Genomic DNA, 228,397 nt, shown 5'->3' on the forward strand with positions numbered 1-228,397 from the left:
TAGGGAACTTGACACCGTCACCGGCCTAGGGAATCAACCGCGGCGGCGACAGGCGTCTGAACCGGGCCCTGCACATCGCCGTCCTCACCCGCATGACACACGACCCACAAACCCGCGCCTACATCGAGCGACGACGAGCCGAGGGCCGCACCACCAAAGAGATCCGTCGTTGTTTGAAGCGCTACCTCGCCCACCAGATCTACCGGATCCTCAACTCCGCCGAACCAGCCATCAGCCCGGCTTGACGAACATAGAAGGATCCCTAGACACCGACGACGATCCCGACCAAATCGCCGCGGGCATCACCGAACGCGGCGGCCACGAACTCCACCCCGACTGGGGCCCGCTCCCATGGCGCATCTACACCGACCCCTCAGGCAACGAACTGTGCGTACTGCCCGCCCGCTCTTAACACGCACCCCCGTGCCAGGAAAGCGCAAGGCCCTCGACCTGCGACAACACACTTTGCCCCACCGGAGTCCACATCAACCGACTCGCATACGCCACCGACAAGCCCACAATCCGAGGGGCCAAGCCCGGCACGCGACAACACGCCGAGCCATACCGACCGTAACGAGCCCGGACAAATAGCCACCACCACGAAATCACCGTCGGTAGCCAGTCCAGGCAAGCCGGTCTACGCCACCCACTGTCCACTCCGGACCAGCGCCAGCACACCAGTGAAAATTGAGCACCCACGGAGCACCACGCGGCCGTTCACACCAGCAAAGATGATCACGAAAACGGAGAAGTACCAGGACAAACCTGGTGCAAACGAGTGGGCCGCCTGGGGCTCGAACCCAGAACCTACGGATTAAAAGTCCGCAGCTCTACCAATTGAGCTAACGGCCCGTGATCGGGAGTCTATCGGGTGACGGCGAGCCGCCCGGGGGTGGGTGCGTGCGGCGTGCCGGTCACTTGGTGAGCAGGCCTTCGACGAGGGCTCGCAGCCCTTGCAGGTAGGTGTCCTCGGCGCATAATGCGGGCCAGCATCCGGCAATCGCGGACAGTCGCGGCAGCTCGGGCTTGTCGAGTCGGCGGAACACGGTGTCGCGGTAGGCGGGCCGGTCGAGTTCGGCGCGCTTGCGGTCGGCGTTGGCGCGCACGAGGATTTCCCCGACGGTGTAGTACCAAATGCTGCGGTAGAGGTGCACGGCCTCGTCTGCGGGGCAGCCGTGTTCCATGGCGGCATCGACGATGGCCTCGACCATCCACAGTGCGGCGTCTCCGATGAGGTCGTCCGCGGTGAGCACTTCGACGAGCCATGGCCACCCGGCAAGGGCGTCGTGCATCACGGTGGCGGCGGCGAGAATCCGCTCCACGGGTTGGCGCGGCAGTTCGCGGCGCGGGATCCGGTCGGCGTAGTCGTCGAGCAGTGCGGCGAGCAGTTCTTCGCGGTCCCGAACGTGGTGGTAGAGCGTGGTCGGGGCGACTCCGGCGCGCGCGGCGAGCTTGCGCATGGTCAGCCGTTCCCAGCCTTCGTCGTCGATGAGCTCACGCGCCGCGCCCAGGATCTGGGCGCGGGAGGTGCGCGGTGGACGGCCGGTACGGCCCCGCTCCGGTGCTGCCGCGTCTTTCATCATCACAGTCCCATCATCGCAGTCCCATCATCGCAGTCCCATCATCACAGTCCCATCATCACAGCCACCGGCTCGACAAGCGTGCCCGTGCGATGCTAGTTTTCGAACATGTTCGAAAACTCGATGGACCTCTTCGATTCGGTGATCCAGCTGCACGGGGACGGGCTGCTCACCGCGACCGACCGTCGCGCGGATCCGGGGATGTGGACGGTGGGTGCCTTTCACGCCGCGAACGACGAGGCGGTGCACGCCGATGTCTGGGAGCGGCATCCGAGCGCGTACGAGCTGCTCTATGTCACCAGGGGCGCGGTCCGGGTGCACCTGCGCGAGGGCGGCGAACCGGTGCCGGTCGGGGCGGGGAACTGTTATGTGGTACCGAAAAACACCTGGCACCGGCTCACCGTGGTGGAACCGGCCGATCTGCTCACCATCTGCCCGCGGGCCGAGACGCAGCACGAGCGCATCACGGACTGACGGCGGTATCCGGGGAGCTCGCGCTCCGTTCGGGAGGGCTTTCGGCCTGGTCATCACCCGCACAACGAGATCGGCATTCCGGTCGAACTGGATGTCGGCGATCGGCCTGGTTCGCCCGTCGACGCGCGGTGACCGGCACTGCTCGGTTAGAGTCCCCGCATGGGTCAGCCGATGCAGTATCAGCAGCAGCAGCAACAACAGCAGTACCAGCAGCCGCAGTTCCCGATCCCTATCTCGACGATGAACGATATGCCCGGGTTCCGGGTGGTTCGGGTGTTCGGCGAGGTGTTCGGGCTGACGGTGCGCAGCCGGAACATGTTCTCCAACATGGGGTCCGGCTTCAAGTCGATGGCCGGTGGGGAGCTCAAGGGGCTTTCGAAGCTGCTCTCCGATTCGCGCTATGAGGCGCTGGGCCGAATGTGCCAGGAAGCGATGAGCTACGGCGCGAACGCCGTACTCGCGATGCGGTTCGACTGCAATGAGATCGGCGGGGCGGCGAGTGAGATCGCCGCCTACGGAACGGCGGTCTACCTGGTCGCGGACGGTTCCCAGCAGTAGATCGGCAGCAGTAGCCTAGCAGCACGCGCGGAGACCGCAACCCGGTCTCCGCGCTATCTGCGGCCGAGGCGCAGTTTCGGCAGCCACCGCCGGGTCTTGGGCAGCGCGCCCGCCACGGCGTCCTCGAGCAGTGCTCCGACGGTCTCGTTCGTGCAGGCCCGGTTGGTGCCGATGCCACCGGAGGGACCGCGTTTGATCCAGCCGACGACGTAGCTGCCGGGAACCCCTTCGACGCGCCCCTGAGCATTCGGCACGATGCCGCGGTCTTCCTCGAACGGCAGGCCGGGCAGTGCGGTCCCCCGGTAGCCGACGGCACGGACGACTCGCCCGGCCGCGATCTCGGTTTCCTCGTCCGCACCGGTGACCCGCACGGCGCGAACCTGGGTGTCGCCGAGGAATGCGACGGGCGCGGAGTGGAAGCGCAGCACGATGCGGCGCCTCTCGTACGGCGGCGGCGCGGACCAGTCGACGGTCTCCCGCCGCAATCCCTTGAGCAGTCCGGCTTTGTCGGCCTCCCCCGCCTGCTCGATGGCCCGCGCCACCTCGGAATCGTGCTCGTCCACGATCAGCTCGACGGTGTCCTGCTGGGCGAGCGCGCGCAGTTCGGGCATGGTGTAGGCGGCGTCCTCGGGTCCGCGCCTGCCGAGCAGCACGACCTCGCGGACCTTGCTGGAGCGCAGCTGGGCAAGGGCGTGCGGCGCGATCGTCGTGTCCGCAAGGGTTTCCGGATCGGCGGTGAGGATCCGGGCCACGTCGAGGGCGACGTTACCGTTGCCGATCACCACGATCCGCTCGGCGGAGAGGTCGACGGCGTCGGCGCGGACATCGGGATGGCCGTTGTACCAGGCGACGGCGGTGGTCGCGGCGAGGCTGCCGGGCAGTTCCTCGCCGGGAAGACCGGTGCTGCGCGCGGCGGAGGCCCCGACCGCGTAGATCACCGCGTCGTGCCGCGCGGACAGTTCCTCCGCGCTCACATCCACGCCCACCTCGCAACCGAGCCGCAGGCGCAGCCGCGGATGGTTGTGGAACCGCGCGAAGGTGTGCTGGATCTTCTTGGTGGACGGGTGATCGGGCGCGACGCCGTACCGCACGAGCCCACCGGTGTCCCGCAGCCGGTCCACCAGGGTGACCCGGGAACTGGTGTGCAGCAACAGATCCTCGACCGCGTACATTCCGGCGGGACCCGCGCCGACCACCGCGACGTCCAGTGCGGCGAAGTCGCTCGGCAGCACCCGGTCGAAGGTGGGCGGTGCCCACTCATGGAAGTTCGGCTTCGGATCGGCCTTGGCCGTGACCGGTTCCTGCTCGGCGTAGTAGGCGGCGTTCACCTCGGCGTAGGGCCGCAGTGCCTCGCTGAGCTGGTCCACCGGAAAGATCGCGTCGACCGGGCAGGCATCGGCGCAGGCGCCGCAGTCGATGCAGGCCTGCGGGTCCACGTACAGCATGTCCGTGCTGCCGAAGTCCGGCTCGTCCGGAGTGGGGTGGATACAGTTGACCGGGCAGACCGACACGCAGGACGCGTCGTTGCAGCAGGTCTGGGTGATGGCGAACGGCATTGGCTCAGATGAGGTTGGCGCGCTTGTAGAACCAGGTCGAGGCCTTGGTGAGCAGCCCGGCGGAGTCCAGGAACTCCATCAGCCCGGCGCAGCTCGACCGCAGCATCGACTTGTGCTGTTCATTGGCCTTCGCCTCGCGGACCGCCCGCTTGGTGTCGAGTCCGGCGTTCGCGTACACCTTCTTGTTCACCATGCTGCCGACGATGCAGTAGGAGGCGATGGCCACCACGACGCCGTTGATCTGGCGGCGCACCCAGCTCGCGCCCTCGAGACGTTCCTTGGTCTCCTCCCGGGCAAACTTCATGTGCCGGGATTCCTCGACGACGTGAATGTTGTTGACCGTGCGCACGAACGGCACCACCCGCTCATCGCGCATCCAGTCCCGCTGCATGACATCGAGGACTTCCTCGGCGACCAGGATCGCGGCGTAGGCGGCCTCCCCGAAGGCCAGTGTCTTGAACGCCCTGCCGAGTTCGACCACGATCCGGGTCGGGCGGTAAGCGGGCGCGCGTAGTTTCGCCGCTCCCCTGGCGAACATGATCGAGTGGCGGCATTCGTCGGCGATCTCGGTGAGCGCCCACTGGAAGGCCGGATCGGTCGGGTCCTTCGCGTAGAAGTCGCGCAGGATCATCTGCTGCAGGATCATCTCGAACCAGATGCCGGTGCTGGCCACCGAGGCCGCTTCCTGGCGGGTGAGCTCGCGCTTCTGGTCCTCGGTCATCTCGTTCCAGTAGGCGGTGCCGTACAGGGTGCTCCATTCCGGACTCGCACCGTGGTAGTCGGTGTCCAGCGGCGTCTCCCAGTCGACCTCGGTGTTCGGGTCGAAGGAGAGCGCCTCGGAGGAGTCGAGCAGGCGGCGCGCGATCTCCTCCCGCTCGGCCGGCTCGGTCGCGGAGCTGGTGCTGCTGGTCATGAGCCCTCCTTAGGAGAGGCGCTGGTAGGTCATGGTGTTACCAACGGTAACACATACCTCCGCAAGCACCGGAACGTGACGCCCGCCACGCCGGAGTCGCCGGTACTAACCTGGAACCAGTTGCAAATCACCACAGGGAGTACCGATGGCCGAACATGTCACATTCCAGCACGGACAGGCATTCCTCGCCGCGATCGCGGAACGCTGGAACTACCAGATCCTGCGCGAGGTGTTCTTCGGCGTGCACCGCTTCGGCGAGCTCAAGCGCACGCTCGGGATCTCGGCGAACATCCTCACCGCACGGCTGACCGACCTGACCGAGCTGGGCATGCTGGACAAACGCGCCTACCGGGAGGACAAGCCCTGGTACGAGTACCGGCTCACCGAGGCGGCCCGGGAGCTGGTGATCCCCGCCGTCGTCGCGGTCACCCGCTGGGCGGAGACCAGGGCGAGTGGTCAGGGTCCGAACAACCGGGCACTGCTGCACACCAGCTGCGGCAACCGCACGGAGCCGTACCTCGCCTGCGACAGCTGCCACGAACCCATCGAGGCGACCACGCTGGTTCCGCTGGTAGCAAATTGACACTAGTTGTGAGAAGCTACTAGTAGGTCGACGAAGGAGTGACAATGACCGACTGGTGTGCGGATACGACGACGGAACTGATCCCGACCTCGCTCGGGCTGATCAATGTGCGGCACGGGGGCCGCGCGGACGGCCCGGCCATGGTGTGCTGGCCGAGCCTGATGATGGACGGGACGATGTGGCGCTATCAGTACGAGCACTTCGCCCCGAGCCATCGCATGGTGCTCATCGACAGCCCCGGCCACGGTGAGTCCGAGGCCCTGCGCAAGCTCATCGATCTCAAGGACTGCGCCGATGCACTGGTGACCGTCCTGGACGCGCTGGGCATCGAGAAGTGCGTGCTGGTGGGCAACAGCTGGGGCGGCATGCTCGCGGGCGTGTTCCCCGCCTACTACCCGGAACGGACCGCGGCGGCCATCGGGATCAACTGCACCGCCTCGCTGCCGACGATGTTCGAGAGCGTGTGGGCGACCGTGCTCGCCGGTTATCTCTCGCTGCACGCGCGGATGCCCCGGATCGCCGCGCGCGCCGCCCGTGCCGCGTTCGGCGGACCCACCGCGGAGGCGAGCAATCCGGAATTCCTGAAGTTCACCCGGTTCGTGCTGCGTGATGATCCGAAATCCGTTTCCTGGGCACTGCGCAGCATCCTGATCGGGCGCAAGGACGAACACCGCAGGCTGGCGAGCATCCCCGCGGACATCCCGGTGCTCATCATCGCGGGCGAGGAGGACAGTCAGTTCCCGGTTCCCGCGGTCCGGAAAATGGCCGACGCCATTCCGGACGGCACCTTCCGGCTGCTCCCGCACACCGCGCACCTGGCCGCACGGGAGAATCCGCGCGCGGTGAACGCGGAGATCGACACTTTCCTGGCCACCATCGGAACGGAGCACTGAGCATGCACGCCGCGGAAACACCGGACTGGGTCCGGCAGTTCATGGATGAGATCGACACCCTGGAATTCGGTGAGGGATTCGCGAACCTGACCGAGGAGACCGAGATGTTCTTCGGCACCGCGCACATCGTGGGTGCCGAAGCCATCAAGGCATTCTTCGTGAAGATCGACGAACCACTCGATGTCGCCCACGAGGTGCTCGAATTCTGGACCACCGGGGAGGACACCTGCTTCCTGCGCGGGGAAGCCCGGATGGCCAAGAAAACCGAACCGGACACCGTCGTGCAGGCGCCGTTCATGCACCTGTTCACCTTCGACGACGGCGAACCCCGGCGCATCCGGACATTGCGGATCACGGCGGGCCCACTGCGCACCGATGCCGTGCTCTAGAAATCGTGCGCGGCGGCGTGTTCCCGGTCCGGGGCGATGCGGCGCAGATGCACCCTGCGGGTCAGCCGGATCAGCGGGCGGATGAGCATCTCGATACTGCCGATCGCGAACAGCCAGGTGCCCGCACGGGTGGTGGTTCCGGAAAGGAACAGGAAACTGCCCACCAGAAACCAGATCCCGATCAGGATGTCGTTGACGATGCTCGCGACCTCGTAGCGCTGCCGGATCACCAGTTCGTCGTGTCCGAAATGCACCACGATCGGCCGTTCGCCTGCGGATGAAGCCATGTCCCGGAAGTTATCGCGCGCCGGATCAGGCCACCGGATCGGCCGCACAGCGGAAACCGAGGTTGCCGCTGGAACTGTCCGGGGTGTTCGCGGTGCGCGCCGCCACCCGGTACCGGTTGCAGTAGGACTCGTGGCACAGATAGGAACCACCGCGCATCGTGCGGGCGCCGCGGCTGTCGTCGAACCAGTCGGCGCACCATTCCCAGACGTTGCCGGAGGTGTTGTAGAGGCCGTAACCGTTGGGGGAGAACGCATCCACCGGGGCGGTGCCGCGGTACCCGTCCTCGCCGGTGTCCCGGACCGGGAACTTGCCCTGCCAGATATTGCACCGGTGTTCCCCGCCCGGGGTCAGCTCGTCACCCCAGGGATACCTGGCCTGGCTCAGCCCGCCGCGCGCCGCGTACTCCCATTCGGTCTCGGTGGGCAGCCGCCGGCCCGCCCAGGCACAGTAGGCCTGGGCGTCCTGCCAGGAGATGTGCACCACCGGGTGGTCCCAGCGGCCGTCGAGTTCGCTGCCCGGCCCCTCCGGGTACCGCCAGTACGCCCCGGCGACCCCGCACCACCACGGTGTCTGCTCCGGCCGCGGGGATTCCTTGCGCAGCGCCCCGGGCAGGAACCGGGCGAACACATAGCTCCAGCCGAACCGCTCCGCCTCCGTGCGGTACCCGCTCGCGTCCACGAACTCGGCGAACCGCGCATTGGTCACGCAGGAGGGCTCGATCGCGAACGCCGCCACCGATACCTCGCACACCGGTCCCTCGGCGTCGTCCGGAAAGCCGTCGGTGTCCTCGGTGCCCATCAGAAAGGTGCCGCCGGGCAGCGTGATGAGTTCGCCCCCGGAACCGCCGCCGGCGACGGGGACCGCCTCGGTTTCCCTGGCACCCGAGGCTCGGGACGGCGGGCAGCAATCCGACATGGCACCTCCTGCGGCGATCGACCGGTTCCATCCTGCCATTGAGTCTCAGGCAACCGATCCTGCCCGATATCGGGCAGGAAACTTGTCCCGGCGCCCGTATCGGTGTCAAGCTTCGCCGATGTGAGCAGCTGGACGTCCCCGGAGCTGGTGCGCCATCTCGTCGCCTCGACCGGACTACCCGCGTCGGTCGCGGAACGTGTCCTCGCGGACGTGATCGGTTATTTCGGTGAGACGGCCGAGGAATACGTGCGGCGCAGGCACACCGAACTCAAACGCCGCGGCAGGCGCAATCCGGAGATCTGGCCCCGCCTCGCGGCCGAGATGGCGGGGCGCCCGTTCACCGCGCCCGCGCTGAGCGAACGCCAGCTGCGCCGGATCGTCTACGGCTGAACCGCCTAGGGAGAGGGAGCACGGGAACATGTGCGGAATCGTCGGCTACATCGGATTTCGCGAGGCCACTCCACTGCTGCTGGAGGGTCTGCGGCGGCTGGAGTACCGCGGCTACGACTCGGCGGGCCTCGCGGTACTCGGGCGTCGGGGCAGACCGCGGATCGCGAAGGTGGCCGGACGGGTGGCGGATCTGCGCGATGCCGTGGACCCGGCCAAGACCGGCGGCACCGGGATCGCGCACACCCGCTGGGCGACCCACGGCGAGGCCACCGACGCGAACGCGCATCCGCACACCGATCCCGGCAGGCGGATCGCGGTGGTGCACAACGGCATCTTCGAGAACGCGGAGTCCCTGCGTGCCCAGCTCACCGCGGAAGGAGCGGTGTTCGCCTCGGAGACCGACACCGAGGTGCTGACCCACCTGATCGCCGCGGCACTCGACGCGGGGGCGAGCTCGCTCGAGGACGCGGTCCGCACGGCGCTGCGGCCGGTCGAAGGCGCCTACGGCATCGCGGTACTCGACGGACAGCGCCCGGACGAGCTCGTGGTGGCCCGCCAGGGCAGCCCGCTGGTGCTCGGGGTCGGCGAGAAGGAGATGTTCATCGCCTCCGATGTGGCCGCGCTCGTCCGGCACACCCAGCGCGCGGTTTTCCTCGACGACGGGGAGCTGGCCACGGTGAACGCCGATGGCTACCGCACCTCGACCCTGGACGCGCGGCCGACGGACAAGCAACCGGTCACTGTGGGCGTCGTGGAGCAGGACTATCAGCTCGGCGAGTTCCCGGACTTCATGCGCAAGGAGATCGCCGAGCAGCCGGACGCGGTCACCCGGGCGCTGCGCGGTCGCCTCGATGAACGTTTCGCCACGGTGCGCCTGGACGGGACCGGACTGGACGCGCGCGATCTCCGTTCGATCCGGCGGGTGAAGTTCCTCGGCTGCGGATCCGCCTACTACGCGGGCGAACTCGGCGCCGAACTGGTCGAGGAACTGGCCAGGATTCCCGCGGACGCCGAACCCGCATCGGAATTCCGGTACCGCAATCCGGTCGTGGAGTCGGAAACCCTCTACATCGCGGTGAGTCAGTCCGGCGAGACCCTGGACACGCTCGCCGCCGTCGAAGAGCTCAACCGCAAAGGTGGCCGGGTCATCGGCGCGGTCAACGGCGTCGGCAGCGCGATCGCGCGGGCCTGCGGGGCCGGTCTGCTGCTGCACGCCGGGCCGGAGGTCTCCGTCGCCTCCACCAAGGCGGTCACCAACATGTCGGTCTCGTTCGCCATGCTCGCGCTGTTGCTCGGCCGGGTACGCGACCTCTCCACCGCGAACGGCCAGCGCATCGTCACCGCGCTGCGCTCGCTTCCCGAACAGATCGAGGAGATTCTGCGCGCCGAACAGGAGACCGCCGAGACCGCGCGGCGGTACGCGGATGCGCGGAACATGTTCTTCATCGGGCGCACCCGCTGCTGGCCGACCGCCCGCGAGGGAGCCCAGAAGCTCAAGGAGATCTCCTATGTGCACGCCGAGGCCTACCACGCGGCCGAGCTCAAACACGGGCCACTGGCGCTGATCGACGAATCCATGCCCAGTGTCGTGCTGGCCCCGGACGACGAACTCCTCGCCAAGAACATCAGCGCGATGGAACAGATCAAGGCCCGCGGCGGTCCGATCATCGCGGTCACCAACACCGCGCTGCCGCACGGGCTCGCCGATACCGTCATCCGGATACCGCACAACTCACCGGAGCTCGACCCGATTCTGCTCAGTGTTCCGCTGCAGCTGTTCGCCTACCATGTCGCGTCCACTTTGGACCGGGATATCGACAAACCGAGAAATCTCGCGAAAAGTGTCACGGTCGAATGAGTGTCAGTTCGGCGGAGTACGCCCAGAGCCGGTCCGCGGCGGTCGGATCGAGCGCGTAGGAGCACACCCCGCGCAGCGTTCCGTCCTCCGGCGCCGGTTCGGCGATCTCGCAGTCCTCGCAGTACACCCCGCCGATACCGCCCAGTCGCGGCGCGGTGGCCGCCCAGACCTGGGTCGCCGCGCCCTGTTCCGGTGTCTTGAAATCCGGGTCCACCACGGTGCCCTCGGCGTCCACCCAGCCGCGCTCGATCATCTCGGCCCGGCTGAGGTGGCGCTGCAGCCCGGTCAGGATCGGGCCGGGATGCACGGCGAACGCCCGGATCCCGTGCTCGGCGCCGATCGCGTCGAAACGCACCGCGCACAGGATGTTCGCGGTCTTGGCCTGTCCGTAGGCAAGCGTACGGTCATAGCCGGTGGTGAACTGCGGATCCGCCCAGCGGATGTCGGAGAAGTGGTGGGCCAGCGAGGAAACCAGCACCACCCGCGATCCCCCGCCCCTGGCCAGCGCGGGCCAGAGTAGCCTGAACAAAGCGAAATGGCCGAGGTGGTTCACCGCGAACTGGGCCTCCCATCCCGGGCCGACGCGGATTTCCGGGCACTCCATCATTCCCGCACTGCCGATGGCGATGTCGATCCCGCGCCCCTGCGCCAGGAAACCTTCGGCGAACGCGCGAACACCGCGCTGCTCGGCGAGATCCAGCTCGGCGATCTCGACCCGGTCGAGCCCGGCCAAGGCCCGCCGCGCCTGTTCCGGGCGGCGCGCCGGAACCAGCACCGTGGCACCCGCCTCGTGCAGCGCGCGGGTCGTGGCGAGCCCGATACCCGAATAGCCGCCCGTGACGAGGGCGAGCCGACCGGAAAGATCCTGCCCGCGCAACACATCCGCCGCGGTGCTGCGGTAACCGAATCCCGAACCGATCGGCCGTTGTCTCGTCGTCATACCCGCACGCTAGGGGCAGGAGCGCCCTCCAGGTCAACTTTGCGGTTTCAGCAACAGAACTTGCTCGTTCTCCGTCCGCGCTCGCACGGTGGCCGTGGAGGTGGTCGAGGTGACCGGAGAGCTGAACAACAGCTATGACGTGGTGGTGATCGGCGGCGGGGCCGCGGGTCTGAACGGTGCCCTGATGCTGGCGCGGGCCCGGCGTTCGGTGCTGGTGGTCGATGCGGGCACACCGCGCAATGCGCCAGCGGCGGGAGTGCACGGGCTACTCGGCCTGGACGGGACCCCGCCCGCGGAACTGCTCGCCCGCGGCCGGGAGGAAGTGCGCGGCTACGGCGGCCAGGTGACAACCGGCGAGGTGTCCACGGTGTCCATGGTGTCCACAACGGACAGTGGGTTCGCGGTGACGCTCACCGACGGCCGCCGGGCACGGGCGCGACGGCTGCTGGTGACCACCGGACTGGTCGACGAACTCCCCGAGGTGACCGGGCTGCGGGAACGATGGGGCCGGGATGTGCTGCACTGCCCGTACTGTCACGGCTGGGAGGTACGCGACCGGACGATCGGAATCCTCGGCGGACCGATGGGCATGCACCAGGCCCTGTTGCTGCGCCAGTGGAGTTCCGAGGTCACCCTGTTCACCCACACCATGCCCGAGCCGGACGCGGAACAGGCCGAACGCCTTGCCGCGCGCGGGATCGAGGTGGTACCCGGCCGGGTTCGCGCGCTCGAGGTGCACGAGGACCGGCTCACCGGGATACGCCTCGAGGACGGCACCGTGATCGATCGTGAGGCGCTGGTGGTCGGTCCGCAAATGGTGGCGCGCGCCGGATTCCTCCGCGGACTCGGGTTGCACCCGGTGGAACACCCTTCGGGGGCGGGCGAGCACATCGTCACCGATGCGAGCGGGCGCACCGAGGTGCCGGGCGTCTGGGCCGCGGGCAATGCCACCGAGCTGATGGCGCAGGTGGGGGCGGCCGCGGCGGCCGGCGCCGGAGCGGGCGCACAGATCAACGCCGACCTGATCAGCGAGGACACCGAGCGCGAGCTGCGGGTCTACCGGGATCCGTTCTCGGCCGAATCCGAATCGCGGCTGTGCGCGCAGGTGATGGGCGACCGCAGGCACGGGATGTGAGCTGGGTCAAGTTTTCGTGTATATCTCAAACTATAGTTATAAGCTCTAACTACAGAAAGAGCTCATAACTATGGAGGATGGCATGACGAACGAGGTACACGTGGTGCTCGGTGCGGGTCCGGCGGGAACGGCACTGGCCACCGAGCTCGCCGGACGTGGGCACCGGGTACGACTCGGCGCCCGCACCCATCGGGGCGCGCCGATCACGGGCGTGCAGCGGGTGACCGTGGACGTGTCCGATCGCGAGCAGCTGCGCGCGGCGGCGGCCGGGGCGGCCGTGCTGTACCACTGCGTGAACGTGCCCTATCAGGACCAGGTCGCCCTGATGCCCGGGATCCAGGAGGCGATCCTGGATGCGGCGAGCGAGGCCGGGGCGCGGCTGGTGGTGCTGGACACGCTCTACCCGTACGGAGACACGCACGGCGCCCCGATGACCGAGCGGACCCCGATGACCGCCACCACCGCGAAGGGCCGGATGCGCGCCGAACTGGATCGCGTCTACCTCGCCGCGCACGAACAGGGGCGGGTTTCCGTGGCACTGGGCAGGGCCGCGGACTTCTTCGGGCCGGGAGTGCTCAACTCCACCCTCGGCGGAGGTGTGTTCCCCGGGGCGATCACCGGCGGCGAGATCGTCGCACTCGGGGACATCGAGCTGCCGCACAGCTACAGCTTCATCGAGGATGTGGCCACCGGACTGGCCACCCTCGGCGAGAATCCGCACGGGGACGGGCTGGTGTGGCATCTGCCCGCCGCGCCCGCCGTCTCGACCAGGGAGATACTGGACCGCATCGGCACACTGCTCGGCACCGAACTCGAACCGACCGTGCTCGCCGAACCGCGCCCCGCGGGCCCGTTCGACGCGACCCTGATGACCGAGTACGCCGAGCTGTTCTACCAGAACACGACGAGCCAGATCATGGTCACCGACGCGTTCACCGAGGCCTTCGGGGTCACCGCGACCCCGCTCAGCACGGCCCTGGAACGCACCGTCGACTGGTACCGCGGGTTCCTGTCCTGAGGTCCACGGCGCTCGGCCAGTTCTGCCACGCCCCCGAGGCCAGAGTCCGGATCACCCTGCCTACTTCAGGTTGAGATTCCGGGTTTCCGGTGCCATGGCGACCGTGGTGAGGGTGCCGATCAGCAGGATCGCGGTCAGGCACAGCATCGAGGTGCCGAACCCGATCCCGGAGATCGCGATCGGCAGCAGGAAGGTGCCCGCGGCGGAACCGAGCCTGCTCGCGCCGTTGAGCAGACCGACCCCGGAACCGCGCAGCTCGGTGGGGAACAGCTCGGGCGGATAGACCTGGTCCAGGTTCGAGGAGGCGGACATGACGAAGGTGAAGATCAGGAACAGCCCGAAGATGAGCGGGATCGGCCCGTCCGGCCACAGCGAGATCACCCCGAGGCTGGCGGTGAGCACCACGAAGGACCAGATGAGCAGCCTGCGCCTGGACAGTTTCGCGACCAGCCACAGCCCGCCGATCCCGCCGGCCAGCAGGAAGAGGTTCAGCAGGGCGTTGCCGAAGAATTCGTCCTCCCCGAAGCCGACCTTGACCAGCATGATGGGCAGGAAAGTGTAGATCGCGAAGTACGGGATGACCTGGCAGTTGTAGAAGACGATGCCGAACACGGTCTTCTTGAGGTGCGCGCGGCCGAACAGTTCCCGGTATCCGCCCGCGTTCTCGTTCGGTTCCGCGGCGATCGCCTCGATGTCCACGCCCTTGCCGATGTACTTGGCGATGATCGCGCGCGCCTCGTCGATGCGGCCCTTGCTGATCAGCCAGCGCGGGGATTCCGGGGTGCCGATCCGCAGCACCAGCACGAGCACCGCGGGCACCGCGCCGGTCATGAGCAGCCAGCGCCAGGCATCCGGGCCAAGGTTCACCAGATAGTTCCCGAGGAAATACGCGGCGACATAGCCGACGGTCCACAGCACGGTCAGCGAGGCGAGCATGCCGCCGCGGTGTTTGCGCGGCACGAATTCCGCGACCAGTGTCGGCCCGAGCGCGTAGTCCGCACCGATCCCGATCCCGATCAGCAGCCGGAGCACGAACAGTTCCACCGGCCCGGTCACGAAGAACTGCAGCACCGAGGCGATCGCGATCAGCAGGAAATCCAGCAGATACAGCAGCTGGCGTCCGATCCGGTCACCGAGCCAGCCGAGCGCGATGCTCCCGGCGAAGATCCCGATCAGCGCCGAGGCGCCGAGCAGTCCCTGCCAGGCGGCGCCGAGATGCATCTGCGGGGCGATGGCCGCGAGCGCGATCCCGATCGTGCCGAGGTGATAGCCGTCGGAGAAGTTCGCGCCGAAGGTCAGCGCGGTGATCTTGAGGTGGAACCGGTTCAGCGGCACATCGTCGAAACCGGTACTCGTCTGGCTATCGCTCGGTGAAGATTTCTTGCTCGGCAGCATAACGGTCAAAGCCTTCCAATCGTTGCCGTGCGCGCGGGCCCGCGGCGTCGGCGATGGTCTCCAGGAGCGCGACCGAGAGCGAGACGATCGCGGCATGCGAGTCGAACACGAGTTCCGAGCCGACGCCCGCGTGCAGCACATCCCCGGCGTGCTCGGTGATCGCCGAGACCGGTTCGTCGGTGATCAGCACAATGCGCATGCCCAGCTCTCCGGCGAACCGCATCGCGGCCGCGGTTTCCCGTGGATAGCGAGGCATCGCGAAGAACACCGCCTCGCTCGCCCCCGCGGCGCGCGCGTGCCCGAGCTGGTCGAGCAGCACGGTGCCGCCATTGGTGAGCACCCGGACATCGGGGTGGATCTTGGCGGCCAGGTATCCGAACAGGCCTGCAACGTGCGCGGAGACCCGGAGCCCGGACACCACGAGCGGAACCGAGGCGTACAGCCGTTCGGCGATCCCGGCCAGGCGCTCCTGCCCGGCGAGTTCGGTGTGCAGCGTCTCCAGCCGCGCGATGTCCTCGCGCACCCCGAGCTGCAGCTTGTTGCCCTCCTCGGCCGGTTCGGCCGCCTCGAGGAACCCGCGCATCGCGCGCCGGAACTGCGGGAACCCCTCGAAGCCGAGTAGGGAGACGAACCTGGTCACCGAGGGCTGGCTGACCCCGGCCCGCTCGGCGAGCTCGCCACTGGTGAGTGCCGCCGCCTCGCCGATGTTCGCGAGCAGGTACTGCGCGATCCGCCGCTGCGCCGGGGTCAGCGTCCGGCCCGCGAGCAGTTCGTGCAGCGCCCGCGACGGTGTCGAGGCGCCCGTTCGCGGCTGCCGGGACACCGCCATGGTCATCACCCTTGATTCGTGCCGAAGAATGTGTTTCATTCAAAATGCTTAATGAATGGAAACTTGTCAAGAAGGAGGTTGCCGTGGACGACCCGCAGGCAGGACCGGGCGCGGACGACTTCCCGACCTCGGCGACCCGGATCACCCTGAATGGACTCGGCATGCGCTGCGCGGACGTGGTGCGCATCGCCCGCTCGCAGGCCTCGGTCGAGCTGGCCGAGGACGCGATCGACCGGGCCCGCGAGGCCAGCGAGATCGCCGAGCGGACCGGGGCGGAACGCGCGGTCTACGGGCGGACCACCGGCGTCGGGGCGAACCGCGATCACATCGTGGACAGCGGTTCCGCCGTCGAGCACGGGCTGCGCCTGCTGCGCAGTCACGCCGGGGGAACCGGCGAACCGCGCAGCCCCGAATCGGTGCGCGCCTGCATGGCGATCCGGCTCAACCAGCTGGCCGCGGGCGGCAGCGGGGTGCACCCCAGGGTGCTGCGCGCCCTGTCCAGCGCGCTCGGGGTCGGGGCGCTGCCCACGGTGCACACCCGCGGGGCCATCGGCACCGGAGACCTCACCGCGCTCGCCGAGATCGGGCTGACCCTGGCAGGCGAAAATCCGTGGTCGATCGGGGGCATCCCGCCGATCGTGATCAATCCCGGCGACGCGCTCGCGTTCATCAGCAGCAATGCGGCCACCCTCGCCTCGGTCACCCTCGCCTGGCACGACCTGCGCAGGCTGCTGCGGGCCAGCCATGTGGTGACCGCGCTGTCCTTCCTCGCGCTCGGCGGCTCCCCGGAGGCCTACGCGGCCGAGGTGCACGCCGCGCGCCCGCATCCCGGTTCGGTCGAATGCGCGGCCGCCATGCGCCGGGTACTCGGCCTCGATGAGCACCCGGTCAGCGGGCGGCGGCTGCAGGACCCGTTCGGGCTGCGTGCCTTCCCGCAGGTGCAGGGTCCTGCGCTGGAGGCGATCGACGCGCTGGAATCGGTGCTGGCCATCGACATCAACGCCGCGGCCGAGAACCCGCTCATCTCCAGGGAAACCGGAACCGTGTTCCACCATGGGCACTTCTCCACCGCGCATCTGGCCCTCGCACTGGACCGGGTGCGCGCCGCGCTGCACCATGTCGCCGAACTCTCCGCGACCCGGCTCGGCGATCTGGTCGAACCCGAGCAGACCGGGCTACCCGCTTTCCTGGCGAGCGGGCCATCGGGCAGTTCCGGGATCATGATCCTGGAGTACGTCACCCACGACGCACTCGCCGAACTGCGGCACGCCGCCGCCCCGGTCACCCTCGGCACCGCGGTGATCTCCCGCGGTCTCGAGGACCACGCCAGTTTCACCACCGAGGCCGCGCGCAGCACGACGACCGCGATCGACGCCTATCGCACGATGCTCGCCTGCGAACTGCTCGCCGCGGTGCGCGCCCTGTGGCTGGCCGATGCCCAGCTGCCCGATGTCCCAGCGGGGCGCGCCTATGCAATGGCCCGCGACACGATCGCCCTCACCGCGCCCGATCACCAGCTCACCGGTGAGATCGCGCGCGCGAGCACGGTCATCGACCGGCTCGCCGACTACTGAAAGGCAGGCAATGTTCGCGAACGAGATCTCCTCGGTGGCGCTCGGGGAGAAACCGGTGACGATCACGGAATTCGTGGCGGTGGCCCGGTATCATGCCCGGGTCGAGTTCACCGAGTCCTATGTGGACATAGTGCGCGCTTCCCGGGCGCTCATCGAACGGTTCCTCGCGGAGAACCGGTTGATCTACGGGGTGACGACCGGGTTCGGGGACAATTTCACCGAGGTGATCGCTCCCGGGGACGCCGCGGAACTGCAGGCGAACATCGTGCGCTCGCACGCGGTCTCGGTCGGTGAACCACTGTCCGGGGAAGTGGTGCGGGCGATCTGGCTGATGGAACTGATCGGGCTCGGCAAGGGGTATTCCGGGACCGGGCCGGACACCCTGGAGCTGATCCGCACCCTGCTCAACGCGGACGTGATCCCGTACGTTCCCGGTGAGGGCTCGGTGGGTTATCTCGGCCCCGAGGCACACATGGCGCTGTTGCTGATCGGCGAGGGAAGGGCGTGGCTCGGTGGGGAACTGCTGGACGGCGCCGAGGTGCTGCGCCGGGTGGGTGCGCGGCCGATCCGGTTCGGCTGCAAGGAAGGACTGAGCCTGACCAACGGAACCCATTCGGTGACCGCGATCGGTGTGCTCGCCGCGCACGATGCGAGCCTCGCCGGACAGACCGCGGACATCGCCGCCGGGCTGAGCCTGCAGGCACTCAAGGGCACGGTTCGCGCGCTCGATCCCCGGCTGCACGCGGTGAAACGGCATCCGGAACAGGCCGGTGTCGCGGCCAATCTGCGCCGGATCACCGAGAACAGCCCGCTGAGCGAGGAATTCCTGGACTACCGCCTGCAGGACACCTACAGCCTGCGTGGCATCCCGCAGATGCACGGCGGCGCGAAACGGGCGCTGAACCAGGCCTGGACCGTGGTCGAGGAGGAACTGGACTCGGTCGGGGACAACCCGATCATCGTGCCCGAGGACGGGGACGGCATCGCGCTCATGGGCGCGAACTTCGACAGCACCTATGTCGGTATCCAGTCCGATGCCATGGCGAATGCGCTGACCGTGCTCGCGAAGATCGCCGAACGGCGAACCGACCGGATGGTCAACAGCAACTTCAGCGAACTGCCCGCCTTCCTCGCCCCGAATCCCGGGCTGCACAACGGGTTCATGATCGCCCAGTACACCTCGGCCGCGCTGAGCATGGACCTGCAGGGGATGGCCGGTCCCGCATCCGCGCGCACCGTGCCGACCTCGGCCAACCAGGAGGACCCGGTCAGCAACGCCTATTCCGCGGCGCTCACCGCCTACCGCGCGGCCGGGAAACTCGGCTATATCCTCGCGATCGAGCTGCTGTGCGCGGCGCAGGCCTTCGACCTGCTCGCCCCGCGCAGGCCCTCTCCGGTCAGCGAGGCGGTCAAGGAACTGATCCGCTCCGCGGCCCCCGAGGTCACCGGGGACCGGGCGTTCCACGGGGACATCGAGGCGATCCGGGAATTCGTGCGCCACGGCAAGGTGTTGCGCACCGTGGAGGCGCGGACCGGCCCGCTGGAATGCTGAGCACCCGGCGCACGATGTTCGCGGCGACGTGGCGGTCCCGGTAAGCGTGCACCGGCGCCGTTCACCAGCTCAGCCAGCTCGACCGTGACCCGGCCACCGGCACCCGGTCCCGCAGGAACCGCACTCCCAGCGGTATCAGGACAACGCAGAGCGTGCCTGCCCCGACCAGGTCCGCCACCTCGCTCTCCTTGAGCACCCCACCCCAGATGGTCCAGGTGTAGAACCACAACAACACCCGCGCCGTGCCGAGAATCCCGGTGTTCCAGGCGGCGAGGCCGAGCAGCAGCGCTCCGGGGTACTGCAGGAAATGCGCCAGGGTAGCCAGATTCCATGGACCGTACGAGATGTCGACGTAGTGCTGCGCGATGGTGTTCGTCGCCGCATCCAGCCCCTGGGCGCGCACGAGCATGAATGCGGTGTGATCCACCCCGGCACGGTAGAAGCGGGCGGCGAAGCTGAACATCATCATCGCCACACCGAGCACCGCGAACCACGCCACCCACCCCGACCGCGAGGCGATCGGGCGGCCGAGCGCGTTCACGGCGGGCATCAGCAGCAATGCGGCGAGAGCGAACACCGCGAACGCCGCGACCACGAATCCCGGATCGGCGGCATACGCGGCCAGCTCCTTGGGGAATGCGAAGGTCTGCCGATCGAACCAGGCCAATCGGGCATCGCCGAATCCGGCGGCATAGGGGACCAGATAACGCAACAACAACCCGGTGAACCAGACCAGCGGGGCGATCAGCAGCGCCACACCGCCGATCAGTCGTGCGGGCCGAGACAAGACGATTCCCATTCGCCTGCTTCCTGTACTAGTCGCGGTTGAGAGGTCCGGTCGACCGATCGTTCCCGGATACGTTTTCCCGCTCGACCAGCTTTCCCATCCGGTGCTTGACGAACAGTCCGATCGCCAGCCCGCTGAGCACCACGAGAATCAGTCCGAGATAGGAGAACCGGGACAGCCACGTCTCGGCCACCATTCCCACGTAATAGAGCAGATATGCCGTTCCGCTCGCCCAGACGATTCCGCCGAGGGCATTGGCGGCGAGAAAACGCAGGTAGGGCATCCGCAACGACCCGGCCAACGGACCGGCGAAGATACGCAGAACCAGGATGAAACGGCCGAAGAACACCGCCCACACACCGTATTTGGTGAAGATCCGCTCAGCGAAGGCCACGTGCTTCGGCCCGAAATGTCTCGGGAATTTCCGTCCCAGCCAGCCGAAAAGCGTTCCGCCGTACCGATGCCCGATCGCGAATCCGATCGAATCCCCGATGATCGCCCCTGCGCTGCCGCATATCGCTATCCACAGCGGGGATACCGCCAGCTCGTGACGGGAGGACAGCAGCGCCGCAGAAACCAGCGTGATCTCGCCCGGAATGGGGATTCCGAGGCTTTCGATCATGATGATCACCCCGACGATGACATAAACCGCCACCGGCGGGATCGCCTGCAACAGCTGCTCGACCACGGCAGTGTCCTTTCGACCGGTCCGGAAGTGCCCCAGGCTAGGCGGCTGATGTGCCGCGGCACATCAGCCGAAAGGAAGTGGCCATCCACCCCGAAAGTCAGGGGTACGAGGTGCCCATCGGCGCTGAACCACGTGGCACGGCCCCATGGACCTTGCTGTCTACCGTGGAACCGCTGCTCCTGTGGCACGATGAACCGGTGAGACGCGCACGGGTGGTGTTCGACATTGCGCTGGCATTGTTGGCAGCCGGGGCCGTGCTGATCGAACAGCTCTTCTGGGCGCGCGCCGGATTCGCCCTCCCCACGGCATCGCTGACGGCCGTTTCGGTATCGACCGCGTGCGGCGTACTGCTGACCCGGCGAGCGCGGCAGCTGGCCACCGGCCCCGCGCTGGCCGCGGTGTTGCTCCTGGCCACGGAACAGACCGGCGGTCCACGCCTGTTGTGTACGGTGACCGCGGTGTGCGCCTTCCTCGCCTGGCGGGCCAGTACCGGTGGATCGCGTCCGGTCACCCCCGCCTGGTTCCTCGGCGCCGCGCTCAGCGCGGCACTGGTGGCGATGGTGGTCGCCATGGACCCGGCCGCCGCGCTTTCCCCACTGATCATCACGGTCTTGTTCGCCATGCTGCCGTTCGCGGCCGGCCGGTCTTACGCGCAACAACGTGCCCTGGTCACGGCCAACGCCGAGCGGGTGCGCCAGCTCGAGCACGAACAAGAGATGATCGCCGAACAGAGCCGGTTGCGTGAACGGGCGCGCCTGGCCGCCGATATGCACGACTCGCTCGGCCACGAACTCAGCCTGATAGCACTGCGCGCGGGTGCGCTCCAGTTGACTCCGGGGCTCACCCCTCCCGTCGCCGCCGCGGTCGCGGAACTGCGGACCGGAATCGCCACGGCGACCGAGCATCTCGCCGAATCGATCACGCTGCTGCGCACCGGGGAAGACCGCGGGCGCGACGCGGAACCCATCACCGGTCTCGTCGACCGGGCACGCGCCGCGGGCATGAGCATCACCCTCACCACGACCGGCCCTGCCCCGCGCGCCGCGACCGCGGACACCGTTCACCGAGTCGTCCAAGAAGGCCTGACCAATGCCGCCAAACACGCCCCGGGCGCGCCGGTCACCGTCGTCGTCGACCACGGGAGGACCAGCCTGACCGTCGAGGTGCGCAACGGCCCGCCCGGTGCACGAGCTCATGCCCCTTCGTCGACGGGACACGGCCTCTCCGCGCTGACCGCGCGGATACATGGGATCGGCGGGCGGCTGGACGCGGGCCACACCGCGGGCGGATTCACGCTGACGGCCCACCTTCCCGCGAATGACACGACAGCGGAGGAGCGGACGTGATAAGCATCCTGCTCGCCGACGACGAGGCGATGATCCGCGCCGGTATCGCCGCGATCCTGGCCCACGATCCCCGGCTGGAGGTGATCGCGGAAAGCGAGGACGGGCATCAGGCCGTCGAGGCCGCGCAGAACCGGCGCCCCGACGTCGCCCTGCTCGACATCCGCATGCCCGGTCTCGACGGGCTGGCCGCCACGGCGGAGATCACCCGCACCGTGCCGGAAACCGCGGTCGTCATCCTCACGACCTTCGGCGAGGAAGCCAACATACTGGCGGCCCTCGGCGCGGGAGCACACGGATTCCTGCTGAAATCCGGCGATCCCCACGAATTGCTCACTGGAGTGCACGCCGTCGCCGAGGGCGCGAGTTACCTGTCCCCGCCTATCGCCCATCGTCTGATCACCCACCTCGGGCCGCACCGCCTCGCCAGGACCGCGGCCGCCCGCTCTGCGCTGGATTCCCTCACCGCCCGCGAACGCGCCGTGCTCGGCCTGCTGGCAGCCGGACACTCCAACGCGCAGATCGCGGACCGGCTCCATCTCGCCGAAGGAACCGTCAAAGCGCACGTCAGCACCATCCTCACCCGCCTCGATGCCGACAACCGGGTTCAGGCGGCCCTCATCGCCTACGACGCCGGGCTCGTGGACAGCTCGCACCCGGGCACCGGCGACGATCACTGATCCCGGCCGACAACTGCCGGCCCCCGCGTGACTTCAGACCTCGACGAGGATTTTCCCGCGTACCCCACCGGATTCCAGGCCGCGGTGCGCCTTCGCGATATCGGCGAGCGGATGCACCCGGTCCACCACCGGCACGATGATGCCGTTCTCGGCGAGCCGGGTCAGTTCGGCCAGATCCGCCTGATACGGGTTGCCGCTGAAGAACCGCACCCGCCGTTTGCCGAACGCCGTGGATCCCAGAATGTAGCCGATCGAGGGCAGGTGCCGCTCGGTATCGAACGTGATCGCGACCATCCGGCCACCCGGGAACCCCGCAGGTCGGTGCCGACGGTATCGAGGACCACGTCGAACTCGCCGAGCCCGGCCACCCCGGTCCTGCGGTAGTCGACGGCTTCCGCGGCGCCCAGCTCCCGGACGAGGTCGAGGTTGCACGCCCCGGCCAGCCCGGTCCCCCGCGCACTGGGCGCCGCGCCCAGCTGCACGGCGATACTGCCGACGCCACCGCTGGCCCCACGTACCAGCAACCGTTCCCCCGCGCGGAGTTTCGCCTTGTCCCGCAACACGGTGACCGCGGTCGTTCCGACGGGCAGGGCGGCCGCGCGCACCAGGTCCAGCTCGCGCGGGGCATGGGCAACGCGATTCGCGAGCACGGCGAGGAATTCCGCGGCACTGCCCATCGTGCGGCCGAGCACTCCCCATACCCGATCCCCGGGGGCAAACCCGGAAACCCCCGATCCCACCGCCGTGATCTCTCCGGTGAAGTCGATCCTGGTCCGTTTCGGAAACCCTCGTTCCCACAATCCGGTGAGGATCTTGATCCGGCCCGACCGCGCGTGCAGCTCACCGCCGTTCACGCTCATCGCGGCCACCCGTACCAGGACCTGCCCCGGTCCGGCCCCGGGTTTCGGCACGTTCCCCACCTAGAGCACATCCGGCGTCCCGTATTCGTCGTACAGTGCGGCGCGCATTCGCTTTCCCTTCCCATCGGTCGTTACGATCACGCTAACGCCGTAACCGGACGGCACCATCCACATAGCGCAGAGGTGAGAGAAGATGCCCGCCCAGCACTCTCAGATGACCCAGCACTCTCAGATGACCCAGCAGTCTCGGATGACCGAGAACGAGCTGCGTGCCGACGCGCAGCGCAATCGGGACCGCATCCTCGAGGCCGCGAGCGAGGCGTTCGCGGCGCGCGGGCTCGACGTACCGCTGGCCGCCATCGCGCGGCGGGCCGGGGTCGGCGCGGCCACCCTCTACCGGCGGTTCCCCACCCGCGAGGCACTGGTCACCGAGGTCTTCTACGAACAGCTCGCCGAATGCGGCGCGGAGCTGGAACAGGCACTCGCCGATCCCGACCCCTGGCGCGGATTCCGCCAGGCACTGGAGAACGTGTGCGCGACCCAGGTCACCGATCGCGGATTCACCGCCGCCCTGCTGACCAGTTTCCCGAACGCGACCGAATTCGAGGAACAACGCGTGCGCGCCGAGCAGATACTGGACGAACTGATGCGCCGCGCCAAGGAATCCGGCCGGCTGCGCCCGGAGTTCACCCGCTCCGACATCACCCTGCTGCTCATGGCCAACAGCGGCCTCACCGCCGAGGAGCCCGAAGCGGCGATCGCGGCCTCACACCGGCTCGTCGCCTATCTCATGCAGGCCTTCCAGACCGGCTCCGGGGAACCGCTACCGCCGCCCGCGCCACTGGGCCTCTACAGTTTCGTCCGCGCCGGTTGACCGCTGACCGAGCCGAGCCAGCGGTGCAGTGCGATCGCGAGCTCCACGGGAGCGTCGAGCTGGATCAGATGCCCCGCGCCCTCGACGATCGTCGCCCGCGCTCCGGGAATACGTTCGGCGAGCCGGTGCGCCCGGTCCACCGGAATCCAGGTGTCCTCCGCGCCCCAGACGATCGTGACCGGGATGGTGATCCCGGCGTAGCGGTCCTCGATCTCATCGGTGAAACGCTGATCCGCCTGCGCGATCTGCCGGTAGAACGCGGGCTTTCCCTGCTCGGTGCACCACGGATCGGTGAGCGCACGGAGGTGTTCCCCGGTCAGCCCGCGATGGCTCGCCGTCCCGATGTAGGCCTCGATCGCTCCCCTGTGGACGGTGCCGGGCTGCGCGGCGAACACGTCCGCGTTCTCGGCCACCAGACGGAAGAACTCCGACCCCCAGGGGCGCAGCGCGACGACATCGACCAGGGCGAGCGAAGCGAATTCCCTGCCGTGCACCAGATGCGTGCGCAGCGAAACCGCGTCCCCATAGTCGTGCGCGATCACGTGCGGGCGCTCCAGCTCCCAATGTTCCAGCAGCGCGGCAAACACCTCGCCCTGTACGCCGAGGTCCACATCGTGCTCCGGTTCCTTCGAGGAACTGCCGTATCCGGGCATGTCCCAGAGGTAGACCTCGTACTCCGCGGCGAGCGCGCGGGCGAACGGTGCCCACAGCCATGCGGACCACGGGGTGCCATGACAGAGCACGAGCGGAGTTCCGGTGCCCAGTTTCTCCCAGGCGACCGTACGCCCGCGCCAGCTGAATCGCCGTGTCAGTTCCATGTCCGTCCTTCCGAGTAGCTGCGGCCCTTCCACCGCGCTCCGGTCCCAGAATAGTGCCGTCGCGCGGAATCCAGGGTCATCAGCGTGTACAGCACTGCGACGGCAGGCAGCAGCGGGGCGATCCACAGCGATTGCCGGTAATACGCGAGCATGGGCGCGAAGGTGGCAGCCAGCAGCAGCCAGGCCGCGCCGCCGAGCAGGGCGGGCAGCGGCGCACCGAGCACCGCCCCGGCGATCGTGGCCGCGGGTGGGCCGAGGAAGATCAGCGCGAGCCCGAGCACGGTTCCCGCGAGCAGCAGCGGCGAATGACGCAACTGGGTGTAGGCACTGCGGGCGATCATCTGCCACAGATCGGCCAGCCGCGGATAGGGCCGGATACTGCGCACCCGTTCGGCGAGGCCGAGCCAGATCCGCCCGCCGGCGCCCTTGATCAGCCGGGCGAGCGCCACATCGTCGATCACCGCGCCCCGGATCGCGGCCACCCCACCGGCCTGGACGAGCACGGTGCGGCGGACGAGCACGCAACCGCCCGCGCCCGCGGCCACCCGCGAGGACATCCGGTTGACCCAGCGGAACGGGTAGAGCATCGCGAAGAAGTACACGAAGGCGGGCACGATCAGCCGTTCCCACCCGGTATCGGTGCGCAGCCGCGCCATCTGGGAGACGAGATCCCGCCCCTCCTGCGCGGCGGCGACCAGCCGGGCGAGCGAATCCGGGCGGTGCGCGATATCCGCATCGGTGAGCAGCAGATAGTCCCTCTCCCCTGCCTCGGCGATACCGTGTTCGAGCGCCCACAACTTGCCCGCCCAGCCGGGCGGTGGTTCGCCCGGTGTGCAAACCCGCAACGGCAGTCCACCGTGTTCCTCGGCCATCCGGCGGGCAAGCGCACCGGTGCCGTCGGTGCTGCCGTCGTCGACCAGGATCACCTCGGCACGGCCCGGGTACCGCTGCGCGAGCAGGCTCGGCAGGCTCTCCGGAAGCACGGTGGCCTCGTCCCTCGCGGGCACCACGATCGCGACCGGGGGCCAGCGCCGTGGCTCACTGCCCTGAGGAAGCCGCTGGTCGGTACGCCAGAAGAACCCTCGGCACAACAGCAACCACAACCACGCGGCGAGGCTCACCCCGCCGATCACGAGCCAGGCGATCACCCGGCGAGCCTGTCACGGCACACCCGCGGCGGAACGCTCAGGTCTGGTCGCGCAGCCAGCGCTCCACTTCCTCGGCGCCCTCTTTGCTCTGCCGTTCCTCGGCCTGCGCGGCACGGGCGGAACGGTGCAGCACGAAGAACAGCGCCGTGCGGATGCCCAGCGCCGGGTCATAGCCTGGAACATCGACGTTCCTGGGTATCACCGCCGGGACGGGTGATCAGCCCGCCCGCCGCGATGAGCGCGTTGTCCATCGGCCGCGCCGTGCCCGCCGCGAGTAGGAAACCGGTGCGCTGCAACCATATCCGTGCGGTCTCCGCGGCCTCCCGGGCGTCCGGGGCGAATGGCCCGTCCACCGCGGCGAACCGTTCGGGGCGCTCCAGGCCTTCGGCGAGGCGGTCCACGACCGGGCCGAGCGCCGCGAGCACATCCCGCAAAGCGCACAGGGTCTGACACACATCCCGGTCCAGCACCGCATCCGGTGGTTTCCCGGCGAGCGCCACGAGTGCGGCGCGGGCCTGGTGGAGCAGTTCTCGGCTGTCCTGCACTCGTCCACTATGACCGCAGGACGGAGTTCAGTGTTAGTGAAATGATTTGAACTGGTATGTATTCTGAGTGAATGACTGTGGATCCCCGGCGGCTGCTGATCTTGCGCGCAGTGCGCCGTGCCGGCGGTGTGCTCGCCGCGGCCCGGATGCTGCACCTGACCCCGTCCGGGGTTTCCCAGCAGCTGACCAAGCTGGAGGCGGAGACCGGGGTCGCGCTGATCGATCGGGGCAGCCGCGGTGGTGGGCGCGCGGTGGAGTTCACCAGGGCCGGTCACGCCCTCGCCGACCACGCCGAAACGCTCGCGGACACGCTCGCCGCGGTGGACGCCACGGTCAGCGAGTTCTGCGCGCAACCCGTGGCCCAGGTGCGGATCGGCGGATTCTCGGTGGTGCTCAGCGAACTGCTCGCCCCGGTGGTGCTGCGGCTGGCCACCACGAATCCCGGCCTGAACGTGTGCATCTGGGAGACCACCGAGACCGAGGGCATCGAGGCGCTGCGTGAAGGGCGGCTCGATCTGCTGCTGAGCCAGCGGCCCGGGCCCGGGGAATCCGCCCGCGCACCGGATCTGGTGGAGACCAGCCTGTTCGAGGACCCGCTCCGGGTGCTGGTGCCGCGTTCCTGGCCGGTCGGCGATGAACCCGCCGAACTGCTCGCCCGCCCGTGGTTCACCTCCTCGCTCGACCCGGCCAGCCAGCGCGAACTGCGCACGCTGAGCCGCGAGCACGGGATCACCCTCGACGAACGCGATATCGGTGCCGCGAACGCACCGACGCTGCTCTCCCTCGTCGCGAACGGGCTCGGCGCCACGATCGTCCCGGAGCTCACCCTCGGCACCCGCCCGAACCCGAACATCCGGGTCAGCGAAGGGGTTCTCACACTCGGTTCGCGCATCCTCTCCGTGCTGCGCCTGCCGTCGGTGAACCATCCCGGCATCGAGGAACTGCTGCGCGAGCTCCGCAGCGAGGGCCGCTCACGTCGCTAGGAGCACTTCGATCGCGCGTGCAGCGCGGCGCCGACCGCGATGCCGAGCTCGCCGAGCCGCGCGGGCCGGACCTCCACGGAGCGCCCGGTCAGCAGCGGACGTTCGGCAAGTGAACGCTTCATCGCGGGTTCGAGCAACGGCCACGCACCGGCGACCCCGCCGCCGAGCACCGCGAGCTCGATGCCGAGCAGCCCGCACGCGTCCGCGATCGCCGCGCCCACATGGGTTCCCGCTTCGGCGAACACCCGGACGGCCACCGGATCCCCCGCCCCGGCGCGCACCGCGACCTCGGCCGCGTCCGCCTGTTCCCCGCTGCCTTCGGTGTAGCGCCGCGCGATGGACCGGCCCGAGGCGTAGGACTCCAGGTGCCCGATCTGCCCGCAGGTGCACGGCGCATCACCGAACCGGCCGATGTGCCCGATCTCGCCCGCGCCCGGACCTCCGCCGTGCAGCAGTGCACCGTCCACCAGCAGCGCGCCGCCGACGCCGGTACCGAGCGCCACGGCCAGCGCGTGCCGCACCGGAGTGTCCCCGCCGGCGAAGATCTCCCCGAGCAGCAACATGTTCACATCGTTGTCGGTGGCCACGGGCAGCCCGTCGCACCGCGCGGCGAGCTCCGGGGTGATCTTGGTCCCCGTCCAGCCGGGAAACGAGCCACTCGCCGCGAGCACGGTTCCGGCCTCGGGATCGATCACCCCGGCCGCGCCGACGCCGATTCCCTGGAAGTTGCTGCCCCGGCAGGTTCCGCCCGCGCGGGCGAGCACCACGCGCACCGCTTCGGCGGCGGCGTCCAGGATCGCCGTGGCACCGTGCGCCGCGGGGCTCGGGGACTGGGCGCGCGCGAGCACGTTCGTGTTCTCGTCCACACACACCGCGAGGATCTTCGAGCCACCGATGTCCACCCCGGCCCAGATCTGCTCGGTCTGTGCCGATGATTCACTCGCAAGCTCGTTCATGCTTCCCCTGTCCTTGCGCGCCTGCGTTCGGCCTGCGCGACCGGATCGGGCACCGGTGAGGCGAGCACGAGCCTGCGCGTGTAGTCCTCGCTCGGGTGCCCGAGCACCTCGGTGCGCTCGCCCTGCTCCACGACCCGGCCCCGGTTGAGCACCGCGACCCGGTCACAGACATTGTCCACCACGGCGAGGTCATGGCTGATGAACAGGCAGCCGAAGAAGAGCTCCTGGTGCAGCCGCGCAAGCAGTGCGAGCACCGTGGCCTGCACCGAGACGTCGAGCGCGCTGGTCGGTTCGTCGGCGATGAGCAGATCCGGGCCGAGCACGAGTGCCCGCGCGAGGCTCACCCGCTGGCGCTGGCCACCGGAGAGTTCGTGCGGGAACCGGTCGGCCACGCCCGCACCGAGCTCCACCGCGTCCAGCAGTTCGGCGATTCGCTTGGCACGCCCGGATTTCGTGCCCTCACGGTGCACCAGCAGCGGTTCGGCGATGCACTGTCCGATGGTCATCCGCGGATCGAGCGAGGAGCCCGGATCCTGGAACACCACCCCGATCCTGCGGCGCAGCTCCAGTGCCTCGCGGCGCTTGGCGCGGTTCGGATCGGTGCCGAACAGGCGCACCGCACCGGATTCCGGGCGGACGAGGCCGAGCGCGCAACCACCGATCGTGGACTTCCCCGATCCGGATTCGCCGACCAGGCCGAGCAGTTCACCGCGCCCGACGCGCAGCGAGACCTCGTCCACCGCCTTGACCCCGCCGCCGTAGCGCACGGTGACCCGCTCCAGTTCGAGCGCCGGGCCGTTGTCGTCCACAGTGGACGGTTCGGCGCGCCCTCCGAGCAGTGGAACGGCCTCCAGCAGTTCGCGGGTGTACTCCTGCTCCGGGGCGGCGAACAGCTGCGCGGAATTCGCCTGTTCCACCAGTTTTCCCGCACGCAGCACGAGAATCCGGTCGGCGATATCGGCGACCACACCCATGTTGTGCGTGATGAGCAGGATCGCGGTCCCGGACTCGTCCCGGATGCGGCGCAACAGGTCCAGGATTCCGGCCTGCACGGTCACGTCGAGGGCCGTGGTGGGCTCATCGGCGATCAGCAGCCGCGGTTCGCAGCCGATCGCCATCGCGATCAGCACCCGCTGGCGCTGCCCTCCAGAGAGCTGATGCGGGTACTGGCGCATCCTCCGGTCCGGATCGTCGATCTCCACCCGCTCGAGCAGTTCCCGCACTCGGTCCCGGTACTGGGTGAGCCGCTCGGGTTCCGGGTCGTGATTGCGCAGCGCCTCGGCGATCTGCGCGCCGATCCGCTGCAGCGGGTTCAGCGCGGTCATCGGCTCCTGGAAGATCATCGCGGCCCGCTTGCCACGCACCCTGCGCAGTTCCTCGCCGCGCAGCGCCAGCACGTCCTCGCCCTCGAGTTCCACCGAGCCGGAAACCGTGGCCGCGCCGCCGAGCAGCCGCAGCACCGACATGGCCATGGTGCTCTTGCCCGAGCCGGATTCCCCGACCACGGCCAGGATCTCCCGCTCTCCCAGGCTGAAGCTCAGCCCGTCCAGCGCGGTGACCTCGCCCGCCTCGGTGTCGAACCGGACCCCGAGGTCGCGCACCCTGAGAACATCGTTCACTGTGCCGCTCGCTTTCTCACTTCGAAGGCGTCCCGCAGTCCATCGCCGATGAAGTTGAACGCGGCGACGACGAGGATGATCGCGATACCCGGCGGCACGATCAACCACCAGGCCCCGTCATAGGTGTAGGTTATGCCCTTGCTCAGCATGGCGCCCCAGTCGGTCTGCGGTGGGGCGACACCGAGGCCGAGGAAGCTGACGTAGGCGACCAGCAGGATTGCATCGGCGATCTGGAAGGTCACGTTCACCATCACCGTGCCGATCGCGTTCGGGATGATGTGCCGGAACACCGCACGAGTCCGGCTGCCCCCGATCGCCCGCAGCGCCTTGATGTACTCGCGTTCGGCGATGGTCACCGTCTCCGCGCGCATCAGCCGCGCGGGCACCAGCCAGGACACCACGCCGATCAGCACGGCGAGGATGCCCACACTCGGCGTGACCAGGGTCGCGGCCACCAGGAGCAGGAACAGCGCGGGAATCGCGACCCCGGTGTCCACGATGCGCATCAGCACGAGGTCCAGCCAGCCGCCGCTGTATCCGGCGACCGCGCCCCACACCGCACCGATCGCGGTCCCGATCAGCCCGGCGATCACCCCGATGATCAGCGAGACCCGGCCGGCGACCATGAGCCGCCCGAGCACATCGTGGCCGAGCTCGTCGGTGCCGAGCGGATGCCCGGGCCCTGGGGGAAGCCGGACCGCGCCCAGATCGGTGTGCACCTGATCGGTGCCGTAGATCAGCGGGCCGAGGAAGGAGAACAGCAGCATCAGCACCAGGATCACCAGGCCGGTCAGCGCGAGCCGGTGCCGGATCAGCCTGCGCAGCACTCCGCTGCGGGCGCGTTCCGGAGTCTCTGTGGTGGTCATCGTTTCGCCGTCCTCACCCGTGGATCGATGAACAACTGCGCGAGATCGGCGAGCAGCGAGCCGACCACCGTGGCCACGGCGATCAGCAGCACCACGCCGAGCAGCACCGGATAGTCCTGTTCCTGGGCCGCGGACCAGAACAGCAGCCCGATCCCCGGATAGTTGAACATCGACTCGATCACCAGCGCACCACCGAAGATGACCGGAATGTAGTAGCCGAGCATGGAAACCACGGAGGTGAGCGAGTTCCGGAACACGTGCCGCAGGATGATCCGGCGCTCCGAGGTGCCCTTGGCCCGCGCGGTGCGTACATAGTCCTGCGCCAGGTTGTCCAATGTGGACGATCGCATGTACCGGCTGAACGCGGCGACCACCGCGGCCGCACCCGCCACGATCGGCAGTACGAGCGAGCCGGGATCGGCGAGTACCGAACCGAGACTCTCGTCCTGCGCGGCCTGTGCCGGGAACCACGGCAGCACCTGGGAGAACAGGATGATCAGCAGCAGCGAGAGGAAGAACACCGGCGTCGCATAGAGCAGGAAGCTCAGCGTGGTCAGGATGTGGTCGGCCGCGCGGTTGCGCCGCACCGCCTGCCAGATCCCGGCCGGAAGCGCGATGATGATCCCGATCAGCGTGTAGATCACGGTCAGCAGCAGGGTTTTCGGCAGCCGCTGCGCCAGCAGTGCGGACACCGGTTCGTTTTTGGTGTACGAGTCACCGAGATCGCCGTGCAGCAACCGGACGAGATAGTCCCAGTACTGGGTGTACAGCGGCTGGTCGAATCCCTTCTCCTGGTTGAACCGCGCGATCTGGTCCGGCGTCGCCTCCATGCCCAGGATCCCGCGCGCCGGGCCGCCGGGCAGCAGATGCAGCAGCACGAAGGTCAGCACGGTGACCAGGAAGACCACGAGGATCGCGAACACGAGCCTCCGCGTCAGGTAGCGCAGCATCACCCTCACCTCGTCCAGTACCAGCGCTGCGGATACAGGTCGGCGAGCGGATCCTGGGTGACCCCGTGCAGGGCCGAATCGATCGCCGAGACCTGATAGGCCGGGTTCGGCACCCAGATCACCGGAAGATCCTCGGCCAGGAACGCGCTGTACTCGCGCATCGCGAACTGGTCATCGGACTCGTTCGTCTCGGCGATCAGCTCGTCCGCGTGCGGATTCGAGTAGCTGCCGAGATTCGAGGTCCCATTCGTGCCGAACAGCCGCTCCCCGCTCGGATCCGCGTCGTAGTACCAGCTGCCCTGGGTACCGAAGAAGGACAGCTGCCAGCCACAGGAGGGATCGGCGGGCTTGCACTGGGCGGTCGCGGCGAGCACCGAGTTCAACGGGCGCTGGCTGATCTCCAGATCCACCCCGATACGCGACAGCGAGGACTTGAGCTCCTGGATCATCCCGGTGGTCTCGTCCGAGCCCGATTCGGAGAGCACGGTCATCGAAAGCCTTGTGCCCTTTTGGATTCCGGGACCGCAGGCGTGCGGGTCCGCACAGTAGGCCACCCCATCGGACCCGGTGCGCCAGCCGTGCTGTGCGAGCTGCCGCTTCGCCCTGGCCGGATCGAAGGGGTAAGGATTGCGCTGCTGCCGCGGGGAAAGGTACTTCGAGGCGGTGCCCTGCGGGACCGGGCCGTAGGTCTTGGTCGCCGCCTGACGCCAGATCACGTCCGCGATCCCGTCCTGGTTCACCGAACGCTGGATCGCCTCGCGCACATAACGTTGCTTGAACACCGTGCCGAGTGCCGGATTGTTGAAGTTGTAGGGGATGTAACTGACCGCCCAGCCGTCCCAGGGTGTGATCCGGTACCCGAGCCCTTCCAGTTTGGCGCGCTGACCGAGATCGGATGTCGGCACATAACCGTAGTCGACCCCACCCGCGAGTAACACATTGTATTCCGCGGCCGAACTGGTGAACGTCTGGAAGCGCACCGTGTCCAGATGTGCCGGATCGGGCCCGGTGTAGTGCGGATTCCTGCGCAATGTGACCTGACCGCGGGTGGAGAAATCCTGAATGGCGAACGGCCCGTCGACCACCTTGAACAGCGGGTTGGTGCTGAACTTTCCGAGTTGTTTTCCCTGGCCGACCAGGTAGTCGAAGACCTTCTCCGCGGTTTTCGGATTGCGGTCGAAATCACCGACCGGGCCGTTGTCGCTGGTTTTGTCCCAAACCGCCTGCGGCATCGGAATGAGCCGGGAGAGTTGGTTCGCGGTGAACCAGTCCTGGTTGTACTTCTTGTCCAGGTGCAGCCGGAACGAGCGCTGCCCGGTGGTCTCGAATCCGGTAACATTGTCCGGGATCCGCCCTTCGGAGTAGATCGACCACTGCTTCTTGCCAGCTTTGACGAGGTTGTAGAAGAACTCCACATCCCGCGCGGTGACCGGCTTCCCGTCGGACCAGGTGAGGTTTCGCAGGGTGATCGAGACGGTGCGCCCGTCCGGAGAGTAGACCGGTGGCTGCGCCGCGCTCGCCTTCTCGTCCATGCCGAGTGTGCCGTTCGAGGTCTTGTCGAACAGGTAGAGCGGCGGATAGAGCGTGTTCCGGATCGCACTGTTGTAGGTGGCTCCGTATCCGGAGACCCCGATCGGCAGAATCCAGTTCGGCGTGGCCGAAGGCGGCAGCGCGAAACTCACCGACCCGCCGGCGACCATGTGATCACCGCCGCCACCGTGCTGGCGCGGGGAAACTCCGCACGCGCTCAGTACTACAAGGGCAACGGCGAGTAACACCGCCACCCGACGCCTTCGCCACATAGATAGATCCGCCATTCATCGGCTGCTGTGCTAGTGGACACCAATCCGACCTCCAGTAAGCCGACACTCTTGTTTATCAAGGAACATCGCCTTTCCGTGTCGGCTTACTTCCGCTCTTCTTGGTAGAGTCTGCGCTTGTTGAGACGGCGATGATTGAAGCACGCGAAACCGATCAGAGATAGTCACGTGAAAATAACAACATAATTCCTACTTCAACCAAGATCGAAGGAAGTCGCGTGGTCGACAGCGAATCCCCCTCGGCGGCACGAGTCCTCCAGCTCGTCGCGAGCGGAGCGGCCAGTTCACGCACCGAACTCGCCACGGCACTCGGCGTCGCACAGTCCACGGTCTCGCTGCGGGTACAGGATCTGCTACGCGCCGGAGTGCTCACCGAGGCCGGGCACGGGCGTTCCCAGGGCGGCCGGCGGCCGCGCACACTCGCCGTGGCCGCCGAGGCCGGACACGTGTGCATGGCCGATCTCGGCGGGGCACACACCAGGATCGGAGTGCTGGACATCGGCGGTCAGTTGCTGCACTCCGAGGAGATTCCGCTCGGCGCCGGGGAGAGTCCACAAGCGACACTCGACGCGCTGCACGATGCGGTGCGCACGATGCTGGACACCGTGCGCCCGAGCGGGGTCCTGCTCGGTGCCGGGATCGGATTGCCCGGCCCGGTCCAGGATGGCGCGGTCACCCTCCCGTCCAGGATGCCCGGCTGGCGCGGATTCGACGCGGCACACGCGCTGCGGCGCACCTTCGGCTGCCCGGTCGTGGTGGACAACGACGCGAACCTCATGGCGATCGGCGAGGCGCGGGTCACCAACCGCGGCAAGGAAAACCTCGTCGTGGTCAAGGCGGGGAGCGGGATCGGTTCCGGGGTCATCGTGGGCGGCGCGCTGTACCGGGGAAATGACAACGCCTCGGGCGATATCAGCCATATGCGCGTCGCGGCGGGTGCCGATATGCCGTGCAGCTGCGGGATCCGGGGCTGTTTCGCCGCGGTGGCCAGTGGCGCGGCACTGGTGGAACAGTTGCGCGCCAAGGGAATGGATGTCGAGTCCACCTCGGATGTGGTGCTCGCCGCGGAGAACGCCGAACCCGAGGTGATCACCACGGTCCGCGCGGCGGGTGCCCTGCTCGGCGAGGTGCTCGCCACCATCGTGAACTTCTTCAACCCGGACGCGGTGCTGCTCGGTGGCGCACTGTCCACTTCGGAGGCTTATGTGGCCGCGGTCCGCGCCGGGCTCTACGACCGCTGTCTCCCGCTGAGTACCCGCAACCTGGAGATCTCCCGAGTGCGGACCGGGGCCGACGCCGGGCTGTTCGGTGCCGGACTGCTCGTACTCGACACGGTGCTCGACGAACGGCTCGCGAAACTGGCCGACTCCCGAACCGAACCCGATCAGAAAGCAGACGTATGACCACCGAACTGTCCCGAACCAATCGCCCCAGGATCGCGATCGCCGGGATCGCGATCGAGTCGAGCACCTTCTCCCCGCACCGCGCCACGATGGACGATTTCCTGACGCAACGCGGCGCGGAACTGCTGGACCGCTATCCCTTCCTCGGCAGGGAGGACGGGCTGCGCACCCGTGCCGAATGGGTGCCGATCCTGCGCGCGACCTCACTGCCCGGCGGCGCGGTCACCCCGGAGACCTATGAGGCGCTCGCCGGGGAGATCCTGGCCGGACTGCGCGAAACGGGCCCGCTCGACGGGCTGTTCTTCGACATCCACGGCGCGATGAGCGTGGTAGGCCGCACCGATGTGGAGGCCGACCTCATCGAGCGCATCCGCGCGGTGATCGGTTCCGAGGTACTGGTCTCCGCCTCGATGGACCTGCACGGCAACGTCTCCCGGCGGCTCGCGAGCGCGCTCGATCTGCTCACCGCCTACCGCAAGGCCCCGCACACCGATGCCTGGCAGACTCGCGAGCGGGCGGTGCGCAATCTGCTCGACCGGCTCGCCGATGGCGGTAAACCGCTGATGAGCTGGACCCAGGTTCCGGTGCTGTTGCCCGGGGAGAAGACCAGTACCCGCATCGAACCGGCCAAGAGCGTCTACGCCCGCATCGACGAGATCGAGCAGCTGCCCGGGGTACTCGACGCCGCGCTGCTCGTCGGCTACGCCTGGGCCGACGAACCACGCTGCCAGGCCTCGGTGATCGTGACCGGGGACGACGAGACCGTGATCACCGAGCAGGCCAGGCAGCTGGCCGGAGCCTACTGGCAGGCGCGCGCCGATTTCGCTTTCGTGGCCCCTGCCGACAGCCTCGAACACTGCCTGGAGACGGCCGCGGTATCCACCGCGCGGCCGTACTTCATCAGCGATTCGGGGGACAATCCGACCGCGGGCGGTGCGGGGGATGTCTCCGCGACCCTGGCCACCCTGCTGGACACACCGTCCGTTGTGGACAGTCCGAACGGGACGATCTACGCGGCGATCACCGACCCGGACACGGTTGCCGCCGCGGTGGCCGCCGGGGTCGGCGAGACGGTCACCGTGGAGATCGGCGGCCGGATCGACACCATCCATCCCCCGGTGCGCATGACCGCGCGGGTGGCCGCGATCGATGCGCACGACCCTGTCGCCGGGACCGCCGTGGCGTTCGCCGATCGCGGGCTGCGAGTGATCGTCACCGCCCGGCGCAAGCCGTATCACCTCGAATCCGATTTCACCGCGCTCGGCCTGGACCCGCGCTCGGCCGATCTGGTCGTGGTCAAGATCGGTTATCTGGAACCGGAGCTCTACGCGATGGCCGCCGACTGGATGCTCGCGCTCACCAAGGGCGGGGTGGATCAGGATCTGCTCCGGCTCGGGCACCGCGCCATCGAGCGGCCGATGTTTCCCTTCGATGAGTCCATGCCCGAACCCGCACTCGACCCGGAGCTGCTGTGATCCTCGAACTCTCGGTCGACTCCCTGCCCTGTGCGCGCGCCGCCGACGCGATCGGCGCTGACCGCGTCGAGCTGTGCGCGGCGGGCAGCGAGGGCGGGCTCACCCCGAGCATCGGCACCGTCCGCGCGGCCGTCCGCGCCTGCCGGAACGCGGGCGTGCACGTGCTCGTCCGGCCACGTGGCGGGGAATTCGTCTACACGGCAGCGGAAATCGACGCCATGGCCGAGGACATCGCCGCCTGTGTGGAGGCCGGGGCGGACGGGATCGTCACCGGCGTGCTCCACGCGGACGGCCACCTCGACCGCGCCGCCCTTGCCGCCCTGCACGCCGCCGCCCAGGGCAGCGAGTTCACCTTCCACCGAGCCATCGACGTCTGCGCCGAACCGCATCGCGCCCTGGACGGCCTTGCCGAACTCGGCGTCACCCGGGTGCTCACCTCCGGCGGAGCCGACCGGGCCGAGGACGGTGCCGAGCGGATCGCCGCCTTCGTCGACCAAGCGGGAACCGCGATGCAGATCCTCGCCTGCGGCGGTGTCCGCACGCACAACGCGCGCGCGATCGCCGAACGTACCGGGGTCACCCAGCTGCACGCCGCCCCGCGCAGGCCGCGCCCACCGGTCATGGCCGATACCGGGACACGGGTCGGTTTCGCGCTCGCCCCGGACGGTGCGGACCGCTACGAGCTGGACGCCGACACGGCCGCCGAACTGCGCGCCGTCCTGCGCTGACCGGACCGGACCTACTGGGGCGCGATGCTGCGATAGGTCCGGTAGGCGGGGCGGAACATGAGCCGGTTCTGCAGCGCGTGAATGTCCTGCGGAAGCTCGGTCTCATCGCTGGGATGCAGCCGGGGCAGGGCGCGCAGGGCGGCACCGGCCCGGTTGAGCAGCAACCAGGCGTCGGCCTTCCGTTCGGTGAACCCGGCGGCGAGCACCCGCTCCCGGTCCGCGCGCTCGGGTGTCCAGTCGCCGTTCGGTGCTCCGCCGCCCTTCGGTGGTTCGGTATTCGGTTCGGTGTTCTTCGGTGCCGCCGCGTTCGCCTGGCTCGCCGCCATGGGCACCGCGACGCCCGCCATCGCGGTACCGCGCAGCAGGGTGCGCCTGTTCAGCTCGTCCATCCCGGGCCCTCCCCGCTAGCCGAGCTGCTTTCCGATTCCGCTACATCGTCCGTGCGCGGAGAGTATGCGCAACACCAGCGCGCTGATACTCGGGGAACCGGGCTGCTGCCCGTGCCCGATGCCGTGCGTGGTGATGTCGCAGTGCGGTCCGGGCATCGGCAGGGCCGTCGAGGGGAAATCGCCGGTGTCGTGCACGGTCCAGTAGTCGACCCCATGCGGTGGTGGTTCGGCGTTGAGCGCGCGGACGAACCTGCTGCTCGCGCACACATCGATATCGGGGAACGGTTTGCAGTAGGCGAACGACGGATCGTTCGGATCGGCGCCCTGCTGCGGGGTGCCGACCGAGATGTAGTTGCGCACCCGGTCCCCGCCGCCGAGCCGTTCGATGAAGTAGCGCGCCGACTGACCGCCCATGCTGTGCGCGACGATGTCCACCCGGCCACGGCCCTTGCCGACGATCTCGTCCACCTTCTTCTTGACCGTGCCGGCGTTGGCGGTGTTGTTCGCTCCGAGATTGCCCATCCCGAACCGGACCACTTGGCTCGGAATCCCGCGTTCGGACAGCCGTTTGCGCATCGGGTCGAATGCGCCGTCCGGTTCGGCGAAGCCGGGTACCAGCACTACCGGCGTCGCTCGGTGCTCCGGGGCAGTCGCCTCCGGCCCACCCGGGGACGGTTGGCCGGAGCGGTTGTTGCGGATGCCGATGACGATCAGGACCGCGATGACCAGTATCACGCCGAGCAACAGCCAGCCTCTGCCCCTGCGCCGCGCCATCGCCTCACCTCCTCGGCCGCACTCATTGTGAGTGGGTGTGCTCATTCAGGAAACGACCGAACAGCCGCTCCGGCCGCCCTGCACCGATCCCGAGGGGCTACAAAGAATGTTCTGCAGAGAAAACTCTGCAGGACATTTTCGGCATCCGGTGCGCAACGCCCGGAAACCGGCGAGCCCTAGAATCGGTGCTCCCTAGAATCGGTGCGCCCACCGACCGTGCGAGAACCCCGGTGATTGCCATGGAGATCTGGATCAACCCGGAATGCTCGAAGTGCGCCTCGGCGCTCGAACAGCTCGACGTGGCGGGAGGGGACTACACGGTGCGGCACTACCTGGAACCCCGCCCGACGACCACCGAACTGGCCGCGGCGCTCGACCGGCTCGGCCTGGAACCGTGGGACATCGCCCGCACCGCGGAAGCGGTCGCCGGTGAACTGGGGCTCGAACAGTGGAACCGCACCCCTGCCGAGCGGGACCGCTGGCTCGAAGCGCTCGCCGCGCATCCGATCCTGATCCAGCGGCCGATCATCACCGCGGACGATGGCAGGACGGTCCTCGGCAGGTCGGCGGCGGTACAGCGCACCCTCGGCCAGCACACCCGGGGCTGAGCACGGAACACCCCGCTATGCCGTGAGGATCGCACGGAAGCCCGGTTCCGGATCGAACGGTTCACCGGGAAAAGTGAGCCGGTGCAACACGATTCCGTCCAGGTGACCGATCAGTCGCCGGTAACGCTCCCGCGGATCGGGAAGATCGAGGCCGGCGAGCCAGGTTTCGCCCCAGTCGAGGATCGCCGCGCGTCCCTCACGCAGCAGCCCGGTGAGCTCCGGGTGCGTCGTCGCCTCGAGAAAAAGCGCATATCGGGCCAGCGTGCGTTCCGCGCCCTCGCCGCTGAGCCGGTTCGCCAGTGCGGCAAGGGTGCCCGCCGCTTCACTGACACTCGCCGGAGGCCGTTCGGTGAACCGTTCCCACTCGGTGCGATCCCGGTCGAGCTGCTGGGCGAGCACCCCCTGCAGCAGCGCGGCCCGGTTGCGGAACCAGTTCGACGTGGTCCCCGCGGGAACCCCCGCACGCGCATCGATCGCCTGATAGGTGAGGCCACGGACCCCCGCCGTGCCGATCACGGCGAGCGCGGCATCGAGGACCTGGGCTCGCCTGCGGCTCATGGTGTCACGGTAGTCATCGCCGCCCCGGCACGGTTCCGGTACCCGAGCTCAGCCTTCGCGCGCCCTGCGGTGTCCCACCACGACCTCGGACACGATGAGCCGGTACAGCGATTCCACGAGTTCCGGGCTGATGCCCTTGTCTCGTGCGCGATCCCGTAGCCGCGCGAACATTTCGCGTTCCCGCTCGTGGTCCACGGCCGCCACATCCGCGTCCCGTTTGAGCACGCCGACCCTGCCGGTGACCTCGAACCGCTTGGCCAGCAGATCGACGATCGACGTGTCCAGTTCATCCAGTTCTCGGCGTAATGCTTCGAGTTCGTCCAGATAGCACGCCTGCATGACGGCCGATATTACCGCGCGATATCGGCGATCGGCACTTGCATAGTGCTTACTATTCGAATAGCGTCGACTATGTGAGTCGCCGGATGAGCCGAGCCGAAGCCAAGACCCGCACCCGTGAGCTGCTGTTGGACGCCGCCGCGCTCACCTTCGCGCGCAAGGGATTCCACGGCGCCACGGTGGACGAGATCGCCGAAGCAGCCGGGTTCACGATCGGCGCGCTGTACGCCAACTTCGAGGGCAAGGAACAGCTGTTCCTCGAACTGCTGTCCAGCCGGGCGAGCAGTCAGATCGCGGCCGCCGAGGAGTTGGTGCGCGAGGGCGCGGCGACGGCGACCGATCCGTTGCGGGCGATCAGCCAATACCTGGTGGACCTCGCGGACAAGGACGCGGATTTCGCGCCACTGCAGGCGGAGTTCTGGCTCTACGCGGTGCGCAATCCACATGTGCTGGACACCATGGCCGAGCAGATGCGCGAACCGCACGCCGCGCTCGCCCGGCTGATCACCGAATCCGTGGACACTCACGGGGTTCCCCCGGACACCGTGGCCACGGTGGTTTTCGCGTTGTTCCAAGGGCTCGTGCGACGGCGCAGGGTGGATCCGGCGAGCGCGCCACCCGAACTGTTCGCCAGCGCCCTGCAGTGGTTGTTCACCGGCATCGAGCACACGGAGGACACATCATGACCGCCACCCAGGACACGGCACTGCAGACACTCTTCGATCCCGCCCGGCGCGCCGACCCCTATCCGGGATACCGGGCGCTGCGGGAGAATTCCCCGATCCTCGAGGCCGCGGACGCCCTGTTCGTGCTCACCAGGCAGGCCGACTGCGCCGCGGTGCTGCGGGACAGCAGCTTCGGGCACGCGGAACCGGATCAGGCGCTCGCGCTGCGCCGAAGCCCCGACGAACTCCCGGAATCCCTGCTCGACGAGCACGGCAGGCCGGTGCGCTCGTTCCTCGTGCAGAACCCGCCCGAGCACACCCGATTGCGTAAACTGGTCAGCAGGGCGTTCACCCGCGGAACGGTCGCCGAACTCACCCCGCGCATCGAGGAGATCACCGCACGACTGCTGGACGGGATCCTCGAACGCGGCGAACCGTTCGACCTGATCGACGAGCTCGCCTATCCGCTCCCGGTCGCGGTGATCAGCGAACTGCTCGGCATTCCCGATGCGGACCGGGAACAGTTCGTGCGCTGGTCGCATGCCATGGCCCGGGGCCTGGACCCGGATTTCCTCATGCCGGAAGGGGTCCGGGAGAAACAGCTCGCGGCGCGGCTCGAATTCGGCGAGTATCTGCGCACGCTCGCGGCCGAGCGCCGCGCGCATCCCGGCGAGGACCTGATCTCCGGGCTGCTCGCCGTTCCCGGACTCGCCGAGCATGACCTGATCGCGACCTGCATCCTGTTGCTGATCGCCGGGCACGAGACCACGGTGAACCTCATCGGGAACGGAACACTCGCGCTGCTGCGCCATCCGGACCAGCTCGCCCTGCTCCGCGCGGAACCCGAGCGAGCCGAGGCCGCGGTGGAGGAACTGCTGCGTTACGACTCTCCCGTACAGATGACCATGCGCCTCGCCAGGGAGGACGCCGAGGTCGGCGGGGTGGCGATTCCGTGTGGTGCGGCGATGATCCTGCTCGTTGGTTCGGCCAACCGCGATCCGGATGTGTTCGCCGAACCCGAGAACTTCGACATCGCCCGCAACCCCACGAAACATCTCGCGTTCGGCCAGGGCGTGCACTTCTGTCTCGGCGCACCGCTGGCCAGACTCGAGGGCCGGATCGTGCTCCGTGCCCTGTTCGAGCGCGTCCCCGAGCTCCGGCTCGCCGGAACCCCGGTGTGGAAGGACAACATCGTGTTGCGCGGTCTCCAGGAACTTCCCGTGGCGGTACGGTGATCGCGGTGGACGAACACGTCGACGTGCTCATCATCGGCGCCGGGCTCTCCGGGATCGGCGCGGCCTGCCGCCTGCGCGCCACGCATCCGGGCAAGAGTTTCGCCGTGCTCGAGGCGCGTTCGGCGATCGGTGGAACCTGGGACCTGTTCCGTTATCCGGGAGTGCGCTCGGATTCGGACATGTTCACCCTCGGCTACGAATTCGCACCCTGGCCGTCCGCGCGTTCGCTCGCCGACGGGGAGTCCATCCGGGAATACGTGCGGCACACCGCGAACGAACACGGGATCACCGAACACATCCGGTTCGGCCACCGCGCGGTGCGCGCCGAGTGGTCCACGAGCACGGCGCGCTGGACGGTCGAGGTGCGGCACGCGGGTGAGACGACCAGGATCAGCTGCGGATTCCTGTTCGCCAACACCGGGTACTACCGCTATGACAAAGGATTCACCCCGGAGTTCCCCGGTGTCGAGCGGTACACCGGGACGCTCGTGCACCCGCAGCACTGGCCGGAAGAGCTGGACCACGCGGGCAAACGGGTGCTGGTGATCGGCAGCGGGGCCACCGCGGTGACCCTGGTCCCGGAACTGGCCGCGACCGCGAAACAGGTGACCATGCTGCAGCGGTCGCCGAGCTACGTGCTCCCGCTGCCGTCCACGGACAATACCGCGGTCCGGCTCACCCGGCTGCTCGGCACGCGGCTGGCCTATCCGCTCGTGCGGTGGAAACACATCCTGACCACACTGGCCTTCTTCAAGCTGAGCAGGCTGCGCCCGGAACTCGTGCGCGGACTCATCCGTACCGCGAACCAGCGCGCGCTCGGCGCCGATTACCCGGTCGACGTGCACTTCAATCCCCGCTACCGGCCCTGGGACCAGCGGTTGTGCTTCGCGGGCGATGGGGACCTGTTCGCCGCGCTGCGCACTGGAACCGCGACGGTGCACACCGACACCATCGAGACCTTCACCGCCGACGGGGTTCGGCTTTCCTCGGGCACCGAGCTCGCCGCCGATATCGTGATCACCGCGACCGGGCTGAATCTCCAGCTGCTCGGCGGGATGGAACTGCTCGTGGACTCCCGGCCGGTACACCCGGGGAATACCTTGGCGTACAAGGGAATGATGCTGTCCGGGGTACCGAACTTCGCGCTCACCATCGGATACACGAACGCCTCCTGGACCCTCAAGGCCGATCTGGTCGCGAACTACGTCTGCCGCCTGATCGGGCACATGGACGCCCGCGGCTACCGGATGGGCACCCCGCGCGCACCCGGGCGAGTGGCGCGCACCACGCCGCTGATCGATCTGCACTCCGGCTATGTGCGCCGCGGTATCGATGTGTTACCCAAGCAGGGGCCGAGGAAACCCTGGCGGCTGAACCAGAACTACCTGCGCGATGTGCTGTTACTGCGGCATGGGCGGATCGAGGACGGTATGCGTTTCGCCTAGCAGATCGAATCGCTCGGTTTCGGGTTCGTCAGGCCGAATGCCGGGCGCAGCAGGATGCCCGCGTAGGTCCCGCCGACCGCCATGATCCCCCATAGCCAGCCGTGCAGGCTGAACGAGGCGATGCCGGAGAAGTACGCGCCGATATTGCAGCCGCCCGCCATGCGCGCGCCGAAGCCCATCAGGATCCCGCCGAGCACGGCACCGAGCGCGGTACGCCAGGGCACATTGCGGTGCAGGATGAACGCACCGGCGAGCGCCGAGGCGATCAGCGCGCCGATCATGATCCCGAAGTCCATCACCGAGGTCTTGTCCGCGAGCACCGAGGCATCGAGTTCCGCGGCGTGCTCTGGCACCCGCCAGTACGCGGAGCCGGAGATGTCGATACCGAGCCAGCCGGACAGTTTCGCGCCCCACAGGCTGAACGCGGAGGTGATACCCCACGGTCCCCCGGAGACGAACAGGGTCGCGGCGTTGAGCACGGCGAGCACGATCGCGCCCGCCCACAGCGGCCAGGAACCGCGCAGCACCCGCGCGATCCCGCGGGCAGCGGGCGGGCGCCCCGCGGGTGGTGGATTGCGTTTGCGTTGCACCAGAACCGAAATCCCGACGATCACGCCGATGATCGCGCAAGAGATCAGCACCGCGCCCGGATAACCGAGCGGGGTGTCGGCGAACGAGACCGTAGGGCCGATCTTCTGCAGCGTGGTGATCCAGTTCGCCGCGAAGGCGCTCGCGATCGAACCGAGGATGAACCCGCCGAGCGTGTAGATGATCGCGGTCTGCCCACTGCCCACCGCGAACAGGGTGCCGGACGCGCAGGAGCCGCCGATCTGCATGCCGACCCCGAACAGGAAGGCACCGAGCGCCACACCGACGCCCGCGGGAAGCACATTTCCTTCCGGTGCCCCGGAAAGGCTCGTCCCGGTGCCGAGCACCACGGAGAACAGCACGCAGGCGACCGCGAGCATCAGCATGTGCGCGCGCAGCGCCGTGCCCTGCCCCACCGTCGCCAGCTGCCGCCAGGCCGAAGTGAACCCGAACCGCGAGTGGAACAGCGCCAGCCCGAGCAGCAGGCCGAACACGTAGAGCAGGGTGAGTTTCCAGCCCGCCGCGTTGAACACCGCGGCGCCAAGCGCGACCGCGAGGAGAACACCGACCGCGACCACTCCGGCCCGTGCCGCGGGTGCGCGCTCGATCACCGGCCGCCTGGCCGATCGCACGGCCTCGATTACCGCCATCCGTCCTCCGTTCAGCTCACTGTCCGGCAGCGTAATGCGCGCCCACGCCCGGTTTCCCGGATGTCCATTCCTCGGGACGCTATCCTTGGTCCATGCAGGCGATCCAGTCACCGGATGAGTACGCGGAGCTACGAAACTCGCTCGAATTCTGGGAACCGCACGCGCGCACCGCGTTCGACTCGGCCGGGCTGGCGCAACCGGAGCACTTCACCGTCCCCGGGGAGAGCACGAACCCGGTATTGGTCGGAGACAACGGTTTCGTGGTGAAATTCTACGGGGAGCACTGGTGCGGACCCGACAGCCTGGCCACCGAGACCGAGGCTTACCAGGTGCTCGCCGGATCGGGGCTGCCGGTCCCCGAACCGGTGGCCCGCGGCGACCTCTTCCCCGGCGGCGAACACTGGCCCTGGCCGTTCCTGGTGTGTACCGTCGTGCCGGGGCGCGCGTGGCCCGAGGCGATCGGAAAAGCGGACAGGACAACCGAACTCGCCCTCGCCGCCCACGCGGGGACCCTGCTGCGCGGCCTCAACGATCTCCCACTGACCGGGAACGCACTGTTGCGCCCGGATTCCCCGGTGTTCGCCGAACTACTCGCCGAGCGCCGCGCGGTCACCGTCGCCGAACACCGGGAATGGGGGTACCTCGCCCGGGAACTGCTCGACTCGCTCGAGGAGCAGCTACCGGATGTCCGGGAACTGCTCGGCGCACCCGCCTTCGTGCACGGCGATCTGCACGGGCGCAACCTGTTCGTGGACGCCGAGCGCGCCGAACTCACCGGGCTGGTCGACTTCACCGACGTATACGCGGGAAACCCGTACTACGGCCTGGTTCAGCTGCACCTGAACACCTTCCGCGCCGACCGCGAACTGCTCGCCACCGCATTGGACGTCGCCGGGTGGGCGCACGGCCCGGACTTCGCACGCACCATGCTGGGATTCACCCTGCTGCACGACTTCGACGTGTTCGAAGAGGTTCCGCTCGATCTGACCGGAATCACCGATTACGCCGAGCTCGCCGAAGTGTTGTGGGGGCTCGAATGAGTAGTTGCTGAACACCACCCCCTCGGCCCGGTGGTAGAGAAACCGGATCGGTTTCCGGAGACCAGTCCGGTCAGGCACTCGATTCGAGCGCGGCTCGCAGGGTGCGAAGACAGGTGGCGCGTACCTCTTCCCTGCTGATCTCCCTGCGCCGCAGCCATTCCACGCACATCGCGCGGATGAACTCCAGCCAGGCCAGCAGCGCGGCCGAGGCGAGTTCGCGTTCGTGCCCGGTGTAGCCGTACGCGTCGAGCATGCGGGCACGCAGTTCGTTCAGCTCCGCCGAGATGATGCCCTGCACGGCGGGATCGCGAGCGGGTTCACCGGTGTTGGCTTCGAGCACGAGCCCGGGATGCGTGGCGAAGAACTCGATGTGCGCGTCCAGGCCGGCGGTGATCTGTTCGTCCAGCCCAGCGCCGGACTCCAGCGCGATACCGGCGAGCAGCTGGTCGGCGGCGCGCTGGTACACGGCGGCGAAGTACTCCGCCTTGCCGGGGAAGTAGTGATACAGCAACGCCCGGGACACCCCGGCGTACTCGGCCGCGCCCGCCATCGAGACCTCGGCGTAGGGGTGCGCGGTGAACACCTCGGCACCCATCTCGAGCAGGTGTTCGCGGCGCTGCCGCGGGGAAAGCCGTCGTCGTGGTGCGGGCACGAACACTCCAGGTTCAGCGATGGTTGACCGGGACCGCCTGTCGACTTATTGTACATGAATCTAATAGCGGAGGTGTTCGATGACCGTGCGCAGGATCGAGGTGCCGGAACGGTTGGGCGCGCTCGCCGCGCTGCCCGGCTGTGATTACACGGTAGCGTTCGCCGCGCGGAGCGCCGAGCAGCGCAGCCCGGAGCAGTGGGCGCGCGCGGTCTTCGAGGGCGGTTCCCCGGTCATGCGGACCTTCCTGCGCACCGGCTGGTCGCTGGCGCTGGGTTTCCGGCTCGGCCCCAATGGTTCGCCGCAGCATGTGCTCGGCTGGCGCCTGGTCTCGGCGGACGACACCGCCGCGGTTGTCGAGCAGGAATCTCCTCTGATGCTCGCGCGCAATGTGTTCTGGCCGGACGGGGACCGCATCGTATGGGGCACCTTCGTGCGCTACCGCAACGGCGCGGCACGCCTGATCTGGCCGCCGGTATCGCTGGTGCACGTGCGCACCGCGCATCCCCTGCTGCGCAAGGCGGTCAGCGCACATCCCTGACCAGTTCCCCGATCCGCCCGCACAGCCATTCGCTCCACTGCTCGTGTTCGGGTTTCATCAGCACGCTGCGCAGGATCCGCCCGCCCGGCCGGTCGGCCCGCACCGGGTGCCCGCGCGCGGCCAGTGCCTCGGCGCTGACCCCGTAGGTGGCGAGGAAAACCGAATCCCCGGGTTCGGCGCTCATCCCCTTCTCCAGCACCTCGGCGCTGATCCGGTCCACATCGGAGAGTCGCTCCGCGCGCGGGAGATAGCCGAGAATGTCCAGTTCGGGACGCTGATAGGGAACGAGCAGGCCGGATTCGGTGAGCAGTTCATGCCAGCGCAGCGCGGCGCGCCTGCCGGGCCGCAGCACCGCGCCGAGCCCATCCGCGGTGAGCGGGAGCAGCCGCATGGTCAGCCATAGTGCGGCGGCCGCGGCACCGGCGCGCGAGCACTCCAGGGAGATCTCGCCCAGATGCAGCTCGTCCGAGGTGAAGTAGGTATAGGGCGAGTCGTGCCGGTAGAAGCGGCCGACCGAAGGATCGGCGTGCAGCACGGCACCGCAGCCGTAGGGCTGCAGCCCGTGTTTGTGCGGATCCACGACGACCGAATCGCAGGCGGCGATGGCGGTGTACGGGGCGGCGGTCACGCCATCGGGACCGTCATCGGCGATCAGGGTGAAGAAGCCGCCGTACGCCGCGTCCACGTGCAGCCGCACCCCGTAACGGTCGCGTAGTTCGAGTGCTTCGTGGACCGGGTCGATCGCGCCGAGCCCGGTGGTGCCCGCGGTGAGCACCACGGTGCCGATATTTTCCTGACGCAGCAAGGATTCCAGCGCGTCGAGGTCCATCCGGCCGGCCGCGTCGGTGGCCACCGGACGGGCGGGCACGCCGAGCAGGTGCGCCATCCGCGCGTGCGTGTAGTGCGCATCCGCGCTGTAGGCGATCGCGGTGCCCGGGCGCAGCTCACGCGCCACGAAGAGGGCCTCGAGGTTCGCGATGGTGCCGCTGGTGGTGAGGTGGCCCAGATGCGTGCCGAAACCGAACATGGCGGCGAGGCGAGCGATGACCTCGCGCTCCATCGCCGCGGTCGCCGGTCCCCCGTCCAGCGCGTGGTTGTTGGGGTTGATCAGCATCGCGGCCAGCTGCCCGGCAACAGCGGCCGGATGCGGTGGTTTGAGCATCTGGCCCGCGTACCGGGGATGGGCGAACGGGTAATTGTCCCGCAACCGGTCCAGCAGTTCACCGAACGCCGCGCCGAACTCACCGTCGCCCACCTCGAGCGCGGGGTGGGCGGCGAAGCCGCCGTACTCCGCCTCCCATTTCCCGATCTCGTCGATACCGTGCGCGAGCCAGTGCTTGAGGTCCACGATGACAATCTTGCCATCCACGGAGCCCGTTATCTGCCGAGCAGCCCCTTGGCGATATGGGTGACCTGTATTTCGTTGCTGCCCGCGTAGATCATCAGCGACTTCGCGTCCCTGGCGAGCTGTTCGACCCGGTATTCGGTCATGTATCCGTTGCCACCGAACAGTTGCACGGCCTCCATGGCGACCTCGGTGGCCGCCTGGGAGGAGTACAGCTTCATCGCCGAGGCCTCGGCCAGGCTCGGGGATTTGCCCGCACGGCCGGCCTCCAGGGCGTGGAAGACCATATTGCGCACGTTGATCCGGGCCACCTCCATGTTCGCCAGTTTGAGCTGGACGAGCTGGAAACTGCCGATATCCCGGCCCCACAAGCTGCGATTGTTCGCGTAGTCCACGCACAACCGCACGCATTCCTCGATGATGCCCAGCGACAGCGCGGCCACCCCGACCCGTTCGAGGGTGAAGCTGGACTTCACCTCGCTGGTGGTGTCCTCCCCGCTCGCCCGGTCCTCGGTCTCGCCGAGCAGGTGCTCGCGTCCGAGCCGGACGTCGTCGAAGAACAGTTCCCCGGTCGGGGAGGACATGATGCCCATCTTCTTGAACGGTTTGCCCTGGGTCAGGCCCGACATCCCGGATTCGAGCACGAAGGAGAGCACCTTGCGGTCCCGCACCGGAGTTCCGTCGCCCTCATCGAGCTTGGCGTAGACCACCAGCACATCGGCGTACGGGCCGTTGGTGATGAAGGTCTTCTGTCCATTGAGGACATAACCGTCTCCGTCCCTGCGAACCACGGTCTTCATCCCGCCGAGCGCGTCCGAGCCCGAATCCGGCTCGGTGATCGCCCAGGCTCCGACGTGTTCGAAGGTGGCCAGCTTCGGCAGCCAGCGCTCCTGCTGGGCCAGGGTGCCCTTGCTCATGATGGTCTGCGCGGTGAGCCCGATCGAGACGCCCATGGAGACCACGATGCCCAGGCTCACCCCGGCGAGCTCGCTGATCGCGATCATCGCCATGGACTCGTTACCGCCGAACGCCGATCCGCCACCGGAGCCGGAACTGGATTCCTTGCCCTGCTTGCGTTTCTCCAGCAGCTTGGTGGTCTGCTCGCGAGCCAGCGCGTCGATCCCGAAGGCGGCGAACAGCGTGCGGATCACCTCGTACGGGGGCAGCTCCCCGGATTCGAGCTCATCGGTGCGCGGGCGGATCTCCTTGTCGATGAACTCGCGGATCGAGTCCCGGATGAGCAGTTCGGTTTCCGACCATTCGATCATGCGATCAGGCCCATTCCCCGAGCCGCGAGGCGACATCGGTGATCGTCCACGGCCCCTCGGTCTCGGTGGTCTTGTCCACCGACCAGCCCTGCAGCTTCTGGATGGATCCGCCCTGCACGGCGAAAACCTGCCCGGTGTGCGGGCATTTCTCGGTCGCCAGGTAGGCCACGAGCGGGGAGATGTTCGCCGGGGAGAACGCGTCGAACTCGCCCTCGGGTACCTCCTGGCCGAAGATCGCCCCCATCCCGGGGGTGGCCAGGGTGAGCCGGGTGCGGGCGATCGGGGCGATCGCGTTGGCCCGGACCCCGTAGCGTTCGAGTTCCTGTGCCGCGACAAGGGTCATGGCCGCGATCCCGGCTTTCGCCGCCCCGTAGTTGACCTGACCGGCGTTCGGCAGCGTGGTCCCGGAGGCCGAGGCCGTGTTGACCACCGCGGCGGAAAGTTGTTCGCCCGCCTTGGATTTGGCCTTCCAGTACGCGGCCGCATGGTGCAGTACGGCGGCGTGCCCCTTCAGGTGCACCGCGATCACCGCGTCCCACTGGGATTCCTCGATCCCGGCGATGAACGCATCGCGCAGGATGCCCGCGTTGTTCACCAGCACATCGAGCTTGCCGAACTCCGCGACCGCCTGCTCGACGAGGTTCCTCGCGCCCGCCCATTCGGCGATGTTGTCCGTGTTCGCGGCCGCTTTCCCACCAGCGGCACGGATTTCGTCCACCACCTCCTGGGCGGGACCGGCGTCCGTTCCCGATCCGTCATTGGCCCCGCCGAGGTCGTTGACCACGACGCTGGCCCCCTCCTTCGCGAACAGCAGCGCGTGCTCGCGACCGATGCCCCGGCCGGCCCCGGTGATGACGGCGACCCGTCCGTCGAGTTCTCCCATGAAATCTTCGCTCCTATCCGGTGATCTCGGCGAGGCCGTCGGAGATGACCACGGTCTCGCCAACTGTCGTCTCGAAGGCGTAGCTCGTCACGCCGTCCTTCTCGCCCGCTTGCCACATCCGCGTCGTGATGTCCTGTCCGGGAAGCACCGGTTTCGCGAACCGCACCGCGAGCCTGCGCAGCCGCGCGGTCTCCGAGCCGGCGAGTTCGGTGAGCACCGCCCAGGAGGTGAACGCCTGGGTGCACAGTCCGTGCACGATGATCCCGGGCAGCCCGGCCTGTTTGGCGACCTCCTCATCCAGGTGGATCGGCATCGGGTCACCGGCGGCCGGGCTGTACCGGAAGGTCTGGTCCTCGTCCACGTGCGCGACGACCTTCGCCACGGGAGCGGAATCCCGCAGTCCTTCCGGGAACCGGTGTTCCGGTGCCTGTTCGCCGACCGTGCTCCCGGCATCGAAGCCGCGCACGAAGAAGGTGACGTACTGCTCGGTGACCAGTTCTCCCTCCGGGGTGCGGCTTTCCAGGTACACACAGGCGGGGGTGCCCTTACCGGTCCCGTGCCAGCCGGTCATCTTCCCTCTGGAGACCAGCTGATCCCCGGGCCGGATCGGGCGGTGGAACCGGAAATCCTGTTCCCCGTGTACCACGCGGCCGATGGTGCTCGGCGGAACCACCCCGAGTACCGGCTCCAGCAGCGACTCGAAGACCGGCACGATCGCGAACACCGGAGCAGCGACATCCCCGGCGCGGTGCGCGGGAATGGGATCGTTGCTGGCCTCCGCGTACTGCGCGATCCGCTCCCTGGTGACCTCGAAGGTCTTCGGCTCGTTCCAGGTGTGCAGCCCGGACTCGTCGAATGTCAGCTCTTCGCTCATCGATCCTCAATCAAGCAGTTCGGCGAATTTCGCCATGGATTCGTCGAGATTGTTCTTGCCGTCTTTTTCCACGGCCTTGCCGAGCGCCCCGGTGAGCATCTGCCCCTCGAATTCGGCGTCGATCGTGGCCAGGGTGCCACCATCGGAGGCGGCCACGCTCAGGGCGAAGCGGACCTTGACTCCGGCCATTCCGGTCCCGGAGATGGAAAGTTTGCTCGGTGCCTCGAATTCGTCCACAGTCCAGGTGATGGTGTTCGGCATGCCGAGCATGGTCACCACCTCGGTGGCCTGGGCTCCCTTGGCGAACTCACCGGGAACCTCGCCCTTCCACTTCGTGTGGATGGTGAGCCATTTCTCGAAATTGTTCGGATCCGAGAACTGTGCCCACACCTTGTCCGGCGCGGCATTCAGCTGAACCGACGCGTTGATCTTGCCCATGCGTTACTCCTTCACCGTCGCGCGCGCTGGTAGGCAGTGACCACCGCGGCACCGCCGAGACCGATGTTGTGCTGCAATGCCGCCGAAACCTCGGGAACCTGGCGTGCCTGGGAAGCTCCGCGCAGCTGCCAGGAAAGCTCGGCGCACTGGGCGAGACCGGTCGCGCCCAGCGGGTGCCCCTTGGAGATCAGCCCGCCGGAGGGGTTCACCACCCAGCGGCCGCCGTAGGTCGTCGCGCCATCGTCCACGAGTTTCCCGCCCTCGCCCGGCGCGCAGAGGCCGAGCGCCTCGTAGGTCAGCAACTCGTTGACCGAGAAGCAGTCGTGCAGCTCGATCACCTGGAAGTCCTCCGGGCCCAGTCCGCTCTGCTCGTACACCTCCCGCGCGGCCTGCACGGTCATATCGCAGCCGACGATGTTCTTCGCGGTGCCGTCGAAGGTGGAGGCGAAGTCGGTCGTCATGGACTGCCCGACGATTTCCACCGCCTGATCGGCGAGGTCGTGTTCGGCGACGAAGGCCTCGCTGGCCAGCACCGCGGCCGCGGACCCGTCCGAGGTCGGCGAGCACTGCAGTTTGGTCAGCGGTTCGTAGACCTCCCGCGAACCGAGAATGTCCTCGAGCGAGTACTCGTCCTGGAACTGCGAATAGGGATTGTTCACCGAATGCTTGTGGTTTTTCAGGCCGATCCTGGCGAACTGCTCGGCCGTGGTGCCGTGTTCGCTCATGTGTTCCCGCCCCGCGGCACCGAACATCCACGGCGCGGGCGGGAAAACCGGATCGTAGAGCTCGCACAGCGCCTGGATGTGGCGCATCATCGGCTGCTCGCGATCATCGAAGGTGGTGCCAAGCGATCCCGATTTCATCTTCTCGAAACCGAGCGCGAGCACGCAGTCCGCGAGCCCGCCGCGCACCGTCTCCGCCGCCAGGTAGAGCGCCGTGGAACCGGTGGAACAGTTGTTGTTCACGTTCACGATCGGAATACCGCTCAGCCCGAGTTCGTACACCGCGCGCTGTCCGGAGGTGGATTCCCCGTACACATAACCGACGAACGCGCGCCGCACGGATTCGTAGGGCACCCCCGCGTCCTCGAGCGCGCGCGTTCCCGACTGGCGCGCCATTTCCGGATAATCCCATTCCACCCGGCCGGGTTTTTCGAACTTCGTCATCCCGACACCGATGACGTACACCTTGTTCGCCACGACCACTCCTGATCTGTCGACGCTGACCGGGTTCAGGTTACATACTGGCATGCCGGTATGTAAATGGAAAGGTACGATCCCCCGTCGAGTGCGTCCGGGGACTCTCGTCCGTCGCGAGCGGGAGTCAGCGTGGCGAGGCGCTGGCCTGCGAAGGCACTGCGCCGAGATGACAGCGCAGCAGGACACGGAGCCGCCAGGCGTGCTCTTCGACGAGGGGAAGGGGATGTGATTCGTGGCTGCTCCGAGGCGGACCCAGGCCCAGCGGCGCGCCGAGACACGGCAGGCCCTGCTCGAGGCGACGATCGACTGCGTCGTGGAGCACGGCTACGGCAATGTGACGACCGCGCAGATCGCCCTGCGGGCCGGGGTGACCAGGGGTGCGCAGAACTACCACTTCTCCGCCAAGACCGAACTCGTCGCGGCCGCGCTCGAGCACCTGATGGATCAGCTCATCGAACAGGTGCGGCTGGATCCCCCGCGCGGGACGGACACCACCGAGCGCGCGCTGCTGCTGCTCGACCGGCTGTGGAACCTGCACGACACGCCCGCGTTCAAGGCGGCGACCGAGATCGCCATCGCCAGCCGCACCGACACCGAGCTGCGTGCCCGGCTCGCGGGGCTCAACCGCAGGCTGATCGGGATGATCCGGGGAATGCTGGACGAGACCTTCCCCGAACTGACGGGCAACGAGGACATCTACCCGATCATGCTGACCGTGCTCTCCGCGGTGCGCGGGGTCGCCGTGGTCGGGCTGATCGGCTCCCCGGAGTCCATCGAGTCGCTGTGGCGCATCGTGCGCGGTCAGCTGGAGCAACTCATCGCGCGCGCAGTGGACAAGGCGGTGGGCAAGAGTGCGTCCGGGAGCCCTCGTCCATAGCGAGCGGGAGTCCGATCAGCGGGTGCCCTGCGGGACACCCGCGCCAGAGATCGGCAAGGCGGAGGATTGAGCCGCACGCGAAGGTATCTCGCCGACGTCCACCCGAAGGTACTTCGCCAAGGTCCATGCGAAGGTACTTCGCCAACGTCCATGCGAAGGTACTTCGCCAACGTCACAGCGCGGCAGGACATGGAGCTCCCAGGCGTGCTCCGGGCCTCGGTCGCCGGGTGACGGCCCGTACTGGAAGACTGCTCGCCGTGGAATATCAGCTCATCGCCGAGATCACCGCACCACAGGGTGCACCCGAACTGGACCCGCTGCAGCAGCTCGGGGTCGTCACGCTGATCGACGAACAACTGGACGCGCTCGCCGGGGTGGACGGACCCGACGGGGTCGCCGTCGAAGCGCTCGATCATCAGGTCAGCGGGCAACCGGACGGCGCGGTGGTCACCATGGTCATGGAGGCCCCCGCGCTGGCCTTCGCCGAGGACGGGGCACGCGCGGTGCTCGGCGAGCTGCTCGCCGAAACCCCACTGCTGCCCGGCTGGCAGCTCACCCGCTGCGCGGTGACCGCCAGCGACGCGGATCTGGCCACCGCGGTGCACGGGGACGGCGACCGGGCCGCTGAGGGGGAGGAAGAAGCAGCGGAGGAGGGACAGGATCTCGCCGAGCGGCGCACCCACCTGCTCTCTTATGCCGAGCGGTTGCGGGCCCTTCCCCCGGAGCTGTTCGGCACCGAGGACGAGGAGGTCACCGAGCAGCACGCGGCCTACCTGGCCGGGGCGCTGCTCGAGGGACTGGAGATCCTCACCGATGAGCTGTTCGCCGACATCCAGATCCTGCGTGAGACCGAGGAACCGGTCAGCGAGCAGGACGGTCTGTGGGTGCTCGACCAGCTGCCCGGCAGGCACGCGGAGCGGTACACGGCCCTGTTCGCCCAGCAGTTCCTGGTGACCACCGCGATCCTGGGGCACCGGCTCTGCGGACCGGAGTGGTCCGGTCCCTCGTGTCCGGCGGAGGCACTGGCCCTGCACCTGGTCAAGTCCCTCGCACTGGGGCAGCTGGACCTTGCCGGGCTGCTCGACGAGCTTCCGGTGGAGCGCATGCTCGCCGCCTTCGACGCGCGGGTGTTCGCCAATCTCGACCACGAATGGCTCTACGAACCGGACGAGTCGCACGGCCCCGCATTCGAGGACTGGTTCGGCCCGTACCCGGATCAGGAGGGGATCGTCCACCCCTATCTCATCGAGGAGCCCGCCGAGCAGGAGGCATGAGTACGGACGGCAGCGCGGGGGACGCCGACTACGGGCGGATCGGCGCGGGCTATGCGCACTACCGCCGTCCGGATCCGCGCATCGCCGCGCCCATCCAGGCCGCGCTCGGCGGCGCCCGCACCGTGCTCAACGTCGGCGCGGGCACCGGTTCCTACGAACCGGCCGATCGAGAGGTCACCGCGGTCGAGCCCTCGGCGACCATGCGGGCCCAGCGCGCGGATTCCACCGCGGTGGACGCGAACGCGGAGGATCTGCCGTTCGCGGACGATTCCTTCGATGCCGCGATGACCACGTTCAGCGTGCACCAGTGGAGCGATCCGGAGACTGGGCTGCGCGAGATGCGCCGGGTCAGCAGGGGTCCGGTGTTGGTGCTGACCTGCGATCCGGAACGGCTGCACCGGTTCTGGCTCACCGAGTACGTTCCCGAGGTCATCGAGGTGGAGGCCCGGCGCTATCCCGCGATCGCCCGGCTGCGCGGCGCGCTCGGCGAACACACCACGAGCACCGTGATCCCGGTGCCGCTGGACTGCGTCGACGGGTTCAACGAGGCCTACTACGGGCGCCCGGAGTCCTTCCTCGACCCGCGGGCGCTGCGGGCCTGCTCGGCGTGGAGCTTCGTCCCGGACCAGGATCGGCAGCGCGGCCTGGAACGACTGCGTGCCGAGCTCGCCGACGGCACCTGGGATCGCCTGCACGGACACCTGCGCACGCAGCCGAGCTTCGCCGGTTCGCTGATGCTCGTGACGGCGGCGGAAAAACTTCCGCCGGGGATGTCGAGAATCGGTGAACGGCTCCGTCCCCGGGGCGAACGTGGCCAGAATGGGTCACGACCGACACCGAGGAGAACCTCATGGCCAAGTACCTGATGCTCAAGCACTACCGGGGCGCTCCGGCCGCGGTCAACAACATCCCCATGGACCAGTGGACGCCGGAGGAGATCTCGGCGCACATGCGGTACATGAACGAGTTCGCGGCCCGGCTGGAGCAGACCGGTGAGTTCGTCGATGCCCAGGCGCTCGCCCCGGAAGGCACTTTCGTCCGCTACGACGGCGAGGGGCGCCCGCCGGTCACCGATGGTCCGTTCGCCGAGACCAAGGACCTGATCGCGGGCTGGATGGTCATCGACGTGGAGGGCTACGAGCGGGCCGTGGAACTGGCCGGGGAACTGTCCGCGGCGCCCGGGGCCGCCGGGAAACCGATCCACGAATGGCTCGAACTGCGCCCGTTCCTGAACGAGCGGCCATCGGTGACCGAATGACAGTGTCCGGATGAACAGGGAACTGCTGCGGGAACTCGTTCCCGCGGTGATCGGCGTCCTCGTCCGCCGCGGGGCCGAGTTCGCGACGGCCGAGGACGCCGTGCAGGACGCGCTGGTGCGGGCACTGGAAACCTGGCCACGGGATCCGCCACGGGATCCGAAGGGCTGGCTGATCACGGTCGCCTGGAACCGCTTCCTGGACACGACCCGGGCCGACACCGCCCGGCGCAGGCGCGAGGACCTGCTGGACGGTGAACCGAAACCCGGGCCTGTGTCAACCGTGGATGACACGCTCGGGCTCTATTTTCGGTGCGCCCATCCGGCGCTGACGCCCTCGTCCGCGGTCGCGCTCACCCTGCGGGCGCTCGGCGGGCTGACCACCCGGCAGATCGCCGAGGCCTATCTGGTGCCCGAGGCGACCATGGCGCAGCGCATCAGCCGCGCCAAGCGCACCGTCTCGGGCGCACGGTTCGACCGGCCCGGGGATGTGGGCACCGTGCTGCGCGTGCTCTACCTGGTATTCAACGAGGGGTACTCGACAGCGGTGGATCTCGCGGCCGAGGCGATCCGGCTCACCAGGATGCTCGCGGCCGGGTACGACCATCCCGAGGTCTCCGGGCTGCACGCGCTGATGCTGCTGCACCACGCCCGGCGGGCGAGCCGGACCGCGGCGGACGGCAGCCTGATCCCGCTCGCCGAACAGGACCGTGACCGGTGGGACACCGGGATGATCGCCGAGGGCGTCGGGATCCTGCAGGCGGCGCTGGCCCGCGATCGGCTCGGCGAGTTTCAGGCCCAGGCCGCGATAGCTGAATCAGATTTGTTGATGTAATCGTTATCCGTCGACGTATCCCACCCGTCTCTGAGCCGCCTCGGCGGCGAGGCGGGGTGAGAGCAGCTTCCGTACTGGTTGCGCGCCTGTCTCGGTGTGCCGCGCCGGTTGTTGCGCATATTTTCTGCCTTCGGTTGAGTAGTTCTACTCATGCCTTTTGCGCGTTCGATCGTTTACGCTCGGCAGTGGGTGGTCGACATGCGTGGAGGGAAATGTGGCTGGTGACCTTGGGGTGGTTTCGCCTGCGATGCGCGCGTATGCGCAGCGGGCGGGCGCGGCTGGCGGGAAGATCAGCGGTATCGATCTGGCGAGTGGGTTCGGCAAGATCGGTTCCGCATTGCCGGGTGGCACCGCTGGCGCCGCCGCGTCAGGTTGTTCACTGACGCAGGAGGTCCCGGCGTGGGGCAAGGCGATCGCTGCACAGGGGGCGAAGGTGGGTGCCGCCGACGACAGCTATTCGGCGAACGAGCTCGATAGCAGCGATCGGTTCAAAGGCGTACACGTCGAGGGCAGCGCGAGAGCCGATGGGGGTCGGTGAACATGGTTTCGATCAGCGATATCCGAAAATGGAACGCCGACCAACTCGAACAAGCCCGCAGCGAAGTCCAGCGCGAACTTCAAGTACTGACCAGCGAGGGTGATGAATTCGCCGGGACGAAGATCAGCGAAGGCGACTGGACTGGCAAGAGTTCCGCGAGCGCGATGGCCGCGCACGACAAACTTCTCCAACAGGGGGATCGCCACGCGGCCGGGCTGGCAGCGATCGTCAAAGGGCTGGCGCAGGCATCCGATGCGGTCCGGCCACTGCCGCGTCAGATCAACGAGGCCGAAGAACTCGGCCGCAAATACGGCTTTCAGGTCGGCGAGAACGGTGACGTGACCGACACCTTCGCCGGTAAGCCCCTGCCGCCGGACATCCATCCCGAAGACCGTGAGCGCGCCAAGCAAGAGATCACCGCGAAACTCGAACAGGTCGTACGCACCGCAACCGATATCGATGCCGATCTGGCGGGTGTGTTCGGCAAGGCGGGAGCGGGTCAATACGGAGTCGGGCAAACGGGGAACCTCACCACGGCAGCCGCAGCGGGCACTGCCGCCATGGCGCTGACAACTCCCGATCCGCCAGCAGGTGGCACAGCTGCCCAGAATGCTGCCTGGTGGGGCACCTTGTCCAAAGCTGAGCAGGGCGCGGCTATTGGGGCCACGCCGGACAAGATCGGCAACCTGAACGGGGTTCCCGCCGTTGCGCGGTCGCAGGCCAACATGAACCGGATCCCGGCGATGCGAGCGCGACTGATGCAGCGGCTCAAGAACAGCGGCAGCGTTGACGAGATCAAGAGCATTGAGGCAAAGCTCAAGTCGCTCGACAAGATCAAAGAAACCATGCACCGTGGCAATCGATCGCTGCTTGTGCTCGATGACACCCATCCACGGATGGAAGCAGCGATCGGAATCGGCGATGTCGACGGCGCGAAGAACGTTAACGTCTTCACCCCCGGCTTCACCACCACAGTCGACGGTTCCATCAAGGGTTACGACAGCGCCATGGCCGATCTTCTACAGAAGGAGAATTACCTCAACAGGGTGCATGGAGGTGGTTCGAACGCCGCTGTGACCTGGATCGGTTACCAGGCACCCCAAGCGGACGAGGTGGCCAGTAGCCAATCGGTAGCGCTTCCACAGGCGGCGCAACACGGTGGGAACAAGCTTGCTGGTTTTCTCAGCGGAGTCGGCGTTGCACACGAAGCCAACAACGCACCCCTGCATCTCACTGCGCTGGGGCACTCATATGGTTCCACCACGACCGGGGAAGCGCTCGGCCACAACACACCCGCCAACGACGCCGTGCTCTTCGGATCGCCCGGTGAGGGCTGGAACAAGCCACATGTCAACGGCGGGCACATCTACAGTGAACAGGCCGCGACCGACTACGTACCAGCAGCCGGACACACCTCAGACCTGTTCCACCTCCCCACCAGCCCCGGCGGACCACTTGGACCCGACACCTACAGCGACCCGAACATCCAACACATGAGCACCAACATCAAGGCAAACCCAGAGGGCGGAGACCCACTGGCGCCAGCATTCGGACACAGCGAATATCTGAACAACGGGACCACCAGCCAATACAACATGGCCGCAGTCGGATCCGGGCACTCTGAGCTAGTGAAACCCGAAACCGAAGGAGACCGGATGCTACGCGACGCCAGCTACTTCACTCCCGGATTCATGTTTGGTACACCAAAATGACAATGAAGAACACCATCGCTACTTTCACCCTTGCGGCTTCCCTGCTAACGATTGTCGGCTGTGGTGCCGTAACAGACGATCCCCCTTCCAACGGAGTTGATATGCAACACCCGGATGAAGCCTTCGCTAAGTTGGCGAAGCTCCCTTCGATCGATGAAGCTGTCCAACAGTATGAACAACTTGGCTCGCAAATCAGGCAAGAACTGTCGCAGGAGATCCCCGACCTAACGGCATGGAAGGACTCGCAAGATAGCGTCGGCGGTAGCGGCTGCTTCAATGAGGAAGACGGCGAGAAGCGACACTTGCCCGACTATGTGGTCCAAAAAGGGGTAACGGACCAACAATATGAACAGGCCCTGCAAATCATCGGAAAGATGGCAAAACCGATCGGGTTCGGAGACAAACCGCAGCGCTTTCATGATTCACCCGGAAAGCATGATTCATCATTCTTTAATCCTCGAGACAATACAACAATCTCGTTCGGAACTGGAAAAGCAACCGTCCTACAGATATCCGTTGGCTGTCACCTGACTCCTGAGGCAAAGAAGCGCGGGCATCCATCCGAGTCGTGAGAAGAGGTTACATCGTGGAAGACGTCGAGTCAGACCATGATCCGCCGCGTGAGTCGATGCGTGAGGTGAAGAAGGGTGACGAGGACGCTGCGGAGAAGGTACTCAAAGGTTTGGAAGATATGCCGTCCGCGTTCGATGCGGAGACAGTGGGGAGTGCGGAGACGGCGCGGGCGTTCAACGATGCCCTGAGCACCCTGTTCAAGAACACGGCGCGGCAGGCCGCCGACCTGCGTGTGCTTGCGGACAAGATCGACCCGGAGACGGGCACCTTCGACGGCGTCTCAATCGAGCGGCAGCAGGCCGGGCCAACCGACTAGTCGCGCTCACACTCCGGGGGTGAGTGGTGCTGAGGTTGGTTGTGGGAGCGCGTTGAGGCAGCTCATGCAGGGCATGCCAGTAAAGCTGGTCAGCAGGTCGACGGTGCCGGGCTCGAAGCTTTCCCCGCAGTAAGCAACCAGGCGCTCACATACCTCATCGGGGACGGGGACGAGGTGGACCGTGCGGCGGGTTTCCTCGACGATGCCCTTGCGTAGTCGGACCCGCAGGATGGGCAGCTGATCAGGCTGCACGGTGGTGCGTGGTGTGCCGGGCGCGGTGGACGCGGATGGTTCCGGCGCACCCACGACAGCGTGTAGCGGGGACTGTGGCCAGTGCGGCGGGATGAAAGCGAGCACCGCATAGTGCCTGGTATTCGCCGAGTTGATCGGCGATGGTGTCCGCCATGTCATGCCCGGTCACGGCGTGCTCGGTGCCGATGGGGTCGGTGATCCAGCAGTAGGAGAACCGGTGCGCGGTCTTCATGGTCAGCCTCGTGAGGTCGTTCCGGAGGTGGAGGGCACCCGACGCCAGGGTTTTGGATGGTCGGCAGCACGGAGGGCTGTCGCCCGCAACCGGTGCCTGCTCCTGACGTCGGGTGCCACCGTCGACTCAACCGGTTGGGAAGCGTGCAGCCCACGGCGAAAAGGGCGAAACTTTTCGGCAGAAATGTCGCACTATGGGGTCTGAACTGCGGAATCTGGTACTGTCTAGACATGGCAGTCGCACATCGGCGCGCGTTCGCCACGGCTCGCAAGGCCGCCGGGCACACTCAGGAAAGCCTTGCCGGGATGCTGCACATCGACCGTTCGACGGTGATCCGCTGGGAGGCAGGGGAAACCACGCCGGTGGCGTACCTGTGGCCGAAGCTCGCGCACTCGCTCGGGGTCTCGCACGAGCGGTTGCAGGACTTGCTTGCCGCATCGCGCCGCGATGAGGGACCGCTGTCCGGTTTGGCAGCGGTGTGCGCTTGGATCGATACTCAGACCAGTTGGAAACCGGGCACGGCGCGGGAAAAGGTTGCGGATCGGTGGTCGCGGTTGGACGTGACCACGGTGTACGAGCGCAGTGCACATCGGACGGGGACCAGTCGTGAGGCCGCGATGCGGATACTCGCCGAGTACTACGGCGGGGACGCGCTCCATCGGGCCAGTTTCGGTGGACAGAACATCGTGACCACGATCGCGACGCGGCCGGAATGGCTCAACGGAGGGCCAACCACGGCGCGGTTCGAGGCGACAGGGGATACTCGCCGTGTCTCGCTGGATGGCACGGCGGCGCGCGCGGCCGTTGAACGGCTGGCCGAGGGGCTTGTGCTCGACATCCGGTTTACCGATGCACAGATCTACCGGCTCCTCGGGATCGAGGACGAAGTGGTGTTCGGCCCTGCCCGCTTCGCCGAGTACGCCGTCACCAGTGACCTGCTGGAAGCCGAGCTCGTGGATAGCCTGGCACGCAACGGAAAGATGCCGCTACGCGACCGTTGGCTACCGGATCTGACGAGTGTGTTCGATCTGCGCGGCCGCCTGTGTGCAGGTGGCGTGGCCACCTTGTGTGCGTTCGCACGCCCCACTGATGCGCGCCGCCCCGAACCCGACTATGCCCTCGTTGTCCAGAAGCGTTCCGGACGTGTGCTCAACGCGACCGGAAAGCTTGCGGTGGTCCCGAAAGGCTTCCATCAGCCGATGACCGATCCGCGGGCAGACGTCGCGATCGCGGAGACCGTGCGCCGCGAGCTTGAGGAAGAACTGTTCGCGCGTACCGACGTGGACAACACGCTCGGCGAAACCCGCGCAGCCGACCCCATGCACCCGTCCCGCCTCTCCGAACCATTGCGGTGGCTGACCGAACACGACGCCCTACGCATCGAACAGACCGGATTCGGCATCAACCTCGTCAGCGGCAACTACGAGTTCGCCACCCTTGCGGTGGTTGACGATCCGGAGTTCTGGACCCGATACGGCGGGGCCATCGAAGCCAACTGGGAAGCGGACGGACTCCAGCTCTACTCAACCGGTGACGACACGGCCCTTGCCGAGTTGGTCACAGACGAGTCATGGAGCAACGAAGGACTGTTCGCGCTCCTGCAAGGAGCCCGATATCTGAGTGAGCGTGGGTGCCTTGAATACCTTGGAGGAATGTAAGGTGGTCGTGTTGCACGGTGAAACGACTGAACCGTTGCGCAGATGGCTCGGCGGGCTGCATGGTTCTGATCAAGGTTGCTGGAGGCTGGTTCAGCGGCTGTGCCAAGGTGATCATCGATGAGTGATAAACACGATGGCAGGCACATAATTGAACGATCACAGCGCGTTACCGAGATGATTCGTCCAAGTCTGCGAGATGGTGATGTACGGCGTGCAGTGCGTGCCTCGCTATCGGCACAGCATCAAGTCGTAGCTGAAGAGACCATGCCATTGTTGCTGGACGAATTGGTGATAGGTGAGCATGGCAGGATCGATCTGGCCTTGGTTACAGAAAGCACGCACGGGTTCGAGCTAAAAAGTGACCATGATTCACTAACGCGGCTACCGCGTCAGATGCACACTTATAGTCGAATTTTCGATTTCTGCACATTGGTAGTTACTCCTCGCCATCTCGCTGCTGCTCGTGCGCGGTTACGAAGGGGCTGGGGATTATCCGTAGTAGAGGTTACGGCAGGCGGGGAGGTACGATACAGCCCCATACGCTCGGCTCGACCAAACCGCGCTGTCCGGGCTGAAGAGTTAGTGCAACTGCTTTGGCGAGCGGAAGCCCTGGCCGCGTTAGAGGCGGTCGGAGCCGCGACCGGATACAGGTCGAAGCCCCGAACCGACCTGTGGGATCGACTTTGCGAAGTCATCGCTCTGGACGAATTGAAAACCATCGTTCGTACTGCTCTCAGGGAACGCCGAGGCTGGCGAGACGGTACGAGACGACATGCAAGTGATGCGAAACTCCGGCCCGAAGATATGTCATCGCGTTTCCTGGCCCGTCGTGTCCGTGCGCCACAGCGCTAATGTAGTGGTCACCGGGACTGAACTGAGCCGTAGCGAAGTACTGTGCAGCAGCTAGGTCAACGGCCAAGGCCTGATACTGCTGGCCAGGGCGCTTGCGTTCGTGCCCGCGATGCACCTTCCACATGCGGTCGTGGGTGTACTTGATATTCGGAATTGGTGGAAACGGGGCTTGGTCATGAGTGGGGACACCGATAGCGTAGTCAGCATAAGTGAGCGGGAGCACGGTGTAGCTACCTGTCACCAGGTCAAATGTGTTCGCATCATTACGGTGCAACTCACCTACCGAGCCCTTTCCAACGGAGGATAGATCAATGGGGAAAGCCGACAAGGCTACGACAAGGCTGCGCCAGGTCGTACTGCTGGGCAGCATCTGTAACGCCTGACTGACGGCTGCCGCCCTAACGGATGGTGTCCCAGCCACAAGCCCGGCATCAACGACTAGGTCCACGGACGCAGGCGATACGCTGCACGCAGACAGGACGTCGTCCACTTCACCGTTCAGTGCGTTACCAAACTCCAATATCTCTTCAACATCTAGTCGTAGCACGAGGCCACGGCCTTGCGCGGCGACGATGGACCTCACGGTGGACAACAACGATGCAGGTTCGCTTGTCGTGATGACCGGAACCGCCGACACCTCTGTTTCCAGACATGCGAACAAACTATCAACGGCCGCAGCAAATGGCCGCTCATCCATGTTGTGGACGTTAAGGCTGTGCACCCAGACGACACCGCTCGATGCAGGCCACGCCTGGATCAACTTGGTTGAAGCATTCCTTGGATCTACTACCTCAAACAGGGGAACCACGTTGTCGAGTCGACACGATTTGACTGCACCAAGCTCACCTGCCTTGCATTTCAGAATAGCTACGTAATCGGTCCATGTGAGCGGTCTATTTGCAGCCACCATAAAGGGCAGTATAGGAATCGAGAGTGCTCAAATGTATCGCCAAAACTCCACTCACACCAACGGAGCAATCAAACCACACGAACAGCCCAACCTGCCACGAGATATAATACGGACAGCCAATATCAGCAGCCAACTGGCTCTAGGAATTGGGCTAAGAGTGTGATGGCCAGCGGACGGTCATGATGGTGGTGTCTTCGAGGGCTTCCCAGGAGTGATCAATGCCCGGCCCCCACAGTACGTAGTCGCCTTGTTCGGCGAGCGTGACACTCTCGGTGGTGAGGTCGAGTCGGAAGTGCCCGGAGATGAGCAGCAGGAGGGTGGTGCGCTGGTCGTCGGTGGTCCACTCAGCGCGCTTGTCGCCTGCGGGGTGGTTGAACCACTTGACCTCGACGTCTTGGGAGTGCCGGACACCTTCGGCGGGGTCGATGAAGTGGCCGAGTATCCAGCCGCGCGTGTCCTGTCCGTCCTTGGCTGCGTTGCCGCTGTGCCAGGTGGCACCGGTCACCATAGCTCCCACTCGATCGTCGGTATGTCGACTCGCTCACCACCGATTTGCGCAAGTCTGCGCAGTCCTTGCAGGTAGGCGAAGAGTCCTTCGTTGCTCCACGCTATATCACCGGCCAGGTCGGTGAGGTGGTCGCGGTCGAGAGTGGAGACCTGCCGGAGCCCGGATGCTTCCCAGTTCGCTTCAAGCTGGCCGCCGTATCGGTTCCAGAACTGATCGTCATCGATGACGATCAATCCGGGGGAACCCGTAGTTGGCGCTGATGAGATTGTACCCGAATCCGGTGCATTCGAGCCGGACCGCGCCAGACTCGGTCAGCCACCGCATGGGTTCAGAGAGCCGCGAGGGGTGCATGGGATCGGCGTGGCGGTCCTGCGTGACGGTGTTGTCGATGTCGTCACGGCCGAATAGCTCTTCTTCCATCTCGCGCAGCAGGGTCGCGCCGAGGCGCGCATCGGAGCGGTAGTCGGTCAGCGGCTGGTGGAAGCCCTTCGGGATCACCGCAAGGCGTCGTGCGGCGTTGAGCACTCGGCCCGAGCGTTCCTGGACGAGTAGTGCGTAATCCGCTGCCGGTCGAAGCAGTGTCGCGGGTCGCGCGATGGCGCACAGGGCCAGGGTGCCGCCCACGCAGAGCCGATTGGTCGTGTCGAGTACGTTCGCCAGCTCGGGTAGATAGCGGTCTCGAAGCGGGAGCGCGCCGGGCTGTGTGGGGCGGCCTTCCGCGATCGCGTCCACGATCTCGGCTTCGAGAAGGTCCATGGTCAGCGCGTAATGCCCGAACCGGTCTATGCCGAACCGGCCCGCCAGTGCGCCCGCTTGGACGTTGTGCTGGTCGAGCCGGTATCGCGGCGCTGCACGCCGATGTGCCCACCGCCGCCGAGACCGACTGGGTGCAGATCCTCGAGTGGTACGACGAGCTGGTGCGCCTGACCGACAGCCCGGTCGTGCTGCTCAACCGCGCGGTGGCGGTCGGGGAGGCCGACGGTCCGCGCGCCGGGCTGGCGGCACTGGCGACAGTGAAGGACTCGGAGCTGGGCGAGTCACTGCCACGCTATACCGCGGTGGCCGCCTATCTGCACGAGCGCGACGGCGATCCGGAAACGGCGGCGCGGCTGTACGCCGAGGCGGCGGGCAAAGCGGGAAACCTCGCCGAGCGCGATCACCTGACCCGCCAGGCCGCCCGGCTCAACAACCGCTCGTGAGCGTCAGCCCGCGCGCCCGGCAGTGCGACGGTTGCCCCGGGACTGCGGCGCGCCACCGCGCCGGTTGCCCTGTGCCGTCCGGTTGCCTTGTGCTGTCCGGTTGCCTTGTGCCGTCCGGTTCCCCGTAGCACCGCGGTTACCCTGACCGGTCCGGTTGCCCTGTGCGGCCCTGCTTCCCTGGCCGCTTCGGTTCCCCTGTCCGGTCCGGTCGCCCTGTCCGGTCCGGTCGCCCTGGCCGCCCCGGTTGCCCTGGCCGCTCCAGCCGCCCTGCGTGGTCCGATTCCCCTGGCCACGGCCGCCGCCCTGGCCGTTCCGGGAGCTCTGGCCGCCCCGGCCCTGAGCGCTCCGGCCCTGAGCACTCCGCCCCTGAGCACTCCGGTCGTCCTGGGTGCGCTGACCGTTCCTGCTCCCCTGGCGGGCGCGGTTCGGCTGGCCGCCCCGGCTCTGACCGTCGCGGTCACCCGGACCACCCCGGGTGTGCTGTTCGCCCCGGGGACGCCGCGCGGAGCCTCCGGTCACGGGTTCCTGCTCGGTCCTGGGCTCCTTCGGCGCGGCGAACCCGCGCTTGCCCGGCACGAGCTCGCTCAGGAACGGGTGGCCGAGCTGCACGGTCGTGGTCGTGGCGCTGATCCCCGCCTTTCGGGTCAGCTTCGCCACATCCGCGGCCTGGTCCGCGGTCATCAGGGTGACGACCGTCCCGGATGCGCCCGCCCGCGCGGTGCGCCCGGAGCGGTGCACATAGGCCTTGTGCTCGACGGGCGGGTCGGCGTGAATGACGAGGGTGACGTCGTCGACGTGGATCCCGCGCGCCGCGATATCCGTCGCGACCAGGGTGCTCGCTTTGCCCCCGGAGAACGCGGCGAGGTTGTTCTCCCGCGCCCGCTGCCCGAGGTTGCCGTGCAGTTCGACCGCGGGAACACCGGAGGTGACCAGTTTCTTGGCCAGCCGCGCCGCCCCGCGCTTGGTGCGGGTGAACACGACGGTGCGTCCCGGGGCGGCGGCCAGGTCGGCCACGATCGGCACCCGGTCCTCGTGCCGCACCCGCAGTACGTGGTGGTCGACCTCACCCGTACGCACCTCGGGTTCCGCGATGCTGTGCGTGACCGGGTCCTGGAGGAAACGCTTGGCGAGCACGTCGACCTCACCGTCCAGGGTGGCGGAGAACAGCAGCCGCTGCCCCTCGCGCGGGGTCTGCTCGAGCAGTCTGCGGATCACCGGGAGGAAGCCGAGATCGGCCATGTGGTCGGCCTCGTCGAGCACGGTGATCTCGACCGCGTCCAGTTTCGCGTGGCCCGCGGCGATGTGGTCGTTGAGCCGTCCGGGGCAGGCCACGAGCACATCGGTGCCCGCGCGCAGCCCGTTGATCTGCGGATTGGGGCGCACCCCGCCGAACACGGTCAGCGTGCGCAGCGCCAGTGCCTCGGCGAGCGGGGCGATGGCGTCGTGGATCTGGGTGGCCAGTTCCCGCGTCGGCGCCAGGATTAGCGCGCGTGGACGGCCCCGGCGGCGCGGGGTGGTGCTCTCCGCGAGGCGGGCGAGCACGGCGAGCGCGAAGGCGTACGTCTTCCCGGAACCGGTCTGCCCCCTGCCGAGTACATCCCGTCCGGCGAGCGAATCGGGCAAGGTCGCGGCCTGGATGGGAAACGGCTTGGTCACCCCGCGCGCGGCGAGCGCGTCCACGAGGGTGTCCGGCAGGCCGAGTTCGGCGAAACCAGGGAGGTCTTCTGGGCGTTGAGACGCCATGTGTTGTACTCCGGGGGCGTAGCGTGAAGCCTGCGTACTCGCGGGCTGGTGAACCTGGTGAACGATCGCCCTCGTGGGCAACCCTATTGACGGTACACGAACCCGGCGGATCACCCGCGGTCGCGGTAGGATTCGATCACCACGCGCGCGGCGCCGACGGATTTGGCGGCCACCGCGGCAACGCCCGCGCCATAGCGCGGGAACACCCCGTCCAGATAGAACGCGGCGTATCCGTGCGCCTGGGCGAACACCTGCTCCATCAGCGCGAGCGCCGATTGTGCGTCGGAACTCACCGCGAACGCCGAATTCAGGAACAGGTCGTTGAACTCGCGGCTGCGTTCGTGCAGTTCGGGATAGTTCGGCGCCCGCAGTTCCTCGGTGACCAGCACGTGCAGCCCGGCCCTGGTGCGCGCGAAATACTCGGTGTAGGCGCCCGCGGCATGCGCGAGCTTCTCCACCGGATCGGTCTGTGCCTCGACCGCGGCGCGCACCCGTTCGATGAGCTGCTCGGCGATCACCGTGGCCACGGCGGCGAACAGATCGTCCTTACTCGCGAAATGCCGATACGGGGCAGCTGGGCTCACCCCGGCACGGCGGGCGAGTTCGGCGACCGAGAACCCTGTGATCCCGCGCTCGGCGAGCAGCTCGAGGCCCGCGCGCACCAGGGCCTCGCGGAGCTGCCCATGGTGGTACCCACCGGGCATGAACCACACCACCCCATCCCAGCTTGCGTCGATGTAAGAGGGCTCTTACTCTAGGGGGCGGGGAGAACGATCGCAATGTGCGTACTCATGCATGGAGGCAATTCGTGTCAGCTACACCTGCCATCGCCGCGCCCGGCGCGGGACGACCGCTCGGCGTCACCACCATCGAACGACGTGAACTCCGCCCCGACGACGTACTGATCGACATCGCCTACGCGGGGATCTGCCACAGCGACATCCACCAGGTGGACGAGGACTGGGGAGGCTCGATCTTCCCGATGGTCCCCGGGCACGAGATCGCCGGAACCGTGGCCGCGGTCGGCTCCTCGGTCACCAAGTACCAGGTCGGCGACCGGGTCGGGGTCGGCTGCATGGTCGACTCCTGCGGCGAGTGCGAGCAGTGCCGGGCGGGCCGGGAACAGTTCTGTGCCAAGGGCAATGTGCAGACCTACAACGCGCGCGGCTTCGACGGTGAGCCCACCTACGGCGGCTACAGCAAACAGGTCGTCGTGCGGGACGCGTTCGTCTGCCGCATCCCGGAGGGCATCGGGCTCGACGTGGCCGCCCCGCTGCTGTGCGCAGGCATCACCACCTACTCTCCGCTGCGCCAGTGGAACGTCGGCCCGGGCACCCAGGTCGCCGTGATCGGGCTCGGCGGGCTCGGGCACATGGCGGTGAAGCTCGCGGTCGCCATGGGTGCCGAGGTCACCGTGCTGAGCCAGAGCCTGAAAAAGCGCGAGGACGGACTGAAACTGGGCGCGAGCGACTACTACGCCACCTCCGACGAAGCCACCTTCGAGACGCTGCGCGGACGCTTCGACGTCATCCTGAACACCGTCTCGGCGCAACTCCCGCTGGACCGCTACCTCGGCCTGCTCGCCGTGGACGGCGCCCTCGCCAATGTCGGCGCGCCCCCGGAGCCGATGAGCTTCAACATGTTCTCACTGCTCGGCGGGAACAAGAGGCTCGCCGGTTCGATGATCGGCGGGATCCCGGAAACCCAGGAGATGCTCGAGTTCTGCGCCGAACACGGTCTCGGGGCCGAGATCGAGGTCATCTCCGCGGAGAAGGTGAACGAGGCCTACGAGCGGGTCAAGAACAGCGATGTCCGCTACCGCTTCGTGATCGACACCGCGACCATCGGCTGACCGAAGTGGCGGACCGGCTCGGGCCACGGCGCCCGGCCGGTCGCCACGAACTCGGCGAAGGCCCTGGCCAGTTCCTTGTGCAGGGCATGATCGGCCTCGGTGACGGGGCCCAGCATCGCGGCGTCCGGGTAGGCGTCGAAGGTGCCGAACAGGAACGGCAACTCGGCGCAGTGGGTCGCCCCGAGCTCGCCCGGATCGGGCTCGGGCACCCGGTCGAAGCGGTAGACGTAGCTGCGCCCGGCACGGTGCTCGGCGAGGACATCCACTCCGGCCGAACCCAGTCCCACGGCGGCCACGTCCGGTTCCCGGATGCCGAACGCGGTCAGTTCGTCTTTCACGGTGCCCACGAGCACGTCGAGACCGGCGAGGGGATCCTCGGCCAGGGCATCCGGCAGCGCGCGTGATGCGCCGAATCCACCGAGCACCGGATACAGCGCCGGGGCGACCTCGCCGGGCCGCGCGGTCTCCGCGGCGAGTTCGGCGGCGGCCTCGAGCAGCTTGGTGACCGGCTGTCCGCGCAACCCGGCCGCGTCGGTGCCGAGGATTTCCAGGTAGCGGCGTGCCCGCTCGGCGGCCAGTTCCGGACCCATCGGGGACAGCGCCAAGGGACTACTCTGCAGGATCACCCGGGAAATGAGCGGACGGGTGCGTTCCTCGATGGCGAGCAACAGGCTGGAGTGCGCGCCGGCGGACTGACCGCCGACGGTGAGCTGCCCGGGATCCCCGCCGAACGCGGCGATGTTCTCGTGCACCCAGTGCAGCACCGCGGCCTGATCGCGCAGGCCAAGGTTGTCCGCGCCCAGTTCGGGAAGGTGCAGATAGCCGAGCGGGCCGAGCCGGTAGTTCGCGGTCACCACGACGATCCCGCCCAGTTCGGCGAGCCGCGCCCCGTCGTACCAGTCCCAGCCACCGCTTCCGCTGCTGAACCCGCCACCGTGGAACCACACCAGCACCGGGAGATCGCGTGCCCCGGCGGGCGCCCACACGTTCAGGTTCAGGCAGCCGTCCTCGTTCCAGTCCGGGGTGCGGGGCCCCATCACGGCTTCCAGGCGGGAGGCGTTCTGCGGCACCGCGGGCCCGGGAACCTCCGCCGCACGCACCCCGGCCCAGCCCTCGTGCGGCACCGGCGGGGCCAGCCTGCGTTCCCCCACCGGTGCGGCCGCGTACGGGATCCCGGTGAACGCGCTGACCTGTCCGAGGTCGCGTCCCCGCACCTTGCCCGAAGCGGTCTCCACGACCGGTTCATCGCTCATCTCGGCTCCTTTCCGCTGCAACCGTTCTAGGGCTGCACCGCTGCTTGTGGCCAGTTCCGGGGTGTCGAATCGCGAATACACGACACAAAGCGCGGCTATGATGCCGATTGTGCGCCAACAGCTGGACGAGACCGATCGACGGATCGCGGCGGCGCTGCTCACCGCCCCGCGCGCGCCGCTGCGCACCATCGCCGCCTGCCTCGGCCTCTCCGAGCGCACCGTGGTCCGCAGGACGGGCCCGTTGTTCGCGGACGGGGTGCTGCGCAGCACCGCCGTGCGCAATCCGTTCGGCGATCACGTGCCGCTCGCGCTGCGCGTCCGCTGCCGGCCGAACCGGATCCAGGACATCGCGCGCATCCTGGCGCATCGCGGCGACACCCTGTGGGTGGACATCCTCGGCAGCGGGGACGAGATCAGCATGATCGCCTTCCTGGACGGGCCGGAGGCACGCGCCCGGCTGCTGCTGCGCGATCTGCCCGCGACCACGGCGGTGCACTCCTGGCGCGCCTATACGCTGCTGCGCGTGTTCCCGCGGAGCTTCAGCTGGACCGCGGGACTGCTCAGCGAGGCCGAGATGACCGCACTGTGCCCGGATCTCGGGCAACCGCGCGGGAAACCGAGCCTCGACGCGCTCGACGAGAAACTCATCACCGCCCTGGCCGAGGACGGGCGGGCGGGCTACACCCGGCTCGCGCACCGGATCGGCACGACCGCGGTCACCGTGCGCCGCAGGCTGGATGCCTTGGTGCGGGATCAGGCGATACGGCTCGCGACCGAGATCGACCTCACCCTGCTCGGCGTGCGCGCGGACGCCCTGCTGTGGCTCAGTGTTCCGCCCGCCAGCGCGCACCGGACCGGGGAACTGCTCAGCGAACGCCCCGAGGTGCGGTTCGCCGCCGCGACGACCGGGGCCACGAACCTGCTCGTGGCGGCCGCGACCGAGGACCTGGACACCCTCTACCGGTTCCTCACCGACACCATCGGCGGGATCACCGCGATCACGAACATCGAGACGACCCCGATCCTGACCACCCGGAAACGCACCGGCCTGAGCTACTGACCGCCGATCAAGAAGACCCCGAGCGCGATCCCGAAACCGAGCACCGCACCCGCGCACACCTGCGCGCTCGTATGATGCCGGACCACGATCCTCGACCAGCAGATCAGCGCGACAACCAGCAGCCCGAACAGGGCGTAGGGCGAGTACACGAACGCCAGCATCGCCACCGCGCCCGCCGAGACCGCCGCGTGCATGCTGATCTTCCAGCGCAACGTGATCGGGAAGACCACGGCCAGCGTGAGCACCATCGCGATCGCCGCGAGGATCATAGCCCGGGGCGCGCCGCCGAGGATCAGCACCAGCAGCCCTGCCGCCGCCGAAACGAAGCACACCAGCAGTGGAACGGTGCGCCCGGCACGATCCCGCACATGGTGCCCGTCCCACTTGCCCGCGCGTGCCCCGCGCACGATGAACACCATCGGCAGCAGCGCGCTGAACACCGCCAGCACCGCGGCCCAGAGCAGGGCCGGGCCGATCCGGTAGTCCGTGGCGCCCAGGCCGATCGCGAACGCGAACAGCACCAGCACCACCCACGGGGCGAGAATCTCCCCGATGGCCCGCGCGATGAACAGAACCGGGCCGTCTGCCCGCGGCTGTGCGGTCGCGGTGTCGAACCGGCTCACCGAACCCTCCCGAATGCCTGAAGTTCCTGCCCTGCAAGGAAAGCCAGCATAGCTTGCGCTCGGGTCCGGTCAATGCCACGGGGCGGAACGAGAAAATATTCGTCTTCCACGGGAAAAGGAACTGAGGGCACCGCCGGGAATCGGCTCGTCCGCGAGACGGCGGACTCTGCGGACGCGTTCCCCCGCCGCCCAGAACAGCTGCATCGGTTCTCCCTCCGGCCAGGTCAGCTCCACGATCCCGGCACCGGCGGGTTTCGCGGCCACGATCATCAGCCATTTGCGCTTTTCACCCGCACGGCCGAAAACCACGATATCGCCGGTGACCAGCTCCTTCGCGTGGACCGATTCGGTGGGAATGTCCCCGTCGGCCGTATCCGGCCCACTGTCCACAATGTCCTCGATGATCTCGGCGACCTCCGATCTCATATGATGTACCCTCGCGGCTCTGTTCGCCGAGGGGGATTTCCGACTGACCACTCGCGTGTTACACATGGAGTCCATGACGGACATTCCGCCGGCGGGTGCGCGGCAGCGTACCGCGCTCATCCTGGATGCCGCCCTGGATTTGTTCGCCACCAACGGTTTCGCCACCACCTCGATGCCGATGATCGCGGAACGCACCGGGCTCGAGGAAGAAGCCCTGCGCGCCTGTTTTCCGAGCACCAGGGCGATCTACCGGGAACTGTTCGAACGGTACGGGCCGATCTCGGCCGAGGTACTGAGGATCGACCCGGCCGCGCTCGGCCGGCGCACTCCGTACGAGGTGCTTCCCGAGCTCATCGACCGGATGGTGGCCGACTGGTCGAGCCACCGGGCGCGCCGGTTCGTCACCATCACCGGAATGGCACCCGCGAAGGACGAGGACATTCTCAGCCTGGACGAGGCGAAATGGGTCACCGGACAGCTTTTCGATGTCTGGCAGGGCCGCGGGCTGCTGCGCGGCGATCTGTCCCCCGAACAACTCGGCTGGGAGCTTTTCGCACCGCTGTGGTGGTTGCGTACCCGGCTGCTGCGGATCGGCGGCGATACCGAGAGGGCCCATCTCGCGATGCGCAAGCACCTCTCGTTCTTCCTCACCGTCACCCGGCCGACGAGTTGACCGTTCCGGGTTCACTCGGACTCTCCGGTGTCGTCGGCGCGCAGATGCTGCGCGACATGGGGAAGGCCGGCCGCTTCGAGGACGTTCGCCAGCCGCCACGCGGTCAGCGCACGCTGCTGCGGCCGCACCTGGCGGAGCAGGCCACGCGCGTGCTGCAGGGCTTCGTGCACGGCGGGCTCGCACACCGGGCAATCGATATCGCCGCGCTGCCCACCGCGCGACCTGCCCCGGCTGCGCAGCCAGACCGCACCCGCGATGGCGAGCCCGGCGACGGGGATGAGTGAATGCGGTCTGCCGAGGCGATTGAGGCTCATCATTCCAGGGGATTCGTGATCTCGGTTAGCATGGCGGCGAGCCAGTCGAGTCCTTTATGGACAGTCGAATCGAGGCCGGTGCCCTGCCCGGGGATTGCTCCGGGAAGGTTTTCCGGCCATGGGCGGTACCCGGGGTCGAGCAGCCCTCTCCAGAGCCGGATCTCGGCAGCGGCCGGCGCGCGTTGCTGTCCGCGGGTGCGCAGGAGTTCGAGCAGCCTGCGGTAATTTCCCGGCGCGGTGGCCAGATCGAGCAGCGCGGTGACGGCGGTTTCGGCGAGGCGGGACTCGGCGTTCCTGGTGAGGTGTTCGAGTCGGATCAGGGCCTCGACGGGACTCGTGTACGCGAGGGTTTCCACGCAGAGATCGAGCACGGTTGCGGCGAGTGCGGCACCGGTTCCCGGGCTACTGGCCCATTCGAGTGTCTGGGCGTAGGTGCCGAGCGCGTGCTCCCCGGTGCGCCACAGCCCGGCGAGCACCGTGCACGCGGCCTCACGCAGCCGCCCGTCCACCGCGTTCGGCCCGGTCCGCCAACCGCGCACGGTGGCGAGCAGGTCCTCGGTGCGCATGCTGGCCCCGGCATGGCGGAGATAACCGTGCAGCAGCACGGTGCGCCCGGCCCGGTCCAGGCGCGGATGGCTGAGCATGGTGGTGAGCCACGCGGTGAACTGCGAGCGCAACCGCGGATAGTTCGCCCAGAAATGCGCGGCGACCAGTTCGGCGTAACCCTCGTTGGGGAACCGGACCTGCCGGCGTTCATCGAGTTCGGCCCCGATCGCGGTGAACCGCTGCAGCAGGTCGGGGCCGCGCAGCAGTGGAGCCTCCTCGGCCGCGCCCAGCCGCAGCGCGAGCGCCTCCGCGGCGTCCTCGATCAGTTCCGCGTGCCCGCCGGGCAGCATGGCGGCGGCGAACAGCAGCGCGCGGTCCCGCTCCTCGCGCAGTCCGCGAACCTGATCGGCCACCTCGATCGCGGGCAGGGTCAGTGCGCGCAGCCCCGCCTCGATCCGCCGCTCGATCCCGGTGTCCGGCGAGCGCGCGGTGCTCCCGGCGAGATGGGCGAGCTGGCGCATGGTGTAGGCGGTGAACGGGATGCGCAGGCTGCGCTCGGGAAGGGTGCCGTGCCCGCAGCGAACCCCTTCAGCACGCAGATGCCGCAGCAGCACGGTCGCCGGATCCGGCCGGTCCAGCCGCACCAGCTGGGCGCGCAGTTCCTCGGCGAGATAGGGCTCGTGCCCGGTGCGCAGCAGTATCACCAGCGCACCCGAGCGTTCCCGGGCCAGCCAGCACAACCCGGCCAGGCTGCGGCGCAGTTCGCGCACCTCGCGGGCCTCGAGGGAACGCAGGTCGAGCAGTAGCCGGTCGCCTTCCGCGATACCGCCGTCGGCGGCGAGTTCCCCGGCGAACGGTTCGCGTACCGCCGCGAGCCCGGCGGGCACATCGTGCAGCAGCATCAGCGCCGCGCTGCGCCGTCCGGCCCCGCGCGGCCCGCTGAGCAGCACCGCGCCGTGTCCGCGCAGCGCGGCGGCGGCCCCGGCGTACCCTTCCGGCGGCACGAACCTCCGGCGCAGCCAGGCCAGGTGCGGCGCGCTCACCGGGGGTGCCGCCGCGCCCGGTCGTCCGGTACCGCCGTGCCGTTCCGAGCTGCCGTGCTGTTCCCCGCCACTGTGCTGTCCCGTGCCGATGAGCAGGATCGTGCTGTCCCGGATGGTGCCGTGGAACTGGTGCCCGCTCCCGGTGTGCACATCCCCGCCGGTGTCGTTGACCAGCAGCCGCACATCCCCGGTCACACTGCCGAGCCCGCCGTGCCCTCGGGTCATGGGCAACCGTCCACGCCGAGCAGCCCGTCCCGCCGGGAGTGGCGCTCCGGGCAGGGGGCGGCATTGATCACCGCGCCCGAGCCGAACACGATCGTGCCGACATTGCCCGCGATGTGGCCGATTCCGCCGAACCGCACCTGTTCCTCGGATTCGTCCGCCGTCTGGGGCACGAACCGGCGCACCGCGGCGGCCAGGCGTTCCAGATCGGCATCGATGGTGCGATGGTGGATCCGCACGTACTGGCAACGGGCCAGTCCGCCCAGCGGGCCGGGCAGCTGCGCGGTCTCCAGCCGCGGCGCGTTGTCCACGAGCACCGGGACGACCGCGATCCCGAGCGCGAGCGCTTCCTGGATCTCCCTGCGCGGCCAGTCCGCGGGATCGTCCACGAGCCTGCACCCGTTCTCGCTGCGGGCGAACCAGCGGGCCCCGATCACCGCGAGCAGCACCCGTGCGCCGCGTACCCCGCGCACCAGCCCCTCGGAAAAATCCTCGCCCGGTTCGATGGATTTGCTGGCACGGAACACCTCGGCGTGCCCGAACCGCCCGGCGAGGTCCCGCTCGATCATCGCGGCGAGCCCTGCCTCGTCTCCCGTGCGATAGTTGACGAACACACTCCAGGACACAGTGGTCCTCCCAAACGATTCATTCCGACACCCATGAACTGCCCGGTCAGCTCGCCAGTCGCTCAAGCCGTTCGGCGAGCTCCACCGCCTGCCCTGCACCGCGGTAACGGCGCAGGATCCGGGAACACTGGCGGACATCCAGGGCCACGGTCGCCGAACCGACGGCCTGGACGTCCTCCGCGAAGCGCCCGAGTCTGAGATGCGCACCCCGCAGGTCCTCGGCGCCGACACAGGAGAGCACCGCGCGGATGCCGAATCTCGCACGTGCCCGCCGCGCGTCCGGGGCGAGCCGGTCGATTTCCTTGTCCAGCACGCAAATCGCCTTCTCGTGCTCACCGAGCTCGGTGGCGCACCACCCCTCGGTCATGCTCACCTGGTCCGGGACGTGGATCGAACCGAGCGCCATCGCATCGGGTTCCTCGGCGACCGCGAGCGAACGTGCGCGATCCACGCTGCGCCTGCTGTTCACCTCGTCGAAGGCGAGCGCGTATCCCTGCGCCTGGCGCTGCGCCGCCCGGCAGCGCACCCGGGGATCGATCCGCTGATCGCCGACCAGTGCCTCGGTCAGCTCGATCGTGCGCCGCGCCCAGCCCGCGTAGTAGGCGATCAGCGCCCTGCGGAGTACGAGATTCGGCAGCAGCTCGGTGTACCCGGATTCCTTGGCCATCTGCTCGGCGAGCGTGATCCACCGCTCGGCCATCCCGGCGTCCCCGGCCTCCTGCTGCATCCAGGCCGCGTACTCCGCACTGCGCGCCCCGAGCCGCAGGGCGGACCTGCGGGCGGCCTCGTCCCCGGTGCCGAGTGCCTGCTGCTGGGCACCGGCACACACCCCGGGGAGCAGGGCGAGCGCCATGTTCGCGTCCCCGCGCTGCCCCATCTGCCGCGCGTGCAGGAAGCACTCCCGCAGACCGGCGAGCACTCCCTCGTCGGCGGTACCGGCCCGCGCCGGAAGCCCGAGCGGAAGCAGCGAGGACAGTGCCGCTCCCGCCGAGGCGCACAACACCCGGCGCCGGGTCCACGCCCCGGGCGGACCGTCCGCTCTTCGGCTCGCCTCGAAGGCGGGCAGCAGTTCTCCCGCGCAGCCCAGCGCCGCCTCGCAGGCGCGCACCAGTTCGAAGTGCGGGTTGCGCTCCCCCGATTCCAGGCGGGATATCTGGCCGACGCTCTTGCCCACGAGCCCGGCGAGCGCACCCTGAGTCATCCCGGCCCGCTCCCGCGCCCTGCGCAGCACCACCCCAAACGACTCCCGCTCGCTCATCACCGAGCCCCTTCATCTTCGGCGACGGGGTCACCGCCGCGCCGAAAGCTGGCCTGACTCAGTGTGCACATTGCGCGCGTTCCCGGTAAGCCCCTGAAGGCGCTAGACAAATGACAACTGGCAAATGCCGATCTGAGCAGCACAAACGGATCCGGTTGTTACGGAGTTCCGTCCCCCATGGTGGCCAAGGAGCGGACGGCGAACGCATCTCACATGGCTGCCTCCACCGTCGAGTCACGTTGCGCGGAGCGGCGGTTTCGCCACCCGGTCTCGGGGTAGCTCAGTGCACCGAGCAGGGACACCACCGAGGCGGCGAGGACATAGACCGGGATCGCCATCGGGGTCCCGCTCGCCGCGACCAGTCCGGTGAGGATCAGCGGGGTGGCGCCGCCGAAGACCGAGACGGCCACGGTGTAGCCCAGCGAGATGCCGGTGTAGCGCACCCGCGCGGGGAACGACTCGGCGATCGCGCAAGAGATCACCCCGCAGTTGATGGACAGCCCGAGGTTGAGCAGCAGATAGCCGCAGATCACGCTCACCGGATCACCCCGTACCGCGAGCAGATACACCGGGATCGCCAGCGCGCCCTGAGCGATCGGGCCGGCCACCAGGAACGGTTTCTGCCTGCCGATCCGGTCGGCGAGCCGCCCACACACCAGGATGCCGATCGCGCCGACCAGGGAACCCACCAGCATCCCGGCGTACACCAGCGATTGCGGGACCCCGGCCTCGCGCACGAGATAGGCGGGGAAGAAACCGGCCTGCAGATAGGTGACCGAGGTGCCGACCACGATCATCGCGATGATCTTGAGCACCGAGCGCCAGTGCTGCCGCAGCACGACGCCCAGCGGTGCCCGTTCCGGATGCTCCGCCGCCCGGGTGAACTCCTCCGCTTCGCTCAGCCGCAACCGCAGGTAGAGACCGACCAGACCGAGCGGAAGGGTGAGCAGGAAGGGAATACGCCAGCCCCAGTCGTTCAGTGCGGTGGTGGGCATACTGACCGCGAGGATCATGCCGATCCCGGTCGAGGCCACCGTGGCGAACAGCTGGGTCGCGTTCTGCCAGCTGCCGTAGAACGCGCGCCTGCCGTCCGGCGCCCCCTCGATCATGACCGTGGTGGCCCCGCCGAACTCGCCGCCGGTACAGAATCCCTGGACCACCCGCGCGATCACCAGCACCACCGGAGCGGCGATCCCGATCGAGCCCGTCGCGGGAAGCACCCCGATCACGAAGGTGGCCACCGAGATCCCCACGATCGTCACCGCGAGCGCGCCCCGCCTGCCGAGGCGGTCTCCGAAATGCCCGAACACCACCGCGCCGAGCGGGCGGAACACGAACGAGACCGCGAAACCGGCGAAGGTCAGCAGCAGGGATGCCTTGCCTTCCACCGGGAAGAAATTCAGCGCGATCGCGGTGGTGAAGATGCCGTACAGGCCGAATTCGAAGAAATCGATGAAGTTGCCGACCGAGGCCGCAAGCACCCGCTTGCGCCGCATCACCGTGTCCGTCATGCCCGGCGACCTCCCAGTCCTCGGCGAGCGGATGCCCGCGCTACTGCCAATAGACCAAACCGGGCAGCGGTCCGACAAGACCGGAAAGCAGGCGAATGGCACCATTCACTCGGTCAGCGGCCCCGTTCCCTGGTGACCGCGCCGAGGCTGCCCCGCCGCGGGGCGGGACCGGCGAACTTCGCCGCGACCGAAATCAGGATCTCGGTCATGGCAAGCGCCGCCGGGGTCGGTGCCCGATTGTCCATGTGTGCCAACAGGATCCGCCGGGTCGGCGCGGGCACCCCGGCCGGGAAACCGGTCAGCCGCACATCGCTTCGCCGGTTCGCGAGCGCCAGCCGGGGCGCGATCGCGATCCCCAGTCCGGCGGCGACCATGGCCTGCGCCTCCTGGTAGTCATGCGATTCGTAGGAGATCTCGGGTTCGAAACCGGCCAGTCGGCAACTGCGGCGCAGCACCTCGGCGACCGGATGGTTGTCCGCGCGAATGATCCACTGCTGCCCGGCGAGGTCCGCGAGGCGCAGCCGCCGTTCCAGCAGTTCGGAATCGGCGGGCAGCACGAGCATGCTGGGATCGTCGAGCAGCCGAGTCAGCCGCAGCGCGGGATCGGTGATCCGGTTCCATTCGTAGTCCCACAGCATCGCGAGCTCGGTCTCCCCGGTGTGCAGTGAATCGATGAGTTCGGCGAGCAGCGCGGAGTACACCCCGGTCCGGGTGCCGGGGTGCTTGCGGGCGAACCTGGTGAGCGCGAGCGGGAGCAGCGAGGCGCTCGCTGTCGGAAAGGAGCCGAGCCGCAGGGTGCCCCGTTCCAGCCGGGCGAACGAGTCGAGGTCGGCCCGCGCGGCCCGCAGTTCGCGCCGGATCGTGCGCCCCCGCTCGGCCAGCGCCGTGCCCGCCGCGGTCGGCCGCACCCCGCGGGGCAGGCGATGCAGTAGTGGCTGCCCCACCTCCTGCTCCAGCCGAGTCATCTGCTGCGAAGCGGCAGAAGCTGTCATACCGAGCGTTTCGGCGGCCGCGGTGAGCGAACCGTGCTCGGCGATCGCGGTCAGCAACAACAACCTGCGGGCATCCACCATGCATCGAGTTTAGCTGAGCTTAACTCGACCTAAGAGATTCGCTATTGTGCTAAATCCAGGGCCGCAGGCATGGTCGGCGCATGCACGTTTCCGCGAGCCTCGTCCGTGGTGGCACGAGCAAGTGCTGGCTGTTCGACCACCGCGATGTTCCGGCCACCCTGGACGGTATCGAGCGGCTGCTCGTCGACGCTTACGGTGCCGCCGATCCAGGCCAGCTCGACGGTGTCGGCGGGGCGACCCCGACCACCTCGAAAGCGGCTGTGATCGGTCCCTCCGAACAGCCGGGTATCGATGTGGACTACCTGTTCGGTCAGGTCGGAATCGGCTCCAGCCGGGTGGAGTGGGGCAGCAACTGTGGCAATTGCGCGACCGCGATCGCGCTGTGGTCGGTGCGCAAGGGCCTCGTTCCGGTCACCGGGGATCGCACCAGGGTGGTGCTGCGCAACACCAATACCGGCGCGGTGCTGCGCGCCGAGGTGGACACCGAAGGCGGGGTGGTGCACGAGTTCGGCGAGCAGACGGTGCCGGGGACCCGGGCACGCGGAGTGCGGATCGGGCTGAGTTTCCTCAATCCCATGAGCGCGCCGCCGCCGCTCCCGCGTGAACGGCTGGGGGATGCCGTGGTGAGCATGCTCGAGGCGGGTGCGCCGATGGTGCTCGTCGACGCGGAGCGCGTGGGGCGGACCGGGGCCGAGACACCGGCCGAGCTGCACGCGGATGTGCCGTGGCTGTGTGGAATCCGGCAGGCCGCGGCGCCCCGGTTCGGTATCGTCGAACCTGGTGACGCGGCCCCGAAGGTCGGCTATATCGGCGTTCCCGTCGACTATCCGAGCAGCACCGGGCAGTGGATCGGCGCGCGGGACTACGACGTGTCGGCGCGCATGCTCTCGATGCGGGATCCGCATCCGGTGATCGGTCTGACCTCCGCGGTCGGCATTGCGACGGCGAACCTGCTGGGCGGCTCCGTCGTGCAGGCGTGTTCGGCCGCTCCCGGTTCGGCCACGCTGCGGATCGGCACCGCGGGCGGGGTACTCACCGCGCACTGTTCGGAGTTCGCCGACGGTCTCCCCCACACGGTCACCATCCGCCGTGCGGCGCGGATCATCTGCGAGGCACAATTGTTCGTCCCGGAACCGGCACTGACCGTTTCCGCATGAGATAAGGATTGTTCCACCAATGACGATGGAGACGATCGCGGCCCGGATCGACCGCCTGCCCAGTTCCCGGTTCCACCGGGGCGTGGTGCTCAGCCTCGCGTTCATCTATTTTTTCGAGTTCGCGGACAGCAACGCGTTCTCCTACGCCGCGCCCGCGCTGCGCGAACACCTCGGCCTCGGTATCGGCTCGATCGCGCTGGTCACCTCGGCCACCTTCCTCGGCATGTTCTGCGGGGCTGTCGGTGCCGGGCGGTTCGCCGACCGGGTGGGACGGCGCAGGGGACTGATCGTGGCCACCGCGGTGTTCACCGTGTTCTCCCTGCTGAACGCGCTCGCCTGGTCCACGGGTGCCCTACTGGCCGCCCGGTTCGCCACCGGGATCGGGCTGGCCGCGATGACCGTGTGCGCGAACACCTATCTCGCCGAGCTGATGCCACCCGTCCGGCGCGGCAAGGCGCAGGCGATCGTGAGTTTCATCGGCCATCTCGGCATTCCCGCGATGGCGTTCGCCGCGAAACTGGTGGTTCCGCTCGGCGAACACGGCTGGCGCCTGGTGTTCTGCATCGGTGCCGTCGGCGCGCTGGCGCTCCCGCTCGTCGCCCGGCTGCCGGAATCACCGCGCTGGCTCTACAGCACCGGCCGCGCCGAGCAGGCCGTGCGGGCCCTGACCGCGATCGAGCGCAGGGTCGCGGCCTCCGGGCATCCGCTTCCCGAACCGGTCCCGGTTCCCGCGAGCAGTGTGGCGGGCGAGCGCATCAGCAGGCCGTACCGGGCCCTGTTCTCCCCGGGACTGCGCCGGTCCACCCTGGTGCTCGCGGTCGTGTGGATCTTCACCACCCTCGGCTACTACGGTTTCCTCACCTGGGTGCCGACCCTGCTCGCCGATCAGGGCATCTCGGTCGTGGACAGTCTCGGCTACACCACCCTGATCACGCTCGGCGCCGCCCCCGGCGCCCTGCTCGCCTGGCCCGTCTCCGCCTGGCTCGGGCGCAGGCGCGGGATCGCGCTCGTGTGCGTGCTCGCCGCGGTCTGTGGGCTGGTGTACGGGCTCTCGTTCAACCCGGTACTCGTGGTCGTGTTCGGTTTCTGCATGGCCGCGCTGCTGATGGCCTTCGGGGCGCAGATGTACACCTACAGCCCCGAGCTGTTCCCGACCGCGCTGCGCAACACCGGAAACGGGCTGGTGTACGGGCTCGGGCGACTGTCCAATGTGTTCGACCCGATGGTGATCGCGGCCGTGTACGGGTTCGCCGGCTACCAGAGCGTGTTCGTCTACATCGGACTGTGCTGGCTGATCAGCGCGGGCGCCCTGGTGTTCTGCGCACCGCGGAAGGAATCCGGTGGGCTCATCGAATCCCTTGGCGAACAGGGCCCCGGCACACCTTCGAACACGGTTCCGTCGCACGGAACACGGCATTGACCTTCGCTCGACGGGCGCGCCCTAATGGTGGCTCGCCTTGTCGGTGGCGTTCCGAGCGCCGGAGGGAGCACTCGCCATGTCCGTGGGCAGCGAACGAAACGGTTCCACGCCTGAACTTCTGGCCCGCATTCACGACGATGCCGGGGTGCACGAATGGTCGGACTCCGGGACAGCGGCGCCGGGCCTCGGCGGTCTCGGGGTTCTACAGCTTCGCAAGCAGGCCGACGGATCCCCGCTTGCCGAACACCTCGCCCGGCTACGGTCCACCGAACTTCCGGCGGCACCAGGATTCTGGAGCTACGATCCGGAGGTCGCACGGCGCGCCGCACGCGAGGATCCCCGGCTGCGCGGAGATCGCTTCTCCGCATGGACCCGCGCATGCAGCGAATGCACCGAGAACGGGATCGCCGCGGTGTACGCCGTCTGTCACGCCAGGCAGAATCCCGAGCTGGTCGCCGATCCCGGCTGGAAGTCCAGCGCGGTGGCCCGGCCGATCCGGGTGACGGTGGCCGATGACCGCGCGGGCGAAATATTCCGGCTGGCCCGCTCCGGCGCCAACAACGGCCGGACCACCAAGTCCCTTCTCGCACCGTGCACCCGGACCGAGTGGCGGGAAACAGCGGGGAAATACGGCCTCAACGGAGTGAACGCGCTACCGAACATCACCCTGGGAACCCACGGCCTCGGACTGCTCACCCAGTGGTATCCCGGCTGGGAACAGGACTACATCACCCTCCTCGACGTCATGTTCTATGTCGAGTACAACATCGATATCCTCGGTGGCCGGGAAAACAGGTTTCTGCGCGACCTGTGCGCGGCACTCGATCTTCCGGAGATCCCCGAGGAACTGCGGGCACGCAGGCTGCACATGTCCTGCGATATGGCTTTTTTCGAAGCAAAGCGAAAGACCGAGGCGCGATTCTCCACCACGCCGACCGACGGGCAGACCGTGTGGGTCTTCCCGAACCGGGACGTATGGCGTGATTTCAAAGCGGCGGACAGCGGAATCTGGGGGCAGTATCTCTCCTACACCGAAGGTGTTCCCGGACTCGACGACATGGCGTTGACCGGTCTGGCGCACGACTGGATGGATCTCGGTCCGGATCTGCGGAACTCCGAATACGGTCAGAGCGTGCTGACCATGACCGGAGGCTCCATTGCCGGCCAGGATCTCGTTCGGTGCTACGAACGAACCGTGTGGCTGCTCAACGCACAGTGGAACACCGAGGGCGAGGTCAAACCGGAACGCTATGCGGCGGCCATACTGTGCACCGGAGTAGGCATGTGGGGAATCGCCAATCACCGGCACGATATGTGGCGGTACTTCTCCATCGCCGCCGATGTGTGCGCCGAAGCGACCCGGCGAGACCTGTACCGGAGCTGCCAGCTCGCCGACAGCTACACCGAGGATTTCCGGCCCCGTGAACCGGAGAACGCCGAACGGCTGCGCATTCCCCGGACCAACCTGGCCTTCTCCGTGCGCGTACAGGGCCGGGTGCACGACGGCAGCCTGGTGCTGCACGACTCCATCGTGAACGCGGTGCGGGACGGTGTCCTGCCGATGAATCTGGTCGACAACGCCCTTGTCCTGCCGATACTGTTACGTGAAGGGAAGATCGCTCCCGCGGAATTTCTCCGGTCCATGGACGAGAACTACTGCGCGGCCGGTACCACGATGATTCGCACCCTGCACGGAAACGAGTTCAGCCGCGCGGTCGGAAAAGCCTTGGCCGCGCTCATCATGGAACAGTGGTGGCACGGTGTTTACTACGCGATCGGCGTCGGCAGCCTCATCGAGGCCCAGCCGGGAGCGGTGGCCCAGGACCGGGCTCATCTCGCGAGCTGAGGTTGTCCCGCAGTCATGGTTCCGGTGCGGTAATGGATCATAGGTCGGCGCGGGTGATCGGGGTCGGCCAGTAGGCGTGGCTACCTCCGTTCCCTGGTCGGGCGGCGCGGTGGTTCGGCGAGTTCGGTCGACATCGTGCGAGGTCGTGGTACCGAGCAGACCGGTGCCGGTCGGGCCTGTCGCTGGACGACCGGGTGCTACTGGTGGCGGTGGATGGGCACCACGTGCCGTCCACGATCAGCACCGTGTCCAGGTTGCGTTTGCGCTTCACCGGCGGTCGTGACCGGAAACCCTTTGCCGGGCAACCGAAACGACTGCCGGGCCTACATCGAAGCGGGTGTCGACCAGCACTGCACGGGCGCACAGGTCCTGGCCGACGGCGGCTATCAGGGGCAACCGCGAGGTCATCATGTTTTGCCGCAAACACAGTGACGGCAGCTGTTCATGACGGGACAGGCCTTGGGTTTTGTTGCCTATGGTTGAACGGCGTTTCCGTCACCCGATCGTCGGCGACTTGACGTGCTGTACACGGGTACACCGTAGGAGTTCCTGCCGCAGGGGCTGAGGTACGGATCAGTGATGACCTGTTGGCGACACCTGCGGGACTGGACCGACGCTGGTGTGTGGCCACGCCTGCACGAGGTGCTTCTGGCGCGGTTGAATGCCGCTGATCGATGCCGTTGCACCCATTCGCGGCCGACATGGACGGCCTTGCCAGCGACCCGAGCGGAACCATGCCGACCGTGCCTACGACCAGGGCTCCGGACTAGGCATCCATCGGTGGTCGTGAAGGATGCTTCGGACTCCTGCACTGGTTACGTCGCCTCCGCACCGGATGCAGCATCATCTGCTCGCGCCGGCTCAGACGCCACTCAAACTGTCAGGAACCTTTAGGGGCGCTACTCCGTTCGGGCGATTCTCTATGGAATGGCGGGAATCCGCGTCGGCGGTTGGTATTATAGATGTATGAACACTGGGGAAATGGAAACGATATTGTCGAGTCGGGAGCGGCTGGACCGGTTCATCGAACAGGCCGCCGTGGTGCGTCGTGCTGAGGCGGAATTGCTGCATCAGCTTGCCGAGCTTGACAAGGAAGGTGCGCCGGTCGAGTTCGGCTATTGCGGTTCGGCGGCGACTCTGACGCAGGACGTCCTGCGCATCAGTCGTGCCGAAGCACGCCGAACGGCCGAACGAGCGCGAGTCATGTTCGGCGCACTCGGCATCAGCGGGGAACCACTGTCCCCGGATTTACCGAACACCGCGGAATCCTATCTGCGCGGCGAGGTCGGTATCGAGCACGTGGACCGGATTCGTCAATTCGCCGCCGAGCTGCCCGCGGAGGTATTGATCGGGGACGCGTGGCCGATCGCGGAAAAAGCACTCGCCGAGATCGCCGGTGAGGTCGGACCACGCGGACTCGTCCGCCCGATCCGGGAGCTGCACGCGCGCCTCGATCCGGACGGCCAAGAACCCACCGACCGCGAACTCCTGCGTCCGAATCGGCGTGTCTGGTTGGAGCAACAGCACAACGAATGGAGCATCCGCGGAACCCTGGACTACGAAACCAGACTCGAACTCCGCAGTGTCCTCGACGCACTCGGCAAACCCCGCAGCACCGAAACCAACGGTGACGCACCCGATATACGCACCCTGGCCGAACGCGACGCCGATGCATTAGCCGACGTGATTCAACTTGCCGCGAACCCCGAAAATCTCCCCGAATCAGGCGGCGAACCCTTCACCATCATGGTCACCATCAGCGAACAGAGCCCGCGCGAAGGAACCGGCCAGGCCACCACCATGGACGCCACCACCATCCCCGCCACCCAATTACGCAGAATCGCCTGCGACGCCGGAATCATCCCCACCATGATCGGCTCGAACGGCGAAGTACTCGACATGGGATGCCGCGAACGCACCGCACCACCAAAACTCCGCCACCGCCTCATCGCCCGCGACCGCGGCTGCGCCCACCCCGACTGCGATCACCAGCCCGCCNTCACCCAAGCCCACCACATCCAACACCACGCCAACGGCGGACTCACCACCGAAGACAACATGGTGCTCCTGTGCTCCCACCACCACACCCTCATCCACCACACCAACTGGAAAGTCCGCATAAACCACGGAAAACCCGAATTCACCCCACCCGAATACCGGCCATTCATTCGTACGGGAACGAGTGGTGCTCGTGCGCGATGAACCAGCGCCCACTCTCCTTGCGCAGGCCGAAAGTGAGCCGCAAGCGGTTGTCCGGATTCGCGGCGAGCTCATCCGGCGTGCCGCAACGCAATAGGGCGTGCGCGAAGGCGACCTCGGAGCCCGCGGTGACCTCCAGCGTGACGAGCTCGAACTTCGCGCCGCTCGCCTGCCAATCGAAGAACGGCGGCCAGGTCCGTTGGTACGCCTCGATTCCGCGCACCCCGTCGTAGGGCGGTGGCACATCGAACATGACGATGTCCTCGGCGTGCCCGGCGAGCACGGTCTCCAGATCACCACCGTGCACCGCGATGACCCAGTGCCGGATCAGTTCCCGGATCTGCCGCTCATCCTCGCCCATCGCGTTCCTCCCGCCGGAGCAGCAGCGTACCCGGGGTCAGCGCACCGCGCGAACAGCGAGAACCACGGCCCCGCCCGCGAGGGTGACCAGCGCGGACAGCGCGAACAGCACCGGATAGCTGTGCACGGTGCCGAGCACGGCCGCGGCGATCACCGGGGCGACCACCTGGGGAAGAGAGTTGGCGATGTTGATCAGGCCGAGGTCCTTGGCACGATCCGAGGCGGCGGGCAGGATCTGGGTGAGCACGGCGGGAGCCGCCGCCCAGTAGGTGCCGAAACCGACGCCGAGCAGCGGGGCGGCGGCCAGCGAAGCGGTCCAGCTGGGCGAACACACGAGCAGGATCGCGGCGATCGCCATGACCACGGCGGAACCGAGCACGAACGGTTTGCGCCGGCCGCTGCGATCCGAAGCCATTCCGCACACCACCGCGCCGATCGCCAGCGCGGCGCCGTAGAGCGCCATGAGGATCAGCAGGCCGGTCTGCGGATCCCGGTAGTGCACGGCATCGGAGAGGAAATACAGCAGGTACAGGGTGCCGATCGCATTGCCGAGGTTGATCAGGAAATGCATCACCCAGCCCCAGCCGAAATCCGGGTGCGCACGCGGGGAAATCCACATCCCGCGCAGCGTGGCGAACAACGACTGACCGGGCCGGAAGCGTTTCGGCAGCTGATCGTCCGGTGTGCACAGGGTGAACGCGCACGCCCCGACGACCACGAGCAACGCGCAGGCCGCATAACCGGGTGCCAATCCGGTGACGAGCACGGTGACCACGAGCGCGCCGATCACGGTGCCGAGCATCTGACTGATCCCGGTCAGCCCGCCCAGTCTGCCGCGCTGCTCGCGGGGAACCCGGTCAGCGAGCGCAGCGGTGAGCGTGGCGAGCATGCCGTTCAGCCCAGCCTGGACCAGGCACCAGCCCAGGATCATCACCACGGTGTTCGGCGCGATCGCCAGCACGCCGAGACCGGCGGCGCCGAACAGCGCACCGGCGAGCGTCCACGGATGCCGCCGCCCCCAGCGCGCCGTGGTGCGATCGGAGAGCGTGCCGATCAGCGGGTTCGCCACCAGCGCCACGGCCGCACCGATCCCCATCACCAGGGAAAGGGTGAGCGCCTTGCCACTCGGGTCGAGTGCGGCCGACTGCTCGGGCAGCAGCACCTGGATCGGCGCATAGAAGGCCAGCCACAGACCGAGGTTCGCCAGGAACAGCAGACCGATCCAGCCCGCGCGCACCTCGCGGACCGGTTCGGCCAGCGCGGCCGGTAACCGCTCGGTCCCGGTGCCGTTCGTCGCCGCGTTCATTCCCGGCCGCCGAGAAAACCCCGCAACCAGTGATAGGAGTCCTTCGGCGTGCGCCGCTGGCTCGCGTAGTCCACGTGCACGAGGCCGAACCGGGGCGCGTACCCCTTGGACCACTCGAAATTGTCCAGCAGCGACCAGACGAGATAGCCGCGCACATCCACGCCGGCGTCCATCGCCTCGCGCAGCGCGCCCAGATGCGCGTCGAGGAACGCGATCCGGTGCTCATCCGCGATCCGCCCGTCCGCATCGGGCTCGTCCACCCCGCTGCACCCGTTCTCGGTGAGGTACACCGGCGGAAGCACAGGCCCGACCCGTTCGCGCAGCGCGACGAGGAACTCCCGCAAACCGTCCGGGACGATCGGGGAATCGTTGTTGGTACGCGGATACCCCTCGATCGGCGGCAGATCGAACGGCAGCGGGCTGCCCTCCGCGGGCGCCGCGGCCCCCTGCGGTTCGTAGTAGTTGACCCCGTAGAAATCCAGCGGCGCCGCGATCACCGGCAGATCCTCGGCGCACCCCTCAGGCAGATACGGCAGCAGTTCCTCCGGATACCCGCCGAGCAGCACCGGATCCGAGAACAACCGGTTGATCAACGCGTCCAGCACCCCGGCCGCGGCGTGATCGGCCGCGCCGTCCCCGAGCGCCCAGATCGGCGAATGGTTGTTCGCCGTACCGACCGCGCGCGCACCGGCCGAACGCAGCGCCCCGACCGCAAGCCCGTGCGCCAGATGCTGGTGGCACGCGGCGGGAAGGGCACCGAAGAGCAAGGTTTTCCCCGGTGCGTACTCCCCCGTCGCGTACCCGTACAGCGTCTCCACCATCGGTTCGTTGAGCGGGATCCACTTGCCGACCCGATCGGCGAGCCGTGCCCCCACGACCGCCGCGTACTCCGCGAACCGGTACGCCGTCTCCCGGTTCAGCCAACCGCCCGCGTCCTCCAACGGTTGGGGTGTGTCCCAGTGGTAGAGCGTGCACACCGGTTCGATCCCGGCCGCGCACAACCGGTCGACCAGCCGGTCGTAGAAATCCAGGCCCGCCGCGTTGACCCGCGCGGAACCCTGCGGGCACACCCGCGGCCAGGCCACCGAGAACCGGTAGGCCCCTGCCCCAAGCCCGGAGAGCAGTTCCAGATCGCTCTCCCAACGGTGGTAGTGATCGCAGGCGATGTCCGCGCTCGCCCCGTCCGCGATCTTGCCCGGCGTGGCGCAGAAGGTGTCCCACACCGAGGGGCCGCGCCCGTCCTCGCGCACCGCACCCTCGATTTGGAAGGCCGAGGTCGACACGCCCCACAGGAAATCCGGTGGAAAATCCGCGCGCCTCACGGGTGCCCCGTGAACTGGACGACCTGCTGATATGTCGGGCGGTTCTGCCAGGTGATCTTGCCGTCGGTCACCCCGCCCATCGGGCGGTGGATGATCGAGTCGGCGCACCACTGCTGCCCGGCCCTGCAGTCCTCGTCGGCGGGATAGACCTCCTCCGGTGACTGGGACACCGCCTTGGCGAGCGTGTCCAGCAGCGTCTTCCGGCAGCCGCCGAGATCCCCGGAACCGCAGTACTTCTGGTCAAGCGGGCCGGAAACCGGTTCACCGAGCACCGCGCGCAGGTCCTTGTCCACATAGGACCACCAGCCGAACTGGAAGGCCGAGCCCTTGTGCGGCTGATCCTCGTTGGCGCCCGCAGAGCCGTGTTTCTCCCCGGCCTGACCACCCGATGGGGACTCGTTGAGCTGCAATGCACTGGTCATCGCGCTGAACAGCGGTGCGCCCATGCCATCCTTGAACTCCGCCGTGGTCAGCAGCGGCCACCACGCGTCCATGACCCGGATCGCGTCGGCGTTCGCGTAAACCTGGCTGCCCTTCTTCGTCTCCACCCGTTTGGCACCGTCACGCTGCCACTGCCGCAGCTTCTCGACGGCCTCGCGCAGCGCGGGATCGGTCACCGGGGCGGAATCGATCACCTTCAGCAGCTTCGGCAGCACATCCTCGCCGCGCAGATCGGTCACCGAGGCATCCGCCATGGCTTTGACCAGGTCCGCACGGCTGATCGGGCGCCCACCGCGCACCAGTGCCCGCACCCGGTCCTCGAGCAGGTTCGAGCGGTACACGCTGCCGTCCCCGAATCCCGGCGAGGTGTACTCGGCGGCGGGCTTGTTGTTCCAGGAGATGTAGTAGTCCTGGTCGATCGAACGGGGGTGCTCGGCGAAACCGGTCGTCTGCGAGGTGTTGGTATCCGGATTCCAGCCGCGCCACTCATAGCGCTTGTCCGCCGTGATCGGCAGGTTCGGGTCCACAGTGGACGGACGGGCCGGGTTGTCCCCGGAGTTGTAGTAGGCGGTGTGCTGATCGTTGGCGTAGAACCAGTTGAAGGTGTAGTTCACCTTCGCGGCCGCACGCTGGAAATCCTGTGGCGTGCGCATCTGCGCCGGATCGTTGAACTTGCCGAAACCGATGATCGAGTCCGCCTCGTGCCTATAGCTCGACCGCTGGCTGGCATAGGCGACCGGGTTGCCGCCGATCGTGGCCCGATGGGTGACCAGACCGTACTTCGTCCGGTACATGACGAGCTTGTACGAGCCCTCCGGGGTGGAATCGGCGATCGTGGGCTTCCAGGAATCCGCGCGCTCCAGGCGCTCCATCGGCACACAGCGATCACCGTCCAGGTAGTGATCGGATTCCTTGGTCACCGGGGAACCGTCCGGTTCGCACAACCGCAGCGCGAAGGTGTCGGTGACATCTTGGGACGCGGATGTGGCGCTCCAGGAATAATTCTCGCCCCTGCCGAGCTCGACGTAGAAGCTCACCCCGGCGAAGGCGGCGCCCCGGGAATGAATGCCCGGGCCGTCGAGTTCTTCCAGCATCAGCAGTTGCGGGGCGAAATATCCGGTCTGCGGGCCGAAAACGGCGATCGGGTGGCCGTCGTCGGTGTGCTTTCCGTTCACCACGAGCGCATTGGACATCCCGTGTTTGGCGGAAAGCAGATTCCCGGGCAGCACTCCCCGATCGAAGATGCCCTTGGCCGCGTTGCGGTTTCCGTTGCCGCGGGTCCTCGCCCGGGTTTTCGCGTCCGTGCTCGCCCGCTGCGCCGCGGCCTCCGGTTTCTCCACCGCCGAGCCGGTCGGATCGTAGATTTCCTGCTGCGCTCGCACCGATCCCGGATCGGGCATCGCCACACCCTCGGGTTTCGCGGGGCTCGCGCTGTACGGGAACTTCTGTCCATCGTGGACGGTCAGATTCGCCTCCGGATCGTTCTCCTCCCGCAAGGAGCGCCACACCGCGGCACCGCGTTCGCGCCCATAGCGCTGCTCGGCGGCCTGCTTCACCAGTGCGGAGGTCACTTCTCCGCCACCACCGCTGCCGAACAGTGCGCCGACCACGCTGGCGATGGCGACCAGATCGGTCGCCTTGAACGGTTTGATGGTCCCGGCATTGGTGATCGGGTCGATGTGCCCGGTCAGGTCGTATTCCCCGGGAAAGTTCCGCTGTTCGTGCGCCTTCGCCGCGTAGGCGTTGATCCCGTCCAGGTAGGCGTCGATGTCCCCGAGCGCCCGTTTGCCGTCCGGCCCGCTGTTCGCGATCGTGTCGACCTGGCGTTGCAGATCCTTCTCGGTGTACGGGGCCGCGGCCCAGAACGTCTGCTCGAGCTGGCGGTTCGCGGCCGCCCCACCGGCGAAGCTGCTCAGCTCACCGCGCCCGACATGGCGGAACAGGTCCATCAGCCACAACCGGTCCTGCCCCGCGGCGTACCCGGCGCCGTATTCGGTTCCCTCCCGCGTGGTCCCCTTGATGTGCGGGATCCCGCGCGCCTTGTCCCTGGTGATCGTGACGTCCGCACGCGGCCGCTGCACGCTCGCCACCTTGTCCTGGGACACCCCGAAGGAGGCGTCGTTGAAGTAGTTCTCGATGGTGGAGTTCGTCAGGCCCTGATAGTCACTGGCCAGGTTGCCGTATTCGGCGAGCTGATCATCGGTGTGCGCGGGCCGGGTGCCGAACAGCTTGTTGCCGAGGATGTCGGCGAGCGTGGCGTTCCCGTTCTCCCCTGGCGGCAGAATGTCCGAGCACTGCCCGCCGCAGTAATCACCGGATTCCTTCGGCGCGGCGACCGCGGAACCCGAGCCGAACGCGAGTGCGGTGACCGCCGTCAGGGTCACGAGTACCCGAATGGATCGATGCATGCCGTGCCTGCCCTTTCAGCCGAGAACCCGGTCCAGATACGGATTGCCGAACCGCTTTTCCGGATCGACCTCCTTGCGTACCCGGAGGAAATCGTCGAATCGCGGATAACGCGCCCGCAGGTGTTCGGCGTCCAATTCGTGCATCTTCCCCCAGTGCGGCCGCCCGCCGACCGAACCGGCGATCGCGGCGAACGCGGCGAAGTACTCCCGATAGGACATGCCGAGGAACTGGTGCACCGCGATGTACGCCGAATCCCGGCCATAGGCGGTGGAAAGCCAGATATCATCGGCCGCGGTGACCCGCACCTCGACCGGGAACGCCACCGGGGACTCGAGTTTCGGCACCAGCGCGCGGAGTTGGGTCAGCACCTCGGTCACCGATTCGCGCGGCACCGCGAACTCCGATTCCACGAACCGCACCGATCGCTTCGTCACGAAGACCTTGTGCGAATAATCGCTGTACTCGCGCGGGGAAAGCAGTGCCGAGGACAACCGGCCGAGCGGGGTGACCAGCCGCGGTATCGCGCGGCCCGTCCGGCACAGCGCGCCGAACGCGAAGTTCTCCGTGACCTCGTAATCCACGAAGCTCCTGATCCTGCCCAACGGTTCGGGAACGCTGCCCCGCGGCAGTCTGTTGTTGCGCTTGACAAGGGCATTGCGCCCGTACGGGAACCAGTAGAACTCGAAGTGGTCTTCGGCGAGCGCGGACTCGGTGAACCCGTCCAGCACCTCCTCGAGCGGTTCCGGCCGTTCCCGCGCGTGCAGCACGAAAGCCGGTTCACAGCGCAGGGTCACCGCGGTGAGCACACCGAGCGCGCCGAGCCCGACCCGTGCCGCGGCGAACAGTTCCGGGTTCTCCGCTGCGGAGCAGTGCACCGGCGATCCGTCCGCGAGCACCAGCTCGAGCCCGGTCACCTGGGTGGCCAGCCCGCCGAGCCGCGCCCCGGTCCCGTGGGTTCCGGTGGAGATCGCTCCGGCGATGGTCTGTGCGTCGATATCGCCGAGGTTGGTCATCGCCAGCCCGAGCGCGTCGAGTTCCCGGTTCAGCGTGCGCAGCGTGGTTCCCGCGCGGACGGTGACGGTTCCGGTTTCCGGGTCCGCGGCACTGATCCCGGTCAGCGCGCCCAGATCGAGCGCGTCTTCCTCGGTGGCGGCGATCGCGGTGAAGGAATGTCCGCTGCCGCGGGCGCGCACCCGGGCACCTCCGGACGCGGCGGAGCGCACCGCGGCGGCGACCTCCTCGACGTCGCGCGGCGTGTGCACCCGTTTCGGGCTGACGGCAACGGTGCCCGCCCAATTGGTCCATCGGGTCATCCACCGCACAGTATATGAAACTATTTCACATTTCTAGCCCCATTTGCGTACGGTGATCCTATGACCCCTCACGACTTGGACCTGGCGACCGCGCAGCTCGATCCGCCCTTCGCCGCCGTGGACCTCGCGGCCTTCGAGGCCAATGCCGCCGATCTGGTCCGCCGCGCGAACGGAAAACCGTTGCGCCTGGTCAGCAAGTCCGTGCGGTGCCGGGCACTGCTCGAACGGGTGCTCGCCGGAACCGGTTTCCACGGGCTCATGTGCTACTCGCTGCGCGAGGCACTCTGGCACGCCGAGCTCGGCACGAGCCAGGACATCGTGGTCGCCTATCCGAGCGTGGACCGCGGGGCGCTGCGCGAACTCGCCGCGCGGGAACCCGCCCGCGGCTCGATCACCATCATGATCGATTCGCCCGCGCATCTCGACCTGATCGACACCGCGCTCGGCCGGGATCATCCGCGCATCCGGGTCTGCCTGGAACTGGACGCCTCCTGGCGCCCGCTGCCCGCACTGTCCGCGCTGCACGTGGGTACCCGCCGCTCACCGGTCTTCCGCCCGCGCCAGGCCGCCGATCTGGCCGAGAACGTGTTGTCCCGCAAGGGGTTCAGTCTCGTCGGGCTGATGGCCTACGAGGGACAGATCGCCGGACTGCAGGACCGGATCGGCGCCCGGTTCCGCGATGGGCTGATCACCTGGATGCAGCGCCGTTCGGCCGCCGAACTCGCCGAGCGCCGCGCCGAGGCGGTACGCGCGGTGCGTGCACTCACCGAGCTCGAGTTCGTCAACGGCGGCGGCAGCGGCAGCGTGGAGAGCACCGCGGCCGAGCCCGCGGTCACCGAGATCGCCGCGGGATCGGCACTGCTCGGGCCCGCGCTGTTCGACGGGTATTCCCGGTTCCGGCCACGGCACGCCGCCCTGTTCGCGCTGCCCGTAGTGCGCCGCCCGAACCGGCGGATCGCCACTCTGTTCGCGGGTGGCTACCACGCCTCCGGGGCCGCGGGCGCGTCCCGGCTTCCACTCCCCGCGCTGCCCGAGGGCCTTTCGCTGACCCCGATCGAGGGAGCAGGCGAGGTGCAGACCCCGGTGACCGGGGCGGCCGCGCGCGGGTTGCGGCTCGGCGACCGGGTCTGGCTGCGCCACGCCAAGGCGGGCGAGCTCGCCGAACGGTTCACCGAATACCAGCTGATCCGCGGGGACCGGGTGGTGCAGGTGGTGCCGACCTATCGCGGCGAGGGCAAGGCCTTCGGTTAGCTGATCAGCTAACTGCCGAATTTGCCCGCGAGATAACCTTTGACCAGCGTCTTGGTCTCCGCGACGATGCGCTCCTCACCGGCTGGGTCCCTGCGGAAAGCCAGTTTCAGCAGGGCATCGGCGGCCTCGTTGACCACGGTGAGCGTCAGCCGCAGTTCCTCGATCGGGACATCCACGTGTTCGGCGATGCGTTCGGTGAGCGCGTCCACGAGCACGGCGTTGTTGTCCCGGTTCTCGTCGAGCAGCTGCAGGTCGACCACGTCCCCGAAGTGCACCCGGGCGAATCCGGGGACCTCCCGGTGCATGTGCAGATACACGTCGAGCACCGAGCCGACGACATCCCACCAGTGGGTGTGATCGACCGCGTCCAGCGCCTCGGCGGCCCGGGTCACGAACCAGTCCATATTGCGTTTGGTCAGCGCCTGCACCACGGCACGCTTGTCCGGGAAGAACTGGTACAGCGAACCGACCGCGACCCCGGCCCGTTTGGCGATGGCGGTGGTGCTCAGCTGCTCGTAGCCGACCTCGCCGAGCAGATCGGCGCAGGCGTCGAGCATCCGGCCGACGCGTTCGGTGCTGCGCTGCTGGACGGGGCTGCGCCGCAGTGGACCCGCGTGCACGGTTCCGCCCTCCACAAGAGCACCTTTCTGTTCGACCGGCCCCGATCCTACCGCGTCCGGCCGGATGTGGGCTCGTCCAGGAGCCGCTGCAGCACCGCTGCCTCGGCGCGCAGCCGCCCGGCGTGTTCCTGCTGCGTGGCCTCGGTCAGGCCGGCCGCGGTGGCGAGCCGTTCCTCGGCCTCGGCGCGCACGATCTCGGTGATCCGGTCCTCGTCGAGTTCCCGCCGGGCCACCTCGGTCGCGCCGACCCCGACCGGTGCCTGTTCGAGCGCCATTCCCCGGGTCTCGGCGACCGGCACCGCTTCGGCGTTGTCCAGCGCGCCGAGCGTGGCGCGCAGGACGCTGACCGCGACCCGGTCACGAGCACGCATCGCCTCGGGAAGGGCCTGCCGCATTCGCTCACGTAGGGACATGGCGGCGATCCTAAGGACCGCGCGGCGAACCGGGCAATTCAAATACCACGGCCGATTCGGTAATGCAGCGCACCGTTTTCGTAGACCGGTTCGCCGCCGATCACGGTCGCCCCGATCCCGATCCCGGAGAGCCGATCGGGCGCTACGGTGAACGGATCCGCGTCCAGCACCACGAAATCGGCGAGCTTTCCCCGTTCCAGGCTGCCCTTGTCCCGTTCGGTGTGCTCGGCATAGGCGGATCCGAGGGTGTAGGCCCGCAGCGCCTGCGCCACCTCGATCGCCTCGTCCGCGCCGAAGGCCACCCCGCTGTCCGTGCGCCGGTTGACCATGTCGTGGATGCCGAGCAGCGGCGCCGCGGCGACCACGGGACTGTCCGAGCTACCCGGGAGCACACTGCCCGCGTCGAGGAAGGACCGCAGCCGGTAGGCACTCCCGGCCCGCCGCACGCCGAGCGCTTCGAGCATTCCGTCGCCGAGTTCCCCGATGAACCGGCCCTGCGGAACCGGGATCACACCGAGTTCGGCGATCCGGGCCACCTGCTCCGGCGAGGTCAGCCCGCAGTGCTCGATGCGATGGCGCGCGTCCGGCCGGGCCACGGTGCGCTGCGCCTCGGCATAGGCATCGAGCACCTCCTGCACGGCGGCATCCCCGATCGCGTGGGTGGCGATCTGCCAGCCGAAGCGGTGCGCGCGCAGGATCAGCTCGCGCAGCTCGATCGCGGGCTGCTGCAGAAATCCGCTGTTGCCCGGTTCTCCTTGGTAGTGCTCGCACATCGCAGCGGTGCGCCTGATCAGCGAACCGTCGGAGAACACCTTGACCGGCCCGATCCGCACCCGGTCGTCACCGAATCCACTGCGCAGCCCCAGATCCAGGCCGAACCACGGTTCCGCCGCAGCACCGCCCGGTTCGAAGGCACCCGCCTCGTGCAGTGCCGCGGCGATCGGCATCAGCGTGGCGCGCTGGCGCAGTTTACCGCTCCTGCTCGCCTCGGTGAACGCGGCGAGATCGGCCGCCCCGTTCCCGGCGAGCCCGCCGCTGCCGATTCCCGGTTCGGCGAAGCTGGTGATCCCCTCGGCGGCGGCGACCTCGCTGCCGATCCGGATCGCCTCGACGAAGTCCGCGAAGGCGTACGGACGCAGCAGCGCGTGCACGAGCTCCTGGGCACGCTCGGCGAGCAATCCGTCCGGGATCCCTTGCGCGTCGCGGGAAACCGAGCCACCGTCCACATCGGGCACCGTGCCGGGATCCGGGAACCCCATGCGCGCGAAGGCCGTGGAGTTCGCCACTCCCATGTGCCCCGAACAGTGCCCGAGCCACACCGGGTGGCCACCGGCGACCGCGTCGAGCCGGGACCGATCCGGATGCGCCCCGGTCTTGTTCTGGTCGTAGCCCGACCCGAGGATCCATTGCCCCGCAGGGGTTTGCGCGGCACGGGCGGCGACCGCGGCGTAGATGTCGTCCACTGTGGACACCGCGACGGGGCGCAGGTCGAGCTGGCGCAGCCGCTGCCCGCGCATGCTCAGGTGCTGGTGCGCGTCGTTGAACCCGGGCACGACCGGCGCGCCCGCCAGATCGATCACCCGTTCGGCACGAACCCCGTCCAGTTCCTCGTCCAGCCCGGCGATCCGCCCGTGCAGCACGCCGATCCGGTTCGCCTGCGGGCGCGCCGGGTCGAGGGTGTGGAACCGTCCGTTGCCGAAGATGGTGTCGATCAGCACCTAGCTCACCTCAGAACCCCGTATGGCCGTCGATGCGTTCGCGGATCAGGTCGGCGTGCCCGTCGTGGCGCGCGTACTCCGCGATCATGTGCGTGTAGATCCAGCGCAGCGTGACGGCACCGCCCAGGGCCGCGCACGGGATCCGCGCGTCCCGCTCGGCGCCCGCGCAGTTGCGTTCGGCCACGGCGATCTCCTCGGTCCAGATCCGCCGCGCCTGCTCGAAGGTGCTGTCCTCGGTGAACGCGAAACCGCCGTCGCGCCCCTCCGGATCGGCCCGCTCGTCGTAGATCGGCGGGGCGTCCTCGCCGGTGAGTACCCGGCGGAACCAGTTGCGCTCCACCTCGGCGAGATGGCGCACCAGCCCGAGCAGGCTCAGCGCGGAGGGCTCGACGGCGGCGGTGCGCAGCTGCGCCTCGCTCAGGCCGGCGCATTTCTCGGCAAGGGTTACCCGGTAGAAGGTCAGCCAGCCCGCGAGGGTGGCGCGCTCGTCCCCGACCGGTGGTGGCATCGTCCGCGTATCCGTGGTCATGTCCGCGATCCTTCCACCCGCCTCGGACAGTCAGCGCACCGCGAGCGCGATGAACTGGGTGACCTGAGTATCGGAAAAGTTGTTGTCGCTGACCAGGATCAGGCTGCGTTCCCCACCCGGCAGCTTCGGCCCCCAGGTCATCCCCTCCACGTTGTCCACTGTGGACAACGGGAGGTCGGAGAGGTCGGCGAGCAGGTGTTTGCGCACCGGGACGAGGTGCCGGGCCGCGCCCAGCGACGGCTCGTGCCACACGTTCGTGGCCCCGGCCGTATCGATGGCGAAGATCCGGATCTTGTTGCCCACCCCGGTGACGAAGGAGCGTTCCATCACCAGGAACCGGGTCGGGTCGGCCGGATCCACCGCGAGCACCGAGGAGATCCCGGTGGTGGTGAAGCCGGAGGAGGGTTCGGGCGCGGCGAACACCTTCTCCTCCGGGTAGGCGAACTGCGCGAGCACGGGACCGGTGCGCGATTGCAAGGTCAGCCTGGTCAGCGCACCGTGCTCGGTGTTCGCCTCCGGGCCGTCCTGCAGCTCGGGTGCCTCGACCGAGGTGAGGATGAGCGAGCCGAACCCGGCATAGCCGATCCCCTCGATGCCGAGGTTCTGCCGTGGCCCGCGATCCGGGCGCATCCGCTCGTTGTCCGGGATGGGCAGGTCCCGCAGGTGGTTCCCGGAGCGGTCGGCGAGGCGCAGCGAGGGGTCGATGCGAGTGTCGGCGGTGCGCTCACCCTCCTGGGACCACACGTAGTTCCCGGTCCACGGATCGACGCGCAGTTCCTCGGGGTCGATGGTCTGCTCGTTCTGCGGCAGGCCGGGATCGTTGTCCTTCAGCGCGGGATAGGTCTTCCCGTCCGGGCGGCGCAGCGGCTCGGTCCCGGTGAACTCGACCGGGCCGATCCCGCGCTCGGTCACCGGGAACCGCGCCGTGTAGAACCGGGCGGGCTGCTTCTCCGAGCGGTCATCGCAGATCATCGCGTACCCGCCGGTGCGCGGGTCGTGGTCGATGCTGGAGAGCCCGCCGACCGTGGTTCCCCGGTAGCTCAGCCCGTTCGGCACGATCCGTTCCCCGAGCAGGCGCACTCCCGGCGCCGCGTCCGCGGCCGGAGCGGCCAGGAGTGTGCAGAACAGTCCGCCGAGCAGCGGGAGCGCGAACGCGCGCCGGACCATACCCATGCCGAGTATCCGACCACGATCGCGGGCGGATTACCACCGCCAGGTGCGTCCGGTGATCCACCGCCATCGCGAGCGGGAGCGATCGGCAAGGCGGACGACGAGCCCGCACGGGAGGTGCGGGCGAGGAGGACAACGCCGCGCTGGCACGCCGCGGCACGTCGCCGACCTCGCAGCGCGGCAGGCTACGGAGTCGTCCGGCGTGCCCGTGCCCTAGCCGAGTACGAAATCCTGCCGACCCGGCGCTCCCTCGCTGACCACCGTGCGCCGGACCATGGGCGCCTTACCCGGGGCGGAAGCGACCAGGTCCACGAAGTCCTCGGGCAGCCCGGTCACCGCATAGCGCCCGTCGTGATCGGTCGTGGTGCGCACCAGCTGACGGCCGCGGTGGTTGAGCACGGTGACCGCGGCCCCGGGAACCGGATGCCCGTCGTGTGCGTGCACCGTGCCCACCATCATCGGCTCGGGCCCGGCGAAGCCACGCGCGCCCGCGGGGATCGCGGTCGGCTCCGGCATCTCGATGACCGGGTCCTCGATCGGTGGTTCGGCCGCACCGTCCGGCTCGACCGCCTTGGCCTTGTGCCGCTGCCACAGCGCATGCCCGCCGATCAGCGCGGCACCGAGCAGCACCCAGGCACCGAGCACGAGCATCGGCCTCGTCATGCCGACCCCGTCGAAGTAGAACAGCCCGCGCATGGCCTCGATCGCGTTCCCCATCGGCATGAAGGGATGCAGCGCGCGGAAGAAGCCGGGCACCATCTGGATCGGGATGGCACCGCCACTGGAGGGCATGCTGAGCAGGATGAACAGGCCCATCGCCACTCCGGGGAAGAACTGTTTCGCGATCGGGACCAGCCCGAAGGCGGTGAGCGCGATCCCCTCGACGAGCAGGAAGGCGATGCCGATCGCGGCGGGATCGTTCGGCACCACATCCATGGCGAGCCCGACGTAGAACGCGACGATGCTGGCGAACACACCCCAGCCGAGCAACACCAATACCTTCGCCCGCCTGCTCAGGCTCACCGCTCGCTGCAGCATCATCACCACGATGTAGCCGGGGATGTTCCAGACCAGGATCAGGTAGAACAGCCCGGTCCCCATGGTGTCCCCGGGCGCCGTAGGCGCGAGGTCGGTGGTGGCCAGCGGATGCCCGGCGGCGAACGGGGTGAACGCCTTGGTCAGCACCGATTCGAGCATGTACCCGTTGGCCTTGGTCACGTACAGCATCGGGTGCGCGGAATCGGGCACGAAGGCGGCGATCGCGTCCCGGTCCAGCACTTGTTCGCGCGCCGCAGTGCCGTCGGCGACCTGCTCGATGTCGAAAGCGCCCGGCATGGCGTGTTCGAGCGCCTGGCCGACCTGACCGGCGGCCGGACCCGCGACCGCGACGGGGACCTGGTGCGGGCTCGGCGAGTGGAACGGCAGCAGGTAGCACACCAGGAACCCGGTCATGAAGAACAGCGGGAACCACAGATGCTCGGCGAGCGTGCGCACCAGAGATGTCTTCGGTGTCTCGGTCTCGGTCTGCTCGTCTGTTTGGTCCGCCATGTCCACCACCCTAACTCTTTTTGCACTCATGCAACTTTGCAGGGGTGTAAAATTATTCCCATGACGAACGAGGCGATGACGAACGAGTCGGCGCCCAAGCAGGCCGGGCTCCGGGAGCGCAAGAAGGAGGCCACCCGGGAAACGCTGCGCCGCACCGCGATCCGCCTGTTCCGCGAGCGCGGGCCGGAGCACGTCACCATCGAGGACATCTGCGCCGAGGCGGGCGTCTCCCCGCGCACCTTCTTCAACTACTTCACCACCAAAGAGCAGACGGTCGCCGCGCTCGACGTCCCACCGGAGACGCTGCGCGCCCGGATCGTGGCCCGACCGGCCGACGAGGACCCGGTCACCGCGCTGTACACGGTGTTCGCCGAACAGCTCGCCGCCTTCGCGGAGAGCCCCACCTGGCGCGAGCGGGCCCTGCTGCTGCGCGAACACCCCGAGCTGATCGCCAAGTTCGCCAGCGCGAGCCAGGCCATGGAGTTCGCCGTGATCAACGCGATCGCCGAGCGGATCGGGCGCGGTCAACGAGACCTGTACACGCGCACCGTCGGCGGAGCCGTGCTCAGCGCCTACCGGGCCGCGGTCGGCAGCTGGCATCCCGGCACCGACGCCGCGGCCCCGACCGCCCTGTTCGAGGAAGCGATCACACTCCTGCAGCGTGGACTACCGTAAACTTCCCTATAATTCGCTTGGTAGGGATTGTTACGGTAGTTTCATGATCTACCGTAGTGCAGTCGGAGAGCGACTGATCCAGGAGCAGTACCGCCGCGCACTGGCCCACTGGCCGGTCGAGCACGAACAGCTGCGCCTGCCCACCCCCGAGGGCGAGACCTTCGTGATCGCCTCCGGACCCGCCGATGCGCCGCCGCTGATCCTGCTGCACGGTTCCGGAAGCGACTCCACGCAGTGGCTGGACCGGATCCCGGAGTTCGCCGCCCGGTTCCGCAGTTACACCGTGGACATCCTCGGTGAACCGGGCGGCAGCGCGCCGAACCGGCCACCACTGGACTCGGACCGGTACGCGGTCTGGCTGGACGCGGTGCTCGACGAGCTCGGCGTGCGCGGTGCCCGGTTCATGGGCATCTCGCTCGGCGGATGGATGGCACTCGACTACGCCACCCGGCGCCCGGACCGGGTCACCCGGCTCGCCCTGTGCTGCCCGATCGGCATCGGGAACCAGCGCACGGCGCTCCTGGCCAAGGCACTGCTGCTGAACCTGTTCGGCGAGCGGGGCAAACGCGCCTCGATGCGCGGCATGCTCGGCCCGGCGCTGGGCGAGATGGATCCGGCAGCGCGTGCGGCGGTGTTCGAGCGGGTGCGGCTGGTCAACGAGAACTACCGGTACCGCGTCCTGCCGCCGGTTTTCGGGGACGACACCCTGCGCAGGCTGAGTATGCCGGTCGGGGTCATCGCCGGGACCGAGGACGCCATGGTGGACTCCGCGGCGACCAAACGGCGGCTCGAGGCCGCGGTGCCGCACGCGCAGGTACAGCTACTGCCCGGCATCGGTCACTTCGTGCCCGCCCAGCTCAGTGCGGAGCTGGAGTTCCTGAGCTGACCGGGGCGGCATCCTCGTCCTCGGCCTCCTCGATCCCGAGCGAGCCGACCGGCCTGCGGAATCCCCTGGTGAGCACGGCAAGGTAGATCACGCCGATGCCGCACCAGACCAGCCCGGCGATGAGCGCATCGGCGTGCAGGAAGTACCAGAGGATCCCGGTGAGCGCGGCCCCGATCAGCGGCAGCACCAGATAGCGGAACAGATCCGGGGCCGTCTTGTACCGGCGCTGGCGCACCACGTAGTGCGCGATCACCGACAGGTTGACGAAGGTGAACGCGATCAGCGCGCCGAAGTTGATCATCGAGGAGACCAGCTCCAGGCTCGGCCCGATCGCGAGCAGCGAGACGGCCCCGGTGAGCAGCACGGGGAACAGCGGGGTGCGGAACTTCGGGTGGATGTAACCGAACAGCCGCTTCGGGGCGAGCACCCCGTTGCGCCCCATCACGTGCAGCAGCCGGGACACGCTGGCGTGCGAGGCGAGCCCGGATGCGACGGTCGCGGCGAAGGCGCAGGCGATGAACAGGATCTGGAACACCTTGCCGCCGACCAGGAACCCGATCTCGGGCAGCGTGTCATCGGAGTTCGCGAAGTGAGTGCCGTTCGGGAAGGCCAGCTGGGTGAACCAGGCGCCGAGGAAGAAGATCACGCCCCCGATCAGCACGGTCAGCAGGATCGCCCGTGGCATGACCCGCTGATCCTTGGCCTCCTCGCTGTACATGGTCACCGCGTCGAAGCCGATGAAGGAGAACGCGACCACGGTGGTCCCGGCGAGTACCGCGGGCGTGGTCACCCCCTGGTGCCACAGCGGCTGGGCGGACACCAGGGTGCCCTCGCCCATCCCGGCGAGCAGTTCCTTCGCGGTGAGCACCAGGAAGACCACGATCAGCACCGAGGCGAAAACCACGAGCACGGTGTTCAGCCGGGAGGTGGACCGCATGCTCCACACGTTCACCCCGGTCACGCAGCCGACATAGGCGAGCACCCAGATCCAGGAGGGCACCGAGGGGAACAGGGAGACCAGGTAGATCCGGATCAGTACCGCGTTGACCAGCGGCAGCAGCAGATAGTCCAGCAGCGCCGACCAGCCGACGAGGAAACCGAGCGCCGGATGCATGGTCCGCCGCGTATAGGTGTACGCCGATCCGGCGCTGGAGAAGACCCGGACCATCTTGCCGTAGCTCAGCGCGGTGAACAGCATGACGACCAGGGCGACCAGGTAGGCGGTCGGCACCACCCCGAAGGTGTCCCCGGAGACGATGCCGAAGGTGTCGAACACCGTCGTCGGGGTCATGTATCCGAGCCCGAGTGCGACGATCGCCCACAGTCCCAGTGAACGTTTCAGGGTGCTCCGCTGCGCCATGCGTCCGCCTATTCCTCCTCGGCAGGCTTCCCGATAACGGGAACCAATAAAGCCGAAGAGGAAAGCTCACGTCAATAGTTCTGGCAACTATTTTCGTTGCGAACATGTTTCCCGGCCACGAAATCAGGTGGCAAATACTCAGAGTGGTGCGATATAAGTAGAAGCGCTACGGTCAGTTGTGGTCGCTGGCCGCCGGTTCGGGAAGCGGGCTGGACCGGTAGGCGCGCGCCCAGGCGACGGTGATCACCAGTGCGATCGCGGCGCTGACCACCCCGGCGATCGCGATCGAGGTCCCCGTCGCGACGATCCCGGCCACCAGTCCGGCGAGCGTGGGGCCGAGGCCGTTCGCGGTCTGCAGGATCGCCGTGTTCACCCCGATGACCCGCGCGCGATCCTGCTCCGGGGACAGCTGCGCGATCAGCGCGACCGCGTACATGGTGTAGATGGAGGACAGCGCACCGGCGATCGCGAACAGCACCACCGAGACCCACAGGCCCAGCGGGAGGAACACCGGGATGAGGGCGACCGAGGCCCCGACCGCGGCCGGGCCGAGCAGCTGCGGATGCTTCGACTCGGGCACCAGCCTGCCGAACACGAACGCGCCGAGCGCGGCCCCGAGCGGCGCGGCCGCCTGGATCAGCGCCACTGCCCAGGTGCCTTCGCGCAGCTGTTCCACGAAGGGCGCGGCCATCCCCTCCGGGACGATATGGAACAGGTTCAGCGCGAGCACCGCGGCGAGCACGAGCAGCCGCCTGTCGTGCGCGAGCGCGGTGAACCCCCTGGTCAGCCCGCGGCCGCTGAGCGCGCGCTCACCCTCGCGCGGCCGGGCCGGGCGCGGGGTGGTTGCCAGCACCAGGAACGCGGCGACCACGAAGGTGCCCGCGTCGAACAGCAGCCCGCCGACCGGGGTCAGGAAGAAGACCGTGGTGCCGCCGAGGGCGAACCCGGCCAGCTGCGCGATCTGGCTGGACACCGTGCGCAGCGACATGCCGAGGATGTACTGCCGCCCGGCGAGCAGATCCGGGATGAGTGCCTGCTCGGCGGCCTTGAACGGGCCGAGGAACATCGAGGAGCCCGCCACCAGCACACACAGCAGCCACAGCGGCATCCCCGGCACGACCACCAGGCCGACCAGAATCGCGCGCGCCAGATTGCACACGAACATGACGGTGCGCCGCGGGTAGTGATCGGCGAACCCGGCGAGGAACAGGCTGCCGAACAGGGTCGGCAGGAAGGTCAGCCCGTAGGTGAGTCCGGTGATCGCGGCCGAGTCCGTCCGGGCGAAGACCAGTACGGAGAGTGCGACTCTGGTCAGCTGGTCCCCACCGACCGAGAGGACCTCGGCTATCCACAGATACCGGAAGTCGCGCACGGCGAGCACCCCGAGGTAGCTCTCCCCTCGCCCCTGTTGGCCCACACCTGCTCCTTCGGGTGATTGACGCGCAGTATCGGGCACACCATAGGACAGTCACGATCGGCCGGTGGCCGCCCACGGGAAAATTGGGCCAGACAGAGCAATCAGTCGCTGCCGTAGAGTGCCCGATGTGCCTCTGAAGGTCGATGCCACGAACACCGGACAGCTGCGCTCCTGGGACGGCGAGGGCGGCGATTACTGGGTCGCGAATGCGGACCGGCTCGACGCCGGAGTCGCCGGATACCACGGTCAGCTCCTGGATCGCGCGGACATCGCGCCGGGCTCCGCGGTACTGGACATCGGCTGCGGCAGCGGGCAGACCAGCAGGGACGCCGCCCGGCGCGCACCAGGCGGCACGGTGCTCGGGGTCGACCTCTCGGCTCGCATGCTCGACCGGGCCCGCACCCTCGCCGAGCGGGAGGGCCTGCGCAACGTCACCTTCGAACAGCACGACGCCCAGGTTCACGAGCTCGGGGTGCAGCGTTTCGACCGGGCGCTGAGCCGCAACGGGGCGATGTTCTTCGGCGAGCCGCACACCGCGTTCGGCAATATCGCCTGCTCCCTGCGTCCTGGTGCCAAGCTCACGCTGCTGAGCTGGCAGCCCTTCGAGCGCAACGAGTGGCTGCATGCGCTGTGGTCCGCGCTCGACATGGGCCGCGATCTGGCTCCGCCCCCGGCGAACGCACCCGGCCCCTTCGGGCTGAGCGAGCCGGACCGGATCCGCGCGGTGCTCGAGCCCGCCGGGTTCACCGAAGTGCGGATCACACCGGTCAGCGAGCCCATGTACTACGGCAGGGATGTGGACGACGCGTTCACCTTCGTCGTCGGACAGCGCGCCGGACTGCTCGAGGGCCTGGACGAGCAGGCGAGGGCGGCCGCGCTCGACCGGCTGCGTGCCGACCTGGCCGCGCACCTGAGCGCGGAGGGCGTCCACTACGGTTCGGCCGCCTGGTTCACCGAGGCTCTTCGCGGCTGAGATTGCCGGAGTACCGGTGTCCACCACGGCAACCGATCGCCAGAAGTCCCCGGCCGGGATGGTGCTCACCTTGATCCGGCCCGGCCACGCGGTCGGCCTCGCCGCTCTGGTCCCGCTCGGTGACCTCGCCGAACGCCGCAGACTGCTGGCCGTACTGGAGGCCGCGGCCGTGCTCGCCGGGGCGGCCTCGGTGGTCGCGCAGATCATCGTGTCCTTCGCCGCGCACCTCGCCGAACCATGCGAGCAGGCCGGTGCGCGCAGAACCCGTGCTACGGCTGCCGCCCTGTTCCCGGAGCGAGGCCGCCGTCCTGATCATCGCCGTCTCCTGGCTGCTGATGGGTCTCGGCGGGCACAGTGTGCTGGCGCTCGTGCTCGGGGTGGTGCTGGTGTATCGGCGGTTCGGCTGGACCGGGGTGTGCGCGCTCGACGGGCCTTCGCGGTGTTCGCCCTGCTCGTCCGGTGCGCCGCCGGATTCATATCGGGCTCCGCACTTTTCGGACTCCGCGATTCCGGAAAATGAATTCCACGATAAGGGAACGTATTGCCGGGTAGGTTTTCCCGGCGCACCCTGAATCCGTGCCGGAACCATTGCGCTTCGCCGCGTTCGTCATGAACACCACCTCGCATATCCTGCACGGCGCCTGGCGGCTTCCCGAGGCCCGCCAGCACCGGTTCACCGAACTCGACCACTGGATCGGCCTCGCCCAGGAACTCGAGGCCGCGCGGTTCGACCACATTTTCTTCGCGGATGTGGTCGGGCTCTATCACGATTACCGGTCTTCCTGGCGGAAATTCGTGGAGTCCGGATTGCAGATTCCGAGCAACGATCCCACGGTCATCGCCTCCGCGATCGCGCACGCCACCACCGATATCGGTATCGCGCTCACCAGTTCCATCCTGCAGGAGCACCCGTTCAACTTCGCCCGCAAGATGTCCACTTTGGACCATGCGAGCGGCGGCCGGATCGCGTGGAACATCGTGACCAGTCTTTCCCCCAATGCCTGGCGCAATTTCGGCTATGCGGACATCACCGCGCACGACGAACGCTATGCCTGGGCCCAGGAATACGTGGATGTCACCTATAAACTCTGGGAGGGTTCCTGGGACGAGGGTGCGCTGGTGCAGGACAAGGAGTCCGGGATCCACGCCGATTTCGACCTCGTGCACAAGATCGACCACGAAGGACCGCGCTACCGGGTGGAGGGCCCGCATCTGGTCGCTCCTTCCCCGCAGCGCACCCCGGTGCTGTTCCAGGCGGGATCCTCACCCGCGGGTCGCCGGTTCGCCGCGCGCAATGCCGAGGCCCAGTTCATCAGCGCACCGAATCCGGCGGCGGCCCGGGACCTGATCGCCGAGACCCGGGAACTGGTGACCGAATACGGACGGCGCCCCGGCGATCTGCGGTTCTACCAAGGGCTTTCCTTCGTCATCGGGGACACCGAACACGAGGCCCGGCGCAAAGCCACCGAACTGGAGGAGTACCTGGATCCGGACGCGATGCTCGCGCACGCCGCGGGCGGGATCGGGATCGACCTCGGGCACTACGATCTGGACACCCCGCTCGGCGAGGTCGAAGCCGAGGGCTCACGCAGCCACCTGCGCTGGGTGCGCGAGGCGGTCGGCGACCGGGAACCGACGGTGCGCGATCTGGCCCGGTTGCGCAGCAGGGACAACCGCCTCGTCGGCACCCCGGAACAGATCGCGGGCGAACTCGAGCACTGGCGCGCGGCCGGGGTCGACGGGATCAACGTCATCAACACCACGATTCCCGGCTCCTACCGGGAATTCATCGAACACCTCCGGCCGGTGTTGCTCGACCGCGGGCTCGCACGTGCCGAGTACGAGCCGGGAACCACGAGGCGCAAACTCACCGGTTCCGATCTACTCGACCAGCGCCATCCGGCCGCCGCATACCGGGGCGCGTTCGCCACCGTGACGACAGGAGCAGCATGACCACCATCGCGGTACCCGGGCTCGAGGAACTGCTCGGCTGGCTCGCCGAGAACGCTAGCGAGGACAAGAACCCGCACGAACAGATCGACCGGGTGCGGACCGCGCGGATCGGCGCGCTCATCCTGCCGGTCGCCGACGGTGGGCCGGGCGCCTCGACCAAGGAACTGCTCGCGCTCGCGATCCGGCTCGCCGAGGCCGATCCGAACGTCGCGCACATCCTGCGCGCACATTTCGCCCACGTGCATCAGGTACTGCGGTTGCCCGCGGGCGCGGTGCGACAGCGGTGGATCGAGGAGATCCGGGCCGGGAAACTGTTCGGCAACGCGACCAGCGAACAGGGCGGCACCCAGGCCGGTTCCTACCGGTTCGCCACCCGGCTCACCGAGACCGCGAACGGCACGGTGCTCGACGGAAAGAAGTTCTACAGCACCGGAACCCTGTTCGCCGACCTGATCGCGGTCACCGCGCAGTACGGAACCGAAGGCAGTGCCACGGTTTTCGTGCCCACCGACCGGGAAGGCGTGAGCCTGCTCGACGACTGGGACGGGATCGGGCAGAACCGCACCGGGACCGGGACCACCGTTTTCGACAACGTCGCCGTATATCCCGAAGAAATCGTCAGCGTCCGGGAAAACCGGGAGCAGCCCGCGAACACCGATGCCGCACTGCTGCAACTGTATCTGCAAGCGGTGATGACCGGAATTCTGCGCAATGTGGTCACCGATGCGAGAACCCTGGTGCTCGGCCGCACCCGCTCCTTCGAGCACGCGCCCGCGGAATTGCCCGCGCGGGACCCGATCCTGCACGAGACCATCGGAGAACTCGCCAGCACGGCCTACATCGCAGAGGCGGCGGTCCTCGCCGCGGCCGGGGAAATCGATACCGCGTATCTGGGTGAACAACACGGCAATCCCGATCCGGCCGCCTTCGCCGCCGCATCCCTGGCCGCCGGCAAGGTCAAGGTGCACATCGACCGGGCCGCCGTGGCTGCCGCGAGCGCGCTGTTCGACGTCGGCGGCGCCTCCGCGGCCACCCGCAGCCGCGCACTGGACCGGCACTGGCGCAATATCCGCACCCTCACCACACACAACCCGACCGCTTACAAGGCCGCCGCGATCGGGGATTCGGTGCTGAACGGAACCCCGCTGCCCACCAACGGCTACTTCTGAGCGCGGCGGGATCGCTCGTGGTTCTCGCCCGGTATCGTCAAGCCTTGCGCAGCGAGTCCAGGTACTCCCGCAGGATCCGGGTGGTGTCCCCGGACTCCCAGAATTCGAGCACCGCGGGATCGTCGCCGGACCGGTCGGCATCGATGCGTTCCCGCGCGGGCCGCTGCAGCTGCCGCTTGGCGAAGGCGAACACCTCGGGCCGGGTGCCGCCGAGTGCGCCCGCGCGGCGCACTGCCTCGGACTGCAATTGCTCCGGTTCCAGGATCTCGTGCACCAGCCCGATCGACACGGCCTGTCCGGGACCGAGCCGGGCGGCCTCGAGCACCATCGCGTGCACCGCGGGGCCGACCGCGTGCCGCATGATCTCCAGGGGCACCGTGGGGAACGGCACCCCCGCGGCGAGTTCGGTGAGCCCGATGGTGCCGCCGGACATCAGCCGCACATCGCAGGCGGCCGCCAGCACGCAGCCACCGGCGAGCGCGTGCCCGTTCACCGCGGCCACCACAGGGCTCGGGTGTTCGAACAGCCGCCGGCCCGCGCGGCTGAGCGCGGGAAGGAACTCCCGCACGTAGCCGGGACCGCCCTCGACGATCCGTTTCAAGTCCACCCCGGCCGAGAAGGACCGACCGTTCCCGGTCAGCACGACCGCGCGGGCCCCGGCGACCGCGTCGAGCGCGTCCGGGATGGCCGTGAGCAGTTCCAGGTCCAGCGCGTTCACCGGTCCGTGGTTCAGGGTGAGTACGGCGACGCCGTCGTGGTCCGTGGTCTCGATCATTCCGCGATCCTCGCCGATCCGGGGCCCGGGCACCAGGGTGAGCTTCTAGTCACCGGTAAGCCGGACCGTGGTGAACCGCAGGAAGTACTGCACCATCGGGCCCATCACCAGAGCGATCACCAGCGTCCCGAGGCCGACCGTGCCCCCGAGCAGCCAGCCCGCGGTGAGCACGAGCACCTCGATCGCGGTGCGCACCATCCAGACCGGTTTCCCGGTGACCCGCACGGCACCGGTCATCAGCCCGTCCCGCGGACCGGAACCGAACCGCGCGCCGAGATAGACCGCATCGGCGAAGGTCAGCATCAGCAGCCCGATGATGTAGTAGCCGAGCTGCATCGTGAACGTGTGCACGGCGGGAATGACCAGCGCCGACACATCCGCGGCCGTCCCGACGAGCAGCACGTTCAGGAAGGTGCCGAGGCCGGGCAGTTCGCGCAGCGGGATCCAGAACACCAGCACCACGACCGCGATCAGGTTCGTCACCAGGCCGAAGCTCAGCCCGGTCTTCTGGCTGAGCCCTTCGGAGAGCGCGGTCCAGCTCGCGGCACCGAGCTCGGAGTGCACCAGGAAGGTGAGCGAGGTTCCATAGCCGAACAGGCCGAGCAGCAGTTGCGGGACACGCAGGCACTTCTTTTCGGCGCGCAGCTGTTCGACGGCCGTCATCCGGCGCGCCACGGTACTGGTCATGCTCCCATCCTCGGAGACATCTGGAGTTGATTAAAAGGTCCAGATGGGAGAACCTGGCCCGGTGCGAACCAGCAGCCACACCCTCGCGCGCCTGCTCGGGGACTGGTCCTCCGGGCCCCGCGCAGCGCACCGGCGGCTCACCAAGCTGATCCGGCTGCTCATCCTCGACGGGCGGTTGCCGCTGGACACAGCCATGCCAGGGGAACGGGATCTGGCCGGGGCGCTCGGAATCAGCCGGACCACGGTGGCCACCGCCTATGCCGCGCTGCGCGAGCAGGGCTATCTCAGCTCCGAGGACCGCGCGCGCAGCCGCACTCGGGTTCCGTCACCAAGCGCGTCCAGAGTCACCCCGGAGACCGCGGAGGCCGGGCGCGAACTGATCGATTTCGCGCACGCCGCCCCGCCCGCACCCGGTGAAGCGCTGCACCGGGCCTACACCAGGGCACTGGATCAGCTCCCCCGACACCTGCCACGGCATGGGTACACCCTGACCGGACTGCCCGAACTGCGCGCCGCGGTCGCCCGCCGCTACACCGAGCGCGGGCTGCCGAGCAGCGCCGAACAGATCCTGGTCACCAACGGCGCGCAGCACGGGCTCGCGCTCATCGCCCGCACCCTGCTGCGCCCGCGGGACACCGTGGTGCTCGACCATCCCACCTATCCGCACGCGCTGCATGCCTTCCGCAGCACCAAATGCCGCATCCTCCCGGTGCCGCTCGCCGAACACGGCTGGGATCTCGACCAGCTCGGCGCGGCGACCCGCTCCGCGGCCATGGCCTATCTGATCCCGGACTTCCACAACCCGACCGGGTTGTGCCTGCCCGGACCGGAGCGTGCGCGGCTGCGTCCCGGCTGCCCGGTGATCGTGGACGAGACCATGGCCGAGCTCGCCATCGACTCCGAGGCACCGCCCCCGCTTGCCGCCTACCACCGCGAGGTGATCAGCCTCGGTTCCGCGGACAAGACCTTCTGGGGCGGGCTGCGCATCGGCTGGGTGCGTGCCGATCCGGGTCTGATCGCCCGGCTCGGCCAGGCGCGCACCGCGACCGATCTCGGCACCCCGCTGGTCGAACAGCTCGCCTGCGCCGAACTGCTCGAGGACATCCACACGATCCTGCCGGGCCGGATCGCCGATCTGCGCGGCCACCGCGATCATCTGCTCGCCCTGCTCGCCGAGCGGTTGCCCGACTGGCGCGTGCGCGAACCGAGCGGCGGGCTCTCCGTCTGGGCAAGGCTCCCCGAACCGGTCAGCTCCGCACTGGCCGCCGTGGCACCGGAATTCGGCGTGCACCTCGCCGCGGGGCCCCGGTTCGGTGTCGGCGGCGCGTTCGAACGCCACCTCCGGCTGCCCTACACGCTCGATCCCGCCACCATGCGCGCGGGCGTGGACGGGATCGTGGCCGCGCTCGCCGCGGTGCGGACCGGGCGCCGCGTGAAGGCGGACGAGCCCGCGCCGTTCTGAACCGTCACACCCGGCTGGGCACCGGTTCCCCGGCAACCGCGGGCAGCTCCCTGCGGAACCGGCGGATCAACAGGACCGCGGTGGCACCGAAACCACCGCACAGGCCGAGCCACACCCCGGGACCGCCCATGCCGAAACCGTAGGCACACAACAACATCAGCGGGACACCGAGCAGCCAGTAGCCGACCAGCGTTATCCGGAACCCGCTCTTCGTGTCGCCGAGCCCGCGCAGCAGGCCGACGTTGATGTTCTGTGCTCCCTTGAAGAACTGGTGCGCGATCGCGAAGAACAGCAGGGTGTGCGCCACCGCACGCACCTCGGCTCCGTCCCCCGCGCGCAGGAACGGCCCGAGCACCGGACCGGGAATCACCAGGTACACCACGGCGATCAGGGACATGAGGGCCGCGGAAAGGCGCAGCGCCCGGCCCGCGACCTGCCCCGCCTTCGCCCGCTCGCCCTTGCCGAGTTCGGCGCTGACCAGGATCGAGGAACCCTGGGAAAGGCCGATGTTGAGCTGATAGACGATATAGGCGAGCTGGTTGACCACGTTGTGCGCGGCCAGCGCTGCCGGGCCGAAGCCACCCATCAGCAGGGTGGCGACCGAGGTGATCCCGGCCTCGGATCCGTAGGTGAGGCAGATCGGGATACCGAGCCGGAGCACCTCGCGCACCGTGCGCGCCTCGGCCAGCCAGCCGCGCACCGAGAGCAGCCCGGTCAACTGGGTGTCCCGGCGCACGATCGCGAGGAAGGCGAGGAAGTTCAGCACCTGCACCACGGTGGTCGCCAGCCCGACCCCCGCGATCCCGATCACCGGGAATCCGAACCAGCCGTACAGGAAAGCCCCGTCCAGCACGATGTTCACCGCGATCGAGGCGATGGTGACCCACAGCAGCGAGCCCGGCCGCCGCATGCCGACCGCGAACTGGCGCAGCACATTGAGCCACAGCATGGGAATCAGCCCCGGCGCCAGGGCGGCGATCGTCGGCCGGGCCAGCGCGAGCACGCCCGCGTCCTGACCGAACCAGGTGAGTGCGTAGCTGAGCGCGATGAGCAGCAGCGCGCCGAGCAGTCCGACGAACGTGGCGACCAGGAACGAGGCACGCACCACGCCGCGCACCTCCTGGCGTGCCTGCTCGTCGAGCTCCCCCGCACCGCGCGCGGTACCGCGTCCGGCTGCGGAGGCGACCAGGTTCCCGACCGCGGTCACCACACCCACGCACATCGTCCGCAGCTGGTTGTACAGCGTGATGGCGAGCCCGCCCGCGGCGACCGCCTGCACGCTGAGGAAGCCCATCATGGTCAGGTCGGTGGTGGTGAGCGCGACCTGGGCGAGCTGAATTCCGGCGATGGGCACGGCGACCGCGAGCAGCGGCCGGTACCCACGCACCGCCTTGCGCGGATCGATCACCGTACCCCCGTTTTCGCGGCGTCCCGCACCGTCACCGGATCGGCACGCGGTATCGGGACCGGGCCCGCATGACCGGCGAGCATCCGCTCCACCTCCTGCTCCGCCTCCGGATCGAGCAGGCCACGGGCCCGCATCCAGTCGTCGTCGAAGATGGTGTCCAGATACTTCTCCCCGGCGTCACAGACGATGGTGACCACCGTGCTGCGCGGGGGAAGCGCCGCGAGCCTGCGCAGCGCCACGTGCACCGCCCCGCCCGCGGTTCCCCCGATCAGCAGCCCGGTGTGCCCGGCGAGCATCCGGACCGTGGCGAACGCGTCCGCATCGGAGACCTGGACGCCCTCGTCGATGAGCGCGTAGTCGATATTGCTGCCCAGCGGGAACCCTTCCGGATTCCCTCCCCCGGTCTGCCAGTACTCCCCGCCACCTGGGCCGAAAATGGCCGAACCGGCCGGTTCCACCCCGACCGTGCTGACCCGGGAACCGAGCCTGCGCAGTTCCCGCGCGGTGCCACAGAGCGAACCGCCGGTGCCGACCGAGCTGATCAGATAGTCCACATCGCCGAAGACATCGGTGAGCAGTTCGTGCGCCAGATTGCGGTAGCCCTCCTGGTTTCCCGGGTTGTTGTGCTGATCCGGGCGGTAGGCGTTCTCCTCGGCGGCGGCGAGCTCATTGGCGATCCGTTTGCGCTCCAGGGTTTGCGGGCCGCCGGTGCCCTCGGCATAGACCAGCCGCGCGCCGAGTGCGGCCATGGCCCGCAGTTTGTCCTTCGAGGCGTGCCCGTCCACCACGGCGGTGAACCGGTAACCGCGTTCGATGGCGGCCACCGCGATACCGAGCCCGGTGTTGCCCGAGGTCGGTTCGATGATGTGCCCGCCGGGCCGCAGTTCGCCCGCTCGTTCGGCCTCGATGAGCATCTGCTCGGCCATCCGCACCTTCGCCGAACCGGTCGGGTTGAACTGCTCGAGTTTCAGCAACAGCCTGCTCCCGGTTTCGGTGGTACACAGCTGGAAAAGCGGGGTGTGCCCGATCAGTTCGGACACCCGGGACACGATGCGTTCACCTCGCCGGTACGGCACGCTCATAACGCGATCCAGCCTCTCTTCGGGGTTCATGACCTTCGGTTTGTCATCACCTGCGGTGGGCACGGCCCACGGGTCAGGAAAGCGGACGTTCGATCCGCCACCGGGCGCGCTCGTTCTCGGTCGAGACCACGATCCTGGCCGGCAGCGGGAGCTGGTGGAACTCGGTTTCGTTCTTGTCCATCTGATAGCCGGCGGTGTTCGGGTACACCAGCAGATCACCGGGCCGGGGCGCACGCGGGAACGCGATCTTGCGCCAGCTCAGCATGTCGTAGTCCAGGCAGCTCGAACCGCCGACACAGGCCGAGACCGGTTCACCCGGCCCGGATTCCGGCCACAGCACCGGATCCGGCAGGTATTCGCTGCCCTTCCACTGTTCCGAGATGCTCATGCTCAGCCCGGCGACGGTGACGATCCCGTAGTCCTGCCGCGGTTTGTAGCCCTGCACCGGGAACACAGAGAACCCGCAGCCGTCCAGCAAGGCACGCCCCGGTTCGAGCAGCAGCCGGGTCCCGGTCTCCCGCAGCCGCGCGGCCAGCCCGTCGGTGTCCAGGATCGCGGCCAGCATCCGCGAACCGGTCGGCTCCGAATGATACGGATAGAAATGGGTGAACTGTTTTCCTGCATGGAACAGCTCCGCGAGAGACCGGGAGTCCTCGGCTTCCCGCTGGAATCGCTCCCAGTCCGCACTGTCCAGGTAATCGACCGCGAATCCGCCGCCGATCGAGATCGAGTCCGCGGGCAGTCCCGCGGCGCGCGCCGCGCGGCAGCGTTCGATCAGCTCGGCGGCCAGCGCGGCACGCGGGGCCACTTCGTAACCGTTGAGGTGAAAGGAAAAACCCTCTATCCGGAGGGCGTCTCCGGCCGCGACGCAGCGCCGGATCGCCTCGCCGAGCTCGTCCCCGGTGAACCCGAACCGGCTGTGCGGATTGGTTTCCGGCAGCACCCGCAGCAGGATCCGCGGCGTTCCCGCGGTTTCGGCGAGCGCGCACACCCGGTCCAGTTCGTCGAGCGCGTCCACCGCGAGCAGCGCACCGTGCCGTGCCGCGAGCCAGACCAGTCGATCGCTCTTGGCCGCTCCGGTCACCACGATCTCGTGCCCGCGGATACCGTGCGCGAGGGCTTCGGCGAATTCCGGGACGCTGGCCACATCCACCCCGGTATCGGTCCGGGTGCATTCCTCGAGCCAGCAACCGGACTTGTTCGCCTTCTTACCGAAATACACTCGTCCGGGAACCTGGTACTCGGCGAGCACCCGGCGGAATCCGGCGGCGTTCTCCGCGAACCGCGCGGGATGCAGCACATGGAACGGCCCGCCGACGGCGTGCGCCATGTCCCCGAGCGGACCGCCGGGCCCGCGCACCCGCTCGACCCATTCCGGTTCCACGGCGGGCAGCCGCAGCTGCGCGTCGATCAGGTCCACAGGCGCACCCGCTGACCACGGCCTGCCTCGATCGCCCGGTTCGCCAGGGCGTGCGCGACCGGGATGTCGGTGATGATCATTCCACTGGAGAAGGCGAAAACACGGTCCTGCGGGGAATTCCGTGCCGGTGCCTGCCCGGCGAGCACCGCGGGGAACTCGGCGTCGATCCGCGCCGAACCCTGGCCGTCATCGAACCGGGAACCGGTGACCCCGAGCTGCCCCTCACTGGTCGCGATCGCGTAGTCCGCCTCGGCGAGCGCGGCGGAATCGACTCCCTTGCTGGACACCGAGATCAGCAGGCCGCCCGGCTTGAGCCAGCCGGTGCGCACCTTCGGATGCGCGGCCCGGCCCGAGGCGGCAACCACGATATCGGCTTCCGCCGCCGCTACGGGCACATCCTCGACCACCTCGATCTCCCGGTCCGGGAAATACTGCGCGAGCCTGGCGTGGCTTTCCCGCATTCCGTCCGGATGGGTGCCGTAGAGCATGAGGCGGCTCAGCCCCGGAAGCGTGGCCACCAGATAGGGCAACGTGTTCCGGCCCTGGATTCCGGTGCCGATCATCAGCACCGAGCTCGCCTCCGGTTTCGCGCAGGCCTCGGCGATGAGCGCGGTGGTAGCCGGGGTGCGCGAGGCACCGACCCGTTCGCAGTCCATCAGCGCGAACGGCATTCCGGTGCGGTCGTCATAAAGGCTGATCGTCGTATAGTATTTGTCCGGACTTTCGGTGCCCTGCCGGTACGAAGTCTTGAATCCGAGCGTTTCGATACCGCCGTCATAGCCGAGCATCGAATAGGAGACCGAATCCCGTTGCCGATCGGGAAGCGGCATCATCAATTTCGTCGGACAGCGGGAATCCCCGTTCGCGAAGGCGAGATACCCCCTGCGCACCGCCGATATGACCGTTTCCGGGCTGATCTCGACCTCCGCGAGATCACTGCGGCTGAGTACATGGAATTCGGGCTGGGTCATCGAGCTGTCTCGCAATCCTGCGTCGGCGGCCTGACTGGGAATACCAATGAGACCGGTTTATACCCGAGAAGATTCACATAGACAAAGGGAACTATGCGCAGATATTGATCTGTTTCAAGAATCCATTGTGGACAGCGGAGCACCGGCCGCGCGGTGCAGCGAACGGGCGGGAACACCGTCGCGGATCCGAGTGGATCCCGAGCAGGAAACCCCGGATCAGGGCGGCCGGATCCCCGATAGCGGTGTGCGCGGGGAATTCCCCGCCCTCGACGCCGCGCTGAACACCGGCCACGTTGCATGCCCGGTCGGCGGCCGCGACCGGCGAACGCGCCCGTTCATCGTCCTCGCCCGCGGGCCCGACCGTCACGGAGCGCGCGATCAGGCAGCCCTTCGGATGTGCGGTATCACACTGACTATCGCTCGAACCGTGCAGCAGCCCGGCGAGCACCGCACGCGCGGAGAGGTTTCGTCCCCGGTGATCTCGGTGATCCTGCCCGGACCGGCGATGTTGTGCTCGACCGCGCGCCCGAACAGGCCCTCCCTGTAGCCGAACGCACCGCATGGCCGCCTCGAGCACGGTCGGCTGTCGGTGGTCCGTTGCCGCGATGTCCGCGCCGAACGCCCGCACGCTGCTCACACTGCTCACGCTGTTCGCGGTGGCCGCCGGCCGCCGGGCCACCTTCCCCGGCGGGCGGTGAGCCACTTCGGTTAGCGTGGTCTGGTGTCCCAGTTGCTGTTGGTCGAAGACGATGCCGTACTCGCCGAAGCCCTGTCCGGTGCGCTGCGCGGGCTCGGCCATTCGGTCACCGTCGCGGGCAGCGGTGAACGGGCGCTGACGGCCCTGTTCGAAGAGGGTGCCGCCGCCGATCTGGTGCTGTTGGATGTGATGCTGCCCGGGATCGACGGTTTCGAGGTGTGCCGGCGGATCCGCGCCCGCGGTTCGGTTCCGGTGATCCTGCTGACCGCGCGCGGGGACCCGATCGACGTGGTCGCCGGGCTGGAGGGTGGGGCCGATGACTACGTGGTGAAACCGGCCGAGCCACGGGTGCTGGACGCGCGGGTGAAGACCGTGCTGCGCCGGGCGACGCTCGCCCAGCCCGCGGATTCCGCGCAGCGGGTGTTCACCCTCGGCGAGCTCAGCGTGGACCGGGCCGCGATGGTGGTCACCAACAACGGCTCCGAGGTGCACCTGACCCCGACCGAACTGCGGCTGCTGCTCGAATTCGTGGACCACTTCGGCCAGGTGCTGAGCCGCCAGGCGCTGCTGCGCCGGGTCTGGGACTACGGGTACACCGGCGATTCGCGGCTGGTGGACGCGGCCGTGGCCCGGTTGCGCGCCAAGATCGAACCGGACCCGGCCAATCCGGTCCTGCTGCGCACCGCGCGGGGGATCGGCTACCGGCTGGCCAAACCGTGACGTGGCGCCCCGGACTGCGCGCGAGCATCGCCCTGATCCTGGTACTGACCACCGTGGGCGCGACCGCCGCGATGGGGTTCGCGGTGTACCACCTGCAGGCCGGGTCCGCGCGGGACCGGTTCGTGAACTCCGCGCTGATCGGGTTCCGCTCCGATATCCGCCAGGCCACCCAGTACCGTGCCCCGTGCGACCTCGGGCCCGCGGACTGCCGGGCGTATTCGCTGGACAGCTACATGTCCGGGCGACTCGGCATCACCTGGGCGCTCGTCGACCTCATCCCGGGAACGAAACGAACCTCCGGCAAGCGGGACGGTCACTACCTCCCATCCATGGGCCGCACCGGCATGCGCGCCGGCCAGCTCCCGGTCGCCGAGATCGACCGGGCACTGGCCGCGAACGGCGCCCCGGTGACCTACTCCTACCGGGACGGTAACGGCAGCTATTTCGTGGTTGCGGGCAAGGCCACAGGCGGTTTCGTGCTCGCCGAGTTCTACAGCACCGGCCAGCTCGACCGCGAGGTCTCCCGACTGCGGGGGCAACTGCTGCTGATCGCCGCCGCCGTCACCGTGGTGGCCGCCGTGATCGGGATCCTGGCCGCGCGCCGGATCCAGCGCCCGGTGCGCACCGCGGCCACGGCGGCGCGCCGACTCGGTGCGGGCGCCCTGGACACCCGGCTCGAGGTACACGGCAGCGATGAGCTGGCCGAGCTCGCCGGTTCCTTCAACACCATGGCGCAGCGGCTCGGTGAATCCATCGAGGAACTGCGCCGCAAGGACATCCAGCAGCGCCGCTTCGTCGCCGATGTGGCCCACGATCTGCGCACCCCGATGGCCTCGCTGCTCGCGCTCACCGAGAACCTGGACAACCCCGATACGCGGGAACGTTCGCTCGAACTGCTCGACACCCAGATCCGGCGGTTGAGCGCACTCGTCGAGGATCTGCTGGAGATCTCCCGGTTCGACGCGGGGGTCGCGGAATTCCGGCCCGAGCCGATCGATCTCACCGAGCTGGTGACCGATGCCGCCGAGCTCACCGAGGCCGGGGTCACCATCGACTCGGTGGGACGGACCGCGCTGCACGGTGACCCGCGCAGGCTGCACACCATCGTGCGCAATCTGCTGGCCAACGCGAAGGCGCACGGCGCGCCGCCGATCACGGTGACCATCGACGGCAGCGCCGCCGAACAGGTGAGCGTGACCGTCGCCGACTCCGGGCCGGGGATCCCCGAGGAACTGACCGGCGTGCTCTTCGACCGGTTCGTCCGCGGCGACCGCACCCGCAGCCACACCGAGGGCAGTGGCCTCGGCCTGGCCATCGCCGGGGAGAACGCCGCGCTGCACGGAGGCCGGATCACCGTGCACAACGCGCCGGGCGCGGTGTTCACCCTCACCGTGGCACGCCGGATTGCGACAGAACCATGACAATCCACGAACGCGATCGACACATCCCGCGCCTAACCTCGCCGGTATGGACCTGACCGAGCACCGGACGCGACCCACACCGTGGCACGGCGACCGGGCGAGCACCGGTGGCCGCCGGGAGCTGCTCATCGGGGCGCTCGCCTATCTGCTCGCCTTCGCGGTCACCTATCTGGCCTTCGTGTACACCGCGGCCGGGCAGCGGCTGGACGGGCGGCTGCTCTCCGGTACGGCGAACGGACCCTACGATCACGGGGACGGCATCGCCGAGCAGTTGCTCGGCGCCATGAGCCACCCCTTCGTCATCGGCCTCGCGCTCGCCGCGGTGCTCGTGCTCGGGCTGGTTTCCCGGCGCCCGCGCGCCGGGCTCCTCGGCCTCGGTGTCGCCGCGGGGACGGTGCTGCTCGCCGAGGGACTCAAGGAGGTGCTCATCCGGCCGGACATCGGCGTCACCGATTCCTCGACGCACAACAGCTTCCCCGGCGGGCACACCAGCGCCGCGATCGGTGTCACCCTCGGCCTGCTGCTCGCCGCCGCGCCCCGGGCCAGGGTCTGGATCGCCCTGCCCGCCACGGTCGCCGTCACATTCATCGCCTCGGGCACCACGATGGCCGGCTGGCACCGGATCAGTGACACCATCGGGGCCTGCCTGCTCGCCGCCGCGCTGTGCTGTCTCACCGCGCTTGTCCTGTGCGGCCGCGGCGGCACCTCCCGGGACGCCGCGTTCACCGTGGGACACGGGATGTTCGTGCTCGCCACCCCGCCGCTGATCCTGCTCGCGGTCTCGGCACTGCCCGCGGAGTTCAGCACCACCACGCTCATCCTCGGCACCGCGGTGACCGTCGCGCTCACCATCACCTCGGTGCTCGCCACGCTGCGCTGTGTGGAAAGCACCGCAACACCGCGCATTCCTCGTTGACAGGCACGGCATTACGTTTGTAATGTCGCTTGGGTGAACCGCGAAGCCGACCGCGTTCGGCCACCAGGCGATGCCAAGCGCGCACTCCAGCGCGCCACGGTCGAGGTGGTCGCGCGCGAGGGGATTCGCGGGCTCACCTATCGGGCGGTCGCGCGCGCGGCCGGATTCACCACCGGCGCGGTGCAGCACCATTTCTCCTCCATCGACGATCTGCTGCGCTCCTCGCTGGACTGGGTACTCGAGGAGAGCACGGAGAACGGGCTGCTCGGCGCGCGCACCGGGGTTTTCGCGGACGGGGCCGATGTGCGCAACCGGTTCGCCGAGAGCGCGGACATCCAGATCTTCCAGTACCGGCTGGTCGTGGAATCGGCGCGCCGTCCGGAACTGCGCGTGGGCGTGCAACGACTGTACGACAGCTATTTCGGGGCCGTGGCCAAGGATCTCGCCGCCGCGGGCACACCGGAGATCGACGGCCTGCCCGCACTGGTCTATTACGCGCTCGACGGAATGTTCCTGCATCAGGTCGCCGATCCGCATGCGGATCCGGCGGCGGCACTGGACGCGCTTCGCGCCCTGCTCAACGCCGAAAGCACCGAGAAGAACAACTGACCGGTCCCACCTCCCACGTACCCTTTCCCCGGGGCGCGGGTGCCAGCTTGCGCGATTTTCCTTGTGTGCCAACACTTTTGCGAGTACCGAGTTCGAATTAAGTGTTGACTAAATCAACAGATGGCCGCAGAATCTTTCCAGAATCTCCGGCTCGCCCCTTCGGTGTCCGCAGCCGAATACCTTGATGCGAAAGGCTTTCCGATGACCGATTCCGCCACCCTGCTGATCGACGGCCGCTGGCATTCCGCGCCCACCGGTTTCGAGGTCCTCGACCCGGCCAGCCTCGAGGTGATCGGTACCGCGGCGGATGCCGATGCCGGGCAGGCCCGCACCGCGCTCGATGCCGCGGCCGCCGCGTCCCGTGGCTGGGCGGACACCGATCCGGAGACCCGCGGCGATCACCTGCGCGCGGCGGCCACCGAGATCCGGGCCCGGCGCGCGGAACTCGCGGCGCTGCTCAGCGCGGAGAACGGCAAACCGCTCGCCGAAGCCGCCGGGGAACTGGGCAGCGCCGCGCGGATGCTGGACTGGGCCGCCGAGGAGGGACGCCGCGCCTACGGCCGGGTCACCCCGTCCACCGCCGCGGGACCGGGACTCGTCCTGCGCAGTCCGGTCGGACCGGTACTCGCCATCACCCCATGGAATTTCCCGGCGAGCATGCTCATCCGCAAGGTCGGGCTCGCCCTTGCCGCGGGTTGCCCGGTGATCGCGAAGCCCGCCGAGCAGACCCCGCTGATCGCCACCGCGCTGCTCGGGATCCTGCAGGAAACCGGGCTGCCTGCGGGAGTGCTGCAATCGCTGACCACGGCCCGGCCCGCGGAACTGGTGGACGCCCTGCTCGCCGATCGCAGGCTGCGCAAGCTCAGCTTCACCGGCTCCACCGAGGTCGGCCTCGGACTGTTGCGCCGCACGGAGAACACGCTGCGCCGGATGTCGCTGGAGCTCGGCGGGCACTCCCCGGCCATCGTGTTCCCGGACGCGGATCTCGAGGCGGCAGCGGCGGGCGTGGTCGCCGCGAAGTTCTTCAACGCCGGGCAGAGCTGCATCGCGGTGAACCGGCTCTACGTGCACGAAAGCATCCGGGACGAACTGCTCGCGCTGATCGAGAAGAAAACCAGCGCGCTGCGGGTCGGGCGCGGGGACACCGGAAACAGTGACATCGGCCCGCTGATCGACGAGGCGGGCTCGGCCAAGGTGCGCCGCCAGGTGACCGAGGCAGTCGGCTCGGGCGCGAAGGTGCTGACCGGAGGGGAACCCGCGGAAACGGGGCTGCGCGGGCATTTCTTCACGCCAACGGTGCTCGTGGACATCACCCCCGAAATGCTGATCTCCCGCGAGGAGACCTTCGGCCCGGTGCTCGCGGTGTCCACGTTCAGCACCGAGGAAGAGGTGATCGAACTGGCCAACGCGACCGAGTACGGGTTGGCCGCCTATGTGTTCGGCACCGAGCTGCGCCGGATCTGGCGAGTACTGGACCGGCTCGAGTTCGGAGTGTTCGGGGTGAACGATCCGGCCCCGGTCCGCCCGGAACTTCCCTTCGGCGGCCAGAAGAACTCCGGCCAGGAACGCGAGGGCGGCAGCGAGGGAATCGAGGCATACACCGAGACCAAGGCCGTGGCGCTGCGCTTCTAGGCCGAGCGAAAGGAATCATCGATGACCAGTCTCGCCGAACTCGACAAGCGAACCCTGATCCACCCGCACAGCGTGGTCGGCTCGCCCGCCGAACCACTCGTGCTCGATCGCGGCAGCGGCGCCCTGCTGTGGGACACCGAGGGCCGGGAGTACATCGACGGCACCTGCGGGCTGTGGCAGTGCCCGGTCGGGCATGGGCGCGCGGAACTCGCCTCGGTCGCCGCCGAACAGATCGCCCGCCTGGAGTTCTTCTCCTCCTTCGGCGACTACTCCAACACCCCCGCCATCCGGCTGGCCGAACGGTTGCTTTCCCTGGCACCGAACGGAATCGAGCGGGTGTTCCTCACCAACGGTGGTTCCGAGGGCAACGAGACCGCGATCAAACTCGCCCGGCTGGCCCATCACCACGCCGGTGCCCCGGAACGCACGGTGATCCTCGCGCGCAGCGGCGGATACCACGGCATGGGCGGCGGATCCCTTGCCGCGACCGGAATCGACGGGCTGCGCGCCGGATTCGGCCCGCTGCTGCCCGATGTGGAGTGGCTGGAAAAACCGCACGGCATCGAGCACGGCCCGGACGCGACCGAACACCTCGTCGCCGAACTGGAGCGGCGCATCGCGGAGATCGGCGCGCACCGGATCGCCGCGTTCATCGGGGAACCGGTGCTCGGCGTCGGCGGAATGGTGCCGCCACCGGAGGGTTACTGGCCGCGGGTGCAGGAAGTGTTGCGCCGAAACGGGATCCTGCTCATCGCAGACGAGATCGTGACCGCGTTCGGCCGCACCGGGCACTGGTTCGGCAGCGAGTACTTCGGCATCGAACCGGACATGATCGTCACCGCGAAAGGCCTCACGAGCGGCTACATCCCGATGGGCGCGGTGCTGATCGGCGAACGGGTACTCGAGCTCGCCGGGGGCGCCACCTTCCTGCACGGCTTCACCTACAACGGCCACCCGGTCGGCGCGGCGGTCGCACTGGCCAATATCGGCATCATCGAGCGGGAGAACCTGTGCGAACGGGCCCGAGTGCTCGGTGCCCGGCTGCGCGCACGCCTGGACCCGCTCACCGAACTGTCGCATGTGCGCGAGGTCCGCGGGGTCGGGCTGATGCTCGGTATCGAGTTCGGCGAAACCCCGGCGGCCCCGGTGCAGTCCGGCTGCCGCGCGGACGGGGTCGTGGTGCGGGCCTCGGGCACCAGCATCGTGCTGTCCCCGCCGCTGGTGATCACCGAGGAACAGCTCGACACCCTGGCCGATGTGCTCTGCCGCCACGTCACCGCGGCAGCCGGCTGAAGGGGGAAAACCGTGCCACGCCGGACATCGACGCTGCTGTCTGCGGTCACGATCCTCGCCCTCGTCACGGGATGCGCCGTCTCCGAGGGCGGGGCCAACTCCCTGGTGTTCGTCTCCTACGGGCATGGCGCCTATCAGACCGGTCAGCGCACCGCCTGGCTCGAGCCGTATCAGAAGGAGACCGGGACGACGGTCACCATCGACGGGCCGACCAGCAACGCGAAGCTCAAGGCCATGGTCGAGGCGGGCAAGGTCGGCTGGGATGTCGTGGACACCGATGCCTCGGCGGCCGCCCAGGCCTGCGGCAGCCTGCTCGAACCGGTCGACATGGGCGCGCAGGCGCGGGACTTCCCGCCCGGAACGCTGACCGAATGCGGTGTCCCGGACGCGTTCTTCGGTATGACGCTGATGTACGACGCCAAGGTCTACGGCGAGCATCCGCCGCGCAGCCTGGCCGATTTCTTCGATCCGGACCGGTTTCCCGGGCGGCGGATCGTGTACGGGGGCGATCCCAGTGTCGGGACGCTGGAAACGGCACTGCTCGCGGACGGGGTGCCACGCGACCGGCTCTATCCGCTCGATGTGCCCCGCGCCCTGCGGATGTACGACCGGATCCGGCCGGAGCTGACCATCAGCAGCACCTACGGCGATCAGCAGCAGCGGATGGCGGGCGGACAGGCCGATATGGCCCTGATCGTCAGTGCGCGCGCCTACTCGCTGCTCGCGGACGGGGCGGACTGGAAGGTGGTGCCCGGGGTGCCGATCCCGGTCACCTGGGATGTGCTCGTGGTACCCAAGGGAACCCGGCGCAGCGAACAGGCCAAGCAGCTGATCCGGTACGTCTGCACGCCTGCGCGTTCGGCCGCCTTCGCCGAGCTCTCCGGTGCCGGGCCCGCGAACAAGGCGGCGAAACCACGGTTTCCCGCCAAGGCACGGCAACTCGACTTCTGGGGCGCCGACATGGCGGACCGGCGGGTGCTCAGCAATGTGCGGTGGTGGGCGGCCAATCGCACCTGGGTGGCCAAGGCCTGGTCGGATTGGACGACCGGATGACCGCGATACGCCCGGCGGGGAAACCCCGCGCCCGCGCGCACTGGCTGCTGCTGCCCGCCGCCGCGGTGCTGCTCGTCGTCTTCTTCTACCCGCTGGCCACGATCCTGTGGCGGAGCATCGCCGAACCGGAGTTCGGCCCCGGCAACTATCTCGCGGTGCTCGGCGATGCGGTCGCGCTGCGCGTCGTGCTGCGCACCCTGGGAACCGCGCTGATCATCACCGCGGTCACGCTGCTGATCGCCTATCCCTATGCCTACGCGATGACCCTTGTCGGGCGGCGGGCGCGCGGACTGCTCACCCTGCTGGTGCTGATGCCGTTCTGGACCAGCCTGATGGCCCGCAACTTCGCCTGGTACGTCCTCGAACAGCGTGGCGGGGTGATCGAGCGGGCCTTCGCGGCCATCGGCATCCACGGGGTCACGCTGCTCGGTTCGGTCGCCGGGGTGACGGTGGCGATGGTGCAGGTGATGCTGCCGTTCATGGTGCTGCCGCTGCAGAACGCGATGCTCGGCATCGACCGGGGCCTGCTGCACGCCGCGGGCAGTCTCGGCGCGCCGCGCCCGACCGCCTTCCTGCGGATCTATCTGCCGCTGTCCATGCCCGGGGTGCTCTCCGGGGTCTCGGTGGTGTTCATCATGTCGCTCGGCTTCTACATCACCCCCGCGCTGCTCGGCACCCCGCAGCAGGCGCTGGTCGCCCAGGTGATCGGCACCCGGGTCAACGATCTGCTCGACTTTCCCGGGGCGGGCGCGCTCGGTGCCGTGCTGCTGGTGATCACCCTGGTGGTGCTCGCCCTGCTCGGCAGGGTCGCCGGTCCGGTCGGGGCCAGTATGACCGGAGGTGGGGACCGTGGGTGAGCGCACGCTCGGCTGGGGACTGCGGCTGTGGGTGACCCTCGTCGGCCTGCTGCTGGTCGCACCGACCCTGATCGTGATCCCGATGAGTTTCGGCGCCGGGTCCACCTTCCGGTTCCCGCCGGAACACTGGTCGCTGCACTGGTACGCGGAATTCTTCACCAGCAAGCAGTGGCTCGCCTCGCTCGCGAATTCGCTCCAGGTCGGGCTGCTCGCCGCGGCACTGGCCACGGTGCTCGGCACGGCGGCCGCGTTCGGCATCGACCGCGCCCGGTTCCGGGCCCGCGGGGTGCTGCGGCAGCTGTTGATGGCACCGATGATCCTGCCCGGCATCGTGGTGGCGGTCGCGATCTACGGGGTGTTCCTGCGCTGGCAGCTCAACGGAACCATGCTCGGTTTCGTGCTCGCGCACACCGTGCTCGGGGTGCCGTTCGTGATCACATCGGTGCAGACCAGCCTCGCGCACTACGACCCGACCATGGAGAAGGCCGCCGCCTGCCTCGGCGCGGGCCGGTTCAGCACACTGCGCCGGATCGTGCTCCCGCTCATCGCGCCCGGCTGCGTCTCCGGTTTCGTGTTCGCCTTCGCCACCTCCTTCGACGAGGTGGTGATCGCGCTTTTCCTGCAGACACCGGACATCAAGACGCTGCCGGTGAAGATGTACGAGTCCATCGTCCTGGAGATCGATCCCACGATCGCGGCCGCCTCCAGCCTCATCGTCGTACTGACCACGGTTCTGCTGCTCGTGCCGCAGTTCCTCCGCCGACGGAGCCACCATGACTGAACCGATGACCGGAATCGCCACCACGCAGGTGACCAAGGCCTATCCGGGAAGCGAACGCCCCGCCGTGGACGATGTGTCGCTGCACATCGCGGACGGGGAGTTCATGACCTTCCTCGGTCCTTCCGGATCGGGCAAGACCACGATGCTGTCCATGATCGCGGGTTTCACCCCGCTTTCCGCGGGCTCGATCACCGTGGACGGGCGCGAGATCTCCCGGCTCAAACCGCATCGGCGCGATCTCGGCGTGGTCTTCCAGCAGTACGCGCTGTTCCCGCATCTTTCGGTCGCGCGCAATGTGGCCTTCGGGCTGACCCAGCGCAAGCGGCCGAAGGCGGAGATCGACCGGCGGGTCGGCGAGGTGCTGGAGATGGTGGGGCTTTCCGGGGTGCGCGAACGGTTTCCCCGCCAGCTCTCCGGTGGCCAGCAGCAGCGGGTCGCGCTCGCCCGCGCGGTCGCCTACGAACCGCGCGCGCTACTGCTGGACGAACCCCTCGCGGCACTGGACAAACGGCTGCGCGACCAGTTGCAGCGCGAGATCGCGCACATGCACCGGGAACTGGGCATGACCTTCCTGTTCGTCACCCACGACCAGCAGGAGGCGCTGACCCTCTCGGACCGGATCGCGGTGTTCAACGAGGGCCGCATCGAACAGCTGGGTACCCCCGCGGAACTCTACGAGCGCCCGGGCACCCTGTTCGTGGCCCAGTTCCTCGGCGAGTCCAATGCCCTGCGGCTGCGCCCCGGCGAGGTGACGATCGTGCGCCCGGAACGGGTCACCCTGCACACCGGCACCGAATCCGTGGCCGCCGGGCAGCAGCGCAGGAGCGCCACGGTGACCGATGTCGTCTACGTCGGTGACCACAGCCGGATCTGGTTGCGCTATGCCGATGGCGCACGTGGCTGCGCGGTGCTCGGCGCCGGGACCACGCATGAGCACCGGCCGGGCAGCGAGGTGGTCGTGGCCTGGCATCCCGAACACGAGGCCGTCGTCCCGGACGCCGAGGGGAACCCGAAATGACAGAGGAACTGTTGCTGCGCGGTGGATCGGTGCGCACCCTCGACCCGGAGTCCGGTACCGCCGAGGCGCTACTGATCCGCGGGGACCGGGTGCACACCGTCGGTACGGACCGGGTCGTGACCGCCGCGGCCGGGCCCGCTGCCCGGGTGGTCGATCTGGACGGCGCCACGGTGGTGCCCGGGATCAACGACGCGCACCTGCACCTGATCTGGCATGCCCTTTCCGGTCCGGAGTTCTGCGTGAACCTGACCGCGGCCGGAAACCTGGAAGCGGTGGCCACGGCACTGGGTACCGCACCGCCCGGCGAATGGGTGCTCGGCCGCGGCTGGCGGGAGACGAGCATCGCCGAGTTCGCCGAGGGGACCGCGCGGGTGAACCGGCACTGGCTGGACACGGTCACCGGTGACCGGCCCGCACTGTTGCACCACGCCTCGGCCCATTCGGTGTGGTGCAACAGCTCCGCGCTGCGCCGGGCCGGGATCACCGCGGCCACCCCGGATCCGCCCGCGGGCGAGATCGTGCGCGACGAGCACGGGGAACCGACCGGGCTGCTGCTGGAATCCGCGCAGGACTTGGTGAAACGCCTGCTCCCGCAACCGGGGCGGGCGCAACGGCTGGATGCGATCGCCGCGACGATGGCGCGGCTGAACCGGATCGGTGTCACCAGCGTCACCGATCCGATGGTCACCCCCGAGCTGTGGCAGGACTACCGGGAACTGCACGCGACAGGCCGGCTCACCCTGCGGATCTGCGCGCTGCTGCACTGGGAGGAACCGGCCACGGACAGCGCGGACGGACTGCGGCGCGCACTCGACGGGCCGCTGCCGCGAGAACACGACGAACTGCTCGGCGTCGGCGGGATCAAACTCTTCGCCGACGGGGTGCCCACCCATGGCACGGCGTGGATGTACCGGCCCTATTCCGGTGGCGGGCACGGGAATCTGGTCACCGCGGGCGCCGATTCCGCGCAGCGGGTCCGCGAACTGCACGCGCTGATCCGGCTCGCGCACCGCAGGCGGATCCGGGTGCAGGTGCACGTGACCGGGGACCGCGCGGCGGACGCGGTGGTGGACGCCATCGAAGCCGCCGAGGCAGCGACCACCAAAGACCACTGGCCCGATGCCCGGCATGTGCTCATCCACGGCACCTTCCTGTCCCCGGATGTGCACGAACGCTTGGCGCGCCATGGAATCGGGGTGATCACCAGCTCGCTGATGCGCACCTACAGCGGCCCCTCGATGGTGCGCACCCTCGGCGAGCGGCAATGGGCTGACGCCTTTCCCGCGCGCGCCTTGCTGGACACCGGGGTGCCGACGGCGGACAGTTCGGACGCCCCGGTCACCGATCCGGACTGGCGGCGCGGGCTGGCCACGTTCACCGGGGTGCCTGGGCCGAATCCGTTCGCCGCACCCGCCGCCCGGCTCACCCGCGAGGAGGGCCTGCGGCTGTGGACGAGCGGGCCCGCCTGGATGGAGAAGACCGAGCGGCACAAGGGAACCCTGGCACCCGGCCGGTTCGCGGATCTGGCCGTGCTCGACGGCGATCCGGTCACCGCGACGGGCGCGGAACTGCTGGAGCTGCGCTCGGTGCTGACGGTGCTCGGCGGCCGCGTGGTGGCCGGATGAGCTCACCGATCGGCGGCCTCACGCAGCGCGCGAGCGGGAATGCCGAGCAGCAGGAGCACCCCGCCGAGCACGACGACGGCCGCGCTGATCTGCAGGCCGAGATCGAGGGTTCCGGTGGTGGTGCGGATCCAGCCGAGCAGCGCGGGACTGGTGGCCGCGGCGAACGAGCCCATCGTGGTGACCATGGCGATCCCGCTGGCCGCGCCCGGGCCGGACAGATAGATCGAGGGAATCGAGTAGAACACGGTGAGCCCGCAGTAGTGCGCCGCCGTCATCAGCGTCAGCAGCACGATCACCAGATACGGGTTGCCGTCCGCGAACGAGAGACCGACAAGGCAGGCGGCGGCGAAGAACTCCGCGCCAGCCGCATGCCAGCGCCGTTCCAGGGTGCGGTCGGAATGCCTGCCGAACAACAGCATCACGACCATGCCGAGGATCGGCGGGATCGCGGCGAGCAGCCCGATATCGAGCACATCACCGACCCCGGAACTGTTGATGATCAGCGGCGTCCAGAACGAGACCGCGTTGGCGAGCGTGTAGCAGCCACAGGACACGAGCCCGAGCACGTAGACCCGCGGATCGCGCAGCGCGCGCAGCAGCCCGGAATGCTTGCTGCCCGCGCCCTTGCGTTCCTGATCGGCGGCAAGATCCAGGGCGATGGCCCGCCGCTGCGCCTCGCTCAGCCAGCCCGCCTCGGCCGGTTTGTCCCGGAAGAACACCAGGACCAGCACCCCCAGCAGTACCGGAGGGACGGCCTCGACGACGAACAGCCACTGCCAGTCGTGCAGGCCGAGCGCACCGCCGAAGGTGTGCATCACCCAGCCGGAGACCGGCGGGCCGAGAATGCCGGACAGCGGGACACCGAGGAAGAACAGCGCGGTCATCCGGGTGCGCCGCGCCGAGGGGAACCACTGCGCGAGGTAGTAGAGCGCGCCGGGGAAGAACCCGGCCTCGGCGACACCGAGCAGAAACCGCGCGCCGTAGAACAGTTCCGGTGTCGTGGCGAGCGCGGTCAGCGCGGTCACCACACCCCAGGAGATCATGATGCGCACCAGGGTTTTGCGCGCCCCGATCCTGGCGAGCAGCATATTGCTCGGTACCTCGAAGATGATGAAGCCGACGAAGAACAGCCCGACGGCGAGCCCGTAGACTCCCTCGCTGAACCCGAGGTCGGCCTTCAACCGGACCTGGGCGATGCCCACATTGGTGCGGTCGACGAAGCTCACCACGTAGCAGGCGAGCAGCAAGGGCATGACCCGCCACGCGACCTTCCGGTAGAGCGCGGCGCGCGGCACTCCCGCGGCGACACGGTCACCCTGTCCCTCGTGCGAAATCGACGTCACTGTCTCACTCCAGAATCGGCGGACTGGCACACCCGGCTGCGGCACCGAGTCTCTGCCGCGGTGTTGTTAATGTCAACACCCGGTCTTGCGGCGGAACCCCGGGGCGGTGACCTAGAATCACCGGATGAACACCCCGCTCTCCATCTCCGAGCTGCTCTCCTACCGGATGCACCGGGTGGCGAACGCGATCTCACGCAGCGCGGCCGCCAGGTACCGCAGGGAGTTCGACGTCAGCCTCGGCGAGTGGCGCACCCTCGCCCTGCTCGGCGAGGACTCGCCGTTGACCCTGAACCGGCTCGCCGGGCGCGCCGGACTGGACAAGGCGCAGATGAGCAGGGTGGTGGCCAAGCTGGACGAGCGCGGTCTGCTGGACCGCGAGTCCGGAGCGGGCCGCAGCACGCGGCTGTCGTTGAGCCGCAAGGGCAAGACCGTCTACCAGGGGCTGATCGACGCGGCCAACGAGCGCAACGACGCCTTCCTCGCCTGCCTGACCGAACAGGAACGCGCGGCGCTGGACTCGGCGCTGGACAAACTCGGCAAGCTCGCCAAGGCACTGGAGAGTCAGCAACCCTCCTGAGTGTTGACAATATCAACACATTCGGGATACTTCTGGGGCAACCGTTCCCAGGAGGTACTCCGATGGCGGATCGCGTGACGATCTGCGAATGCTTCGCCCGCGACGGGTTGCAGCACGAGCCGCGCACCGTGCCGACGGCGACCAAACTCGAACTGCTCGACGCGTTCACCGCGGCCGGGTTCCGCCGGATCGAGGCGACCAGCTACAGCCACCCAGGACACGTCCCCGCCTTCGCCGACGCCGGTGCGGTGCTCGCCGGGCTGCCGAAGCGCGAAGGCGTCGCGTACAAGGCGACCTGCCCCAATCCGCACGCGGTGCGGCGCGCACTCGCCGACCTGGACGCGGGCCGTGGCGCCGAGGAACTGAGTTTCCTCGTCTCGGCGACGGAAGGGCACACCGAACGCAATCTGCGCACCGACCGGGCCACCCAGTGGCAGCGGGTCGCCGAGATGACCCGGCTCGCCGAGGGCAGGTTCACCCTCGTCGGCGTGGTGTCGGTGGCCTTCGGCTGCCCGTTCGAGGGTGCGGTCGATCCCGGATCGGTGGTCGCGGACATCCGCGCGTTCGCCGAACTCGGTGCCGGACTGATCACCCTCGGGGACACCATCGGTGCCGCGAACCCGCGTACCGTCGCGGATCTGTACCGGCGCATCGAGCGCGCCGGGATCACCGTTCCGGTGGTGGCGCATCTGCACAACACCCGGGGCACCGCACTGGCCAACTGTGTCGCCGCGCTGGACGCGGGCTGCCGGCATTTCGATTCGGCCTTCGGCGGGGTCGGCGGGCACCCGGCGAAGATCGCCTACGGGCAGGGCCTCACCGGGAACGCTTGCACCGAAGACCTGGTCGCGCTGTTCGAGTCGATGAGGATCGAGACCGGGCTCGATCCGGACCTGCTCGCCGCGGCTTCGGTGCGCTGCGAGCAGGCGCTCGGCCGTGAGCTCTACAGCATGATCGCCAAGACCAGGAAAGAAGGCATGCATGCCTGAGGTACTGCACACCGAGGACGAGGACGGGGTGCGCGTGCTCCGGCTGAACCGGCCGGAGAAACTGAACGCGCTCAACACCGAACTGACCCGGGCGCTGCACGACGCGCTGGTCGAGGCCGACCGCTCCGATGACGTGCGCGCCGTGGTGCTCGCCGGGGCCGGGCGGGGATTCTGCGCGGGGGCCGACCTCTCCGAGTTCGGGCAGCTGACCCCGGAGAATCCGGCCGCCGTGCTCGAGCGCGCGGAACTGACCAGCCGCACCCAGTCACTGCTGCGCGAGCTGTCCACCCCGGTGGTCTCCCTCGTGCAGGGCGCGGCCATGGGCGGCGGCGCCGGGCTGGCGATCGGCGCCGATATGACCGTGGTGGCCGAGGATGTGAAATTCGGTTACCCCGAGCTGCGCCACTCCATCGTGCCCGCGGTCGTGCTCACCGGACTGCAGCGCCAGCTCGGACCCAAGCTGGCCTTCGAACTGATCAGCCTCGGCCGGGTACTGAACGGCGCGGAGATGCTCGAGTTCGGCCTGGCCAACCGGGTCACCGAGGCGGAAGGGCTGCTCACCGAGGGACTCGCGATCGCGCGCAGCTGGGCGCAGGCGAGCCCGCTGGCGATGGCCACCACGAAACGGCTCTTCCACCGGGTCGCCGATCTGCCCTATGCCGAGGCGATGCGGGCCGGGCAGGATGTCAACGTGATCATGCGCGGGTTCCGGGAGAGCCGATGAAACCCTTGTCCGGCATCACGATCCTGGATTTCTCCCGGGTACTCGCCGCCCCGCTGGCCACCCAGACCCTCGCCGAGCTCGGCGCGACCGTGGTCAAGGTGGAGCGCCCGGGCCGCGGCGACGAGTCCCGTGGCTGGGAACCCCGGCTGCCCGCGGGAGAGAGCGCGTACTTCTTCGCGTTCAACCGGGGGAAGCGCTCGATCACCCTGGATCTCAAGTCCGCGCGCGGCCGGGAACTGGCCGCCGGGCTCGCCGCCAAGGCCGATGTGCTGGTGGAGAACTTCCTGCCGGGCACCCTGGACAAACTCGGCCTCGGCTACGAAACGCTTTCCGCGGTCAATCCCGGCCTCGTCTACGTGTCCAACACCGGATTCGGGCAGGACGGGCCGTACCGTGACCGCAAGGGTTACGACACGATTTTCCAGGCACTGTCCGGGATCATGCACCTGACCGGGCATCCGGACGCCCCACCGGCCAAGGCCGGTGTTCCCGTCTCGGATCTGGCTTCCGGGCTGTGGACCACGATCGCGGTGCTCACCGGGCTGCTCGGCAGGGCGAACTCCGGAAAGGGCACGCAGCTGGATGTGGCCATGATGGACGTTCAGCTGAGCCTGCTCGCGCTGGCCGCGGCCCGGCTGTTCGCCTACGAGGAGGACCCCGTCCGGCAGGGCACCCAGCATCCCGGCCGGGTGCCCTCGGCCGCGTTCCAGTGCCGCGACGGCCGCTGGCTGCACCTGAGCGCGAGCGACCAGCACTGGGTTCCGCTGTGTGAGGTGCTCGGGCTCACCGAACTCGGCGCCGATCCGGGGCTCGCGGACAACCGCGGCAGACTCGGCCAGCGCGAGCGGGTGCTCGGCGCGCTGCGGGCCGCGTTCGCGCAACGGCCGCGCCCGGAACTCACCGCGGCGCTGCGGGCCAGGGAGGTCCCGGTCGGCGAGGTCAACTCCGTGCGGGAAGCACTCGAGGACCCGAACACCGTGGCCCGCGGCATGGTCGGGCATTTCGAACACCCCGCCGAAGGGCGGTTTCCCGCGCTGCGCACACCGTTGCGGCTGAGCGGTTTCGCGGATCCGGAACCCGGCACACCACCGGGACTGGGCGCCGATACCGAATCCGTGCTCGCCGAATACCTCGGGCTGCCCGAGACCGAGATCGCGGCACTGCGCAGGGAAGAGGTGATCTGAGGGTGGAACCGGTGCTGGTGCACAGGAACGCGGGTGTGGCCGAGGTGCGGCTGAACCGCCCCCGGGCGCGCAATGCGGTGAACCTGCCGATGTGCCTCGCGCTGCGGGACACCTTCGCCGAACTGGACGCCGATGAGGATGTCCACCTCGTCCTCGTCCGTGCCGAGGGGCCGGTGTTCTGCGCGGGTGCGGATCTCAAGGAGCGCAAAGGAAAGAACGAGTCCTGGGTGCGCAGGCGCCGGATCGCCTCGTTCGCCGCCTACGAGGCGATCGAACGCTGCGCCAAACCGGTGCTCGCCGCGGTGGACGGCCCGGTCGTCGGCTCCGGCGGGGAGATCGCGATGAGCTGCGATTTCGTACTCGCCTCGACGGCGGCGAGTTTCCGGTTCCCCGAACCGCACTGGGGCACGGTCGGTGCCACCCAGCGATTGCCCCGGGTCATCGGTGCACGGCGGGCCAAGGAACTGTTGTTCACCGGCCGCGTGCTCGGCGCCGCGGAGGCCGAACGCCTCGGCCTGGTGACCCGGCTCGCCCCGGAAGCGGACTTCGAGGAACTGGTGCACGAGACGGTGCAGGCGATCCGCGCGGCGCCCCCACTCGCGCTGCGGCTGACCAAACAATCCGTCGACCTCGGTGCGGAAACCGAGCTGAGCACCGGGATCCGCATCGAGATGACCGCGATCGAGCGCAACCTCGCCGACGGCGGCTGGCGGCGCGGAGTCGAGGAATTCGCGGACCGGACGAAGGAGTGAGCGCCATGGACCTGACCGGGATCTGTCCACTCACGACGGACGCGGCGCTGCGGCGGGCCGCGTTCGTCGCCGGGGAACTCGAAGCGGTGGTCGGCCCGCGGGGGCGGATCGGCTACGCGGAGCTGTCCGTGGAGGTCGCCCGGCTGCGTTCCGCTTTGTACGGCGCGGGAATCCGGCGCGGTGATCACGTCGGGCTCTGCCTCGGCAACGGCCCGCGCTGGGTGGCCCTGTTCCTCGCGATCACCTCGCTCGGCGCGGTGACGATCCCGGTGAACACCCGGTTCAAGGCGGCCGAATTCGAGTACGCCCTGCGCCAGTCGGACATCCGGTTGCTGATCATGGCCGAACGGGTGCTCAGCTCGGAATTCACCGCGATGCTGCGGGAAATCTGCCCTGCGGTGGACACCAGGCTGCCGGATCCGAAGCTGCCGGAACTGCGCCAGGTCGTCGTGCTCGGCGGCGATGTCCCCGCGGGGGCGCGCAGCTGGGCGGATTTCCTGGCGGGCGCGCGCGAGGAGATCGCACCGTGCGCCGAACCCGGGGATGTCGCGCTCATCCAGTACACCTCGGGCACCACATCCTTTCCCAAAGGCGTGCTGCTCACCCACGAGAACATGTGCGCGGACGCGTTTTTCTCGGCGACCCGGATGGGACTGCGCGCGGGCGACCGATTCTACAGCGGGCGGCCGTTCTTCCACGTCGCCGGGACCACCCTGTCGATCCTGGCCTGCCTGCAACAGTGCGCCACCCTGGTCACCGCGGAACGGTTCGAACCGGAGACGGCGCTGCGGCTGCTCGCCGAGGAAGGCTGCACGCACTTCGCGGGCAACGACACCATCGCGCTGATGCTGCTCAACCACCCGGACCGGGAGCGGTACCGGCTGCGGTTGCGCGGCGCCTGGCTGGCCGCATCGCCGACCGTGGTGCGCCGGGTGATCGAGGAACTGGGCGCGGCCGAGGCGGTGGTCGGCTACGGACTTTCCGAGGCCTCGCCGAACGTCGCCCAGTCGGCCTGGTGGGAGGACGAGGAACTGCGGGTGTCCGGTGCCATGGCCCCGGAACCCGGGGTCTCGGTCCGGTTGCGGGACGACGAGGCGGGGCCGCCGGGCGAGATCCTGGTGCGCGGGTGGAACGTGATGCGCGGCTACTACGCGATGCCGGAGCAGACCGCGGCCGCCGTGGACGCCGACGGCTGGCTGGCCACCGGTGATCTCGGCGAGCTGCGCACGGACGGCCGGCTGGTGTTCACCGGGCGGGCCAGGGAACTCATCCGGGTCGGCGGGGAGAACGTGGCCCCGGCCGAGATCGAGGCGGTGCTGCACCGGCATCCGGCGATCCGCCAGGCCGCGGTGGTCGGGGTGCCCGATGACCGGCTCGTCGAGGTCCCGTTCGCCTTCGTGGTGCTCAAACACGAGGTCGCCGAAGCGGACCTGCTCGACTGGTGCCGGGGCGAGCTGGCCCGGTTCAAGGTGCCCCGGCATCTGCGGATCGTCGATGACTTCGAAGGGATCGGCATGACCGCCAGCGCGAAGGTGCAGAAGAGCAGGCTCGCCGAGCACGCCGTCCGGATGCTGGCGCAGTGATGACCGGTATTGCCACGAGCGTCACCCGGCTGCTCGGCATCGAACTGCCGATCGTCCAGGCGGGGATGTCCTGGGCTTCCTCGGCGTCACCGCTGCCGCTCGCCGTCTCCCAGGCCGGTGGCCTCGGTGTGCTCGCCGCCGGCCCGATGCGCATCCCGGAACTGCGTGCCGCCGTACGCGAACTGCGGGCGGGCACCGAACGGCCGTTCGCGGTCAACCTTCCGCTCTACCGCAAGGGAGCCGAGGAGACCATGGATGTGCTTGCCGGGGAGGGAATCCCGGTGCTCATCGCCTCCCAGGGCGGGCCGCGCCGCTACCTCGAGCGGTTCCACGCGGCGGGCACGGTCTGCCTGCACGTGGTCGCCAACCCGGAGCACGCGCGCAAAGCCGCCGATGCCGGGGCCGACGGGCTCGTCGTGGTCGGTGCCGAAGCCGGGGGCCATCCGCCGCCGGACATGGTCTCCACCCTGGTGATCGTGCGCGCCATCGCCAAGGCGGTGCCGGGAATCCCGCTCATCGCCTCCGGTGGCTTCGCCGACGGATCCGGGCTCGCCGCCGCGCTGTCCCTGGGCGCGGGCGCGGCACAATTCGGCACCCGCTTCCTGCTCAGCGCCGAGGCGAACATCCATCCCGACTATCAGCGGGCCGTGCTCTCCGCAGCGCTCGGGGACGCCCAACCCATCGGCCGTGAGCTCGGCGTCATCCGCGCCCTGCCCAATTCCTTCACCCGCGCGATGACCGAGCTCGAACAGGACGGCACGAGCCTCGAACTCCGTAAGGCCCGGTTCGCCGAAGCCACCCTGAAGATGGCCGCCTTCGACGGGAACGTGCACGAGGGCAAGATCGAGGCCGGGCAGAGCGCGGGCCTCATCGACGAGGTCCGCCCGGCCGCCGAGGTCGTGCGCACCCTCGCCGAGGAATACCGCGCGGCAGTACGGGAACTACCGCGCTGACCGGCCAACCGACCCGTTCCGTGGTCCTTTTCGGACAGCTGCTCAGCTGTCGGCGGCATAGGCTTCGCGCAACAGTTCGGCGGCTTCCTCTCCACCTCCTCCACGGTGTGCAACACGAGGCGTACCGGCCTGTGGTCGCCGAGACGCGATCGCGGGTGGCAGGCCGGATCCGGGCGAAGGTGCGGCGCGGCCGACCAACGCCACGAAGGTCTTGCGCACCTGAACGGTGGCCTCGCCCAGGCCGTCCAGTCACCCGCGCGGTTCCGCCCCGGTACCGGGAGCTCGCTCACGGATCCCTGCGGCCCACACCTCAACGCCTGCCATGGCTATCCGCGCTGATCCCCGCGCAGCCGGTCGAGCTGACGGCGGTCCCGCTTGGTGGGCCTGCCCGCCCCGCGTTCCCTGCGGGCGACCGGTGCGGTGTCCGCGGCCACCGGTTTGGGGGTTCGGTCGATCAGGCAGCCGACCGCGACCGAGGCACCCACGCGCTTCTGGATGACCCGGACCACCTCGACGATGACGGACCGGCCGTTGATCCGGGCCCGCACCTCGTCACCCGGGGTGACCGTCGTACCGGCTTTGGCGGGCCGGCCGTTGATCTTGACATGCCCGCCCCGGCACGCGGCGGCGGCGATCGGGCGGGTCTTCGCCAGCCGCACCGCCCAGAGCCAGCGATCGATACGGACGGATTCCACCGGCCGACGATACGACGAAGACCGTCGGCCGCACAACGCGGGCGGCTACGTGTCGCCGGTCTCCCATGGCCGCACCGGGGCCGGGTTCTCCGGAATCTCCGCATAACCGCGGGAGCGGCGCGCGGCGCGCCCGATCATGCCGCGCACATCCGGGTACCCGGCCGCGGTCAGCACCTCGTCCAGCTCGCGCACGCATTCGGTGAGCATTTCCGGGCCGCGCAGCAGGATCGCGCTCGCCAGCTGCACCGCGCAGGCGCCGCTGAGCAGGAAGCGGGCGATATCGCTGCCGTCGCGCGCGCCGTTGGTGCCGATCAGCGGGGTGGCACCGGCGGTGAACGCCTTCGCTGCCCAGTACAGGCTCACCGGGAGCATGCCGGGCCCGCCGACCGCGCCCGCCGAGCCGAGTACCGGTACCCCGCTGTCGATATCCGGCCAGAACCCGGTGAATCGTCCGATCATGGTGACCGCATCCGCTCCGGACTCGCGTGCCGCGCGGGCCAGCGCCAGCGGATCATCGCTCTGTGCGGGCAGTTTCACGATCAGCGGCGCATCCAGTCCGGCGCGGACCGTCCGTGTGTAGTGCGCGACCAGTTCCGGTCCGGTGAGCTGGCGTACCGCACCGGCTTCGCGGCCGTGCGGGGCGCCGACGTTCAGTTCCACCGCGGAGGTCACGGTGGCCAGTTCGCGCGCGATCCGGGCCGCGGGCTCGGCCTCGGCGACGGTGATGCTGCCGATCAGGTGCGCGCCAAGGGAATCGGCATGTGCGCGCACCCGTCCGAGCATGGCGAGCCAGTCGTCCAGGCTGTCCTGGGCGAGCCCGGATCGGCACAGCAGGCTCTCGGTGCCGGACTGGGATCCCCACTCGACCCGCGACCCCTCACGTCCGAGCAGGGCGTACTCGGCGATGTTCAGCTGGCGCGCGGCGGCCGGGGATTCGTTGACCGATTTCGCCACCACCGCGCCTGCCCCGGCATCGAGGCAGGCGCGCAGGCCGTGTTCGTCGATGGTCGCCTCGCAGGAGGCCGCGATGACCGGGTTCTTCAGCGCGAGCGGCCCGATCGCGGTGGACAGGTCAGCGGTCAACGGTGCTCCCTCTCTGAAGCTGCTCCCCGGCCGGTTCGGCCGCGAGGTGATCGGTCCCGGTGCGATAGCGGATCACGAGCACGCAGGCACCGGACAGTACCGCCATGGCGGCCAGGTACAGCGCGACCGGCAGCGTCGCCCCGCCGCTGCTCAGCGCGACCGCGATCAGCGGGGCGATGCCACCGCCGAGGATCCCGGCGAGCTGGTAACACAGCGAGATCCCGGTGAACCGCACCGTGGCGGGGAACAGCGCGGCGGCGAAGGCGGGCAGCGGGCCGTAGATCAGCGAGCGGCCGATGTTGTAGAGGATCATGCCCAGCCACAGCAGCCCGACGATCCCGGTGTCGGCGAGGCTGAACAGCGGTACGGCGAGCAGCGCGCTGACCACGGTTCCCGCGAGGATCACCGGGAGCCTGCCGCGTTTGTCGGCGAGCATGGCCGCCAGGGGCAGCGCCAGGATCTGGATCACCGCGACGAGCATGGTTCCGGTGAGCAGTTCGCCGGAGCTGTACCCGAGCTGTTTGGTGCCGTAGCTGGTGAGGAAGGTGGTGGACAGATAGAAACCGGTCAGCGTGACCACCATCGCTCCGGTACCGAGCAGCACGGCGGCCCAGTGCTCGCGCAGCACCGTGCCCAGCGGCAGCCCGGCCGGTTTCGCGCGTTCCCCGGGCACCGGCTGCTCCTCGATGCGCGAACGGACGAACTGCCCGATGGCGATGAGGAAAACCGAGAGCAGGAACGGGATCCGCCAGCCCCAGCTGTGCATCCCCGGCCCGGAGATCGCCTGCACCACCGCGAAGACTCCGGCGGCGAGCAGCAGGCCGAGCGGCGAACCGATCTGGGTGAAGGAACCGTAGAAGGTCCGCCGGTTCGCCGGGGCCCGTTCCACGCTCAGCAGCGCGGCCCCGCCCCATTCCCCGCCGACCGCGATGCCCTGCAGAAAACGCAGCAGCACCAACAGGATCGGGGCGGCCACGCCGATCGTGCCGTAGTCGGGAAGCAGCCCGATGAGGAAGGTGGAGCCGCCCATCATCAGCAGGGTCAGCATCAGCACGTATTTGCGGCCGATGCGATCACCGAGGTGGCCGAACACGATGCCGCCGAGCGGCCGGGCGATGAACCCGATCGCGAACGTGGCGAACGCGGACAGCGTCTGCGCGATGGGGCTCAGCGAGGGGAAGAACAGGTCACCGAGCGCCAGCGCGGCCGCGGTGCCGTAGATGTAGAAGTCGTACCACTCGACCATGGTCCCGATCAGCGAGGCGAACGCGATCCGGCGCAGCTGTTTGGCATCGGTGCTCACTCCACGCCCCTGAGCCGTTCCAGGAGGCCACCCGCCGCCTTGGCGAGCATTCCGGTGTCGTTCGAGACGAGCGCGAATCCGCAGCCGTCCTCGATGGCGGCGGCGACCGGCGGCGCGTCCCCGAAGGCGATCCCGCACGGTTTACCCGCCGCCTTCGCCTCCCGGATCGCGTGCCCGATCAGTTCCCGCACGGCTGCGTCGTCCGGGGTGGTGCCGAAGGAAAGGGAAAGATCCGCGGGACCGACGAACACGGCGTCCACATCGGACAGTGCGAGGATGTCCGCCGCCGAACGGATCGCCTGCTCGCTCTCCAGCTGCGGGATGCACAGCGGACGCTGCGCGTAGTACTCCGCCGCGGGCCGCAGTCCCCAGCGACCGGCTTTGCTCGTGCCGCCCGCGCCGCGCTCACCGTCCGGCGGAAACCGCATCGCCCGGCAGACCGCGCGCGCCTGCTCCGCGGTGTCCACTTTGGGCACGAGCAGCCCGTGGGCCCCGGCGTCCAGAATTTTCTGGATCATCGCCGGCGTGTGGTCGGGCACCCGGACGAGCGGGGTCAGCCCGAGCGCGGCCGCGCTGTTGACGATCCGGTAGGCGGTCTCCAGACTCAGCGGCGCGTGCTCCAGATCGACCACGACGAAGTCGAATCCCACGTGCGCGAGGATTTCCACCGGTTCCGGGGCGGGGATCTTCAGCCAGGTCCCGATCGGGACCTCCGCCCTGTCGAACATGCTCATGGCTGCGGGTACTCCTCGGCGTTGAGCACCCAGCCCGGCTGCGCGGAGAAATCGGCGCGGGGCGGGGAGAAGATGTCGATGAGCTGATTACGCCCGGCCCCGGTCGCCGCCGTGGTGTGCACGGTCGGCGGCGGGATCACCGCGATCGAGGGGCTGCCGACCGGGACGTGCTCGTCCGCGCGCCAGTTCCGCGAATCCGCCGTCCACGGGGTGCGGATGTGGTGCAGGAATTCGCCTTGCACGGCAAGGGAAAGCTGTTCGAAGTCATCGTGGTGATGCGGGGAGAGCCTTGCCGGGTCCCGAGGACCGTCACCGGGCGGGAGGAAGTTCACCATGAACGCGCGGGTGCGGAAGATGCGCCCGAACCTTTTCGGGTCCTCGGGAATTCCGGCCAGTGGATAGGCGCGCAACCGGTGCCCGCCCTCGGGTTCGGGCCACGGCCGCAGCGGCGCGACCCGGGGATGCGGTTCGGCGTAGGAGGCGGCGTTGGCGGTCTGCTCCGCCCAGCCGGGCTCATCGGCCTGGATCAGCCGCACCAGATCCCCCGCGCCGAGCGGGCGGATCTCGGCTTCTCCCGGCGGGATCGCGATCAGGCCCTGCCCGTGCAGGCTCACGGTATCTCCCTGCGCGCGCACCTCGGCCGCGGAGTCCTCGTGCACCAGCAGCAGCACGTGTTCGAAGCGCAGATTCCCGGACCAGGGCTCGTTGGTGCCGGACACGATCACGTTCTGCCCGCGCACCGCCCATGGCCGCGCGGATCCGGTGAAATCGTGGTACTCGGGCGCGGCGATGGCCTCGGCCGAGGAATCCGAAGTGGACAGTGCGGAGCGCGGATCATCCTTGGTGTACATGCGTGCTCACTCCAGCCCGAGCAGATAGGCCGGATTGTCACAGGTCATCAGCCGCAGTTCCTTCTCCGGGAGGCCGAGATCCAGCAGCGATCCGCACACCCGCAGATAGGCGTCCACCGGTTTGGGGTTCGAGGCCTGGCCGAGATCCGAGGAGATCACGGTGTGCTCCGGGCCGACCTTCTCGATCCAGTCGAGCAGGATCTTCGGGTCCCAGTGCATGTGCCCTTCCGGGTCGTACATGCCGACTTCGTGCTCGATGAACGCGCCCAGCCGCACGTAGTCGAGGCACTGCTCGGGTTCCGCACCGATCACGAAGTTCGGGTGGTTCACGATGAGCCTGCGGATTCCCTTGTCTCCCGCCGCTTCGAACAGCGCCCGGATGTCCTCGGGGTACATGTGCCCACCGGAGAGCAGCGCCCCGGTCTCCGCGACCACGTCCAGGATCTCGAACACCTCGGGGCGCAGTTCCCCGTTCTCGCCGTGGATGTCGATGCGCTCGCAGGTCAGCGGCACGGTTTCGGTGGGGAATCCGTCGCCCGCGTGGTGGCATTCGATGTGCCTTCCCGAGGACATCGTCGGGAACCAGACCACCTTGCCGCCCATCCGCAGCGACATCCGCACGGCGTGCGGGTTCAGCCCGCCGACGAAGCTGTTCAGCGCGATCCCGCCGTACACCTCGGTTTTCAGCTCACGCAGGCGCGGCGCCATGGCGAGCACATCCATGACCGTGTTGTGGTGATGGGATTTCACCACCATCGCCCGCATCCCGAGGCGCTCCTGCGCATCCCGGGCGGCCTCCACGTGGTCGAAGCGGCGGGGAAACGGGCTCGGCCCGGAGTGGCAGTGCAGATCGACGGCGCCCTTGAGCACCGTGGCGACGGTATCGGTTTGAGACGACTCTGTCATCGAACGCTCCTCCTTGATGTTCGTATAGCAGGATGCATGTTCGCGATTCGAACGTCAATATCGGATCCGGTCATTGCTTCCATAGAATTCCGCTCCTATCGTTCGCCATGGAGACTCTGTATTCGTAGTGTGAACATTCAATGGCGAGCTCACCGCAAGGAGTCAGAACCGATGAACGAGCTCACGCGAAGTCCCGGAGCGGTCACCACCGACCAGAGCAAGGCGCGCACCGCGATCCGGGCGGGAGTGCTGGCCTACTTCGTCGACCAGTTCGACATCTATCTGCCGATCCTCGCGCTCGCCCCGGCGACCGCGTACTTTCAGTCGAAAGGGATCAGCGCGAGCGCGGCCGCACTGCTCGACGCGTTCGTGTTCGCCTCGACACTGATCGCCCGCCCGCTCGGCGCCGCGATCTTCGGTCACTTCGCGGACACCAAGGGCAGGCGGAAATCCACCCTGGTCGCGGTGGCCGGGTTCGGCATCGCCACCGCGCTGATCGCCATGCTGCCCGGCTACGCGGAGATCGGCTTCGCCTCGGCGGGTTCGCTGATCGCACTGCGGTTCATCGGCGGCATCTTCCTCGGCGGCGAATACAGCACCGCGGTCCCCCTCGCCATGGAATGGAGCCCGCGATCGCGGCGCGGGCTGGTCTCGGGCTTGATCACCTGCACCTCGCCCGGTTCCTACGCGCTCGCCGGTGCGCTGACCCTGCTGCTGCTCTCGGTCATGCCTTCGGCCGGTGTGGATTCCGCCTACGTGCAGTGGGGCTGGCGGATCCCGTTCGCGATCGGCGCGCTGCTCTCACTCGTGCTGTTCCGCTCCTATCTCAAGGAGGTCGACGAGCCGCCGACCACGCGCACCAGGCAGGGTTCCCCGCTGCTTCTGCTGCTGCGCGGGCGGCACCGGGCCGCGCTGCTGCAGATCTTCGTGCTGATGACCGGGGCCTGGCTGGCCACCAATGCGGGAATCGCGGTGCTGCCGGGGCTGCTCTCCTCGCACGTCGGGCTCAGCAGCGCGCAGGTCTCGATCGCGATGATGGTCGCCTCCGCGGTGGTCGCGGTGTGCTACCCGCTGTTCGGGATGCTGTCCCAACGGATCGGCCGCCGCCGCTTCTTCCTCGGCTACGGGGTGGCGGTGGTGGTGATCGGTGCTCCTTCCTATGTCCTGGCGATGAGCGTCAGCGCCCTCGGTCCGGTGATCCTGGCCTGCTGTCTGGTCGTGGTGTTCACCATCGGCACCTTCGGCCCGATCGCGGCCTATCTGACCGAACGGTTTCCCTCCGAGGTGCGCGCGAGCGGCTACGGAGTCGGGTACAGCCTCGCGCTGATCCTGCCCGCGTTCTACGCGGTCTACCTGAACGGGCTCGGCACGGTGCTGCCCGCGCACCTCACCCCGGTGGTGCTCGTGGTCGTCGGCGGGCTGCTGATCAGCACCGGTGCCCTGCTCGGACCGGAAACCAGGCATGTCGTGATGGAGCCGGAACACACCGCTACCGTTGAGCGAGGACACGAATGACGAGGGAGCTCCCAGTGACGCGTGAGATCGAGGGATCGGTGTCCTCCGGCGACATTCAAGCGGTGAGCAGGGTCGGCCAGATCCTCGGCCTGTTCTCCGTCGAGAACCCCACCACCACGGTCGCCGAGGCCGCCGAACAGCTCGGCCTCAACCGCAGTACCACGCACCGCTACTTCACCTCCCTGGTCACCGCCGGACTGCTCGAACGCACAACGGAACCCTCGAGTTTCGAACCGGGCGGCCTGCTGCTCCAGCTCGGCGCGGCGGCGCTGGCCAGGCGGCGGGTGCTGGACATCGCGCCGCCGTTCCTGCGCAAGCTCTGCCAGTCCACCCACCTGACCACGGTGATCAGCCTGTGGGGCTCGTCCGGGCCGGTGGTGTCCCGCACCGAGGAGGACAACACCCGATCGGTGCTGGTGACCGTGCGGGTGGGAACCCAACTGGGCCTGCGCTCGGCACAGGCGAAGATCTTCCTCACCCACCTGCCCGATCAGCTCCGGGTCGAGCGCCTGCTCGGCACGCTCTCCAGCGCCGAACGCGAGGAACTGGACACGGATCTGGAAGAGGTCCGGCGCACCGGCGTCGCGAGCGATCACCTCGCGGACTCCGGGATCACCGCACTGGCCACCGGCGTGTTCGACGAGTACGGCGTCTGCGCCACGATCGCCCTGGTCGGTACCGTGCGCACGCTTCCGCTGGACGAGGCCACGGCCATCCGGGAGGAGCTGATCCGCACGGCGGGCCAGATCACCGAACGGATGGGCGGCACCGATCCGGTACCCGCTAGGACGGGGTGACCTGCTGATCCCGCGGCGCCCCGTGGTGCCGGGGGCGCAGCAGCCCGCTGCCGAGCGGGGTCACCGTGTGCCGCACCGCGGTACCCGTGCGCTGGGTGCTCAGCAGCCCGGCCGCACGGAGAATGCCCGCGTGATAACTGGCCGAAGCCGGGGAAACCGCGCACTGCCTGGCGAGTTCGGTCGTGGTGCAGCCGGGCCCGACGGCCATGAGCACCCTGGCACGGGTGGCGCCGAGCAGCGGGGTCAGCGCGGCGAGCCCGTCCTCGGAACCGGCCGCGGGCGCGCTCATCCGGGTCTGGGTGCGCACGATGGGGTACACGAGCACCGGGCTCAGCGTGTGATCGGCGAGGGTCGTCGGGCTGCCGTGACAGAAGAACGAGGGCACCAACCGCAATCCCCGGCCGTTGAGGTGCAGATCGCCGGACACGTGCGAACCGCGCAGTTCGAGGACCGGAGCCCGCCAGGTCAGCGCGGAGTGCAGGGTGCGCAGCATTCCGCTGGTGCCGTCCCTGGCCATGTCCCGCACGGTGATCTCGCGGTCCTGGCGGATCTCGGCCTCGATCTGCGCCCAGTACGGCTCCAGCGCGGTGCGATAGTACCCGGCCAGGATGCGGATGAGCTCGGCGAGCGCGGCCCGGCAGCTGCTGGCCAGGAGTTCGGCCCACGCGGGCAAGGGGCGCTGCCTCGCGAGCAACCGCAGATCGGCCCGCACCCGCGATGGCGGGGTGCACAGTACGGCTTCCAGTCCCGCGGAGAGCCCCTTGCTGTCGTGCTCCGGGGTGAGGAAATCCGCCGAATACCCCTTCGGCGGTGCGAGGGCGAACAACCGCCGCACTTCCGGCACCCGCGGTACCTGGGAGCGCCAGTGCCGGAACAGGGCCTCCTCACCGGTGCCCTGCAGTACGTGCAGGCTGAGCAACAGCTCCCACATCGGATCGGGCGCGGAAGCGATGGTGAGCCGGGCCAGATCGTCGGTAGTGAAGTGAATGCGCAGCGTCATCTTCGCAGACGAGTCCTCTCGGCTAAGGGCCGTTTCTCTTGTTTTTGAGAGGCAGTGCCGCCGATTCTAGCCGCCGGAACCGGCCCGGTGGTGCTGTTTTCCCCAAGCTGTGTGAACCGAACGGCACCAGCTTTTCGAGCGAGATGGAAAAGCTTGGCAGCGACGCTCCGGATGCCGACCATCGGTGCTCGTTCGATTCATTTCCCGGATTCAGCGTAAGGAGTTTTCCATGACCGCTGCTCTCGAAACCCCGTCGGCACCTCGGCTGGACACCGAGCTCGATCATTTCGATCTCGATGCCCGCATCGTGCTCAATCCGGACGAGCTCCGCCCGGTCAACCTGAGCACGGACACGCATCTGACCCAGTGCACGAGCTGCCCGACGATCTGTTGACGATCGGCTGACTCTGCTATCCGCGGTCATTTCTCCCGCCGTGTCCGCACGGTGGGAGAAATGACCGGCCGCCTCGATCGGGATTGGTGGAGATGTCCCTTTTTTCGGCCGGGAACACGATGTATCTGCGGGCCTCCGCGCTCCCGCGGGACCGAGCGGCCGGGCTCGTGCGCGTCCCCGATCCGGCCGAGGGGGACGAACCCGCCGCACTGACCGCGATCCTGCGCGAGAACACGGCCGATCCGGTGGTGCGGGAAGCACTCGAGGTGTCCAGCGATTCGCTCGCCGCGGTGCTGCGCCGGGTGGACGACGGCGAGCCGGTGGGGATCGGGCAACTCCGCCGCGCCACCTTCGCTGCCTGCCGCTATCTGCTGCGGATGACCGGAAGACCGACCCCGTTCGGGCTGCTGGCCGGGGTCGCGATCGGGCACTTCGCCGAACACGCCCGGGTCACCGGCACACCGGAGCACGGCAAACGGGTGCGCCCGGATGGTGAATGGCTCGGCACTCTGCTCGGTGACCTGGAAACCCGTCCCGAGGTGCTTCGTCACTTGCGGGTGTGCGTGAACGATCTCTGCTACGAGCGCGGCGGCCGGTTCGTACTCCCGTACACACCGATGGACAAGACGGCCGATTCCCGGACGAGCGAGAAATCGGTGCGCGCGACTCCCCCGGTACGGATCGCCATGGCCGCCGCACGGGAACCGATCATGGCGGGCGAGCTCACCGAACGCATCCGGGCCGCCTATCCGAACACCGGCACCGCGCGCATCGCAGCGTTGCTGGCCGAGCTGGTCGCGCACGGGCTGCTGTGCACCGAACTGCCACCGCCACCCTATGAGACCGACCCGCTGACCCACGCGGTCACCGTGCTCGACCGGACACCGGCACCGGAAGCGGCGGGACTGCGCACCCTGGGGAAGCTGTTCGCGGAGTTCGCCGAGGCCCCGCCCGGTGCTGGGCGTGCGGCCTGCGCGGCGGCCCGGACCGCGGCACGGGAACTGCGCCCGGAAAGCACCGCCCCGCCGATGCAGGTGGATCTGCGCCTGGCCACCGAAATCGCGCTCCCGCACGGAATCGCGCGCGAGGCGGAGGCCGCGGCAACCGCGTTGCTCCGGATCTCACCGGCGGACGGGGTCCCCGGATATCTGGCCGAGTACCACGCGCATTTCCTGGACAGGTACGGAATCGGGGCGATCGTTCCGGTGACCGAAGTGCTCGATCCGGAACGCGGAATCGGCCCACCCGCGGGATATGTGCTCCCCGCGGAAAGCCGCCGGCGCCCGCCCGTTCCGGAGCCGGACACCGCGCGCGAGGAGCGGATCGGTGAGCTGGTTTTCCAGGCACTGCGCGGAGACGACCGGATCCTGCTGGACGCGGACACGATCACCGCGCTCGAACCGGACGGTCCGCCCGCCCCACTCCCGGCGACCGTCGAACTGGCCTTCGGCCTGCATGCCGAATCCACCGCGGCGCTCGACCGCGGCGATTTCCTGCTGCTGTTCGCCCCGGCCATGGGGCAGCACGCCGGGGCGATGCTCGGCCGGTTCGCCTACCTGTTCGAGGACGGAGCAGAACAGCTCGCCACGGTGCTGGCGGCCGAGTCCCGGGATTCGGCGACCGTGCAGCTCGCCTTCCAGCCCGCGGGTGGCCGGCTATCGAACGTGACCAGGGTGCCCGCCGTGCTGGACCGGACCCTGACCATCGGCGGGTTCGCCGAGCGTGCCGCGGAATCCGTGCTCGGCCTGGACGAGATCGGAATCGTCGCCGAACCGGATGGGCTGCGCGTGGTGTCCCTGCGCGATCGGCGCCGGCTCACCGCGCTCACCCCGCACATGCTCGATCCGCGCAAGCGCGCCCCGAACGCGGCGCGGCTGCTCGGCGATATCAGCGCGGCAGCCACTCGCACCCTGCGGGCCTGGGACTGGGGTGCGCTGCAGTGCCTGCCACACCTGCCCCGCGTGCAGCACGGGCGCACGGTGCTGGCGCCCGCGAGCTGGCGCCCACCCGCGCGGCTCGTCGACGCGGTCCGGGAATCCGCGGACTGGGGACGCGAACTGGACCGCTGGCGCGAACGGGCGGGCGTTCCGGAACATGTGCACGCCAAGCTCGCCGATCACAGCCTGCCGCTGGACCTGCGGGCTCCGCTGCATCGCCGGTTGTTCGCCGATGAACTGCGCCGCAAACCGGATCTCGTGGTCAGCGAGCCGATCGGGGACGGCGACTCCCCGTTCGGCTGGCTCGGCGGACACGCCAACGAAATCGTGATCCCGCTCGCGGCGAACACTCCGGAACCGGTCACCCACGGTGGGCCGTGGACCCCGGCCAGTCCGCGTTCGGTCCGGGCACCCGGCGGAGACTGGCTCTATGCCAAGGTCTACAGCGGGCGGGCCAAGCACAACGAAATCCTCGCCGAACACCTCCCCCGGTTACTGGACTCCGTTCCGTCCACAGTGGACCGTTGGTTTTTCGTCCGGTACACCGATCCGGAGGATCACTTGCGTATCCGCATGCACGGCGAGCCCGCATCCCTGAACCAGGATCTGTTGCCCGCACTGCATTCCTGGATGGCCGAGCTCCGTGCCGCCGGGCTGGCCCGGGTACTGGTGCTGGACACCTACGAACCGGAGATCGACCGCTACGGCGGCCCCGGAACGCTGGACGTGGCCGAGCACGTCTTCTGCGCGGACAGCAGAGCGGTGCTGGGGCTGCTTCGGTTGCCGGACGCCGAGGCCTGTCCGGACATCGTGCTCGGCGCCGTCGGTTTCGCCGATCTGCTGCGCTGCCTGGACTCGCGATGGGTGCACTGGTACGACGAGATCCCGATCGAGCACTACGACGGGATGTCCGCGCATGTGCGGCAGGCGGTGCAGCTGACCGAGGCCGTGCTGAACCGGGACGCGGGCGAGCCGGGTACGAGGATGGGGCAGGCTTTGGCGGGGCGCCGCCCGGTGTTCGCGCGGTACGGGGAACGCCTGCGCGCCGCGGAGCAGGACGAGCCACATTTCCGGGCCACGGTCAACAGCCTGCTGCACATGCACCACAATCGGCTGCTCGGCGGCGATCGGCAGACGGAGAACCGGGTGCACGCGGTGGCGAGCCGGATCGCCGCGCACTATCGGGGCCGGGCCGCGGCGGCGCGCTCGTGACCGGGAGCCTGGATTCGGTGCTCGGGACGCTTTCCGAACGGCTCGCGGAACCCGCGATCGCGCCGGGGCCGGAGCGTTCGCTGCTGGAACGCGAGGGCGGGCTCGCGCTGCTCTACGCCGAACTCGGCAGGCACGAACCGGAGTTCCGGGCCCTCGCGCACCGCCACCTCGCCGCCGCCAACCGATCCCTGTCCGCCGCTTCCCCGCACACCCTCTTCGACGGCATTCCCGCGCTGGCCTTCGCCGCCTGCTGCGCGGCCCAGCACGAGGAGGAATACACCGCACTGCTCGATGGACTGGACAGCTCGGTCTTCGCGATCGTGCGGGCCCGGCTGGACGAGGAGCGCCGTCGCCTGGACGCCCGGGAAACCGTCCGCACCGTGCGCGCCTTCGATCTCGTCTCCGGACTCACCGGGCTCGGGAGTTATCTGTTCCGCCGCCGCACCGGGGAAGCGGAGTCCCTGCTGCGCGAGATCCTGGCCTCGCTCGTCCGGCTGGTTCGCCCCATCCGGCGCGATGGCGTCACGTTGCCGGGCTGGTGGGCCGAACAGGGCCCGGTCATCGGGCAGGAACATGGCGGCGGGCACGTGAATCTCGGTATGGCGCACGGGATCGGCGGGCCGCTCGCCCTGCTGGCCGGCACCTGGACGGCGGGAATCCGGGTACCCGAACAGGATGCGGCGATGGCGCGGATCGTCGCGTTCCTCACCGAGTGGTCCGATATGGACGGACCGGCCCGATTTTGGCCGCCGACCCTGACCTTGGACGGCGAGCGGCTCACCGCGAGCCCGCGCAGCCGGGAATCCTGGTGTTACGGCAGGCCGGGAATCGCCAGGGCCATCCAGCTCGCCGGGCTCGCTCTGCACCGCATCGACTGGCTCGTCCTCGTCCGCGGGGCCGTGCGGGACCTGGCCACCCTGCCCGATTTCCGCTGGGAGGTTCGCGATACCGGGCTGTGCCACGGCTGGGCCGGTCTGCTGCATGTGCTCGGGCGGATTCAGGCCGACGACCCCGAATGCGGGCTCGGCGCGGTGCTCGATCGGATCGCCGGACGTGTCTTCTCCGAATTCGACCCTCGTCTGCCGTTCGGCTACCGGCAACACTCCCGGCCGGGCGCCCCGCCCACCGACGAACCCGGTTTCCTCACCGGGGCCGCCGGTATCGCGCTCGCCATGCACGCCTATTGCGCGGCCGACCCGAAACCCGCGAGCGGCTGGGATTCCGTGCTGCTCGTGGGCTGAGGTCTTGCCGGTATTCCACGGGACTCGAAAGGCTGTTGTCCGGATCCGATTCCACCCTATGCTCGGTAAACCTTCACAAAAGAGGAATTCGGTTCTCAAAAAGAATGAAGCGTTCTGTCGGGGTGGCCGCCTGCGCCGCCGCCCTGCCGGCCGGACTTTCCGGACCGGCACTGGCCGCGAGCGCCCCGGCCACACCACGGGTGACCGACTGCAATGGGGAATGGCGCCCGGTCAACGACATCATCGGGGAATGGACCTCCCCGTGGTTCGGTTCCACACCGAGCGTGGAAGGGCCGCGCAGCATCCGGTTCCGGGCGCTTTCCGGGCAGGTCATGACCCACGATGTGCCCGCACCGGGTGGCTGCCGCGCGGAGAACGCGAAGTTCGCGACCGCCGCGCAGTACAACATCAAGTCCTGCCTCACCGAAATCGCCTGCGCGGAAACCGGCTGGCAGAACTATCCGGGAAATGTTCCCGACTATGATCACCGCTGGCCCAACAAGGTCGTCGGCTGGGACCCGAACGCGAACATGTGGATCGCCTTCGCGGACCTGTGAGGCACGCGGGCGGGAAGGCCGCCTCCCGCCCGCTCACCGTCTCGGGACGGCGGGATAGGGCACGAAGGTGCTGGTGTTCTCGTCCACGGTGAGCTGGTTGCCGATGGTGGGGAACGCGCGCTGCGGGCAGGCGGGCCGGTCGCACACCTTGCAGCCCATGCCGATCGGGGTCGCGGCGGCGGGATCGTCGAGATCGAGCCCGGTCGAGTACACCAGCCTGCGCGCGTACCGCAGTTCGCAGCCGAGCCCGACGCTGAACGTCTTGCCGGGGCTGCCGTGGCCGCCGATATTGCGGGACACGGTGCGCGCGATCCAGAAGTAGCGTTTCCCGTCCGGGAGCGCGGCGATCTGGGTGATGATCCGGCCGGGTGAGCTGAACGCCTGGTATATGTCCCACAGCGGGCAGGCCCCGCCGACCCGGGAAAAGTGGAAACCGGTCGCGGACTGGCGTTTGGACATGTTGCCCGCCCGGTCCACCCGCACGAAAGAGAACGGGATGCCACGTTCCTTGGGCCGTTGCAGGGTGGAAAGCCGGTGGCAGACCGTCTCGAAACCGACTCCGAAATAGTCGCAGAGCCGTTCGATGTCGTAGCGGTATTCCTCGGCTTTCTCCAGCACCGTGCGATAGGGCAGGATCAGCGCGCCCGCGAAGTAGTTCGCCAGCCCCACCCGGGCGAGGGAACGCGCAGCCGGGCCGGAGAACGCCCAGGAATCCGCGAGCTCATTGATCAGTTCGTCGTACTCGAGCAGCGCGATCTGGGCGGCCATCCGGAAGGCGCGCTGGCCGATCCGCAGGCTGGAGGCCAGGCGCAGCGTCTTGCCGTCCGGCTCGTACCGGTGCTGTTCCCCATCGTCCGCCTCGACGGTCACCGTATGCACCCGGATGCCGTAGTGCTCGCGCAGCAGATCCTCCAGCATGCGGTGGGTCTCGCCGGGACGCAGGGACAGCGTGCCCGCCATCCGTTCGGCCCGCCGGTCGAGTTCACCGATGTAGTTCTCCCGCTCGTAGAAGAAATCCCGCACCTCCTCGTGCGGTAGCGCGGACCCGGCCGAACTGCCGTGCGTTCCGGTGCCGTTCTCACTGACCAGGGCCGCGGTGTTCTCCACGGCGTTGCGGTAACCGCGGTGCAGCCGGACCAGGGCCCGGGCGATGTTCGGCATATTGCCCGCCAGCTCCTTGAGTTCGGCGCTGCTCGGCTGCACCCCGACGGCCTCGTCGAGCAGCGCCTCGCGAACATCGGCCACCAGTCGCGTGGTGTCCTCGCTGGCGAAGAACTCGGTGTCCACCCCGAAGGTCTGCGTGATGCGCAACAGCACCGGAACCGTCAGCGGGCGGGAGTTGTGCTCGATCTGGTTCAGATAGCTCGGCGAGATCTCCAGCAGCCGCGCCAGCTCGGCCTGACTGATCCGGCGTGCCTCGCGCAGGTGGCGGAGCTTGGCCCCGGCGTAGGTCTTGTCCACCGTGTCCTCCTGCTGGTCCGTTTCCGCGAAGTCTAGCAAAGTTCACCTTCGCAAGATTTGCAAAACCGGGCGAGAAGATTCGCACATGTTGGCGAATTGGAGCTATAGCAGCGAATCGTGCGCGCTGCCATGCTCGGAGACACGCAACCGGCAGTAACAGAATTCGCAAGGAGTGGACATGAGCGAACGCGGCAATGAACTCGCCGAGCAGTGGCGCACCGATCCCCGGTGGCAGGGTGTCGAACGCTCCTACACCGGCGAGGACGTGCTCAAGCTACGCGGCAGCCTGGTCGAGGAGCACACCCTGGCCCGGGTCGGCGCGGAGAAGCTGTGGCGGCTGCTACAGGACAACGACTACATCCACGCGCTGGGCGCGCTGACCGGGAACCAGGCGGTGCAACAGGTTCGCGCCGGGCTCAAGGCCATCTACCTTTCCGGCTGGCAGGTCGCCGCGGACGCGAACCTCGCCGGGCAGACCTACCCCGACCAGAGCCTGTACCCGGCGAACTCGGTACCCGCCGTGGTGCGCCGGATCAACAACGCGCTCGGGCGCGCCGACCAGATCGCGCATGCCGAGGGCGACACCGATATCGACTGGTACGCCCCGATCGTCGCCGATGCCGAGGCGGGATTCGGCGGACCGCTCAACGCCTTCGAACTGATGAAGGGCATGATCGCGGCCGGGGCCGCCGGGGTGCACTGGGAAGACCAGCTCGCCTCGGAGAAGAAGTGCGGGCACCTCGGCGGCAAGGTGCTCATCCCGACCAAGCAGCACGAGCGTACGCTCAACGCGGCCCGGCTCGCCTCCGATGTGCTCAATGTGCCCTCGCTGATCATCGCGCGCACCGATGCCCAGGCCGCGACCCTGCTCACCAGCGATGTGGACGAGCGGGACCGTAAATTCCTCACCGGGGAGCGCACCTCCGAGGGGTTCCACAAGGTGCGCAATGGGATCGAGCCGTGCATCGAGCGCGGGCTCGCCTACGCGCAGTACGCGGACCTGCTGTGGATGGAGACCTCGGAACCCGACCTGGAGGTGGCCCGCCGCTTCGCCGAGGGAATCAAGGCCAAGTACCCGGACCAGCTGCTCGCCTACAACTGCTCCCCCTCGTTCAACTGGCGCAAACACCTGGACGACGCCACGATCGCGAAGTTCCAGCGCGAACTCGGGCACATGGGCTACAAGTTCCAGTTCATCACGCTTGCCGGGTTCCACGCGCTGAACCACTCCATGTTCGACCTCGCAAAGGGCTACGCGGCCGAGGGCATGCCCGCCTATGTGGACCTGCAGCAGCGCGAGTTCGCCGATGAGGAGCGTGGGTACACCGCGACCAAACACCAGCGCGAGGTGGGCACCGGCTGGTTCGACCTGGTGGCCACCGCGCTCAATCCGGAGAGCACCACCACCGCGCTCGCCGGTTCCACCGAGACCGCACAGTTCTAGGGGAGGTGCACCATGCCGAGCACACTCGCGGGCAGTATCACGGTCAACGGCCCGAGCGGTGAGCGGTTCGACGAGATCCTGACCCCGGCCGCGCTGGAGTTCGTGGCGAAACTGGACAATGCCTTCGCCGCCCGCCGCTGCGAACTGCTCGATGAACGCAGGCAGGCGCGGGAAAAGCTCGCCGCGGGCAAGCGATCACTGCGATTCCCGCCGGAGACCGCGCGGATCCGGGAGGACCCGGACTGGCAGGTGGCCGCCGCGCCGCACGATCTCACCGATCGCCGGGTGGAGATCACCGGCCCGCCCGAACAGAAGATGACGGTCAACGCGCTCAATTCCGGGGCGCGTGTCTGGCTGGCCGATTTCGAGGACGCCACCTCGCCGACCTGGGCCAATATCATCGGCGGGCAACGCAATCTCTACGACGCCATCCGGCGCGATCTCAGTTTCGTCAGCGACAGCGGGAAGCACTACGAGCTCGGCGCCGACCCGGCGGTCATCGTGCCCCGGCCACGTGGCTGGCACCTCGTGGACAAACACATCCGGATCGACGGGCGCCCGATTTCGGCGAGCCTGCTCGATTTCGGGCTGTACTTCTTTCACAACGTGCGCCGGCTCATCGCCACCGGCAGCGGGCCGTACTTCTACCTGCCGAAGCTGGAGAATCGGCACGAGGCGCGGCTGTGGAACGAGGTGTTCACCATGGCCCAGGACGAGCTCGGCATCCCGCGGGGAACCATCCGGGCCACCGTCCTGATCGAGACGATCACCGCGGCCTTCGAGATGGAGGAGATCCTCTACGAACTGCGCGAGCACGTCTGCGGGCTGAACGCGGGCCGCTGGGACTACATTTTCAGCGTCATCAAGAATCTGGGCGCGCGCGGGGCCGACTATGTGCTCCCGGACCGCGCCCAGGTGACCATGACCGTGCCGTTCATGCGCGCCTACACCGAACTGCTGGTGCGCACCTGCCACCGGCGCGGGGCGCATGCGATCGGTGGCATGGCGGCGTTCATCCCGAGCAAGGACCCGGAGGCGAACGAGCGCGCGTTCGGGAAGGTCCGCCAGGACAAGCAGCGCGAGGCCGGGGACGGCTTCGACGGTTCCTGGGTCGCCCATCCGGGACTGGTGCCGGTGTGCCGTGAGGTGTTCGACGAAACCCTCGGCAGTGAACCGAATCAGCTCACCAGGCTGCGTGAGGATGTGCGGGTGCGGGAAACCGATCTGCTGGCCATCGCGGCCACCGCGGGAACCGTCACCGAACAGGGAGTGCGATCCAACATCGGCGTGGCACTGCGCTATCTCGATGCCTGGCTGCGCGGCACCGGGGCGGCGGCCATCTTCGATCTGATGGAGGACGCGGCCACCGCGGAGATCGCGCGCTGCCAGCTGTGGCAGTGGATCCGCAATAGCACCAAGCTCGAGGACGGCACCGTGCTGACCGAGCCCCTGGTGCGGGAGTGGCTGGCCGAGGAACTCGATGCGGTCGGCGCGGAACTGGGCGCGGGCAACCGGCTCACCGATGCGCGCGCCATCCTGGTGGAGACGGCGCTGCAGGAGAAGCTGCCGAGCTTTTTCACCACGGCCGCCTACGCCAACCACCTCACCGAGATCGGCTGAGCCGAGGCCGTGGCGGCACCGGAACCGGTGCCGCCACGGCTTTTCAGTCCAGCATCGAGGTACAGGTGAGGATCGTCCCGGTCGGTGCGGGGATCCAGATCGGTTTGTCCGTACGGACTTCGAGTACTTCCACCTCGCCGGTGATCTGTTCGCCGATGCGCACGGGTTTCTCGAACCGCCATTCCGCGCCGAGGAACACGGCCCCCGGTCCGGGCAGGTCCTGAGTGATCAGCCCGCTGATGCTGTACCGATGGATACCAGACCGACCTCCGGTCTCACTGGTGAGTCGCGGACAGCACCCCGCCGTGCACGACGGTGTGCCCGAATATCGACGCGGCAGCGGCCCGTTCATCGGGTGGTGGTCCACGCGGTCATGCGGTGCGCTCCTTCGGGATTCTGCGGTAGGCGAGCAGTGCGGCGATGGCGAACAGCGGGCCGATCGCGAGCACCAGCAGCGCGGCGCTCCACGAGGCGTGTTCGGCGAGCACCGGCACCAGGTAGATGGTGGCCGCGGTGGTGACGTAGCCGAGCGCGAGTTGGAGTGATACGGCGCTGCCGACATAGCGCGGGTCGGCGCTTTCGGTGACCATGGCGGAGAACTGGGCGGAATCGGCGATCACCCAGAATCCCCAGAACGCGCCGATGAGCACGACCAGCCAGCCCGGGAATCCGCCGCTGAACGCGAGCACGACCGCCGCCGATCCCGAACAGGCGAGGCTGAGCAGCGCCGAGGGCGCGCGGCCGAAGCGGTCGCTGATCCGCCCGCCGAGCAGGCAGCCGAGCGCGCCGACCCCGATGCAGGCGAACGCGGCCATCGCGGCACCGCGCGCGGAGATCCCGGGTAACCGGGAGAGGAAGGTGCCGATCCAGGCCCACATCGCGTACAGCTCCCACATGTGCCCCGCATAGCCGAGGTTCGCGAGCATCACCGGGCGGTGCCGGATCGCCCGGAACGCCGAGCGCAGCCGGAAGGTGGACACCGGGAACGGATAGGGTCCGGTGCCGCGCACGAACCGGACCAGTACACCACCCAGCGCGGTCAGCACCGAGGTGGCCACGATCACCACCTGCCAGCCGAGCCCGCCGGAGGCCTTGATCAGTTGCGGCGCCGCTGATCCGAGGGTCAGTGCCCCGATCATGATGCCCAGCGCCATCCCCCTTCCCTGACGGAACCAGGAAGACACCTCCTTGAGCGCGGGCGGGTAGACCGCGGCGAGGCAGGCTCCGGTGAGCGCGCGCAACACAAGGGCGAGGACGAAACCGGGGGACCACAACAGGATCAGGTTCGCCAGCGCCGCGCACAGGGCGCCCCAGCTCATCAGGCGCCGCCCGGGTACCGCGTCCGCGAGCCCGGTCCCGGCGAGCAGCAGCGCACCGAGCACGAAACCGAGCTGCACCGCGATGGTCAGCAGCGCGGATTCGCCGCTGCTCAGCTGCCAGAGCACCTGCAGCTGGGGCACCACGAAGGAAGCAGAGAACCACACGCTCATCGAGGCGAACGTGGCCAGGGCGATGAGGCACAGCGCGATCCGGGAACGCGGCACGCCTCAGCGCTCCCCGGAATCCGCGCGGAACCGGTTCGCCGCGCCGACCCGCCCCAGTGCGGCGATCGCCCGCTCCACCGAATCCAGCAGCGGCACCCCGTACCCGGCCGCGGTGGCGCGCAGTTCCCGCACCAGTTCCTCCTGCTCGGCACTGAAACTGCTGCGCAGCACCAGGACCAGGGGGACTTCGGCGCGTTCGGCCGCGCACAGCTGCTCGGTGAGCGCCCGGATCAGCGCGGCCGCCTCGGCACCGGCGTGGAGGTCGTACACCGTGCCGAGATCCAGATAGGCGCACAGGCAGTCGATCGCGGGATCCGCGGCGAGCGCGCGGGCCAGGGCACCGGTGAACGGACCGGTTTCGTCGTACAGCGACCAGATCGGAATGTCCACCGGATTACTCAGGCTGCTGCCCGGCGCCTCGTACCGGGCCAGGGCATCCGTGGTGGTCGCGGAAAGCGGGGCCACGGCCAGCCCGTGTTCACCCGCGGTGTCGGTACCCACCACCGCCACCCCGCCCCCGCTGCCGACCAGGCCCAAGCCGATCCCGGTCAGCGCGGGTGCGTACTGCGCAACGAGCAGGGTGTCCAGCAGCTCGTCCAGGTTCTCCACCAGGATCACCCCGGCGGCCGCCGCGGCATCGCGGAGCAGTTGCGGATCGCTGGCCAGCGCGCCGGTGTGCGAGGCGGCCGCTGCTCCCCCGGCCGTGCTGCGCCCGCCCTTGAACAGCACCACCGGAATGTCGATGCGTTCGGCGAGCGCGAAGAACCGGCCCGCGTCGCTGTCGTCCTCCAGGTAGAAGGCGGCCAGCGTGGTGCGCGGATCCGCGGCGCAGAATGCGAGCAGTTCCGCGGGAGACACGTCGTCGCAGTTGCCGACCGAGCTGACGAAACTGAACCGCAGCCCCAGTTCCTTACCGCGGCGCACCACATCCCCGGCGTAGGTGCCCGACTGGGAGACGAACGCGATCGAGCCCGTTTCGGTGCTGGAAGCGTTCGGGCCGATCATGGTCATGCGCGCATGCGGGCTGTAGTGCCCGATGCAGTTCGGGCCCAGCACGCGCAACCCGGTGTCCGCGACCGCCTCCGCGAGGTCACCGGTGTCCGCGGTGTAGACGTGCGCGGTCTTCGTGCCGATCGCGGCGAGTTCGCGCAGCGTTTCCGGTACGAGCGCGGCGGGCAACGCGAGCACCGCCCGGTCGATCCCACGGGGCAGTTCGGCGATCGAGGCGAACGCGGTGCGGCCGTGTACCTCACGCGCGGAGCGGCTGACCGGATACACCGGTCCGCGGAAACCGTGCTCGACAACGGTGCGCACGGCCCGGTTCCCCATCTTGGCCGGATCGGCGGAGGCACCGAGCACGGCGAGGCATTCCGGGTACACGGCCGGGCGCAGTTGTTCGTATGCCGTGGCGGGGTCGGGCAGCTGCCGCGCACCGGACCGTTCGCGTGCCACCGCCCGCGCGTCCACCGCCGTGATCCGCTCGGCCCCGATGACCACCGGGTTGAGGTCGATCTGGTCCACCGGCTCGGAAAGCAGCAAACCCCCGGGCCCGCCCACCCGCAGCAGCAGTTCGACCAGTTGCTCGTACCCGCGCGGGAACCGGTTGCGCAGCACGGCGCCGATCCGGGTGCGGTCGAGCAGCGCGGTAGCGGACCTGGTATCCAACGGGGCGAGGGCGAAGGCCACATCGCCGAGCGTCTCCACGTCCACTCCACCGGAGCCGGCCATCACCACCGGCCCGAATCCGGGTTCGTGCAGCGCACCGACGACCGCCTCCGGGCCGAGTTCGATCATCGGCTCCACGGTCACCCCGCGGACCACGACTCCCCTGGCACGCTGGGTTTCGAACAACCGCTGCACGACCGCTTCCGCCTCGGCGGGTGCCACATCCAGCAGCACCCCGCCCGCTTTGCTCTTGTGCACCACGGAATCGGCGAGCAGTTTGATCGCGAGCGGGCCGCCGATCCGGTTCCCGATCTCGCCCGCTTGCCGTGCGGTGGCGGCGAATTCGACCGGGTTCGCCGGAATACCGTAGCGGATCGCGAGCTCGCGGATCACGTCCTCGCGCAGCCGTTGCCCGGTCTGCGTCATGCCAGCACCTCACCGATGCGCTCGTGATGATCGGCGGGCACATCGGGATAGGCGGGCGGGCGGCGTTCCAGGAAAGAGTTCACACCCTCGGTGCCGTCCGGGAGTTCCCGTACCAGGGCGGCGAGCAGCGGTTCGGCCGCCCGTCCGGCATCGGCTCCGTGGCTCATGGTGTGCGAGAGCCCGGCCTTGACCGCGGCGACCACGGCGGGTGAAACCGCGGCGAGCGATTCGGCGAGCGCCAGTGCCCCCACGAACGCGTCCTCCTGGACGCGGCTGACGAATCCGTGCCGCAGGGCTTCCTCGGCACCGAAAGGTGCCGCGGTGGCCAGCCATTCGAACGCGACCGGATAACCCACCAGATCCAGCAGCCTGCTCAGCTGCCCGCCGACCGGGACAAGTCCGATCGCGGCGCCGACCGCGCAGAACCGCGCCCCCGGGCTCGCCACGCGCAGATCGCAGTTGAGCGCGAGGATGAACCCGGCAGCGTAAGCGGGACCGTCCACCGCGGCGATCACCGGAGTGTTGATCTCCGATGGCTTGCTGAACGCGGCATTGGCCACCGGATCCCCCGCGGTTTCCGGCTTTTCCAATACCTCCTGCAGATCGTGCCCGGAGGAGAAACAGCCCTGAGTGCCGGTCAGCACGATCGCCCGCACACCCGGATCGGTATCGGCGCGGTCGAGTTCGGCGAGCAGGGTGGGCGCCATCGCGGCGGCGAAAGCATTGCGTTTCGCGGGATTGTCGATGGTCAGGACGCGGACCGCGCCCTGATCGGTGACCCGGATTCCAGGGGACATCGCGAACTCCTTGTCAGCTAGCGGATTCGGGCTGTGACTTCGGGGTGAGAGGGGAAACGGCTACACGGGAGCGGACGGCACGGGCGAGCAGACTGCCGAGCACCACGACCACGAGATTGAGCAGCAGCGCGGAGATCGCGATGTAGATGGGGCTCTCCAGGAAGAACGGTTTCGCCGTCGAACCGCCGAACGGCGCACCTGCCCCGGTCTTGACCTCGTAGGCGGCCCAGGTGCCGTAGACCACGGCCACGATCAGCCCGGCCAGCAGCGCCTTGCGCTCGGCGAACTTCTTGGTGAACAGTCCGAACAGGACGGTCGGCAGTGTCTGCAGGATCCAGATTCCGCCGAGCAACTGGAAGTTCAGCGCGAACTTCGTGTCCAGGGTGAGCACGAAGACCAGGGCGCCGAGTTTCACCAGTACCGAGACGATCTTGGAGAGCAGCGTCTCGGACTTCGCGCTGACCGGTTTGCTGCGGAATTCGCGATACAGGTTGCGGCTGACCAGGTTTCCCGCGGCGATGGCCATGATCGCGGCCGGGACGAGCGCGCTCATTGCGATGGCGGCGAACGCGATCCCGACGAACCAGTGCGGGAAGATCTCGGCGAGCAGCTGCGGCACCGCGTACTGCGGATTGCCGTCCTTCGGTTTGATCCCGATCGCCAGCGCCATCATCCCGAGCAGCGCGACGAAACCGAGCAGCACGGTGTAGATTGGGAGCACGGACATGTTGCGCCGCACCGTTTTCGCGCCGCGCGAGGCGAACACCCCGGTGATCGCGTGCGGATAGAGGAAAAACGCCATCCCCGAACCGAGCGCGAGAGTGAGGTAGACGCTCGGTTCCACCGCGATGGCCGGATTTCCGCCCGTGCTCGCGGTCTTCGCGGAAAGGGCCTGTGCCCCGCTGTCGAAGATCGCGCCGAATCCGCCGAGTTTGATCGGAATGTAGATCACCGCGACGATCACGACCAGATAGGTGAGCCCGTCCTTGACGAACGCGATCAGCGCCGGGGCACGCAGCCCGGCCGAGTAGGTGTACGCGGCGAGCACCGCGAAGGCGATCAACAGCGGAAGATCGCGCAGCAGCCAGCTGTCCCCTGCGCTGCCGCCGAGACCGAGCGAGCCGAAGATGACCTCGAGCCCGACCAGTTGCAACGCCAGATAAGGCAGCGTGGCGAGCAGCCCGGTGATCGTGATGGCCAGGCTGAGCGCTTTCGAGCCGAAACGGTCGGTCACGAAGTCGGTGAGGGTGACGTATCCCTTGCGGTGCGCGAGCGCGACCAGTTTGGGCAGGAAGACGAAACCCAGCGCGTACAGCACGATCGCGTTCGGCACCGAGTAGAAACCGAAGGCACCCATGCTGTAGATCGCCGCGGGAACCGCGATGAGCGTGTAGGCACTGTACAGGTCCCCGCCGAGCAGGAACCAGGTGATGAACGGCCCGAAGGTGCGCCCGCCGAGCGCCCACTCGTCGAGTCGGTTCGCCTCCTTGGCTCTGCGCCACCGGCTCGCGATGAAGCCGAGCACGGTGATGAGCAGCAGCAGGCCGAGAAAAACCCCGAAGGTGGCCCAGTTGAACGTCACCGGTCCCCCTTGCCGTCGCGCTCCCCGCGGTACAGCATCCGGTAGACCAGGCTGGTGCACACCGCGGTGAGCGCCGCGGCGGCCATCTGGAACCAGTAGAAGAACGGAATCCCGCCCAGTTCCGGGCCGCTGCGCTGATACAGCGGCACGGCGAGCCCGAGCACGACCGGGAACAGGATCAGCGCCGCGCCGAGCAGCAGGCGCAACGTGCCGGGCGGGTGGGAAGGCGGGAGGTCAGGGGTATCGCCCATCGTGGACTCTCCTTTGAGTCGTGGTGGATGCGAGGTGCGCTCACGCTAAGCGCGATAGCCGGGTGACGTCATGCGAAGAACAGAAAGGCTTTCCCGCGGTTTTCGCGTTTCTTTCAAAATGCGAGCTACAGTTCGGCTCCCTCAGACCTGGGTGGTCGAGTCGAACAACCGGATGCCGAGCGAGAGCAACAACAGATCGTCGGTGGCCATGGGATCACGGCGAGTCAGCGCATGGATCCGGCGAAGCCGGTAGACCACGGTGTTCGGGTTCACCGAGAGTTCGGCTGCCGCTTTGGTGAGGCTGAACCCGCTGGAGACATAGGCGCGCAGCGTGGGAAGCAGATCGGAGCGTTTGCGCCGGTCGTATTCGAGCAGCGGGCGCACCGTCTCGCCGAGCAGCGCATCGGCGTTCCCCACCGAACGCAGGATCTGGTCCAGCAGTACATCGGCGAACCGCATAGCCCGCCCGCCGGGGCAACCGAGATCGGCTGCGGCGCGCGCCTCGGAATACGAGCGGCGCACCCCGGCGTGCCCATCGGCGGGGCAACCGACACCGATCGCCCAGTCCCGATCGGCTTCGAGAAGCCGATCGCACTCGGCCTCGATCCGTTTCCCGTCCTCCTCGGCTTCCAGTCCGCAGATGCACACCACCTCGGATTCCCTTGCCCCGACGAGGAAAGTCTTGCTCACCGGGGCGATCCGGTTACGCACCGCGCGAAGGGCGGCCTGGGCGCCGATCAGCGGATCCGCCCCGGAGGGCAACTGCACGACCACCACGAGCAGTCGTTCGCGCAGCGTCATCCGCAGCACCGCGTTCTGCCGCCGGGCGTGCTCGCTGACCGCCTCCCCGGTCAGCAAGGTTTCCAGCACATCGGTGCGCAGCGCGAGAGAATCCGCGGCGATCGTCGCGGATTCCCGGACATAGGCCTGAGTGACCGCGGTGGACACGTGATCGACGTGCACCATCATCGCGTCCGCGAGCTCGATGGAGACCGCGCGGCCGAGCTCGTCGGTGCCGCAGAACTCGTCCATGCTGCGCCACAGCCCGACTCCCCAGAGCCGGAAACTGCGCAGCAGCGAGGGAAGGCTGACGTGCTGGTGCACTCGGCGCGCGGCACTGCGGCGCAGGAGTTCCCGGGTATCGTCGGGTGCGGAGTGCCCGGCGGCCAGGGTGCGTACCGCGTGCTCGATGTTCTGCACGGCCGCCTCGGTGACATCCCGGTCCAGCACCGGTTCCGGAAGCTCGCGGTATTCGTCGATCACCGCACGGTATTCGGCGACCAGCCGCTCGGCGAGCTCGTGCCGCCTGGCGTGCAGCTTGTCCAGGACCATCGACCTGCGTTCCGAAGCTTCTTTGCCGCCAACGGTTTCCGGCACGGTAGGACCTCGCTTTCGTAGGAAACGAGAAAAACGGAAGGCCAGGTTATCCGTTTTTCTCATGACGTGCGCCGGTCGCTGCCTCTAGCGTTCCGGGACACCGGACCGAGACCGGACCGACTTCGAGGAGCACGAGATGAACGATGACGTTCGCCGCAGCGTGGCCACGCCCGGCGCGGAACCGGTGCCGATCGGCGAACTGCCGCCGCTGGGCACGGTCCCGGAACGGATGCACGCGCAGGCGGTGCGTCAGGACCGGTACGGGGATCCCGCCTCCGCGTTCCGACCGGAAGTGGTGGACACCCCGCGGATCGGGCCGGACGAGGTGCTGATCGCGGTGCAGGCAGCGGGAATCAACTACAACAACGTCTGGGCCGCACGCGGTTACCCGGTGGATCAGGTCGCGGTGCGGCAGAAACGCGGGGAGACCGAGGATTTCCACATCGGCGGCTCGGATGCCTCCGGGATCGTGTACGCGATCGGCGAGCAGGTCACCGGGATCGAACTCGGCCAGCATGTGGTGGTGCATCCCGGGGTATGGGACGCCGATGATCCGTGGATCGCCCGCGGCAAGGACCCGATGATCGCGCCGAGTGCCAAGATCTGGGGCTATGACACGAACTACGGCGCGTTCGGCCAGTTCGCCAGGGTGCAGGCGCACCAGGTGATGCCGAAGGCCGAGCACCTGTCCTGGGAGGAGGCGGCGGCGCCCACTCTGGTCGGCACCACGGCCTATCGCATGCTCCACGGCTGGGCGGGGAACACGCTGAGCTCCGATGACCTGGTGCTGGTCTGGGGCGGTTCCGGCGGTCTCGGCACCCAGGCGTTGCAGCTGGTCCGGGCCGCGGGTGCGCGCGCGATCGCGGTGGTCTCCGATGACGAGCGCGGCGAGTTCGCCATGCGGCACGGCGCGATCGGCTATCTGAACCGGCGGGATTACGACCACTGGGGCGTTCCCCCGCTCGTGGACGACAAGGTGGGCCAGAAAGCCTGGACCGCCGGGGCCCGCGCGTTCGGCAAGCGGTTCTGGGAGATCGCGGGCGGACGTGAGGAACCGGCGATCGTGTTCGAACATCCCGGCGGTTCCACCATTCCCACCAGCATCTTCCTGTGCCAGCCGGGCGGGATGGTGGTCATCTGCGCCGGAACGACGGGATTCGACGCGATGGTGGACCTGCGGTACCACTGGACGCGGCAGAAGCGGCTGCAGGGTTCGCACGGCACCAATGACGAGCAGGCCTACGCCTACAACGATCTGGTGCGGGACCGGGCGATCGATCCGGTGCTCGGCAGGACGATCCCGTTCACCGGCATTCCCGACGCGCACGCCGCCATGGGCCGGGGCGAGGACGTGTTCGGCAATGTGGCGGTACTGATCGGCGCGGCGGAACCGGGCACCGGCCGCCGCTGAACCCGATGATCTCCGCGGACGATCTGGGGATATTCCTGGAGGTCGCCCGCCGGGGGCGGCTGGTCGAGGCCGGCAGGCAGCTCGGCCTCGACCACACCACCGTCGGGCGGCACATCGCCCGGCTCGAACGGGAGACCGAACAGCGCCTGTTCCACCGGGAACCGTCGGGCTGGCGGCTCACTCCGGCGGGCACCCGGCTGCTCGGGCACGCCGAATCGGTCGAGGCCGCGGTGCGCGCGGCGCACGAGGACTGCCTGCGCACCGGCAAACACCTCACCGGATCGGTGCGGATGATCGCCCCGGACGGGTTCGGCAATTTCCTGCTCTCACCGGGAATCGGCGCATTGCACGCCGCGTTTCCCGCACTCGGTATGGAACTGGTCGTGGCGAACGTGCACACCTCGCTGGGCACCAGGGAATTCGATCTCGCGGTCACCATCGAGGCACCGCCGACCCGCGCGGTGGACGCGCACCGGCTCGCCGACTACGAACTGTGCCTGTACGCCGCGCCGTCCTTCCTGACTGCGCACCCGCCGATCACCACGGCCGCGGATCTCGACGGTGACCCGTTCATCTGGTACGTGGAGGACGCGTTGTGCGCCCCCACCCTGGAAACCCTCTTCCAGGCGGTGCCCACCGCGCGGCCCGCCTACCGCACCAACACGATCGCCGGGCAGATCAGCGCCGCGCAGCAGGGGCTCGGCTTCGCGTTCCTGCCCGGCTGGATCGGCGATGCCACACCGGGCCTGGTGCGCCTGGACGCGTTCCCGCACGCCGTGGCGCACAGCTATTGGCTGATGGTGCCGCGCCAGCTCGCCCGGCTCGCGCGGGTGCGGGCGATGGCGGGCGCGATCGAGGCACTGGCGGCGGACCGGCAGGGGCTCCGCCGCTGAGCCGTGCAGATCTGCACAGCGCTGTGGAGAACTGGGCGTTGTTGCCGGTGTCCGCGTTCTGGTCTCGTGGAGTGGTATCCGCCACCACGAGAAGGGATTTCCCCATGACCGCAACGGATTCCGCGCCCAACGGCATCGATTCCGCCGCGCTGGACCAGACGATCGCCGCGGTGCGCGAACACCCTGCACTTGGTCAGGTCACCTTCACCCTCGGCGCGGACTGGCCGGGTGGCTGCCGCCAGCAGGGCAGCACGGGGGAACTGCGCCAGGCGGGCGAACCGGTCGCGGGGCGCACCGCGAGCTACAGCTTCACCTCCGACGAACCCGAGGCGCTGCTCGGCTCCGACCAGGCCGCCAGCCCGGGCGAGTACATCCTGCACGCGCTCGCCGGTTGCTATGCGGTCACCTTCGCGGCCACCGCGACCGCGCGCGGGATCCGGCTTTCCGCGCTGCGCCTGGATCTCGAGGCCGACTTCGATCTGCGCGCCTTCCTCGGCATCGACAAGCAGGCGCGGGCGGGCGCGCGGGAGATCCGGGTGACCGTGCACGCGGAAAGCCCAAACTCCTCCCGCGAGCAGCTGGCCGAACTGACCGAGGCCGTGCAACGGCGCTCGCCGATCCGGGACACCCTGGCCGGACCGGTTCAGGTCAGCACGGTGCTGGCGTAGTCATGGGCGCTCGCCTGACGCTCGATCATCTGCTGTGGCGCATGCGGTACGCGCACCCGGATTCCGAGCTCGTGGCCGCGGGCACCGCACAACGGTTCGCGGAGGCGGCCGATTCGATCGAGAATCTGGCCCACACACTGCGATCCCGGTGGGAGATCGGAGGCGGCGACACGGTCGCGGTGCTCGCCTTCAACACCATCGAGCACTTCCGGCTACTGTTCGCCGCCCCGCTGCTCGGCGCCGCCGTGCACAGCCTCAACCCCCGGGTTCCGGCCGATTCCCTTGCGGCACAGGCATTCCGGCCTTATCCGCGATTGGTGGTAGTCGACGAGACGGTACTCGAGCACCGCTCGGTCGGCGCGAACGCGCGGGCCGCGGTGGCCGAGCTGGAACGCGCCGGAGTCCCGATCGTTCCGGTGCGCGGGCTCGAACCGGCCGTTCCGGGTGCCGAACTCCCGGAACCGGCCGAGGAGTCCACCGCGTTCTGGTTCCACACCAGCGGAACCACCGGAGCGCCGCGTTCCTATCCGGTCAGCCACCGGGATGTGCTGCTGCACGCGCTGAGCCAGGCCAGCGCCGAGGCCTCCGGGTTGCGCGCGGCCGACCGAGTGCTGGCCCTGGTGCCGTTCTGCCACGTCAACGGCTGGGGCCTGCCGTTCACCGCCACGCTGAGCGGGGCCTCCCTGGTGCTGCCCGGCGCGGACCTCACCGCGAGCAACATCGCGGAGCGGTTGCGGCGAGACCGGATCACGGTGGCCGCCGCGGTTCCCACGGTGTGGTTCGAGGTCTGCCGCCGCCTCGCCGAGACCGGTGAAGCTCCGCCGCCCGCGCTGCGCGAGGTACTCACCGGGGGCGCCGCGGTCTCCCAGCAGGTGGTCGAACAGGTGCGGGATGTCCTCGGCGCCGGGGTGGCCGGTGCCTGGGGCATGACCGAGACCATGGCGATGAGCACCTACGAACGCGAACAGCCCGGTGTCCACACCGGACGGTTCGCCCCGCTGGTGGAAGCCAGGGTCACCGCGGGCAGGCTCGAGGTTCGCGGGCCGTTCGTGCTCGGCGATCCGGATTGGTTCGACACCGGCGATGCGGCCACCCTCGACGCGCAGGGCAGGCTCACCCTCCTCGACCGGCACAAGGACCTGATCAAGTCCGGTGGGGAATGGATCGTCTCGGCGCGGCTGGAACAGCGGCTGTGCGCCCATCCCACGGTCGCCGAGGCCGCGGTCATCGCCCGCCCCGATCCGAAGTGGACAGAGCGGCCGATCGCGATCCTGGTTCCCGAACGGGGACACCGGATCGAGGTGGCGCAGCTGCGCGCACACCTCGCCGCCTGCTTCCCCGCGTTCTGGCTGCCCGAGGAATTCACCGTGGTCGACCGGTTACCGCGCACCCCGGTCGGCAAACTCGACAAACGCGCCCTGCGCCGCACCCACACCGGAGGCGGCAGTGCCCCGGCGTAGCCCTTCCTCCGCTCCTGGCTCGCCAGCGCTCCCTACGATGCCCGGAAGGACAACCTACCGATGACCTACATTCGCACCGAGGTCAACGAGCCGATCGCCACGCTTACCATCGACCGACCGGAGAAGCTCAACGCGCTCTGCGTGGAGCTCATGCGCGAACTGCACACCGCGCTCGAGGCGGCCGAACAGGACGAGCACGTCAAGGCCGTCGTGCTGCGCGGCGGGCAGCGCGCGTTCAGCGTCGGCTACGACATCCGCGAGGAGGTGGTGAACGGCATCAGCACCGCCGAACAGTGGCACACCGGGCTGTCCACCAATATCGGCCTGACCATGAAGGTCTGGGAACTGAACAAACCCGTGATCGGCGCCGTTTCCGGCTGGTGCCTCGCCGGTGGCTGCGAACTCGCGCTGGCCTGCGATCTGCTGCTGGCCACCGAAGACGCGCAGTTCGGCGAACCCGAGATCCGCTTCGGTTCCGGACCGGTCACCCTGCTGCTGCCGTTCCTCATCGGTCAGAAGGCCACCAGCGAACTGCTCTACACCGGGGACATCATCGACGCCCGGCGGGCACAGGCCCTCGGCCTGGTCAACCGCGTGCTGCCGGCCGGGGAACTGGACGCGGCCGTCGAGCGGCTCGCCCAGCGGATCGCGCTCGCCCCGCTGTCCATCCTGCGCTACACCAAACGCGCGCTCACCCGCGCGTACGAGGCGATGGGCCTGCGCGAGGCCGTTTCCGCCAACCACGACATCGCCGCGGTGCTCAATTCCGCGGCGACCCCGGAACGCGCCGAGTTCACCGAACTCGTCGCCACCAAGGGTCTCGGCGCCGCGCTGGCCTGGCGCGACGAACGCTACCGCGACCTCGAGTGAGCGTCATTCCCGGTAGACGGCCGTGGCGAGCCGGACGAACGAGTGAATGAGCGGATTCGAGTGATTCCGCTTCCAGGCCAGCAAAACGCGGCTGGGGAGCATGTCGGTCACCGGTACGACGGTGAGTCCGGCGGTGGGCCGGTGGTCCAGGAGTGTCATGCCGACCGTGCCGTTCCAGAGCACGGCCTGCTGACATTCCTGAACCGCGCGCACCACGGGGCCATCGCGGATTTCCCCACCGTTCCAGTACGACTGCCAATGCGGATCGGTGCCCTCCGGGAACCGGAACCAGCGCCGCCGGGCAAGATCGGCGAGTCTCAGGCTCCGGCGACGGGCGAGCGGGTCGTCGGACCGCAGCAGCGCGCCGACCGGATCGGCACGCAGTTCGCGCACGGCAAGACCGGTCTCGTCGAACGGTGCCCTGGTCAAGGCGATGTCCACCAAACCGGCGTGCAGCCCGCAGGTGGGGTCGGTCAGGTCGGTCTCGCGGATGCGGATCTCGGCGTGCGGGTGCCGCCCACGGTAGGCATCCGCGAGCCGGAGCACGCCCGGATCGGTGTCCTCTCCGAGGAGGCCGATGGTGATGGTCGCCGTGCCCACCTCGGCGGCCACCCGCAGGCGCACCCGGTCGGCCCGGTCGAGCAGGGCACGCGCCTCATCGAGCAGCACCGTCCCGGCCGGGGTGAGCGCGACACCCGCCGAGGACCGGTCGAACAGCGTGGCGCCGAGCTCGGTCTCCAGCTGCCTGATCGCCCGGCTCAGCGGTGGCTGGCTCATATGCAGCCGGATCGCGGCACGGCCGAAGTGGAGTTCCTCGGCGACCGTCAGAAAATAACGCAAGGTGCGCAGCTCCACGATGCCACGATACCCGCACGGTATCGAGTGCGCCGAACAGATCTTGGACAGCGGTGGTGCGCGGGCGGTGCAATCGCGGTATGACCGATGAACCGAAAACCAGTCAAACCGCCGATGCCGCCGTTTCGGTGATGCGCCCCGGCGACGGCGAGCTGATCGCGCTCGGGCAGACGCGGATGCGTGTCCTGGAAGACGGCAGCACCACCGGGCACCGTCTCGGGATCACCGAGTCCGTCATCCCGCCGCACACTCCCGGACCACCGCAACACCGCCACGCCGAGCACGATGAGGGCTTCTACGTTCTCGCCGGGACGATCCGGTTCACGGTGGGCACCGAGGCCGGCACCCTCGTGATGGTGCCGCCAGGCGCGCCGCACACCTTCGCCAACCTCAGCGACCAGCCCGCCACCATGCTCACCACCTTCACCCCGGACCGCTACGTGCAGTATTTCCGGGACCTGCGGGACCTGCACGCCGATGACGGGACAGTGTCGCCGCAGGCGCACATCGCCGTCATGCGGCGGTATGCCACCGAACCCGCCATCGACTTCACCGAGCGGTGACCATGAACATCGCGTACTGGATCGTGGCCGGTCTGCTGGCGCTTTTCTACCTCTATGCCGGTGGAGCGAAACTGCTCCGCAGCCGCGAGCAGCTCCAGCCGATGATGGCCTGGGTGGACCGCACCCCGATGCCGGTCGTCCGGTTCCTCGGCACGCTCGAGGTACTGGGCGCGATCGGACTGATTCTGCCGCCGCTGACCGGAATCGCTGCCTGGCTGTCCCTGGCCGCCGCCGGCGGGCTCGGCGTCCTGCAGATCGGGGCCATCACCGTGCATCTGCGGCGCGCGGACCGGCAAATCGCCCTCAACATCGCGCTCTTCCTCGCCGCGATCGGGGCCGGATGGCTGTCCACGACGTGGTGGTGAATTCCGGCCCGGCGAGGCCATGATTCCACTCAGGCCCCGGCGGCCGGGGTGATCCAGTCGCCGGTCAGCTCGATGTCATCGGCCGCGCTGGTGTCGAAGTAGCGCATGATCCGCTCACGGAAGAGCACGACGTGCCGGGTGGACACTTCCTCGGCCTGTCCGGCGTTCCGGTCCCGATAGGCCTTGATGATTTCGGCGTGATCGGTCCGCACGGCATCGAAGTGTGCCTTGATGTCCTCGCTGTAGCCGCCGAAGGAGATGAAACCGAGCCGCTGGCCCTGATCGTGGATCTGCCCGGCGAGCCGTTCCAGATACTCGTTGTCCGCGATGCGCGCTTCGATGCGGTGCAGGCGGGAATTCGCGGCCGAGACCCCGGCCGGATCGCGGCGTTCCATCTCCTGGTTCACTTCCCGTTCCGCGGCCTCCAGCTCGCCGAAATCGCTGTCGGTGACCCGCGCGACCACCAGGTGCGCCACGGCCTTGGCGAGCACGATGTGTGCCTCGAACAACCGGCTGACGTCGACCAGGTCCAGGGAGCGCACCAGGAAACCGCCGCCCGGCTTCACCAGCACCAGCCCTTCGGAGGCGAGCAGGAACAGTGCCTCACGGACCGGGGTCCGGCTCAGCCCGAGTTGCTCGGCAAGCCGCAGATCGTCGATCCAGTCCCCCGGCCGGAGCGTCATGGCCATCAACAGCTCGCGAATGTGCTGGTAGGCGGTCTCCATCAAGGTCCGCTGCCGACGTGCCATGCGCTCAGTCTGCCACGCTCCGGAGCACGTTCGACACGGCTGCCGGACGACCCGGGGGCCTTGCCAAAGTCCGGTCCAACTCTGTATAACAAAAAAATACAAGAAACGGTCCACCTTGGGCCGGCATCCGTTCCACGGGACGCGCGACCGCCGGCCGTACCCCGACCTGACGCTCTCCACCAGCGGCGTTTCCCGAACGATGGAGGCACTTCATGCCCGACAGCGAGGTTGCCGAACACCCCGATTCCGCCCTGTTACGCCGCGTGGTGATCGCGGCGGCGCTGGGCAATTTCCTGGAATGGTTCGACTTCGCCGTCTACGGCTTCATGGCCACCCTGATCGGCAAGCACTTCTTCCCCTCCGATGACCCGACGACCAGCCTGCTGCAGACCTTCGCGGTGTTCGCGGTCGCCTTCGCGCTGCGGCCGATCGGCGGGCTCGTCTGCGGCATGCTCGGCGACCGGATCGGCCGCAAACGGGTGCTGTCACTGACCGTGCTGTTCATCGGCGCGTCCACCACCGTCATCGGGGTACTGCCGACGTACCAGGAAATCGGGATCACCGCGACGCTTCTGCTGTGTCTCGCGCGCGCCGTACAGGGTTTCTCGGCGGGCGGCGAATACGCGGGCGCCTGCACCTACGTCGTGGAGCACGCCCCCGCGGAACGGCGCGCCCGCTACTCCAGTTTCCTCCCGTCCGGCACGTTCTTCGCTTTCGCGGTCGCCGCCGGGGTTTCCTTCGCCGTCTCCTCCTGGATGTCCCCCGCCGCGCTCGATTCCTGGGGCTGGCGCATTCCGTTCCTGGTCGCGGCACCGGTGGCACTGCTGGGTTTCTACATTCGGCACCGGCTCAGCGAGACCCCGATGTTCCGGAACCTGAGCGCGGACACCTCGGAATCGGCCCCGCTACGCGGCGCTTTCCGCACCCAGCTGCGCACGATGTTGTTGCTCGGTGGGGTGATCAGCGCGTCCGGGCTGTCGTTCTACACCCTCACCACGTACATGAGCACCTATGTGGAAGTGGTCGGGAAACAGTCGGCCCCGGTCGCCCTGCTGGCCAGCGTGCTCGCGCTGACGTTCAGTGCGGCGCTTTCTCCCTTCGCGGGCCGGATCTCCGACCGGGTGGGTCGGAAGGTGACCGCGGCGACGGCCGGAGTCGCCATCCTGGTCACCGCGATCCCGGCGTTCCTGCTCGCCGGCCAGGATTCGCTCGGCCTGATCGTGCTCGGCCAATGCCTGCTCGCGATCGGTGTGGTGCTGTCCCTGGTCGCGGTCGCCGTGCTGCTTTCCGAGCTGTTCCCGACCCGGATCCGGTACACCGCGTCCGCGCTGACCTACAACATCGCCTATACGTTGTTCGGTGGCACGGCACCGTTCGTCGCGACCTTTCTCATCTCGCAGACCGCGAACCAGCTCTCGCCCGGTTTCTACCTGATGATCGTCAGCGTCCTCGCCCTGGTCTGCGCGCTGTTCATCCCGGAGACGGCGGGCAGCCCGCTGGATCCGCGATCGGAGCGGCAGCAATCCCTCGCACAGCACTGATCACGGTACTGATTTCGCCTACCACCACCGCAAAGGACTTCCGCATGTCCACCGAGATACCCGTTCCCGTCACGGTCGACCCGGACAACGGGCGCTGGTCCGTCGAGGGAATCCCGATGATCCTCGTTCCCCGCCACATGATCACGAACAACCTGGCCGCAGCCGAGGAACGACTGGGGCACAAGGGATCGGCGAACCTCATCCGGGACGCCGGGTACCGCTCCGCGCAGCAGTGGTGCGCCCAGCAGCGCGGCTTCCACGGTCTCTCCCCCGATCGCGTCGTGGCGCACTATCTGGAACAGCTCGGCCACCGGGGCTGGGGACGGTTCCGCGTCGAGGAGCACACCGGCGAGCGGATCCGGGTCGCGCTGCACCATTCCGCGCTCGCCGATCGCGCGAGCGGCAACGGAAACGGAACCTGCTACATGTTCGCCGCCTGGCTCGAGGGCGCCTTCGACTTCGCCGCCGCGGAAACCGGCCGCCCCCGCCGGTTTGCGTTCACCGAGACCAGCTGCCGCAGCACCGGGGCGGCGCACTGCACATTCCACGGCAAGCCGATCGAGCAGCAGAACTAGGCTCGATCACCAGCAGGAAGGGACAAAGCGCATGTCACCGACGATCACCGTGTACCCCGCCCGCAGGATCCACACCATGGACCCGGGCCGTCCGGTGGCCACCGCGATCGCCGTCATGGACGGACGGGTGCTCTCCACGGGAACACTGGAGTCGATGCGGCCCTGGCTCGACCGGCACGAGTACACGATCGACGATTCGTTGCGGGACAAGGTGATCCTGCCCGGATTCATCGACCCGCACACGCATTTCGCCATGTCCTCCGGTTATCTCGGCGTGCCCTATCTCGGCCCGCTCGAATCGCCGGGACTGTGCTGCGCGAATCCCGGATTACCCACCCGGGACGACGTGATCGGGAAACTCCGCGAGCTCGACGCCGAGACCCCGGCCGGGGAATCGATCGTGGCCTGGGGATTCGATCCGGCCATGCAGGGCGGGCATCTGCACCGCGACGAACTGGACGCGATCGTGCCGGAACGTCCGCTGTTCATCATCACCTACGCCCCGCACGTCCTCTACACCAATTCCGCCGCGCTGCGCGACCGCCAGGTGCCCGATGATCTCGACGTGCACGGGGTCGGCCGCTATCCGGACGGGCGACTCGACGGCCGGTTCACCGAATTCGAGGCACACAAAGCGGTCGTGGGCAGTTCCGCGGTCGATCTCGTGCAGGACGCCGGGGAACAGGGACTGCACGCGATGAACCGGCTGGCCACCTCGGCGGGGATCACCACGACCGCGGAGTTGTTGTTCGGGCTCACCGATCCGGACCGGGAATGGCGGCTGCACGACGCCGTGTACAACGCCGCCGATGCGCCGGTTCGGATGGGGCTGGTCGCCTACGAGATGACCATGCACGACAACTTCGGCGAACAGGCTGCCGCGACGCTTGCCACGTGGCATGAGCGCAACAGCCCGACGTTGTTCTTCCACGGCGTGAAATTCCTCGCCGACGGATCCTTCCCGGCGATGTCGCTGCGCACCAGGTTCCCCGGTTACCTCGACCTGACCAACGGGGTGCGCAACGATATTCCGTGGCCGCAGCTGCACGAGCGGATGCGGCCGTTCTGGGACGCGGACATTCCCATCCACTGCCACACCAACGGCGACGAGAGCATCGATGCCGCACTGGATGCCTTGGCACGCCTGCAAAACGAACGGCCGCGGTTCGACCACGGGTTCACCTTCGAGCACTATTGCATCAGCAGCACGGACCAGGCCCGCCGGGTCCGTGCTCTCGGCGCGCAGGCCAGTGTGAACGCCTACTTCGTGCACTACCGCAGTCAGTTGCACGCCGATCAGGGCTACGGCCCCGATCGCAGCGAGGCCGTGGCGCGCCTGGGTTCCCTGGAACGCGAGGGAGTGACGTTTGCGCTGCACTCCGACTACGCACTCGTCCCGGTCCCGATGAGCCCGCTGACCGCGGCCTGGGTCGCCACAACCCGGATCGGCACCGACAACGCGACCGTGCTGGCCCCCGGTGAGCGCATCGAACGGTATCGGGCCATGCGCGCGATCACCGTGGACGCGGCGCGGATGCTCGGGATGGACCGCGAACTCGGCAGCCTGGAACCCGGGAAACTCGCGGACTTCGCCGTCCTCGAAGCGGATCCCTTCGATCTGCCCGCCGAACAACTGCGGTCCATCCCGGTGTGGGGCACCGTGCTCGGCGGCACCCCACACCCGGCCTGAAATCAGGCGGCGCGGCCCTTGCGGGCGAGATAAGCGGGCTGCTCGACGACCCGGCCCATGAACTCCAGTGCGAGCTGGGCGCCGAGCAGCGAGGTGTTGTTCGAGCGCACGTCGAGCATCGGATTGATCTCGACCACGTCCAGCCCGATCACGTCCGCGTGCCTGGCGATCGCGAACATGGTCTGGCGCAGCTCCTCGAAACCGAATCCCTCGGGTTCGGCCGAGGCGCAGCCGGGCACCAGCGGCATGTCCAGTACGTCGATGTCCACGCTGACGTAGACCTTGCCGCCCTTGGGCAGTTCGCTGAGGATACTCTCCACCCCGGCGCGCCGCAGCCGGTTCACGGTGACCACCGCATTGCCGCGGTCCAGCGACTGCTGCAGCGCGGATTTGCTCGTCCGGATGCTCCGGATGCCGACCTGCACCATCCGGTCGACATTGGCGAGGTTGCCGATCTTGAGCATGGGGCTGCCGTTGGCGTTCTCCACGCCGTGCACGAACGGGCGGTAGTCCAGGTGCGCGTCGAAGTGCACGATCGACACCGGTTCCTCATAGGCGCGCACCACGCCGAAGGAGACCGCGTGATCCCCGCCGAAGACCACCGGGATCGCACCGGACTGCAGGATCTCCGAGGTGGCATCGGTGACGTTGCGCATCGTTCCCTCGGGATTGGTGTACAGGATGTCGACGTCACCACAGTCGACGATGCGCTGATTGCGGCGTTCGTACCGCAGATAGTGCTTGTCCTCGTCCACGTCGTACAACCCGGCCGCGTGCTGGATCGCGCCGTATTCGGCGAACCGCACCGACATCTCCCGGATGGCCCGCGGCGCCATCCGGGCACCGGGGTACCAGGGCGAACCCTCGTCGCTGGGTACCCCGAGCACCGCGATATCGGCGTCCATATTGCGCATATCGGTCTGCACCGGGCTGCGCAGGAACGAGGGGATTCCGACGAACGGCAGGTTGAGCCTGTCTTCAGTCATGATCGGCGGGTATTCCTTTCGGTTGGGTGGCAAGGGTTTTTGCCTGGCCGAGTGGTTCGATGCGGCCGACGAGGAGTAGATAGACGAGGCAGCCGACGACGGCCACGAACGCCGCGGACAGCAGCCCCCAGCTGAAGCTGCCGGTCGCGCCGTAGAGCCAGCCGATGACCGCGGGGCTGGCGATACCGGCGAGGTTCGCGATGCCGTTCTGGAACCCCTGAATGGACCCGGCGAGCGATTGGCTCGTCTCCGGTGCGATGTCCACCGGGAGCGCGACGATCGAGGAGGTCGCGAACGTGACACAGCCGAAGGAGACCGACAACAGCACCAGGGCCAGCACCGCGCTCGGGGTGAGATCGGCGAAACCGATGAGCGTGGAACCGAGCATCCCGCCGACGATGCAGGCCTTCCTGGCGAACGTGACCGAATGCCCGCGGCGGATCAGGGCATCCGAGGCCCAGCCGCCGAGGAAATTGCCGAGAAACGCGACCAGGCCCGGGATCGTGCCGAAGATGCCGAGTTCCAGGAGATTGAAATGCCGTTCGTCGACCAGATAGGAGGGAAACCAGGTGATGAAGAAGTAGATGACATAGCTCTGGCAACCGAATCCGATCGCCATCCCCCAGACCGTGCGGCTGCGGAACAGATCGCGCCAGCGGATCCGCGGCCCCGTTTCGGCTTCCGTGCTCGCCTGCTGCCTTCCGGTCCGCGCACCGCCCTCTTCGATGTAGCGCAGTTCCCCTTCCGAAACCCAGCGCTGTGCGTGCGGGCTCCGGTACACGTACAGCCACACGGCGGCCCACACGATGCCCAGTGATGCGGTGGCGATGAACGAACCCTTCCAGCCGAGCCAGGCGATCAGGGCGGTCACCACCGGGACCGCCAGCATGGTGCCACCGCGCGCGCCGCTGTCGTAGATGCCAGAGGCGATACCGCGTTCCCGTTTGGGGAACCACTCCTCCACCACCCGCGCGCTCGCGGGAAACGCGCCCGCCTCGCCGATGCCGAGCAGCAGCCGGATCCCGAACAGCGAACCGAATCCGCGCGCCACGACGGTCGCCGCGGTGAACACCGACCACCACACCACCGCGATCGCGAACATCGCCCGGCTGCCCACCTTGTCGACCAGCCAGCCGAGTGGGAGCTGGAACAGCGAGTACGTCCAGAAGAACGCCCCGAGCACCAGCCCGGAAAGCGCCGGATCCAGGTGCAGCTCCGTGTTCAGGTACGGCAGGGCCACCGAGAGATTCGCCCGGTCGATGTAGTTGATGCAGATGGCCAGGAACGCCAGTCCGATGATCAGCCACCGGATCCGTCCACGACGGCGCGGCACGGTGTTCCTTGTCGGCGTCATCGAATCCTCCGATGCTGCGAGGGGCGCTGCGGTGCGCCGCGTGTCCGGCGGAGCATGGCGCAATCCGCATGCGTTTGTCAATATTGACGTACATTTGTCAGATGTGACCGTGACCTATACTCATCGGCACCGTGATCGGAGGACAGGGGGGCGGATGGACCGGCTCGACGTCGACACCGCCGTGCTCCGCATGCTCGATCACGCCGGCGGACCGATCGGCGCGCGCGAGATCCGCAACGGGCTGACCCATGCCGGATTCGAACTGTCCGAAGCGACCGTCAGCCGACGACTCCGCGAACTCGACGCACGCGGGGTCACCGAACCCGTCGAACGCAAAGGACGCGTGCTCACCGAAGACGGCAGGGCACAGGTGCGCGCCCGGCTGCGCGGGCTCGAACACACCGACCTGCTCGGCCGCGCCATCGACGTGCGCACCGGGCAGGACGTGCTCAACCTGCTCCGCGCACGGCGTGCCGTGGAACCCGAGGCGGTGCGCGGGGCGGCCGGATTCGATGCCGAGGTCATCGACGCCCTGCGGCAGAGCCTCGCCGAACACCGGCGCGCACTCGAGCACGGCGGACCGATCCCCCGCCAGCTCGTGCTCGACTTCCACCGCACCGTCACCGAAGCCAGCGCCAACCCCCTGATCTCCGCCATGATCCGGATGGCGCTCGACCCCGCGCTCGATCACGTCGAGGCCGCGCTCGATGTCATCCTCGAAGCGCGGCACACCAGCGCCGAAAGCATCAGCGAACACGCGCGGATCGTCGAGGCACTGGCCGCGGGCAAGCACGAACGCGCCGCCACGGTGATGACCGAGCACCTCGACCGGCTGATCAGCGAGACCGCCGCGTTCATCGACCGTTACGAACCGGAACTCGTGGACCGGCTGCTCGCCTCGGCCCGCGAGCCTTCGTAGGAACGCTACAAAAGTACTACAACCATGCTTTGGGCATCGAGATTCGCCAAGGCGATCTGCGTAACCAGAACGCGGCCATCATCCGCCGGGTCGCGGACGGGGAATTCTTTACCATAACGGTCAATGGGCGCCCGACCACGGACCTGACCCCACACCAGCGCGACAGCGGACGGCGCCGGTTCGTCCCAGCTACCGAGTTCGCCACGATGGCTGAAACCTCCCCACTCTCCGCAGATCAAGCCGACGCCTGGATGCAGGATATCCGCGAAGGGCAGGATGAGGAACCGCCGGATCCTGGACCCGGGCAGCACAGCAGAACCAGCAAAGGCCCGATCGGTGAGCGCGACACCACGGTAAGCCGTGGCCGATACGTCCGTGGTGATCGACTCCCGCTCGGTGGCCGAACACGCCGATGAGATCACGGTGTCCATCCTGACCATCGCCGAACTGCAGTACGGCGTCACCGCCGACGACAACATCATGGAGCAACACCGCCGTCGCCGCCGCGTGCAAGACACCCTGGATCGCTGCGAAGTGCTCCCCTTCGACCTGGCCGCGACCGAGTACTACGGCACGCTGGCCACTCTGGTACGCCAGCACGGACACAGCCCTCGCGGACGACGTATGGACCTGATGATCGCCGCCACCGCCGCGCGCTACAACCTGCCGCTGCTGACCCACAACGCCGAGGACTTCACCGGACTCGACACAGCGGTCAGCATCATCGATCCGACGAACTGAGCCCACGTGGAGCGTTCAGTGCGAACCACCGCGCAGCAAGCAACCGATTCGGTGCCGTGCCGGGCATGAGTGGGCACTCGACACGCGAATCATTTCCTGTCGATCATCACCGGCGCGGTCGCGGGGACCGCGATCACCGGTATCGATGTGCTCGGCCTGTTCACCGTGTTCACGCCCGAGCTACCCGATGCCGGACCGCGGTCCCCCGCTCAGACCGAAACGGCCGCGCGGTGCAGCTCCGCGGCGGTGCTGCGGGCGGCGGCGAGAAGTTCCTCGAAACCCGCCCGATCAGGCAGCGGATCGAAGTCCTCGACGACGAGTTCCAGCACCGCGTGCCCACTCGAATCGAGAACCGGCAGCTGGATCGAGGTCGCGGTGCGGTGCTCCTCCTCCCGGTCGACGGCGCGCACGCTCGCGCGATGGGTGTTCTGCCACAGCCGGGAAAGCTGCGCCCGCGAGGTCGACGGATCGGTGACGACCCGGTCGAATTCGGCACCCATGAGCTCACCGTGGGAAAGCGCGTATCCCCGCTCCCGGACGCGATCGAGGACGCGCACGAGGCCCTGGCGGTCCACGGTCCCCACGAGATGGCGGGCGTTCTCCAGCCACGCGCGGTACTGTTCCTCGGCGCCCCAGGCGGCGAGGGTACTGGCCACCGGTGCGGCGAACGGGAAACTCATCCGGGTACCGGCGTACGGCCCCGATCCCGCGAGCACACACACCGAATCACCGGCCACCGTGGCGAGCAGTGCCCGGACGCCGTGCTCCCCGGCGAACCGCTCGACGCGATCGGAGACCGCGTCGGCCATCCGGAGGCGGTCGATGAACCGCTGCGCGTCGAAAGCCTGACCGGAAGCGCTGAAAGTGCCGTAGCCGCCGTTGAGGAACAGCAAGGGCATCCCGGCGCCGTGGTCGCCGAGGCCGAACTCGGTCACCTCGGCGACCACGAGGTCGTGGTCCCCCGCCGGGTGCACCTCCCGGATGATGCATTCGAACCAGACGGGCGCGTCCCCCAGCCTTGGCCCGGCCGGGGTCCTGCGCCAGTCACCTCCGGCGAAGCGTTCCGGGTACCCGGCGGCGAAGAACGCGCGGCACAGGCCCTCGTGTTCGTGGCCGAGCACATTGGCGACGAACCTGCCGTTGCGGCGCACGAGATCCCAGGTGTACGAGGAGCGCGCCGGGCTGAATCCGACCAGCGGCGGATCCTGGGACACCGCGCTGAACGTGCCCACGACCATGCCCACCGCAGCGCCGGTCTCGTCGAACGAGCCGATGATCGTGACCCCGGTCGGGTACTCGCCGAGTACGGTTCGCCACCAGTTCCGCTGCGCCATGCCGAACGCCTCCTCGCGTGCGGGGTCTTCGCCTTCCGCGATCATTGTGCGGGGATCCGGTCTCCGAGGTCGCTGTGCACGCGAACAGTCGTACCGGCCGATCCTGTCCGCGGAACACAGTGCGGCCGCTCAGAGCTGAAGGTAGGTCGTCTTCAGTTCGGTGTATTTCTCGATGGCGTGGCGGGATTTGTCCCGGCCATTGCCCGACTGCTTGTATCCGCCGAACGGGACACCGAGATCGCCCTCCTCGTAACAGTTCACCCAGACGGTCCCGGCACGCAGCCGGCGCGAGATCCGGTGCACCGCCGTGACATCCCGGGTCCACAGTCCGGCCGCGAGGCCGTATTCGCTGTCGTTCGCCAGCCGCACCGCCTCGTCCACGTCACTCGCCCGCTGCACGGCGAGCACCGGACCGAAGACCTCCTCGCGAGCCAGCCTCGACGCGGCCTCGACCCCGCTGCACACCACCGGCCCGTAGTACGCGCCCGTGCCGCCGCGCGCGTCGAGCGCCGCGGTCGCCCCCTCGGCGAACGCCCGGTCGACGTGTTCGTCCACTGCGGCGGCCCGTTCGATCGCCGCAAGCGGTCCCATGGTGGTGGCCGGATCGAGCGGATCACCCGGCCGGTATCCGGCGCAGGCGCGCACGACGCCGTCGAGCACCTCCTCGGCGATCTCCTCGTGCACGATCAGCCGGGAGGGTGCGGTGCACATCTGCCCGGCGTTGAAGGTGATCCCCCAGGCCGCCGTCGCGATGGCACGGTCGCGTTCGGCGTCGGGAAGGATGATGTTCGGCGATTTCCCGCCGAGCTCGAGCCAGGTCCGTTTCAGGTTGGACTCCGCCGCGTACCTCAGGTATTCCCGGCCCACCGCGGTCGATCCGGTGAACGCGAGCGCATCGACAGCCGGATGCTCACCGATCCGGCGCCCCAGCACGGATCCCCGGCCCGGTACCACGTTGAGCACCCCGGCGGGCACCCCGGCCTCGAGTGCGAGCTCAGCGATCCGCACCGCGGATAGCGGGGTGAGATCGGCGGGTTTGTGTACCACGGTGCACCCGAAGGCCAGCGCGGGCGCGATCTTCCACGCCGAGAGGGTGAGCGGGAAGTTCCACGGTGTCACGACGCCGACGACCCCGACCGGTTCCCTGGTGACGAGCGCGAGCGCTTCCTGCCCGGTCGGGGCGATCTCGTCGAGCTCCTTGTCCGCGAGCTCGGCGTAATAGCGGTAGCTGGCCAGCACGGCGCGCAGCTCGATACTCCAGGACTGCGCGATCGGTTTGCCCATCTCGAGTGTGACCATCAGGGCGAGCTCGTCGCGGTTCGCCTCGATGAGCTCGGCGAACCGCAGCAGCACCACCTTGCGTTCGCTGGGCGCCATCCGCGGCCACGGTCCCTCGTCGAACGCGCGCCGCGCCGCGGCCACGGCGGCCTCGATGTCCTCGCCGCCACCCCAGGGAACCCGCGCGAGTTCGGTGCCGTCCCGCGGGGTCACCAGGGCACGTGTCTCCCCGTCCAGCGGCGGTCGCCGCGCGCCGTCGACCAGCAGCTGCGCGGGCCAGCGCAGCCGTTCGGCCGCGGCCACCCAGTCGGTCAAGGCGCGCTCCGGCATGATTCAGACCTCCTCGGCGAAGGCATGGGCGCGCGCGGCGTCCACAAAGGAACGCATCAGTGCCAGGCCGTCGGGTTCGAGCAACTCCTCGGGATGCCACTGCACACCGAGGCAGAAGCTGTCATCGCTCGTTTCGGCCGCCTCCACCGTTCCGTCCTCGGCATGCGCGACCGGGATCAGTCCCGCGCCCAGCTCGCGAACGGACTGGTGGTGGTGCGAGGCGATGGCGAACGAACCGCTCGGCGCCACACCGGCCAGCCGGGATCCCGGGGTGACCCGCACCCGGTGCGAGGTGAACGTACCGACCTCGGCGCGGTGCGGGGTCAAGTCGAGATGATCACCGAGGTGCTGCTCAAGGGTGCCGCCGAGCGCGACGTTGAGCACCTGCAGTCCGCGGCAGGCACCGAATATCGGCATCCGGCGCGCCCGCGCCCCGTGCACGAGCGCGATCTCCAGCTCGTCCCGGACGCGCAGCGGCGGGTCGTTCTCGGCATGCGGTCGGCCGCCGTACAGCGTGGCATCGAGATCCCGTCCGCCGGGCAGGAACAGCCCGTCGATCGCGTCCAGCAGCCGCCGCACGCCGTCGCTGTGCACCGCGAGCGCGGGAATCAGCAGCGGCGCGCCACCGGCCCGCTCGATGGCGCGCGCATAGGTGTGCGGCAGGGTATCGGCCTCGATGTCCACCCAGGCGCCGCTGCTGGTCTTCTTCCGGTCGGCGACGATCCCGATGAGCGGGGTGCCCATCAGTCCTCCAGCGGATTGCGCTCGGTCCAGTCCGTCACCCCGTAGGTGAACGCGAGCCAGACCGCCGCGCTGTCGTGTTCGGCGCCGTGCCAGTGCATCTCGTCGGTCCCGGTGACGATGGTGGTACCCGGTTCGAGCCCGGTGCGTACCGTCTGCTCGTTGCCTGCGCGACCGATTCCGCTCTGCAGCACCAGGATCTGGCCGCCGGGATGCGAGTGCCAGCAGGTGACCGCGCCGCATTCGCTGTGCACGCGCGCGATATCGGGTTCGCCGTCTTCTCGTGCCTCGAGGATCATCTCGAGCTGCACGGGTCCGGTGAACCGTCCATTGTAGACATGATCCTTGTTGCCTTCGGTGATGATCCGCATCGGCTGCTCCGTTCAGGCTTCGAACCGGACGGGGTTCGCGAGCTTGCCGACACCGGGGATCTCGATCTCGACCAGATCGCCATCGCGCAGATAGCGCGGTGGCTTGCGTTCATCACCGACCCCGCCCGGGGTTCCGGTGGCGATCACGTCACCCGGATAGAGCGTGACGCCGCGGGTGAAGTATTCGAGGAGTTCGGGAATGCCGAAGATGAGCGACCGGGTGTTCCCGTCCTGCATGAGTTCCCCGCTCACGGTCGTCCGGATGTCGAGCCCGGTCTTGTCCGGAAGGGAATCCGGCGCCACGATGCCGTCTCCCATCGGGGTGAAGGTGTCGAAGCTCTTCCCGAGCGAGAACTGTTTCATCGGCGTCTCGAGTTGTGCGCGGCGCCCGCTCACATCGTTGACCACCGTGTAGCCGCCGACATGACTCCACGCCTGCTCGCGCGTGACCCGGTAGGCCCGCTTCGCGATGACGATCGCGAGCTCGCCCTCGTAGTCGGGGCGGGTCTCCTCGCGCGGGATCACGATCTCCTCGTGCGGGCCGATCACCGAGGACGGGAGTTTCGGGAACATGAACGGGACATCGGGCCGTGCGAGACTGGTCTCGGTGACGTGCGACTGGTAGTTCAGCCCGATCGCGATGATCTTCGAGGGCGCGACCGGGGCGAGCAGCCGCACCTCGGCGAGGGGATAGGAGCGCCCGGACGCGCCCTCGATCACCGCCCAGTTCTCCTCGGTGGGCACGAAACCCGCGGCGGGCGCCTCGGCCGCGCGGATCACGGTGTCGTCCTCCCTGCGCCCGAGGTAGCGGGCGCCGTCTGCGGTCTGGAAATGGACGGCCTTGGTCACGGATGCCTCCCGGTGACACGAAACGATTCGGTTCTTTTAGAATTATAACCGTATCATTGAACGAGTACAATCGGCGCATGCGATGATGGCGGCCATGAGCGCACAAGCCGACGCCCTCGCCGAGAACCTGCGCCGTCTGCGCGAGACCCATGGGCTCTCCCTCGCGGACCTCAGCGCGCGATGCGGTGTCGCGAAAGCCACCCTGTTCAAGATCGAGCGTGCCGGCACGAACCCCACGCTGGACACGCTCATCGCGATCGCGGAGACATTCGCCGTCACGGTCCCCTCCCTCATCACGGTTCCCGAGGGGCCCGCCGTCGAGGTGCTGCGCGCCGGGGAGGGCGAGGACATCAGCGACGAGGCCTCGACGGGGCAGGTGCTGCGCAGCCAGGTGATCGGTGCCGGGACACTGGAAATCCACGCGCAGACCTTCCACGAGGGCAAGGTCGAGACCTCGCCCTCGCACGGAGCGGGCAGCCGCGAACACATCGTCGTCAAGCAGGGCACGATCGAGGTCGGCCCGGTGGGCTACGAGGTGACCCTGTCCGACGGCGACTACGCCACCTATCCCGCGGATCGCACCCACCGCTGGCAAGCCGTGCACGGTGACGCGCGGGTGTGGATCTTCCACACCTTCCCGCGCGCCGCACCCTTCGCCGAATAACCGCCGGTTCAGCCGGTCGGCAGGTATCCGCATGCCTTGCGCACCGCCTCCCGTTCGGCCGGGATGAACAACACGAGGCGCTCCGCCCCGAGTTCGGCCAGCCGGTCGTACACCGCAGCCCCGGCCCGCCACCGCGGATCGTCCCAGTCGTCATGAGGACCGGTATGCGCGATGATCCGCACCGGCCCGTCGAGACCGCGCTCCGCACGCGCTTGCCCGGCGATCGCCACCAGATCCTCGATGCGCCTTGCGTGCTCGCCGAAACCGTCGACCGGGCACGCGATCCCGTCCGCGTGCCCGCCCGCCAGCCTGGCCGAGAGCGGGCCGAAGGCGCCGAAGAACACCGGCGGAACGGGATCCGGGCGCAGAAAGTTTTCGTGCGCCCAGATCCGGCGCAGCTCCGCGAGATACGCCCGGGACGCGGCGCGCCTGCTGTTCGCCGGCTCCGGTGGGCGCCCGAACTCGGTCTGATCGCGGGAGAAATACTCGCCGTTGTTCGTCCCCGCGCCGAACCCAAGCCAGAACCGGCCGGTGGCGAGCTGCTGCATCGTGGCCGCGGCCACCGCGGTGGTGCCCGGATCCCGGTTGGCGATGTTGAGCACCATCGAGCCAAGGGTGATCCGCTCGGTCGCCTGGGCCACCGCCGCCAGCAGCGTCCACGGATCGTGGCTGTGCCCGCCGCCGCGCTCGAGGTCCATGAGCTCATCGGCGAACGAGACCCCGCCGAATCCGCTGTCCTCGACGGCTTTCGCCACATCGACCACCGTGCGCGCATCGGCGTTCTCCACCCGGATGCTGAAGTTGATCTCCATTGCGTTCTCCTCCTGGTACCGCTCAGACCGGATCCTCGCCGCGCACCTCGATCGCGTCCTGCTCGTTCAGCGCCGCATACCGCTGTGGGGCAAGGCGTTTGACGATCAGCGCGACCACAACCCCGCCGCCGAACACGACCACCGGCAACAGCTGCAGGATCAGGCTCAGTCCCGCGTTCGCCGCCGACAGCGTGGAGAAGTTCAGCAGTGCCACGACGGCGAGGGAACCGAACAGGGCGAACGCCAGCGCCGGTGCGATGACCGATTTCCAGACTCCCACGGGCAGCGCCGGGTTTCTCCGGAAGAAGATGATGATCGCCACACTCGTGAACATGAACAGGATGAGCGGCGAGAGGGTGCCGACCGCGATGCACCAGCCGAACACGGCGAGTGGATCGATTCCGCTGGCCAGGATCAGCGCGAACAACACGGCGGCGATGCCGAGTGCGAGGAACGAGGAGATGAACGGGGAACCGTGTTTCGCGTGCACCCAGGACAATCGGCGGGGCAGGATCGAGTGCCCCATCGAGTGCAGATAGCGGGTGACCATGTTGTGGTATGCGAGCACGGCGGCGAACATGCTCGTCACCGCGAGCGCGTTCATGACCTGTTCGAAGGCCGGGCCCACGAATCTCGCCGCGGTCATGTAGGTGATGTTGTCCGGATCACCGGCCACCGCATCCATTACCCCGTTCGCGCCGTAGGCCTGCATCCAGGCCCACACTGCGAATCCGTAGAACACGAGCGCCGCGATGATCACCGTGTAGATGGCGCGCGGGATCGTCCGGTTGGGATCACGTGCCTCGTCCCGGAACAGCGCGGTGGCCTCGAACCCCATGCCGACGCTGACCCCGAACAGGATGCCGAGCGGCAGCGAACCCCACAGGACCGCGCCCCCGGAGAGAAACGGCGCGAGCTGGACACCTTCTGGCCCACCCCCCTTGGCCAGAATCGTGGTGTCGAGCACGAGAATCGTCAGTACCTCGAGGACGAGGGCCACCGAGAGCACCTTGGCACCGAGTTCCACGTGGAAGTAACCGAGGAACCCGACCGCCAGCATCGCCGCGATCGTCCACCCCCACCAGGGCAGGATCTCCGCGCCGGTGAACGAGGCGAGCAGGCTGTGCATGGCGAATCCGAGCAGAATGTAGACACCCGCCTGGACGATGAAATAACCCAGCATCGCCAGAAATCCCGCCCCGACACCGACCGGCCGCCCGATCGCGGCGGTGATGTAGGCGTAGAACGCACCGGATTTCTTCACATGCACCGACATCGCGGCGAACCCGACCCCGAACAACAGCAGGATCAGCGGGCCGAGCACATAGCTGACCGCGATGCCCGGGCCGTTGCCGTTGAGCATGTTCACCGGTGTGGTCACGAAAATCGTCAGCGGTGCCGCCGCCGCGACCACCATGAAGACGATCGAGGTGACACCGAGCCGGCCGGTGAGCCGGGTGGACGTGCTGACCGAACGAGATCGCTCCTGCATCGAGGTCATGTGCTCCTCCGAATTCCCTACACCTCAGATGGCGTCCTTGGTCATCTGGAGCACCTTGAACTCCGCGCCCTGGGGATCGGCGACCACGCCCCACACCGCGAAGCTCAGCACGTTGTCCACGGTGTTCACCCGCCCACCGTGCGCCGCGGCGATCTCGGTCGCCTTCGCCTGGTCGAGCACCGAGATCCACGGCAGCCAGTGCGGTGGCAGCACGGCGCGGACCTCCTCATGGATCTCGTATGAACCGCGCAGCGCCAGTCCGTTCGCATCCCGGAAGATCGTGATGCTTCCCTCGCTGGAGTCCACGGTCTGTCCCGGGAAGAGCGCTTCCTGGAAGGCGACCTCGGTGGTCATGTCGAAATTGGACGGATCCACGAACGCCCAGCGCCCGATCGCCGGTGCAGGCGGCACCGCCGCGCCGGGTTCCGGTTCCGCAAGCCCGAACCAGGCCCCGAAGGGATCGGTGAGCTCGACCGCTTTGCCGGGCACACCAAGGGGTTTGTCCCGGTCCTGCAGCACCGCTCCGGCCGCGACCGCGCGGGAGGTGGCCGCGTCCAGGTCTTCCGCGCCGAGATAGGCCCGCCAGCCGGTCTGCGCGGCGGGCAGCTCGGGCCGCACCACGAGTCCGGCCACGAGTTCGCCCTCGAGCAGGAACCGGCCGCGCGCGCCGTCGAGTTCCAGCTCCCAGCCGAGCACGGCCCGGTAGAATTCCGCGAGCCCTTCGGCGCGGCGCACCTCGAGCTCCTGCCACACTGTGGTGCCGATCGGGTAATCCTTGGTCATCTCGTTCCTTTCGTTCCTGCCGGTCAGACGAGACTGGGCGCCGCCAGGCGGGCCTCGGATTCCCAGCGCGCCCGGGTGGACGCAGCGCCGAAGAACTCGAGCTGGTCGGCGCGGGTCATGGCGGTCCACACATCGCGGAAATAGCGCTGGATCTTCTGCCCGTCGGCCTGCGGGCCGGTACCGGCCGCGCGCACGATCGCCTGCAGCGCCTCCCAGACCAGTTCCTCGGCGATGAAATACTGCTGGTTGAGCCGCATCGACCGGCCGGCGTCGAAGGTCTCGCCGTTCTCCACGAGCAGCCTGCCGTATTCCTCGTAGCGGCGCCCGCCGTCGAACAGCGCCGCCGCGGCCGCGTCGACCTTCGCCAGTGCCACCGAAAGCACCCGTTGCCAGTCCGGGCGTTCCGCGCGCAGGGCACCCGAATCGTCGAAGGGTGCCTTGGAGATGCGCACGATGCGTTCGAACTCATCGATCGCCGCATAGCCGAGACCGACCGTCGCCGCGGCCACCTCTCCTTCGGCGAACGCGAAGAACGCGCCCGAGTACGCCGGGTTGCCGTGCAGTGTGGCTCCGGGTGCGGGCTCGGCCAGCTCGTTCGTCCAGGTTTCGGCGACCACCCGGTGTTCGGGAACGAAGACCGGCTCGGCGATCTCGATGCTGTTCGAGCCGGAGCCGCGCATCCCGATCACCCGGCCCCAGTCGTCCTGCACCCGGTAGTCCGCGCGGTCGATGACCGCCCAGGCGCGGTAGGCGGGCTGTTCACCTTCGGCGGGCACCTCGATCGTGGGGAAGAAATGCGTGGAGTACGGCGCACCCGAGCAATACCGCCAGAAACCCGATACCCGGAAACCGCCGTCGACGCGGCGCACCTTCGCCGAGGTCGGATTGCCCGAGGCCGGAGCGATCAGGTACCCGTTCCGCCCGAAGACCTCGTCCTGGGTCCGCAGCGGCCAGTAGGAGGCAAGTGTGAGGGTGTGCGCCTGGGAAAGCGAAAGACACCACGCCGTGGACGGGCAGCCGCGCCCGATCTCGGCGATCACCATGAAGAACCCGCACGGCCCGAGTTCCAGTCCGCCGAACCGGCGGGGCAGCAGCAGTTTGTAGAAGTCGTTGGCGCGAAAGTATTCGTGCACTCGCGGCGAGTAGTGGCCGCGTTCCTCGGTGTCGGCCTGTTCCTCGCGCAGGATGGGGCGGATCGTTCTGGCCGCCTCGAGCAACCGGCCGAGTTCACCGCGTACCCGCGGTTCCACCCCGGTGATCGGCATCGTGGCCAGTGACCCGGAAACTCCCGGCTCGTGTTGCATGGGCGGGATCTCGAACATCGTCCCACCGCCGGACAGGTACGGTTTCGTCTCGATCTTTGCTCGCGACACGGTCGACCTTTCTCTTCGCTGAGATGCGATCGAGTATCGGCTCGGCGCCGGTTCCGCGACTATGGTTTCCGGACCAAAGCACCCACCCCCGAGTTGTACCGCGTGCACTGCCGCACGCGGTTACCGCGATCAGTCGAGGGGGCCGGGAAGTTCGAGCACATCCAGCAGCGGGCGGTGCGCGCCGTCCGCGGCGACGACCGTGATCCCGCCGAGTTCGGAGTGGTCGAAAATCCTGCTCACCCCGAATACGTGCCCCCACGGATCGGTGAGCACGGCGAACTGGTTGAACGGTGACCGGCTCGGGGCCATGAGTACCCGCGAACCGGATTCGACCGCGCGCGCCACGACGGTTCCGAGATCGCGCACCTCGAAGTAGCCGATCCAGAACGACCGTGGCATCCCGGGAACCTCGCCGTGCACCCGGAAAACCCCGAGCAGCACCCGATCCTCGGCGCACACGAGTTCCATATCGTAGGGATCCTCGAACATGCCGACCCGGTGCCCGCCGAGGGCCGAACTCCAGCGGCCGACCACGGCGGCGACCTCCTCGGTGGAGATGTCCGCGTTCGTGTAGCGGATCGCGTTCGTCACCCGGGGCGTGTCGGTCAGCGCGATCCAGGTGTCATCGGGTCCGCGCAGAAATCCCTGTTCGATCCCTTCCGCGATATCGGAATCCGCCGGTGCGGCGTAGTATTCGCCGGGAATGCGCGGCACACTCGAGGGCCGCACACAGAGCGCGGGCAGCCAGCCGGTCGGGCCGCCGTCCCGGGCCCGGTGGAACCGCACACCGAGCGCGCCGAGCGCTTCACCCGGTCGGGAACGGGCGCGATGACCGAGCAGCCACTCGTAATAGACCGCGGTTTCGGCCGGTGCCGCGCAGAACAGATCGAGCCCACCGTATTCGGGTCGCGGTGTCACTGCACGTTCCCCTCGTCGAATGCGCCCTCATCGGCCAGGGCCTGCAGCGCCAGCCAGAACGAGGTGGTCGTGGAGACCGAATTGAGGTCGACGTCGAGCAGGTTCATGATCTGCCGCAGCCGGTACCGCAAAGTGTTGCGATGAATGAACAATCGCTCGGTCGCCCGGACGATATCACGGTCGGCCTCGAGATAGACCTTGAACGTTTCCAGCAGTGTGCCGCCGTGCGCCGCGTCGTAGTCGAGCAGCGGGCGGAGCAGCTCACGCGCGAGCTCGCCGAGCGGCACCACGGCATTCGTCATCACCAGCAACCGGGCGAGATCGAGGCGGCGCGGGTGGTGCACCCCGTCCCCCTCTTCGAGCGCGGAGGACGCCTCGAAGAATCCGGCCCGCACTCCGGAAGCACCGCGATGCGGGAGGCTGACCCCGACCCGGGCACCGGCGCCGAGCCGGGAAAGCTGGCGCAGCAGCGTTTCCGCGATCCGGTCGGGCAGATCCTCGTCGAGCACGAGCATCAGTACCCGGTCACCGCGGACCACCCGCAGGAAGGGTTCGCGCTGCCCGTTCATCAGCGCGTAGATACCGCCCCAGGGCAGGCTCCGCTGCGCACCCGCGGGCAGTTCCGCCCAGCCGACGAGCATCCGGTACGGCCGGGACACGTCGAGCCCCGCGGCGCGCAGCCGGGCCACCGCGTCCTCCTCGCTGACCCGGCAGTCGAGGATGTCGTCGATCACCCCGGCCACGAGTTCGCGCCAGCCCAGTTGCGCGGCGTGCAACCGGGCGAGTTCGATCGCCACCAGATCGACGGCGGCCTCGAGAATCCCCGCCCCGTCCTGCGCGGTGCGCACCGCGAGCCGGGCCACCTGTTCCCCTTCGACCGCAACGGCACGTACGGTGCAGCCCGCGACCCGGTCCCCGTCCCGGGCGTCGAGTATCGCGTCCGCGTCCCAGATCGACCGCGAGGGCGAGGCGGCCAGCGTGCTCCCGGACAGGTCGAACAGTCCGGCATCGGCGTGGAAGACCGTGCGGATCGCCTGGATGAGATGGGAAAGCCCGCCACTGCGGGTGGCGAATACCAGTTGGTTCAGCGCATCATCCACTGCTGCCCTTCCCGTTCGGCCTTGATCGACTCCGCATCGAACCGGAAGTACGACCGCGGCGGCAGCATCCCCCACACATTGGAGGAGCGCCGGTCGTCCGGAAACTCGCGCGGTTCGTGCAGCTCGTCGAGTTGTTCCATATCGCAGTACAACTCGATGAAGCAGTCAAGTTCCGGGGTCCGCACGTATCCGGCGAGGTTGCCGCCGATGCCATGCCGCACGGGCCCCCAGGGGAAGACCCGGTCGTACTGCGCGAGATGGTCGAACGCCGAACGGATCATCCCCCAGTCACCGAGGTCGAACGCGACGTGGTGGAAGTGCGAGGTTCCGGTGCCGACGAAGGCGTTCACGTGGTGGTCCGCGCCGACCCGCAGGAAGGCACCGGCATCCGGGCCCAGACGATCGGCCAGCTGCTGGCCGACGACGTGCTCGTAGAACTCGACCATCCTGCCGACATCCTGGACGAGATAGTTGACGTGCCCGAGCCTGCGGTATCGGCCCGTCGGCAGCGAATCGGTGCGCCGCGAGGTGATCGGGTAGGCGTCCTGGCCGATGCGCGGGCGGTAGGGAACATAGGCGACCCCGTTGTTCTCCGGATCGCGGAAGTGCACGGCCTGCTCGGTGCGTGCGTACTCGATGCCCAGGCCGTTGAGGTGCCGCTCGGCGTCCTCGAGCGAGAAATCCGGGTGCAGATTGTAGGCCGCATATCGGATACCCGCCTCGTCCGATTTCTCGAGCAGGATCGAGTACGGCTCGTAGTTCACCGCGAGCTGCGCGGATTTCGTGTCCCGCGCACGTTCGGTCAGGCCGAATTCCAGCTGCCAGCTGTTGCTCGCCGCATCGAGATCGGCGACGCCGAACTTCACGTGGTCGATATCGTAGAGCTTGATCATGGAGGCTCCCGGATTCGAAGGCTGTTTCTTTTAAAACTACGCTCATCCTAGTATAGTGAACGTCTCGTGCACCAGCCATCGAGAAAGCAGGCCGCATGACCGTTCAGGTTTCCCCGTCGAGCCCTACCGCGGAGTCCGCGACCGAACGCTTCGAGCGACTGTCGGCCACGGCGCGGGTCGTCCGGGTCATCCATGCCGATCTCTTCGGCCGCCAGCGCGCCAAACAGTTCCCGGCCTCCGTTGCGGCGCACCTGCTCGGCGAGGGCATTGCCTATTCGAAGATCGCGCACGCCGAGGATCTGCTCGGCGTGCCGGTGGACGAGGAGGAGTTCCCACAGCTGAAGGGACATCCCGACGTCCACGCGTACATCGAACCCGGAACGGCGATCGTGCCCCCGTGGGAACCCGACGCGGTATGGGTGCTCGCCGCGTTGTGGGAGGGACAGCGGCGCTCCCCGCTCTGCGCACGCGGCCAGCTGGCCAGCGCGCGGGACACGCTCGGCGCCGAGCTCGGGTACACCGTCCAGGCCGCCGCCGAGCCCGAGTTCTACCTTTTCCAGCGCACATCGGCGGATCGGCGGCCGGTCACCTATTCACAGGAGGGCGTCTCGTACACCATGGACCGCATCACCGATCCCGAAGGCGCGGCCGGGCGGATCCATCGGGGCACCATCGGTCTCGGTATCGGCGTGACGGCGCTGAACCGGGAATTCTCCCCAGGACAGTTCGAGATCAACCTGGCACACGGCGAAATCGTGGATGCCGCGGACCGCGCGTTCCTGCTCAAGACCGCCGTCAAGGAGCTCGCGATCATCGACGGTCTGGAAGCCGTGTTCATGGCCAAACCGCTCACCGCCGAGGAAGGCAGCAGCCTGCACGTGCACCTTTCACTCTGGGAAGCCTCGGGGCAGAACGTGTTCGCCGAGGGGGACACGACTTCCACGCTGCTCGAGCACGCGATGGCCGGAGTGCAGGCGCACGCCGCGGCGCTGCTCGCGTTCGCCTCACCGACCGTCAATTCCTACACCCGGCTGCACGGTGCCGGACTGTCCCCGCGCACCAGCAATATCGCCGGGGACAACCGGTTCACCTTCATCCGGGTACCCGCCGAACGCGGCGCAGCCACCCGCTTCGAGGTGCGGCAGGGCGACGCGAGCGCGAGCCCGCACCTGCTGATGGCCGCCATCGTGCACGCGGCCCGGGACGGAATCCAGCGAAACCTGCGCATCGACGCGGACGGTGCCGCACTGCCGCGGTCCCTCGGCGAAGCGCTCGCGGCACTGCGTGCCGATGCGTTCTTCGGCGCGGCGTTCGGCGAAGAACTCGTCCGCGCCTACACCGCGATCAAACAGCGCGAGATCGAAGCATTCGAATCCACGGTGACCGACTGGGAATGGCGGCTCTACCACTCCTGCGCCTGAATCCTGACCCGGTCAGACCGGCCGATCGACACGGCCGGTCGCCGATTGCCGCCGCAGCGCCCGGGAAAGCTCCACCATCTCCTGGTGGTCCTCGACGCGGGCTACGACGCACCGCGCACCTGCTCGCCGATCCGCCAGTGCAAATCGGACCGCGTACGGCGCCGACCGGCCCCGCCCTGAGTGCCCGCGCAGGAGACCGACCACCCAAGCACGGCGGCGAGTTCGTATTCGACGACCCCGCAACCTGGGGTGCCGAACACGCCATGATCAGCACCGACACGCGCCGCTACGGGACAGCGACCGCGCAAGCGTGGAATCGGTTGCACCCCAGGCTGACCAGCACAGCCGCATGGATCGAGCACCACGGGCCGTTGCCGATCATCGAGGGCCCCGTAATCCGGCTCCGCGTCGAGCGCCTGCCCAGCTGCGGGGCGAACAATCCAGTCTGATTGTGCGGTGTCGACGCCACCCCGGCCGAGGTCGACCACTGCTGGCACATGTTCCTGCGCCGCTTCGACATCGGACCCGTCCTAGCCACCGGCCAGACCTACAGCCAACCGCCGCACCACAAGAAGAACACCAAACCGCGCCGTATCACTTAAACGACACTCTCAGTGCAGTAAAGGTAACACGACATACTACGGTTGGACGGGTTGCGCATGAAGGCTCTCCGGTTCGAAAGAGGAGGAGGGATCAGTTGACACGCGCGCGCCATCGCAGGGCACCGGCCGTGCTGGGGTTGCTGCTGGTGCTCGTGTTCGTGGTCGCGGATGGTCCGGTCGCCAGGATGGTGGACGAGGGCGGGAGGCCGCTTCCCGCGTCGGTGGCGGCTACACCGCCGATGGGCTGGGACAGCTGGAATTCCGCTGGCTGCGATACCGACGAGCGGCAGGTGGAGGCTGGTGCCGATGCGCTGGTCGCCAGTGGGATGCGGGCCGCGGGTTACCGCTATGTCGTGGTGGATGATTGCTGGTTCGCGCCGGATCGTGACGCTTCCGGTCGACTGCGTGCCGATCCACACCGCTTCCCGCACGGCATGCGCGCTCTGGGCGACTATCTGCATGCGCGAGGATTGCGGTTCGGTATCTACACGACTCCGGGGACGATGACGTGCGCGCAGCGCAAAGGCTGGTATCCGGGGGCGACCGGGAGCGGCGGTCACGAACGGCTCGATGCGCGGACCTTCGCGGACTGGGGAGTGGACTACCTGAAATACGACTGGTGTTCGCCCTCCGATGACAGTGGTGCGCAGGAGGCGGCGTTCGTCCGCATGCGGGATGCGTTGCGGGCGACCGGGCGGCCGATCGTCTATTCCATCAATGCCAACAGTTGGGTTCCCGGCACGGTCCCCGGACAGTCGCAGGACTGGCGGCGGGTGGCCACGATGTCGCGCAGTACCAACGACATCGGGGCTTCCTGGCGGACCGGTCAGGGACCTCTCGGCACCCAGGGCATCGCCGAGGCCGCTGAGCAGAACGCGGAACTGGCCGTGCGCGCGGGGCCGGGCCATTGGAATGACCCGGACATGCTCGAAGTCGGGGTGTCCGGCGATCTCGATGCGACCGAGCAACGCAGTCAGTTCAGTCTCTGGGCGATGATGGCCGCACCGCTCATCGCGGGCAATGACCTGGCCGGAATGCCACCCGCGGCACGCTCGATCCTGGTCAACCGCGCGGTGATCGCCGTCGATCAGGACCGGTTGGGGCGGCAGGCGTACCGGATCCGGCGGGGCGGTACTCAGGTATGGGTGAAGCCGTTGGCCGACAACCGGATTGCCGTCGCGCTCCACAACAGCGGAGACCACGCCGCGCGGATCGATACCACGACGAGCGCGGTGCATGCCCCGGGTTCGTCTCGCTACCGGGTCGAGGATCTGTGGAGTCGGCGCACGAGCTGGAGCGAAGGGACGATCGCGGCCACCGTGCCTGCGCACGGCACGGTACTGCTCCGGATCGCGGCGGCGGGCAGTTCCTGATCCGGGTGGGGCCCTCATGGTGAGGCGACCGCTATCGGTGCCGGACGGCGGAGGGGGCTGCTCGTTCAGTGAAATCTCAGATAACGCGCGGTAATTCGGTTTGTTCGACCAATGTCCGGTGGTGACGGACTGTTCATAGTCGATGCATAGTTCGGGCACAGTAAAGTGGCTTGTTTTCCGGGTAGGTTGGTTTTCGTGGACGGAGAAACCGTCACGGAAACCGAAAAGGAGCTTGAAATGGCACACTTCCCTATTCCCGCGAAGCCGCACTGCAAGCCGCTGCCCAAGCCGGGTCCGAAGCCGGGTCCGCTTCCGCGGCGCTGAACGAGGAAGAGGGTGGGCCGGAACGTTCCGGCCCACCCTCTCTCGCGTCTGAAGGAGGTGTGGGATTTGCGCTTCGTACGCCGCATGTCGGCGCGGGTGTCACCGGTACGTGAGACTTTCTGCCGTTTCTGGCCTTATGTTCGCGAAGAACGCGGGTACTTGTCGATATCCGCGGTATTACTCGCTATTCACGTGGCCACCGAATTGGTGGCGATATGGATGTTCGCGAATATCACCGATGATTCTCTCGTTTCGGGTGATCTGACTGGTTTCTGGACGCCCGCCGGTGTCTGGCTTGCCATGGCTATCGCCGGTGGAATCGCTTCCTACTTCGGGAACCTGTTGTTGGCTCGCGCGGCGGAGCGATTCCTGTTGCGCTTGCGGGATGCGGTGTACGCGCATGTGCAACGGCTCGGGCCGCGGTTCACCGAGCGGCACGCGCGCGGTGACGTGGTCAGCAGGCTCACCTCCGATATCGATGCGATCGAGCATCTGGTCGCTTCCGGGCTCGTCGAAGCGTTCACCGCCGCGCTCAGCGCGGTGTGCTTCGCGGTCGCGGCGTTCTGGGTGCGCTGGGATCTGGCGCTCGCGGCGTTCGCGCTGGCCCCGGTATTCGCGCTGGCCGCGAAATGGTTCTCCCGGCGTCTCAAGACCGCCAGCAGACAGGAGCGCAGCAGCAACGGCGCCATGCTCGCGACCATCGAGGAACGACTCGGCGGGCTGCCCCTTGCCCAGCTGTACAACCAGCAACATCGCGAACAGCAACGCCTGCATGCCCACGGGCTGGCCTGGATGCGCGCGAAGCTAGCCGAAGCGAAACTACATTCGGCCTACGAGCCGATGCTGGCACTGCTGGAAGCCTGCTGCATGGTGGCTGTGCTGGCGCTCGGGATCTGGGAGATCGCCGCGCACCGGGTGTCCCTCGGCGGATTGATCGCGTTGACCGGCTATCTGGGGTACCTCTACCCGCAGTTGCAGCGACTCGGGCAGCTGACACTGACCACCACGGCGGCCACCGCGGGTGGTGAACGCGTCGCCGAGCTACTCGACGCCCCGGTGGAGATCAGCGAAAGTCCCGGCGCGGTCGCCATCGGCCGCTCGCGCGGACACATCGCCATCGACCGGCTCGAGTTCGGCTATCCGGGTCGGCCACCTATCCTGCGTGCGGCGTCGTTTTCCGTGGCACCGGGCGAGTTCATGGTGCTCACCGGGCCGAGCGGGGCAGGCAAATCGACGATCGCCGCGCTGCTGGCCAGGCTGGTCGACCCCGTTCGTGGCTCTGTCCTGCTCGACGGGGTGGACCTGCGGACACTCACACTGGAGTCATTGCGGCAGAACGTCACTCTGTTACCGCAGGAGACGATCGTGTTCGGGGACACCGTGCGCGAGAATCTGCGCTACGCGAAACCGTGCGCGAGCGACACCGAGCTCGTCGCGGCCGCGAAGGCCGCCGAAGCGCACGCGTTCATCACCGGCCTTCCCGGCGGCTACGACACCGAGCTCGGCGAGCGCGGGATGGATCTCTCCGGTGGGCAGCGCCAGCGGATCGCGATCGCCCGGGCCATACTGCGCGACGCCCCGGTGCTCGTGCTCGATGAACCGACCACCGGGCTGGACGCGCTGACGGCCGCCGCGGTGTGGCAGCCGTTGCGACGGCTGACCGCGGGCCGCACCACCATCGTGATCAGTCACGACCAGCGGCTCATCGATTCCGCCGACCGCGTGCTGGTACTCGAGGCAGGGCGGATCGAGGGCGCGCCGCAGCACGATCCAGGGATCATCAGCGGAACCCTGCCGGAGAATCGTTCTCGCGCCGGTCGGGTACCCACCACACCCTGACGGCACGGCGACCACCACGCACCCCGGTTCTCTCCCAGCTGACCGGAATGGCCGCCACCCGGCGTCCGGTCCCGCTGGATTGCGGGCGGGACATCCGCGTAGCCGAACCTTCCGAAGCTTCGTGATGGGCCGCCGGGCCGCGCACGGTGGTGGTCCGCGCAGTCCCGGGTTGCGCCGTGGTCACGGTCCTTATGGTTTGGCCGGGTTCTGCCCCGGGGTGTGCCTCTTGTCGTCTTGGTTTCCGCCGCTTTGCCCGCCGGGGCGCTGTGCCGGCATTCCGGCCTGACTGCCCGCGCCGGTGTTGCCCGGGCCGAAACCGCCCTGCCCGGATCCACCTGGCCCGCTCATTCCACCCGGTCCGTTCATCCCGGCCGGTCCGCCGAAACCCCCGGGTCCCATCATGGGGCCGGAGCCGGAACTCGATCCGGTGGCGGCGTAGATGACGCCGGTGCCGGCAGCGGCGATGACGAGCGCGGCCAGTACCGCGGTCAGTGTTCGGCGGTTGGACCAGTGGCCGACCTCGGCAGTCCCCGGGGCGCCCCAGACGGGTTCCGGCTCGCTCGCGCGGTCCTCGGTCTGCACGTCGTGTGTCATGTCGGCGAGTATCGCGTTCTTCCCTGTGTATGCGCTGTGTGGTGGCGGATCCGAGCCATACGCATCCGGGCCATGCACAGCGCGCGCACAGCGAATGCACATGGTCCGTCCAGCGAGCACCGGCACGCTGGACGATCGTGACCCCGATTCTTCGCTTCCTGCGCGGACACCGGACCGATCCGGCGGCGGTGCGGCCCCTACTGCTCGTGTTGTTGTCGTCCACCGCGTTGCTCTACGGTGTCGGACTCGGCTCATCGGGCTGGGCGAACTCCTTCTATTCGGCAGCGGTGCAAGCGGGGGCACAGAGCTGGAAGGCGTTCTTCTTCGGGTCGACCGACGCGGCCAACGCGATAACGGTGGACAAGGCACCCGGTGCGCTGTGGCCGATGGACCTGTTCGCCCGCTGTTTCGGGGTGAACGCCTGGAGCATCCTGCTGCCGCAGGCGCTTGCCGGGGTCGCTTCGGTCGGGCTGCTGTACGTGACGGTGCGCCGCTGGTACGGCCCGGCCGCCGGACTGATCGCGGGCGCGGTGCTGGCGCTGACCCCGGTCGCCACGCTGATGTTCCGGTACAACAACCCGGATGCGCTGTTGGTGCTGGTATTGGTCGCGGCGACCTATTGCGTGACGCGGGCGGCCGAGCGGGGCAGCGGCTGGTGGCTCGCGAGCGCCGGTCTGTTGGTCGGTTACGGCTTTCTGGTGAAGATGTTGCAGGCGTTCCTTGTGCTGCCCGCGTTCGTGCTGGTCTATCTGTTCGCCGCGCCGATCAGACCGGTACGCAAACTGGGACAGCTGACCGTCGCCGGTCTCGTGCTGCTGATCTCGGCTGGTTGGTGGATCCTCGCCGTCGCGCTGGTACCCGCGGCCGATCGACCCTATATCGGCGGCTCGCAGCACAACAGTGCCCTCGAGCTGGCCTTCGGTTACAACGGTCTCGGCCGGATCAGCGGAGCAGAGACCGGTGGGCTCGGCAACACGAACTGGGATGTGGGGTGGGCCCGGCTGCTGGGCACGCAGATGGGAACACAGATCGGCTGGTTGCTGCCCGCCGCGGTGCTGGCCCTCGGGGCGGGACTGTGGATGACCCGGCGCGCACCGCTGGGCGACCGGACCCGTGCGGGCTTCGTTCTCTGGGGTGGCTGGTTGGTGGTGACGGGGGCGGTGTTCAGCTTCGCCCAGGGCATCGTGCACCCGTACTACAGTGTGGCGCTCGCTCCCGCAGTGGGTGCGCTGTGCGGTATGGGGGCGGTGCTGGTGTGGCGGCGGCGCGCGGTTCCGGCGGCGCGGGTGGTGCTCGCCGGTACCGTGGCGATCGGTGCGGTGCTGGCCGGGGTGCTGCTCGCGCGCACCGATTGGCAGCCCTGGTTACGTGTCGTGGTCCCGATGCTCGGGCTCACCGCGGCGGTGCTGCTGCTGGTCGTGCACCGGCTGCCACGGGCGCTGGCGCGTACGGTGCTGGTCGGTGCGCTGGTTGCCAGCTGTGTGGCGCCCGGGGCGTATTCGGTGGCCACGGTGACAGCCGAGCATCGTGGGGCGATGCCCTCGGCCGGCCCCGCCGGGTCGGGGATGCCCGGTGGCGGTCACGGACCGGGACACCGTCGGAAAGGCGGTGGCCCCGCCCGGCATGGGGGCGGCCCCTTCGGGACTGTCGAACCAGGTAAAGAGCTCGCCTCCCGGTTGCGCGCGAACACCGACGCCTACACCTGGGTGGCCGCGACGATCGGCTCGGACAACGCGGCCGGCTACCAGCTGGCCAGTGGTGCGCCGGTGCTCGCGATCGGCGGCTACAACGGCACCGATCCCGCACCGACCCTGGCTCGGTTCCAGGAGAACGTGCGGTCCCACAAGATCCACTACTTCATCGAATCCCGGCTGATGGGCATGCATGGCGGCGCCGAGCGCACCGGATCGGACGAATCACAACGTATCGAATCCTGGGTGAAACAACACTTCGCGGCCACAACGGTCGAGGGGACCACGATCTACGATCTTACGGAGTGAGATGGTGTACCGACTGACCGTGCCCTCACAGCTCTCGCACAGGTGGAACACATGCTGGGTACAAGCCGGGCGGGCAGGTTCATGAGTATGACGCACACCGAATCCCCGCTCTCCGCCGCCTCCGAGGAACGAGAAACGCGTCCCGATATCGCGGAAATCGCGCTACGCGACGGCGTTCCCGTTCTCGATCTCGTCGTTCCCGTCTACAACGAGGAAAAAGACCTGGAATCCTCGGTGCGCAGATTGCACGCTTACCTTTCCCGGAAACTTCCCTACCGCTATCGCATCACCATCGCGGACAACGCCAGTATCGATCGGACACCGAAGATCGCACAACGGCTGGCCCAGGAGCTCCACGAGGTGACGTCCACCCGCCTGGAACAAAAAGGCCGGGGAAGGGCGCTGCACGCGGTCTGGTCGGCCTCGGACGCCCCGGTGCTCGCCTATCTGGATGTGGACCTGTCCACTGATCTGGACGCGCTCGGCCCGCTGATCGCGCCGCTGGTGTCGGGTCATTCCGATCTGGCGATCGGCTCCCGGCTTTCCCGGAGCTCCAACGTGGTGCGCGGGGCGAAGCGGGAGTTCATCTCACGCTGCTACAACCTGCTGTTGCGCGGCACGCTTTCCGCGCGGTTCTCGGACGCGCAGTGCGGCTTCAAAGCGATCCGAGCGGATGTGGCCCGGCGGCTGCTGCCGATGGTGGCCGACACCGGCTGGTTCTTCGACACCGAACTGCTGGTGCTCGCCGAACGCAGCGGATTGCGTATCCACGAGGTCCCCGTGGACTGGGTGGACGATCCGGACTCGCGGGTGGATATCGTGGCCACCGCACTGGCCGACCTGAAGGGGATGTGGCGGCTGACCCGTTCCTTCGCCAGCGGTCGGCTCCCACTCGACCGGATCGCCGGCCGATTCGGCAGGCAGCGCGCCACCGAGGGGGTGCCGCCGAGCCTGCTGCGCCAGCTGGTCCGGTTCTCCTGCATCGGAGTGCTGTCCACGGCGGCGTACCTGGTGCTGTATCTGATCTTCCGTGCCGGGATGAACGCTCAGATCGCGAACTTCCTGGCGCTGCTGCTGACCGCGATCGCCAATACCGCGGCCAACCGGCGACTCACCTTCCGGGTGCGCGGCCGGGCCAACCTCGGCCGCCACCAATTCGAAGGGCTGATGGTGTTCGCCCTCGGCTTCGCGCTGACCAGCGGCGCCCTCTGGGCCCTGCACCATTACACCCACCCGAGCCAAACCACCGAGCTCGCCGTACTCGTCCTGGCGAACCTCGTCGCGACCGTACTGCGCTTCGTGCTGCTGCGCGGCTGGGTGTTCCATCCCCGCCGACAGCGCAGTGCCTGAATTCCACTACCGATCGAGAGGCGATGATGACGACCACGATGTCCGAGACAACGGCACCGGCCGCCGGGATACGCGGGCCCAGGACAGGACTGCCCCGGCTGCTGTTCGGTCCGGCCGAGCGGCCGGCCTGGGTGCGGCCGTCGGTACTGGCGTTGCTGTGCCTGACCGCGGTGCTGTACCTGGTGAACCTCGGTGCCAACGGTTACGCCAATGACTTCTACGCGGCCGCGGTGCAGGCAGGCACTCAGGACTGGAAGGCGTGGTTGTTCGGCTCGCTCGATTCCTCGAACGCGATCACCGTGGACAAACCGCCCGCGTCGTTGTGGGTGATGGTGTTGTCCGGGCGCATCTTCGGTTTCTCCAGTTGGAGCATGCTCGTTCCCCAGGCTCTGGAGGGTGTCGCCTCGGTCGGGCTGCTGTATGCCGCCGTGCGGCGCTGGTCGGGCCCGGCCGTCGGATTGCTGGCCGGTGCCGCGCTCGCGGTGACCCCGGTAGCGGTACTGATGTTCCGGTTCAACAACCCGGACGCGCTGCTGGTACTGCTCATGGTCGCCGCGGCCTACTGCACGGTGCGCGCCACCGAGCGGGCGCGGCTGGGCTGGCTGCTCGGCGCCGGGACCCTACTCGGATTCGCCTTCCTCACCAAGATGATCCAAGCCTTCCTCGTGGTTCCGGGCCTCGCCCTGGTGTACCTGGTCGCGGCGCCTACCGGGCTGTGGCGGCGGATCTGGCACCTGCTCGGCGCGGGCCTGGCGATCGTGGTCGCGGCCGGCTGGTACATCGCGCTGGCCGACCTGTGGCCCAGCTCGTCACGCCCTTACATCGGCGGCTCCACCAACAACAGCCTGCTCCAGCTCGCGCTCGGCTACAACGGTCTCGGCCGCGTCTTCGGCGGCGAGGGCAACCTCGGTCCCGGCGGAGGTGCTCACCGTGGCGGGGGTGTGCCCGGCGGTGGCGGGGGCGACATGCCTGGCGGAATGGGCAAGATGGCCCATGGAATGTTCGGTGGCAGCACCGGCGTCGGCAGGCTGTTCGGGGAGAGTTTCGGCACGCAGATATCGTGGCTGCTGCCCGCGGCGCTGATCGCTCTGGTCGCCGGGCTGTGGTTCACCCGGCGCAGCCCGCGCACCGGCCACACCAGGGCCGCACTGCTGTTGTGGGGCGGCTGGCTGCTGGTCACCGGGCTGGTGTTCAGCTTCATGCAGGGCATCATCCACCCCTACTACACGGTGGCCCTCGCTCCGGCCATCGCCGCGCTGATCGGCATCGGCGGTCGTGAACTCTGGCGCGGCCGGGCGCACCTGGCGCCACGGCTGGTGCTCGCCGCGATGGTCGCATCGACCGGCATCTGGGGGTTCGTACTGCTCGACGAGACCTCGGACTGGCTGCCCGCGATGCGCTGGATCGTGCTCGTGCTGTCGATTCTGGTGGCCGCTCTGCTCGCCGCCGGCGCACACCAGCTGCGCAGGTTCGCCGCCGCGCTCGCAGTCGTGGCCGTGCTGACCGCGGCCACCGGCACCACCGCCTATGCCGTGGAAACCACGACCATGAAACCAAACGGTGGGATCCCCGTCGCGGGGCCCGAACAGTCCATGATGGGCGGCATGCCCGGCGGCGGAAACCACGGTGTCCCGGGCGGCAGCAGGCACCACGGCGGCATGCCCGGCAAGTCCACGAGCGCCGCGATGGCCACGCTGATCAAGGCCACGAACACCACATGGGCGGCGGCCACCACCGGGTCCCAGGGCGCGGCCAGCATCGAGCTGGCCACCGGCAAAGCGGTGATGGCCATCGGCGGATTCATGGGAACCGACAACTCACCGACCCTGGCCCAGTTCCAGCAGTACGTGCGCGAAGGCAAGATCAGCTACTTCATCGCGGACAGCATGTTCGGCGGCGGGGGGCCGGGCGGTGGCGGACACTCCGGCAAACAAGGCGCCGGGATGCGTTTCGGACCGGGCAGCACCGGTCCAGCGAAGGAGATCACCCAATGGGTCAAACAGCACTACACCGCGAAGACCGTGGGCGGCCAGACGGTCTACGATCTGCGTTCCTGACCCATTCACAGGGAAGACACAGGAAACACCAAGCGAGTGCATCGGAACGGCCTCGAGGATGAAGCCATGACGAGCCCCCGGCAGGACATCGGTCCCACATACACCCCGGAAAGCGGCGGACAGATGCGCCGTCCGGACGGGCAACCTGTCCGGGTGCTCGTGGTCGACGACGAGCCCTCCATCGCGGAGCTGGTGTCGATGGCGCTGCGCTATGAGGGCTGGCGGGTGGACACGGCAGGAGACGGGCTGTCCGCGGCACGCGTGGCCCGGCAGTTCCAGCCCGACATCGTGGTGCTCGACATCATGCTGCCCGACCTCGACGGCAGAGAAGTGCTGCGCAAACTCCGCGCCGACATTCCCGCTCTGCCGGTGCTGTTCCTGACCGCGAAGGACTCCGTGGAGGATCGGATCGCCGGGCTGACCGCGGGTGGAGACGACTATGTCACCAAACCGTTCAGCCTCGAAGAGGTGGTGCTGCGACTGCGCGGGCTGCTGCGCAGAACCGGAGTCACCCCCATCGCCTCAGGCGCCCAGCTGGTCGTCGGTGACCTGGCGCTGGACGAGGACAGCAGGGAGGTCACCCGCGGTGGTGAGCCGATCCAGCTCACCGCGACGGAGTTCGAGCTGTTGCGGTTCTTCATGCGCAATCCGAAACGAGTGCTGAGCAAAGCGCAGATCCTCGACCGTGTGTGGAACTACGACTTCGGCGGCCAGGCCAATATCGTCGAGCTCTACATTTCCTACCTGCGCAAGAAGATCGACCTCGGCCGGGAGCCGATGATCCACACCATGCGCGGCGCGGGGTATGTGCTCAAGCCGGCGAGCTGAGCGTCCGCGCTGGCTGGATCCGCGCCACTGGTCACTGCGCGGTCGGCTGCTGGTCGGCCAGGTGGTCATCCTTGCCGTGGTCTGCGCGGTGATCGGCGTCGTCGCGGACGTGTTCCTGCGCGAATTCCTGGTGCAGGAGCTGGACTCGCAAATGACCCCCGCGGTCGAACGAATACAGCATGGACCACCGAAAGGCATCGTGCTGCCGAAGCACCACAGGGAGTCCCTGGATTTCCTCCGTCAGCCCGGTATCCCGCCCGGGACGCTCGGCGCCAAGATAGTGCACGGCAAGGTCGTCGAGGCAGCGATGCTCGGACCTTCGATCGGCCAGCAGCACCCGGTTCCCGGACAGGACACCGGGATCTTCACCGAGATTCCGATGGACGACCACGCGCACAGCATGGCCGTCGGCGAACTGGGGAACTACCGGCTGCGTTCGGTGCATGCCGTCGACGGCAGCACCATCGTCATCGGACTGCCGTTGAGTACCGTCGACGACACGGTGTTCAACCTGGCGGTGCTGTTCGCGGTCGTGGCCGGGTTCGGACTGATCGTCGCCGGGCTCGCCGGCCGGTTCGTCATCCGCCGGACACTGCGTCCACTGGACCGGGTGGCCGAGACCGCCCGCGAGGTCTCCGCGACGAGACTCGACGAAGGTGAGGTCGAGCTGGTCGCCAGGGTGCCGCAGGACCAGGCCCGCCTGGGCACCGAGGTCGGCCAGGTCGGCAGCGCGCTGAACCGGATGCTCGAACACGTCTCGGCCGCACTCTCGGCACGCCACGAGAGCGAGACCCGGATGCGCCAGTTCCTCGCCGACGCCAGCCACGAACTACGCACCCCACTGGCATCCATCCGCGGCTACGCCGAACTCACCCGGCGCAGCCAAAACGTCACCCCCGACGACATCGGCTACGCCATGCAACGAGTGGAATCCGAGGCGAACCGGATGACCACCCTGGTCGAAGACCTGCTGCTGCTCGCCCGGCTCGACTCCGGACGCCCACTGCAACGCGAACACGTCGACCTCACCCGCCTCGTCGCCGACGCCGTCAACGACGCCTACATCGCCAGCCCCGAGCACCACTGGCGCTTGTCCCTGCCCGACACCCCGGTCACCGTGACCGGGGACGAGCAACGACTGCACCAGGTGGTGGCCAACCTCCTCGCGAACGCACGCACCCATACCCCGGAAGGCACCACGGTCACCATCACCCTGTCCACCGTGGACACGGCAGCAGTACTCACCGTCCACGACGACGGCCCCGGTATACCTGCAGAGCTCAGGCCCACAGTCTTCGAACGGTTCGCCCGCGGCGACAGCTCACGCTCCCGATCAGCAGGCAGCACCGGACTCGGGCTGGCCATCGTCTCCGCAGTGGCCAACGCACACGGCGGCACCGTCGAAGTACGCAGCCAGCCACACAAGACCGAATTCACCGTACAACTGCCGGTCAGGGACTGTGCACCGCTCTCGGAAGATTCGGCACATCGGCAGGGATAGTAGCCGGCAACACGAAAACGAGGACGACAGCGATGAGGAACAAGCCCGCCTGCGCGAGCCGGTAGTTGCGGACACCGTCGCGCGCCGCGAGCGCGAAGCCCACGATCGCGGCGAGAACGACGGCCATCAGCACGATGCCCTGCCCTCGCACGGAAAGCTCCGCGGTGGCCGAACCATCGGTGGCGATGAAGAAGATCGCCACGAAGTCCCCGAGATCCGATTGCGCGGGTTCCGGATCAACCGGATCATCAGCCAGATGAACCCGATCCAGCTGACCGCCAAGAAGACGATCGAAGGCACGCTCATCGTATGACCACACCGCCGAGGATCGCGATGGCGGTGACCGGCAGCGGGATGACATCGGCGACGTACGGGGCGGCGAACAGAAACGCCAGCCCGAGCAGAAGGCAGTACCCGGCATCCGTCCGGAAAGAATCGCGCCTGCGGATGAAGATCACTGTTGCGGGCACGGCAACAAGGATTGTGCTCCGGCGCGCGGCAGGTCGATGATCCCCCGCCGTGAGCGAGGAGCACACCGATTCCTCGCGCGACAGGAGGATCCCGTGACCACCCGACCCTTGCCGTTCTTCTCGAGCGGACTACGCCTGGACGCCGATCTGCACCTGCCCGATGACGGCGGCGAGCGCGCGCCCTATCCGGTGGTGCTCGCCTGCTCCGGCTATCAGGGGCAGAAGACCATCCACCCGGAACGATTCGCCCGCGCGCTCAATCCTCTCGGTTATGCCGTTCTCGCGTTCGACTACCGCGGATTCGGGCTCAGTGAAGGGGAACGGGGAAGGCTCATACCGCAGGAATGGGCCGAGGATGTGCGTGCGGGTATCGACCGCATCGGCACCGTGTCCGAAGTGGACGCCGGGCGCCTCGCCCTGGTCGGCTGGGGACTCGGTGGTGGCGTGGTCGTCGCCGAGGCGGCCGAGGATCCGCGGGTGCGCGCGGTAGCCTGTCTCAACGGGATCGCGGACGGAACCCGGTCCACCCGAAATATGCACGACGAGGCGAGCTGGGCGGGCCTGCTGCACCGGATCGAGGCCGATCGTGGCAGGCGGACCAGCACCGGACGTTCCGAGCTCGCTGACCCGTGGGACATCGTGCGGCTCAATCTGGACGATCGCACCGATGGGTACGTCGGTGCCGAGCTGTACAAGACCCCTGGATTCGGCAGCGGAGTCACCCTGGAATCGGCGGATTTCCTGCTGCGGTTCGCTCCGGAACAGGTGGTCGAGCGGATCGCACCGCGTCCGCTGCTCGTCCTGCACGGTGCGCACAACGATCTGCACAAGCCGGTCGAGGCACAGTCGATGTACGAGCACGCGCGCGAGCCGAAACGCCTGGAATTGCTCGAGGGGCGCGGGCACACCGAGTGGATGTTCGATGACGACCCCACCTTCAAGCACGTGGTCGATGTACTCGACGAATTCCTCGGCACCGTGCTGATCGCCGGCTGAGAAACCGGAAATGGAGCTCGCAATGGCCGCGACCCAGCGAATGCCGCGCAAACTGACCACCGCAACGGTGTGGGGCCAGGAGCTCGAGGGCTAGCACTCCGCGACGGCGGCTTCCAGCGTGTCGAGTCCTTCCACGAGCGTCTGGGCGGGAATGGTCAGCGGAGGAAGGAGCCGGATGACGTTGTCGTGGGTACCGCAGGTGAGCACGATGGTTCCGGCACGGTGGCAGTGGGCCGCGATGCGCGCGGTGCGTTCCGGATCGGGCCTGCCGGTTCCCGGATGCACGAACTCGAGGGCCAGCATCGCGCCCCGGCCCCGCACTTCGCCGATGCCGTCATCGCGCTGGGCCAGCGCATCGAGCCGGGGCCTGGTGGTCTCCTCGACAGCGGCCGCGGCGGCGACCAGGTTCTGCTCGCGCATGGTGTCGATGGCCGCGAGCGCGGCGGCACAGGCGATCGGGTTTCCGCTGTATGTCCCGCCGAGCCCGCCCCGGTGGACACTGTTCATGATCTCGGCGCGTCCGGTGACCGCTGCCAGTGGCAGCCCGCCGGCGAGCGCTTTCGCCGTGGTGATCAGATCCGGCAGGATGTTCTCGTGCTCACAGGCGAACCAGGAACCGGTGCGGCAGAATCCGGTCTGGATCTCGTCGGCGATGAACAGCACCCCGTTGTCCCGGCACCATTCGGCGATAGCGGGCAGGAAACCGGGCGCGGGCACGATGAATCCGCCTTCGCCCTGGATCGGTTCGAGGAGGACGGCAGCGGTGTTCTCGGCGCCGACCTGGGTACGAATCCGGTCGATGGCCCGTTGGGCGGCCTGCTGTCCGGTCATACCGTGCGGATCGCGATAGGGATAGGACATCGGCACCCGGGCGATTTCCGGGGCGAAGGGGCCGAAACGGTGCTTGTACGGCATGTTCTTCGCGGTGAGGGCCATCGTCAGATTCGTACGGCCGTGGTAGGCGTTGTCGAACACGACCACGGTGGACCGGCCGGTGGCGTGGCGGGCGATCTTGACCGCGTTTTCCACGGCCTCGGCTCCTGAATTGGACAGTACCGAACGCTTGTCGTGCGCACCCGGAGTGAGTTCGTTGAGCTGCTCGCAGACCTCGACATAGCCCTCGTACCCGCTGACCATGAAGCAGGTGTGGATGAACCGTCCGGCCTGTTCACGAATCGCCTCGGTCACCTTCGGCGCGGGGTTACCCACGCTGGTGACCGCGATCCCCGAGCCGAGGTCGATGAAGGCATTGCCGTCCACGTCGATGAGCACCCCGTCGCCACCGCTTTCGGTGTACACCGGCAGCAGGGAGGATGCGCCGTCCGCCACGGCACGCTCTCGTCGCAGGCCGAGCCGCTGCGCGGCCGGTCCGGGAATGCCGGTGCGCAGTCCGGGGTTCGCGGTGTTCGTCATGCGGTCACCTTCCTCAGGTCCAATGCCCGCTCATGCGTTCGGCGAGCATGGCGCGGAATTGCTCGGTGGTCTTGGCGAACAATTCACCGGTGCCCCAGTCGACGATCACGCCGTAGCGGCGCACGAGGTCGAACAGGGAAAGCGTGCCCTCGCGATAACGTCCGGCGATCTCCTCTGGATCGGCCCGGAGCCAGTCACTGCGGTTGGCACGGATCTCGTCCCTGGTGGTTTTCGTTGCGGCGTAGTCGATTTCGTAGTGATCGATCTCCGGGTCGACCGCGGTCACGATCACCCCGTAGTCCCGCTCGGCACCACCGAGGGAGACGTACCCGTCGATCACATCCTCGAGCACCAGTCCGGGTTCACGCTCGAGCGGGTCACCGTAGCCACCACCGCCAGCGGAGGGGCGCGTGAACCTGTCCCCGGAGGCCACCGGCACCCCGGCGAACACCGAGCCGAGGAACCGCTGCTCCGGTGTTCCCTCGTTGAGCCACACCCCGTGCGGTATCGACGGAAGGCCGCCCTCGATACCCCAGGTGACCGAGCGCGCCCGATCGCAGCAGTAGGACATCACCGTCTGCTCGCAGTCGGTGAGGGTGCCGCCCTTGCGCACACCCGCACCACCCCGGTACCGGCCCGGCCCCGCCGAATCGGTGATCAGTTCGTGCACGCTGGTCAGCACCGGATTGAGCCGTTCCTGCCCTTCCATCGGCTGCACGGCGAGCCCGACCCCGAAGATCGGCGATGTCGCACCGGAACCATCTCGGTCATGGCGGCCGCCCCAGCCGCCGGCCATCCAGTCGTACCACATGAAGTAGTCACGGCCCGCGGTTCGCGCATCGTATCCGCCGATGAGCAGGTATTCGAGGTTGTAGGAGCACGCCATGGCACGCTCGGGAACCACGTGCGACCACAATTCGAAGGTGGCGTTCATGATCTTCTCGTACGGGCCGGAGCAGAATCCGGTCACCGCGTGCGGCCAGCCCGCGTTGACCACGGTGCCCTCCGGGCCGATGTCGATCTCGAGCGCGTTGTAGAAACCGGAGTTCAGTGGGACATCCGGGAAGAAGGTCTTGGTGCCCGCGATGATTCCGGAGAAAGCCGTGCCATAACCGGCGTTGAGGAAGCTGGCCACGGCCGGGGCGCTGCCGTGCAGGTCGTAGTCGACCTGGTCGCCGGAGATGCTCAACCGCACCTGGACCGGGACCAGTCCTTCCCCGTGCGCCGGGTCGAAGTCGATGTAGTCGGTGGCCGTCCAGGTTCCGTCCGGAAGTTCGGCGACCCTGGCCCGCACGATGCGTTCCACATAGTCCTGGACCTCTTGCATGGCCTCGACGACCTCGGCCTTGCCGTACTTGGCCACGAGCCGGTGCAGCTCCCGCTCGCACACCCCGGTCGCCTCGGCCTGTGCGTGCAGGTCGCCGAGGCTGATCTGCGGGGAGCGGGTGTTGGCCACGAGCAGTCGTGCCACATCCGCGGCCAGTTTGCCGCCGTGCCAGAGGCGAACCGGGGTGATGCGCAGTCCTTCACTGAAATGCGTGGTCGCGTTGACGTCGAAGGAGCCGGGCACGTTCCCGCCGATATCGGCCCAGTGTCCCTTGTTCTGCGCGAAAGCGATCAGCTCGCCTTCGGCGAAGATCGGCCGGATGAAGCTGACATCGTTGAGGTGGGTACCGCCCAGATACGGGCAGTTCACCGCGAACACATCGCCGGGACCGATGTCCTCGCCGAATTCCTCGAGCACGGCCTTGCACTGGAAATGCAGGGTTCCGACATGGGCAGCGAGGTCCTGGCTGCCCTGCATCACGGTGTTCCCCCGCGCGTCGCAGAGCGCCGAGGAGAAATCCCGCGCGTAGATCACGAAGGAATAGCAGGTACGCAGGATCTGCTCGGACATCAGATCGACGGAGGTGGCAAAGGCGTTCTTGAGTACTTCGAAGGTGACCGGGTCCAGTTCGCGCTGACGCGCCGCTTCTCGTGCTGTGCTCATTTCCTGCCCTCCGCGACATGGATTCGGATGTTGAGCCATTCGTCGATCGTGGCCGGAGTCCCGGGCGGTACGACCGTCGTGGAGTCGAGCTGCTCGATGACCGCCGGGCCGAGGATCCGTGTCCCCGCACGCAATTCCGCGCGGTCGTAGACCGGAGTCCGCACCCGGGAACCGTTCTCCTCGAAGTAGGTGCTCCGATACATGCGGGGCTCGGGCGGCTGCTGCTCGGTGACCTCGCTGCGTGGGAAACGTGGTTTCGGCGTCGTCCCGGTCGCGCACAACAGCAACTGGTACAGCTCGACCGGAGTATCGTCACGGCGGAACGAGTACTCCCGCTCGTGTTCCTCGTGAAAGCGTTCCACAGCGGCATCGAGCGCACCCACGCCCGAGCCGACGGGCACGGTGAGCGAACGCCACTGACCTGCATACCGCATGCTGATCGAACGCTCCAGCCGCATGTCGGAAGCGGCGACCCCTTCATAACGCAGCCGCTCGACCGCATCGGCCTCGAGTGCGCCGAATTCCGCCTCCAGCCGATCGAGGTCCGTGGTGGCCGCCTCGGACTGGAACATCACGCTCAGGTCGTGGCGGATATCGACGAGAAGACAACCCTGTGCCGAGGTGATACCCGGATGCGAAGGCACCACGACGACGGGGATGGCGAGCTCCTTGGCCAGCGCCGCGCCGTGCAGACCACCGGCCCCACCGAACACGACCAAGGCGAAATCACGCGGATCGTAGCCGCGGCGGATCGAGATCAACCGCACGGCATCGCCCATGTTCGCGTTCGCCACCTGGAGGATGTCGCTGGCCGCCTCATCGAGGCCGAGACCGAGCGGTTCGGCGACCGCTGCGGTGATCGCCTCCTCGGCCGCGGACCGGTCCAGGCTCATCGCCCCGCCGACGAGTTCGGTACCGAGCCGGTCGAGTACCAGGCTCGCGTCGGTATTCGTCGGATCCTTGCCGCCGAATCCATAACAGGCGGGCCCGGGATCCGCACCGGCCGACGCGGGGCCGTTGCGCAGCGAACCGGCCTCGTCGAGCCAGGCGAGCGAGCCACCACCCGCCCCGATGGTGAGCACTTCGATGCTCGGGAAGCAGATCGGGAAGCCGTACTCGACGTGCCATTCCTTGGTCACCCTGATCTCGCCGCCGTGCACCAGTGAGATGTCGGTGCTCGTCCCGCCCATGTCCAGCCCGATCGCATTGGCGTAACCACAGCGTTCGGCCAGATCCTGGACCGCGATGGCGCCGGCCGCGATCCCCGAGGCGGCGAGCCGGACCGGGTACTGCTCGACCATGCGCGGGGTCATCGACCCGCCCCCGGAGTGCAACAGCAACAGGTCACCGTCGTAACCGCCACCGGCGAGCTCCTTCTCGAGCCGGTTGACGTACCCGCTGACCAAGGGGCCGAGCACGGTGTTGGCCACGGTCGTGGAGAACCGGTCGTACTCGAAGATCTCCGGGAGTACCGCGCTCGACGTGGAAACCTGCACCCCGGGCAGCTCCTCGGCCAGGATCTCGGCCATCCGGCGTTCGTGCCCGGCATTGGCGTAGGAGTTCACGAACGCCACCGCGACCGCCCGCACTTCCTTGCGCCGCAGCACCCGGGCGACCCGCCTGGCCTCGTTCTCGTCGAGCGGAGTCACCACATCGCCGGTGTAGTTCACCCGCTCGGTGACCTCGTACCGATCGCGGCGGCGGATGTAAGGCTTGCCGACATCCTGGTAGGCGTCCCACAGGTCGTCCTTGGTGCCGTTGCGTATCTCGAGCACGTCCCGGAAACCGCGGGTGGTCACCATCGCAGCGCTCGGGAAGTTCCTGGTGATCAACGCGTTCGTGGCCACCGTCGTCCCGTGCGAGAACAGCGCGACCTCGGCGAGGTCGACCCCGGCGGTGCGCACCCCGTTCATCACGGCTCGCATCGGGTCGTCCGGGGTCGAGGCGACCTTGGCGACCGCCGTGGACGCGTTCTCGGTATCGAACACGCAGACATCGGTGAACGTGCCGCCGACATCCACCGCAACTCGGAATTTCCGCACGTCAGCACCTCTTTCTCGGGGATACTGTTCCGCAACTATGAGTTGCAGGTCACACTGGGCGCAATTGTCCGAAGTGAGAATGAGGGTGCTGATCCTTGTGAGTGTGGACAACACGGCGACAAGGTTTCATCTCGTCGACCTGCTTGCCGTCAAGCGGCTCGGCCTGCGCATGGTCACCGAGGCCGACCCGGAGACACCGATCCTCGGCGCGCACGCCATCGAGATCGACCACCCCGCACGATGGATGAAGCCCGGCTGGCTGATGCTGACCACCGGGGCCAGGTTCACCGGAGTCGAAGGCTCCGCGCTACTGCAGCGCGAGCTGGTCGACGAGCTGGTCACCGCGGGAGTCGCCGCGCTCGCCTTCGGCACCGGGATCTCCAGGGAGACCGTTCCCGAGATGCTCGTCGAGCAGGCGGCCCGCCGTGGCCTTCCGCTGCTCTCGGTTCCGCTGGAGACACCGTTCCTCGAGATCATCGACGTGGTCAGCAAGGCGACCCTCACCAAGGACGTCTACCTGCAGCGGCGCACCGTGCATATCCAGGACTACCTGCTCGAGTCGCTGACCGAGTCCGACGCGCTCGCCGCGCTCGTGCACCGGCTGGCCGACCTGCTGCGCAGCACGGTCGTACTCTACGACCAGTCGGGCACCATCCTGGCCTCGTCCGGTCTGGGGCCAACCCAGATCATCCGGACCGAGATCGCGAGCAAACCGAACACCCGCAACAGGTTCACCGTCGGCCGCTGGCAGGTGCTCACCGATCCGGTGCGCACCGACACCACGCTGCACTGGCTCGCCCTCGCCTCCCGGAGGGCGTCGGTGTCCGAGGAGCTCGCCGAACCGGCGATGGAGGCGGCGAGACGGTTGGTCACCATGATCGTGCGCTCCCGTGAGGCGGTGCGCACCGAGGACCGGTTGCGCCGGGCGCGGCTACTGCGGATGATCCTCGGCGGTGACCGAGGCGATGGACCATACATCTGGGACCGCCTCGAAACACACGGATTCCGGCGCAATGAACCAGTGCGGCTGCTGCTCGCCGAAAGCGGACCGCTCGGCTCGGGCGGCGCCGCCGACCGGATCGCCGCCGCCGAGAAGCTCGCCCTCGACACCGAGACCCGGCTCGTGCTCGGCGTGCACGAGGAGCACATCGTCGGGGTGCTGCCCGCCGAGCAGAGCCCGCCGCTGCCGTGGCTGGCCGAACTCCCCTCGCGAGTCCACTGTGGAATCAGTGAACCGTTCGCCGACCTCGCCGAAGGACCGAAACGGTTGCGCGAAGCCGAACTCGGTCTGCGCGCAGCCAGAAGGCAGGATCGGGAACAGCTCTGTTTCGAAGACATCGGCCTGCTCGACTGGCTCGTGGCCGCCCGCGAACCGGAAACGGTGCGCGCCAAGGTCACCGAACTGCTGCGGCCGCTCACCGAACACCAGGCGCTGTTCGCCGCGTTGACCGAGTACATTCGGAGCGAGGGGGATATTCGGCGCACTGCCCGCACACTGGGGCTGCATCCCAACTCCGTGCGCTACCGATTGAAACGGGCGAGCATGGTCACCGGATACGACCTCACGGCAGCCACCGAGCTCGCCGAGCTCGCTGTCGCCATCCGGCTGCTCGAGGAATGAGGTTCGGCCGAGTTGCCGTCACCGCTTCTGAAAGGGAAGCTCGCCCGCGTGCCCAGGAATATGAGCCCCACGTAGTCCGTTCGCCAGCCGACCGGCCGACAATACCGGTGATGTGATCATCCACCAGGAATGAAGGCCCTCCGGTATCGTTCGCGTTTCCCGCGTCTCTGTCCTTTTGACCCAAGACTGAGTTCAAAATTCGGATGCCGCTCGGTCAGCGAAGTTCGAAGCCGTGGGGCAGCAGCACGGTGAGCGGTACACTGATCATTTCTCCTTGCCAGCGGTACACCACCGTAGTGGTGGAGGTGGCGAATTCGCTGAGCAACTGACGGCATTGTCCACACGGTGACACGCTGTCCGCCTCGCCGACCACCGCGACCGTCTCGATGCGCTTTGCCCCCTGGGTCACAGCGGCACTGACGGCGGACACTTCGGCGCAGACGCTGACCGGATAGGAGGCGTTATCGATGTTCGTCCCGGTATGGATCTGCCCGTCGTGGGTGCGCAGCGCGGCGCCGACGCGGAACCTCGAGTGTGGATGGTAGCTCGTTCGTTGGGCGGAACAGGCGAGGTCGAATAGTTGCCGTTCATCGTGGCTCGGTTCCCGGATCTGCATTGGCGCTCTTCTTTCCGCTGTCACGCTGTCGTATCACGAGGTTCGATGACGAAGGTGAGTCCGAATGCGAGGGCGGCGACAGCGACGGCGAGCCATAACGCGATGGTGAAGCCCTGTTCGGTGGCTGCCCCGGCGAACGGCGCGGCGACCGCGATGCCGATACCCGCGCCGATACCGAAAGCGGCGCTGTTCAGCCCGGGCAGTACCGCCGGAGCATCGGGTGGGGTCTGCACGACACCGAGCCCGTCCAGGGTGGTCATCACGAAACCGTTGAACCCGATCCCGAGCGCGGCTACGAGTCCGACGGTGAGCCATTCGTCGTGGTGCACGATGGCGATCACGATCGTCAGCACGAGGCTCGCCCCCATACCGAGGCGCAGTGTCCGCAACCACCCCGTCCGTCCGGCGATGGTACCCGCGATGGGGGCGGTGACGGCGCCGAACAGGGCGGCAGGGGTGAGAATCAGCAACGCTGCCATTCCCGGACCGAAGCCGAATCCGGCGTTCGGGTTCTGGGCGAGTAGCACGGCGATGTAGGTCATGACGGTGAATGTGCCGGCCAAAGCGAGGACTGTGGTGGCAAGGACGGGCCAGACGTGCCGCGAAGCGAGCTGGCGCATCGGTACGAGCGGGCTGACACGGCGGTGCTCGACTATCGAGAACAGTGCGGTGGAGAGGAGGAAACCGCCCGACCAGCCGAGTGTGCCGCCCGCAGACCAGCCCCGATCCGCGGCTGTGGAGAAGATCTCGCTCAGGCATACCAAGCTCGCCCCGAGCAGCAGGGCTCCCCACCAGTCCATGCGTGCGCTGGTGGCGGTGTGCCCGTCTCGGGGCACGATTCGCCAGGCGCTCGCGACGGCAGCGAGCGAACAGACGAGGATGACGAGGAAGATCGACCGGAATCCGAAGTGTTCGGTGATGAGACTCGCGAGGTAGGTGTCGACACCACCGATCCCGCCGTTGATCGCGGAGACAAAGCCGAGCGCGGTGCCGAACAGCCTCGGCAGCAGGTGAGCGGCCAGCAACAGGTAGGCGAAGCCGAAACTCGCGTTCGATGCACCCTGCAGTACTCGCCCGATCAGCAGGAGCGGGAGATCTTGGGCGAAAAGGCACAGTAGCGTGCCGACGACCTGGACCGCGAGGGCGACCAGGAGTATCCGGCGGCGACCGAGGTAATCGCTCCACCGGTTGAAGACGAAGCCGAGTACCGCGCCCGCGAGGAAGAGCGTGGACGGGATCTGGGAAACCGCGCTGATGCTGACGTGTAGCGAGTCGGCGATCGCGGGCAGCACGGGCGACGGCATGGTCGCACTGAGCTGATAGGAAAGGACGCTGAGCATCAGGGTGGCGGTCAGCGCCACCGCCCGTTTTCCGCCGAGCCGCTGCCCGCTGCCGGTGTTCGTCTTCGTCGACGATTCATGCACCGTGCCTGTCTAACAGACCGAAACAGCTTCTGGCAATACCGGTCAGACCAATACATCGGCACGATCGGCCTCACTGCCAAGGCGCGCCACCGCTGTGCGCGAGCGCGACAGAGCCCGGGTTGACAATTGGTCTTACCTGACATACCAATTTATCGACCCTTCTGCGGCACTGGAGGCCTTCTTGCATCGACGACACGTTCTGCTCGATACCGATACCGGCGTGGACGACGGTATGGCGGTGATTTATGCGCTCTGCAGGCCAGAACTCGACATCGTCGGGGTGACCACCGTGTTCGGCAATGTCTCGGTGGATCAGGTCACCCGGAACTCGCTGTTGATTCAGGAGCGGCTCGGGCGCACGGATGTCCCGGTGGCCCGGGGAGCGGCGAAGGGACTGCTGCACAACCCGGTGTTCTCCGAGGATATTCACGGCCGGGACGGCATCGGAGAATGCGGTCTACTGCCACGCGGCACAGAGCCGGATTCCCGGACGGCCGTGCAGCTGATACTCGAGCTGGCCGACGAATACCCCGGCGAACTCGACGTGATCGCTCTCGGGCCACTGACGAACATCGCGATCGCGCTGCTGGTGGACCCGACACTGACCGAACGGATCCGGCAGGTGGTGTGGATGGGCGGTGCGATGGCGTGGCCGGGCAATGTCACCGCGGTCGCCGAGGCCGACGTCGCACACGATCCCGAGGGCGCGCAGGTGGTACTCGAATCGGGTGTCCCGGTCACTCTCGTACCGCTGGATGTCACCGACACGACGCTGCTACGTGAGCCCGAGCTGGACCGGATCCGGTCCAGCTCGTCGGCCTCCGCCGAACTCGTGGCCGCGTTCGCGCCGTTCTACATGCAGGTGTACGGGAAACGGCTCGGCGAGTACGCCTGCGCGATGCACTCCCCGCTGACCGTGGGAATTCTCGCCAAACCGGAGCTCGTCCGGCGCACCGGTCATTACCCCACCGCCGTCGAGCTCGCCCCCGGGCTCTCTCGCGGCGCCACCGTCGTCGACCGAAGGCATCGCGCCCCGGAGGAACTCCTGGCCGCCCATACGGCGGAGATCATCGAGGATGTCGACCGAGACGGTTTCATCGCCGACTTCGTCGCGACGATCACCGGTGCGTCCGGGGCGGACCGGTGACGGGACGCGGGAGGCGCGGACGGAAAACCGTCATGCCTCAACCGAGCTCTCCCCCCGAAGAGTCGTTCTGCCCCGTTATCGCGGCCAGCACCCTGCCGCTGCCCGCACGGGCACGCGATCAGCTCGATCGCGAGGGGATACTCGCCGACCTTCGACAGCTGGCCGGGTTCAGCCATATCGACCTGGTGGATACCTGGATCTCGCCCGCTGGGCTCGATCCGTTACGGCGCGAAATCCTTCGCGAGGCACTCGCTGAACTGGAACTGCGGTTGGCAGGCATCTCGGTGATCCGGCGCAGCATCATCGATCCGGTTCACGGCCCGGCGAATGTGGAGCACACCAGGCGGTCGATCGAGACGGCTGCCGAACTCGGCGCCCCGGTGCTCTCGATCGGTTTCCACCGGCCACTGACCCCGGAACAGCAGCGGTGGCACGGTTTCTGGGCGGTCCCCGGCGAGGCCGACCCACCCGAATCGTTTCCCGTCGCGGTTCGCCTGCTCGGTGAACTGTGCGAATACGCCGCCGATCGCGGCGTGGCGCTCTCGCTCGAACTCTATGAGAACACCCTGCTCGGCAGTGGAACCGGTGCGGCACACCTGGTGGAGGAGGTGGGCGCGCCAAACCTCGGCATCAACGCCGATCTGGCGAACCTCTACCGGGTGCCCGAACGGCTGACCGAGTCCTGGTCGGAGACGCTGCGTGCGGTGTTGCCGTGGATGAACTACTGGCATGTCAAGAACTATCGCCGCGCGGACTGCTATCCGGACGGGCCGTTTCTGGCCTGGCCAACCGAACTCGGTGAGGGCGATATCGACTATCGCACGGCGTTCCGGCTCGCCGCCGAGGCGGATTATCGCGGACCGGTGTGCATCGAGCACTACGGCGGTGACGGCCTGTCCAGCCAGCGTGCCGGACTGGACTACCTGCGGTCCTTGCTCCGGTGAACATGGCCGAACCGGGGACCGGAATGTCACCGGTACCCGGTTTTTGGTGAGGTCAGCGAGAAAACCAGGATGCCGTCCCGGTGACGAGACGAATGACGCATTCCTCGATCGAGGCGAGCTCGACCCGTTCGTCCGCGCTGTGTAACCCTTCACCACGGGGACCGAGCACGATCGCGGGCGCCCACCCTCCGCCGTGCACGATCTTCGCGTCACACACCATGGTTCCCGCACGACTCGGCGCACCCGGGGCATTCACCCCCTGACTCCAGCGGAACGAGTCCACCAGCTCATCACCTACCGGCAGTTCGGCACCGCGGTGCCCGCCGGGCGGAATCACGACATCGACCTTGGCCTCGTCGTCGCCGACGGCTTCCTCGATCGCGGTGGTGATCGCTTGCGCCGCCTGTTGCTGGGTCTCGCCGGGCAGTACGCCCATCAGCCCACGCATGGTGGCCGATCCTGGCCGGGTCGCCAGCCATTCGCCACTGCTCACAAATCCGACATTGACGAAGCCGGGGAGGTCGTCCGGGTCATAACCGCCCTCGGCGTGAGCGGTCGCCGTGCGCCGATGTTCGAGTTCGGTCAGCGCGGTCAGCACTCGGCCAAGCGGTGGGATCACCCCGTCGGCCCAGGACCGCCGCAGCATCCCGCCAGCACGGCCGGTGATCGTTACGCTGAACGCCTGGATACCGACATGCCGGTGTATCACGCGCAGATCGGTCGGTTCGGTGAACACCACGGCGTCACCGCAGTGCCCGCGCTGCAGGCAGGCAAGCGTTCCGTTGCCACCGGATTCCTCCTCGACCACGCTGCACAGGCTGACTTTGCCCGGCCAGGACCAGTGTCCGGCCAAGTACCGGTAGGCGAAGGCGGCGGCGATGAGCCCGCCTTTCATGTCCATGCTGCCGCGCCCGTGCAGCCAGCCATCGCGCTCTACGGGGGTGAATGGTTCCGTGGACCACGGTTGGCCGTCCGCGGGAACCACGTCCACATGTCCGTTGAGGATGAGGTGCGCCCCTTCGGTGTCCCCGTGGCGTATCGCGAGGCATTCCAGTTCGGGCAATACATCCGCGTAGTCGGCATCCCGCTCGATCAACGGCGTCCAGAGCTGCTGAGCATCGACGGGAGCGCGCAGTCGTTCCACCGCCGCCCAGTCCGGGCGCCAACGATCGACCGCGCTGCCGGTGACCGTTCCCGCGATCTCCTGAACGAGATCCTGCACGGCGTTCTGTGCGACGGTGCCGGGAAAACTGCGGATCGCCACCGCATCCCCGACCGCCGTGTGCAGCTCGGTACGGCGAGCACGCAGCCAGGAACGGATGTCATCGGTGATCTCGGATCGTGTTGCGGACATGCGTTTCTCCGTTTCAGATGCGGGCGATCGCACGGACCGGCGCCCCGTCGAGCCCGACCAGCGGCAGTGGAAGGCAGATGAGCTCGAACTGCTCGGGCAGCGCTTCGACGTTCACCAGGCATTCGACCAGCGCCGTCTCCTGGGTGAACAGTCGCCGGTGCAGCGCCGGATTGGTCTGTTCGTCACCGGGTGACGGGGTGTCGAGACCGATCAGCCGTGGCCCGAACGAGGCGAGATAGGCGATTGCTTCCTCGGTGAACACCGGCCAGTCACGGTAATAGTCGGCACCAGTCCGAGCGGACCACCCGGTGCGGAACACGAGCCGTTCCGCGTGCGCGAGTACCGCGGCGTGCTCGCGCAGGGTTTCGGTCCCGATCACGGAGCCCGGCGCCATGGGGCCCAGCGGTATCAGATGCGCGGGACCGACGCAGCGGTCGAGCTCGATCCGATCTGCGGTCCGGGCACCGGCGAGGAAGTGCGCCGGTGCGTCGATATGGGTGCCCAGCTGGCTGAACAGCTGAACGTGCGCCATCGCCACACCGTCGTTGTCCACGGTGCGAAACGGCGTGAAGGCCGCGCCGGGTTCGCCGGGGTAGGCGGCCATTCCCGCGGCGATGGGCATGGTGAGATCGATGATGCTCACGGTTTCTCCTCGCCGAGGCTCGTGATCATCGTTCGCCGGGCCACCGTGTCTTCTGGTTCGACGCCGAATCCGCTCATACGAGGCCTCCGGTGAGAGCGAACTCGGCGTTGGTCGCGGTCAGCCCGCCATCGGCCACGACGAGGCTGCCCGTCATGGCGCGGCTCTCACCACTGGCCAGCATGCCGACGATCGCGGCGATGTCCTCCGGTTCGGCGATGCGCCCCGCCGGATAGAGCCTCTCCATCTGCGCGCGTGCCGCCTGTGGATCCTCGGCAAGGTCCCACACCCGAGTGGTCAGCGGGGTTCGAACCGCTCCCGGACACACCGCGTTGACCCGGATACCGCGATCGGCGAAGGCGAGCGCAGCAGTGCGGGTCAGCTGCACGACCGCGCCCTTGCTCACGCAATAGGCACCGAGCACCGGATCCGCGGTGAGGCCGAGGATGCTCGCCATGTTGACGATGGCGCCGTCGCACGCCAGTAGCCGGTCGGCCAGCTTGATCGCCCGGAACATCCCCACGACGTTTGTGTGCAGCACCGCGGAAAACTCCTCGACACTGGTGTCCAGCAGGGGCAGTTCGGGTTGGTGTGCCGCGTTGTTCACCACGGCGCGCAGGGTGTGCCCGGACTTCTCGATGTGTTCGGCGACTCGGTTCCAGGTCTCGTCCCCGGTGACACTGCCGACCACTCCGGTGTGCTCACCGGCGAGATCGTCCGGCAGAGCGGGGGCATCGATGTCCACGCCGATCACCTGCCAGGCTCGCGCGGCGAACCATCGCGCACAGGCAGCCCCGATGCCGGCACGAGCGCCGGTGATGAGCACGGCGCGGCGGTCGGTTGCCTGGGCATCTGCTTGGTTCATGCGGATTCCTCCGGATTCTTCTTCGCTTCGCCGACGGCGAGATGCAGTGCGGTCAGGAAATCGTCGGAGTCAGTTTCGGTCATCGGCGTCGAAAGGCAGCCTGTGCCACGCGCATTGATGTGCACCCCGCGGGCGAGCAGACCGGTGCGAATCCGTGCCCACGTCGCGGTGTCGGCGCCGCACCAGGTGCGGTAATCGCGTACCGGAGGACCGGCGAGCGAAATGTTGAACATCGAACCGGAACCGTTCACCGCGACCGGTACGGCATGTTCGGCGAACACCGCCGCGATACCGCTGCGGAACTTCGCGCCGATCGAGTTCAACGCCTCGATTTCGTCGGGACCGAAGTCGCGCATGGTGACCAGCCCAGCGGCAAGTCCGACGTTGAACGCGGTGAAAGTGCCGGTCTGCGGGATCCGCGGGGCGAATCCGTCGAAGGCCGTCATGATCTCGGCGCGCCCTCCAAAGGCCGCCAACGGCATGCCGCCACCCATGATCTTGCCGAGAGTGACCAGGTCAGGAAACACACCATGCGTTCGCTGGGCGCCGCCGAGGTCCAGGCGCATACTCTGGATCTCGTCGAGGATCAGCAGCGCCCCGTGCCGGTGCGCGGTCTCGGCGAGAAAGGCGAGGAACCCCGGTTCGGCGGTGATCAGTCCCGCGTTGCCCAGGAACGGTTCGGCCACCACGGCCGCGATCTCGTCCCCGTGTTCGGCAAACACGCGGGATACGCTCGCCCGATCGTTGTAGACCGCCACCAGCGTGGACGTCTCCGCAAGGCCGGCACTGTTCGGCTCGCCGCGTCCATAGGTGCCCGCGGCGAGCGGTTCGGCTCCGATGGACTGTTGTACCTCGTCGCCGCTGCCATGGAATCCACCCTCGAACTTCAGCAGCCGGGGCCGTCCGGTGAACGCCCGCGCCGCTCGCACCGCGAAAATGATCGCCTCGGTACCGGAAAGCGCGAACCGCAACCGCTGCATGGCAGGGAACCGGCCCGCGAGCAACTCCGCGAACTCGTATTCGCCGGGACATGGCGCCCCGAGCGCGGATCCTCGCCGCAGCGCCCCGATCGCGGCCTCGACGCTCGGAGCGTGCGCATGCCCATGGATCAGGCTCGTGTAGTTGTTGACCAGGTCGAGATACCGATTGCCGTCCACGTCCCAGAGGTATTGCCCCGCCCCGTGCTCGGCGAACACCGGATACGGGGCGTAGGCCAGGGTCTGACGGGAAACACCCGTCGGAATCCGGTCGAGCGCCCTCCTATATGAGGTTCGCGAACCTGGCGTGCCGGCCCGGAAGGCTTTCACCGGGTTCTTCGTCATGGTCACTCCGTTGCAGACGGGAACGAGTGGCCTCCTGTCTACCAACACCTCTGACTATTGGCAATACCGGTAAGACCATTTACTCTCTTTCACGGCTACATTTGATGTCTGGTCATACCGGATACGCCCATGTACCAGCAGCCGCATGCCCCACGAACAGGACGGTGACCATGACCGAGACGAGCAAGGGTGCTCTGCACTCCGGCAAACTCGGGACCGGCGGCCTCGTGCTGTTCGTCCTGGCGTGCGTCACCCCGATGAGCGCGATCGTCTCGATCGTGCCGCTGGGGATCTTCCTCGGCAATGGAGCAGGATTCCCGGGGGCGGTGATCGTCGCCGGGATCATCATGCTCTGTTTCGCCGTCGGTTTCGTCGCTATGAGCCGCCACATCGCCGACGCAGGCGCGTTTTATGCTTACGTCGCCCGTGGCCTCGGCAGGCCCGCCGGCGTCGCCGCTTCCTTTTTCGCGTTGCTCGCCTACAACGCCTCGTTCTGGAGTCTCGGCGCGGCGCTCGGCTACTTCCTCCGCGCGCTGTTCCGGGACACCGGTCTGGACTTGCCTTGGCTTGCCTGGACGATCCTGGCCCTGCTGGTGGTCGCAGTGCTGGGCAGGCGCAGCATCGATCTCAGTGTCAAAGTCGTCGGGGTGGCGGTCCTGTTGGAGGTCGCGGCAATCGTCGTGGTCGCGGTCGCTATCGTCGCCACCCGTGGCGCGGAGTCGTTTTCCCTCGCCTCGTTCCGTCCCCCGGTATTGACCTCGGGTTCGGTCGGTATCGCGCTGATGTTCGCCTGCAATATGTTCATCGGCTTCGAGGCAACCGCCATCTTCCGCCAGGAAAGCCGCGATCCGGGACGCGATGTCCCGCGAGCGACCTACCTCGCTGTCGTCGTGATCGCGGTGTTCTACACGATTGCCGCACTGATCCTGATCGGCAGCGTCGGCGGCTCGCATGTCCTGGAGGCGATGCACGGCGATCCCGGCAACTTCGTCTCGGCGTTGACCGAACGTTTCGTCGGCCGACCGTGGCGCATCGTCATCCAGGTACTCGTAGTGACGAGCATGTTCGCCGCACTGCTCGGAATCCACAACGCAGCATCCCGGTACTTCTACGCGCTCGGCGGGGAGGGGTTGCTTCCGCGCAGGCTCGCGCGGGTGCATCCACGATGGAATTCCCCGGCTACGGCAAGCGGATTCCAGATCGCAATCGCGGTGGTGATGATTGTCGCCTTCGGGCTCGCCGGAGCGGATCCGCTGCTGACCGTCAACACGAGCTTCGTCGGCCTCTCCACGGTTGCCCTGCTCTGCCTGGAGACCGCGGTCGCCGTGGCCGCCATCGTCTTCTTCTACCGGCGCGGTCATCGAGGCCCGGTCCTGCTCGGCTGTACCGCACTCGGCGCCGTGGGCCTGGCGGCCGTGACCGTTCTCGCGGTGGCGAACTATTCGGTACTCAGTGGCAGCGGATCCACGGTGATCAACGCACTCCCACTCACGCTGCCGGTCATCGCCGCCGGAGGTATAGGTTACGCGCTCGTGTTACGCAGACGCAGGCCGCGAACCTACGCCGCCATCGCTGCCACAGAGCCCGTGGAAAAGACGGACGGACCTATCGAGGTGGTGCGGCCTGACCGGCATGACCGCTGACCTAACATAGCGGTACCGGCACGTCACGAGCAGGAACGGAGCGCAAGTGCCACCTAACCAGAAGGAACCGCAGGCGAAGAGGGTCGCACGGCTCATCATCGAGGACATCAGCAGCGGCAAGTACGCTGTCGGCACCCGTTTGCCGAGCGAGCGGCAACTGGCAGTGGACTTCAGTGTCTCCCGTCCCGTCATCCGCGAGGCGATCTCCACCATCATCGGCCACGGAATCCTCGAAGCACAAATGGGGCGCGGCATTTTCGTCACCGCGGAGCCCGGCGAAGGTACCCCCACCGAACAGACGAGTCTGCAAGATGTGATCAACGTGCGCGAGGTGCTCGAGAGCGGTGCCCTGCGGTTGTCCGCGCGCCGCAACAACGAGGCCAGCATCAAGAAGGTTGCCACGATCCTCGAACAACTCGGTGACGCCGTCGCCGCCCGAGCCGATACCGCCGAATTGGACAGCGCGCTACACACCGCCATCGTCGAAGCGAGCGGAAGCGCTACCCTCGCGTCACTTTGGCAGAATCTCCAGCAACAGATCGACGCCACGATTCGCATTTCCCCGCACGGACACACCATGAGCACCAAGATCTTCACCATGCACCGCACCCTCGCGGAAGGAGTGACCGCAGGGACACTGGACGAAGCCCTCACCGCCTGCGAACAATTGCACGAGCAAAACCGCGAGTTCCTGCGCGGACTGCTCGGCTAAGCGAGACTGCCACGGAAATCGTGCTCGAACGCAGCCTGGTCATCGGCATCACCTACGCCGTCCACACGCGGATGCGAAATACCAGACGAGCCACCAGCACCGAACTCCACACACTTCAAGCCCCAGACACCGAGACTTCACCACCCGACGGCTGAAGATGATCCGGTCGTGTGTTCAGCAAACCACGCACTTGGTCAACAACGGCGTCGACAGCTGGGCCTTCTGTTCGGGTTGTTCGAACCGAACGTTGCGCCACACTCCGATTCGAACCGCAAGCCTTCACCGTATCCTGATCACACGGGGACTTGTGCGGCTAATCAGACAGACCCCGACGTGTCGTGCACACCACGGGTACGTGTCGATGACGACCGCCGGAAACACCGTTACCACGGCTGTGGCGCACTCTTCGTAGTTTCGGTTCCCCTCCGGCAGTGTGCGTTAGCGGAAGTGGTCGCGGTCGGCCCATCTGAACATCCGGCGCTTGCTTCCTGCGCACCCGCTCGACCGGTTGAGCGGATTGGTCCGTTGAGCCATACGAGGGGAACGCTGCGGATCGGGTAAGAGAATTCCAGACGAGGTCCGGAGCCCGGTTGCCTTTCTCGGTACGGCTGGAGGGCCCGTCACCGGATGCGATGGACCGCGAATCTCGAGCGGGTGCTATCGAACCTGTCCTTTCCGAGCACCACGTACCGCTTCGAAGCGGCGATCACCTTGCCGGGCAGGCGGCCGAGCGAGTTGCCCGCCTCGTCGTAGCACGCCGATTCGCCGGTTTCCGGGCCCTCCACGAAGATCCGGCCTCCAGCCAACGCACTGACCTCGTCGCCTGGCACCTCCTTCGCCGACAACGTCTGCCCGCCCGTGGGAGCACGCACCACAGACAGCCGCTGGCGCCGGTCCGTGGTGCGCAGACACGCGACCGTGTCGCGGTCACCGGCGCAGACGCCGGAGTCCGGTGCGACCGCAAGCCGGTTACCGCTGTCTGCGTCGAGGAACACGGTGCGCTGCGGGCTGTTCCGCCCCTGCACGGCCACCGGCACGATCGAGCCGTGTGTCGCCCACGAATTGGTGTGTGCCGCCGATTGGGAGGGCAGGTAACGGTCGGCCAGGGTCCATCGTTGCGCGCCGGTGGACAGATCGAGCGCCACGACATGCGGCCGCGATCCGGGCCAGACGCGCGTACCACAGCCGGCCACCACGTTCCCGGCGACGATCTCGGGAAGAAGACCGTCCTCCGTATTCTTGGTCCAGCGGACGCGTCCGGTGTCGAGGTCGACCGCGGTAAGGCGCACCTCCGTCTCCGCGTTGCACTCACCGGCGTCCCAGCGCTGCGCGAACACCAGAGTCGATCCGCTGACCTGCCATTCGCGCAGACCGAGCACGTGGTCGTGGCTGCCGGGTCCAGGCAGCTCGGCGACGGGGACCGCTCGCTTCACCTGCCCGTTCGCGGAGAGCACGACGAGTCTGTCCTTGTGGTTCGGGGCACCATGCGGATCGTGGTACTGCACCACGATCGACCAGTCCTCGTCCGATCCGGTCACGTGCAGCCGGTGACTCGGATCGGAGAACACCGCGCCGTGCAGGCCGGGCACCGGCTCGCCGAAGCTCAGCGCCCACCGTTGCGTGCCGCTGTCCGCGTCGAGCACCGCGATCCGTGTGCTGGACTCGTCCTCCTCGTCGGCGCCGAGAGCGACGATGGCGTCGCCATGTACCTCCACCTGTTCGGCTCTGGCGACCGAACCGTGCCGGATACTCTCCCAGGGGTCAGGTGCCAGGTTCAGTGCCGGCACGCGCGGCGGGTGATCGGCGAACGGCGTCGGTCTGCCCGTGCTGCTGCGCGGGCTCTCCGTCTGCCGGTCCGCGCTCGGGCCGCAGCCGGTGAGCACGGCCAGCAGCACAGTGACAGCGGTCAGCAGGATCGCTCGGGGAACGCCACGCACCGCCGCAGTGCGCGAAAACCCGCGTCCGACCGTGTTCATCGGCTGCCACGCATCGTCCGGCATCCCCTCAGGTCCCAGCGCCACGGAAGCTGTTCGCGATCTTCTCCAGGTTGTGCACGGATTCCGCGCCCGGCACTTCCTGGTCGGCGACGACGAGGAAGATCGCTCCGCCCGGCCGGTCCGCGTTCGACCACGAACGGGCGAGCACGAGCGTCGCAGGCGATTGACAGGTGCCGGGAGCAGCAGACCGAACCTCTGCCGGGAGGACGGCAACCAGATCGTCTTCGGACTTGTTCAGCTTGCCCCAGTTGATCTTCGGTT

Annotated in this window: 221 protein-coding genes, 1 tRNA gene and 5 pseudogenes (1 of these 227 cut by a window edge); 109 read left to right on the forward strand and 118 right to left on the reverse strand. The window is 68.1% G+C overall.

Annotation, left to right across the window (positions count from 1 at the left end; translation table 11 throughout):
* Nucleotides 1–32: 32 nt before the first annotated feature.
* Nucleotides 33–245, forward strand: a pseudogene (locus A37U_RS50635) (IS110 family transposase); the annotation flags it as partial.
* Entirely contained in the window at nt 242–412 is a 171-nt protein-coding gene (locus tag A37U_RS50640; RefSeq protein WP_205623100.1) for a hypothetical protein, read from the forward strand. The pseudogene A37U_RS50635 and the gene A37U_RS50640, both read left to right, overlap by 4 nt.
* A 367-nt stretch (nt 413–779) precedes the next feature.
* Here the strand turns inward: A37U_RS50640 and A37U_RS0135970 are convergent.
* Both A37U_RS0135970 and A37U_RS0135975 read right to left on the reverse strand, forming a co-directional pair.
* A tRNA-Lys gene (locus A37U_RS0135970) sits at nt 780–852 on the reverse strand.
* Nucleotides 853–914: 62 nt separating this feature from the next.
* Nucleotides 915–1,583, reverse strand: a complete 669-nt coding sequence (locus tag A37U_RS0135975; protein WP_020501503.1) for a TetR/AcrR family transcriptional regulator — start codon at nt 1,581–1,583, stop codon at nt 915–917.
* 105 nt (nt 1,584–1,688) lie between these two features.
* Here A37U_RS0135975 and A37U_RS0135980 point away from each other — a divergent pair, with 105 nt between their 5' ends.
* Together A37U_RS0135980 and A37U_RS0135985 are read left to right on the forward strand one after the other, a co-directional pair.
* On the forward strand, nt 1,689–2,054 hold the full coding sequence (locus tag A37U_RS0135980) for a cupin domain-containing protein (protein ID WP_020501504.1): 366 nt from the start codon (nt 1,689–1,691) through the stop codon (nt 2,052–2,054).
* A gap of 159 nt (nt 2,055–2,213) precedes the next feature.
* Nucleotides 2,214–2,612: a YbjQ family protein gene (locus tag A37U_RS0135985; RefSeq protein WP_020501505.1), complete on the forward strand. Its 399-nt coding sequence runs from the start codon at nt 2,214–2,216 to the stop codon at nt 2,610–2,612.
* A 53-nt stretch (nt 2,613–2,665) separates the two neighbouring features.
* Here the strand turns inward: A37U_RS0135985 and A37U_RS0135990 are convergent, their stop codons facing one another.
* Nucleotides 2,666–4,168 (reverse strand): FAD-dependent oxidoreductase, encoded by a 1,503-nt coding sequence (locus A37U_RS0135990; RefSeq protein ID WP_020501506.1) that lies wholly within the window; start codon nt 4,166–4,168, stop codon nt 2,666–2,668.
* A gap of 4 nt (nt 4,169–4,172) precedes the next feature.
* Entirely contained in the window at nt 4,173–5,081 is a 909-nt protein-coding gene (locus tag A37U_RS0135995) for an AurF N-oxygenase family protein (protein WP_020501507.1), read from the reverse strand.
* Between the two features lie 145 nt (nt 5,082–5,226).
* Here A37U_RS0135995 and A37U_RS0136000 point away from each other — a divergent pair, with 145 nt between their 5' ends.
* The 3 genes from A37U_RS0136000 to A37U_RS0136010 are packed head-to-tail and all read left to right on the forward strand — an operon-like array spanning nt 5,227 to nt 6,946.
* Nucleotides 5,227–5,664 carry a winged helix-turn-helix transcriptional regulator gene (locus tag A37U_RS0136000; RefSeq protein ID WP_020501508.1) on the forward strand — a complete coding sequence of 146 codons (438 nt, stop codon included), beginning with the start codon at nt 5,227–5,229 and terminating at the stop codon, nt 5,662–5,664.
* Between the two features lie 44 nt (nt 5,665–5,708).
* A complete protein-coding gene (locus A37U_RS0136005) occupies nt 5,709–6,557 on the forward strand; it encodes an alpha/beta fold hydrolase (protein ID WP_020501509.1) in 849 nt (282 codons plus the stop codon).
* Nucleotides 6,558–6,559: 2 nt separating this feature from the next.
* Nucleotides 6,560–6,946, forward strand: a complete 387-nt coding sequence (locus A37U_RS0136010) for a nuclear transport factor 2-like protein (protein ID WP_020501510.1) — start codon at nt 6,560–6,562, stop codon at nt 6,944–6,946.
* Here the strand turns inward: A37U_RS0136010 and A37U_RS0136015 are convergent.
* Both A37U_RS0136015 and A37U_RS0136020 read right to left on the reverse strand, forming a co-directional pair.
* Complete coding sequence (locus A37U_RS0136015) at nt 6,943–7,233, reverse strand: YrhK family protein (RefSeq protein ID WP_040589781.1); 291 nt, start codon at nt 7,231–7,233, stop codon at nt 6,943–6,945. The two genes, A37U_RS0136010 and A37U_RS0136015, sit on opposite strands and share 4 nt — an antisense overlap.
* A gap of 25 nt (nt 7,234–7,258) precedes the next feature.
* The gene (locus tag A37U_RS0136020) at nt 7,259–8,149 is read right to left on the reverse strand and encodes a formylglycine-generating enzyme family protein (protein WP_020501512.1); all 891 of its coding nucleotides are present in this window, start codon (nt 8,147–8,149) and stop codon (nt 7,259–7,261) included.
* A 120-nt stretch (nt 8,150–8,269) separates the two neighbouring features.
* Here A37U_RS0136020 and A37U_RS0136025 point away from each other — a divergent pair, with 120 nt between their 5' ends.
* Nucleotides 8,270–8,539, forward strand: a complete 270-nt coding sequence (locus A37U_RS0136025; RefSeq protein WP_026197980.1) for a hypothetical protein — start codon at nt 8,270–8,272, stop codon at nt 8,537–8,539.
* Nucleotides 8,540–8,567: 28 nt separating this feature from the next.
* Nucleotides 8,568–10,397 carry a glutamine--fructose-6-phosphate transaminase (isomerizing) gene (gene glmS / locus A37U_RS0136030; protein WP_020501514.1) on the forward strand — a complete coding sequence of 610 codons (1,830 nt, stop codon included), beginning with the start codon at nt 8,568–8,570 and terminating at the stop codon, nt 10,395–10,397.
* On the opposite strand, the gene A37U_RS0136035 is transcribed toward glmS, so the two are convergent.
* A complete protein-coding gene (locus tag A37U_RS0136035; protein WP_020501515.1) occupies nt 10,384–11,337 on the reverse strand; it encodes an SDR family NAD(P)-dependent oxidoreductase in 954 nt (317 codons plus the stop codon). The genes glmS and A37U_RS0136035 overlap by 14 nt on opposite strands.
* Nucleotides 11,338–11,446: 109 nt before the next feature.
* Between A37U_RS0136035 and A37U_RS0136040 the strand changes: the two genes are divergently transcribed.
* Nucleotides 11,447–12,472, forward strand: coding sequence for an NAD(P)/FAD-dependent oxidoreductase (locus A37U_RS0136040; protein WP_240437791.1), 1,026 nt, complete (start codon nt 11,447–11,449; stop codon nt 12,470–12,472).
* 82 nt (nt 12,473–12,554) lie between these two features.
* Nucleotides 12,555–13,490, forward strand: a complete 936-nt coding sequence (locus A37U_RS0136045; RefSeq protein WP_020501517.1) for an NAD-dependent epimerase/dehydratase family protein — start codon at nt 12,555–12,557, stop codon at nt 13,488–13,490.
* 60 nt (nt 13,491–13,550) lie between these two features.
* Here the strand turns inward: A37U_RS0136045 and A37U_RS0136050 are convergent, their stop codons facing one another.
* Nucleotides 13,551–14,885 carry an MFS transporter gene (locus A37U_RS0136050; RefSeq protein ID WP_020501518.1) on the reverse strand — a complete coding sequence of 445 codons (1,335 nt, stop codon included), beginning with the start codon at nt 14,883–14,885 and terminating at the stop codon, nt 13,551–13,553.
* Entirely contained in the window at nt 14,851–15,753 is a 903-nt protein-coding gene (locus A37U_RS0136055; protein ID WP_240437792.1) for a MurR/RpiR family transcriptional regulator, read from the reverse strand. Before A37U_RS0136055 ends, A37U_RS0136050 begins: the two co-directional genes overlap by 35 nt.
* A gap of 44 nt (nt 15,754–15,797) precedes the next feature.
* On the opposite strand from A37U_RS0136055, the gene A37U_RS0136060 reads away from it, so the two are divergent.
* Together A37U_RS0136060 and A37U_RS0136065 are read left to right on the forward strand one after the other, a co-directional pair.
* Nucleotides 15,798–17,288, forward strand: coding sequence for an aromatic amino acid ammonia-lyase (locus tag A37U_RS0136060; RefSeq protein WP_020501520.1), 1,491 nt, complete (start codon nt 15,798–15,800; stop codon nt 17,286–17,288).
* A gap of 10 nt (nt 17,289–17,298) precedes the next feature.
* Nucleotides 17,299–18,840, forward strand: coding sequence for an HAL/PAL/TAL family ammonia-lyase (locus A37U_RS0136065; RefSeq protein ID WP_020501521.1), 1,542 nt, complete (start codon nt 17,299–17,301; stop codon nt 18,838–18,840).
* Between the two features lie 61 nt (nt 18,841–18,901).
* On the opposite strand, the gene A37U_RS47100 is transcribed toward A37U_RS0136065, so the two are convergent.
* Complete coding sequence (locus A37U_RS47100) at nt 18,902–19,639, reverse strand: hypothetical protein (protein WP_020501522.1); 738 nt, start codon at nt 19,637–19,639, stop codon at nt 18,902–18,904.
* 16 nt (nt 19,640–19,655) lie between these two features.
* On the reverse strand, nt 19,656–20,315 hold the full coding sequence (locus A37U_RS0136075) for a DedA family protein (protein ID WP_020501523.1): 660 nt from the start codon (nt 20,313–20,315) through the stop codon (nt 19,656–19,658).
* 197 nt (nt 20,316–20,512) lie between these two features.
* Here A37U_RS0136075 and A37U_RS47105 point away from each other — a divergent pair, with 197 nt between their 5' ends.
* Nucleotides 20,513–21,661, forward strand: coding sequence for a sensor histidine kinase (locus tag A37U_RS47105; RefSeq protein ID WP_157183255.1), 1,149 nt, complete (start codon nt 20,513–20,515; stop codon nt 21,659–21,661).
* Nucleotides 21,658–22,338, forward strand: a complete 681-nt coding sequence (locus A37U_RS0136085; RefSeq protein ID WP_020501525.1) for a response regulator — start codon at nt 21,658–21,660, stop codon at nt 22,336–22,338. The genes A37U_RS47105 and A37U_RS0136085 overlap by 4 nt, the downstream gene beginning before the upstream one ends.
* 33 nt (nt 22,339–22,371) lie before the next feature.
* Here the strand turns inward: A37U_RS0136085 and A37U_RS54735 are convergent, their stop codons facing one another.
* Nucleotides 22,372–22,599: a zinc-binding dehydrogenase gene (locus A37U_RS54735; protein WP_338055161.1), complete on the reverse strand. Its 228-nt coding sequence runs from the start codon at nt 22,597–22,599 to the stop codon at nt 22,372–22,374.
* Entirely contained in the window at nt 22,500–23,249 is a 750-nt protein-coding gene (locus tag A37U_RS47110) for an alcohol dehydrogenase catalytic domain-containing protein (protein ID WP_338055156.1), read from the reverse strand. Before A37U_RS47110 ends, A37U_RS54735 begins: the two co-directional genes overlap by 100 nt.
* Before the next feature lie 199 nt (nt 23,250–23,448).
* On the opposite strand from A37U_RS47110, the gene A37U_RS0136095 reads away from it, so the two are divergent.
* The gene (locus A37U_RS0136095; protein WP_020501527.1) at nt 23,449–24,072 is read left to right on the forward strand and encodes a TetR/AcrR family transcriptional regulator; all 624 of its coding nucleotides are present in this window, start codon (nt 23,449–23,451) and stop codon (nt 24,070–24,072) included.
* Here A37U_RS0136095 and A37U_RS0136100 read toward each other — a convergent pair.
* From A37U_RS0136100 to A37U_RS0136115, 4 genes are read right to left on the reverse strand one after another with little or no spacing between them, the layout of a single operon-like run.
* Complete coding sequence (locus A37U_RS0136100; protein WP_020501528.1) at nt 24,048–24,890, reverse strand: alpha/beta fold hydrolase; 843 nt, start codon at nt 24,888–24,890, stop codon at nt 24,048–24,050. The two genes, A37U_RS0136095 and A37U_RS0136100, sit on opposite strands and share 25 nt — an antisense overlap.
* Nucleotides 24,881–26,038 (reverse strand): glycosyltransferase, encoded by a 1,158-nt coding sequence (locus A37U_RS0136105; protein ID WP_020501529.1) that lies wholly within the window; start codon nt 26,036–26,038, stop codon nt 24,881–24,883. The genes A37U_RS0136100 and A37U_RS0136105 overlap by 10 nt, the downstream gene beginning before the upstream one ends.
* Before the next feature lie 37 nt (nt 26,039–26,075).
* Nucleotides 26,076–26,240 carry a hypothetical protein gene (locus A37U_RS52300; RefSeq protein WP_157183256.1) on the reverse strand — a complete coding sequence of 55 codons (165 nt, stop codon included), beginning with the start codon at nt 26,238–26,240 and terminating at the stop codon, nt 26,076–26,078.
* A complete protein-coding gene (locus A37U_RS0136115) occupies nt 26,206–26,583 on the reverse strand; it encodes a hypothetical protein (RefSeq protein WP_020501531.1) in 378 nt (125 codons plus the stop codon). The genes A37U_RS52300 and A37U_RS0136115 overlap by 35 nt, the downstream gene beginning before the upstream one ends.
* A 71-nt stretch (nt 26,584–26,654) precedes the next feature.
* Between A37U_RS0136115 and A37U_RS0136120 the strand changes: the two genes are divergently transcribed.
* Nucleotides 26,655–27,566 carry a LysR family transcriptional regulator gene (locus tag A37U_RS0136120; protein ID WP_020501532.1) on the forward strand — a complete coding sequence of 304 codons (912 nt, stop codon included), beginning with the start codon at nt 26,655–26,657 and terminating at the stop codon, nt 27,564–27,566.
* Here A37U_RS0136120 and A37U_RS0136125 read toward each other — a convergent pair.
* The 5 genes from A37U_RS0136125 to A37U_RS0136145 are packed head-to-tail and all read right to left on the reverse strand — an operon-like array spanning nt 27,563 to nt 33,657.
* Nucleotides 27,563–28,522 carry an ROK family protein gene (locus A37U_RS0136125; RefSeq protein ID WP_020501533.1) on the reverse strand — a complete coding sequence of 320 codons (960 nt, stop codon included), beginning with the start codon at nt 28,520–28,522 and terminating at the stop codon, nt 27,563–27,565. The two genes, A37U_RS0136120 and A37U_RS0136125, sit on opposite strands and share 4 nt — an antisense overlap.
* Nucleotides 28,519–30,141, reverse strand: coding sequence for a dipeptide ABC transporter ATP-binding protein (locus A37U_RS0136130; RefSeq protein WP_020501534.1), 1,623 nt, complete (start codon nt 30,139–30,141; stop codon nt 28,519–28,521). Before A37U_RS0136130 ends, A37U_RS0136125 begins: the two co-directional genes overlap by 4 nt.
* The gene (locus tag A37U_RS0136135; RefSeq protein ID WP_020501535.1) at nt 30,138–31,007 is read right to left on the reverse strand and encodes an ABC transporter permease; all 870 of its coding nucleotides are present in this window, start codon (nt 31,005–31,007) and stop codon (nt 30,138–30,140) included. The genes A37U_RS0136130 and A37U_RS0136135 overlap by 4 nt, the downstream gene beginning before the upstream one ends.
* A complete protein-coding gene (locus A37U_RS0136140) occupies nt 31,004–31,957 on the reverse strand; it encodes an ABC transporter permease (protein WP_020501536.1) in 954 nt (317 codons plus the stop codon). Before A37U_RS0136140 ends, A37U_RS0136135 begins: the two co-directional genes overlap by 4 nt.
* A 5-nt stretch (nt 31,958–31,962) precedes the next feature.
* The gene (locus tag A37U_RS0136145; protein WP_020501537.1) at nt 31,963–33,657 is read right to left on the reverse strand and encodes a peptide ABC transporter substrate-binding protein; all 1,695 of its coding nucleotides are present in this window, start codon (nt 33,655–33,657) and stop codon (nt 31,963–31,965) included.
* 338 nt (nt 33,658–33,995) lie between these two features.
* Here A37U_RS0136145 and A37U_RS0136150 point away from each other — a divergent pair, with 338 nt between their 5' ends.
* The 3 genes from A37U_RS0136150 to A37U_RS47115 are packed head-to-tail and all read left to right on the forward strand — an operon-like array spanning nt 33,996 to nt 37,383.
* On the forward strand, nt 33,996–35,180 hold the full coding sequence (locus A37U_RS0136150; RefSeq protein ID WP_020501538.1) for an ROK family transcriptional regulator: 1,185 nt from the start codon (nt 33,996–33,998) through the stop codon (nt 35,178–35,180).
* A complete protein-coding gene (locus tag A37U_RS0136155; RefSeq protein WP_020501539.1) occupies nt 35,177–36,655 on the forward strand; it encodes a M81 family metallopeptidase in 1,479 nt (492 codons plus the stop codon). The genes A37U_RS0136150 and A37U_RS0136155 overlap by 4 nt, the downstream gene beginning before the upstream one ends.
* Nucleotides 36,652–37,383, forward strand: coding sequence for a copper homeostasis protein CutC (locus A37U_RS47115; protein ID WP_020501540.1), 732 nt, complete (start codon nt 36,652–36,654; stop codon nt 37,381–37,383). The genes A37U_RS0136155 and A37U_RS47115 overlap by 4 nt, the downstream gene beginning before the upstream one ends.
* Nucleotides 37,384–37,394: 11 nt before the next feature.
* Here A37U_RS47115 and A37U_RS0136165 read toward each other — a convergent pair whose 3' ends face one another.
* Nucleotides 37,395–37,772 (reverse strand): hypothetical protein, encoded by a 378-nt coding sequence (locus A37U_RS0136165; protein ID WP_020501541.1) that lies wholly within the window; start codon nt 37,770–37,772, stop codon nt 37,395–37,397.
* A 15-nt stretch (nt 37,773–37,787) separates the two neighbouring features.
* Complete coding sequence (locus A37U_RS48865; RefSeq protein ID WP_020501542.1) at nt 37,788–38,546, reverse strand: esterase/lipase family protein; 759 nt, start codon at nt 38,544–38,546, stop codon at nt 37,788–37,790.
* A 239-nt stretch (nt 38,547–38,785) separates the two neighbouring features.
* On the opposite strand from A37U_RS48865, the gene A37U_RS0136175 reads away from it, so the two are divergent.
* The gene (locus A37U_RS0136175; protein WP_020501543.1) at nt 38,786–39,154 is read left to right on the forward strand and encodes an ArsC/Spx/MgsR family protein; all 369 of its coding nucleotides are present in this window, start codon (nt 38,786–38,788) and stop codon (nt 39,152–39,154) included.
* A gap of 15 nt (nt 39,155–39,169) precedes the next feature.
* Here A37U_RS0136175 and A37U_RS0136180 read toward each other — a convergent pair whose 3' ends face one another.
* Both A37U_RS0136180 and A37U_RS47125 read right to left on the reverse strand, forming a co-directional pair.
* On the reverse strand, nt 39,170–39,712 hold the full coding sequence (locus tag A37U_RS0136180; protein ID WP_020501544.1) for a TetR/AcrR family transcriptional regulator: 543 nt from the start codon (nt 39,710–39,712) through the stop codon (nt 39,170–39,172).
* Nucleotides 39,713–39,760: 48 nt separating this feature from the next.
* Nucleotides 39,761–40,051, reverse strand: a complete 291-nt coding sequence (locus A37U_RS47125; protein WP_020501545.1) for a chorismate mutase — start codon at nt 40,049–40,051, stop codon at nt 39,761–39,763.
* Nucleotides 40,052–40,137: 86 nt separating this feature from the next.
* On the opposite strand from A37U_RS47125, the gene A37U_RS0136190 reads away from it, so the two are divergent.
* The 3 genes from A37U_RS0136190 to A37U_RS0136200 are packed head-to-tail and all read left to right on the forward strand — an operon-like array spanning nt 40,138 to nt 43,396.
* The gene (locus A37U_RS0136190) at nt 40,138–40,737 is read left to right on the forward strand and encodes a TetR/AcrR family transcriptional regulator (RefSeq protein ID WP_020501546.1); all 600 of its coding nucleotides are present in this window, start codon (nt 40,138–40,140) and stop codon (nt 40,735–40,737) included.
* Nucleotides 40,734–41,951: a cytochrome P450 gene (locus A37U_RS0136195; protein WP_020501547.1), complete on the forward strand. Its 1,218-nt coding sequence runs from the start codon at nt 40,734–40,736 to the stop codon at nt 41,949–41,951. The genes A37U_RS0136190 and A37U_RS0136195 overlap by 4 nt, the downstream gene beginning before the upstream one ends.
* Nucleotides 41,952–41,956: 5 nt before the next feature.
* Entirely contained in the window at nt 41,957–43,396 is a 1,440-nt protein-coding gene (locus tag A37U_RS0136200) for a flavin-containing monooxygenase (RefSeq protein ID WP_205623101.1), read from the forward strand.
* On the opposite strand, the gene A37U_RS0136205 is transcribed toward A37U_RS0136200, so the two are convergent.
* Nucleotides 43,393–44,634 (reverse strand): YeeE/YedE family protein, encoded by a 1,242-nt coding sequence (locus tag A37U_RS0136205; protein WP_020501549.1) that lies wholly within the window; start codon nt 44,632–44,634, stop codon nt 43,393–43,395. The genes A37U_RS0136200 and A37U_RS0136205 overlap by 4 nt on opposite strands.
* Before the next feature lie 92 nt (nt 44,635–44,726).
* Between A37U_RS0136205 and A37U_RS0136210 the strand changes: the two genes are divergently transcribed.
* Entirely contained in the window at nt 44,727–45,674 is a 948-nt protein-coding gene (locus A37U_RS0136210; protein ID WP_020501550.1) for a phosphotransferase family protein, read from the forward strand.
* Nucleotides 45,675–45,744: 70 nt separating this feature from the next.
* Here the strand turns inward: A37U_RS0136210 and A37U_RS0136215 are convergent, their stop codons facing one another.
* Nucleotides 45,745–46,326 (reverse strand): TetR/AcrR family transcriptional regulator, encoded by a 582-nt coding sequence (locus A37U_RS0136215; protein WP_240437793.1) that lies wholly within the window; start codon nt 46,324–46,326, stop codon nt 45,745–45,747.
* 79 nt (nt 46,327–46,405) lie between these two features.
* Between A37U_RS0136215 and A37U_RS47130 the strand changes: the two genes are divergently transcribed.
* Nucleotides 46,406–46,864, forward strand: a complete 459-nt coding sequence (locus A37U_RS47130; RefSeq protein ID WP_020501552.1) for a hypothetical protein — start codon at nt 46,406–46,408, stop codon at nt 46,862–46,864.
* Here A37U_RS47130 and A37U_RS0136225 read toward each other — a convergent pair.
* Genes A37U_RS0136225 through A37U_RS0136250 form a run of 6 tightly spaced genes read right to left on the reverse strand, consistent with a single transcriptional unit; the run spans nt 46,848 to nt 52,871 of the window.
* On the reverse strand, nt 46,848–48,212 hold the full coding sequence (locus A37U_RS0136225) for a pyridoxal phosphate-dependent decarboxylase family protein (RefSeq protein WP_020501553.1): 1,365 nt from the start codon (nt 48,210–48,212) through the stop codon (nt 46,848–46,850). The two genes, A37U_RS47130 and A37U_RS0136225, sit on opposite strands and share 17 nt — an antisense overlap.
* Before the next feature lie 29 nt (nt 48,213–48,241).
* A complete protein-coding gene (locus A37U_RS0136230; protein ID WP_020501554.1) occupies nt 48,242–49,477 on the reverse strand; it encodes an acyl-CoA dehydrogenase family protein in 1,236 nt (411 codons plus the stop codon).
* Nucleotides 49,478–49,481: 4 nt separating this feature from the next.
* Nucleotides 49,482–50,360: an SDR family oxidoreductase gene (locus A37U_RS0136235; protein WP_020501555.1), complete on the reverse strand. Its 879-nt coding sequence runs from the start codon at nt 50,358–50,360 to the stop codon at nt 49,482–49,484.
* Nucleotides 50,361–50,373: 13 nt separating this feature from the next.
* Complete coding sequence (locus A37U_RS0136240; protein WP_020501556.1) at nt 50,374–51,234, reverse strand: MaoC/PaaZ C-terminal domain-containing protein; 861 nt, start codon at nt 51,232–51,234, stop codon at nt 50,374–50,376.
* 6 nt (nt 51,235–51,240) lie between these two features.
* Entirely contained in the window at nt 51,241–51,672 is a 432-nt protein-coding gene (locus A37U_RS0136245; protein WP_020501557.1) for a type II toxin-antitoxin system Rv0910 family toxin, read from the reverse strand.
* Nucleotides 51,673–51,683: 11 nt separating this feature from the next.
* Entirely contained in the window at nt 51,684–52,871 is a 1,188-nt protein-coding gene (locus A37U_RS0136250; RefSeq protein WP_020501558.1) for a lipid-transfer protein, read from the reverse strand.
* Between the two features lie 232 nt (nt 52,872–53,103).
* Between A37U_RS0136250 and A37U_RS48870 the strand changes: the two genes are divergently transcribed.
* From A37U_RS48870 to A37U_RS0136295, 9 genes and pseudogenes are all read left to right on the forward strand, one after another.
* Complete coding sequence (locus A37U_RS48870; RefSeq protein WP_020501559.1) at nt 53,104–53,748, forward strand: TetR/AcrR family transcriptional regulator; 645 nt, start codon at nt 53,104–53,106, stop codon at nt 53,746–53,748.
* 227 nt (nt 53,749–53,975) lie between these two features.
* Nucleotides 53,976–55,022: a hypothetical protein gene (locus tag A37U_RS0136260; RefSeq protein WP_157183257.1), complete on the forward strand. Its 1,047-nt coding sequence runs from the start codon at nt 53,976–53,978 to the stop codon at nt 55,020–55,022.
* Nucleotides 55,019–55,888: a class I SAM-dependent methyltransferase gene (locus A37U_RS0136265; RefSeq protein ID WP_020501561.1), complete on the forward strand. Its 870-nt coding sequence runs from the start codon at nt 55,019–55,021 to the stop codon at nt 55,886–55,888. The genes A37U_RS0136260 and A37U_RS0136265 overlap by 4 nt, the downstream gene beginning before the upstream one ends.
* Nucleotides 55,873–56,280: a YciI family protein gene (locus A37U_RS0136270; RefSeq protein WP_020501562.1), complete on the forward strand. Its 408-nt coding sequence runs from the start codon at nt 55,873–55,875 to the stop codon at nt 56,278–56,280. The genes A37U_RS0136265 and A37U_RS0136270 overlap by 16 nt, the downstream gene beginning before the upstream one ends.
* A 10-nt stretch (nt 56,281–56,290) precedes the next feature.
* Nucleotides 56,291–57,091: pseudogene (locus tag A37U_RS47140) on the forward strand (RNA polymerase sigma factor); the annotation flags it as partial.
* 235 nt (nt 57,092–57,326) lie between these two features.
* Nucleotides 57,327–57,650: a hypothetical protein gene (locus A37U_RS0136280; protein ID WP_157183258.1), complete on the forward strand. Its 324-nt coding sequence runs from the start codon at nt 57,327–57,329 to the stop codon at nt 57,648–57,650.
* A gap of 2 nt (nt 57,651–57,652) precedes the next feature.
* On the forward strand, nt 57,653–59,362 hold the full coding sequence (locus tag A37U_RS0136285; RefSeq protein ID WP_040589762.1) for an alpha/beta hydrolase: 1,710 nt from the start codon (nt 57,653–57,655) through the stop codon (nt 59,360–59,362).
* Between the two features lie 2 nt (nt 59,363–59,364).
* A complete protein-coding gene (locus A37U_RS50645) occupies nt 59,365–59,934 on the forward strand; it encodes an LppA family lipoprotein (protein ID WP_157183259.1) in 570 nt (189 codons plus the stop codon).
* 14 nt (nt 59,935–59,948) lie between these two features.
* A complete protein-coding gene (locus tag A37U_RS0136295) occupies nt 59,949–60,251 on the forward strand; it encodes a hypothetical protein (RefSeq protein WP_157183260.1) in 303 nt (100 codons plus the stop codon).
* A 6-nt stretch (nt 60,252–60,257) separates the two neighbouring features.
* Here A37U_RS0136295 and A37U_RS50650 read toward each other — a convergent pair whose 3' ends face one another.
* Nucleotides 60,258–60,503: a hypothetical protein gene (locus A37U_RS50650; RefSeq protein WP_240437794.1), complete on the reverse strand. Its 246-nt coding sequence runs from the start codon at nt 60,501–60,503 to the stop codon at nt 60,258–60,260.
* Nucleotides 60,493–60,735: a hypothetical protein gene (locus A37U_RS0136300; protein WP_020501568.1), complete on the reverse strand. Its 243-nt coding sequence runs from the start codon at nt 60,733–60,735 to the stop codon at nt 60,493–60,495. Before A37U_RS0136300 ends, A37U_RS50650 begins: the two co-directional genes overlap by 11 nt.
* 230 nt (nt 60,736–60,965) lie before the next feature.
* On the opposite strand from A37U_RS0136300, the gene A37U_RS0136305 reads away from it, so the two are divergent.
* On the forward strand, nt 60,966–62,393 hold the full coding sequence (locus tag A37U_RS0136305; RefSeq protein ID WP_083934188.1) for a helix-turn-helix transcriptional regulator: 1,428 nt from the start codon (nt 60,966–60,968) through the stop codon (nt 62,391–62,393).
* Between the two features lie 174 nt (nt 62,394–62,567).
* The gene (locus tag A37U_RS55220) at nt 62,568–63,245 is read left to right on the forward strand and encodes a sce7726 family protein (protein WP_420806281.1); all 678 of its coding nucleotides are present in this window, start codon (nt 62,568–62,570) and stop codon (nt 63,243–63,245) included.
* Here the strand turns inward: A37U_RS55220 and A37U_RS50655 are convergent.
* The 4 genes from A37U_RS50655 to A37U_RS55230 form a co-directional block, all read right to left on the reverse strand.
* Nucleotides 63,127–64,155, reverse strand: a complete 1,029-nt coding sequence (locus tag A37U_RS50655) for a beta family protein (protein ID WP_083934189.1) — start codon at nt 64,153–64,155, stop codon at nt 63,127–63,129. The two genes, A37U_RS55220 and A37U_RS50655, sit on opposite strands and share 119 nt — an antisense overlap.
* A gap of 151 nt (nt 64,156–64,306) precedes the next feature.
* On the reverse strand, nt 64,307–64,663 hold the full coding sequence (locus A37U_RS0136310) for a hypothetical protein (protein ID WP_020501570.1): 357 nt from the start codon (nt 64,661–64,663) through the stop codon (nt 64,307–64,309).
* Nucleotides 64,657–64,896 (reverse strand): hypothetical protein, encoded by a 240-nt coding sequence (locus A37U_RS55225; RefSeq protein WP_020501571.1) that lies wholly within the window; start codon nt 64,894–64,896, stop codon nt 64,657–64,659. Before A37U_RS55225 ends, A37U_RS0136310 begins: the two co-directional genes overlap by 7 nt.
* Nucleotides 64,880–65,395, reverse strand: coding sequence for a hypothetical protein (locus A37U_RS55230; RefSeq protein ID WP_205623103.1), 516 nt, complete (start codon nt 65,393–65,395; stop codon nt 64,880–64,882). Before A37U_RS55230 ends, A37U_RS55225 begins: the two co-directional genes overlap by 17 nt.
* 101 nt (nt 65,396–65,496) lie before the next feature.
* Here A37U_RS55230 and A37U_RS0136325 point away from each other — a divergent pair.
* Nucleotides 65,497–65,862: pseudogene (locus tag A37U_RS0136325) on the forward strand (RNA polymerase subunit sigma-24); the annotation flags it as partial.
* A 3-nt stretch (nt 65,863–65,865) separates the two neighbouring features.
* Here A37U_RS0136325 and A37U_RS0136330 read toward each other — a convergent pair.
* Nucleotides 65,866–67,605, reverse strand: coding sequence for a DEAD/DEAH box helicase (locus A37U_RS0136330; RefSeq protein WP_020501574.1), 1,740 nt, complete (start codon nt 67,603–67,605; stop codon nt 65,866–65,868).
* A 110-nt stretch (nt 67,606–67,715) separates the two neighbouring features.
* The gene (locus A37U_RS0136335) at nt 67,716–68,309 is read right to left on the reverse strand and encodes a TetR/AcrR family transcriptional regulator (protein WP_157183262.1); all 594 of its coding nucleotides are present in this window, start codon (nt 68,307–68,309) and stop codon (nt 67,716–67,718) included.
* Between the two features lie 104 nt (nt 68,310–68,413).
* Between A37U_RS0136335 and A37U_RS0136340 the strand changes: the two genes are divergently transcribed.
* A complete protein-coding gene (locus tag A37U_RS0136340; protein ID WP_020501576.1) occupies nt 68,414–69,457 on the forward strand; it encodes an NAD(P)-dependent alcohol dehydrogenase in 1,044 nt (347 codons plus the stop codon).
* Here A37U_RS0136340 and A37U_RS0136345 read toward each other — a convergent pair.
* On the reverse strand, nt 69,421–70,710 hold the full coding sequence (locus A37U_RS0136345) for a carboxylesterase family protein (RefSeq protein ID WP_020501577.1): 1,290 nt from the start codon (nt 70,708–70,710) through the stop codon (nt 69,421–69,423). The genes A37U_RS0136340 and A37U_RS0136345 overlap by 37 nt on opposite strands.
* A 100-nt stretch (nt 70,711–70,810) precedes the next feature.
* Between A37U_RS0136345 and A37U_RS0136350 the strand changes: the two genes are divergently transcribed.
* Entirely contained in the window at nt 70,811–71,770 is a 960-nt protein-coding gene (locus A37U_RS0136350; protein ID WP_205623113.1) for an Lrp/AsnC family transcriptional regulator, read from the forward strand.
* Here A37U_RS0136350 and A37U_RS0136355 read toward each other — a convergent pair.
* On the reverse strand, nt 71,764–72,393 hold the full coding sequence (locus A37U_RS0136355; RefSeq protein ID WP_020501579.1) for a phosphatase PAP2 family protein: 630 nt from the start codon (nt 72,391–72,393) through the stop codon (nt 71,764–71,766). The two genes, A37U_RS0136350 and A37U_RS0136355, sit on opposite strands and share 7 nt — an antisense overlap.
* Nucleotides 72,394–72,462: 69 nt before the next feature.
* A complete protein-coding gene (locus A37U_RS0136360; protein WP_020501580.1) occupies nt 72,463–72,819 on the reverse strand; it encodes a hypothetical protein in 357 nt (118 codons plus the stop codon).
* A gap of 73 nt (nt 72,820–72,892) precedes the next feature.
* On the opposite strand from A37U_RS0136360, the gene A37U_RS0136365 reads away from it, so the two are divergent.
* Nucleotides 72,893–73,492, forward strand: coding sequence for a TetR/AcrR family transcriptional regulator (locus tag A37U_RS0136365; protein ID WP_020501581.1), 600 nt, complete (start codon nt 72,893–72,895; stop codon nt 73,490–73,492).
* 11 nt (nt 73,493–73,503) lie between these two features.
* Here A37U_RS0136365 and A37U_RS0136370 read toward each other — a convergent pair whose 3' ends face one another.
* The 6 genes from A37U_RS0136370 to A37U_RS0136395 form a co-directional block, all read right to left on the reverse strand.
* Entirely contained in the window at nt 73,504–73,806 is a 303-nt protein-coding gene (locus A37U_RS0136370) for a hypothetical protein (RefSeq protein ID WP_020501582.1), read from the reverse strand.
* Nucleotides 73,806–75,620, reverse strand: a complete 1,815-nt coding sequence (locus tag A37U_RS0136375; RefSeq protein ID WP_020501583.1) for a hypothetical protein — start codon at nt 75,618–75,620, stop codon at nt 73,806–73,808. The genes A37U_RS0136370 and A37U_RS0136375 overlap by 1 nt, the downstream gene beginning before the upstream one ends.
* Entirely contained in the window at nt 75,617–76,243 is a 627-nt protein-coding gene (locus tag A37U_RS47145) for a toll/interleukin-1 receptor domain-containing protein (RefSeq protein ID WP_020501584.1), read from the reverse strand. Before A37U_RS47145 ends, A37U_RS0136375 begins: the two co-directional genes overlap by 4 nt.
* A gap of 46 nt (nt 76,244–76,289) precedes the next feature.
* The gene (locus A37U_RS0136385; RefSeq protein ID WP_020501585.1) at nt 76,290–77,501 is read right to left on the reverse strand and encodes a helix-turn-helix domain-containing protein; all 1,212 of its coding nucleotides are present in this window, start codon (nt 77,499–77,501) and stop codon (nt 76,290–76,292) included.
* A gap of 209 nt (nt 77,502–77,710) precedes the next feature.
* Entirely contained in the window at nt 77,711–79,012 is a 1,302-nt protein-coding gene (locus A37U_RS0136390) for an MFS transporter (RefSeq protein ID WP_020501586.1), read from the reverse strand.
* A gap of 113 nt (nt 79,013–79,125) precedes the next feature.
* The gene (locus A37U_RS0136395; protein WP_020501587.1) at nt 79,126–80,085 is read right to left on the reverse strand and encodes a LysR family transcriptional regulator; all 960 of its coding nucleotides are present in this window, start codon (nt 80,083–80,085) and stop codon (nt 79,126–79,128) included.
* Nucleotides 80,086–80,165: 80 nt separating this feature from the next.
* Between A37U_RS0136395 and A37U_RS0136400 the strand changes: the two genes are divergently transcribed.
* From A37U_RS0136400 to A37U_RS0136415, 6 genes and pseudogenes are all read left to right on the forward strand, one after another.
* A complete protein-coding gene (locus tag A37U_RS0136400) occupies nt 80,166–81,242 on the forward strand; it encodes a PrpF domain-containing protein (protein ID WP_020501588.1) in 1,077 nt (358 codons plus the stop codon).
* A gap of 19 nt (nt 81,243–81,261) precedes the next feature.
* Complete coding sequence (locus tag A37U_RS47150) at nt 81,262–82,662, forward strand: MFS transporter (RefSeq protein ID WP_020501589.1); 1,401 nt, start codon at nt 81,262–81,264, stop codon at nt 82,660–82,662.
* Between the two features lie 76 nt (nt 82,663–82,738).
* The gene (locus tag A37U_RS47155) at nt 82,739–84,508 is read left to right on the forward strand and encodes a hypothetical protein (protein WP_020501590.1); all 1,770 of its coding nucleotides are present in this window, start codon (nt 82,739–82,741) and stop codon (nt 84,506–84,508) included.
* 276 nt (nt 84,509–84,784) lie between these two features.
* Nucleotides 84,785–84,901: pseudogene (locus tag A37U_RS54225) on the forward strand (IS5/IS1182 family transposase); the annotation flags it as partial.
* 183 nt (nt 84,902–85,084) lie between these two features.
* Nucleotides 85,085–85,178 (forward strand): annotated as a pseudogene (locus A37U_RS55235) (IS5/IS1182 family transposase); the annotation flags it as partial.
* Nucleotides 85,179–85,489: 311 nt separating this feature from the next.
* Nucleotides 85,490–86,710, forward strand: a complete 1,221-nt coding sequence (locus A37U_RS0136415; protein WP_083934193.1) for an HNH endonuclease signature motif containing protein — start codon at nt 85,490–85,492, stop codon at nt 86,708–86,710.
* On the opposite strand, the gene A37U_RS0136420 is transcribed toward A37U_RS0136415, so the two are convergent.
* Genes A37U_RS0136420 through A37U_RS0136440 form a run of 5 tightly spaced genes read right to left on the reverse strand, consistent with a single transcriptional unit; the run spans nt 86,673 to nt 93,858 of the window.
* A complete protein-coding gene (locus A37U_RS0136420) occupies nt 86,673–87,068 on the reverse strand; it encodes a YybH family protein (RefSeq protein ID WP_020501592.1) in 396 nt (131 codons plus the stop codon). The genes A37U_RS0136415 and A37U_RS0136420 overlap by 38 nt on opposite strands.
* A gap of 36 nt (nt 87,069–87,104) precedes the next feature.
* A complete protein-coding gene (locus A37U_RS0136425; RefSeq protein ID WP_020501593.1) occupies nt 87,105–88,373 on the reverse strand; it encodes an MFS transporter in 1,269 nt (422 codons plus the stop codon).
* Nucleotides 88,370–89,695, reverse strand: a complete 1,326-nt coding sequence (locus A37U_RS0136430) for a GH1 family beta-glucosidase (RefSeq protein ID WP_026197989.1) — start codon at nt 89,693–89,695, stop codon at nt 88,370–88,372. The genes A37U_RS0136425 and A37U_RS0136430 overlap by 4 nt, the downstream gene beginning before the upstream one ends.
* Nucleotides 89,692–92,544, reverse strand: coding sequence for a penicillin acylase family protein (locus A37U_RS0136435; protein ID WP_051111829.1), 2,853 nt, complete (start codon nt 92,542–92,544; stop codon nt 89,692–89,694). Before A37U_RS0136435 ends, A37U_RS0136430 begins: the two co-directional genes overlap by 4 nt.
* Nucleotides 92,545–92,559: 15 nt before the next feature.
* Nucleotides 92,560–93,858, reverse strand: a complete 1,299-nt coding sequence (locus A37U_RS0136440; RefSeq protein ID WP_020501596.1) for a D-arabinono-1,4-lactone oxidase — start codon at nt 93,856–93,858, stop codon at nt 92,560–92,562.
* Between the two features lie 60 nt (nt 93,859–93,918).
* Between A37U_RS0136440 and A37U_RS0136445 the strand changes: the two genes are divergently transcribed.
* Entirely contained in the window at nt 93,919–95,109 is a 1,191-nt protein-coding gene (locus A37U_RS0136445) for an amino acid deaminase/aldolase (RefSeq protein ID WP_020501597.1), read from the forward strand.
* 8 nt (nt 95,110–95,117) lie between these two features.
* On the opposite strand, the gene A37U_RS0136450 is transcribed toward A37U_RS0136445, so the two are convergent.
* The 6 genes from A37U_RS0136450 to A37U_RS0136475 all read right to left on the reverse strand — a co-directional run bounded on the left by A37U_RS0136450 (nt 95,118) and on the right by A37U_RS0136475 (nt 101,107).
* Nucleotides 95,118–95,744, reverse strand: a complete 627-nt coding sequence (locus A37U_RS0136450; protein ID WP_020501598.1) for a TetR/AcrR family transcriptional regulator — start codon at nt 95,742–95,744, stop codon at nt 95,118–95,120.
* Between the two features lie 32 nt (nt 95,745–95,776).
* Complete coding sequence (locus A37U_RS0136455; RefSeq protein WP_205623104.1) at nt 95,777–96,142, reverse strand: GatB/YqeY domain-containing protein; 366 nt, start codon at nt 96,140–96,142, stop codon at nt 95,777–95,779.
* A 38-nt stretch (nt 96,143–96,180) separates the two neighbouring features.
* The gene (locus tag A37U_RS0136460; protein WP_020501600.1) at nt 96,181–97,860 is read right to left on the reverse strand and encodes an amidohydrolase; all 1,680 of its coding nucleotides are present in this window, start codon (nt 97,858–97,860) and stop codon (nt 96,181–96,183) included.
* 10 nt (nt 97,861–97,870) lie between these two features.
* Nucleotides 97,871–98,389, reverse strand: coding sequence for a DinB family protein (locus A37U_RS0136465; RefSeq protein ID WP_020501601.1), 519 nt, complete (start codon nt 98,387–98,389; stop codon nt 97,871–97,873).
* Between the two features lie 30 nt (nt 98,390–98,419).
* Complete coding sequence (locus A37U_RS0136470) at nt 98,420–99,562, reverse strand: esterase-like activity of phytase family protein (protein ID WP_020501602.1); 1,143 nt, start codon at nt 99,560–99,562, stop codon at nt 98,420–98,422.
* A 210-nt stretch (nt 99,563–99,772) separates the two neighbouring features.
* Nucleotides 99,773–101,107 carry a carboxypeptidase regulatory-like domain-containing protein gene (locus tag A37U_RS0136475; protein ID WP_020501603.1) on the reverse strand — a complete coding sequence of 445 codons (1,335 nt, stop codon included), beginning with the start codon at nt 101,105–101,107 and terminating at the stop codon, nt 99,773–99,775.
* A gap of 60 nt (nt 101,108–101,167) precedes the next feature.
* Between A37U_RS0136475 and A37U_RS0136480 the strand changes: the two genes are divergently transcribed.
* Together A37U_RS0136480 and A37U_RS0136485 are read left to right on the forward strand one after the other, a co-directional pair.
* On the forward strand, nt 101,168–101,782 hold the full coding sequence (locus A37U_RS0136480) for a TetR/AcrR family transcriptional regulator (protein WP_240437795.1): 615 nt from the start codon (nt 101,168–101,170) through the stop codon (nt 101,780–101,782).
* A 43-nt stretch (nt 101,783–101,825) separates the two neighbouring features.
* Entirely contained in the window at nt 101,826–102,668 is an 843-nt protein-coding gene (locus tag A37U_RS0136485) for an alpha/beta fold hydrolase (protein WP_020501605.1), read from the forward strand.
* Here A37U_RS0136485 and A37U_RS0136490 read toward each other — a convergent pair.
* Together A37U_RS0136490 and A37U_RS0136495 are read right to left on the reverse strand one after the other, a co-directional pair.
* Nucleotides 102,640–104,028, reverse strand: coding sequence for an APC family permease (locus tag A37U_RS0136490; protein WP_020501606.1), 1,389 nt, complete (start codon nt 104,026–104,028; stop codon nt 102,640–102,642). The two genes, A37U_RS0136485 and A37U_RS0136490, sit on opposite strands and share 29 nt — an antisense overlap.
* 172 nt (nt 104,029–104,200) lie before the next feature.
* The gene (locus A37U_RS0136495) at nt 104,201–105,445 is read right to left on the reverse strand and encodes an MFS transporter (protein WP_020501607.1); all 1,245 of its coding nucleotides are present in this window, start codon (nt 105,443–105,445) and stop codon (nt 104,201–104,203) included.
* Nucleotides 105,446–105,572: 127 nt separating this feature from the next.
* On the opposite strand from A37U_RS0136495, the gene A37U_RS0136500 reads away from it, so the two are divergent.
* Genes A37U_RS0136500 through A37U_RS0136515 form a run of 4 tightly spaced genes read left to right on the forward strand, consistent with a single transcriptional unit; the run spans nt 105,573 to nt 109,540 of the window.
* Nucleotides 105,573–106,418, forward strand: a complete 846-nt coding sequence (locus A37U_RS0136500) for a class I SAM-dependent methyltransferase (RefSeq protein WP_020501608.1) — start codon at nt 105,573–105,575, stop codon at nt 106,416–106,418.
* 16 nt (nt 106,419–106,434) lie between these two features.
* A complete protein-coding gene (locus tag A37U_RS52315) occupies nt 106,435–106,938 on the forward strand; it encodes a hypothetical protein (RefSeq protein WP_157183263.1) in 504 nt (167 codons plus the stop codon).
* Between the two features lie 56 nt (nt 106,939–106,994).
* Nucleotides 106,995–108,371, forward strand: coding sequence for an LLM class flavin-dependent oxidoreductase (locus A37U_RS0136510; RefSeq protein WP_020501611.1), 1,377 nt, complete (start codon nt 106,995–106,997; stop codon nt 108,369–108,371).
* Nucleotides 108,368–109,540, forward strand: coding sequence for an acyl-CoA dehydrogenase family protein (locus A37U_RS0136515; RefSeq protein WP_020501612.1), 1,173 nt, complete (start codon nt 108,368–108,370; stop codon nt 109,538–109,540). Before A37U_RS0136510 ends, A37U_RS0136515 begins: the two co-directional genes overlap by 4 nt.
* A 37-nt stretch (nt 109,541–109,577) precedes the next feature.
* Here A37U_RS0136515 and A37U_RS0136520 read toward each other — a convergent pair whose 3' ends face one another.
* The gene (locus A37U_RS0136520) at nt 109,578–110,315 is read right to left on the reverse strand and encodes an enoyl-CoA hydratase/isomerase family protein (RefSeq protein ID WP_020501613.1); all 738 of its coding nucleotides are present in this window, start codon (nt 110,313–110,315) and stop codon (nt 109,578–109,580) included.
* A 45-nt stretch (nt 110,316–110,360) separates the two neighbouring features.
* Entirely contained in the window at nt 110,361–111,002 is a 642-nt protein-coding gene (gene yczE / locus A37U_RS0136525; protein ID WP_020501614.1) for a membrane protein YczE, read from the reverse strand.
* A 61-nt stretch (nt 111,003–111,063) separates the two neighbouring features.
* Here yczE and yczR point away from each other — a divergent pair, with 61 nt between their 5' ends.
* Complete coding sequence (gene yczR / locus A37U_RS0136530; RefSeq protein WP_040589813.1) at nt 111,064–112,464, forward strand: MocR-like transcription factor YczR; 1,401 nt, start codon at nt 111,064–111,066, stop codon at nt 112,462–112,464.
* A gap of 4 nt (nt 112,465–112,468) precedes the next feature.
* Here yczR and A37U_RS0136535 read toward each other — a convergent pair whose 3' ends face one another.
* The 5 genes from A37U_RS0136535 to A37U_RS47170 form a co-directional block, all read right to left on the reverse strand.
* Entirely contained in the window at nt 112,469–113,872 is a 1,404-nt protein-coding gene (locus A37U_RS0136535; protein ID WP_020501616.1) for an MATE family efflux transporter, read from the reverse strand.
* Nucleotides 113,869–114,912, reverse strand: a complete 1,044-nt coding sequence (locus tag A37U_RS0136540) for a PLP-dependent cysteine synthase family protein (RefSeq protein ID WP_240437796.1) — start codon at nt 114,910–114,912, stop codon at nt 113,869–113,871. Before A37U_RS0136540 ends, A37U_RS0136535 begins: the two co-directional genes overlap by 4 nt.
* Before the next feature lie 115 nt (nt 114,913–115,027).
* Nucleotides 115,028–116,374, reverse strand: coding sequence for a type III PLP-dependent enzyme domain-containing protein (locus tag A37U_RS0136545; protein ID WP_020501618.1), 1,347 nt, complete (start codon nt 116,372–116,374; stop codon nt 115,028–115,030).
* A complete protein-coding gene (locus A37U_RS0136550) occupies nt 116,365–117,345 on the reverse strand; it encodes a hypothetical protein (RefSeq protein ID WP_020501619.1) in 981 nt (326 codons plus the stop codon). The genes A37U_RS0136545 and A37U_RS0136550 overlap by 10 nt, the downstream gene beginning before the upstream one ends.
* A gap of 91 nt (nt 117,346–117,436) precedes the next feature.
* On the reverse strand, nt 117,437–117,712 hold the full coding sequence (locus A37U_RS47170; RefSeq protein ID WP_157183264.1) for a hypothetical protein: 276 nt from the start codon (nt 117,710–117,712) through the stop codon (nt 117,437–117,439).
* A gap of 354 nt (nt 117,713–118,066) precedes the next feature.
* Between A37U_RS47170 and A37U_RS0136565 the strand changes: the two genes are divergently transcribed.
* The 11 genes from A37U_RS0136565 (at nt 118,067) to A37U_RS0136615 (ending at nt 129,967) form a co-directional block, all read left to right on the forward strand.
* Nucleotides 118,067–118,762 (forward strand): response regulator transcription factor, encoded by a 696-nt coding sequence (locus A37U_RS0136565; RefSeq protein WP_020501621.1) that lies wholly within the window; start codon nt 118,067–118,069, stop codon nt 118,760–118,762.
* A complete protein-coding gene (locus tag A37U_RS0136570) occupies nt 118,759–120,183 on the forward strand; it encodes a sensor histidine kinase (protein ID WP_020501622.1) in 1,425 nt (474 codons plus the stop codon). Before A37U_RS0136565 ends, A37U_RS0136570 begins: the two co-directional genes overlap by 4 nt.
* A gap of 46 nt (nt 120,184–120,229) precedes the next feature.
* A complete protein-coding gene (locus A37U_RS48875) occupies nt 120,230–121,099 on the forward strand; it encodes a phosphatase PAP2 family protein (RefSeq protein ID WP_020501623.1) in 870 nt (289 codons plus the stop codon).
* Nucleotides 121,100–121,132: 33 nt separating this feature from the next.
* Nucleotides 121,133–121,708, forward strand: coding sequence for a TetR/AcrR family transcriptional regulator (locus A37U_RS0136580; protein WP_020501624.1), 576 nt, complete (start codon nt 121,133–121,135; stop codon nt 121,706–121,708).
* Nucleotides 121,709–121,909: 201 nt separating this feature from the next.
* On the forward strand, nt 121,910–123,340 hold the full coding sequence (locus A37U_RS0136585) for an NAD-dependent succinate-semialdehyde dehydrogenase (protein WP_026197994.1): 1,431 nt from the start codon (nt 121,910–121,912) through the stop codon (nt 123,338–123,340).
* A gap of 21 nt (nt 123,341–123,361) precedes the next feature.
* The gene (locus tag A37U_RS0136590) at nt 123,362–124,633 is read left to right on the forward strand and encodes an aminotransferase family protein (RefSeq protein WP_020501626.1); all 1,272 of its coding nucleotides are present in this window, start codon (nt 123,362–123,364) and stop codon (nt 124,631–124,633) included.
* Between the two features lie 12 nt (nt 124,634–124,645).
* Nucleotides 124,646–125,686, forward strand: a complete 1,041-nt coding sequence (locus tag A37U_RS0136595; protein WP_020501627.1) for an extracellular solute-binding protein — start codon at nt 124,646–124,648, stop codon at nt 125,684–125,686.
* Nucleotides 125,683–126,543: an ABC transporter permease gene (locus A37U_RS0136600; RefSeq protein ID WP_020501628.1), complete on the forward strand. Its 861-nt coding sequence runs from the start codon at nt 125,683–125,685 to the stop codon at nt 126,541–126,543. Before A37U_RS0136595 ends, A37U_RS0136600 begins: the two co-directional genes overlap by 4 nt.
* Complete coding sequence (locus tag A37U_RS0136605; RefSeq protein WP_020501629.1) at nt 126,536–127,324, forward strand: ABC transporter permease; 789 nt, start codon at nt 126,536–126,538, stop codon at nt 127,322–127,324. Before A37U_RS0136600 ends, A37U_RS0136605 begins: the two co-directional genes overlap by 8 nt.
* Entirely contained in the window at nt 127,317–128,342 is a 1,026-nt protein-coding gene (locus tag A37U_RS0136610; protein WP_020501630.1) for an ABC transporter ATP-binding protein, read from the forward strand. Before A37U_RS0136605 ends, A37U_RS0136610 begins: the two co-directional genes overlap by 8 nt.
* Entirely contained in the window at nt 128,339–129,967 is a 1,629-nt protein-coding gene (locus tag A37U_RS0136615; protein ID WP_020501631.1) for an amidohydrolase, read from the forward strand. The genes A37U_RS0136610 and A37U_RS0136615 overlap by 4 nt, the downstream gene beginning before the upstream one ends.
* A gap of 2 nt (nt 129,968–129,969) precedes the next feature.
* Here the strand turns inward: A37U_RS0136615 and A37U_RS0136620 are convergent, their stop codons facing one another.
* Nucleotides 129,970–131,310, reverse strand: a complete 1,341-nt coding sequence (locus tag A37U_RS0136620) for an MFS transporter (protein ID WP_020501632.1) — start codon at nt 131,308–131,310, stop codon at nt 129,970–129,972.
* Between the two features lie 124 nt (nt 131,311–131,434).
* On the opposite strand from A37U_RS0136620, the gene A37U_RS0136625 reads away from it, so the two are divergent.
* From A37U_RS0136625 to A37U_RS0136655, 7 genes are all read left to right on the forward strand, one after another.
* Nucleotides 131,435–131,887: a MarR family winged helix-turn-helix transcriptional regulator gene (locus A37U_RS0136625; RefSeq protein ID WP_020501633.1), complete on the forward strand. Its 453-nt coding sequence runs from the start codon at nt 131,435–131,437 to the stop codon at nt 131,885–131,887.
* Between the two features lie 62 nt (nt 131,888–131,949).
* The gene (locus A37U_RS0136630; protein WP_020501634.1) at nt 131,950–132,876 is read left to right on the forward strand and encodes a hydroxymethylglutaryl-CoA lyase; all 927 of its coding nucleotides are present in this window, start codon (nt 131,950–131,952) and stop codon (nt 132,874–132,876) included.
* Complete coding sequence (locus tag A37U_RS0136635) at nt 132,869–133,600, forward strand: enoyl-CoA hydratase/isomerase family protein (RefSeq protein ID WP_020501635.1); 732 nt, start codon at nt 132,869–132,871, stop codon at nt 133,598–133,600. Before A37U_RS0136630 ends, A37U_RS0136635 begins: the two co-directional genes overlap by 8 nt.
* The gene (locus A37U_RS0136640; protein ID WP_020501636.1) at nt 133,597–134,784 is read left to right on the forward strand and encodes a CaiB/BaiF CoA transferase family protein; all 1,188 of its coding nucleotides are present in this window, start codon (nt 133,597–133,599) and stop codon (nt 134,782–134,784) included. The genes A37U_RS0136635 and A37U_RS0136640 overlap by 4 nt, the downstream gene beginning before the upstream one ends.
* Nucleotides 134,785–134,786: 2 nt before the next feature.
* On the forward strand, nt 134,787–135,536 hold the full coding sequence (locus tag A37U_RS0136645) for an enoyl-CoA hydratase/isomerase family protein (RefSeq protein ID WP_020501637.1): 750 nt from the start codon (nt 134,787–134,789) through the stop codon (nt 135,534–135,536).
* 5 nt (nt 135,537–135,541) lie between these two features.
* On the forward strand, nt 135,542–137,119 hold the full coding sequence (locus A37U_RS0136650; RefSeq protein WP_020501638.1) for an AMP-binding protein: 1,578 nt from the start codon (nt 135,542–135,544) through the stop codon (nt 137,117–137,119).
* Nucleotides 137,119–138,072: an NAD(P)H-dependent flavin oxidoreductase gene (locus tag A37U_RS0136655; RefSeq protein ID WP_020501639.1), complete on the forward strand. Its 954-nt coding sequence runs from the start codon at nt 137,119–137,121 to the stop codon at nt 138,070–138,072. Before A37U_RS0136650 ends, A37U_RS0136655 begins: the two co-directional genes overlap by 1 nt.
* Before the next feature lie 326 nt (nt 138,073–138,398).
* On the opposite strand, the gene A37U_RS0136660 is transcribed toward A37U_RS0136655, so the two are convergent.
* The 6 genes from A37U_RS0136660 to A37U_RS0136685 are packed head-to-tail and all read right to left on the reverse strand — an operon-like array spanning nt 138,399 to nt 143,644.
* Nucleotides 138,399–138,767 (reverse strand): RNA-binding S4 domain-containing protein, encoded by a 369-nt coding sequence (locus tag A37U_RS0136660; protein WP_020501640.1) that lies wholly within the window; start codon nt 138,765–138,767, stop codon nt 138,399–138,401.
* A gap of 45 nt (nt 138,768–138,812) precedes the next feature.
* On the reverse strand, nt 138,813–139,850 hold the full coding sequence (locus tag A37U_RS47180) for a dihydroorotate dehydrogenase (protein WP_020501641.1): 1,038 nt from the start codon (nt 139,848–139,850) through the stop codon (nt 138,813–138,815).
* Nucleotides 139,840–141,153, reverse strand: coding sequence for an MFS transporter (locus A37U_RS47185; protein ID WP_020501642.1), 1,314 nt, complete (start codon nt 141,151–141,153; stop codon nt 139,840–139,842). The genes A37U_RS47180 and A37U_RS47185 overlap by 11 nt, the downstream gene beginning before the upstream one ends.
* Nucleotides 141,150–141,887 (reverse strand): HpcH/HpaI aldolase family protein, encoded by a 738-nt coding sequence (locus A37U_RS0136675; protein WP_020501643.1) that lies wholly within the window; start codon nt 141,885–141,887, stop codon nt 141,150–141,152. Before A37U_RS0136675 ends, A37U_RS47185 begins: the two co-directional genes overlap by 4 nt.
* Nucleotides 141,884–142,738: a cupin domain-containing protein gene (locus tag A37U_RS0136680; RefSeq protein WP_020501644.1), complete on the reverse strand. Its 855-nt coding sequence runs from the start codon at nt 142,736–142,738 to the stop codon at nt 141,884–141,886. Before A37U_RS0136680 ends, A37U_RS0136675 begins: the two co-directional genes overlap by 4 nt.
* Before the next feature lie 6 nt (nt 142,739–142,744).
* A complete protein-coding gene (locus tag A37U_RS0136685) occupies nt 142,745–143,644 on the reverse strand; it encodes a DUF6282 family protein (RefSeq protein WP_020501645.1) in 900 nt (299 codons plus the stop codon).
* A gap of 171 nt (nt 143,645–143,815) precedes the next feature.
* Here A37U_RS0136685 and A37U_RS0136690 point away from each other — a divergent pair, with 171 nt between their 5' ends.
* Entirely contained in the window at nt 143,816–145,159 is a 1,344-nt protein-coding gene (locus tag A37U_RS0136690; protein WP_020501646.1) for an MFS transporter, read from the forward strand.
* A gap of 14 nt (nt 145,160–145,173) precedes the next feature.
* Nucleotides 145,174–145,956 carry an IclR family transcriptional regulator gene (locus A37U_RS0136695; RefSeq protein WP_020501647.1) on the forward strand — a complete coding sequence of 261 codons (783 nt, stop codon included), beginning with the start codon at nt 145,174–145,176 and terminating at the stop codon, nt 145,954–145,956.
* On the opposite strand, the gene A37U_RS0136700 is transcribed toward A37U_RS0136695, so the two are convergent.
* On the reverse strand, nt 145,943–146,956 hold the full coding sequence (locus tag A37U_RS0136700) for an ArsR/SmtB family transcription factor (RefSeq protein ID WP_020501648.1): 1,014 nt from the start codon (nt 146,954–146,956) through the stop codon (nt 145,943–145,945). The two genes, A37U_RS0136695 and A37U_RS0136700, sit on opposite strands and share 14 nt — an antisense overlap.
* 229 nt (nt 146,957–147,185) lie before the next feature.
* On the opposite strand from A37U_RS0136700, the gene A37U_RS52320 reads away from it, so the two are divergent.
* The 4 genes from A37U_RS52320 to A37U_RS0136720 all read left to right on the forward strand — a co-directional run bounded on the left by A37U_RS52320 (nt 147,186) and on the right by A37U_RS0136720 (nt 152,297).
* A complete protein-coding gene (locus A37U_RS52320; RefSeq protein WP_020501649.1) occupies nt 147,186–147,350 on the forward strand; it encodes a hypothetical protein in 165 nt (54 codons plus the stop codon).
* Between the two features lie 92 nt (nt 147,351–147,442).
* Nucleotides 147,443–150,499 (forward strand): lantibiotic dehydratase, encoded by a 3,057-nt coding sequence (locus tag A37U_RS0136710; RefSeq protein WP_020501650.1) that lies wholly within the window; start codon nt 147,443–147,445, stop codon nt 150,497–150,499.
* The gene (locus tag A37U_RS47190) at nt 150,496–151,740 is read left to right on the forward strand and encodes a lanthionine synthetase C family protein (protein ID WP_051111831.1); all 1,245 of its coding nucleotides are present in this window, start codon (nt 150,496–150,498) and stop codon (nt 151,738–151,740) included. The genes A37U_RS0136710 and A37U_RS47190 overlap by 4 nt, the downstream gene beginning before the upstream one ends.
* A 104-nt stretch (nt 151,741–151,844) precedes the next feature.
* Nucleotides 151,845–152,297, forward strand: coding sequence for a hypothetical protein (locus A37U_RS0136720; protein ID WP_020501652.1), 453 nt, complete (start codon nt 151,845–151,847; stop codon nt 152,295–152,297).
* A 33-nt stretch (nt 152,298–152,330) separates the two neighbouring features.
* Here A37U_RS0136720 and A37U_RS0136725 read toward each other — a convergent pair whose 3' ends face one another.
* Nucleotides 152,331–153,758, reverse strand: coding sequence for a short-chain fatty acyl-CoA regulator family protein (locus A37U_RS0136725; protein ID WP_026197998.1), 1,428 nt, complete (start codon nt 153,756–153,758; stop codon nt 152,331–152,333).
* A 178-nt stretch (nt 153,759–153,936) separates the two neighbouring features.
* Here A37U_RS0136725 and aceA point away from each other — a divergent pair, with 178 nt between their 5' ends.
* A complete protein-coding gene (gene aceA, locus A37U_RS0136730; RefSeq protein ID WP_020501654.1) occupies nt 153,937–155,202 on the forward strand; it encodes an isocitrate lyase in 1,266 nt (421 codons plus the stop codon).
* 12 nt (nt 155,203–155,214) lie between these two features.
* Entirely contained in the window at nt 155,215–156,822 is a 1,608-nt protein-coding gene (gene aceB, locus A37U_RS0136735; RefSeq protein ID WP_020501655.1) for a malate synthase A, read from the forward strand.
* A gap of 43 nt (nt 156,823–156,865) precedes the next feature.
* On the opposite strand, the gene A37U_RS52325 is transcribed toward aceB, so the two are convergent.
* The 7 genes from A37U_RS52325 to A37U_RS0136770 form a co-directional block, all read right to left on the reverse strand.
* Nucleotides 156,866–157,174: a hotdog family protein gene (locus A37U_RS52325; RefSeq protein WP_157183266.1), complete on the reverse strand. Its 309-nt coding sequence runs from the start codon at nt 157,172–157,174 to the stop codon at nt 156,866–156,868.
* A gap of 19 nt (nt 157,175–157,193) precedes the next feature.
* Nucleotides 157,194–158,366: an MFS transporter gene (locus A37U_RS0136745; RefSeq protein ID WP_020501657.1), complete on the reverse strand. Its 1,173-nt coding sequence runs from the start codon at nt 158,364–158,366 to the stop codon at nt 157,194–157,196.
* A gap of 3 nt (nt 158,367–158,369) precedes the next feature.
* A complete protein-coding gene (locus tag A37U_RS0136750; RefSeq protein ID WP_020501658.1) occupies nt 158,370–160,457 on the reverse strand; it encodes an acetate--CoA ligase family protein in 2,088 nt (695 codons plus the stop codon).
* Nucleotides 160,454–161,254 (reverse strand): enoyl-CoA hydratase/isomerase family protein, encoded by an 801-nt coding sequence (locus A37U_RS0136755; protein ID WP_020501659.1) that lies wholly within the window; start codon nt 161,252–161,254, stop codon nt 160,454–160,456. The genes A37U_RS0136750 and A37U_RS0136755 overlap by 4 nt, the downstream gene beginning before the upstream one ends.
* 13 nt (nt 161,255–161,267) lie before the next feature.
* Entirely contained in the window at nt 161,268–162,836 is a 1,569-nt protein-coding gene (mctP, locus tag A37U_RS0136760) for a monocarboxylate uptake permease MctP (RefSeq protein ID WP_020501660.1), read from the reverse strand.
* A complete protein-coding gene (locus A37U_RS47200; protein ID WP_020501661.1) occupies nt 162,833–163,087 on the reverse strand; it encodes a DUF3311 domain-containing protein in 255 nt (84 codons plus the stop codon). The genes mctP and A37U_RS47200 overlap by 4 nt, the downstream gene beginning before the upstream one ends.
* A 141-nt stretch (nt 163,088–163,228) precedes the next feature.
* Nucleotides 163,229–164,464: a PucR family transcriptional regulator gene (locus A37U_RS0136770; protein ID WP_157183267.1), complete on the reverse strand. Its 1,236-nt coding sequence runs from the start codon at nt 164,462–164,464 to the stop codon at nt 163,229–163,231.
* A gap of 136 nt (nt 164,465–164,600) precedes the next feature.
* Here A37U_RS0136770 and ccrA point away from each other — a divergent pair, with 136 nt between their 5' ends.
* From ccrA to A37U_RS0136795, 5 genes are all read left to right on the forward strand, one after another.
* Nucleotides 164,601–165,875 (forward strand): crotonyl-CoA carboxylase/reductase, encoded by a 1,275-nt coding sequence (ccrA, locus tag A37U_RS0136775; protein ID WP_020501663.1) that lies wholly within the window; start codon nt 164,601–164,603, stop codon nt 165,873–165,875.
* A 5-nt stretch (nt 165,876–165,880) separates the two neighbouring features.
* Complete coding sequence (locus A37U_RS0136780) at nt 165,881–166,768, forward strand: LysR family transcriptional regulator (protein WP_020501664.1); 888 nt, start codon at nt 165,881–165,883, stop codon at nt 166,766–166,768.
* Nucleotides 166,769–166,872: 104 nt separating this feature from the next.
* Nucleotides 166,873–167,436, forward strand: coding sequence for an OsmC family protein (locus A37U_RS0136785; protein WP_020501665.1), 564 nt, complete (start codon nt 166,873–166,875; stop codon nt 167,434–167,436).
* 2 nt (nt 167,437–167,438) lie between these two features.
* Nucleotides 167,439–168,896 (forward strand): AMP-binding protein, encoded by a 1,458-nt coding sequence (locus A37U_RS47205; protein ID WP_020501666.1) that lies wholly within the window; start codon nt 167,439–167,441, stop codon nt 168,894–168,896.
* Between the two features lie 60 nt (nt 168,897–168,956).
* Nucleotides 168,957–169,766 carry an enoyl-CoA hydratase/isomerase family protein gene (locus A37U_RS0136795; RefSeq protein WP_020501667.1) on the forward strand — a complete coding sequence of 270 codons (810 nt, stop codon included), beginning with the start codon at nt 168,957–168,959 and terminating at the stop codon, nt 169,764–169,766.
* A gap of 3 nt (nt 169,767–169,769) precedes the next feature.
* On the opposite strand, the gene A37U_RS0136800 is transcribed toward A37U_RS0136795, so the two are convergent.
* Complete coding sequence (locus tag A37U_RS0136800; protein WP_020501668.1) at nt 169,770–170,621, reverse strand: LysR family transcriptional regulator; 852 nt, start codon at nt 170,619–170,621, stop codon at nt 169,770–169,772.
* An 80-nt stretch (nt 170,622–170,701) separates the two neighbouring features.
* Here A37U_RS0136800 and A37U_RS0136805 point away from each other — a divergent pair, with 80 nt between their 5' ends.
* Both A37U_RS0136805 and A37U_RS0136810 read left to right on the forward strand, forming a co-directional pair.
* A complete protein-coding gene (locus tag A37U_RS0136805) occupies nt 170,702–171,184 on the forward strand; it encodes a cupin domain-containing protein (RefSeq protein WP_026198000.1) in 483 nt (160 codons plus the stop codon).
* Nucleotides 171,185–171,186: 2 nt separating this feature from the next.
* On the forward strand, nt 171,187–171,549 hold the full coding sequence (locus A37U_RS0136810) for a DoxX family protein (protein WP_026198001.1): 363 nt from the start codon (nt 171,187–171,189) through the stop codon (nt 171,547–171,549).
* Between the two features lie 29 nt (nt 171,550–171,578).
* Here A37U_RS0136810 and A37U_RS0136815 read toward each other — a convergent pair whose 3' ends face one another.
* On the reverse strand, nt 171,579–172,298 hold the full coding sequence (locus tag A37U_RS0136815; RefSeq protein ID WP_157183268.1) for a GntR family transcriptional regulator: 720 nt from the start codon (nt 172,296–172,298) through the stop codon (nt 171,579–171,581).
* A 212-nt stretch (nt 172,299–172,510) separates the two neighbouring features.
* On the opposite strand from A37U_RS0136815, the gene A37U_RS0136820 reads away from it, so the two are divergent.
* Genes A37U_RS0136820 through A37U_RS0136830 form a run of 3 tightly spaced genes read left to right on the forward strand, consistent with a single transcriptional unit; the run spans nt 172,511 to nt 176,104 of the window.
* Nucleotides 172,511–173,839: an MFS transporter gene (locus A37U_RS0136820; RefSeq protein WP_020501672.1), complete on the forward strand. Its 1,329-nt coding sequence runs from the start codon at nt 172,511–172,513 to the stop codon at nt 173,837–173,839.
* A 44-nt stretch (nt 173,840–173,883) separates the two neighbouring features.
* Nucleotides 173,884–174,414, forward strand: a complete 531-nt coding sequence (locus A37U_RS0136825; protein WP_020501673.1) for a 4-vinyl reductase — start codon at nt 173,884–173,886, stop codon at nt 174,412–174,414.
* Nucleotides 174,415–174,445: 31 nt separating this feature from the next.
* A complete protein-coding gene (locus A37U_RS0136830; RefSeq protein WP_020501674.1) occupies nt 174,446–176,104 on the forward strand; it encodes an amidohydrolase in 1,659 nt (552 codons plus the stop codon).
* A 2-nt stretch (nt 176,105–176,106) separates the two neighbouring features.
* Here A37U_RS0136830 and A37U_RS0136835 read toward each other — a convergent pair whose 3' ends face one another.
* Nucleotides 176,107–177,090, reverse strand: a complete 984-nt coding sequence (locus tag A37U_RS0136835; RefSeq protein ID WP_020501675.1) for an arginase family protein — start codon at nt 177,088–177,090, stop codon at nt 176,107–176,109.
* Nucleotides 177,083–178,444 (reverse strand): MFS transporter, encoded by a 1,362-nt coding sequence (locus A37U_RS0136840; protein ID WP_040589765.1) that lies wholly within the window; start codon nt 178,442–178,444, stop codon nt 177,083–177,085. Before A37U_RS0136840 ends, A37U_RS0136835 begins: the two co-directional genes overlap by 8 nt.
* Before the next feature lie 154 nt (nt 178,445–178,598).
* Here A37U_RS0136840 and A37U_RS0136845 point away from each other — a divergent pair, with 154 nt between their 5' ends.
* On the forward strand, nt 178,599–179,363 hold the full coding sequence (locus A37U_RS0136845; protein WP_020501677.1) for an FCD domain-containing protein: 765 nt from the start codon (nt 178,599–178,601) through the stop codon (nt 179,361–179,363).
* Between the two features lie 5 nt (nt 179,364–179,368).
* Here the strand turns inward: A37U_RS0136845 and A37U_RS52775 are convergent, their stop codons facing one another.
* Complete coding sequence (locus A37U_RS52775; protein WP_169526998.1) at nt 179,369–179,794, reverse strand: hypothetical protein; 426 nt, start codon at nt 179,792–179,794, stop codon at nt 179,369–179,371.
* Between A37U_RS52775 and A37U_RS0136855 the strand changes: the two genes are divergently transcribed.
* Nucleotides 179,787–180,104, forward strand: coding sequence for a PIN domain-containing protein (locus A37U_RS0136855; protein WP_240437797.1), 318 nt, complete (start codon nt 179,787–179,789; stop codon nt 180,102–180,104). The two genes, A37U_RS52775 and A37U_RS0136855, sit on opposite strands and share 8 nt — an antisense overlap.
* A gap of 209 nt (nt 180,105–180,313) precedes the next feature.
* On the opposite strand, the gene A37U_RS48880 is transcribed toward A37U_RS0136855, so the two are convergent.
* From A37U_RS48880 to A37U_RS0136880, 5 genes are all read right to left on the reverse strand, one after another.
* A complete protein-coding gene (locus tag A37U_RS48880) occupies nt 180,314–181,483 on the reverse strand; it encodes a flavin reductase (RefSeq protein ID WP_020501680.1) in 1,170 nt (389 codons plus the stop codon).
* 84 nt (nt 181,484–181,567) lie between these two features.
* Nucleotides 181,568–183,046: an aldehyde dehydrogenase family protein gene (locus tag A37U_RS0136865; protein ID WP_020501681.1), complete on the reverse strand. Its 1,479-nt coding sequence runs from the start codon at nt 183,044–183,046 to the stop codon at nt 181,568–181,570.
* Between the two features lie 3 nt (nt 183,047–183,049).
* Nucleotides 183,050–183,790 (reverse strand): gamma-glutamyl-gamma-aminobutyrate hydrolase family protein, encoded by a 741-nt coding sequence (locus A37U_RS0136870; RefSeq protein WP_020501682.1) that lies wholly within the window; start codon nt 183,788–183,790, stop codon nt 183,050–183,052.
* Nucleotides 183,790–184,158, reverse strand: a complete 369-nt coding sequence (locus A37U_RS52330) for a cupin domain-containing protein (protein ID WP_020501683.1) — start codon at nt 184,156–184,158, stop codon at nt 183,790–183,792. Before A37U_RS52330 ends, A37U_RS0136870 begins: the two co-directional genes overlap by 1 nt.
* 12 nt (nt 184,159–184,170) lie before the next feature.
* Nucleotides 184,171–185,007 carry a fumarylacetoacetate hydrolase family protein gene (locus tag A37U_RS0136880; protein ID WP_020501684.1) on the reverse strand — a complete coding sequence of 279 codons (837 nt, stop codon included), beginning with the start codon at nt 185,005–185,007 and terminating at the stop codon, nt 184,171–184,173.
* Nucleotides 185,008–185,101: 94 nt separating this feature from the next.
* Between A37U_RS0136880 and A37U_RS0136885 the strand changes: the two genes are divergently transcribed.
* Nucleotides 185,102–185,671: a helix-turn-helix domain-containing protein gene (locus A37U_RS0136885; protein ID WP_205623105.1), complete on the forward strand. Its 570-nt coding sequence runs from the start codon at nt 185,102–185,104 to the stop codon at nt 185,669–185,671.
* A gap of 8 nt (nt 185,672–185,679) precedes the next feature.
* Here A37U_RS0136885 and A37U_RS48885 read toward each other — a convergent pair whose 3' ends face one another.
* The 7 genes from A37U_RS48885 to A37U_RS48895 form a co-directional block, all read right to left on the reverse strand.
* Complete coding sequence (locus A37U_RS48885) at nt 185,680–186,483, reverse strand: LLM class flavin-dependent oxidoreductase (RefSeq protein WP_020501686.1); 804 nt, start codon at nt 186,481–186,483, stop codon at nt 185,680–185,682.
* Nucleotides 186,484–186,505: 22 nt separating this feature from the next.
* A complete protein-coding gene (locus tag A37U_RS0136895; RefSeq protein WP_020501687.1) occupies nt 186,506–187,984 on the reverse strand; it encodes an APC family permease in 1,479 nt (492 codons plus the stop codon).
* Nucleotides 187,985–188,008: 24 nt separating this feature from the next.
* The gene (locus A37U_RS0136900; RefSeq protein ID WP_020501688.1) at nt 188,009–188,767 is read right to left on the reverse strand and encodes a VOC family protein; all 759 of its coding nucleotides are present in this window, start codon (nt 188,765–188,767) and stop codon (nt 188,009–188,011) included.
* Nucleotides 188,768–188,790: 23 nt separating this feature from the next.
* Nucleotides 188,791–190,140, reverse strand: a complete 1,350-nt coding sequence (locus A37U_RS48890) for an acyl-CoA dehydrogenase family protein (RefSeq protein WP_157183270.1) — start codon at nt 190,138–190,140, stop codon at nt 188,791–188,793.
* 129 nt (nt 190,141–190,269) lie between these two features.
* Nucleotides 190,270–191,058 carry a VOC family protein gene (locus A37U_RS0136910; protein ID WP_020501690.1) on the reverse strand — a complete coding sequence of 263 codons (789 nt, stop codon included), beginning with the start codon at nt 191,056–191,058 and terminating at the stop codon, nt 190,270–190,272.
* Complete coding sequence (locus tag A37U_RS0136915; RefSeq protein ID WP_020501691.1) at nt 191,055–192,158, reverse strand: PucR family transcriptional regulator; 1,104 nt, start codon at nt 192,156–192,158, stop codon at nt 191,055–191,057. Before A37U_RS0136915 ends, A37U_RS0136910 begins: the two co-directional genes overlap by 4 nt.
* Nucleotides 192,143–193,051, reverse strand: coding sequence for a VOC family protein (locus tag A37U_RS48895; protein ID WP_020501692.1), 909 nt, complete (start codon nt 193,049–193,051; stop codon nt 192,143–192,145). Before A37U_RS48895 ends, A37U_RS0136915 begins: the two co-directional genes overlap by 16 nt.
* Nucleotides 193,052–193,146: 95 nt before the next feature.
* On the opposite strand from A37U_RS48895, the gene A37U_RS47235 reads away from it, so the two are divergent.
* Nucleotides 193,147–194,472, forward strand: coding sequence for a glutamine synthetase family protein (locus tag A37U_RS47235; RefSeq protein ID WP_020501693.1), 1,326 nt, complete (start codon nt 193,147–193,149; stop codon nt 194,470–194,472).
* A 101-nt stretch (nt 194,473–194,573) separates the two neighbouring features.
* Here A37U_RS47235 and A37U_RS52335 read toward each other — a convergent pair whose 3' ends face one another.
* On the reverse strand, nt 194,574–194,732 hold the full coding sequence (locus A37U_RS52335; RefSeq protein WP_157183271.1) for a hypothetical protein: 159 nt from the start codon (nt 194,730–194,732) through the stop codon (nt 194,574–194,576).
* Nucleotides 194,733–195,169: 437 nt separating this feature from the next.
* Here A37U_RS52335 and A37U_RS0136940 point away from each other — a divergent pair, with 437 nt between their 5' ends.
* Both A37U_RS0136940 and A37U_RS47240 read left to right on the forward strand, forming a co-directional pair.
* Nucleotides 195,170–196,447 carry a glycoside hydrolase family 27 protein gene (locus tag A37U_RS0136940; RefSeq protein ID WP_020501695.1) on the forward strand — a complete coding sequence of 426 codons (1,278 nt, stop codon included), beginning with the start codon at nt 195,170–195,172 and terminating at the stop codon, nt 196,445–196,447.
* 408 nt (nt 196,448–196,855) lie between these two features.
* Nucleotides 196,856–198,610 carry an ABC transporter ATP-binding protein gene (locus tag A37U_RS47240; protein ID WP_083934197.1) on the forward strand — a complete coding sequence of 585 codons (1,755 nt, stop codon included), beginning with the start codon at nt 196,856–196,858 and terminating at the stop codon, nt 198,608–198,610.
* Between the two features lie 189 nt (nt 198,611–198,799).
* On the opposite strand, the gene A37U_RS48900 is transcribed toward A37U_RS47240, so the two are convergent.
* The gene (locus A37U_RS48900) at nt 198,800–199,204 is read right to left on the reverse strand and encodes a hypothetical protein (RefSeq protein ID WP_020501697.1); all 405 of its coding nucleotides are present in this window, start codon (nt 199,202–199,204) and stop codon (nt 198,800–198,802) included.
* A 137-nt stretch (nt 199,205–199,341) separates the two neighbouring features.
* Here A37U_RS48900 and A37U_RS0136955 point away from each other — a divergent pair, with 137 nt between their 5' ends.
* The 6 genes from A37U_RS0136955 (at nt 199,342) to A37U_RS0136980 (ending at nt 207,253) form a co-directional block, all read left to right on the forward strand.
* Nucleotides 199,342–201,204 carry a glycosyltransferase family 39 protein gene (locus A37U_RS0136955; RefSeq protein WP_020501698.1) on the forward strand — a complete coding sequence of 621 codons (1,863 nt, stop codon included), beginning with the start codon at nt 199,342–199,344 and terminating at the stop codon, nt 201,202–201,204.
* A gap of 87 nt (nt 201,205–201,291) precedes the next feature.
* Nucleotides 201,292–202,554, forward strand: coding sequence for a bifunctional glycosyltransferase family 2/GtrA family protein (locus A37U_RS0136960; RefSeq protein WP_020501699.1), 1,263 nt, complete (start codon nt 201,292–201,294; stop codon nt 202,552–202,554).
* Nucleotides 202,555–202,580: 26 nt separating this feature from the next.
* Nucleotides 202,581–204,611, forward strand: coding sequence for a glycosyltransferase family 39 protein (locus A37U_RS0136965; protein ID WP_040589843.1), 2,031 nt, complete (start codon nt 202,581–202,583; stop codon nt 204,609–204,611).
* Between the two features lie 66 nt (nt 204,612–204,677).
* Entirely contained in the window at nt 204,678–205,439 is a 762-nt protein-coding gene (locus A37U_RS0136970; protein WP_276143618.1) for a response regulator transcription factor, read from the forward strand.
* Nucleotides 205,417–206,940, forward strand: coding sequence for a sensor histidine kinase (locus A37U_RS0136975; RefSeq protein ID WP_020501702.1), 1,524 nt, complete (start codon nt 205,417–205,419; stop codon nt 206,938–206,940). Before A37U_RS0136970 ends, A37U_RS0136975 begins: the two co-directional genes overlap by 23 nt.
* Nucleotides 206,900–207,253 (forward strand): hypothetical protein, encoded by a 354-nt coding sequence (locus A37U_RS0136980; RefSeq protein ID WP_020501703.1) that lies wholly within the window; start codon nt 206,900–206,902, stop codon nt 207,251–207,253. Before A37U_RS0136975 ends, A37U_RS0136980 begins: the two co-directional genes overlap by 41 nt.
* Here A37U_RS0136980 and A37U_RS52340 read toward each other — a convergent pair.
* On the reverse strand, nt 207,243–207,410 hold the full coding sequence (locus A37U_RS52340; RefSeq protein ID WP_157183274.1) for a DUF1622 domain-containing protein: 168 nt from the start codon (nt 207,408–207,410) through the stop codon (nt 207,243–207,245). The genes A37U_RS0136980 and A37U_RS52340 overlap by 11 nt on opposite strands.
* Nucleotides 207,411–207,503: 93 nt before the next feature.
* On the opposite strand from A37U_RS52340, the gene A37U_RS0136990 reads away from it, so the two are divergent.
* Complete coding sequence (locus tag A37U_RS0136990; RefSeq protein ID WP_020501705.1) at nt 207,504–208,406, forward strand: alpha/beta hydrolase; 903 nt, start codon at nt 207,504–207,506, stop codon at nt 208,404–208,406.
* Between the two features lie 90 nt (nt 208,407–208,496).
* Here A37U_RS0136990 and gabT read toward each other — a convergent pair whose 3' ends face one another.
* The 3 genes from gabT to A37U_RS0137010 are packed head-to-tail and all read right to left on the reverse strand — an operon-like array spanning nt 208,497 to nt 213,851.
* Nucleotides 208,497–209,819, reverse strand: coding sequence for a 4-aminobutyrate--2-oxoglutarate transaminase (gabT, locus tag A37U_RS0137000; RefSeq protein WP_020501706.1), 1,323 nt, complete (start codon nt 209,817–209,819; stop codon nt 208,497–208,499).
* Between the two features lie 13 nt (nt 209,820–209,832).
* A complete protein-coding gene (locus A37U_RS0137005) occupies nt 209,833–211,809 on the reverse strand; it encodes a hydantoinase B/oxoprolinase family protein (protein ID WP_020501707.1) in 1,977 nt (658 codons plus the stop codon).
* The gene (locus A37U_RS0137010) at nt 211,806–213,851 is read right to left on the reverse strand and encodes a hydantoinase/oxoprolinase family protein (protein WP_026198005.1); all 2,046 of its coding nucleotides are present in this window, start codon (nt 213,849–213,851) and stop codon (nt 211,806–211,808) included. Before A37U_RS0137010 ends, A37U_RS0137005 begins: the two co-directional genes overlap by 4 nt.
* A gap of 85 nt (nt 213,852–213,936) precedes the next feature.
* On the opposite strand from A37U_RS0137010, the gene A37U_RS0137015 reads away from it, so the two are divergent.
* Nucleotides 213,937–215,472 carry a PucR family transcriptional regulator gene (locus A37U_RS0137015; RefSeq protein ID WP_169527005.1) on the forward strand — a complete coding sequence of 512 codons (1,536 nt, stop codon included), beginning with the start codon at nt 213,937–213,939 and terminating at the stop codon, nt 215,470–215,472.
* 214 nt (nt 215,473–215,686) lie between these two features.
* On the opposite strand, the gene A37U_RS0137020 is transcribed toward A37U_RS0137015, so the two are convergent.
* Together A37U_RS0137020 and A37U_RS47250 are read right to left on the reverse strand one after the other, a co-directional pair.
* Complete coding sequence (locus A37U_RS0137020; protein WP_020501710.1) at nt 215,687–216,088, reverse strand: cytidine deaminase; 402 nt, start codon at nt 216,086–216,088, stop codon at nt 215,687–215,689.
* A gap of 20 nt (nt 216,089–216,108) precedes the next feature.
* Nucleotides 216,109–217,512 carry an MFS transporter gene (locus tag A37U_RS47250; protein ID WP_020501711.1) on the reverse strand — a complete coding sequence of 468 codons (1,404 nt, stop codon included), beginning with the start codon at nt 217,510–217,512 and terminating at the stop codon, nt 216,109–216,111.
* Nucleotides 217,513–217,606: 94 nt separating this feature from the next.
* On the opposite strand from A37U_RS47250, the gene A37U_RS0137030 reads away from it, so the two are divergent.
* Nucleotides 217,607–218,659 (forward strand): nucleoside hydrolase, encoded by a 1,053-nt coding sequence (locus tag A37U_RS0137030; RefSeq protein ID WP_276143625.1) that lies wholly within the window; start codon nt 217,607–217,609, stop codon nt 218,657–218,659.
* A 32-nt stretch (nt 218,660–218,691) separates the two neighbouring features.
* On the forward strand, nt 218,692–219,603 hold the full coding sequence (locus tag A37U_RS47255; protein WP_020501713.1) for a sugar phosphate isomerase/epimerase family protein: 912 nt from the start codon (nt 218,692–218,694) through the stop codon (nt 219,601–219,603).
* Between the two features lie 52 nt (nt 219,604–219,655).
* Here the strand turns inward: A37U_RS47255 and A37U_RS0137040 are convergent, their stop codons facing one another.
* From A37U_RS0137040 to A37U_RS0137060, 4 genes are all read right to left on the reverse strand, one after another.
* Nucleotides 219,656–220,957, reverse strand: a complete 1,302-nt coding sequence (locus A37U_RS0137040) for a M20/M25/M40 family metallo-hydrolase (RefSeq protein WP_020501714.1) — start codon at nt 220,955–220,957, stop codon at nt 219,656–219,658.
* Nucleotides 220,958–220,970: 13 nt separating this feature from the next.
* Entirely contained in the window at nt 220,971–221,600 is a 630-nt protein-coding gene (locus A37U_RS0137045) for a cyclase family protein (protein WP_020501715.1), read from the reverse strand.
* A 73-nt stretch (nt 221,601–221,673) separates the two neighbouring features.
* Complete coding sequence (locus A37U_RS47260) at nt 221,674–222,462, reverse strand: SDR family NAD(P)-dependent oxidoreductase (RefSeq protein WP_020501716.1); 789 nt, start codon at nt 222,460–222,462, stop codon at nt 221,674–221,676.
* Entirely contained in the window at nt 222,459–223,784 is a 1,326-nt protein-coding gene (locus A37U_RS0137060) for an aspartate aminotransferase family protein (protein WP_020501717.1), read from the reverse strand. The genes A37U_RS47260 and A37U_RS0137060 overlap by 4 nt, the downstream gene beginning before the upstream one ends.
* A 170-nt stretch (nt 223,785–223,954) precedes the next feature.
* Here A37U_RS0137060 and A37U_RS0137065 point away from each other — a divergent pair, with 170 nt between their 5' ends.
* Complete coding sequence (locus A37U_RS0137065; RefSeq protein ID WP_020501718.1) at nt 223,955–225,427, forward strand: APC family permease; 1,473 nt, start codon at nt 223,955–223,957, stop codon at nt 225,425–225,427.
* Between the two features lie 46 nt (nt 225,428–225,473).
* Nucleotides 225,474–226,139: a FadR/GntR family transcriptional regulator gene (locus A37U_RS0137070; RefSeq protein ID WP_020501719.1), complete on the forward strand. Its 666-nt coding sequence runs from the start codon at nt 225,474–225,476 to the stop codon at nt 226,137–226,139.
* Between the two features lie 620 nt (nt 226,140–226,759).
* On the opposite strand, the gene A37U_RS0137075 is transcribed toward A37U_RS0137070, so the two are convergent.
* The gene (locus A37U_RS0137075; RefSeq protein ID WP_157183275.1) at nt 226,760–228,139 is read right to left on the reverse strand and encodes an outer membrane protein assembly factor BamB family protein; all 1,380 of its coding nucleotides are present in this window, start codon (nt 228,137–228,139) and stop codon (nt 226,760–226,762) included.
* A gap of 4 nt (nt 228,140–228,143) precedes the next feature.
* Nucleotides 228,144–228,397: the 3' end of a DUF8017 domain-containing protein gene (locus A37U_RS0137080; RefSeq protein ID WP_020501721.1), read on the reverse strand. 499 nt of this gene lie beyond the right edge of the window; the window shows 254 of its 753 coding nt (coding positions 500–753); its start codon lies off the right edge, out of view; its stop codon occupies nt 228,144–228,146.

The sequence above is a fragment of the Sciscionella marina DSM 45152 genome, from assembly GCF_000379465.1.
Lineage (GTDB): Bacteria > Actinomycetota > Actinomycetes > Mycobacteriales > Pseudonocardiaceae > Sciscionella > Sciscionella marina.

Coding starts and splice junctions, on each gene's coding strand:
- A37U_RS0135975 (WP_020501503.1), bottom strand. CDS start 1,583: ATGATGAAAGACGCGGCAGCACCGGAGCGGGGCCGTACCGGCCGTCCA.
- A37U_RS0135980 (WP_020501504.1), top strand. CDS start 1,689: ATGTTCGAAAACTCGATGGACCTCTTCGATTCGGTGATCCAGCTGCAC.
- A37U_RS0135985 (WP_020501505.1), top strand. CDS start 2,214: ATGGGTCAGCCGATGCAGTATCAGCAGCAGCAGCAACAACAGCAGTAC.
- A37U_RS0135990 (WP_020501506.1), bottom strand. CDS start 4,168: ATGCCGTTCGCCATCACCCAGACCTGCTGCAACGACGCGTCCTGCGTG.
- A37U_RS0135995 (WP_020501507.1), bottom strand. CDS start 5,081: ATGACCAGCAGCACCAGCTCCGCGACCGAGCCGGCCGAGCGGGAGGAG.
- A37U_RS0136000 (WP_020501508.1), top strand. CDS start 5,227: ATGGCCGAACATGTCACATTCCAGCACGGACAGGCATTCCTCGCCGCG.
- A37U_RS0136005 (WP_020501509.1), top strand. CDS start 5,709: ATGACCGACTGGTGTGCGGATACGACGACGGAACTGATCCCGACCTCG.
- A37U_RS0136010 (WP_020501510.1), top strand. CDS start 6,560: ATGCACGCCGCGGAAACACCGGACTGGGTCCGGCAGTTCATGGATGAG.
- A37U_RS0136015 (WP_040589781.1), bottom strand. CDS start 7,233: ATGGCTTCATCCGCAGGCGAACGGCCGATCGTGGTGCATTTCGGACAC.
- A37U_RS0136020 (WP_020501512.1), bottom strand. CDS start 8,149: ATGTCGGATTGCTGCCCGCCGTCCCGAGCCTCGGGTGCCAGGGAAACC.
- glmS (WP_020501514.1), top strand. CDS start 8,568: ATGTGCGGAATCGTCGGCTACATCGGATTTCGCGAGGCCACTCCACTG.
- A37U_RS0136035 (WP_020501515.1), bottom strand. CDS start 11,337: ATGACGACGAGACAACGGCCGATCGGTTCGGGATTCGGTTACCGCAGC.
- A37U_RS0136045 (WP_020501517.1), top strand. CDS start 12,555: ATGACGAACGAGGTACACGTGGTGCTCGGTGCGGGTCCGGCGGGAACG.
- A37U_RS0136050 (WP_020501518.1), bottom strand. CDS start 14,885: ATGCTGCCGAGCAAGAAATCTTCACCGAGCGATAGCCAGACGAGTACC.
- A37U_RS0136055 (WP_240437792.1), bottom strand. CDS start 15,753: ATGAAACACATTCTTCGGCACGAATCAAGGGTGATGACCATGGCGGTG.
- A37U_RS0136065 (WP_020501521.1), top strand. CDS start 17,299: ATGTTCGCGAACGAGATCTCCTCGGTGGCGCTCGGGGAGAAACCGGTG.
- A37U_RS47100 (WP_020501522.1), bottom strand. CDS start 19,639: ATGGGAATCGTCTTGTCTCGGCCCGCACGACTGATCGGCGGTGTGGCG.
- A37U_RS0136095 (WP_020501527.1), top strand. CDS start 23,449: ATGACCGAGAACGAGCTGCGTGCCGACGCGCAGCGCAATCGGGACCGC.
- A37U_RS0136100 (WP_020501528.1), bottom strand. CDS start 24,890: ATGGAACTGACACGGCGATTCAGCTGGCGCGGGCGTACGGTCGCCTGG.
- A37U_RS0136120 (WP_020501532.1), top strand. CDS start 26,655: ATGACTGTGGATCCCCGGCGGCTGCTGATCTTGCGCGCAGTGCGCCGT.
- A37U_RS0136125 (WP_020501533.1), bottom strand. CDS start 28,522: ATGAACGAGCTTGCGAGTGAATCATCGGCACAGACCGAGCAGATCTGG.
- A37U_RS0136135 (WP_020501535.1), bottom strand. CDS start 31,007: ATGACCACCACAGAGACTCCGGAACGCGCCCGCAGCGGAGTGCTGCGC.
- A37U_RS0136140 (WP_020501536.1), bottom strand. CDS start 31,957: ATGCTGCGCTACCTGACGCGGAGGCTCGTGTTCGCGATCCTCGTGGTC.
- A37U_RS0136145 (WP_020501537.1), bottom strand. CDS start 33,657: ATGGTCGCCGGCGGGTCGGTGAGTTTCGCGCTGCCGCCTTCGGCCACG.
- A37U_RS0136155 (WP_020501539.1), top strand. CDS start 35,177: ATGACCACCGAACTGTCCCGAACCAATCGCCCCAGGATCGCGATCGCC.
- A37U_RS0136165 (WP_020501541.1), bottom strand. CDS start 37,772: ATGGACGAGCTGAACAGGCGCACCCTGCTGCGCGGTACCGCGATGGCG.
- A37U_RS48865 (WP_020501542.1), bottom strand. CDS start 38,546: ATGGCGCGGCGCAGGGGCAGAGGCTGGCTGTTGCTCGGCGTGATACTG.
- A37U_RS0136175 (WP_020501543.1), top strand. CDS start 38,786: ATGGAGATCTGGATCAACCCGGAATGCTCGAAGTGCGCCTCGGCGCTC.
- A37U_RS0136180 (WP_020501544.1), bottom strand. CDS start 39,712: ATGAGCCGCAGGCGAGCCCAGGTCCTCGATGCCGCGCTCGCCGTGATC.
- A37U_RS47125 (WP_020501545.1), bottom strand. CDS start 40,051: ATGCAGGCGTGCTATCTGGACGAACTCGAAGCATTACGCCGAGAACTG.
- A37U_RS0136190 (WP_020501546.1), top strand. CDS start 40,138: ATGAGCCGAGCCGAAGCCAAGACCCGCACCCGTGAGCTGCTGTTGGAC.
- A37U_RS0136195 (WP_020501547.1), top strand. CDS start 40,734: ATGACCGCCACCCAGGACACGGCACTGCAGACACTCTTCGATCCCGCC.
- A37U_RS0136205 (WP_020501549.1), bottom strand. CDS start 44,634: ATGGCGGTAATCGAGGCCGTGCGATCGGCCAGGCGGCCGGTGATCGAG.
- A37U_RS0136210 (WP_020501550.1), top strand. CDS start 44,727: ATGCAGGCGATCCAGTCACCGGATGAGTACGCGGAGCTACGAAACTCG.
- A37U_RS47130 (WP_020501552.1), top strand. CDS start 46,406: ATGACCGTGCGCAGGATCGAGGTGCCGGAACGGTTGGGCGCGCTCGCC.
- A37U_RS0136230 (WP_020501554.1), bottom strand. CDS start 49,477: ATGATCGAATGGTCGGAAACCGAACTGCTCATCCGGGACTCGATCCGC.
- A37U_RS0136235 (WP_020501555.1), bottom strand. CDS start 50,360: ATGGGAGAACTCGACGGACGGGTCGCCGTCATCACCGGGGCCGGCCGG.
- A37U_RS0136240 (WP_020501556.1), bottom strand. CDS start 51,234: ATGAGCGAAGAGCTGACATTCGACGAGTCCGGGCTGCACACCTGGAAC.
- A37U_RS0136245 (WP_020501557.1), bottom strand. CDS start 51,672: ATGGGCAAGATCAACGCGTCGGTTCAGCTGAATGCCGCGCCGGACAAG.
- A37U_RS0136265 (WP_020501561.1), top strand. CDS start 55,019: ATGAGTACGGACGGCAGCGCGGGGGACGCCGACTACGGGCGGATCGGC.
- A37U_RS0136270 (WP_020501562.1), top strand. CDS start 55,873: ATGGCCAAGTACCTGATGCTCAAGCACTACCGGGGCGCTCCGGCCGCG.
- A37U_RS0136285 (WP_040589762.1), top strand. CDS start 57,653: ATGGTTTCGATCAGCGATATCCGAAAATGGAACGCCGACCAACTCGAA.
- A37U_RS50645 (WP_157183259.1), top strand. CDS start 59,365: ATGAAGAACACCATCGCTACTTTCACCCTTGCGGCTTCCCTGCTAACG.
- A37U_RS0136300 (WP_020501568.1), bottom strand. CDS start 60,735: ATGAAGACCGCGCACCGGTTCTCCTACTGCTGGATCACCGACCCCATC.
- A37U_RS0136305 (WP_083934188.1), top strand. CDS start 60,966: ATGGCAGTCGCACATCGGCGCGCGTTCGCCACGGCTCGCAAGGCCGCC.
- A37U_RS55220 (WP_420806281.1), top strand. CDS start 62,568: ATGATTCGTCCAAGTCTGCGAGATGGTGATGTACGGCGTGCAGTGCGT.
- A37U_RS50655 (WP_083934189.1), bottom strand. CDS start 64,155: ATGGTGGCTGCAAATAGACCGCTCACATGGACCGATTACGTAGCTATT.
- A37U_RS0136310 (WP_020501570.1), bottom strand. CDS start 64,663: ATGGTGACCGGTGCCACCTGGCACAGCGGCAACGCAGCCAAGGACGGA.
- A37U_RS0136330 (WP_020501574.1), bottom strand. CDS start 67,605: ATGGCGTCTCAACGCCCAGAAGACCTCCCTGGTTTCGCCGAACTCGGC.
- A37U_RS0136335 (WP_157183262.1), bottom strand. CDS start 68,309: ATGCCCGGTGGGTACCACCATGGGCAGCTCCGCGAGGCCCTGGTGCGC.
- A37U_RS0136345 (WP_020501577.1), bottom strand. CDS start 70,710: ATGAGCGATGAACCGGTCGTGGAGACCGCTTCGGGCAAGGTGCGGGGA.
- A37U_RS0136350 (WP_205623113.1), top strand. CDS start 70,811: ATGCCGATTGTGCGCCAACAGCTGGACGAGACCGATCGACGGATCGCG.
- A37U_RS0136360 (WP_020501580.1), bottom strand. CDS start 72,819: ATGAGATCGGAGGTCGCCGAGATCATCGAGGACATTGTGGACAGTGGG.
- A37U_RS0136365 (WP_020501581.1), top strand. CDS start 72,893: ATGACGGACATTCCGCCGGCGGGTGCGCGGCAGCGTACCGCGCTCATC.
- A37U_RS0136370 (WP_020501582.1), bottom strand. CDS start 73,806: ATGAGCCTCAATCGCCTCGGCAGACCGCATTCACTCATCCCCGTCGCC.
- A37U_RS0136375 (WP_020501583.1), bottom strand. CDS start 75,620: ATGACCCGAGGGCACGGCGGGCTCGGCAGTGTGACCGGGGATGTGCGG.
- A37U_RS0136385 (WP_020501585.1), bottom strand. CDS start 77,501: ATGAGCGAGCGGGAGTCGTTTGGGGTGGTGCTGCGCAGGGCGCGGGAG.
- A37U_RS0136390 (WP_020501586.1), bottom strand. CDS start 79,012: ATGACGGACACGGTGATGCGGCGCAAGCGGGTGCTTGCGGCCTCGGTC.
- A37U_RS0136395 (WP_020501587.1), bottom strand. CDS start 80,085: ATGGTGGATGCCCGCAGGTTGTTGTTGCTGACCGCGATCGCCGAGCAC.
- A37U_RS0136400 (WP_020501588.1), top strand. CDS start 80,166: ATGCACGTTTCCGCGAGCCTCGTCCGTGGTGGCACGAGCAAGTGCTGG.
- A37U_RS47150 (WP_020501589.1), top strand. CDS start 81,262: ATGACGATGGAGACGATCGCGGCCCGGATCGACCGCCTGCCCAGTTCC.
- A37U_RS47155 (WP_020501590.1), top strand. CDS start 82,739: ATGTCCGTGGGCAGCGAACGAAACGGTTCCACGCCTGAACTTCTGGCC.
- A37U_RS0136420 (WP_020501592.1), bottom strand. CDS start 87,068: ATGGGCGAGGATGAGCGGCAGATCCGGGAACTGATCCGGCACTGGGTC.
- A37U_RS0136425 (WP_020501593.1), bottom strand. CDS start 88,373: ATGAACGCGGCGACGAACGGCACCGGGACCGAGCGGTTACCGGCCGCG.
- A37U_RS0136435 (WP_051111829.1), bottom strand. CDS start 92,544: ATGCATCGATCCATTCGGGTACTCGTGACCCTGACGGCGGTCACCGCA.
- A37U_RS0136440 (WP_020501596.1), bottom strand. CDS start 93,858: ATGACCCGATGGACCAATTGGGCGGGCACCGTTGCCGTCAGCCCGAAA.
- A37U_RS0136445 (WP_020501597.1), top strand. CDS start 93,919: ATGACCCCTCACGACTTGGACCTGGCGACCGCGCAGCTCGATCCGCCC.
- A37U_RS0136455 (WP_205623104.1), bottom strand. CDS start 96,142: ATGTCCCTACGTGAGCGAATGCGGCAGGCCCTTCCCGAGGCGATGCGT.
- A37U_RS0136465 (WP_020501601.1), bottom strand. CDS start 98,389: ATGACCACGGATACGCGGACGATGCCACCACCGGTCGGGGACGAGCGC.
- A37U_RS0136470 (WP_020501602.1), bottom strand. CDS start 99,562: ATGGGTATGGTCCGGCGCGCGTTCGCGCTCCCGCTGCTCGGCGGACTG.
- A37U_RS0136475 (WP_020501603.1), bottom strand. CDS start 101,107: ATGGCGGACCAAACAGACGAGCAGACCGAGACCGAGACACCGAAGACA.
- A37U_RS0136480 (WP_240437795.1), top strand. CDS start 101,168: ATGACGAACGAGGCGATGACGAACGAGTCGGCGCCCAAGCAGGCCGGG.
- A37U_RS0136485 (WP_020501605.1), top strand. CDS start 101,826: ATGATCTACCGTAGTGCAGTCGGAGAGCGACTGATCCAGGAGCAGTAC.
- A37U_RS0136490 (WP_020501606.1), bottom strand. CDS start 104,028: ATGGCGCAGCGGAGCACCCTGAAACGTTCACTGGGACTGTGGGCGATC.
- A37U_RS0136515 (WP_020501612.1), top strand. CDS start 108,368: ATGACCACCATCGCGGTACCCGGGCTCGAGGAACTGCTCGGCTGGCTC.
- A37U_RS0136520 (WP_020501613.1), bottom strand. CDS start 110,315: ATGATCGAGACCACGGACCACGACGGCGTCGCCGTACTCACCCTGAAC.
- yczE (WP_020501614.1), bottom strand. CDS start 111,002: ATGACCAGTACCGTGGCGCGCCGGATGACGGCCGTCGAACAGCTGCGC.
- A37U_RS0136550 (WP_020501619.1), bottom strand. CDS start 117,345: ATGACCCAGCCCGAATTCCATGTACTCAGCCGCAGTGATCTCGCGGAG.
- A37U_RS48875 (WP_020501623.1), top strand. CDS start 120,230: ATGGACCTGACCGAGCACCGGACGCGACCCACACCGTGGCACGGCGAC.
- A37U_RS0136585 (WP_026197994.1), top strand. CDS start 121,910: ATGACCGATTCCGCCACCCTGCTGATCGACGGCCGCTGGCATTCCGCG.
- A37U_RS0136590 (WP_020501626.1), top strand. CDS start 123,362: ATGACCAGTCTCGCCGAACTCGACAAGCGAACCCTGATCCACCCGCAC.
- A37U_RS0136600 (WP_020501628.1), top strand. CDS start 125,683: ATGACCGCGATACGCCCGGCGGGGAAACCCCGCGCCCGCGCGCACTGG.
- A37U_RS0136610 (WP_020501630.1), top strand. CDS start 127,317: ATGACTGAACCGATGACCGGAATCGCCACCACGCAGGTGACCAAGGCC.
- A37U_RS0136615 (WP_020501631.1), top strand. CDS start 128,339: ATGACAGAGGAACTGTTGCTGCGCGGTGGATCGGTGCGCACCCTCGAC.
- A37U_RS0136625 (WP_020501633.1), top strand. CDS start 131,435: ATGAACACCCCGCTCTCCATCTCCGAGCTGCTCTCCTACCGGATGCAC.
- A37U_RS0136630 (WP_020501634.1), top strand. CDS start 131,950: ATGGCGGATCGCGTGACGATCTGCGAATGCTTCGCCCGCGACGGGTTG.
- A37U_RS0136635 (WP_020501635.1), top strand. CDS start 132,869: ATGCCTGAGGTACTGCACACCGAGGACGAGGACGGGGTGCGCGTGCTC.
- A37U_RS0136640 (WP_020501636.1), top strand. CDS start 133,597: ATGAAACCCTTGTCCGGCATCACGATCCTGGATTTCTCCCGGGTACTC.
- A37U_RS0136650 (WP_020501638.1), top strand. CDS start 135,542: ATGGACCTGACCGGGATCTGTCCACTCACGACGGACGCGGCGCTGCGG.
- A37U_RS0136655 (WP_020501639.1), top strand. CDS start 137,119: ATGACCGGTATTGCCACGAGCGTCACCCGGCTGCTCGGCATCGAACTG.
- A37U_RS0136675 (WP_020501643.1), bottom strand. CDS start 141,887: ATGAGCATGTTCGACAGGGCGGAGGTCCCGATCGGGACCTGGCTGAAG.
- A37U_RS0136680 (WP_020501644.1), bottom strand. CDS start 142,738: ATGTACACCAAGGATGATCCGCGCTCCGCACTGTCCACTTCGGATTCC.
- A37U_RS0136685 (WP_020501645.1), bottom strand. CDS start 143,644: ATGACAGAGTCGTCTCAAACCGATACCGTCGCCACGGTGCTCAAGGGC.
- A37U_RS0136690 (WP_020501646.1), top strand. CDS start 143,816: ATGAACGAGCTCACGCGAAGTCCCGGAGCGGTCACCACCGACCAGAGC.
- A37U_RS0136700 (WP_020501648.1), bottom strand. CDS start 146,956: ATGACGCTGCGCATTCACTTCACTACCGACGATCTGGCCCGGCTCACC.
- A37U_RS52320 (WP_020501649.1), top strand. CDS start 147,186: ATGACCGCTGCTCTCGAAACCCCGTCGGCACCTCGGCTGGACACCGAG.
- A37U_RS0136710 (WP_020501650.1), top strand. CDS start 147,443: ATGTCCCTTTTTTCGGCCGGGAACACGATGTATCTGCGGGCCTCCGCG.
- A37U_RS0136720 (WP_020501652.1), top strand. CDS start 151,845: ATGAAGCGTTCTGTCGGGGTGGCCGCCTGCGCCGCCGCCCTGCCGGCC.
- aceA (WP_020501654.1), top strand. CDS start 153,937: ATGAGCGAACGCGGCAATGAACTCGCCGAGCAGTGGCGCACCGATCCC.
- aceB (WP_020501655.1), top strand. CDS start 155,215: ATGCCGAGCACACTCGCGGGCAGTATCACGGTCAACGGCCCGAGCGGT.
- A37U_RS52325 (WP_157183266.1), bottom strand. CDS start 157,174: ATGAACGGGCCGCTGCCGCGTCGATATTCGGGCACACCGTCGTGCACG.
- A37U_RS0136750 (WP_020501658.1), bottom strand. CDS start 160,457: ATGACGCAGACCGGGCAACGGCTGCGCGAGGACGTGATCCGCGAGCTC.
- A37U_RS0136755 (WP_020501659.1), bottom strand. CDS start 161,254: ATGTCCCCTGGAATCCGGGTCACCGATCAGGGCGCGGTCCGCGTCCTG.
- A37U_RS47200 (WP_020501661.1), bottom strand. CDS start 163,087: ATGGGCGATACCCCTGACCTCCCGCCTTCCCACCCGCCCGGCACGTTG.
- ccrA (WP_020501663.1), top strand. CDS start 164,601: ATGAACGATGACGTTCGCCGCAGCGTGGCCACGCCCGGCGCGGAACCG.
- A37U_RS0136780 (WP_020501664.1), top strand. CDS start 165,881: ATGATCTCCGCGGACGATCTGGGGATATTCCTGGAGGTCGCCCGCCGG.
- A37U_RS0136785 (WP_020501665.1), top strand. CDS start 166,873: ATGACCGCAACGGATTCCGCGCCCAACGGCATCGATTCCGCCGCGCTG.
- A37U_RS47205 (WP_020501666.1), top strand. CDS start 167,439: ATGGGCGCTCGCCTGACGCTCGATCATCTGCTGTGGCGCATGCGGTAC.
- A37U_RS0136795 (WP_020501667.1), top strand. CDS start 168,957: ATGACCTACATTCGCACCGAGGTCAACGAGCCGATCGCCACGCTTACC.
- A37U_RS0136805 (WP_026198000.1), top strand. CDS start 170,702: ATGACCGATGAACCGAAAACCAGTCAAACCGCCGATGCCGCCGTTTCG.
- A37U_RS0136810 (WP_026198001.1), top strand. CDS start 171,187: ATGAACATCGCGTACTGGATCGTGGCCGGTCTGCTGGCGCTTTTCTAC.
- A37U_RS0136815 (WP_157183268.1), bottom strand. CDS start 172,298: ATGGCACGTCGGCAGCGGACCTTGATGGAGACCGCCTACCAGCACATT.
- A37U_RS0136820 (WP_020501672.1), top strand. CDS start 172,511: ATGCCCGACAGCGAGGTTGCCGAACACCCCGATTCCGCCCTGTTACGC.
- A37U_RS0136825 (WP_020501673.1), top strand. CDS start 173,884: ATGTCCACCGAGATACCCGTTCCCGTCACGGTCGACCCGGACAACGGG.
- A37U_RS0136830 (WP_020501674.1), top strand. CDS start 174,446: ATGTCACCGACGATCACCGTGTACCCCGCCCGCAGGATCCACACCATG.
- A37U_RS0136835 (WP_020501675.1), bottom strand. CDS start 177,090: ATGACTGAAGACAGGCTCAACCTGCCGTTCGTCGGAATCCCCTCGTTC.
- A37U_RS0136840 (WP_040589765.1), bottom strand. CDS start 178,444: ATGACGCCGACAAGGAACACCGTGCCGCGCCGTCGTGGACGGATCCGG.
- A37U_RS0136845 (WP_020501677.1), top strand. CDS start 178,599: ATGGACCGGCTCGACGTCGACACCGCCGTGCTCCGCATGCTCGATCAC.
- A37U_RS52775 (WP_169526998.1), bottom strand. CDS start 179,794: ATGGACACCGTGATCTCATCGGCGTGTTCGGCCACCGAGCGGGAGTCG.
- A37U_RS48880 (WP_020501680.1), bottom strand. CDS start 181,483: ATGATCGCGGAAGGCGAAGACCCCGCACGCGAGGAGGCGTTCGGCATG.
- A37U_RS0136865 (WP_020501681.1), bottom strand. CDS start 183,046: ATGCCGGAGCGCGCCTTGACCGACTGGGTGGCCGCGGCCGAACGGCTG.
- A37U_RS0136870 (WP_020501682.1), bottom strand. CDS start 183,790: ATGGGCACCCCGCTCATCGGGATCGTCGCCGACCGGAAGAAGACCAGC.
- A37U_RS52330 (WP_020501683.1), bottom strand. CDS start 184,158: ATGCGGATCATCACCGAAGGCAACAAGGATCATGTCTACAATGGACGG.
- A37U_RS0136885 (WP_205623105.1), top strand. CDS start 185,102: ATGAGCGCACAAGCCGACGCCCTCGCCGAGAACCTGCGCCGTCTGCGC.
- A37U_RS48885 (WP_020501686.1), bottom strand. CDS start 186,483: ATGGAGATCAACTTCAGCATCCGGGTGGAGAACGCCGATGCGCGCACG.
- A37U_RS0136895 (WP_020501687.1), bottom strand. CDS start 187,984: ATGACCTCGATGCAGGAGCGATCTCGTTCGGTCAGCACGTCCACCCGG.
- A37U_RS0136900 (WP_020501688.1), bottom strand. CDS start 188,767: ATGACCAAGGATTACCCGATCGGCACCACAGTGTGGCAGGAGCTCGAG.
- A37U_RS48895 (WP_020501692.1), bottom strand. CDS start 193,051: ATGATCAAGCTCTACGATATCGACCACGTGAAGTTCGGCGTCGCCGAT.
- A37U_RS47235 (WP_020501693.1), top strand. CDS start 193,147: ATGACCGTTCAGGTTTCCCCGTCGAGCCCTACCGCGGAGTCCGCGACC.
- A37U_RS47240 (WP_083934197.1), top strand. CDS start 196,856: ATGTCGGCGCGGGTGTCACCGGTACGTGAGACTTTCTGCCGTTTCTGG.
- A37U_RS48900 (WP_020501697.1), bottom strand. CDS start 199,204: ATGACACACGACGTGCAGACCGAGGACCGCGCGAGCGAGCCGGAACCC.
- A37U_RS0136960 (WP_020501699.1), top strand. CDS start 201,292: ATGACGCACACCGAATCCCCGCTCTCCGCCGCCTCCGAGGAACGAGAA.
- A37U_RS0136965 (WP_040589843.1), top strand. CDS start 202,581: ATGACGACCACGATGTCCGAGACAACGGCACCGGCCGCCGGGATACGC.
- A37U_RS0136970 (WP_276143618.1), top strand. CDS start 204,678: ATGACGAGCCCCCGGCAGGACATCGGTCCCACATACACCCCGGAAAGC.
- A37U_RS0136975 (WP_020501702.1), top strand. CDS start 205,417: ATGTGCTCAAGCCGGCGAGCTGAGCGTCCGCGCTGGCTGGATCCGCGC.
- gabT (WP_020501706.1), bottom strand. CDS start 209,819: ATGACGAACACCGCGAACCCCGGACTGCGCACCGGCATTCCCGGACCG.
- A37U_RS0137005 (WP_020501707.1), bottom strand. CDS start 211,809: ATGAGCACAGCACGAGAAGCGGCGCGTCAGCGCGAACTGGACCCGGTC.
- A37U_RS0137020 (WP_020501710.1), bottom strand. CDS start 216,088: ATGCAGATCCGGGAACCGAGCCACGATGAACGGCAACTATTCGACCTC.
- A37U_RS47255 (WP_020501713.1), top strand. CDS start 218,692: ATGCCTCAACCGAGCTCTCCCCCCGAAGAGTCGTTCTGCCCCGTTATC.
- A37U_RS0137040 (WP_020501714.1), bottom strand. CDS start 220,957: ATGTCCGCAACACGATCCGAGATCACCGATGACATCCGTTCCTGGCTG.
- A37U_RS47260 (WP_020501716.1), bottom strand. CDS start 222,462: ATGAACCAAGCAGATGCCCAGGCAACCGACCGCCGCGCCGTGCTCATC.
- A37U_RS0137060 (WP_020501717.1), bottom strand. CDS start 223,784: ATGACGAAGAACCCGGTGAAAGCCTTCCGGGCCGGCACGCCAGGTTCG.
- A37U_RS0137065 (WP_020501718.1), top strand. CDS start 223,955: ATGACCGAGACGAGCAAGGGTGCTCTGCACTCCGGCAAACTCGGGACC.
- A37U_RS0137075 (WP_157183275.1), bottom strand. CDS start 228,139: ATGCCGGACGATGCGTGGCAGCCGATGAACACGGTCGGACGCGGGTTT.